This window comes from Streptomyces sp. NPDC056161, assembly GCF_042268025.1.
Taxonomy (GTDB): Bacteria; Actinomycetota; Actinomycetes; order Streptomycetales; family Streptomycetaceae; genus Streptomyces.
This window is the reverse complement of sequence record NZ_JBHJUV010000001.1, coordinates 285536-473382: the sequence shown is the minus strand read 5'-3', so window position 1 is coordinate 473382 and position 187847 is coordinate 285536. Positions and strand designations below refer to the sequence as shown.

Genomic DNA, 187847 nt, shown 5'->3' with positions numbered 1-187847 from the left:
GGCGGGGATGGAGCGCCGATACGCCAAGGACCTGCCGTGCCGCGTCCCCGGAGTGAGACGGCTCCGCCCGCCGAAGCCGGTGTCGGCGCTTCGGCGGGCGGAGTGTGCGGTGCGTCAGGCCATGCGCCACTTCTGGTTCGAGGTACCGGCGCAGTTCCACAGTTGCAGCACGGTACCGGCGGCGGTGTTCTTGTCCTTGGCGTCCACGCACAGGTCAGGGGCGACGTCGACGAGGTCGTAGGACTTCTTCAGGGTGAACCCCTGGTGCGCGGCGCGCGACGACGAGCAGGTCGCGAGCCGCACCAGCGCGCCGTTGCCCGGGTCGGAGACGTCCAGGCACATCGTGCCGCCGAAGTTGCGGGCGGTTCCGTCGGACGGGAACGTCCAGCCCTGCGACGGGTCACCGCTGTTGCAGTCGGCGAGTACCAACTGGGTGCCGGCCGCCCGCGAACCGCCCTGGGTGGCCAGGCAGCGGTCGGCGGCGAAGTTCAGGACGAGTCCGCCGGTGAAACTGACGGACGTGCCCGTCGTCTTCGGCGGTTGTGCGGCCGAGTGCTGGGTTCCGCCGCCCGTCGTGCCGTTGCCGGTGCTCGTTCCCGGCACGGTGGCCTTGCCGTCGGCGCCGGTCTTCCCCGACTCGGACTGCGGTGGCGGCGCGGACTGTCCGGGCAGTCCCGAGCGGACGTCCTGCGCGGACGATCCGCCCTTCTTCCCCGGGGAGTCGGGCTTGGCCGCGTCGGACGGCCGGTGCGAGGCGGGCCCGGAGGCCGGGGACGAGCCGTGCGCCGACGGGCTGGACGCCGGGTCGGTGCTGCGGACCGTGGCCGCGGCCTGCGCGGTGTCGTCGCCGCCGAGCTGTGAGACGCCCGCTGCCACACCGACGCCCACGACCGCGAGGCCGGTCACGCCGGCCACCGCGATCGCCACCCGGCGGCCGGGCTTGAGCAGACGGAGACCGGAGAAGTAGTGGTGGCGGGAGAAGTCGGCCGCGAAGGACTTGCCGCCCTGCGCGGAGGGTTCGGCGGAGAGCCGGACCGCCGGTGTCTCGTCGTCGGCCCGGATCCCACCGGCCGAGGGCAGTGGCTCCTCATCGGGCTGGGGCGACGGCGGCCGCGTGGGCTCGGGGCCGCCGTGGGAGGAGGGTGTCGTCATGTATAAGTCACTCCGGTTGCCTGGAGTCGTGGGTGGACAGGGACAGGGCCTGCGTGTCAGGGCCATTCAGGAAGGTCCTGCGGGCGCAGAGTGATCAGGTCCGTCTCGTCGGGAGCCGTCATCTCCGCCACCCGGTACGCCTGGCGTTCGGTCATGGCCTGGAAGGTCTGGCGGGCGGTACGGCCGTTGCCGAACCGCTCGCCGCGGGGTGTCGCCTCGAAGTACGCGGTGAGCGCCTCGCGGGCGGAGTCCGTCAGCCGGTACTGGTGGCGTTCGGCGTGGTGCTCGACGATGTTCACCAGTTCCGGGGTGGCGTAGTCCTCGAACAGCAGGGTGCGGCTGAAACGGGAGGCCAGGCCGGGGTTGGAGTCGATGAAGTGCTCCATCTCGTCGGGGTAGCCGGCCACGATCACCACCACCGAGTCACGGTGGTCCTCCATCAGCTTCACCAGGGTGGCGATGGCCTCGTGGCCGAAGTCGTTGGATCCGGCGGCCGGGGTCAGCGAGTACGCCTCGTCGATGAACAGCACACCGCCCATCGCCTCCTCGAAGACCCGCTGGGTCTTCGGCCCGGTGTGTCCGACGTACTCGCCGACCAGCGAGGACCGGTCCGCCTCGACGAGGTGTCCGCGGTTGAGCAGTCCGACCGCGGCGAGGATACGGCCGTAGAGCCGGGCCACGGTCGTCTTGCCGGTGCCGGGGTTGCCCGCGAAGACCAGGTGTCGGCTGAGCGGGGGCGCGACCAGGCCCGCCTCCTCACGGCGCCGGACCATCTGCATGAGCTTCACCAGCGACGAGACGTCGTGCTTGACCCGCTCCAGGCCGACGAGCAGGCCCAGTTCCGCGAGCAGGTCATCCAGGCTCTCCTCGGGCACCTCCGCCTCGCCGCCGCCGTCACCGGACACGGCGTCGCCGCCCGACGCGGTGGCTTTAGTGCCCCGCGGCGTCGCCACCGCGGTCTTCGCGGTGGCCGGGAGGGCGGGTCGGGCGGTGGCTGTGCCCGGGGCCGGCCACACCGCGTCCTTGACGTCACGTGAGGCGCAGCCCGCCACCTCGGGCCGGGCGCCCTCGTCCACGCTGAGGTCCTCGCCGGTGTCGGTCACCAGCAGGTTGCGCAGCACCGGCCGGGCCTCGCCGCCGACGTGGACGGCCGGATACCCGGTGGCCGACAGGACGCAGTCCTCGTAGCTGCCCTTGCCGCCCTCGTCGACGAACAGGCCGTTCTTCCCGGTGTCGGTCACGGTGGTGCGCACCACCGTGGGAGCGCCGTCACGGGCCACCACCAGCCCGGAACCCGCGGTGCCGGACACCGCGCAGTAGCGCAGCACGGGCGTCGCCTTCTCGGCGACGACGACACCGGCCGTGCCGGCGCCGCTGACCCGGCAGCCGGTGAACTCCGCGGCGGTGTCCGGGCCGCAGGTGATGCCGGCGCGCTCGACGTCGACGATCCGGGTGTCCTGGACCTTGACCTCGCCCAGCGAATGGGCGGTGACGCCGTTGCGGCTGTGCCGTACGGTCATGCCGTCGACCGTGGCCGCCGCGTACCCGTCCAGGTGCAGGCCCGACAGTCCGCAGCCGGTCAGCCGGCAGTCCTCCAGCGTCAGCCGACCGCGCTCGGCGACCCCGATGCCGTGCTCCGGGGTGTCCTCCACCCGCAGGGCGGTGAGTTCGGCCTTCGCCTCACCGGCGACGTGGACGGCGCTGTAGGCCGATTCCCGTACGGTGCCGCCGGTGACGCGGATCTCGGCGTGCTCGCCGACCAGGATGCCGTTGCCCTCCGCGCCGCGCACCGTGGTGTCGGCGACGACCGCTCTGGCGGAGCCGCGCACCAGCACGCCGGAGGCGCGCGGGTCGTTGATCCGGCAGTCGACCAGTTCCAGCCGGGCGCTGCCGTCGGCGGAGACGCCGGCCGCGCCGCTGTCCCGCACGGAGCACATCGTCACCAGGACGTCCCCGGTGCCCGCGGCGAGGATTCCGGCCGCTCCGGCTCCGGTCACCTCGCCACCGGTGATGCGCACCCCGCCGGTGTCGTCGTCCTCCGCGCGCGGGGCGGAGCCCAGCACCCGTACGGCCTCGGCGGCGGCGTCCTTGAGCCGGCACTCGTCCAGCGTCACCGCCGCCTGTTCCTCGACGAGCAGCCCGTTGCGCCCCGGGCCGTCGACGGCGCAGCGCCGGACCACCGCCGTGGCCCCGCCGCGGACCCGGATGCCGGAGCCGCTGACGGAACGCACCGTCGAGTCCGTGAGGTGTGCGGTCGCGGCACCGGACACGACGACACCGGTGCCCGCCACGTCCGTGACGAGGGAGTCGGTCAGCCACACCGTGCCGGAGGTGTCGGCGTGCACCCCGGCCAGCGCCGCTCCCCGGACCACGCTGCGGGTGACCCGCAGCGAGGCCGCTCGCACCGCCTCCACCCGGCCGCCCGCGATGTCGCACTCCTGGAGTTCGGTGGTGCCGGCGGTCACCAGCAGCAGCGGCCGGGACGGGTCCGTGCCCAGCACGGTGACACCGTTCAGCGTCGCGGAGGCGGACAGTTCCAGCGCGGGCACGCCCGAGGTGACCGGCGTCAGCCGTACGGTGCCTGGTCCCTCCTCGGCGACGAGCGTCACCGTGCGGTCGATCAGCAGGCGTTCGGGATAGTCGCCGGCGGTGATCCGGATCTCGTCGTGGTTGTCCGCCGCCCGCACCGCGTCGGCGATGGTGCGGAACGCGCCGCGGCGCGCGTTCGGCCGTACGTGATGGATGGCGGGACTCACCTGTCGCTTCCCTCCGTGGGTGTGCGGTGTGCGCCGGGCTCGACGAACCCGGGGTTGGTCAGGTACCGGCCGACCGGACGGCCCCCTTCCAGACGCTGCGCGCCCCGGATGTACCGGCTGTCCACCCCGCCGGGGTAGAGCACCTCCGCCCGCTCGGGGTGCGGGCCGGCCAGGTCGAGTGTCGCGTCGGCGTCGACGCCGCCGGGCGCGGCGATGTCGTACCGCCAGCCGTACCGGCCCAGCAGTTCGTCGGTCGCGGACGTGTTGGCCGCGGCCTGCTCGCGCAGCCAGCCGATCTTCCGGGTGGCGGTGACCCAGGCGCTGTCGGGGACGTCCCGCCCGCTCACATGTGTCGCCACGTGGACCAGCGCGTCGCCCGCGGGCCGCAGCCCGTCCGCGAACACGGCGGCGGGGCGGTCCGCTCCCGCCGGGCCGAAGACGTACAGGTCCTCGCCGTCGTCGCCGCGCCAGTGCAGTCCGCCGCTCCAGGGCGCGGCCCGGAGCGCGTCCTCGATGTGCTCCCCTGCCGCGACGGCGATGCGCGGCGCCGGCGCGGCGCCGGGTGCCGGGGACGACGACGGCAGGGTCAGCGGTGTGACCGTCACGGGCGCGGTCTCACCGGGCAGATACCAGTGCCAGGCGCCCAGACCGCCGTCCGTGGCGGGTGGCACGAAGGAGCCCCGGAGGCCGAGCGCGCCGTTCTCGATGGCGTACGCGGAGGTGTGCGGGGTGTCCCCGTTGTGGCCCCACATCGTCCACCGCGGGGTGCGGGCGAGCGGCTCGGGGTGTTGTTGCCTGACGGTCTCGAACGCCTCGTTCGGGTTCGGGTGTGCCGGTCCGGACGGCGACGCGGACACCTCGGTGACGCCGGGGGTCGACGCCCCGGACGGCTCGGGTGTCGTCACCGACACGGTTCCCTCCTCGGCGGTGGCATGTGTTTCGGTCGCGACCCTACCTTGCGCAGGTGTCGCTTGCGTGGGTGAGGTGTGTGTTGCGACCGCTTCGACCGGTTCCGGTTCCCTGGTGTGCGCTGTCAGAAGTGTGTCATCCCGGCCGGGCCTCGTGGGAGACGGGGCTGTCCGGGAGCCCGGGGCGGGCACTGGGTCCGGTGCCGGGTTGCGTATCGGGTCGGGTATCGGGTCGGGTACGGCGGCAGGTGTCTGCCGGACCGAGGGGGACTTGAAAGTGTTCCCGTGCGGGGAGGTGTTCCCGCGTACGGACGTCTCCACGTGGTCGGACGCGTCGCTGTGCACAGGCGTCCCCACGTGCGCGGAGGTGTCCCCTCGTACGGAGGCGTCTCCATGTACGGGGGTGTCCCCATGTACGGAGGTGTCCCCGCGCACAGGCGTCCCCACGTGCTCGGCGGTGTTCCCACGTACGGAGGTTTCTCCGTGCGCGGTGTCCGTCGGGTGGCCGGTGCCCAGGGTGCGGGGCTTGTACTGGGGAGCCCCCGGCCGGGTGAAGACATGGCCCCGCTCGACCACGACACGGTCGGTGATCTCCGCGGAGGGCACCGAGAAGCCGGCCAGGACGACGCCCGAGACCTCGGTGTCCGTGCCGCCGCGGTGGAACGTGAACGTGAACCTGACATGGCCGTCGTAGTGTTCGAGCGGGGTGGGGATCTTGGCGTTGCTGAAGGTACGGCCGCCGGTGACCTGGTCGCTGCGGGTTCGGCGGCGGAAGCCGCCGCCGAACGTGAACGCCGCCCCCAGCTTGTTCTCCAGCGCGCTGGTGACCGCGCCGAGCTGGCCCAGCAGGAAGAATTGCCGCGAGTGCAGCCCCCGTCGGGTGAACAGGCGGTACTTCTCGCCGGCCAGCGCCACTTCGGCCCTGGGCTCGGGGCGCACGTGCGTCAGGCCAACGATCTCCGCCCTGGCCGACACCCACGCCTCGCTGCCGTTCACCCGGAACGACTCGCCCTTCAGCTCGCCGCCGCGAGTCAGCCTGGGCAGCTCGGCCATCAGGCGGTCCTTGGTGAACTCGCCCATGACCAGTTCACTCCGCGGCGTTCCGGCTCGGGTGGCGTCCCGCCAGGCGCCGCCGAACGCCTTGCCGCCCTCGCTGTCGAGCAGGCCGCGCAGCGACTGGACGTCAGGCAGGTCACGGACGAGCTGGCCGCCCGACATGCCGTCGGCCAGCAGCGACTCCGGCGGCTTGGGCTGCTCGGTCTTCGGGGGCTCCTGGCCCGAGCGCTTCGGCGGCCGGGGCCGTCCGGCACCCGGCTCCGGGGCCGCGAAGCGCGCCAGATCGGGGCCCGGGACCTGGACGGCGTCGGCGCTCGGGATGACGGCCTGGAAGCCGATCTCGGCCACGCCTACCCTGCGCGTCCGCACGCCGAAGGTCCTCCTGGTCATCGGGGCGAAGCCGAGCGCCCCTCGGCCGGTCCGCCTGGCGTCGAGCGCCTTCTGGATACGGGCGCCCTGCTCCGTGAGCGCCGCGTCGAACTCGGCCTTCGCCGCGTCGAAATCGAGCCGCAGGGGATCGTCCGCGCTCTGGGGACGGCCCGCCGGGTCGCCCGCGCGGACCTCGTCGCCCACGCCGCCGCCCGACACATCCCGCGGCGGACCGTCGGTACCCAGCAGGCCCCGCGACGGACCGTCGGTGCCGGGCAGGCCCCGCGACGGACCATCGGTGCCGGGCAGGCCCCGCGACGGACCATCGGTACCCGGCAGGCCCCGCGACGGACCGTCGGTGCCGGACGTCCCGTGCGCGTCGCCCGGCCGGCCGGTCCCCCGGGCGTCGAGCTGCTGCCGGAGGTCGGCGACCTTGTCGCGCAACACGTCGAAATCGGCCTGCGCCTCGATGGCCTCCTTCGACACGTGGGTGTCGACCCCGCGCCCGAAGGGCCGCCAGCGGTCGCGGAACTCGAAGTGCAGCCGGGCCACGCCGTCGAAGACGCTGCCGGGGACCTTGGTCTTGGTACCGGCCGCGGAGCGGACACCGGAGGAGGAGTCCGCGAGGCGCTCGGTCTGGGTGGTGTGGGCCAGGGTGCCGCCGCCGAAGACCTCGGCCGGCGAGGCGCCGACCGGGTCGGTGGTGCCGACGACGGTCACGTTGGTGCCGTCGGAGGTGATCTGCGGCCCGCCGGGGCCGGCCTCCGTACGTCCCCCGCCCACGCTGTCGAGGGTGGCCGAATTGAACTCGGTCGCCTTGGTGTTGGCGGTGTGGGTCATCTCCTTCACGCTCGCGCTGATGACCAGTTCACGGCCGTTCACGCGGACCACCCAGGGCTGACCGGACATCATCGACTTCAGCCGGCGCTGGAACTCGGACGCGGGCAGGCGCTCGGCGAGCTTCGCCCGTGCCACCCGCCAGTCGGCGCCGGAGCCGAACACCTTCGGTCCGTGCGCGTCCAGCTGGCGCAGTACGTCCTCCACCAGGTTGGCGGGAGCGCCACCGGCGGTGTCCGCGCCGGGTGCCCGGTCCACGCGCACCGGGCGGGTGTCGAGCACGACGTCCTCGGCACCCAGGCGCAGCGACTCGGCGATGCGGTCGGGAACCCGGTAGTACTGGTCGGGCCGGTGGGCCGCGCCGGTCGCGGGGTCGGCGGGCAGGTCACGGACCGGGAAGGCGAACTGTCCGTCGTTGGTGACGGTGAACGTCCGCTCGCCGCCACGGCCGGGCAGCGCGTGGGAGACCTTGACCTGGACGGTGTAGGTGACTCGGCCCTTGAACAGGGCGGCCGGTTCCACGGTCTTGTTCTTGGCGACGGCCCCGCCCCGGACGTCGACGCCGTGGCCGCCGACGGACTCCTTGTGGTGCACGTGGCCGAGGGTGAACGAGACGTGCGGCGTCTTGAACCCGGCCCGCTCCCACAGGGTGCGCCGTACGTGGGTGTCCTTCTGGACGGCGGCGGCGGTGGCGGACTCGGTGCCCAGCTCGAACTCGAAGTCGTCCTCGACCCGTAGGTACTCGGTCATCCTGGCGTCGGCCGCGGTGATGTGGATGTCCGCGGTCACCGGGCCGGCGCGGAAGGTACTGCCCCAGGTGTCGCCGCCGGTGAGTCCGGCGGTCCTGGGTTGCAGGGCGATCGAGTCGAAGAACTGGCCCATCTCGGCCTCGACCTGGTCCCAGCGTTCCCCGAACGTGCCGGAGAGTTGCTGTTTCAGCTCCTTGACCACGCCGTCACCCGGTAGGTCGACCACGATGTCGCCGTTGCCGATCCGTCCGGATTCGGTCACGCGTAGCGGGGGCCGGACGGTGAGGCCGGGCCGAGCGGCGTTCGTGGCGGGCGCAGGCACGGCCGGCGTGGTCGTGGCGTCGGCCGTCGCGGCGTGGACCGCCGGACCGCCGCCGGTGCCGGTGCCGTGCGGGGCGCCCACGGCGGGGGCCGGACGGTGGAAGACCTGCGGGCCCGCCTTCGTGACCTCGTACCGCTCGGTCCGGTCCTTGGGGATCGCGACGACGAAGCGGACCTCGGTGCTGCCGCCGCGCGCCGCCGTCTCCCCGACGCGTCCGACGTGGGCGTCGACGCCGACCGTGGCGATGTACACCGCCATCGGCTCGGGGTACTTGGCGCCGGCCACACTGCTGTGGCCGGCGGACACCCCGCTGCCGGTGCGGTACCGGTGCGCGACACCGCCGCCGGGCGCGTGCACGGCGAGGGTGAAGTCGCCGGCGAGTTCAGGCTGTACGCCGCCCTGTGCCAACTGACCGTGGGTCACGGTCGATCCCAGCCGGCCGCCCAGTTCGTCGGCGACGTCGCTGAGCAGGTTGATCTCGGCGGCGTCCAGGGTCCGTACGAACTCCAGTGACTCCAGGCGCCCGTTCAGGGTGAACTGGGCGTTGGAGCGCAGCGGCACGGGCAGCGGGGTGCTGCGGGCGGTGCTGCCACGGGTGATCTGGGGCAGCGTGGCCGCGAGTTGCTCGCGGGTGGTCATGTCGTGCGCGGCCGGACGTATGCCGGGCCAGTCGGGGCCGAAGCTGTCGCGGCCGATGCCGTCGACGAGATCGCCGAGCCGGGGCAGTGGGGGTGCGCCGACGGCGCGTTCCTCGCCTGCGAGGACGTCGATGACGACCGTGTGGGACGGCAGTCCGTCGTCCCAGACCGCGGCCGAGGGCTGCCAGGCGTGGTCGCCCTCGTGCAGGTAGGGGGCCTCGGTCCGGCGCGGCCCCGGGGGCCGGGTGGCGGCGGAGAAGGCAGCGGGTTCGGGGACCGGACGGGCGTCCGCCGCGTCCACCAGGGCCTGGAAGCCGATCTGGGCCCGTCCGCCGCGCACCGGGCGGACCGGCCCGCCGGCCGTGTCCGGCGCGGCCCCGTGCGGGGCCGGGGTCGCCGGCTCCGCGGCGCCGAGGGGATCGGCGCGGTGGACGAAGGAGAGCGTGGCGACGCCGTCGAAGACGGCGCCGGGGACCTTCATCTTGACCGCAGTACCGGTACGGACCGACTCCTGGCCGATCACGGCGCCTTCGCGGTCGAACTCGGCGTGGCCGACGCCGGTGACGGTGGTCGGTCCGGCGTGCAGGTCGGCGCTCTGCACGTTCATCGTCGCCCGGACGCCGTGCTCGGAGCCCTTCGTACGAGTGTGGACGCGGGTGACGTCCGAGCCGGTGTTGAACTCGGTCCTGTCGGTGTTGCGCAGGTGCTTCATCGCCGAGACCTCCGCGGTGACCAGCAGGCTTCCCGTGTCCGGGCCCAGGTCGATCTCCAGCGCCTCGCCCGCCGTCAGGCCCTTGAGCCGGTACTGAAGGGAGTCCAGGGAGCCGAGGCGGTCGAGGACCAGTTCGCGGACCCCGGGCCAGCCGTCGCCGAAGGCCCGCCTGCCGTAGGACTCCAGGGAATGGGGGTCGTCGAGGCTGCCGAGCAGGGCCTTGTGCAGGGTGCCGGAGACCCGTTCGCCGTCGGCGTCCACGAGGAACAGGTCGCGGACGGTGTCCATGCCGCCCAGCGCGAGGGTCTGCTCGATGCGGGCCGGCGGCAGGTAGTGCCGCATCTCGGCCGGCGGGCGGACGTCGGCCTCGGCGGTGGCCACGGGCACCTTCGTCGACACCTCGACCCGGCCGGCGCGTCCGCCGTCGCCGGTGCCCAGGGGCAGGTGCTTGCCGAAGGTGGTGGTGACGGCGGAGAAGTCGAACTCGAATCGGACCTCGACGTCGAGTTTCAGCGCCGCCTCGGGGGTTTTGGCGCGGTTGAACAGCCGGCCGCTGGAGACCGTGCGGTGCGATGCGGAGCGGGACCAGTTCGAGGACAGGTGTCCCGTCAGGTCGGTGTGTGCGGCGGCCTTGCCCTTCACCAGCACGCCGGTGGTGACGGCGGAACGTGTCTCGCGCTGGAAGCCGTCGCGTACCAGGGACTCGCTGCCGTCCTCGAACTCAAGGCTCTTGAAGGCACCGTCGGTCTCCGCCTTCGTCACCTCGGCCCGGACCGTGACGTCACCGCTGAAGCCGGCCACGTCCATGGTGAGGGTGCGGGACTCACCGCGGGTCAGGGCCGACAGCGACGGCCAGACCTCCCTGCCGAGCTGCGTCCGCAGGTCGGTACGGAGCGTGTCGCGCTGGGCCGGGGTGAGGATGTCGTCGAAGTACGCGACGAGGTCCCGTGTGACGGTGCCGACGGCCTCCTCGGACGGCAGGACGCGGTCGGCTCCGCCGATCTGTCCGCCGGACGTCATCCGGACGGGAGCCGACGGCGACGACTCGGCGGCCGGTCGCGGCGCGGGAGGGGTGCCCGGTGTCCTCCCTCCGGTCCCGGACGGCAGTGGGCTCGCGGCCGGGAACGGGTCCGGGGCGTCGAGCACCTGCCGGACGGCGTCGGGTACCTGCCGGACGGCGTCGCCCACGGCCCCGGGAGCGCTCGTGGTCTCCGGGGCGGGGACGTGCTGCCGGGGCACGTCGTCCGATGTGTGAGAGGTCGGGGACGTGTCGAGGCTCCGCGGGAGGCCGGTCTCGCCGGGGACATCCCGCTGCGGCCCGGACGACTCCGGCGACACCGTGTGGTCCGCCATGGGTACGTCCGGACGTCCGGGGGACGGGACGTGGTGGCCGGTTCCCGGTGTCTCGACGGAGTGAGGTGCGGTGAGGTAGTCCACGACCCTGTCGACGTCGCTCCGCGCGAAGCCCTTGACGTGTTTGTCCTCGACGGGCTTCAGATTCCTGACATAGGGCCGGTCACCGCCACCGGGCACCCAGTTCGGGTGCTCGAACCTGTCGGTGAGGTTTTTGAGTTCCGCTTTGACGTCGTCGGGGAACTGCCCCTTGTACAGCGCTTTGTACTTTGCTTCCGTCAGGGTGCGTACGGCCTTGTCCGCGAGGACGATCTGACCGGAACGGGTGGGCGGGTGATCGATGACGATGCGCTCGTAGCCGGGAGCGAGCCCGTGGTCGGCGGTCCGGCCGGTCCCGTCCACGGCGTGCCACTTGGCCATGCGGGCGCCACCGTTGCTGCCTGCTTCCTCCAGGTAGCGAACCTGGTGACCGGAGAGAGCCAGCGCTTCGAGATTGCCGCTGCGGAAACCGAGATGCCTGAGATGACCGTCGCTCGCCCGGTTCAGGTACTCGAACAGCCGCATCTGGCCGATACGGGTGTTGCCGCCCCACGTGTCGAGTCCCTTGGGCTGCTTCCAGAACGCGGTGAGGTCGTGCACCTCAAGGCCGGAGTCCCGGAACTGCTGCGCCATGGCGGGGAACTTGCTCGGACGGCCGGAGTGGGCGGAGGCGTCTCCGGCGAGGAGGACGAGGGGGCCCCGCGGACGGTCCGTGGTGCGGTGGTGCAGGCTGTCCAGGATCTGCGTCATGCCGGTGTGGCTGGTGTCGTGCTCGATGTGGATCTCCCCGCGCTTGCCGCTGAACCGGGTCCACAGGACGACGACGTCGCGTCCGGCCGCGTCGGGCACGCCCCGGTCGGTCAGCCAGGAGCCGACCGCTTGCTGCACCTCAGGCGTGAAATGACCGTCGTCCAGTTTCCACGCCGTGCGCAGGGTCTCGCGCAGTTCGGGACTGAAGCGCTTTCCGACCAGCGTCGTCGCCGCACCCACCGGAAGGATCAGATGGTCGTCGAAGTCCTTCCGCCGAGGCATCTTGCCCGCATCGACCGTCGGCAGCACATCGGCATTGATCTCGTGCCACTGCTCCATCTTCAGATCCTTGGTCTGCTGCCCTTCCCCCAGTTCCTTGACCAGAACACGGCTCGGATCGATGCCACTGGCCAGATAGAAGTCGTGGATGTCCGTGCTGCGGTCCCGGAAGTCCTTGGCGTCGCGTATCAGCAGCAGGCGGAGCTCGGGGTCGGCGTGCAGGGCCGCGGCGACGCCGAACTGGTCGCCGGTGGCGTACCCGTTCTGGACCAGCACCGTCCGCAGCCGCGGGTCGACGGACTTCGCGTGCTGTGCCGCCTTCGCCGCCTTGTCCTCCTGCGTCCCCTGCGTCCCCTGCGCCTCCTTGACCTTGGGGGCCTTGCCCTTCGGCGCCTTGCCAGGCGCCGGCCTGCCGCTGTCGCTCTCCTCGGGACGGCCGGTGTGCGCGGACGGCTGCGGGTGCGGCGCCCCCGTGTCGCGGGCCACGGGCGAGTCGGTGTGGGCCGATGCGGACGCGGCGTCGTGGGCGCTCGCCGACTGCGCCGGTGCGGGCAGTTCCGGCCGTGCTCCGTGCGGCAGGAGGACCTGGCTGCCGTGCTCGGTCAGCAGCAGTCCGCCGTTCACCCTCTTGACCAGGCCCTTCCCCTCCAGGGCCTTGGAGTGTTTGTCGAAGGCCCTCTTGGTGAGGCCGAAGGTCCTCCCCGACTCGGTCGGTGTGCTGAGATCGCCGTGCTCGACCAGGCCCCGGGCCACCGGCACCATCTCCTGCGCGGCCTTGTCCCCGAAGATCGGGGAGAGCGCAGTGTGCACACGTGTGCCCTCGGCCTCGAACAGCGCGGATACGGAGCTCTCGGCGGCGGACGTCGTGGACCCGGACGCCTTGGGTACGGCGGCCTCGGGGACCGGAGCCTTGGCGCCGGGGCCCTTGCCGGCGGGGCCCTTGGGCGTGGAGCCCTTGGGAACGGAGCCGCTCTGCCAGTTCGTCAGCTTCGCATCGATCTGATCGAAGAGTTCCTGCCTCTTCCGGAGCAGTTCGACGGCCAGGTCATGGCGCTCACCCGTGGAACCTTCTTGGAACTTCTTCGTCAGATCGATCGACTGCTGAGCGTATGCCTTCGCGTCCTTCAGGTGGTCCTTGCCCTTGCCGACGTGGCCGGTCGCCTTGCTGTTGTCGGCCTGGCGCAGCGCGTCCGACGCCATGTCGTGCTGCTTGCCGGCGGCGCGGGCGACAGGGTCGATGGTGCCGTCGGCGAAGTAGCGCCCGTCACCGTGTTCGTTGACGACGTGCAAGGGCCGCGGCATCCCCTGGTGGACCACGGCGTTCATCGGGGTGATGGGCAGCCCGGAGCCGAACTTGGCCTCGGGTCGGAAGAGTTGGGAGACGACCTTGCCCAGTCCGTCCACGTCGAGCCCGAGGACGTGGGCCGGGAAGGCGCCGCCGATGCTGTCCACCTCACGGATGACCGACAGGGCGAGGGCCTCCACCACGTGCTCCCCGTGGAACACCTCCTGCTCGAAGGTGACCGTGCGGGTGATGCCGTTGTTCTGCGGATAGGTCTGGGTCCACTGGGCCCGCTTGCCGATGTCGGTGAAGCCCTCGTCGTACTGTGCGGTCCGGAAGACCTTCGTACCGTCTCCCAGTTCCGGCATCGTCTTCTTGTCCAGCGACAGTTCCTGCATCGTCTTGCGGTCCAGCGGATGCAGTTGGTCGTGCAGCGACACCCAGCCGCCCTGGTCCTTGAGCACCTCGGCGTCGAAGACGACGGTGGTCGGTCCGTACCGGCTGTCCATGGCTCCGTCTGAGACCTCCATGCGGAAGAAGACGAAGTCGTCGTTGCCCAGATTGCTCGTGTTGTTGGCCGAGCTCTTGCCGGAGGCCAGGTGCTTCACGTTCCGACGGGCCAGGTCGCCCTGGGACGACATCACACCGCTGTTCGCGATGGCGTGGTAGGCCGGTGTGGCATGTTTGATGCGGTACGGAAGGTCCAGCAGCCTTTGTTTCAGGGCGAGGAGGGCCTGCTGTTGCGCGGGCGGCTTTCCTGCGATGAGACGGTCGATCTCCTGGCGCAGATTCCTGATGTTCTCCTTCGAGAGGTTCTCGACGAACTTCTCCTTCTCCATGCTCTCCTGGCGCAGGTGCTCCAGCTCGGTCCGGGAGAGATCGTGTGCGGGCGTCTTCGGCTTGGACGTCAGCGTCTCGATGTCGCCGAGGACCGTCTGCCACCGGCCCTCGGTGCCGGGGAGCACCGCCTGCCACTGCGTTCCCGTCGGGACGTCGGCGTACGCCTTGCCCGTGCGGAACTCACGGAGCCACCGCGGGGCACCGCTCCGCAGGCCCTTGGCCGCCCGGTAGGTGCTGAAGTCCTTCTCCAGCCGTACCGCGTCGTCCGGTCCGGCCTTCCGGATGGCGTCCTCCGCCAGCTCGACGAGGTGGCCGGCCGCCAGGACCAGAGGTCCGTGCGCGTTGCGCAGGGCGTAGCCGCCCCCCAGCCGCGAGGCATCCGTGATGAACCCGCCGAGCACCCCGTCCAGCATGCTGACGGACGAGCGCAACCGGTCCACATGGCTCTGGACCTCTGCGGATGTCAGCCCGCCGGAGTCCGTCGCCCTGCCCTTGCCCTCCCCCGTCACGGTGCTCTCGGGCGCCAGGATCTTTTCCAGCTCCGCGGCCTGGACACGTATCTGATCGACCTGCTGCTGGACGTCCTGGCCGCGCCAGATGACCTGATCCGGGCGGGGATTGGGGCCACCGAGCCCGTCACGGGCCCTGATGTCGAGTTCGCGGGCGTGCTGCTGGAGGCGAACGGCGTGATCGAGGTCGGCTGCGGCGGCGAACGTGTCGACGAGACGGCTCAGCTCCTGCTGGGAGTGCGTACCGGCAGACACCAGATCGCTCACCGCGCTGTCCAGCGCGTGCCAGGCGGTCGCCGTCTTGGCGGTTGCCGTGTCGAACTCGGCCCCCTTCACCGCCAGCTTGCCCTCGGCCGCGGTCAGGTTCTTCTCCTCCGACTTGACAGCGGTGGCCGCGCTGTCAAGCCGCCGCTGCCCCGCCTTGTCCAGCTCAGACAGGCTTGCGTACTTGGCCTGTTCCGCGGCCAGCTTCTCCTTGGCGGCCTGGACCTTGGCCTTCACGTTGTCGCGTGCGGCGGTGGCATCGTCCAGACGCACCTTCGCCGAGGGCACCTGGCCCGCCTTCTTGGTGTGCTCGGACAGCAGCTCGTCCAGATGGTGCGGCTCGCCCGCGCCGTGCGGGGACGCCTGATGCGCACCGGCAACCGCTCGCGGACGCTCCTTCAGGCTCTGCGTGTAAAGGGCCGACAGGTCCCGGTCCAGACGGTTAGGATCAAGACCGAGCCTCGCCAGATCCCGCTTCGCCGAGTGAAGGTCGGCCTCCGCAGTGGACAGGTCCTGCCGGAGCTTCAGCTCATGTGCGCTCGGTCCGCTCGACCCGCCGACGTGCGGTCGCTCGCCTCCCCGTTGCTCCTGAAGCCGGCCGATGTCGTTGCGCGCCTGTGTGAGTTTGCCCCACGCCTCCACACGAGCGTCGTACAACGGATGCCGCGAACCGCCGAACAGATCGTCGATCCGCTTCGCATCCGCATCCTGAAGACGCTGAATCTCACCCGGCGTCAGCCGTCCGGAATCCCCCACGCCGTGGTCGGACGTACTGCCGTCGGCATGGGCACCCGAGGACGAGCCGGAGCCCGGGGCCGGCCCGTCCGGCGCGGACGTCTCCGCTCTCGACCCCTTCGCGCCGACAGCCTTGGCGTCTCCCGCAACCTTTACGTCATCGTCCTTGACGTCAACCGTCTTCGCGTCAGCGGTCTTGACGTCAGCGCCCTTGACGTCAACCGTCTTCGCATCAGCGGTCTTGATGGCGTCGCTCTTGATGGCGGCACCCTTGGCGTTCCCGCCCTTCGGTTTGCCGCCCTTGGCCGGCTGCCCCTCCTTGGACCCCGTTGCCTCCCCCTTCACGGACCCGTCGCCGTGGAGCCTCCTGACCTCCGTCTCCCAGTTCTGCTCCAGGTGTGTGACCTCCTTGAGGAAGTCCTCCCGCTTCTTCAGGAGACCGTCGACCAGTTGCTGGCGGGCCGGGGGGCTCCCGGCCTTCCACTCCTTCGTCAGGTCGATGGACCTCTGCACGGAGACCTTCGCGTCCTTGAGGTTCTGTGCGACGTTCTTGGTGCTGTTCTCCTGCACACCGTGCTCGGCCGACCGGAACGCGTCGTCTCCCGCATCGAAGTGCTTGCCGGCCCACCGCCCGATCGGGTCCATCGTCCCGTCGGGGAAGTACCGGCCGTCACCATCAGGATCATGAACATGCAATGGCTGCGGACCGACGCCCAGAACCTTCGTCTCACCCGCCGAAAGCTCATCCAATGCCCTCGGCATGATCGGCAGGCCGGAGCCGAACTTCGCCTCCGGACGGAACAGCTTCGACACCAGACGGCCGAGATCATCAGCCGACATCTTCAGCACGAGATCCGCGTACTCGGAACCCATGTGAATCACCTCGCGCACCACCGACAGCGCGAGAGCATCGGTCACATCACCACCATGGAACACCTCCTCCTCGAAGGTGACCGTCCGGGTGAAATCAGGCTCGGCACTGTGCGGATACGTGTAAGTCCACTGTGCGTGCTTGCCGATGCCGGTAAAGCCCTCGTCGTACTGCGCGGTGCGGAAGACCTTCGTCGTCGGTTCGCCCCCGGGCGCCGACTCTCCCTTCACCTCAAGCTTCTGCATCGCGGGACGGTCCAACGGATGCAACTGGTCGTGCAGGGAGACCCAGCCCCCGTGCTCCTTCAGCACGTTCGCATCGAACACCAGCGTGGTCGAACCATAGCGGGTGACCATCTTCTCGTCGCCAACATCCATGCGGAAGAAAACGAAATCGTCATTGCCCAGGCTCGACGTGTTCTTCACCGAACTCTTCCCGGACGCCAGGAACTTGACATCCCGCCGTGCCAGATCTCCCTGGGAGGACATCAGCCCGCTGTTGGCTATCGCATGGTACGCAGACGTCGCATGCTTGATCCGGTACGGAAGACCCTGTAGGTCCGTCAACAGCCTACGGAAATCCTGCTCCCGGCCAGGATATTTCTTCAGCAGGTCCTCGAAATCGGACTTCAGCCTCTCCAGATTCTTCTGTGACAGATCACGAACAAAGTTGTTCTGCTGCTCGGGCGTCAGCTTGCTCAGATCACCGAAATGCGCCAAGTCCGTCCTTTTACCCGGCAGTACGGCCTTCCACTGGGTTCCCGTCGGAACCTCGCCATACGCCTTGTCCGAACGGAACTTCCGCACCACCTGGGCCAGCTCATGGAAGTCGGCAACGGCCTTCTTCGTGCTGAAGACATCCTTGACACGCACCACCTCACCCGGCGACGCGTCCTTGACCGCATGATTCACCCGCTGCGCGAGCTTGCCCGCGGTGAAGGACAACGGGCCGTGCTCCGCACGCAGCGCGTAAGCGCCACCCACCTCGGCCGCGTCCTTGAGGAACCCCTTCTCCAGCATCGACCCGAGATGCTCCGCCGACTCGCCCAGGGCCGTTGCGGAACTCTTGAGTTCCTGGGTCACCTTCACATCGACCGAAGTCGTGCGGCCCGACTTCGTCACGGGACCGACAAGCAGCTCCTCCAGCTTCGCGGACTGCGCCAGGACCTGCTCCGCCTGCTGTCGCACATCCTTGCCGGACAGCGACATCTGATCCCAACGGACCGGACGACCGGAATCCAGTGCCTCCTTCATCGCGAGGTGCAGATCGCCCGCATGCGCCCGCAGTTTTTCCGCGACATCCAGGTGCCCGGACGCAGCGAACTTCTCCACATACCGATGCACGTCCCGCTGCGCAAGATCACGAGTGGCCACGTGGAGATCCACACCGGCAGCAAGATCGTCATTGGCCTTCTTCAGGGCATCCCGGACCGTCTGCAAGCCGGACTCCTCCCTGATCTTGTCCGCCAGGGCCTTTTCCTCGGCTTCTTTTGCCTTGGTGTAGTCCTTCTCCGCTTTCGCGATCGCACCCTTGTTGGTGCCCTGCTCCAACTGGGCGAGCTTTTCCCTCAGCGGTCGGAGTTTGGCGGCCTTCGCCTCGTACGACTTCCCGGCCAGGGCAGCCTTCGACTCGGCGCTCGGCACGGCCTTCTCGGCGGTCTGAAGCTGCGCCATCAAGTCGTCGAGCCTCGCCGGCCCTCCCGCGGGATTCGTCACCGGCCGCTGCACACCGGCCCCGTCCAGACGCGGATGCTCCTTCAGGCTCTGGGCGTGCAGATCCCAGAGCCGCCGGTCCAGGTCCGTGGCGTCGACGCCCAGCTCGTCGAGTTGGTGTGCCAACTCGTCGAGGTTGTTCTTCGCCGCGGACAGGTCCTGCTCCAGCTTCAGCTCATGCGCGCTCGGCCCACTCGATCCCCCGGCGTGCGGCTGATCGTCCCGCACCTGCCCTTCCAGCCGGCCCAGGTCATAACGCGCCTGCGTGAACTTCCGCCACACCTCCCGGCGATCACCGGTCAGCGGATCTTGTGAGCCGCCGAACAGCACGTCGATGCGTTCTCCGTCCAGCTTCCAGAACCGTTCGATCTCGCCCGGCGAGAACGGCAGGGACCTGCCCACCGCTGCGGGAACGCCGGTGGTGCCGGTCTTCGTACCGACCGCCGTACCCTCGGCGGGGAGTCCGTGCCCGGCCAGGGCCTCGGAACGCGTGACACGCACCGGCCCCGCGTCGCCGCCCGCCTGCCCTGCCGACGCGGCCCCGTGTTCGGCGGCAGCGCCGGACACACGACTCGGTCGCGGTCCGGGGATGCCCAGGGCGTCGAGGTGTCCCTCGATGGTCTCGGCGTCCATGCCGAGCCGGGACAGCTTGCCCTCGGCGATGTCCAGGGCGACCTCTGCCTGCTGTACGTCGAGTTTGGCGGCGGCCTGGTCGACGTTCTCGGAGGGCCGGCCGAGCTTCCCGCCCGTGAGGTCGAGTTCACGCCTGGCGCCGGCGAGCTTGGCGCTCGCCGCCTCGAACTCGTCCCAGGCGGCCAGTCGCTCCTTGCCGGTCTTGCCGGTGGCACCGCCGGTGACCGCCTCGAACCTGCTCAGCGGCCCAGGCTTGCCACCTGCGGTCGGACGCGGTCTCGGGGCCGGGGTGGGATTCGGGCGCAGGGCGACGTGCTCACCGACCAGCACCGCGCCCGAGCCGTCGTCCAGCGAGCGTCCGACGCCGGCCAGGTGTGCGTCGGGGCCGGTCCTGACGTGGGTCGTGGCGGCCGCGCCGGCGGTGTCGCCGGTGCCTTCCCGTTCGCCGAGCAGATCGAGGTTCTCGCGGGCCGACACCCCGAGGTGGTCGCCCTGCGCGGTGACCGAGGGAGACTCGGGTTCTTCGGCCAGCCGCTCCGGGGAGTTCAGGCTCCTGGTGCCGCCGGAGAGGTCGTCGAGGTCGTGTGCGGCCTTCCTGACGCCGCCGCCGACGGACTGTCCGGTCGTGCTGCCGGTCTTGACCCCGCCGGTGGCCGCGGCGCCCGCCGAGCCGGTCTTGACGTCGGCGGTGACCGCGGACGTACCCACGGAACCCGCCTTCATGTCGCCGGTGACCGAGGACGTGCCGACGGAACCCGCCTTCACCTCAGTGGTGACCGAAGACATGCCGACGGAACCGGTCTTGATCTCGACGGCGGGCGACGAGACCGCCGCGCCCGCCTTGGCCTCGACGGTGACCGGAGCCGTACCGGTCGCACCCGCCTTGGCGTCGACCGCCGCACCGGCATTGACATCGACCGCCGTCGCCTTGATGTCCGTCGCCGGGGCATGGGCGCCAAGGGTGCCGGCCTTGATGTCCGCGGTCGCGGACGTCGTGCCCACCGACCCCGCCTTGACGTCGGCCGTCACCGGGGTCGAGGCGGCCGAACCCGTCTTGACGTCCGTCGTGACGTGGCCGGCCGTGGCCGCGGGAGGCGGCGTCTGGAGGCCGTGGGCGGTCCCGTGGGCCGCCACGAGGTCGGCCGTGCCCAGGGCCTGGTGCACCTCGGGGGCGACGACGATCTGCTTGCCCTCGCCGTTGGTGAGGCCCGAGCCGCGGTAGTCCACGTGCAGCGTGGTCGGCATGCCGTTCTGGGCGCCGACCTGCATGCTGATGCCGTCGTGTGTCATCCGGATGCCGGAGATGTCACCGTCCACGATGCTGCGCAGCTCGGGGATGCCCAGCTCGTGGAAGTCCTCGACGTGGCCGGTGGCGACCCGCACCGAGGACATGGCGTCGCTGAGCGATGCCGACAGGCCGGAGGCGGAGGGCGTCAGGTCGCCCCGCAGGGCGTGCAGGCCGCTGGAGCCGAGGTCCGAGAAGCCGTGCCCGGCGGCGAGGTTCGTCCCGCCCAGGTGGGTGGGCAGCGGCTCCAGCAGTCCGGCGGCGGTGCGCTGGAATCCGGTGGCGTGGTCGAAGGCGGCCAGGTGGTCGACGGCGTCCAGACCTCCGGCGTTCGCCATCACGTTGCCGACGGAGTCGAGATGAGTGCCCCCGTTCAGCGAGTGCAGGGACGTCAGGCTGGTGTTCATGCCGCCGATGTCGGTCCCGAGGTTGATGCCGTGCAGGCCGCCCAGTCGGGAGTCGATCCCGGTGTTGAGGCCGCGGAGACCACCGGGGTCGAAGCCCTGCAAGGCACCGTGGCCGAGGCCGTTGAAGGAGGCACCGGTCGGTAGCCCGGTGAGGCCGCCGTGTCCGCCGGTCAACGCGCCGACGTGCAGGGCGCCGCCGAGGGCCGACTGCGGCAGGTGGGCGGTCGGGGTCAGCAGACGGGTGCCGAAGCCCATCTTGAAGGCGCCCCTGAAGCCGGCGCCGAGTTCGAAGAAGTCCACCGGCAGCACGGCGCCGAGCAGGAAGCGTCCGCCGAAGCTGACGGGATAGACGGCCACCTTGCCGATCGTGGTGCTGATGCCGGCGGTGGCGACCTGGAAGTCGGTACGGAAGGTGTTGGCGAGCAGCTTCAGGCCGGCGGCGGTGATCTTGACGCCCTTCATGGCCAGGTCGGCCATTCCGCTCAGTCCGCGCAGGACGAGACCGGGCAGCGCCGTCACCCCGTTGTAGATGTTCTTGATGGTGATGCCGCTGGTGAGGAGGTGGCCCAGGGTGCCGCCCAGCTTGGTCACACCTGCGGAGAGCGACTTGGGCAGGTTCTTCAGCGCGTTGAACACGCCCTTGGCCAGCGCGCCGACGTTGATGCCCTTGGTGGAGGGGAAGAGGATGCCGACGAAGGCGAGCACCACGTCCAGGATGCTCGCCTTGCCCTCGGCGAACTCGACGAGTGTGCCGATGAAGACGACCATGCCGAGGCCGAAGGCGAGCAGGCCGATCCAGCCGCCGAAGATCGCGCCCACGATGGCCAGGATGATCTCCAGGATGCCTATGGCCTGGAGGAACAGCTGCCAGCCACTGAGCGGCTGGCGGATCAGGTGCTCGGCTTCCGTGAGCCTGTGCTGGTAGGTCCTGACGGCGTCGTTGTAGTCGCCCTGGGCGGCGTGTGCCTGGTCCTTGAGGCCGGCCAGCTGCGGATCTTCCTTCGACAGTCCCTGAGCGGCGTTCAGCGCCTGCTCGGTCCTCGCCTGGGCGTCCTCGACCGCGGTCCGGTAGGCCGAGGTCGCGTCCGCCGCGAGGCCGAAGGACTGGCCGATGGCGTCGATGAACTGCTTGAGGTGTCCGTCGATCTTCTCGCGCAGCGCCTCCGCGGCCTTGCCGACGAAACCGTTGCCCGATCCCGTCTTGTCGAGGATGCGGTTCAGACCGCTGGTGACCTCGTTGCCCAGCGCCTCGGTGTCGTGCAGAGCCGACTGGAAGCTCGCCAGGACGGTCGGATCGCCAGGTGTGGGGTCGCCGTGCATCCCCAGCGCACTCCAGTCCTCCGGCCGTGGCATGCGCACTCTCCGTACACTCGAACCGCCCCATGGCGCAGGGTGCGCGGGGGTGGTTGGTTCACACGTATCACTCCATCGTAGTGTGGGTACCGCCGTGCCCTCGCAGAGGGCGGGACACATATGCCGCCAACGCACGTGTCAATGGGCGGCCGGGTGTCGGTCAGGTGACCGGAGGGAGAGGACATGCCGGACTTCGACGTAGCGATCGACTACGAGTTGCTGAGGGTGCTGGCCGCCGACACGGAGAAACTCAAGGACCAGCTCGCGGACTCGCGGCTGATGGGCCATGAATCCTTCTACAGCCGGGCCGAACTCGGCGGGGCGTTCGGCGCCGCGAACCACTTCCTCTTCCAGTGGCTGGGCCCCTGGGAGAATGCCAGGAAGCTGCTGGAGAGCCTGAGCGGCACCTACAAGGGTGCGTCCCAGAAGTGGTTCGAGCTGGACGCGAGCTTCGCCACCCAGGCGAACATCCAGGCCGCGGCCTGGTATCACAGCGCGTGGGACATGAAGAAGAAGGCATACGACAGCTGGAAGTGGATGACGGAGCAGGAAATCCTCGTCCACGCCTGGGACGAGAACGGCAACCCGTACCTGAAGAAGCAGAAGCTGGCCGACCCCAATGACCCGAACGCCCCGAAACCTCCGGGTCTCGAACCCGGCGGCTACGAGTACCTCCACGACGGTGACGGCACGAACAAGGTCCACAACTCGACCCAGACGACCTTCGACTCCCACGGCAATCTGAAGTCGACCGACACCACCATCGACGACATGGGCGGTGGCCTCTCGTACCACGAGCACACCGACCACTGGGACGAGAACAACTACACGACGACGGTCACCCACACCGACGGGTCGAAGACGGTCATCGAGGTGCACGGCGACAAGGACGGCAACGGCAGCAAGATCGTGACCAACACCGACAAGGACGGCAAGACCGTCGACACGTCGAGCTACACCGGTTCCGGCCTCAAGTCCGACGACCCGCAGTGGACGAACAACGACCCGGAGGCCACCGACACCGACGGTGACGGCAAGGACGACAAGAACGACCCCGGAGGTTCCCAGCACTCGAACACCTCCGTCGGCAGCACCGTCTGACACACCCCCAGCACACTCACCCGACACCCCCAGACACCCCCGGCCGCCCTGGTCGGCGACACGGACCGAGGAACCCTCATGCCCAGCAACAACGTGCAGCTCCAGTACGGCCAGATCGAATCCGTCTCCACCCGGCTGCAACACGCGGTGACGACCATCAACCCGCAGCTGATGGACCTGAAGTCGTCGGTCGACACCCTCCTCACCGACGGTCTGTGGTTGCAGCAGACCAGCCCGGCCATGCAGCACGCCTACGAGCAGTTCACCGGCCAGCTGACCCAGATCGTCGCCAAGATCGAGGACTTCGCCAAGCAGTTCAAGGCGATCAAGACCCAGATCGACGACATGGACAACACGATGGCCGCGCAGATCAGGGGCGACGGCAAGTAGCACCGGCTCGCCCGCCGGGGCACACGGAAGACACACAGAAGGCACGCAGAAGGGGCGCCGCTCGACGCGGCGCCCCTTTCCCGTCCCGCCTTCCCGTCCCGCGTTCCCGTCCTGCCCTGAGTTCCCGTCCTGTCCTGCGTTCCCGCCGCGCCTCAGCGCGCGTCGCCGGCCTCGGTCTCCGGCACCAGGACGGTCATCAGGGCCCCCGCGTCGTCGACGGTGAGGGCCCGGCCCGGAACCCGGTTCGCCCGGATCAGGTTGTGCGGCAGCCGCACACCGAGCACGTCGCCCTCACCGATGGTCTGCGGCGACAGCAGCAGCCCCTTGCGCGAGCGCCGCACCTGGCCGATCCAGGTGCTGAGCGGCGACACCAGCGCCTCGGCGGGACCGGCGACGGCCAGGCCGAGGGACCGGTCGCGGCCGGAGGAGGCGATGTCCCGCAGCATGCCGTCCACCGGTGACATGGACAGCAGGTCGGCGTCGTCCACCATGACGACAGCGACGCCGCCGACCCTCTCCAGTGCCGCCCGCAGGTCCTGCTCGCTCGGGGTGGGCGAGGGCAGCACGACCGCCTTGCGGTGGCCTTCCAGGCCGCGCAGCGGCGACTCACGGGGGGTGAGGGCCACCACGCCGGTCCCGGAGCGCACCAGGGACGCCGCCAGGGAGAGCAACGCGGTGCTGCGGCCGGACCCGGGCGGCCCGACGATCGTGTACGTCGAGGCGACACCGGCGAAGTCCACCCACACGGGAGCCACGTCGTCGCCGCCGAGTCCCAGCATCGCGGTCAGCGGGCCGCGCGGCGTCGTGCCGACACGCTCGTACGCCTCCTTGAAGCTGATCGTCATCGGCAGTGTCTCGACGCGGAAGGGCCGCGCCGAGGCGGGCACGCCCAGGTCCCGGGCGGCGGCCTCCTTGCCGATCCGCTGGAGCGCCTCGGCCTGTTCGGGACCGCCGAGACCGCCCGGCAGCACGGCGATCTGCAACTCGCTGCCGGTGTCGGTGCGGAAGCCGCGCCCGGCCGGGATCACGGAGGGGATCTGCTCGCGCGGGATGCCGCTCATGGTGTAGTCGCTGACGTCGTTCATCCGCAGCAGCAGCTTGTTGTCGTTCAGCGCGGCGATCCGTCCGGCCATCAGGGCCCGTTCGGAGGTGGCTACGACGTGCACGCCGACCGCCGCGCCCTCCCGCAGCAGCATCGCGACCTGGCTGACCATGCGGCCTTCCTCGATCTCGCCGACCAGCGCGCTCAGCGTGTCCCAGCCGTCGATGAACAGCACGAGGTGGGCCGGGCGCCGGTTCGGGGGCAGCGCCGCGCGCAGCTCGGTGATGTTGCCGGCCGAGTGTGCGGTCATCAGCTCCTGACGGCGTACGAGTTCGGCGGTGAGCCGGTTGAGGAGCCGGCCCATGCGTTCCAGGTCGGCCCGCGGCACCACGGCGCCGGTGTGCGGCAGCGCGGAGAGCGCCGCCAGCGCGCCGCCGCCCGCGTCGATCGCGTAGTAGTGCAGGTCCGCGCAGGAGTTGGCGCGGGCGAGCGCGCTGGCCATGGTGCGCAGCGTCTGCGACCGGCCCGAGCGCGGCATGCCCAGGACGAACAGGTGCGGGAAGGTGTTCAGGTCGAGGAACACCGGCGGCTGCGCCTGGTGCCGCGGCAGGTCCTCGCGTGCCCAGGCGGCCGGGACGAGCCGTCCGTCACCGCTGGGGGCCGCCGGTTCCGGCAGGTCGGACAGGGTGAGGCTGTCGGTCAGCGGCGGCAGCCAGGGGCTGGGCTGCGGCTGGTGGCCGGACGCCCGCGCCGCCTCCAGGAGCGCGTCGACGAGCGCCATCAGGTCGGTCGGCCCCTCTTCGTCCTTGAGGAAGGCGAACTCGTCCTCGGCCTCCTCGGGTGCCTGCACATGGCGGCCGAGGCCCTGCCAGGACAGCGGGGTCATCCACAGTCCCGTGTCCTCGTCGGAGAGTTCCGAGAGTCCGGAGAGTCCGGAGAGTCCGGAGAGTCCGGAGAGTTCCGAGAGTCCGGAGAGTCCGGAGGGTTCGGGCCGCGGTCCGGTCCGCTCGGCCGGCTCCCGACCGGATCCGTCCGCCGGGCCGGCGGTGGGCGCGGTCCCGCTCTGCGGGCGCGGGGCGCCCACGTAGGCGGTCTGGAAACTCATCGCCGAGCGGTGCCCGAGCCGCACGAGGGCCCGCCCCGGGGTGGCCGCGGAGATGCTCGCCGCGTCCGGTACGTCCAGCACGTCGGTGCTCTCGTTGGCGTCGGTGACGCGCAACGAGATCCGCAGGTTGGTGTTGGCCCGGATGTCGCTGGTGACCACGCCTGCGGGCCGCTGGGTGGCCAGCACCATGTGCAGCCCGAGGGAGCGACCGCGCTGGGCGATGCCGACCAGGCCGGGGATGAAGTCGGGGATCTCCCGGGCGAGGGTGGCGAACTCGTCGATGACCAGCAGCAGGCGGGGCATCGGCGGCAGGCTCGGGTCGCGACGGCGCAGTGCCCGGTACTCGGGGTGGTCCTTCGCGCCCGCCGTGGCGAGCATGTGCTCGCGGCGGATCAGTTCGGCGGTCAGCGAGGCCAGCGCGCGCTGGACGAGGTGGCTGTCGAGGTCGGTGACCATGCCCAGGGTGTGCGGCAGCCGCACGCAGTCCTTGAAGGCGCTGCCGCCCTTGTAGTCGACGAGCACGAAGGTCAGTTCGTCGGGGCGGTTGACCGCGGCGAGCGAGGCGACGAAGGTCTGCAGCAGTTCGGACTTGCCGGAGCCGGTGGTGCCCGCGATCAGCGCGTGCGGGCCGTCCTTGACCAGGTCGAAGGCGACCGGACGGTCGAAGCCCTGGCCGACCAGCGCGGAGGTGGAGGCCGGACGGCGGTGCCAGCGCCGGACCACCTCTTCGGCGGTCGGGGGCTCCAGGTTCAGGAGGTCCAGCAGCGAGACGTTGTCGGGCAGTCCGCCGCCGGTGTCCGGGGTGACGTCGTGCACCGGGGCGATGCCGCGGGCCAGGCGTTCGGCCCACTCGGAGGTGACGTAGTCCGGGCGGATGCCGGTGATGTCGGGCAGCCCGGTGCGGCGCAGCGTCAGGGTGTCCTTGGCGATGGACACGACCGCGCTGGCCTCTTCGGGCAGCATCCGCTCCTCGCGGTCCAGGCACAGCAGGTGGATGCCGCGCGTCGGACCCTCCTTGAGGACCTGGACCATGCCGGGGACGTCGCGCAGTTCGCGCGCTCCGTCCAGGACGACCAGGACGTCGGGCTCGCTGAGCAGCGCGCCGCGCAGCGTGGCCTGCTGGGCCTGGTTGCGGTGGCGGATGACGTTGATCAGTTCGGTGACCCGGTTGGCGACGGTCTCGGGGTCGTTGCCGAGCAGGATGACGGGTGCGTTGTCCTGGGAGGCGGACAGCCCGGACCGGGCGTGCGGCAGCCAGCGGGCCCATTCCCACGCGTCGGCGGTCTGGGTGTCGGTGAGCACACAGATCTTCAGATCGCGCGGGCTGTGCAGCACGGCGGCCTGGGCCACCGCCCAGCGGGCGAGCGCGCGGGCGGGTTCCTCGGGGCCGGCGACGCCGACGACCCGGCTGCCGGCGAGGTCCACGCCGATGGGCATGTCGGGGATCTGCCAGCAGACGTTGCGGTGGTTGTCCTCGCGGGCGCCGTCGTCGATCTGGAGCAGCGACTGCTGCTGGGTGGTGCCGATGCGCAGGACGAGGTTGTCGGGGTCGGACGGGCGGCGTTCCCACAGCCGGGCGCCGGGGCCGACGGCCATCAGTCCGACGACCGCCGGGTCCGGGGCGGAGGCGATCCGCACGCGCCGCTCGTGGTCGACCTTGGCCCGGACGTCCGTCTCCAGGGAGGCGCGGCGCAGCCGGTAGTTGGCGACGCCCTCCAGGTACTCCTTGCGGCCGCCGCGCCGTCCGCTGATCCAGTTGCCGATGCCCAGGACCGGGCTGAGCACCATGAACGCCATGTAGAGGAAGGAATGGAAGATCCAGACCATGGCCACGCCCATGAACATCGGCGCGATGATCACCAGGAAGGGGAGGGGCCGGCGTTTGGGGGGTCCGGGCGGGCCGGGCAGCCGGAAGGTCTCCGGCTGGAGCGGGGGCAGCAGCCGGGGCGGCCGGTTGAAGTCCAGGCCGGCCGTCGGCGACGCGACCACCGCGGCGTCGGCCGGGGTGGGCCGGGCCGCGCGCAACAGGTGCTCGCCGACGACGAGTTCACCGTCGAGTTCCCAGGGCGTCCAGCCGCGGGGAAGGTCGTCGGGCTCCTGGTCCTCGGGGTTCGGGTCGGGCTCCGGCGGCAGGGCCGCCACGTCGGCGCGCGGGCGGGGCGGCGGCGCCTCGGGGAGGGAGAGCCGGACCTGTCCGTCGCCGTCGGGCAGCACGGTGAGCACCGTGCCGTCCGCGCGTACGGTCAGGCGCAGTCCCTCCGCGGGGACGCCCTTGCCCGCCAGCCGTACGGAGCTGCCCGCCCGGGGTCCGATCAAGTGGGTGCCGATGCCGAGGTGATGGACCTGGCCGGCCGCCGGGCCGCCGATCACCTGGATCTCGACCACGGGGGCTGAGCCGGGTGCCCGGGGCGTGGGCATCTCGTCACGGGCGGGGCCGTAGACCGATGCGCTGCCGGTCACGGGCCGGCCGAGGCCCAGGGTGCTGCCGTCCCGGATGCCGGAGGAGGCCAGGACGGTGTCGGGGTCGAGCAGCCGGTCGCCCAGGTAGAGCGGGACGTCCTCGGTCCCGTGGGCAACGTCCGCCTCCTCGGGGGCGGTCCCCCGGTGCGCGGCGAGCAGGTGCGGGGCCAGTCGGCGTACGGAGGTCGCGGCGGCGGCGTTGACGAGTACGTCGCGCTGCTCCCGCCGCTCTGCGTCGACGGTGGTGACGAGGAGCTTCACGACTCGTTCCGCCTTTCGGCTCGGGGGATGTCGAAGGATTCGGCGTCAGGGGTGCCGGCGGCCGGGACGCCGGTGGTCTCCGGTTCGGCGAACAGGTCACGGACGGCCGGAGCCAAGGGTTCCGGGGCGGGTACGGGCGGCGCGTCGGCCGGGAGGGAGGGGTGCGGGGCCGCCGTACCGGCCCGGTCGGTACGGCGGGCGCCGGGCACCGCGGTTCCGGCCTGCGGGGTGGGCCGGGCCGCGGGTGCGGGGACGGTGGGCACGGCGGTCAGGGAGGGGCGGGGCGCGGGTACGGCGGGCCGCGGCCCGGGGTGGCGCGGGTCCGGTCCGGCGGGCGGCCACGGCCCTGTCGGTCCGCCCGCCGGTCCGCCCGCGGGTACGGCCGCGGGTACGGCCGTCGGCTGTCCGCCGCGCCGCTTGCGCGCGCCGCTCCTGCGCGCGCCGCTCCTGCGCGCGGCGCGGGCCACGGCGGGGCCGAGCGGACCGGCGTCGGTCTCGATGCCCAGGCCGGGTGTCTCGGTCCGGCCGCGCGAGTCGACCCGGATCTCCCACCGGTGGGCGGACATCGGGCCGACGACGACGGCGCACAGCAGTCCGGCGCCCGCCAACTCGGACAGCCGCGCCGCCTGCTCGTCGTCCGGGGCCGCGCACACCACGACCACCGGCCGGGTCCGCCCGGGTTCCGGCACGGCCAGCGAGTCCAGCAGCGAGTCCAGGTCGGGGCCGTCGAACCCCGGCTGCACACCACGGGTGACCAACACCTGCGCCGACCCGCCGGGCAGGTCGAGATAGGCCGCCACCGCCTGCACGAACGCGCGGACGGCCCGGTGCTCGCCGTAGGTGCTCAGGATGCGGGACCCGCGCAGCAGGTCGAGGAGGACCACGCCGTCGGCGCTCAGACCGAGCGGCACCAGCACCCTGGGCACGGCGGGCGGTCGTGCCGTCCCGTCCGCGTCGGACGCGGCTGCCTGCCGGGGCGCGAGGTTCGCCGCGTCGACGGCGGAGGCGTACCAGACCAGCGGGTCGCCGTCGGTCCGCCACGGCTGTGGTGGCGGCGGCACGTCCCGGCCCGCGACGCGTACGGCGACCTCGCCGGCGTTGCGCCGGGTGGCGGGCCGGACCGTGACCGCGAAGCCGAATGCCTCGGCGGCGGTGGGACGCACGGCGCCGTCGACGCCGTCGAGCGCGTGGTGGGCGACGGCTCCGGTGCCCTGGGCGGCCAGCAGGCGGGTCAGCCGCCGTATGGCCGCGCGGAAGCGCAGGAACTCCCGCACCGGTTCGGAGAAGGCCCTGCGGGTGAGGCGCACCTGGCGGCGCAGCCGGCGCCAGGTGCGCCGCCAGCCTCCCTGTCTGCGCGCGAGTCGGCGCAGCAACAGCCATACCAGGAGCAGGAGTTCGGCCAGCGCCAGGATCAGTACGCTCGTGCCCGAGTTCCAGGACAGGGCGATCGTACGGTCGGCCTGCGCCACCGGTATCCAGCCTGCCACCGGGCCCACCTGATGGATGTGCACGAGAACCCCTCGCTCTGTCGCCTACCGGAGAACGACCGGGTCTCGCCACGACCGACGTCTCACAGGCCGTCGAGGACATGGTGAACGCGGTACGACACATGTGCCGGGGGGTGTCCACCGGCCACGTGGCCGTCCCGGCCGCACAGGTGTGACAGCGGTCGTCTCGGCGCCGCTGTCACAGCCGAGTGTAAACAGAAACGTGTCCCTCTGGCGCACCGGCCCGGCGCCCGCAGCACCATCGTGACACGTCCTTGCCCACACGGATATGTGTGAGTACGGGACAACTGTGGACACCTGTTTCGCCGGCCGGCCGCGTGAGCGGTGCCCGCCACGGCGGTCACTCCGCCAGCGCGGCGGCGTCCCCCATCACGATCACCGGGTGCAGCGTGGGGTCGAGCGTGCGCAGCAGTTCCTTCATGTGTGACTTCGCGAGGCTCACACAGGCGTGCGTGGGGCCGCCGTGGTCGACGTGCAGCCAGATGCCCCCGCCCTTGTCCGCACCCTGCGGGCGGCCCCAGTCGAGCGGGGAGGTGCCCTTGACGTGGTTGTAGTCGATGGCGATGACGTAGTCGAACGACCCGGCGAGGGATTCGCCGTCGAAGCCGGTCCCGCTGACGGAGAATCCGCCGGACCGGTCGTACGGGAGCTTGGCGCCGGGGTCCGCCAGCAGGCCCCCTGCGTCGCTGAGGGTGAACACGCCGATGGGCGAGCGGAGATCGCCGAGGCGGTGGTCGGCCGTCCAGCCCTTGAGGGCGTTGTGCGCGGGCCAGGTCGCGCCGCCCTGCCAGCCGGAGGCGGTCCGCCGGTAGAGCACCACGTGGGCGCGGGAGGAGTTCCGGCCCGCGCCGGTGACCAGGACGACCTGCCGGGCGTCCGCGGGTATCCGGGCCGCCGTCCGGCGGCCGAGACCGGGCAGGTGCGCGGGATCGCCGTGGAGCGGGCCGGCGTCCGGGGCGGCCTGGGGGGCGCCCGGCGCGGACGGCCGTGCGGACGTCCGTTCGGACGGCTGGGCACGGGGCGTGTCCTCCGGCGTCCAGGCGGCCCGGACGGCCGGCCGGGCACCGGCGGATTCGGCACCGGTCCCGCCGACCACTCCGCAGCCGCAGACGGAGGCCGCGGTGAGCAGCGCGACGGCGGTGAACGACAGTCGCGAGCCCGAGCCAGCGAACGGCAGCCGCGAGCCCGAGCCGGTGAGCGGTGCGAGCAGCCGGTCGGCGGTGGAGGGCGCGCGGTGCCGGCCGCTGTGCGCGCGTATGTCGGATGAAGCCATGTCTGAGACGCCCCCCACTTCGTGGCCATGGTCCGCTGTGCCGTGGCAAGCCGCGCAGGTGCGCTCCGACGGCAGCACACTCCGCCGGCCCACGGGTGACGTGTCGTCAGCTGGAGACACCCGGCGGCTCCCTCCCCCGCCGGGCCGCCCGGCCGAGGACCGCCCTACATATTCGTTGAGGATACAATCAGTTCGGTTCCGGTGGTACGCCGGTGTGATCCCGGCACATCGGCCGACGCGGTGTAGTCCCCGGTCAGCACGGGGATTGCTGCGCGAACTCCTGCTGTGCGCAGGTGCGTTCACCGCGCCGCCGAGGTACCTGTCCGCCCCTCGCCCGCTCGGATCGCCGCGACGCGGCGGGCCCTGGGTGGTCTCCGTCACACGTATGCCGCTCGGGGCAGCCTGGGACGGCGGCGGACGGTAAGGCGCGGTCGGGACAAGGACGCGCGCCGACCGCCGACCGGGTCAGGGTCGCAGCGACCGCAGGGTCATGTCCCCGTACCTGCGCCACAGCGCCGGGTCGCGCTCGGCGAGCGCGAGCAGTTGCAGGGTCATGCCGCACAGCACCACGCGCAGATCGAGCAGCGTCACGTCGGCGCGGACCAGGCCGGCGGCCTTGGCTTCCGTCATCAGGCCCACCAGCCGGTCCAGGAGCGGGCCGGTGTGCGCCGAACGTCCCTCGGCGAGCACTTCCGACAGCAGCCGGTCCCCGGCGAGGGTCTCGAACAGCAGGCGCACGTACGCCTCGAACGCCCGCGCCGGATCGGCCTCGGCCAGCGCCGGCTCCGTCACCCGGTCCAGCTCGGCGAGGCGATGCCGGACGACCGCGTCCACCAGGTCTTCCTTGGCGGGGTAGCTGCGATAGACGGTCGCCTTCCCCACCTCGGCCCGCTCGGCGACCTGCGGCACGGTGCCCTGGAGGCCGAACTCGTCGAAGATCTCCAGTGCCGCCGCGAAGATGCGCTCGTGGTTGCGCCGGGCGTCGGCCCGCTTCAGGGGCGTGTCCTGCCCGGTCGGCCGCGGGTTGGTCTGCACGGGAGTCATCCGTCCATTGTGCCCGCCCGGCCGTCCCGCGGTCACGGGCCCACAGCGTCGCCCGCGAAGGCCGGAAGGCACCGTCACCGGACCGCACCCGCACTGCCCGATTAACCGAACCCTCGGGTCCGGTTATAGTGGAACCGCCAAACGGACCCAAGGGTCCGGATAAACTTCGTTTCCCGCACGGACCCACGTCCTGGAGACCGCCATGAACAGTTGGACCGGCACCGAACGTGCCGACCTCGCCGACCCGATCCGCCCCCTCGTCGAGGCCGTCCGCGCCATCGCCCCCGTCCTGCGCCGAGAGGCCGACGAGGCGGAGCGCGACAGCCGGCTCACCCCCGAGGCGACCCGGGCCCTGCGGGAGGCCGGCCTCTTCCGGCTCGGCGTACCCGAGCGGTGGGGTGGCCACGAGGTCTCCCCCGCCGCCAGCCTGCACGTCACCTCCGAGGTGGCACTCGCCTGCCCGTCCAGCGGCTGGGTCGTGATGGTCTCGTACGTCGCACAACAGATCGCCGCCACCTTCGGTGAGCAGGCCCGGCAGGACCTGTGGGGCGACGGCGCGGACGTGCCCATGTGCGGGGTGTTCGGCAGCGTGGGTGTCGGTGCCGTCCCGGTGGAGGGCGGGCTGCTCGTCTCCGGTTCGTGGTCGTGGGCGTCCGGCTGCCACCAGGCCGAATGGGCGCTGCTCGGTGTTCCGTTGGCCGGATCCGAGGGCGCGGAGGCGGAGCGCGGGCTCGCCCTCGTACCCAGGAGCGCCCTCACCGTCGAGCGCACCTGGGACATGGCGGGCATGCGCGGCACCGGCAGCGACACGCTCGTGGCTGAAGACGTGTTCGTCCCGTTCCACCGGCTCAGGCGCTTCGCCGACGTGGTGCAGGGCAACGGGCTGCCGCCGGAACCGCTTTACCGGATCGCGCCGGGATCGATGACGCTGACCTGTATGGGGCCCCTGCTCGGCATCGCGCGCGAGGTCTTCCGGCTGACCCTGGAAGCCGTCGACGGCGGCAAGCCGATGGCGATGTCCCTGCACGCCCGGCTCGCCGACTCCCCCAGCGTGCAGGCAGCGCTGGCCGACGCGGCCACGCTGATCGACTCCGCCCACCTCCACCTCGCGCGCTCCGCCGAGTTCATCGGCGCGGCGGCGGCCACGGGCGCCACTCCCACCCTGATCGAACGCGCACGGGTGCGCATGGACATGGGGCACGCCTCCGAATGCCTGCGCGCGGCGGTGCAGTCGCTGCTCACGGTGAGCGGGGCGGGCAGCTTCTCCAGTGCGAAGGCCGTCCAGCGGTACTGGCGTGATCTGGAGACCGGTTGCCGGCACCCGACGCTCAACCCCGGTCTCGCCCGCGAGATGTACGGACGGGCCCTGGTCGGCGACCAGCGCCCGGTCAGCCCGATGGTCTGACGTGGCCGAACGAGAACAAAGGCCCGAACGAGAGCAAGGGCCGGGACGAGAACAAAGGCCCGGACGAGAACGAGGGCCGGGACGAAAACAAAGGCCCGGACGAGAACGAGGGGCCGGGACGAGAACGAGGGGCCGGACGAGAAGGAGGAGGGAAGCCATGACCCGACCCAGCGCCCCGGCGGTCGCCGACGGCTCCGCGCGCGAGGCGCGCGAGGCGCGCGAGGCGCGCGAGGCGCGCGAGGCGCTCGGCCATTTCGCGTCGGGCGTCACCGTCGTCACGGCCGCCGGCCCCGCCGGGCCGCTCGGCCTGACCTGCCAGTCCTTCGTCTCCCTGTCCCTCGATCCGCTGCTCGTCTCCTTCGCCCCGGCCAGGTCGTCACGGACCTGGCCGCTCATCCGGGAGGCCGGCGTCTTCGGCATCAGCGTCCTGGCGCAGGACCAGGCCGACGTCAGCGCGGCGTTCGCCCGGTCGGGCACCGACAAGTTCCGAGGAGTGGGGTGGTCGCCCGGTCCCGGCGGGGCACCGCTGCTGGACGGCGCCTGCGCCTGGGTCTCCTGCGCACTGTGGCAGGAGTACGACGGCGGCGACCACCACCTGGTCCTCGGCCGGGTCACCGCGCTCAGGGCGGACCCGGCGCGGCAGCCGCTGGTCTTCCACCGGGGCCGTTACCGGGCGTTGGCACCGGACGCGGACCCGGACGCGGCCGGAGGGACGGCGTCGGGGGCGGCGCCCTTCGCTCGGGTCCGGTGGCACCAGGTCCGGTAGGTGGTACCAGATCCGGTAGGTGGTACCGGGTCCCGGACGGGGGCGGGCCGCGGTCCGCCCCGGTCAGTACGAAGGCGGGCCGCGGTCCGTCCCAGTAGTCGTCCGGCGGGCCGAAAATCGCAGGCCGTGCCGCAGGCAGTGTTGCGGGCCGTGTTGCGGGCCCGCGGCGGCTCCCGGGAGGCACGACCGGTTGGATACACGCGGCTGGATGACACACGTTTTCAGCCACCGTGCGGCGGGACAAGTACCCTGGGGGCGTGACAGTCGAGCGGAGCCACGACGCGGAGGCGTGCAAGCAGGTCGACTCCGGTATCGCACGAGTCTTCCAACTGCTCGGGAAGCGCTGGACCGGCCCGATCGTGGCCGTCCTCACCGACGGTCCCGCGTACTTCACCGATCTGCGCCGGGCGATCCCCGGGCTCAGCGAGCGGATGCTCTCCGACCGGCTCACCGAACTCGGCTCCGCCGGGCTGGTCCTGCGCGAAGTGGACGAGGGACCGCCGCTGCGGGTCTCGTACCGGCTGACGGAGGCGGGCGGGGCACTGGAACCGGCCCTCGACGAACTGGCCGCGTGGGCCAAGCTCCATCTGCCGCCGGACCGACGGCCGGACGAGAGCTGACCGGCCCGACGCCACGCCCCGCCACCGGGCAACCGCCGCCCGCCCGGTGGCGGTTGCCCGCCCCGCCCTGAGCCAAGGCGGGTACCGCCAGGTCAGGCGTGCACTCCGCCGTCGCCGGCCGGCACCGGTACCGGCACCGGCACCACGGAGCCCGGTCGACCGGCAGCACACGTGTGGGAGTACGTCACCAGGTGCCCGCCGTCGGACACCCGCGGGACGCCCCGCCGGACCCGGCGGCCACCGAACCCGGCGCGACCCCCTGGGGGACGGACACACACACTCCGCCGGGCCGACCGGCAGCCCGAGCTGAACACCTGGGGTCATACCTGGTCCCGCGAGGTGTGAAGAGAGGCGCCTGAAGGCGTCCGCCGCACCGGGCCCGCCGCTCAGCGGCGCGTGGGGTGCCCCGCCCACACCACGGGGGTCCGCTCCGCCCACGGGGCGGCCCGTTCGAGTTGGCCGGCGAGGCGGAAGAGGCGGTCTTCGAGTCCGTAACCGGCGGCGAACTGCATCCCGATCGGGAGGCCCGTGCCGGTGTCGGCCGTCACGGGCACGGACATGGCGGGCGTGCCCGCCACGTTGAACACGGTGGTGAACGGCGAGCGGTCGAGGACGCGGTCGATCCAGCCGAGGCCGTCGAGCGCCGCGGCGCCCTCGGCATAGGTGCCCAAGGGCACCGCAAGCTCCGGCAGGGTCGGGGTGAGCAGCAGGTCGTGGGCGTCGAAGTACCGGGCCAGGCTTCGGGCCACCCGGTTGCGGATGCCGAGCGCGTCAACGAACTGGGCGCCGCTGACCCGCTGCCCGTAGCGGTAGCCGGCGAGGGTCACCGGTTCGAGGGTCGAGGAGTCGACGGGACGGCCGGAGGCGGCGGCCAGCCCGTCCACCGAGGCCGTGAGGTTCGCCGTCCACAGACGGGCGTTGGCCAGGACGAACTCCTCCCAGTCGGCGCCGAGGCCGACCTCTGCCTCCGTCACCCGGTGGCCGAGGGATTCGAGCAGGGCCACGGTGCGGGAGAGGGCGTCGGCGACGGCCGGCGTGGTGCGGCGTCCGCCCCACGCCTGGGTGAGGACACCGATCCGCAGCGGGCCCGGGTCGCGGGTGACGTCCTGCGCGTACGGCCCCGACGGCCGCTCGGCGAAGTAGGGGTCGCCCGGTTCCGGGCCGCTGATCAGGTCGAGCAGGGCCGCGCTGTCGCGTACGGTGCGGCTGACACTGCCCTGCACGGCCAGGCCGTTGAAGACCTCGTCGGCGCCCGGCCCCATGGAGACCCGGCCGCGGGTGGGCTTCAGGCCGAAGAGGCCGTTGCAGGCGGCGGGGATGCGGAGCGAGCCGGCGGCGTCGGTGGCGTGCGCGATCGGGACCACCCCGGCGGCGACCGCCGCGCCCGCGCCGCCGCTGGATCCGCCCGCGCTCCGGCGCGGGTCCCACGGGTTGCGGGTCGCGCCGTAGAGCACCCCTTCGGTCGTGGTGCCGTAGGCCAACTCCGGTGTCGCGGTGCGCCCGAACGTCACGAGGCCGGCCTGCCGGAAGCGCCGCATCAGGGCGGAATCGGCGTCGGCGACGAAGCCGGCCGCGAGACGGCTGCCCAGCTCGGTACGCCTCCCGGCCATCGTGACGCCGATGTCCTTGATCAGGAAGGGGACCCCGGCCAGCGGTGTGCTGCCGGGGGTGGGCGCGTCGTCGGTCGGCCAGGTCTCCACGACCGCGTTGATCCGCGGATCGACCGCCTGCGCGGCCTCGCGTGCGGCTGCTTCCAGTTCGGCGGGGGCCACCTCGCCCTTCGCCACCAGCTCCGCGAGCCCGACCGCGTCGAAACCCGCGTACTCCGCAACTCTCACTGTCACTCCCAGGGGACTGGACGATACTGCTGAGTACCTGACGATACCCAACGGTATCGAATGGAACGGACTGGTACCGTAGCCGAGGGCGAGTGCCCGCAACGGACCGGACGTCGCACAGGAGTCGGAGCAGGCATGGCATCGACCGCCGGAAGGCCGAGCAGGGTGGCCAAACTGCCGCCCCGTGAGCGCATCCTCGACGCGGCGGAAGAACTCTTCCAGCGCGAGGGGATCCGGCGGGTGGGCGTACAGGCCATCGCCGATCGGGCCGGGACCACCAAAATGGCGATCTACCGGCACTTCGAGACCAAGGACGCGCTGGTCGCGGAGTGGCTGCGGATCGTCGCCGCCGAGTACCAGGCGGCCTTCGACCGGGTCGAGGCCGAACACCCCGGCCGGCCCAGGGAGCAGATCCTGGGCCTGGCGCGGTTCATCGCCGAGGGGCTGCCGGCGATCTCGCACCGCGGCTGCCCGTTCATCAACTCCCTCGCCGAACTGCCCGACCGCTCCCATCCCGCACGGCAGGTGATCGAGGCGCACAAGGCCCGGCAGACCCGCAGGCTGGTCGCCATGTGCGCCGAGGCCGGGCTGCCCGACCCAGAACAGGTCACCGCCGAGATCACCTTCGTACTCGAAGGCGCGCAGGTCAGCACGCAGAACGGAAGCATCGACCGGGCCGGCGACCGGCTGCTGCGCATCGTCGAGGGGATCGTCGACCGGCACCGCTCTCCCCTCGGCGCGTCCCGGGCGCCCACCGGCTGACCGCCCCGGCCCGCAGACGGCATGGTCACCCGCGCCCCCTCCGTGGGAGCGGACGACGACGACCGGTGTCGGCCGGGCCTGACCGCCGCGCCGACCGCCGCTGTGAACCTTCGGCGCGACTTGCCCCGTTGTTCCGGGTGGGAGGGGCTGCTGCCGGGACCGGCCCGCCGGCCCTTCGCCGACGCCCGCCGGAAGCCGCCTCCCCCTGCGAAGAAGGCGTGGCTGCGCGCCCGCCGGCTGGCGATGTCGGCCGGTGACGGACAAGCTGCATGTGAACTGCCTGGTTCCGCGGACACCTGTCCGCTGGGATGGGGACCAGGCAAGAGCGCGCTCCCCGGTATCCGGTGGGACCGTTCGATGTCCCGGAACGGGGGTCACCCATGAACGCTCGGCGCGAGGTCTTCTCCCCCGCGGCCGAAGAGCAGGACCGTCGCACGCCGTCGCCCGTCCCCTCCTTCCCCCGGCGGCCGTCGACCGCCCCCGGGCTCGTCGGACGCGATCACGAGCTGCGCGAACTTCAGGGGTTCCTGCGTACGGCCGTGACGCACGGAGGGGCCTGTGTCATCCGCGGCGACGCGGGTTCGGGGAAGTCGGAACTGCTGGAGACGGCCGTCGGCCTGGCGACCGCCGCCGGTCTGCACGTGCTGCGCTGCACCGGCGTCCGGGGCGGCAACCCGCCGGAGTACTCCGGCCTGCTCCAGATCGTCTGGCCGGTCCTGAAGGGGCTGCGCTCGTCACCGGAGGCCCGGCAGTGCCAGCTCCTGGAGAGGCTGCTGGTCGACGTCGTTCCCGCGCACACTGACCGGGGCCGGCTGTCCTTCGCCGTGCTCGGCGCCCTGGAATCGGCCGGCGCCCGGCAGCCCCTGCTGATCGCCGTCGACGACTGGGACGCGCTGGACGAGCCCAGCAGGGAGGTGCTCTCCTTCGTCGCGCGGCGCCCCGGAGGCCGTGCCCCGGCCCTCCTGGTGACCTCGCGCCCGCACCGTACGCACCTGGCGCCCCTGGCCGGGCTCACGGAATGGGACCTCGCCCCGCTGACCCCCGCCCAGTCCGCCGCCCTGCTGGCGGCGAAACGGCCGGACCACGACCCGCAGGGCGCGCACGAACTGCTGGTGACCGCGGCGGGCAACCCGCTCGCGCTGCTCGAACTGCCCGTGCGGACCGAGGACCCGGTGCCCTACGCGCCCGCCTCGTCCGACCGGCTGGCCGCCGCGCTGGCACCCGGTGTCGCGCAGCTCCCCCCGGCCACGCGTGACCTGCTGCTGGTGGCGGCGCTCCACCCGGCGGGCGACCTGCCCCTGCTGCTGTCGGCCGCGTCCAGGATCACCGGCGCCGCGGCGGGCTTCGCGGTGGTGGAGGCGGCGGAGCGCGACGGTCTCGTGACGTTCGACGGCACGTGGCTGCGTTTCAGCCACCCCGCCACGGCGGGAGCCGTGGTCCACGGCCTCGCCCCGCGCCACCTCCGCGCCGCACACGCGGCCCTGGCGGCGGTACTGGAGCAGGACCCGGTGCAGAAGCTGTGGCACCTCTCGCAGGCCGCGGAGGAGGCCGACCCGGAACTCGCCGGCCGGCTCGAAGCCGTGCACCGCCATGCCCTGCACCGGAGCGAACCGGTCATGGGTGTACGTCTGCTGCGCCGCGCGGCCGACCTGCACCGCGCGCCCGAGGACCGGGGCCGCTGCGCGCTGCTGGCCGCCCAGCTCGCCCACGACCTCGGCTGGGAGGGATTGGCACGGACGACGGCCCAGTACGCGCTGCGCCATCCGCTGGGCCCGCTGGGCACGCTCTGTGCCGAGGCCCTGACCCGCCTGGGCGACGCAAACCGGGATGATGAGGACGGGGACGGCGTAAACCGGGACGACGAGGACCCGCGGCGGCCACCCGCGGACCCCGCCGCCTGGCCCGTGCCGGTCGGTGCCGACGAGCAGACGAACGCGCTGGAACTGGCCCAGCTGACGGCACCCGAGGTCGCGGGCGACGAAGCACGCGCGGACGCCCTGCTGGTCTTTCTCGACGGACTGCCGGAGCACGCCGACGACCCGCGGCTGCTGCACACCATGGCGGCGGTGGGCCCGGTCCGCCGGGCCGCGGCCGTCATCGCGCGGCTGTCCGCCCTCCCCCGGCTCGCGCACATGTCACAACGGGACGTCGAGCACCTCGCCGAGGCCGCCCTGCTGGCCGGGGACCCGCTGCGGGCGCTGGACCTGTACCGGCGGACGGAGCACCGCTACCGCTTCCGTGAGCTGACGGACCAACTGCCCCGGGTCGTGCTCCGGCAGGGCATGGCACACCTGATCACGGGCGACTGGGCCCAGGCCGAACTGTCCTTCCGGCGCTGCGGTGAGCTGGCCGAGGAGAACTTCCGCGGTCACCACGCGAGCGCCGCGCGACTCCTCGGGGACGTCGTAGGGGGTCTGCGGACCGGTACGGTGCCCGCGGTCGCCGCCCGGGATCTGACGGCCGCCCGGCGCTCGGTGCGCTCGATCGACGAGATCGTCGCGGTCGGCACCGCGTGGGCCCAGGTGGAGAGCGGCGACTTCGCCGCCGGTTTCGCGGCGCTCTCCTCCCTCCTCGCCGATCCGGGCCGCTGCGCCGCGGCCCGGTACGCCCTGGTCCCCTTCGCGGAGGCCGCCGACGCCGTCAACGCGGCCGAGGAGGCGCGGGCGACGCTGGCCGGCCTCGAACGCGAGCTGGGCGCGGAGCACACGCCGCTCGTCTCGGTCGGGCTCACGGTGGCCCGAGCCGTCCTCGCGGACGACGCGGGCGCGGAGTGCCGGTACGCCCGTGCCTTCGCCCTGGACCTGTCGCACCGGCCCTTCCTGGAGGCGTCCCTGCGGCTGGCCCACGGACGGCTGCTGCGGCGCCGGCACGAGTTCACCGACTCCCGGGTCACCCTGCGCCAGGCCGCGGCCATCTTCACCACGATGGGCGCCGAGGCACGTGTCGCACGGATCACCGCGGAGCTGCGGGCCTCCGGCGAGCGGGCCGAGCAGACCGCGCCGGGCGCATCCCCCTCCGCCCGGCCCGAGGACCTGCTCAGCCCGCAGGAGCTGCGGATCGCCCAACTGGCCGGCCGGGGACTCTCGAACCGGCAGATCGGCGCGGAACTCAACCTGTCGCCCCGGACCATCGGCTCCTACCTCTACCGCATCTTCCCCCTGCTGGGCGTGACGGCACGGGTGCAGCTGGCCGAGGCGCTGAGGGATGTTCCTGGCACCTGACGTGTGACGCGTGGCGTGTGCTGCGTGGCGTGTGCTTGCGTGGCGCATCGCGTGCGTGGCGTATCGCGTGCGTGGTGTGTGCTGCGTGACGCATGGCACCTGACGTGTGGCACCTGACGTGTGGCACAGGGAAGGTGTGCCGCGGGCACGGAGAGATCGTCGATGACGACCGCGATGGTCAGCTCGGTGACGTGTCCTGCTCGTCCCGGGCCGCGCAGACGCCGTTCTCCCAGGCCCAGGCGGCGATCTCCACCCGGTTGCGGGCCGCGAGCTTGCGCTGCACGCTGCCCAGGTGCGTCTTGACGGTGGACAGGCTGACGTGGAGCAAGGACGTCAGTTCCTCATTGGTGTGACCGCGGGCCACGAGCCGTACCACGTCCAACTCACGTGCCGTCAGCGGAAGTCGGCGCACCGTCGCACGGCTGCTCGGCCGCCCGCCCCGGCCGGGCGCGCGGACCCGCGCCCCCGCCGCGCCGGGCGCCCCCGCCGCGCCGGGCGCCGCCGGCGACCCGGCATCCGCCGCCGCGTCCGCCATGTGCCGCAGCAGCCGGACCGTGACCGACGGCGAGATGAGGGCGTTGTCGGCGGCCACGGCCCGGACCGCCTCGACGAGCAGCGCGGGGGAACCGTCCTTGAGCAGGAAGCCGCAGGCCCCGTTGCGCAGCGCCCGGTACACGTACTCGTCCAGGTCGAAGGTGGTGGCGATGAGCACCCGCAGCGGATCGTCCGCCTCCGGCCCGGCGAGCAGCCGGGTCGCCTCCAGGCCGTCGAGGCCCGGCATCCTGATGTCGAGCAGGCACACGTCGGGGCGCAGGCGCCGGGCCTCCCGGACCGCGGTGGTCCCGTCGGCCACCGAGGCGACGATCTCCATGTCGGGCTGCGAGCCGAGAATCATTCCGTAGGCCGAGCGGATCATCTGCTGGTCGTCGGCGATGAGGATGCTGATCGTCATGCGTCCAGGGTGGCAGTCGCGGACTCGTCCGTGTGGGCGGGGAGCGGGCCGGGCAACGGGATGCGGGCCTCGACGGTCCACCCGACACCCGGTCGCGCCTGCGCGGTGACGGTCCCGCCGACCATGGCGGCGCGTTCGGACAGTCCGACCAGGCCGTAACCGGAGCGCGCCGCACGCGGCCGGCGGGCCGGACCGTCGCTCCCGGTCGTGGAGCGGGCGGCGGGTCCGGCGGCATCCGGTCCGTCGTCGGTCACCGACACCCGTACGACCGGGTGGGCGGTGTCGCCGTCCACCCGCACGTCGACGGTGACCGCCTTCGCACGGCCCGCGTGCTTGCGGACGTTCGTCAGCGACTCGCGTACGACGTGGTGCACGGTGGTGGCGATGCCGGGCGGCAGGCCGCCGGCGGCGAGGCGCGGATCGAGGGTGAGCGTGGTGGCCGGACCCGCCGCCGCGAACCGTGCCGTCAGGGCGCGCAGGTCCCCGAGGTCGCCGCCCGGTCCCGCCGTGGACGCCGTCCCGTCCGGACTGCGCAGGACCGCCACCATGCCCCGCATCGACTGCATGGCCTGCGAGCCGGCCTCCTCGATGGCCGCGAGCATGCCGTCCAGTTCCTCGGGGCCCGGTGGGCGGCCGGCCGCCGTCGCGAAGCGCACGGCTTTGGTCTGGGCGATGATCGCCGTCACGTGGTGGCCGACGAAATCGTGCAACTCCCGTGCGTAGTCGAGGCGTTGCGCCTGGAGTCCGGCCTCGTGCTGCTGGGCCCGGTACCGGTCGAGCAGCCGCAGGTACAGGCCCAGCACCGCGGCCAGGGTGGCGGCGAACCAGAGGGCCGGGACCACCAGCGACCCCGTCGGACCGTACTCGGCCGACGGCAGTCGCAGGACCATCACCGTCAGGGCGACCAGCGCTCCCCCGGCCAGGGCCGCGGCCCGCAACGGCGGACGCAGCCGCACGGTACGGACGACGACCAGCAGGAGAGCGCCCGACTCGACCGTGCCGAAGGTCACCTCGGGCCGGGCGGCCACCCGGCTGTTCACCAGGGTCACCAGGCAGGACGCGCAGATCCCCGCGGCGGCCACCGTCCCGAAGCGGTCCCGGCGCACGGCGACGGCCGCCAGGACGAGACCGCCGGACAGCGTCCAGGCCGCGGCCAGCGGTACGGAACCGGTGTCCGCGCCCTCGGTCGCCACCGCGGCCAACAGCAGCACCGCCACGCACACCGCCGCGATCCGCCGCGTGCCGCCCGCCGGGACGTCGAAGAACTGGCTCATGACGATGCAGGTTACGGAGGTTCCGCCGTCCTCCGCCTCGGCCGTTCGGCCGAGGCGGAGCGGTCACCGGTGACGGCATTCGGTCGTCCGGCTGATCCGCCGCGGTCCGGGCTCGGCCCAGGATCGGGGCGTCCGTCGTCCGCACGGCGTCGTCCCCCGGCGCCCGCAGAGCTGGAAGGCCCCATGCTCCGTACCGTCGTCCGTTCCCTCCACCGCGACCGGCACCGTTTCGTGCTGCCCGCGCTGGCCGTGCTGATCGGGGTCGCCTGTGTCAGCGGCTCCCTGCTGTACACCCAGGCCCAGTCCCGGGCCGCCGCGCTCCTCCAGCGGGCCTCCCGCCCGGACGTCTCGGTGGAGGTACGCCCGGTGGACCCGGGCGGCCCCGGGCCCGGCGAAGCGGCAGCCGCGCCGGACGAGGCGCTGCGGAGGCGGCTCTCCGCACTGCCCGGGGTGGCCGCCGCGCGGGGCACCTCGCAGGGCACCGCCTTCCTCGTGGGACGCGACGGCACCTTGGTGGGGCCGGCGTCCGCCGCGGCGGGCGTGGACTTCGTACCGGACCGGCGCGGAGCCGATCCCCGCTACCCCCTGACGAGCGGTCACGGCCCGCACGGCCCCGCGGAGGTGGCCGTCGACGAGTCGTCCGCCCGGCGCGGCGGGTACCGCGCCGGTGACCGGGTGCGGATCGTCGTCGCCGGCGAGGTCCGCTCGGCCCGGCTGACCGGTGTCTTCACCGTGCACGACCCGCGGGTCGCGGCCGGCGGCACGCTCGTCGCCTTCGACCGGCCCACCGCGCTGGACCTCTTCGCGCCGGCGCCGGGCCAGTACCGGTCGGTGACCCTCACCGCCGACACCGGCACCTCCCCCGCGGCGCTCGCCGAGCGGGTCGCGCGGGTCCTGCCGCACGGTCTGGAGGCGGTCACCCGGGCCCAGTTGGACGCGGAGGCCGCGGCGGCGCCCGACCGCAAGAAGCTCGGCACGCTCCTGCTGCTCTTCGCGGGCATCGCCCTGTTCGTCTCCGCGTTCCTGGTGGGCAACACCTTCACCATGCTGAGCGCCGTACGCGCCCGCGAGCACGCGCTGCTGCGCGTGGTGGGGGCGAGCCGTGGCCGGGTGCTGCGGACGGTGCTCGGCGAGGCGGTCCTCCTGGGCGCCTTGGCGGCCACCGCCGGTTACGCGGTCGGCGTGGGCGTGGCCGCCGTGCTGACCCGGCTGTTCGCACCGTCCGCCGGTGCCGCGGTCCCGGCGGCACCGGACGTGTTCTCCCCCCTGCCGATACTGACGGCCCTCGGCGTCGGCGTGGGCCTGGCCGCCGCCGCCGCATACGTCCCGGCCCTGCGGGCCTCCGCCGTCGCCCCGATCGCGGCGCTGCGCACCGATCCCCCCGCCGCGGCCGTGAAGTCGACGCGCCGCGACCTGGCCGGGCTCGGCGCCACCGGCGCGGGCGCGCTGCTGCTCGCCGCCGGAGGTGATCTCGCGGTCCTGGCCCTCGCCCTGCCGGTGCTCCTGGCCGGGCTGATCCTGCTCACCCCGCGGATCGCGCAGATCCTCGGCGGCGCGCTGCGGGGCCCGCTGCGGCGCCTGGCGGGGGTGCGCGGAACGCTGGCGCTGGCCAACGTGTGCCGCAATCCGCGGCGTACCGCCGCGACCGCCGGGGCGCTCACGGTGTGCGCGGCGCTCGTCAGCGCGGTCGCCGTGGCACTGTCCTCGCTGGGCGCCACGGCGGGACGGGACGCCGAGGCGGCCATGCCGACGGACCTCAGGATCACCGCGGTCGACTTCGCGGAGATCGGCGCGGACACGGCCGCGAAGGTGGCGCGGCTGCCGCACGTGGCCGCGGTCAGCTCGGTGCGCGAGGCCGGGTTCCGCCTCCCCGGCGATTCCGCGCTGTGGACCGCGGTCGTCGACCCCGACGCGGTGGGCAAGGGGCGTCTCGCCGACCTGACCGTGCACGCCGGCAGCCTGGACGACCTGTCCCGGGGCATCGCGGTCACCCGGGACCTGGCCGCGGAACACGGCTGGCGGCTGGGCGACCTGGTCACCGGCGAGGAACTGACCGACGAGGGAGAGCCGGACGGCCGGAAGCTGCGCCGCAAGGTCGTCGCGATCTACGACGGTCCCGAAGTCCTCGGGCCCGCCCTGCTCCCGGAGGACGCCGTGACCGGAGCCGGTCCGGCGGGCGGCGGTCAGGTGACCTCGGTACTGGTGCGCTCCGCACCGGGACACACGCCGGACCTGAAGCAGGAGATCCGCCGGACGCTGCACAATCCGGTGCTGCTGGTGCAGGACCGGGCGGACGCGGGTCGCGACGCGTCCGCGCAGTACGGCCCGCTGCTGTCCGTCCTGTACGCGATGCTCAGCGTCACGGCCGTGATCGCGGCCCTGGGCGTGGCGAACACCATGGGCATGGCGGTGTTCGAGCGGGCGCGCGAGATCGGTCTGCTGCGCGCGGTCGGTCTCGACCGCGCGGGCGTGCGCTCCCTGCTGCGGCTGGAGCCGGTGGTGGTGGCGTCGCTGGGTTCCGGGCTGGGCATCCTGGCGGGCGGTGCGGCGGGGGCGGCGGCGGTGGCCGGCCAAGGGGGCGCGGTGATCTCCGTGCCGTGGGCGTCTCTGCTGGCGGTCTTCGCCGGGGCGGGAGCCGTCGGTGTGCTCGCGGCGCTCGGCCCGGGTGTACGGGCGGCGGCGGTCCCGGTGCCGCAGGCGGTCGGCGGCGAGGTGGGGTGAGGACCGCTCACCGTCCGCGCCCTCGCCGTCGTCCGTCACCGCCCGAACCCGCCGCACGCCGAACGTACCCGCCCGCAATCGCCGCCGCCGCACGTACCCGCCCGCGACCGCCACCCGCCGCACGTACCCGCCCGCGACCGCCACCCGCCGCACGTACCCGCCCGCGACCGCCACCGCCGCAGGTACCCGTCCGCGAACGTCCGCACCCGTAGCGACGACCGCTCGCCGCGCGGACGTCGGTCGTCCGCGCCCGTAGCAACGACCGCTCGCCGCGCGGACGTCGGTCGTCCGCGCCCGTAGCAACGACCGCTCGCCGCGCGGACGTCGGTCGGCGGGCCGGCTCAACCGGCGGCCGGATGCGTCTCGGGACGGGGCAGCGGCGGAGCCGCCGCCTTGGAGCGCATCTCCGCGGCGCGTGCGATGCGGAGGGCGCTGAAGAGTTCGGCGGCCCGGGTCCAGCTCGCCCTGGCCTGCTCGGTGTCGCCGCGCTCCAGGTGCGCGGCGGCGAGGTAGTCCAGCGCCTCCGCCTGGCTGTACGGGTCGTCGACCGCCTCGAAGATCCGCAACGCCCGGCGGTGGCCGGCGAACGCGGCGTCGAGATCGCCCAGGCGCTGCTGGGCGTAGCCCTCGTCACACCTTCAGTGTCTCGGCCAGTTGGGTACGTGAGGTGACGCCCAGCTTCGGGAAGATCTGGTACAGGTGCGAGGCCACGGTACGGGGGGACAGGCGGAGTTGTTCCCCGATGGCCCGGTTGGACAGACCGCGGGCGGCGAGGCGGGCGATGGTGAGTTGCTGCGGCGACAGCACGCGGGAGACCTCGTCGCCGGTGGGTTCGGATTCCGCTTCCGCCCCGCCGGTCGCCCTCAGTTCCAGGGCCGCCAGATCGGCGCGGGTACGGGCACCGAGTGTCCGGAAGACGTTCTCGGCCGTGGCGAGCGGCCCCCGCGACTCGACGACGCGGCGCCCGCGCCTGAGCCACGCGCCATAGCCGAACTGGGTCATGCCGTACAGCAGGGGCCATTCCTCGGCCGCGTCGCCGAGCGCCTCGCGGTAGCGGGCCTCCGCTTCCTCGTCCGGGGCGAGGGCCGCCTCGGCATAGGTCAGGACCCGTGCGAGCAGCGGCCCCCGCCCGGTCCTGGTCAGGCTCTCGACCTGGGCGACGACGGACCTGGCGTCGGCGAGCCGCCCCGCGGGCCGCGCCGCCTCCACCAGGAAGGCGAGTCCCCACAACTGCTCGAAGGAGTACGGCGTCGTCAGCTCGGTGAACATGGAACGCAGGTGGGCGTAGCCCTCGGCGTACCGTCCGGTGCCGGACGCCGTCAGCGCGCGGGTGAGTGCGGCCAGGCGCAGCTGTTTGCCGTGACCGAGGTGCAGGGACGCCTCCTCGACCTCCGCGGCGCACTCCAGCGCCTTGTCGTGCCGGCCCATCAGTGCCTCGATGACGCCCTGGGCTCCGGTCGCCCTCGCCGCCCACCGCGTCTGTCCGGTCCGCGCTGCGACCGTCCGGGCCTCCTCGGTCATCGCCTCCGTGCGCTGCCACCGGGTGGCCAGCCAGACCTCCACCAGGGCCCGCGCGACGAGGATCTGCGGCAGTCGCAGGTGCCGGCCGGCGGCACGGACGTCCGCCTCCGCCTCCTTCAGCAGCAGCGCCGCCCGGCGGAGGTCGCCCGTGAGGTGTGCCGTCTGGCCGAGCAGGAACCGGTCGGCCGGTCCCGGGGCGGGGTGCGGGGGGACCCGGCTCACCGACAGCGGATCGACCAACGCCATGAGGGCGAGATCTCGTGCGTTCCACGGGCGCGGGCGCAGGTCCTCGACCGCCTCTACGACCGTGTGCCGTTCGGCGGGCCCGGCCTGTTGCCACCAGCACCTGCCCGCCGCGGCGTGCAGCAGTTTCTGCGCCAGGTCGGGATGCGAGGCGGCGACGGCGCGCGCCGCGGAGCAGAGTTCGGGTATCCGGTCCCGGCCGACGGAGGAGGTGCTCGGCATCAGATCGTGCAGCCACAGTTGCACGGCACGACCGTATTCCCCGAGCCCCGGGACGTCGATCCCCCGGGCGTACCGGCGGGCCTGCTCCTCCAGACCGTGGTACGCCGCCAGTTCGGCGGCGCGCTGCAACCGGCGCGCGGCCCGCTGCGTATCCGCCGAGAGCCGGGCCGCGCACTCCAGCGCGGCCAGGAAGGTGAGCACCGCCGTGCCCTGGCAGGCCCCGTCCGCCAGGGCGTCCAGGCGGCCGGCGAGTTCTTCCTCCGCGCCGGCCGTGCACTGGGCCGTGTGCCAGGCCGCGTGGAGCGCGCTCGTGACGCTCCGCCCGAGCGCCGCGTGGGCGGTCATCCGGCGCGCCGCGGACTCCAGGTGGAGGACGGCGACCCGCAGCAGCGGCTGGGTGAAGCGCAGGCGGTCGCCGTGCTCGGTGACCAGCCCGCGCCGCACGGCCTCGGCCAGGCCGCTCCGGGCCGCGGCGGCGCCGTCCAGCAGTCGGGTGCCGGCGCCGAGCACGTCCTGGGTCAGCGGCGACATGCTCAGGGCCGCGACGAGCAGCACGTCACGGGCCGGTGCCGACATCGCGGCGAGGTCGTCCGCGTACGCCTCGGCCAGGCGCGGCGTGGCCGGCAGCATGCCGAGGCCCGCCGCGTCCATGAGACCGGTGCCGTCGAGCGACAGTTCGGTGAGCGCGAGCGGGTTTCCCGCGGCCACGGCGAGGACGAGTTCCTGTTCGGCGTACGAGGTGACCCGCCCGGACCGTTCGACGAGTTCGCGGGCCTGTTCAGGCGAGAGCGGCCCCAGTGTGACGGTGAGCGCGTCCGGTGCGAGCGGGGCGGCGGGTTGCGTCCGCTGCGCGACGATCATCCCCATCTGTGTCCCGCCGCAGCGCCGGGCCATCTCGACCACGGTGTCCCGGCTCGCGGCATCGAGCCGGTCGAGGTCGTCCACGCGGACGAGGACCGGCCCCGGTGCCGTCGCCAGCAGGCGCAGCGCGGCCTCCGCCAGTCGGTGGGGCGCGGGGCCGGCGGCGCCGCCGAACGCCTCCTCCAGCACCGAGCGGTCCTGGTCCGGCAGGTCGGTGAGCCGGTCCAGAAGGGGATGGAGGAGGCCGTGCAGCGCGGCGTGCCGCAGTCCGCGTTCGGCCGGGGCCCAGGCGGTCGACAGTACGGGCACTCCCCGCCGCTCCGCCTCCGTCCCGGCGAACCGCAGGAGGGCCGTCTTCCCCGTGCCGGCGTGTCCGCTCAGGTGGAGCACCCGGCCGCCGGCGGGCAGCGCCGCCAGCAACGCGGCCACCAGTTCCTGTGCGGACCCGCGGCCGACCAGGGACCTGTCGCCCGACCACATGTGTGTGCTCACCTCGTGCTCTTCCCTGGCCGTCCTCGGACCGGCAGCGGGTGTGTCACCACCTGACGAGGTGGACACGCGAAGACCCGATCCGGGCGGCACGGAGGGTTGCCCCGGGACTGACGTGTCCGTCCCGCGCGCCGTCGTACGACAGCGATGCGCTCCGTCCTGAGATATGGCTGCGATTTTAACATCCGGCCGCCCATCGGCGGGCGTGACGAGGGGCCCGGTACCCGCACCGCGGCGGGTGCGGCAGGCCACGGTGTTCTTCGCCGCCGGGACGCTCCGAGGTGCGTCCGCGTCCTGGTGTGACCTCAGCCGCGAGGGCGGTCCGCGGTGGGAGTGTGTCCCGGGTCGGCTCCGGCGTAGAGGTCGCGGATGCTGACGTCGGCCCCCTGTTCCAGACGGCGGAAGACCCAGTCGATGGGGTGGCACTCCCGGGTGTCGGGCAGTTCCACGACGAGCGGGACGGTGTGTTCGCCGTCGGGCGCCCGGCGCCAGGCTCCGCCCGCGTGCCGGGTCAGTATCTCGCCGACGTAGCAGCCGAAGCCGACGAGGGAGTCGGCCATTTCCTGCCCCGTGGCGCCGTCGGTCCGGAAGCCGTCGACGATGTCCTCCACCAGACCGATGCTGTCGGGGCTGTAGTCCAGCCGGGCGTAACTGATGTCGGCTGCGGCCTCGACGATGGCAGCCGCACGGCGAGGCGCGCTGTCAGGCTCCAGGGGGTAGTTCAGATGCAGCTGCATGTTCGTCCTCGGACCGTTGCCGTCAGTGTCTTCGAGGCTAGCCGGAGAACATCCGTGTGAACATGTCCTTTTGGTCTCGGCGGCTTGCCCGAACAGACACCGTGTGCGGCCAGGTCTCTACGTATTCCGGGCGTGGTCCGGGGCGTGGTCCGGGGCGTGGTCCGGGGCGTGGTCCGGGCCGGCCCGGCCGGCTCCGGCGCCGCGCGAGTTCCCCGCCCGCTCGACACATGTGTCGCCTTTCCGTGACGGGTGGCGTCGGCCGATGTGCCCGAGGCGAGACACACACCTGAAACCGGACCCGAAGGTCCGGTACTATCGCGCTACCGGACCTTGGAGTCCGGTACTTCTGCGCCCCCTCCCCCGCACCGAAGGGACACCCCACGATGAATCACGCGCGTATCAGCGAAGCCCTCCGGGCCCTGGTCTTCGAACCGGACCCCGACGTGCCGCTGCACGAGGTCCTGGACCGCTACTACGCCCCGGACTACACCCACCGCAGCGACGGCAGGACGATGGAACGCGCCGAGTTCACACAGCTGGTCGCGCGCATCAGGACCCAGGTCACGGCGGGCACGGTGACCGTGCTCGACGAACTGCGCGACGGCTCCGCCTACGCCGAGCGCCACGTCTTCCGGATCACCCTGCGGGACGGCTCGGCCCAGCACCGGGAGATCGCCGTCTTCGGCACCCTCGCCGAGGACGGCCGCTTCCGCCACCTGAGCGAGACCGGCTTCGACACCGCCCCCGACGAGACCCGCTGATCCCCCGACGATCGGAGTACGACATGCCCCGTCTGACCGACCCGGACACCGCCTCGTTCCCGGCGGAGGTCCGCGAACTCCTCGACTCCCTGCCGCCCGACCCGATGGTCAGGATGATGTCCCACTCGGCGGGCACCGTGCGGCCGTTCGTCGGCTTCGCCAGAACGCTGTTCACCTCGCTGGAACTGGCGGACCGCGCACGCGAACTGGTGATCCTCGCCGTGGCCCGGTACACCGACAGCACCTTCGTCGAGGCCCAGCACACCCCCATGGCAGAGGCCGCCGGGGTCGACGAGCGGACCCGGCGGCTCATCCGCGACGGACAGCTCGACAGCCCCGACCTCTCGCCCGCCGACCGCGCCCTGCTCCGGTTCACGGCCGAGGTGGTCCAGTGGCCCCGCGTCCACGACGAGGTGTTCGAGCGGGCCCGCACGTTCCTCACCGACCGCGAGCTGGTCGAGGTGCTTCAGGTGATCGGCTACTACTGGTCGTTCGGCCGGATCTCCACGGTGCTGGACGTCGAGGTGACCAAGGTCTACGGCGACGAGCAGGTGCTGAACGCTCCGGACGGCAGCGCCTCCCACTGAACTCCGGTCCGAGCCGGCCCAAGCGGTCGGCTCGGCTCGGACCGGTGCGTCGTGAAGCGTGAAGCGTGAAGCGTCGGGCGTGGGGCGTGGGGCGTGGGGCGTGGGGCTACGGGATGGTGACGACCACCCGGCAGCCGCGGAAACCGGACCCGGCCTCGGTGCCGCTCTGCCGCAGGCCGTCCAGCCGGCGGAACACGTCGGCGAAGACCGGTCCGTGGTGGACACGCTCCCGCTCGGAGCATGCCCGCCACGGACCGGGGATCCGGCTACTCGCCGGTGCGGCCGGTTCGCAGCGGGACCTCCTTGATGAACAGGGTCACGAGGAAGGCCACGAAGGCGACCGGGGCGACGTACAAGAAAATGTCGCCGATCCCGTGCCCGTAGGCGCTCTCCAGCCAGACGCGGACCGGACCGGGCAGCAGACGCAGATCGGGCAGGTCACCGGCGCCCTGGGCACTCGCCGCCGTCGCCCGGTCCGGCGGTGCGAGCCGCCCGATCGTCTCCCGCGCGTAGTGGCTGATCCGGGCCGACATGACGGAGCCGAGCACCGAGACGCCCACCGCGCCGCCGAGCGACCGGAAGAAGGTCACCACGGAGGACGCGGCGCCCAGGTCGGTCGGGGCGACCTGGTTCTGCGTGCAGAGCACGAGGTTCTGCAACGTCATGCCGACGCCGAGGCCCATCAGCGCCATGCAGAGCGCGATCTGCCAGTACGGGGTGTCGTGGCGGAGCATGCCCAGCAGGCCGACGCCCGCCGTCAGCAGCGCACCACCCGCCAGCAGCCACCCCTTCCACCTGCCGGTCCTCGTGATGACCTGGCCGGAGACCGTCGACGAGATGAACAGCCCGCCGATGAACGGGAAGGTCATGACACCCGATCGCGTCGGGGAGTCGCCGCGCGCCAGCTGGAAGTACTGGCTGAAGAAGACGGTGCCCGCGAACAGCGCGACACCGACGAACAGCGAGGCGATCGACGCGAGGAGAATGGTGCGGTTGTGGAACAGGCGCAGCGGAATGATCGGCTCGCGGGCCTTGGTCTCGACGAACAGGAAGACCAGCGCCAGCACGATCGCGCCGCCGACCATCGTGTACGTCTGCCAGGACAGCCACGCGTACTTGTCGTCGGCGAAGGTGACCCAGACCAGCAGCAGGCAGACGGACGCGGTGACGAAGAAGGCACCGGCCCAGTCGACCTTGGCCTCCCGCCTGAGGACCGGCAGGTTCAGCGTCTTCTGTAGCACGACCAGCGCGATCAGGGCGAAGGGCACGCCGATGAAGAGACACCAGCGCCAGCCGAGCCAGCTGGTGTCGGTGATGACGCCGCCGAGCAGTGGACCGCCGACGGTGGCGACGGCGAAGGTGGCGCCCAGGTAACCGGAGTAACGGCCCCGCTCCCGCGGGGAGATCATCGCCGCCAGGACGATCTGGGACAGCGCGGACAGGCCGCCACCGCCGAGGCCCTGGATGACCCGGGCGCCGATCAGCGTGGCCGGGTTCTGTGCCAGACCGGCCGCCACGGAGCCGAGGACGTAGATGATCAGGCTCGTCTGGACCAGCGTCTTCTTGCTGAACAGGTCGGCGAGTTTGCCCCACAGGGGAGTCGACGCCGTCACCGCCAGCAGGGCGGCGGTCACGACCCAGGTGTAGGCGCTCTGGCCGCCGCCGAGGTCGCTGATGATCTCGGGCAGGGCGTTGGTGACGACGGTCGAGGACAGGATCGCGGCGAACAGGCCGAGCAGCAGCCCGGACAGCGCCTCCATGATCTGCCGGTGCGTCATGTTCGCGGCGGAGGAGTCCCCTTCGTGCTCCTCGTGCGCCCGCACACCGCCTGGTGTGGTCGTAGCCATGGGCTTCCTTCGCTTGGTTCGCTCAAGTGGTGATCGCGGACGGGCGGGTGGTCCGGCCGTCCGCGGAGGGTGCGGCGGACGGGGCCGGCTCGCTCCAGGAGTCGTCGAAACTCGCCCGGAGCCGGTGCATGAGCCGCGCCAGCTCGCCGACCTCGTCGTCGGTCCAGTCGCTCAGCCGGCGGGCGAGCAGTCGAGCGGTCCGTCCGTGCAGCTCGCCGAGCCGGTACCGGCCCTCGGGCGTCAGACGCAGGATGCGCGACCGCCCGTCCGCCGGGTCGGGAAAACGGTCGATCAGGCCCTGTCCGACGAGCTGCCCGACTTGCCGGCTGGCGACCGACATGTCCACCGCGAGCAGGTCCGCCAGCTCGCCGATGCGCAGGTCGCCGCAGCGGCTGAGCAGCGCCAGCACGGCGACGGAGCCGTTGGAGCAGCCGTCCGGCAGGATGCGGCCCAGCTCCCGCCGCACCGCGCCGAAGGCGCTGAACTGGCGGATCAACTCCTCGTATCGCGCCGTATCGGCCATGTCCGCCTCCAATGTCATTGCTTCAAGCAACCATTCATGTGAGTGCCGCAGGCAAGCTGTCCGGTGCCTGAGGACGTATTCTCACCAAGACACCTATCTCCTCGGGAGACATGTGCCAGAAAACACATACCGGCGCACATGTGACGTGGTCGAACGACGCCGGACATCGGGACCGCCCTTCGTCGGTCGTGGCCGCGTCCGACGGGCCGGACACGAGCGGTGCGGATGGCGCGGGCGCCGGGGGCTCTCTGCGGACCGGGCCCTGACCAGTGTCAACGGGCCTGCCGCCGCGCACATCCGTCGAATGACTGCGTCGCGCGGTCCCGACACCACCGGTCACTGCGTCGGACTACTGTCCTGTCCCGTCCGGCGTCCCGCCTGCCGTACCAGCCCGCCCCTGCCGTAACACATGTGTCCATTACGCGGCCCCCGCGCCGGGCCCATCAAACACATCCCCGAGATCTCGTGCCCTGGCCACCGCTTAGACTGGTGAACACATGTCTCTTCCAGATACCTCCCCGCGCCCCGATCGGAGGCCGTCGATGACGCAGAGCGCACCTCGCGCGATGCGGTGCGACGCGCAATTGAACCGCACCCGCATCATCGAGTTCGCGCGCGAGACCTTCGCGGCGACGCCCGGCGCGACGCTGAAGGCGATCGCCCGGGGCGCCGGAGTCGGCCAGGGGACGATGTACCGCCACTTCCCCACCTCCGACCATCTGCTGCTGGCCGTCTACTGGGCCGAGATCGACGAACTGGTCGACGCGGCCCCGCGTCTACTGGAGCGGCACGAGCCCGTCCTGGCGCTGCGGCTGTGGCTCCAGCGGCTGGCCGGCTACGGCGGTCTCGGCACGGCGGTGTCCCGGGCCATGGCGGCAGCCACCCGCGCGGACCCGGACGGACCCGCCTACCAGCAGATCAGTGCCGTGCTCGACGAGTTGCTCACCGCGTGCAGAAGGGCGCACCGGCTGCGGGACGGGGTCACCGCGCACGAGGTCCTGCTCCTCATGTCGTACGTCTGGGCCGCCGAGGGCGGGGCCGACCGGCCGGGAGGGCCCGGTGCCGGCCTCCTGGACGTCGTGATGGACGGTCTGTGCGGCCGGACCAGCCACTGACAACCTGCCGGTTCACCACCGTTGCTTCCCGTCTGACGACCCGCCGGATCGCCATCGGGGCTTCCCGTCCGACGGCCCGCCCGATCGCCACCGGGGCTTCCCGTCCGACGGCACGGCGGGTCGTCCATCGCGTCACGGGGCGACAGCCACTGCCACCGTGCTAGCCCGCGCTGCGCGGCGGCAGCCACCGTGTGATCCGGTCGAACAGGTCCGTCAGCGGCTCGCCGACCTCCCGGCCGAACTCGGTCAGCCCGTAGGTGACCTGAGGAGGCGTCGTCGGCTCGACCTCCCGCCAGACCAGGCCGTCCTGGACCAGCGCGCGCAGGGTCTGGGCGAGCATCTTCTCGCTGATGCCCTGGATGCTCTCGCGCAGCTCATAGAACCGGAGGTCGTTGCTCCGCAAGGAGATCAGTACCCAGATGCCCCACCTGCTGGTCACGTGGTCGACCACATCGCGTGCGGGGCAGTCAGTGTGAAACACGTCATACCGCTCCGCCGTCCCGGCCTGTCTGCGCTGCACGCCTCCCACCATGCCATGAGCTTACCTCAAGGTATGTCCTTACCAAGAGTTAGCCCCTTCTCCTAGCGTGACGGCCACAGAGAACGTCCGACAAGGAGCTGATCATGATCACGGTGACCGGGGCTACCGGGAACATCGGCCGACCGTTGACGCAGGCGCTGGCCGAGGCGGGCCGGCAGGTGACGGCGGTGTCACGGCACACGGCGGCGGTGCCGAACGGCGTCCGCCACGTGGTGGCCGACCTGTCCGAGCCGGACAGCCTCAAGCCCGCGCTGGCCGGGGCGAAGGCGTTGTTCCTGCTGCTCTCCGGCGACTTGCACGCCACCGGAGCCAGCCCCGCCGACATCATCGCCGAGGCTGCGGGCAGCGGCGTCCGCCGGGTCGTCCTGCTCTCCACACTGGGCGTGGTGACCAGGCCCTTCGGCCCGACGCGGGTCGCGATGCGCGCGCTGGAGGACACGTTGCGGGAGTCCGGCCTGGAGTGGGCCATCCTGCGGCCGGGCGGCTTCGCCTCCAACGCCCTGTGGTGGGCCGAGTCCGTCCGCACCCACCAGGTCGTCGCCGCGCCCTTCGGTGACGTCGGGGTGCCGATCATCGACCCGGCGGACATCGCCGCGGTCGCGGCGGCCTGCCTGCTGGAGGACCGGCACACCAGCGGCGTGTACGAGCTGACCGGCCCGGAGGTGATCACTCCGCGTCAGCAGGCGCAGGCCATCGCCGCCGCGCTGGGCTCGCCGGTGAGGTTCCACGAACTCACCCGCGACGAGGCCAAGGCCGCCATGACCCGGAGCATGCCGGCGGAACTCGCCGACGACACCCTGGACATCCTCAGCTCCCCGACCCCGGCCGAGCAGCGCGTCAGCCCGGACGTCCAGCAGGTCCTCGGCCGCGCCCCGCGCCCCTTCGCCGACTGGGCCGCCCGCAACGTCGCCGCGTTCCGCTGAAGTACCCATGTCCGATGCGGACATGACGCGATGATGCTCGTGACGGGTCGGCGAACCGCTCGGTAGGCCGGTGTGGAACGGCGGCCTACCGAGCGGATTCGGGCGAGTGCGCAGGTCAGGAGTTCTCAGCGCCCGCGCCTGGCGGAAGGGCCGGGTTGGGGAGGCGATCCGACCCCTCCTCCCCGACCTCGCCCGTGCTGTGGTCCGGCCGCGGATCCCTGAACGTACGTGGCGTCCCGGCCCGGGACGCCACTCGGGCTGTACGCGGCGATGGCCGAGGCGATCCGCTGCTGTGATGCGGCAGGCGACAGAGATCCGGGCGGTGACTGAATCTGAAAGTTGTTGGCGAGAGTAGCGGTGAACGCCTCCCGACTCAGCGTGAGGCCGTGCTGCCGACCTTGCTCGCGACTGTTGCTGTCACCGTGGTCGGTCGTGCGGGTGATGAAGTGCGTCAACTCGGCGATACCGTCCATGGCCAGCATGCGAGCGGCAGCCTGGTTCAGCGTGATGGGCGGTATGGGTGCCGGGCGCTCTGGGAGCGGTTCAAGATGGTGCTGTGCCTCCGCACGGAGGTCCCGCCCGTCGGCCACGGCCTCAACGACGGCAAAGCCCTCCTGGATGTTGTCGATCCCGTAGGTTTCCGGGGACGTGACGGTCGGGTTCAGGGGCCAGGTGGGTGTCCACATGCGCCGACTCCGGGCGGTTCGGTGGCCCGATGATTACCATTCCGTGCTCCCCCGGGACGTTCGCCATCGTCACGTGGGTGCCCGGCATGGTCCTCATCGCCTCCGTGAAGGCATAGGCGCTGTGCTCGTTGCAGGTGCCGGTCCCGAAGTGAGCGCCGATGACGGCGGATTGGGCGGCCTCCATCTCCTCCGACTCGACGGGCAGCATATAACTGTCGTCCGTTACGTAATCCGCGTAAAGGTCGTAACTCTGGCCACCGCTCCTGGCGTAGTCGACGATCTGGTTGCTTCTGTAGGGGATCGCATCAACGGTACTGCGGGAATCTGCTCACCGTATTCCCGGCGTGCCTGGTGCAGCTCGTCCTGCTGCCTGGGGATCGACTCGAAACGAGCGAGGTGATCGCGCAGGCCGCTGGCGGCAGCCGGGGCGTCCGGGCGTCCGGTGCTCTCCGCGTACGCAATGACTCCCGAGAGCGTTGAGACCACCGCTGCACGGTCCTGCTGCTCGTATGCACGCAGCTGCTTGAATCTCTCGTTGCCCGCCGGGTCCCGTTCGGTCCACCCGATCCCCCTGCCCCGGTATTCGTTCAATTCGACAAGTCTGCCGGCGGCGTCGGTGAAAGAGGCGATCTGGGATTCGTCGTAGCCGAGGTTCCGTTGCTGTTGCGCGACATAGTCGCGAGTAGCCGGAAGTGTGTCACGGTCAGCGTCCAGACGTCTTTGCATGACGTCCATCTCTTCCGGAGTCCTCACGGTCGCTTCCTCTCGTATCGGCTTGCGCACAGACACTACGGGTTGAGGCTTCCTGCGGTTCACCGCTGCGGCGGGCCTCCCGCCCCGGTCCGGTCCCGGAGCAGGAGGCCCGCCGGCTGCCGGGTCAGCGGAGCTTGCGGAACGTCGTCCGGAGGTCCGAGGTGAACGCCTCGGGGTTCTCGTAGTGGACGAAGTGGCCGCCCTTCATATGGGCGTTGACGTTGACCACGTTGAAGGAACCGCGCGTGGGGCCGTTCTCGAAGTGGGCGATGCGGTCTTCGACGGTGGTGACGCCGGGCGGGTAGGCGTCGCCGAGCAGGAAGGTGAAGCCGGCCGGGGGCTCGACGACGGGCTGGCGGTCGTGCGAGGGCACCCACGGGTAGCGCGCGGCGTTGCGATACATGCGGATGGACGAGCCGATGGACTGGGTCACCCAGAAGGTGGTGGCCTGGGTGAGGATGAAGTCACGGGGGAAGTTCGCGTCGAAGTCGCCCCGCTTGTCGCTCCACTTCTTCCACCGCTGCAACAGCCAGGCGAGCATGCCGACGGGCGAGTCGTTCAGACCGTGGCTGAGGGTGGACGCGTCCAGCATGTGGACGGCGACGTGTGAGGCGTACGTCCTGACGAAATTCGCCAGGCCCGCCCGCAGCTCCGGCGAGGCGTCCTCGGGAATCCGGGCCCCGTCGGTCAGATCCCAGAACCGCTCGTTGGCGAACTGGCCCGGGGGCAAGTCGTGACCGTAGTGCAGACCGATGATGCTGTCGCCGTACTTGTGGCCGAGCGCGCTGGTGACGAGCGCGCCGTAGTCGGAGCCCGCCACCGCGTACTTCTCATGCCCCAGGACCTCGGTCATGAGGCTGTGCATGATGTCGGCGATCTTCCAGTAGTTCAGGTCGCCCCTGCCGACGGGGGTCGACCAGGCGAAGCCGGGCAGGTCCGGGATGATGACGTCGAACGAGTCGGCCGGGTCGCCACCGTGGGCGGCGGGGTCGGTCAGCGGGCCGATGAGCGAGTAGCTGAACTCGCCCGGCCACGGCCAGCCGGGGAGGACGATGAGCGGGATCGGGTTCGGGCCCGCGCCGCGCTCGTGGACGAAGTGCACGGGAGCGCCGTCGATCTCGACCTTGTACTGGTCGAAGGAGTTGAGCCGCTGCTCCTGCGCACGCCAGTCGAAGCCGTCCGCCCAGTACTCCACGAGCGGCTTGAGGTAGGCGGTGCTGATCCCGTAGTACTCCTCCTCGTTGTCCAGGTCGTCGAAGAAACGGGTCCGCTTCAGGCGGTCCTTGAGATCGTCCAGGACGTCCTGGGACACATTGATCTTGTACGGTTCCAGCGCGCTGGTCTTGCTGTCGTCGCTCACGGCGAGGCTGCTTTCGGGTAGGGGTGCGATGAGGGCTGAGAGAGGAACTGCCGCCCCGGGCAGGTGTCATCGCCTGCCGGACTGCTGGACCTGCCAGATTTGCCGGACTGCCAGATTTGCCAGGCTGCCGGGCTGCCGGGCTGCCGAAGGCGGGACGCGGCGTGGCGTGGCGTGGCCACGGCCGGCGTCGTCGGTCGAGGCGTCAGGCGAAGTGTCGGGCGAGGCGTCGAGCGAGGCATGGGGCGGGTCGCGGACGCATGGCCGCAGACGGCGACCGGTCAGTCGGTGAAGTCCAGGCGGAGCCGGGTCTGCTTGAGTTCGGCGATGTACCAGGAACCATCGGTCTTGACGAAACGTGCGTGGTAGTGGCCGAAGCCGTGCATGCCCCGGAAGTGAATGGACTCGGAGAGTTCGGCGTCCGCGGGCCGGGTGACGATGTCCTCCATCGCCCATACGCCGTGGGCGGTGGTCGCCGAGTCGACGTCGATCTCGTCGGAGAACAGGTGGTGGACCAGGGTGACACCGGGGCCGCCGCCGGCGCCGACCGTGGCGGCGATCTTTTCCCGGCCCGCCATCCGGAGCCACACCGAACCGTCGGGCTTGTGCGGCGTGAAGGTGCCGTCGGGTGTGAACAGGTCCGCCAGGTCCTGCCAGCGTTGGTGATCCGCGTAGCGGACATAGCGCGCCATCAGGCGGCGGAGATCCTCGGTGGTGCTCAGGCGCTCAGTGGTATCCATCATCAATCGTCCGTCGTCCTTGCTCCAGTGAGGCAGACGGTCGCCCCGCCGATCGGGCGGTCCAGCCGGATTCCTGACGCGGCCGGACCGTCCCGGGGCGGACATGTGACCGGGAGTCGACACGTATCCCGGTGTCGACATGTGTCCCGGTGGCGGGCCGTCGGTCGGCCCGCTCGGCGATGAGAGATCACCGGAAAACCCGAGGTTCCCGAGGTACCCGAGGTACCCGAGGACTTGGAAAGCCCAAGGACCCGGGGAACCGAGATCCCGGAGAACTCCCATCTGGACCGTCTGGTCCATTCATTATGGAGTCCGATCGAATGGACCCGCAAGTCCAGAAGGAGTGAGGCCGATCATACTTCGGACCGTGCGGTCCAGTCACCGTCACTGAAGGACGAGCCGAGGGCCGGCGCGGGTCGGCCGCCGCACGCCCCTCCGCTGCCGCTATCGCTATCGCTATCGCTGCCACTACCGCTACCGCTATCGCCCTCAGACCTACAGCCCCAGGTCAAGGGCGAGGCACGAGTAGTAGTTCCAGGCGCCTTCGGGGTTGTAGGAAGCCTTCGTTCCACCAGTCGGCTCGGCCTCCACTTCCTGGACCATCTCCTCGAAGCGGATGCGCTCGGGGAGCTTGCCGTACCGCGCGTGGCGTACCGCCGCGGCGGCGGCGTCCGTCGTCAGTGCCTCGTTCATGGCAGGTCTCCACTTCATCGGTGGGTGCTTCACGTCCTGTTCGTCACCCTGACGACAGTCAGCTTGCCCTCACCTGCGTAACCTGTCAAGACGGTAACGCGAAGGGATCGGCGCATGGGATCGACCTCGGACTGGCCCGCGCCCTGAACACATATGGGATGGGGCGCGACCCGAATACGCCAGAAACCCGGCACAGGCTTGGCTTGACGGTTTCCGCCTGGAGCAGGCCAGTCGCGCCGGTCACAGGCATCTGCCGTCGCTCAGTTTCCGCGACCGTAGACAAGGGTCACGATCGCCATCTGACATGACCCGCCTGATTCCTTCCAACTTGACGCATGCCCATATCGGAATACGATGGCCTCATGGCACGAGCAGCGACGACGTCGGACGTCTTCAACGCGATCGCCGAGCCGCAGCGCCGGGAGATCCTGGTACTGCTGCGGGCGGGTGAGCGGTCGGTGACCGATTTGGCCCAGGAGTTGGGGATGACCCAGCCGGGGGCGTCCAAACACCTGCGGGTGCTCCGGGAGGTCGGGCTGGTGCGCGACCGCAAGGCAGGCAAGCAGCGCCTGTACGCCCTCGACGCCGGCGGGTTGCGGCCCGTCCACCAGTGGACCGGCGGTTTCGAGCAGTTCTGGAACGAGAGCTTCGACCGACTGGACGCCTACGTGCAGGACCTGAAGCAGACAAGGAAAGCGGAGTAGCTGATGAGCACGACAGAACAAGGAACGCCGGAGCAGTCGGCGACAGCCGACCGCGAGATCGTCATCTCCCGGATCATCGACGCCCCACGGGAGCTGGTGTTCGAGGCGTTCACCGACGTCCGGCACCTGTCGCGATGGTGGGGACCGGAAGGGTTCACCACCACCACGCGGGCGTTCGAGTTCCGCGTCGGTGGGGAGTGGGACTTCGTGATGCACGGACCGGACGGGACGGACTACCAGGAATGGATCACCTGGACCGAGCTCACCCCGCCGGAGCGGATCGAGTTGCTCCACGGTGAGTCCCACGGCGACCCGAACGCCTTCGAGTCGGTCCTGACGTTCGAGCCCGACGGCACGGCGACCCGGATCGAGATGCGCACGCTGTTCCCCACCAAGGAGCTGCGCGACGAGGCCGTCGAGAAGTACCACGCGATCGAGGGCGGCCGGCAGACCCTGGGCAACCTTGCCGCATACGTCACCGAGATCTTTCGGAAGGGAGCGGAGCGCTGATGGCCGGGAAGGTGTTCTTCAGCGTGTCGATGTCGTTGGACGGGTTCATCGCGCCCGAGTCCTCCGAGGACTTGATGGGGCAGCAGTGGATGGAACTGCAACAGTGGATCTTCCCGCTGCGGTTCTTCCGGGAGAACCTGAAGCTCGGCGAGGGCGGCGAGGAAGGGCGCGACAACGACATCGCGCGGGAGACGTTCGAGCGCACCGGCGCGAGCGTGATGGGTAAGCGCATGTTCGACGCCGGCGAGAAGATGTGGCCGAAGGAGGCGCCGTTCCACACGCCGGTGTTCGTCGTGACGCACGAGAAGCGTGACCCCTGGGAGCGGCCCGGCGGGACCACCTTCCACTTCGTCAACGACGGCATCGAGGCCGCGCTCGACCAGGCCCGCGAGGCCGCCGGCGACCGCGACGTCCGCATCGCGGGCGGCGGCGCGACCATCCTGGAGTACGTGAACGCGGGCCTGGTCGACGAGTTCTCGATCGCGCTGGCACCCGTGCTGTTCGGCTCCGGAATCCGCCTGTTCGAGGGCGTGGACGCGGGCCGCGTGGCCCTGGAGCCGGTCCGCGCGGAGCCCTCCCCAAGGGTGACGCACCTGACCTACACCGTCCGGGAGCGGTAACCGTCCCGGACTCAGCGCTCTCCCGCCGAGGTCAGTTGCCCGCGGACGGCCCGGCCCGCCCTGGCGGCGGCGACGGATGGCCATATGTGCTCGTCCATGGGGGCGGGGAGCCGGCCAGGTACGCCCTCGCGGAGCCAGGGGCCCACCTGGTACTCGGAGCCCGGCGGGAGGACCGGCTGAACGCAGTGGTGGATCGCATCACAGCGCGGGGCGGCTCGGCCGTCGGGCTCGTCGCCGATGTCACGCGCCGCGAAGACCTGAAGCGCCTGACCGACGCGGCACTCGACCGCTTCGGCCGGCTCGACGTCCTGGTCCCCAACGCCGGCACGATGGCGGTCTCGCCGTTCGACGAACTGCGCCAGGACGACTGGGACGCCATGGTCGCCACCCACATCACGGGCCTGTTGAACGGCATCGGGGCCGCGCTGCCCATCTTCCGGCAGCAGCGCTCCGGGCAGTCCGTCAACGTCGCCTCCACCGCGGCCTATGTCGTGAAGTCCCCCCAGGTCGTCTACGCGGCCACCAGGACGGCGGTGAAGGTGCTGACCGAAGGGCTGCGACAGGAGTCCGGCACCGACTTCCTCCGCGCCGCCGAGCTGGATCCAGCCGAGCGGGTCGCACGCAAGATCATGACCAGTGACGGTCTCCCTCTCCTGGAACGGATCGCAGCTGCCCTGATCCTTCTCTGCGCCCAGCTCGCCCGTCGACTCGTCCGGCTCGCCGTCCACATCGAGACTGCCCGCTGAGCGGTCGGAGAGGGTCCGCGTGCGGCTACGGCACCGAGAGATCGATCCCGACACCGCAACACAGAGGGCTACCTGAGCCAGCCCTGACAGATCCGGTCTCTGCTCCACCCCCTGATCCGGTCTCTGCTCCACCCCCTGATCCGGCCTCTGTTCCGCCCTCTGCACCAAACCCGGGTCGCCCCCGGCACCGACCCGACCCGCGCGCCGAAACCGACGTCGCTCCGGCCCGTCTCGCCGCCCGGAAGGGGTACGGAAGCGGTCCGCGCCACCGGATCCGTCGGCACACGTGTCCCCAGTCGAATCGCGCACGGATCCAGGCAACCCAACGGGCACGCCGCCCTGTTGACCTGTCGGGACACCTCGTCCCCCGCCCCGCACCGGGGCAGTGACAGGAAGGTTTCCATGAGAGGACTCAGAACGGCGGCGCTGCTGCTGGGAGTCGGCACGCTGGCGGGGCTGGTCGTCGTGCCCGCCGACGCGTCACCCCCGAAGCCCGTCGCCGGACACTCGGGCGGGACGGCCGCCGGGCCCGTCGAAACGGTCACCCTGATCACCGGTGACACCGTCCGCTACCGGCGCGCGGGCGACACCGTACGGGTGATCGCCGGCACACCGGCCGCGCGGCGGCCCGAGACGGCCTTCGTCCAGTTCACCGAGCACGGCCACGCGTACGTCGTACCGAGCGACGCCTGGGACGCGCTAACCGGCGGACAGGTCGACAAGGCGCTGTTCGACATCACCGGACTCGCGGCGCAGAAGCTCGACGACCGGCACACCGACCGCATCGGAGTGATCGTCACCGGCACGCCGGGCACCGCCCCGAAGACGGCGACGCCGGCCACCGCCTCGGTCACCAGGACCCTGCCCCGGCTGGGCGTCCGGGCGCTGTCCACCGCGAAGTCCGACGCCACCTCCCTGTGGGCGGCCCTGACCGGCGAGGCGGGCGGCCCGGCGGGCGCGCGCCGGGCCGCCCCCGCCCGCGGCACGAAGATCTGGCTGGACGGCGTCGTGCACGCGACGCTGGACGTGAGCGTGCCGCTGGTCGGCGCCCCCACCGCCTGGGAACGCGGCTGCACCGGCGACGGGGTGAAGGTCGCGGTGCTCGACACGGGCATCGCCTCCGGCCACCCCGACCTGGCCGGGAAGATCGACGCCGCGAAGAACTTCACCGGCACGGACGACGCCGAGGACCACGCCGGGCACGGGACGCACGTGGCGTCCACCATCACCGGCAGCGGCGCGGCGTCGGACGGCCGCTACCGGGGCGTGGCGCCCGGCGTCCGGTTGCTGAACGGCAAGGTCCTGGACGACTCCGGCAGGGGCAGCGACTCCTCGATCCTCGCCGGCATGGAGTGGGCCGTCCAGCAGGGCGCCAAAGTGATCAACATGAGCCTGGGCGGCAACGACCCGAGCGACGGCACGGACCTGATGTCCACCGAGGTCAACGAACTGTCCGCCGCGTCGGGCGCCTTGTTCGTGGTGGCCGCGGGCAACTCCGGGCGGCCCGAGACGGTGACCTCCCCGGGCGCGGCGGACGCCGCGCTGACCGTGGCGAGCACCACCAAGCAGGACACCCTCAGCTCGTTCTCCAGCCGTGGCCCCCGGGCCGGCGACTTCGGCCTGAAGCCGGAGATCTCCGCGCCCGGGGAGAACATCACGGCCGCCCGCGCCCCCGGTGCGTTCCCCGACCGGCCGGGCGGCGCCGACTACGTGACGCTGTCCGGTACGTCGATGGCCACCCCGCACGTCGCGGGTGCCGCCGCCCTGCTCGCGGGTGCGCACCCCGACTGGACGGGGCAGCAGGTCAAGGCCGCGCTGACGGGTTCGGCGAGCGTGCTGGACGGCGTCGACGTGTTCGGCAACGGCGCGGGCCGTCTCGACGTGGCCCGTGCCACCGGCCAGTCCGTGCGCACGGTCACCCCGTCCCTGGGACTGGGCCGTATCCCGTGGCCCCACGACCCGGCGAAGCCCACCACCGCGCAGGTCGACTACGCCAACGACGGCGACAGTCCGGTCACCCTCGACCTGAGCCTGTCCGTCACCGACGAGGGCGGGGCGCCCGTGCCGGCCGGCCTGTTCTCGGCCGAGCCGTCCGTCACCGTCCCGGCACACGGCACCGCGAGCGCCACCGTGCGGGTCGCGGCCGGTGCCGAATCCGTCGGCTCCTACGAGGGCCGGCTGACGGCCACCGCCGGGGACACCCGCCTGGTGACCCCGGTCAGCGCACGGGTACTGGAGCAGGTCCGCACCGTCACGGTGCGGATGCTCGGCCGGTCCGGGCAGCCGCTGTCCGGCGGTGACGCACCGGTCCTGCTGCAGAGCGAGACCACCGGTGCCGTCCACTTCCCCGTGGGCACGTCGGCCACCGTCCAGGTGGAGGTGCCCGACGGCACGTACCGCGTCCTGGGCATGGGGCTCTCGCCCTCGTCGTACGACTGGTCGGCGACCTATGTCGCGCGGGCCGGACTGCGCGTCGACGGGGACCGCACGATCACCTTGGACACCCGTGCGGCCAAGCCCGTCACGGTCGATCTCGACGACCCGGCGGCCCGGCCCGACATGTACACCGCGTACACCACGCTCCAGTCGGACGTCGGCGGGCCGGACGACACGTCCAGGGCCCTCGTGGCCGGCAACTTCGAGGAACAGTACGTGCTGTCCACGGAGGCCGTCCCGGGGGTGACCCTCTCCTACGGCGCCACCTGGGCTCCGCCGCAGAACCGGGTGGTCTCGGTCGGCGACGACCCCTTCGAGGCCACGTTCGTGGACGACCCCCAGGCCGAGGGCTATGCGGGCGACGTCACCGCGGAGGTGGCGGACATCGGGGAGGAGACGGATCCGGACCGGGTCGGCGATGTCGCCGGCAGGATCGTCCTCATCGCGCCGGACGACGTGTCCGATCCGGCGGAGCCACCGACGCAGGAGCAGTTCACCGCCCTGCTGACCGCCCTCAAGGCCAAGGGCGCCCGGCTGGTGCTCAGTTACGACTACCTCGCCGACACCAGCACCCTGCCGGTGCTGAACCTGTTCGCGCCCAAGGACATCCAGCGCCTGCGCGACCGGCTGACGGCCGGCCAGACCCAGGTGCACGTGGTCGGCCGGCCGGCCAGTCCGACGATGTACGCCCTGTTCGGCGCGGTGGGCTCCAAGCTGCCCGACGGGCAGTCCTGGCACTTCGCCAGGGCCGCGCTCGCCCGCCTGGACGCCACCTACCGCACCCCGGCCGGCGACGGCCGACGTGCCCTCAGCCAGGTGCTCACCTTCTCGGACCCGCTGACCGGCGCGTCCGGCGGGATCGAGCCGCGGGTCCTGCTCCCGCAGACCCGCGTGGAGTACTTCTCGCCGGAGGTGTCCTGGAGCCCGCAGTTGCTCGAAGGGCTGAATCCCGACTGGCGGTATCTGACGACCGAGTCGACGGCACCGGTCACGTACCGCGCCGGGCGCCGTACGGCCGGCGTGTGGGGGGCGGCGCCCTTCGGGCCCCGGCTGTCGCGGGCGGTACCGGACGGCGCGGGGGGCGAACCGCTGCCCGCCGCCTACCGGGACGGGGACCGGCTGGTCACCGACTTCCCGGTGTTCAGCAGCGCCGACCCGGGCCGGGTGATGTCGCCCGGCACCGACTTCGACAGCGGGGAGGTCCTGGAGCGCGGTACGACCGGGCTGTTCCGCGGTGCGACGGAGGTGGCCGCGAACGACACGCCGGGCGTGGCCGACTTCGCGCTGCCCGCGGCGACGGACACCTACCGGCTGGTCGTCACCGGCACGCGGCCGGCCGCGCTCTCCACGGAGGTGCGCTCGGAGTGGACCTTCACCACCGGCCACACCGCGGACGGCACGCCGGCCCCGCTGGATCTGCTGGACCTCGGGTTCGCGCTGCCGCTCGACGGGCACAACGCGGCGGTCGCCGGTACGAAGGTCACCGGCACCGTGACGGTGCGGCACCAGCCGGGCACAACGGGAACCTCGCCGGTCCGCGCGGTCGGCGTCGACGTGTCCTACGACGACGGCAGGAGCTGGCGTCCCGCCGCCGTCCAGGCGGCCGGGGACGGCAGTTGGTCGCTGGTGATCCCCGCGGGCGGCCGGGCGGGCGACCGGGCCACCCTCCGGGCGAGCGCCGTCGACGGGGCCGGCAACCAGGTACGGATGACCCTCACCCGGGCGTACGGCCTGCGCTGAACAGGCGACGTGTGTCCGGCACCGGCCACACCGGGACCGGACATACACCGGGGCCGGATGACATACCGGGAGCGGATGACACACCGAGGCCGGACACACGTCCGCGTCCGGTCACCGGCCACCGGCCACCGGTCCCCTGCCCGGCGGGTGTCGTGGATAACACGTGTGAGGCGCGGCTCCTGGTCACCCGCCCCCGGACCGGCCCCACTTGGCCCGCGCCGGCCGCGCGCCGACCGCGCGGCGGGTGCCGTGCCGGGTGCCCCGCGTGTGCATAAGTCTTGACACGGCGGCCCCTCTCGCCACAGCCTATGGCAACGTTGTCAAAGCCGCCTGGACGGCACGGTCGCACCCGAACCGGTCGTCCCGTCGGCATGGTCTCCTTGATTGGACGTTTTGCTCATGGACGAGCAGCAGAGTCCGTCGCGCCGTCCCTCCCGGCGTGCCGTCGTCACCACCGGCACGACCCTGCTGGCGGGCTTCGGACTGGGTGTGGTGTTCCCGGCCGCGGAGGCCGCCGCCGCGACCCCGCAGCCCGGAACCCCGGCACCCACACCGGGTGAGATCGCCGCCTTCCGCCCCGTGGAGGTCTCCTCGCAGGCGTACGCGCCGGCCGCGGCCGAGTTCGCGGTGGACGGGGTCCCGGCGCAGGGGGTCCGCGGCACCGGCTGGCGGGCCGGGGACGGCGACCCGCAGTGGATATCGGTCGACCTCCAGTCGGACTGCCGGGTCAGCCGGGTCCGGCTGACGTTCGAGGCGGACGCGAGCGACCCGGTGTTCACGCCCCCGACGACCGGCAACCCGGCGCAGGGCACCACGGGCAAGGAGATCCTGTCGAGCTACGCGCGGGAGTTCGTCGTCGAGACGTCCCGGGACCGGAAGTCCTGGACGAGTGTGTACCGCACCACCGCCGGTACCGGCGGCGTCGTCGACATCCCGCTGGCCCGCCCGGTGACCGCCCGCTGGGTGCGGATGACGGCCCGCAAGCGCTCCAGCGCCAACCCGCTGGGCCTCAACGGCTTCGAGGTGTACGGCACGGTGGCCGGACACCGGCCGGACGCCACCGGCTGGACGGACTGGGGCACCCGGCACACCACTCCCCCGAAGCTGGCCGTCGCCGCCGACGGCACGGTACCGCTGGAGTCCGGCTGGGCGCTGACCATGGACGACTGGACCGACGCCACCGGCGGCGACCTGTCGAAGGCGGGCGTGGACACCAGCCGGTGGCTGCCCGCGACGGTCCCCGGCACCGTCCTCGGTTCGCTCGTCGACCAGGGCAAGCTGCCCGACCCGGTCGCGGGCCTGAACAACCTGCACGTCCCCGAGGCGCTGTCCCGCCACTCCTGGTGGTACCGGCGGGACTTCGAGCTGCCGCGCGGCCTGCGCACCGGCGCCGGCCGGCATGTGTGGCTGGAGTTCGACGGGGTCAACCACCGGGCCGAGATCTGGCTCGACGGCCACGACGTGGGCAGCGTGACCTTCCCGTTCGCCCGCTTCGCCCACGACGTCACCGAGCACCTGGCCGGTGCGTCCACGAACCGGCACGCCCTGGCCGTGCGGATCACGCCGATGCCGGTGCCCGGCAGCCCCGGCGACAAGGGTCCGGCGGGCGAGGCGTGGGTGGACGCGGGCGCCGATCAGATGAACCGCAACTCGCCCACGTATCTCGCCTCCTCGGGCTGGGACTGGATGCCGGCGGTCCGCGACCGCGGCGCGGGCATCTGGAACCATGTGCGGCTGCGGTCCACCGGGCACGTCGTGATCGGCGACGCGCGGGTGGACACCGTGCTGCCGGGACTCCCCGACCTGTCGGTCGCCGAGCTGACGGTGACCGTCCCGGTCCGCAACGCCGACTCCGCCGACCACCGGACCGTCGTCTCCGCGTCGTTCGGCGACGTACGGGTCTCCCGGGCCGTCACCGTCCCCGCGGGTGAGACCGTCGAGGTGGTCTTCACCCCCGACGCCTACGGCGCGCTGCGCGTGCGCGACCCCGAGCTGTGGTGGCCCAACGGCCTGGGCGACGCCCGCCTGCACGAGCTGACCCTGGTCGCCGAGGCCGACGGCGCTCAGAGCGACCGGCGCACCACCCGCTTCGGCATCCGGCAGTTCGGCTACGAGTACGACATCCCGCTGCCCTTCACAGCCTCGGCCGACGCCTACACCCAGTCCGTGGACGTGGGCGCGCAACGGGCCCGTCACGTCCGGGTGAGATGCCTGACCAGGGCGACCGGCTGGGGCAGTTCGCTGTGGACGCTGTCGGTCCTCGACAGCGCGCGGCCGGGCACCGACCTCGCCCTGCACGCGGCGGCCGAGGCGTCCAGCGCGGACGAGGACGACCACGGCGCGGGCAACGTCACCGACGGCGACCCGGCCACCCGCTGGTCCTCGGCCTTCGAGGACGACCAGTGGCTCCGGGTGGACCTCGGCTCCGAGCAGTCCTTCGACCGCGTCGACCTGGTGTGGGAGCAGGCGTACGCGCGGACCTTCGTGGTGCAGGTGTCCTCGGACGGTTCCACGTGGACGGACGTGAAGTCCGTGGACAACTCCGCGGTGCCGCTGCCCTTCAACAGCGGTGACGCGAGCCTGCGGGTGTCGGACTTCGACGCCGTGACCGCCCGCTTCGTACGGATCGAGTGCGGGGTGCGCAACACCAGTTGGGGCAACTCGCTGTGGTCCCTCGCCGTCATCGACAGCGCCGAGGCAGGCACCGACCTCGCCCTGCACCGGGCGGCCACCGCCTCCAGCGAGGCGGACGGCCACCTGGCGGCGCACGCCACCGACGGCGACCCCGGCACCCGCTGGTCCTCCGCCTACGAGGACCACCAGTGGCTCCAGGTCGACCTCGGCGCCGCACGGCGGTTCGACCGGGTGGCCGTCCTGTGGGAGCAGGCGTACCCGAAGACGTACACCGTCCGGGTCTCCGCCGACGGCGACACCTGGACCGACGTGACGACCGTGTCCAACACACCCGACCCGCTCAAGATCAGTGTCAACGGTGTCCGGGTGCTGGTGCGCGGCGGCAACTGGGGCTGGGACGAACTGCTGCGCCGGATGCCCGCCGAGCGGATGGACACGGCGGTGCGCATGCACCGCGACATGAACTTCACGATGATCCGCAACTGGGTGGGCAGCTGCGACCGCGAGGAGTTCTTCGCGGCCTGCGACCGCTACGGCATCCTGGTGTGGAACGACTTCCCCAACGCCTGGGGCATGGACGTGCCGGACCACGACGCGTACAACGCCATCGCCCGGGACACCGTGCTGCGCTACCGCATCCATCCCTCGGTGGCGGTGTGGTGCGGCGCCAACGAGGGCAACCCGCCCGCGGCGATCGACCAGGGCATGCGGGAGGCCGTGCAGCGGCAGGCGCCCGGCGTCCTCTACCAGAGCAACTCCGCGGGCGGCATCGCCACCGGTGGCGGGCCCTACGGCTGGGTGGAACCGGAGCGGTACTTCGACCCGGCGACCTACGGCAGCAAGGACTTCGGCTTCCACACCGAGATCGGCATGCCGGTCGTCTCCACCGCGGAGAGCGTCCGCGGCATGACGGGTGACGAGCCGGAGTGGCCGATCCGCGGGGCCTGGTACTACCACGACTGGAGCGAGCACGGGAACCAGGCACCGCAGAACTACAAGGCGGCGATCGAGACCCGCCTCGGCGCCGCCCAGGACCTCGACGACTTCGCGCGGAAGGCGCAGTTCGTCAACTACGAGAACGCCCGTGCCATGTTCGAGGCGTGGAACGCCCACCTGTGGGACGACGCCAGCGGCCTCATGCTGTGGATGTCCCACCCCGCCTGGCACAGCACGGTGTGGCAGACCTACGACTACGACTTCGACGTCAACGGCATGTACTACGGGGCGCGCTCCGGCTGCGAACCCCTGCACGTCCAGGCCGACCCGGTGAACTGGCAGGTCATCGCGGTCAATCACACGCGTACGGAGTTGACGGGCGCGCTGGTCACCGCCGAGGTGTACGACCTCTCGGGCCGCCCGGCGGCGCCGTCGAGGAGCGCCCGGGTGGACGTCAGGTCCGCGGCCACCGCGGCGGCGTTCACCGCGGCGTTCACCGACGACCTCCCCGACCTTCACCTGCTGCGGCTGACGCTGCGGGACGGCCGGGGCGGGCTGCTGTCCCGCAACACCTACTGGCGCCACCGCACGCCGGAGGCGATGCGGGCGCTCGGTACCGCCGGGCGGGCCGCGCTGTCGGTGTCCGCCGGCCGTGTCACCCGCACGGACGACGGCCGGCAGCTGACCGCGACCGTCCGCAACCGCGGGTCCGTGGTCGCCGCCATGGTGCGTCTCTCGCTGCTGGACGAGCACGGCGGTGACCGGGTCCTGCCGACGTTGTACGAGGACAACTACCTGTGGCTGCTGCCCGGCGAGAGCCGCACGGTCACCGTGTCCTGGCCGGACCGTGCCCTGCCCTCGGGGCGGCCCCTCCTGCGGGCGGAGGGGTACAACACGCAGGCGGTCACGGCGCGGGCCTGAGCCGTGCGGGCCTGAGCCGTGCGGGCCGCGTACCGGACCGGTCGCCTCGGGACAGGGGTGAACCCGGCCGGTACGCGGCCCGTTGTGCGAGTGACCGTGTGAGTGACAGCACCCCTGGGGCGGCCCGCCGTCGCTCCGGGTGCCGTCATCCGGACGGTGCCCGGAAGCGGCCGTGCGCCCGCCGGAGCCGCAGGTCACCGTCAGGGCCGTGCCGGCGCGGCCCACGCCCCCTACCGCCCCCCGCACACATACCTGGCAGGCTTGTGCCGCGCCGCGCCGTGCCGCCGGCCGGGCAGCCGGGCAGCGACGCGGGCCTGCCTGAGTTCGCGCCGCGTACGCCGAGTTGTTCGGCGGGTCCGGGCTGGCGGACACCGATCGCGTGCCGGTCTGAGCACCGCGCGCACCGGCGCGAGGGTACCTGACGGCCCGGACGGGAGCACGCCGGATGGCGTCCCCGGCCGGGCCTTCTGTCTGCTCACACACATGTGCCACGCCCCCTGTCGCTAACCAGCTTGACAGGTGATGACACGTGTGACCATACTCATCACCAATCAAACCGGTGACGGCAGATGCGGGCACCGGGCACCCAGCACCACGAGGAGACAACAGCCATGGCAGTCAGCTACACCGGTGTCGTCACGGTGACCGGCGAAGGACGCAACGGAGGCCGCGTCGAGTCCGGCGACGGGCAACTGCGGACCACGCTCGCCATTCCCAAGGAGTTCGGCGGCGCGGGCGGCGCCACCAACCCGGAGCAACTCTTCGCCGCCGGCTGGGGCGCCTGCTTCCTCGGCGCCGTCCGCCGCGCCGCCGCCCAGCGCAGGATCACCCTCAAGAGCACCGCCGTCACGGTCGAAGCGACCCTCACCCACGGCGACGACGGCGAGTTCGGCCTCAGCGCCGTCCTCAACCTCGAACTCGGTGGCGTCGACCAGCCCACCGCCGCCGCACTCGGCCACGCCGCCCACCAGCTCTGCCCCTACTCCAAGGCCACCCGCGGCAACATCCCCGTCACCATCAACGCCACCGCCGTCGCCGCCTGATCCCTGTCCCCCGGCTCACGCCCCGGCCACCGAGCGCCGCTGAGGAGGCTCCCGGGGCGCGGGCGCACGGCCGGGGGACGCGGCATCCCCCAACCGGAGTATTACGGCGTAATAGCCTCGCCGCCCGGAACCCCCGCGGAGACCGGAGCGGCCGCGCGCGACGAGCGGCATATATTGAGGGGCCAGTCGTCGCACGAAGAGGAAAGCATGCGCCCGCTCCCCGGTGGCCAGCGAAGACCGTACCGAGCCGGCCGACGCGCCGAGACGGCGGCGGAGACCAGGGCGGCGATCCTCGACGCCGCCCTGCGGCTGTTCGTGGAACACGGCTACGGGAAGGTCACCATCGGTGACATCGCGCAGGAGTCCGGGGTGGCCGTGCCCACGGTGTACGCGAGCACCGGCGGCAAGTCGACGATCCTGACGACCCTCATCGAGCGGGGCGTCGACGACCCGGTCGTCGAACGCACCCTCGCGGCGCTGCGCGCGACCACGGATCCCCGAGAGGCGATCAGCACCGTGGCACACGGGGTGCGGCTCGACAACGAGAAGCACCTCGACATCGCCCTGGTGATCATCACGGCCGCCGAGGTGGACCGGGCGGCGGCGGAGACCCTCGCCCACATCGTCCGGGCCTACCGGCAGTCGCTCGGGGTCCTCGCCGAGCGGCTGGCGGAACTGGGGGCGTTGCGGCCGGACGTGGATCTCCCGCGCGCGACCGACATGCTCTGGTTCCTCCTCGGTTTCAGCTCCTGGCGGCTGTTCGTGGCGGAGCGCGGCTGGTCCTGGGACGACGCCGAGACCTGGCTGACGGAACAGGTGTCGGCGGCCCTGCTCGCCACACCCGCGACCTGACATCCCGCCGGCCGGGCCCCCACCGACGGGCCCCGCCGACCGGCCCCCCACTGACGGGCCCCCACTGACGGGCCCCCGCTGACCGCACCCCGCGAGCTGACACCTGCTGACCGGCATCCACGAACCGACACCCGCTGCCTGACACCCGCTCACCGGCATCCACGAACCAACCCCATTGCCCGACACCCACTGCCGGGCCCCCGCTGACCGGCACCCGTGAACTGACCCTTGTCCGGAACCTGTTGTCCACCATGGCGGCTCCTCGTGGCCGGTGGCCGTTGTGCGTCATGGCGCACCCCCGCCATCCCCGCATGTCACCGCGGTGGCCGGAACAGGGCACACAATGCTCGGCAAACCTGTGACCCAGCTGTTGACGGAGGTTTGCCTTGTCGCGTCCGCCATTTCGCAGACGTGTGCTGTCGGTCGTGTGCGTCACTGTCGCCCTGGCCGCCGTGTCACCCGCCCCGGCCGCCACGGCCTCGTCCCCACCCGACCCCACGGTCGCCTCGGCCACCGTCCCGCCGACCGCCGCTCCGGCCCCTACCGTCACCTTGGTGACCGGGGACAAGGTCGTCACCACCCGGGGCGCGGACGGCACACCGGGACGACTCGTCCAGGGGCCGGACGGCCGGTACACCGGCTTTGAGACACACCGGTCCGGCAAGGACACCTATGTCTACCCGGACAGTGCCCTGCCGTATGTGGCGGCCGGACTCCTGGACCGCGAACTCTTCAACGTCACCCGGCTGCTGGCGGACGGTTACGACGACGAGCACACCGACCGGCTGCCACTGATCGTCACCTACACCGACGCGGCGGCCCGGGGCCGGAGCCTGCCCGTGCCCCGGGGAGCGCGCAAGGTGCGGGCGCTGGACAGCATCCAGGGTGCCGCGCTGGGCGCGGACCGCTCGGACGCGTTCTGGACGTCGATCACGGCGACCTCCGGCGGTGCCGACAGTGCCGGCACCGCAGGCCGGTCGGCCGGTGAACGGCCCCGCCTCACCGGCGGCATGGCCAAGGTCTGGCTGGACGGCAAGGTGCAGGCGGACCTCGCCGAGAGCACCGCGCAGATCGGCGCACCGCGGGTGTGGGCGTCGGGGAACACCGGCGAGGGCGTGGACGTCGCGGTCCTCGACACCGGTGTGGACGCGGACCACCCCGACCTCGCCGGACGTATCGCCACGGTCGAGGACTTCGTCCCCGGCGAGTCGGCCGTGGACGGCAACGGCCACGGCACCCACGTGGCCTCCACCATCGCCGGCACCGGTGCCGCCTCCGACGGCAAGGAGAAGGGGGTCGCCCCGGGAGCCCGCCTGCACATCGGCAAGGTGCTCTCCGACGACGGCGGCGGCCAGGACTCCTGGATCCTCGCCGGCATGGAGTGGGCGGCCCGCGACCAGCACGCGAAGATCATCAGCATGAGCCTGGGCGGCCAACCCACGGACGGGACCGACCCGTTGAGCACCGCGGTGAACAACCTCAGCGAGGAGACCGGTGCGCTGTTCACCATCGCCGCCGGCAACGCGGGTCCCGACGCCTACTCGGTGGGCGCGCCGGGCGTGGCGGACGAGGCGCTGACCGTCGGCGCCGTGGACGGATCCGACGCCCTCGCCGACTTCTCCAGCCGTGGTCCCCGGGCCGGTGACGGCGCCGTCAAGCCCGACCTCACCGCGCCGGGCGTGGACATCCTGGCGGCCCGTTCGCACTACGCCAAGGGCTCGGGCGCGTACCAGACGCTGAGCGGCACCTCGATGGCCACCCCGCACGTCGCGGGCGCCGCCGCACTGCTGGCCGCCGCGCACCCCGGCTGGACGGCAAGGCAGTTGAAGAACGCCTTGGTCAGCACGGCCAAGGAGACCTCGGGTCGCAGCCCGTTCGAGGGCGGCACGGGGCGGGTCGACAGCGCCACGACGACGGCCGCCACGGTGTTCGCCACCGGCAGCGCGGACTTCGGCTACCACAGCTGGCCGACACCACCCGGTGCGACCGCCGACCGCGAGGTGGCCTACACCAACGACGGCGACGCCCCGGTGACCCTGGACCTCCGGGTCGGTGCCGCGAACGCGACGGACGGCGCCTTCACCGTGTCGGCCCCGCGGCTGACCGTGCCCGCGCACGGCACCGCAGCGGTCACCGTGCGCGCCCACTACGACGAACTGCCCATGGATCCCATGGTGGGCGGCTTCCTGACGGCGACCGACCCGTCCGGCTCGGTCCACACCCGCACCTCCCTGAGCGTCGGCAAGCAGGGCGAGCGGCACCGGCTGACGCTGACGGCGAAGGACCGCGGCGGGCGGCCGATCGGTGGCACCGTCATCCTGACCGGCCGGAAGATGTGGCTGCCCGTGCTGGTCGACGACTCCGGCACCATCGATCTGCGGCTGCCGCCGGGGTCGTACACCGCCTGGCTCGACACGCCCCTCGAAGGTGCCCACGGTCCGCACTCCGTCGGTCGGGGGCTGCTGGCGGTCACCGACATCGACCTGAGCCAGGACCGTACGGCCGTCCTCGACGGGACCAAGGCCCGGCAGGTCGAGGCGGTCACTCCCCGGCCGAGCACACCCGACAGCTTCCGCTTCGACGCCTACCGCGGCTTCGCCGAGGACGACTGGTCCTCGTCCTCCCGCTGGTCGGACCCGGACGACGACAGCCTCTGGGCAGTGCCCACCGGACCGAAGGTCGCCGAGGGCGAGTTCGTGCTCGGCACCCGCTGGCGGCTTGCGCAGCCCGCCCTGACGGTGACCGCCGGCGACCGCCCCTATGACGACCTCCGTGCGCACCGGGGCGCACAGCCGCTGCCGGCCGGACGGCACCGCCTCGACGCGGTGTTCGCCGGAGACGGTACGACCGCCGCGTACGCCTCGCTCGACGTCCGGGGCAAGGCGGCCCTGGTCCGCCGCACCGATGCCGTGCCCGTCGAGGAGCAGGCCGCCGCGGCGCACGCCGCGGGCGCCCGCCTGCTGCTGGTGGTGCACGACGGCGACGGCCGCCTACAGCCCTGGAACGACTCCCCCTGGGCGCCCGCCGACCCCGCACCGCTGCCCGTCGCCACCCTGACCCGGGACGAGGGCGAACAGCTGATCGCGCGGACCGGCCACGAGCGCGTCCGGCTCGACGTCACCTCCCACCCGACGACCGAGTACGTGTACGACCTGACGCACGACTACCGGGGCGCCGTTCCCGCGGACCTCACCCACCGGGCCGAGCAGCGGGACCTGGCTCGCGTCGACGTCTCCTTCCGCAACTTCCGATCGGGCCGGGCGCTGGAGTCCCGCGACGACGTCACCACGTTCGGCGGCAGCGCCCTGAACCCGTCCGACGCCCCCGCCCAGGGCACCCGCACGGACTGGGTGACGGCGGGCGAACCATGGTCGGACCACGCCCTGATCTCCAACGAGCAGCAGCAGTACGCGCCGGAGGAGACCTACCGCGCGGGGACCGTCCACGGCGTCCAGTGGTTCGGGCCCGTCCAGCGGCCCCGCCTCCTCGACGGTGACGCGCCGGTCCGCCAGGACGACACGCTGTACGTCTCCGTGCCCGGCTGGGGTGACTCCGGCACCGCCCACCTCGGCGGCACCTACGGCAACTTCGGCGCCGACAACGTCGTCGGGCTGTACCAGGGCGACAAGCTCCTGGCGCGGACCAGCCGCTACCAGCTCAGCATGACGGTCAAGGCGCTGGACCCGGCGCCGCTCCCCTACCGTCTGGTGTCGGACAACGCCCGCGACGCCTGGCCCGGCCCCTACTCCACGCGCACGCACACCGCCTGGGGCTTCAGCTCCCGGGCGGGCGTGGCGGGCGCCCAGGTCCAACTGCCGCTGATCCAGCTCGACTACGGCATCGGCATCGGCACCGACGCCGCGGGCCGGGCCCCGCGGCACACCGGCTTGACCGTCACCGCCTCCCACCTCTCCCGGTCCGCGGACGCCGCGGCCATCGGAGAGGTCGGCCTGGAGGTGTCGTACGACGACGGAGCCACCTGGCACCGGGCGGCCCTCCAGCACCGGGGCACCGGCTGGCACACCCGGCTGGACGCCCCGCGCGACGCCCGGTACGTCACCCTGCGCACCACCGCCCGCGACGCGCGCGGCAACACCGTGGAGCAGAGCATCACCCGGGCCTTCGGCCTGAAGTAGCACACCGGTGTCGGTGTGAACCTGGGCGGCGGTCCGTACCGTTCACCCGGTAAAGGGGGGTCTCGGCCTTGCACGTGTGCATCGCCGGGACCCCTGCCGCGTTCGTGGCGTCAACCACATGTGCGGCCCGGACATATCTGTCGACACCCGCACACATACAATCAACTGCTACATACACGGATTCCGTCGGCACACCATCGGCGGACCATACGTGTCACATATACCTCATATGCACCTGTCCATACCATCCGTACTGTACGACGAGGAAGAAACATGCGACTGGGTCTGGCACTTCCCACTTTCGGCCCCGATGCTCACGCGGACGGCGTCATCAGGGTCAGCCGCACCGCGGAGCACCTGGGATACGACTCCCTGTGGACGGGTGACCGGGTTCTCGCGCCCCGCTCGCCCAGCGCGCCCTATCCGAGCCGGGACGGGGTGATGCCACGGATCTACGAGAACCACATGGACCCGCTGACCAGCCTGGCCTTCGCCGCCGCCCACACCAGCCGGGTCCGGCTGGGCACCAGCACGCTGAACGGCCTGTGGCAGCCGCCGCTGATGCTCGCCCGGTCGCTGACCACCCTCGACGTCCTCAGCCGCGGACGGCTGGACATCGGCTTCGGTCTCGGCTGGATGCCCGACGAGTACTCCGCGGTGGGTGTGCCCTGGGAGGGCCGGGGTGCACGGCTCGACGAGACGCTGGACATCCTGGAGACGTACTGGGCGACGGACGAGTTCGCGCACCGGGGCGCGTTGTTCACCGTTCCGCGGACCGTGGTCGGGCTGAAACCCGAGCAGCGACCCGGGCCCCCCGTCCTGCTGGCCGCGTTCACCCCCGCCGGGCTGCGCCGGGTCGCCCGGCGGGCCACCGGCTGGCTGCCCACGGCCATGCCGCTGCACCGGCTCATGGGCATGTGGAAGACGGTCCTGGAGGAGGCCGAGGAGTCCGGCCGGAACCCCGCTGAGCTGCACATGGCGCTGCGGGTGAACCCGGTGCTGACGGACGTGGAGGCCGAGCCGGAGCAGGTGCCCCGGTCGGGCACGCTCGACCAGTACATCGACTACGCGCGGGCCGCCGCCGAGTCGGGCGTGCACGAACTCTTCATCGACCTCGGGCAGTCACCCGCGACCTTCGACGAACGCATCGAGATGGCAGGCCGCTTCGTCGAGGGCGTACGGGCGGGTTGAGGCCCGGAACGCGGACCGGGGCGGACCATCAGCTCTCGGCGGCCAGGGGCACCCCGAGCAACTCCTCCAGCTCGGCGATCGTCCGCCGCGGATCCGTCGCGTGCACGGTGGCGAACCCCAGTTCCGCGGCGGGCGCGAGGTACTGCTCGGTGTCGTCGACGAACACACACTGGTCCGCGGTCAGTTCGAGCGACTTGAGCACCAGCCGGAAGATCTCCGGTTCCGGTTTGCGCAGGCCGTGGTCCTCCGATATCACCACGGCGTCGTAGTCCAGGTCGTATCCGGCGTAGAGGTTCCACGGTCGGGTTCCGACCGAGTTGGAGAGGATCCCGACCCGCACTCCGGCCCGGCGCGCGGCGGCGGCCGCGGCGATGAGCGAGACCTCCGGGCGCAGATCGGCGAAGATGCGGCCCATCAGGTTGTCCGGCGCGATGCCGAGCCGTTCGGCGGCGGCGGTGTTCCACTGGGTCTGGGTGAGGGTGCCCCGCTCCAGTTCCTCGGTCCGCCGGACCATCTCCGGGTCCAGGTACAGGGCGTTGAGCAAGGTGCCCTCGGGCAGCCCCGCACGTTTCTCGAAGGCGAGCGCGGCGGGGAACAGGGGTGTGGTGAGCACACCGCCGAAATCGAGGACGAGGCCCTTGTGGTAGGTCATGGGCTGACTCTAGAGGGACGTTTCCGGGTGGGGTGTTCCGGGCTCGGCCGCACACCCACGGGTCGGGCGCTCCCGCCCGGCAGGTGGCGGCGGGGTGGTACCGGTGGCAGAGCGAGTGCGGTGGGCTCATCCCCGGTAGGTCTCCAGCAGCCGCAGCCACACCTCGCTGATGGTGGGGAACGGCGGGACGGCGTGCCAGAGCCGGTCGAGGGTGGCCTCGGTGGTGATGGCGACGGTCGCCGAGTGCAGGAGTTCGGCGACACCGGGTCCGGCGAAGGTGGCGCCGACCACGCATCGCCGGTCGGGGTCGATGAGGACGCGGGCCGTGCCGCGGTAGCCGGGGTCGTACTGGACCGCACCGGCCACCTGGCCGATCTCGTAGTCGACGACGTCGACGCGGCGGCCGGTCCGCGCGGCCTCGGCGGTGGTCAGGCCGACCGCGGCGATCTCGGGGTCGGTGAAGACGACCTGCGGGACGGCCGCGGTGTCGGCGGTACTGGTGTGCGCGCTCCAGCGCCGGGTGTCGAGGGGGGTGCCGTGCGCGCGGGCGGCGATGACGGCGCCCGCGATGCGGGCCTGGTACTTGCCCTGGTGGGTGAAGAGTGCGCGGTTGTTCACGTCGCCGACCGCGTAGAGCCAGTCGCCCGGTACGGCGGTGACGGTCAGGGTGTCGTCCGCGGTGAGCCAGTCGCCGGGTGTGAGGCCGACGGTCTCCAGGCCGATGTCGTCGGTGCGCGGGGCGCGGCCGGTCGCGTAGAGCAGGGCGTCGGCCGTGGACCGGGAGCCGTCGGACAGGGTGACGTCGATGGCGCCGTCCGGTCCGCCGCGCCGCAGCGCGGCGCAGACGGTGGTGTCGAAGCGCAGGTCGACACCGGCCGCACGCAGCCGTTCGGCGACCAGTTCACCCGCGAAGGGTTCCATGCGGGGCAGCAGTGCGCCGCCGCGGACGACGAGGGTGACCCGGCTCCCCAGGGCCTGCCAGGCGGTGGCCATCTCGGTGCCGACCACGCCCGCGCCCACGATGACGAGCCGGCCGGGCGGCTCCTTCGCGCTGGTGGCCTCCCGGCTGGTCCAGGGGCGCAGGCCGGTGAGTCCGGGCAGGTCCGGCAGTGCCGCGCGGCTGCCGGTGCACACGGCCACGGCCTGCCGGGCCTGGAGCAGGACGGTGTCGCCGCCGGGTGTGCGCACGGCGACCCGGCGCGGTCCGGCCAGTCGGCCGTGTCCGCGCAGCAGGTCGATGCCGGCCGACTTGAGCCACTGCACCTGGCCCTCGTCGTCCCAGTCCGCCGACATCCGGTCGCGGTGCGCCAGCACGGCCGCGGTGTCCAGCGGGCCGGCCACCGCCGGGTTCAGGCCGGGGACCCGGCTCGCTTCGGCGCGCAGCAGCGCGGGACGCAGCAGCGCCTTGCTGGGCTCGCAGGCCCAGTACGAGCATTCGCCGCCGACGAGTTCGCTCTCCACGATGACGGTGCTCAGGCCCGCGGCGACGGCACGGTCGGCGACGTTCTCACCGACCGGTCCCGCGCCGATCACGACGACGTCGTAGGTACGGCTGTCTTCGGTCGTCACGGTTTCTCCAGGGGGGTGAGACGAGGGATGTGGGTGAGACGAGATGTGGGTGAGACGAGTGATGTGAGTGGAACAGTGATGTGAGTGGAACAGTGATGTGGGTGAGATGAATGATGTGGGTGAGATGCGGGTGAATCGGGGCGCGGGTGGGGAAAGGGATGGGGATGCGGTTCAGCGTTCGGCCGGCCGGCCGGAGGCTCGGGAGCGAGGGACGCCGGGGCGGCCGCTGTGACGGCCGGCCGCCCCCCGGTGTCCGCGCGGGCTCCGTCAGCGGCCGGGCAGTCGCTCGGTGATCTCCTGTAGGAACCACTCGTTGCCGTCCGGGTCGGCGAACGAGGCGAAGGAGCCGTAGCTGGCGCGTTCCGGCTGGGGCCCGGGGACCCGGTATGCCTGTCCGGCGTGGTGGAAGGCGCCGGTGGCGTCGTGGAACGGACCGCTGACGTCGACGCCGCGGCCGGTGAGTTCCGCGTGCGCCTGCTCGATGTCGGACACGATCAGGTGCAGTCCCTGGACCGAACCCGCCGGGGCCGTCGTCAGGCCCTCGCCGAAGATGACCGAGCACGGCGAGCCGGGCGGGGTCACCTGCACGATCCGGTAACCGTCGTCGATCGGGAAGTCCGCGTCGAGGCGGAAGCCGAGCTTGTCGACGTAGAAGTCCTTGGCCTTGTCGATGTCGGAGACGGGGATGACGACGACTTCGAGTTTGAGTTCCATGGCGGTGTGCTTGCTTTCCGGGGCTCGTGGGTGGCTGGGTTCGGGGCTCGTCACCGGGTGGCGCGCGCGGCTTCCTCGATGACGTGGGTGACGACGCCGGGCCGGGAGACGGCGACGGAGTGGGAGGCGGCGACCTCGGTGGTGTGGGCGTGGGCCCGCTGGGCCATGAAGCGCTGCGCGGCCGCCGGGATGTTCAGGTCCTTGGTGGTGACGATGTCCCAGCTGGGGATCGTCTTCCAGGCGGCGACAGTCGCCTGCTCCGCCAGCGCGGCCTGGGCGATGGGCCGCTGGGTGGCGGCGGCGAGGGCGGCCTCGCCGCGGGGGACGTCCGCGGCGAACTGGTGGCGGAACTTGTCCTGCTGGATGTAGAGGTCGGTGCCCTTGGTGCCGTCGGGGTTGGTCACCTGGACCGGGTCGAGGGCGTCGGGGAGCGTGGAGCCCGGGTACTTGTTGGTCAGCTCCAGCGCGGACTCACCGGGCGCGGGCAGGAACGCCGCCACATAGACGAGGCCCTTGACCTCCGGGTCGTTCGCGGCGGCCTCACTGATCACGGAGCCGCCGTAGGAGTGTCCGACGAGGATCTTGGGGCCCTTGACGTGGTCGAGGACGCTGCGCAGGGCGGTGGCGTCGGTGTGCGGGCCGCGCAGCGGGTTCGCGGCGGCGACGACGGGATAACCGTCGGCTCGCAGGCGGGCGATCACACCGTTCCAGCTGGAGGCGTCCGCGAACGCGCCGTGCTCCAGCACGATGGTGGGCTTCGGCCGGGACGGGCCGGCCTGCTGGTCGGCATCGGCGTTCGCGGTGCCGACCAGGGTGAAGGACCCGATCGCGACGCCGGCCACGACGGCCGCCCCGGCACCGGTGAGTATCCGCCGCTTGCCTGCGCGCTTGATGTTGAACACGAGAAACCCTCTCCAGAAGTACAGCGAAACGATGTGGACCGGCTGTCGCCGAGGCCGCGCTGGGCACGCGGGACACCTGCGGCAAGAAGGGCCGTAACCCCTTTGCTTGGTTATTAATCTGTCAGACGTCGAATCACCAGTCAAGACGGTGACGCGATCGACGACGATTCTCCCTGGTGGGGTCCGTCAGGGGCCCGCTCACGGGGACCGCTATGGCGTCACTCTCGCCCGCACCTTCGCCACACCGCATCAGTCACATGACGGTCAGCCGGGACATCCCGGACCCGGCCGCGGCACACACACGTGTAAGCCATTCGACGCATCCACACTCCCCCCCAGACACACACGTGCCGAGACGCGGACGGCAACCAATTCGTTACCGGAGTCGTCGATCTCCCGCGCCACGGGATACGTCCCTTAAGTGGGGGCCGCAACTGCGCCCGTCCGCCCGATGGTTGGCCGCATCGCCGGCAACCGGGCGACGCGCGGTGCCGAGGCCCGTCCCCCACCGGGTTCCGGACACCGGATACCGTGCCGGGCCGGCAACCGTGCCGGCCCGCGCCCCGGCTCCCTCCGGACAACCCCGACCTCGAAAGGAACCACTTTGACAAGACGCCTTCCCACCTCCGGCGCGACCCGCGCTCTGGCGGTGGGTGCCGCCCTGATCAGCGGTGTCGCCACCCTGGCCACGGCCCACCCGGCGCTGGCGAGCACGACCGCACATCACTCGCACCACGCGGACTACGTCGCGCTCGGCGACTCCTACGCCTCCGCGCCCCTCGTCCCCGACCAGGTGGACGCCAACTGCCTGCGCTCCAGCCACAACTACCCGTCGCTGGTGGCCCGGTCGTCGGGGGCGACGCTGACGGACGTCACCTGCTCGGGGGCGACCACCGCGGAGATGACCGCCGCCCAGGGCACGGCACCGGCCCAGTTCGACGCGCTCGACCGGCACACCGACCTGGTCACCGTCACCATCGGCGGCAACGACATCGGCTTCAGCACCGTGCTCGGCACCTGCGCGAAGCTGTCGGCCACCGACCCGGCCGGCGCACCCTGCCGGGACCACCTCACGGGTGCGGGCACCGACCAGGTGACGGCGTCGATCGCCGCCACCGCGCCGAAGGTCGCGAAGGTGCTCCGCGGCATCCACCAGCGCGCTCCGTACGCCAAGGTCGTCGTGGTCGGCTACCCGGACCTGTTCCCCGAGGACGGCGTCGGCTGCACCAGCGCCTCGGTGCCGCTGGCCGCGGGCGACTTCTCCTACCTTCGGGACAAGGAGAAGGAGCTGAACGGGATGCTCGCACGGCAGGCGCGGCTCGGCCGGGCGCAGTTCGTGAACACCTACGACCCGACGATCGGGCACGACATCTGCCGGCCCGTCGGCGAGCGGTGGATCGAGACCTTCGCCCCGCAGACCCCGGCGGCGCCGCTGCACCCCAACGCCGACGGCGAAAGCGCGATGGCGACGGCCGTCGAGCGGACACTGGCACGCCACCGCTGACGCGCCACCGCTGACGCGAACGACAGTGACACGTACGGCAGTCACGCCACACGGAGTGACGCATTCGGAGTCGCACGTACGGAGTTACACGTACGGAGTTACACGTACGGAGTCGCACGTAGGGAGTCACGCATTCGGCGTGAGACGCACGACATGACACGTACGACGTGACACATACGACATGACACGTACGACATGAGATGCACGACATGAGATGCACGACGTGACACGCACGACGGTGACGTCCCGCGGGGGCTGATCCGACGGCGGGGCCCGGCCGGAGATGATCCGGCCGGGCTTTCCCATCGGGGCGCCGACCGGGACCGACAGGTGGTTCAGGCCGCGACGTCTTCGCGCACCGGGTCGGGGCGCGGGGTGTGGTACAGGGACACCCGGTCGATCCGGCCGCCGTCCAGCGTCATGATCCAGGCGACGCCGGGCGGGCAGTGGTCCGGCTGGTCCGGCGGGTTGATGAGGTCCATCTCCCAGACGATCAGCGACCGTCCGGCGACCACGTGCGCGGGACGCTGGCGGACCCCGGCGGACAGGTCGAGGTCCATGCCCGCGAGGAGCAGCCCGGTTCCGCCGAGCCGCTGCCGGCCGCTCAGCAGGGACAGGTCGGGCGAGTAGCGGTCCGCGACCACCTTGCCGAACTCGCCGCGCTCCGCCGCGGCCAGGGTCTCGCGCGCCTCCAGCCAACTGGCGGCGGTCCGCCGCCGCGTGTCCTCGTGTCCCCCGGCCGCGGTGGTCTCCAGGCTCCGGACCAGCGCCGTCCGCGCCTGGCTGAGCCGACTGCGGACCGTACCGACCGGGACGGCGCACGCCTGGGCGATCTGCTGGTAGGAGCTGACGCCCGTGGTGAAGTAGCGGAGTACGACGGGCAGCCGCAGCGCCGGGGACAGTTCCTCGACGGCCGTCCAGATCCAGTCCCGCAGGGCGTGCCGGTCCAGCACCTGCTCGGGCGTGGTCAGCAGCGGCGGCAGGGGCACCTCCTCCACCGGCTCGGTCCGCCGTGCGCTGCGCAACACCTTCCGGCACCGGTTGCGCACCACCATCCGCAGCCACGGTCCCACGGCGGCCGGGTCGCGGACCTCGCCCACGCCCCGCAGCGCCGCCAGCGCGGCGTCCTGCATCACGTCGTCCACATCGGGGCCCGGTCCCAACAGGCTCAGCGCGACCGCTCGCATGCCGGGGCGGTGGCGCTCCAGCAGCAGTCCCAGCGCGCCCACGTCGCCGTTCTGTGCCGCCAGTGTCAGCGCCGCGTCCTCTGCGCGTCCGGCGTCCATCGCCACCGTGCTCATGCCCTGCCCTTTCTCCGCCCGTTCCCTCCCGCGCCCGCTCACCCGGAAGGCGGTACAGCAGTACAGCCATACAGCAGTACAGCCATACATACGTATCAGGAAGCGATGTCGTCCTGTCCTCGCCCCGGCGCGTCAGCCGACACCGCCGGGGCCCGTCGCCCGGCCTCGTGACGGGACCGGGCGTGCCGGTCTCAGTTGTCACTCTGGAGGATCGACAGCACCCGGAGTGCTTCGAGGTAGATCCACACCAGGGTGGTGGTGAGACCGAAGGCCGCGAGCCAGGACTCCTGGCGCGGGGCGCCGTAGGCGATGCCGTCCTCCACCTGCTTGAAGTCCAGGGCCAGGAAGGCCGCGCCGAGCACGATGCCGATGATACCGAACAGCACGCCGGTGGCCCCGCTGTCGAAGCCCAGGCCGTGGCCGGCGCCGAAGGCGGAGAAGATCAGGTCGACCACCATGAGCAGCAGGAAGCCGGTCGCCGCGGCCAGCACGAATCCGTAGAACCGGCGGGTCACACGTATCCAGCGCCGCTTGTAGGCGACGAGCACACCCGCGGAGACGGCCATGGTGCCCAGGACCGCCTGGACGACGACACCCGGAGCGATCCAGGTCGAGGTGGCGCTGGAGACGACTCCGAGGAAGACACCCTCGAAGGCCGCGTATCCGAGGATCAGCGCCGGGGAGGGGCGGCGCTTGAACGCCTGGATCATGGAGAGGACGAAGGCGACCAGGGCGGCGACGACGCCGATGCCGTAGGACCGGCCGATCCCGGTGCTGTCCACGGGCAGCAGGACCCAGGACAGGACGGCGGTGAGTACGACCGTGCCGAGCGTGGCGCCGGTTCGGACCACGACGTCGTCGATGGTCATCGGGGCGCGGTCGGCCCGGGTGTCCTTGACGAGGTACGCGTTCGCCGACTGGGCGTAGGGGTTGGCCGGAGCCGGTTCGGACAGGTCCGGGCCGGTGGCGAGGCCCGCGCCCACCGGCTGGAGTCGCCGGTCGGCGGGACGGGGCGAGCCGTCGTCGCGGTTGAAGCCCAGCCGGGAGAAGACCGGATTGCTGCTGCGCATGGCGTTCCGTCCGGGGCCGTGGTTCTTCGCGGCCCGCGTCATATGTCGTGTGGGTGCGCGGACGGTGTGGCCACCGGTTCGGCACCACCCCGTTCGCGTAACCACTTTGACAGGTGACGAGATGCGTCCGCAAGGCATGTCACCTGTTTGACTGGTAACGAATTGGCGGCAACGGCCGTACGGCCGACCGGCCGGTCAGGGAGCCGGGTCCGGCCCCGCCGGCGCGTCGGCTACGAACGGTCCCCGTGGATGCCGTGTCCGGCGAGCCAGGCGAGGACGTGGTCGGCCACCGCACGCCAGCCCTTGTCGATGGTCAGCGAGTGCGCCCGGTCGGGGAACTGCTTCAGGTCGCTCGGGGCCGTCGAGTCGCCGTACAGCTTGTACACGGCACGTGTGACGTCGTCGGGCACCATGCGGTCCTCCTGTCCGGAGACGAGCAGCAGCGGACCGCGTTCGGCGTTGCCCGTGTCCACGACCCGCCGCGGGTGCGGCACCCCGTCCACCTCCCCCAGGTCGGACAACAGCCGCCGCGACGAGGGAATGACGTAGTGCCTGAACAGCTCGGTCGACTCCTCCTCGGGCACGGCGTTGGCGAAGGTGTCGTGGAACTGTTCGGCACTCAGCATCACCGGGCCCGCCTCGCCCGCCTCTCCCGCTTCGCCCGCTCGGTTGCCGGACGCAGGAGAGCCGGAGGCGGAGGAGTCGTACGCAGGAGAGCCGGAGCCGGAGGAGTCGTACGCAGGGGAACCCGGCACAGGGGAACCGGCCGCAGGGGAACCAGGGGCGGAGGAGCGCCCGCGCCGCTCGGTGGACGCCGTCGTCAGCGGGGCGCCGACCAGGGTGCCCGCGATCGGCGCGGGGGCGATGGCGACGGCGGCCCGGCCCAGCCCGGCACCGAGGAGGTGCTGCGCGACGAGCCCACCGACCGAGTGCCCGATGATCACGGGCGGGGTGGCGCAGGAGCGGACGATCCGCGCGTAGTGGTCCGTGAGGGCGTCGAGCCCGAGAGGCCGGAGCGTCTCGGGCAGCCGGCGTGCTTCGCCGACGGTGGCGGGCTCGCCCGGCCAGCCCGGCGCGATGACGTCGAAACCGTGGCTGGTGAACCGGTCCGCCCACGACTGCCAGGACAGTGCGTGCAGCCAGGGCCCGTGGATGAGGATGACGGGAGTTCGGGTCACGGCACGGTCCCTCCGTGGGGGTAGTTGGCCACCGGGTACGAGAGTGGGGGTGATGGATCAAGAATCGTTCACCCGCACGTCCGCGCGGAACAGTCGAATGACTTAATGTCACAGGCCCCGGCCGTGCGGCCGACCCGGGCCCGCCGTCCCAGGTGGCCCGGATCCGCCATCCCGGGAGGCCCGGATGCGCCCCGTGGGACCGTCACACCGAGCGGGGCTCGCGGCGCCGGTGGACCTGCCTCGGCCGTCCCGGACCGGGCCGGGCGCGTATGACCGTCAACTGACTGATGTGCGGGCGCGAGGTGTGGTCGAGAGTGAGGGCATCGGCAGAACTCCGTACTGCGGAAGCGGCCCGGTCGGCCCGGTCGGCCCGGCAGTGAGGACGGAGCCACATCCACCACACCGTCACCTCCTTGACTGGTGACGAGCGGACATGTCAGAGTCGTCACGGACGCCGGCCGTGACGACGACCCAGGCACATGTCCCGTCCGAACCCCTGCGCCGCGCAGGGGAACACACCGGAGACGCACGGAAGGTTTCACATGATCAACAGGCGTACCTTCAACAAGGCGATGGGCCTGGGCACGGGAGCGGCCGCTGTCTCACTGGCCGGCCTACAGGGCGTGTCGAACGCCTCCACCACCACGCCGAACCACTCCGGCAAGGTTCCCGTCGTACCGTCCGTCGCCCCGGGCACGCACACCTCCTTCCCCGCGCTGAAGCAGGTCAAGGCCGGTCTGCTGAACGTCGGCTACGCCGAACTGGGCCCCGCCCACGGCCCCGCGGTCATCTGCCTGCACGGCTGGCCCTACGACATCCACAGCTACGTCGACGTCGCTCCCCTGCTGGCGGACCAGGGCTACCGCGTGATCGTCCCCTACCTCCGCGGGCACGGCACGACGCGCTTCCTGTCCTCCCGTACGTTCCGCAACGCCCAGCAGTCGGTGGTCGCCCTGGACATCATCGCGCTGATGGACGCCCTCAAGATCGAGAAGGCCGTGATCGCCGGCTTCGACTGGGGGTCCCGGACCGGCGACATCCTCGCGGCCCTGTGGCCCGAGCGGGTCAGGGCCCTGGTCTCGGTGAGCGGCTACCTCATCACCAACCGCAAGACCCAGCTGGAACCGATCGCGCCGGTCGCCGAGCACACCTGGTGGTACCAGTACTACTTCGCCACCGAGCGCGGCAAGAAGGCCATGGAGAACCCGGACCTCCGCCATGACCTGACCAAGCTCGTGTGGCAGCTCGTCTCCCCCACCTGGCACTTCGACGACGCCACCTTCGAGCGCACCGAGGCCGCCTTCGAGAACCCCGACTACGCCGCGATCGTCATCCACAACTACCGCTGGCGGCTGGACCTGGCCGAGGGCGAACGGCGCTACGACCGTTACGAGGACAAGCTGGCCCTGGGACCGTCGATCGCGGTGCCCACCATCACCATCGACCCCGAGTTCGATCCGTTCACGGCGCCCGGCAACGGTTCCTCGTACCGCGGCAAGTTCACCGGGAAGTACGAGCACCGTACGGTGGCCGTCGGGCACAACCTGCCCCAGGAGGCGCCGACGGCGTTCGCCCAGGCCGTCGTCGACGTGGACCACTTCTGACGGAGCCGGGGGCCGGCCACTCACGGCCGACCCCCGCCCGCTCTGCCCCACCCCACGTCGCACCGCGTCGCGCTGCACCCCACGCATCGCGCCGCACCCCACCGCATCGCATACCACCGCATCGCATACCACCGCACCGCGCCGCATCGCGCCGTATCGCATCGCCTCGTGTCCGCGGCAGCAGAAACCGCTCACAGAAAGCCCGCCGTCATGACCGAAGTCCTGTGGAACCACCTGACCGCCGCCGAGTTGCGCGCTCTCGCCGACGAGGACGCGGTGGTGCTGCTGCCCGTGGGCGCCACCGAGCAGCACGGCCCGCATCTGCCCACCGGTGTCGACGACTTCCTCGCCGCCGAGGTCTGCCGCCGGGCGGCGCTGCTCGCCGCATCGCACACCCCCGTGGTGGTCACCCCCTCCGTGTGGTCCGGCCTGTCCGAACACCACATGGCCTTCGGCGGCACCTTCACCCTCTCGTTGGCCACGCTGCACGCGCTGCTGCGGGACATCTGCCGCTCCGTCTGGCGTGCCGGGTTCACCCGCATCCTCATCGTCAACGGACACGGCGGGAACATGACCGCGCTGCACGCCCTCACCACCGAACTGACCGCCGAACTGCCGGCGCGGATCGCCTTCACCAACTACTTCACCGTGGCGAGGGACGTGGTCCGCGACTCCCTGGAAGTGCAGGACGGCCTGATGCACGCATGCGAGGGTGAGACGTCCATGATGCTGGCCGCCCGGCCGGAGCTGGTACGCACCGAGCACCTCGCCGAAGCCCACGGTCCCGACATCGCCCTGCCCGCCGAGTCGACCGCGCCGGTGTACCTGGCCGTGCCGTTCGAACGCATCACGGTCTCCGGAGTGGCGGGCCACGCCGACGCGGCGACCGCTGCGAAGGGGGAGAAGATGCTCTCCGGCCTCGCGAAGGCGCTGGCCGACGCCATCGCCCGGGACCCGTGGCAGTCCTGATCCGCTCCGGCGGCGGTGCGCGGTGCGCGCTGCGACATCAGGCACCCCGGCGCACTCCCCCGTACTCAACACCCTCGTCACGTTTTGCCGCGCTTTGCTGGACCGGTGAGTCCAAACGAGTGCGATGATGGGAGCATGAACAAAGGGATGACAGCGAAGGGCAGGGCGACACGGCAGCGCATCATCGTCGCCGCGGCGCTTCTGACCAGGGAGAAGGGCGCCGCCGAGACCACGCTCGACGACGTGCGGGCAGCCACGGCGACCAGCAAGAGCCAGTTGTTCCACTACTTCCCCGAGGGCAGGTCGGACATCCTCGCGGCCGTGGCCGAGTACGAGGCCGGGCAGGTGCTGGAGGCACAGCAGCCGTTCCTCAGCGACCTTTCGACGTGGGAGTCCTGGCAGGGGTGGCAGCAGGCGGTGCTCGACCACTACACGGAGCTGGGACAGAAGTGCCCCCTCGGCAGCCTCACCGCCGAACTGGGCAAGTCGTCCCCCCAGGCCCGCGCGATCGTCTCCACCCTCTACGACGAGTGGGAGGCGGCCCTGGTGCGCGGAGTGGAAGCGCTGACGTCCGACGGGGAGGCGGCGGCACGGCACCGCGCGCGGAGCATCCTGGCGGCGGTCCAGGGCGGCGTCGTGATGCTCCAGGCGACCGGGCGCACGGACTACCTGGAAGCCGCGGTGACCACGGCGACCAGCCCGCTTCAGCTCACCGGCGCGGGTGCCGCGTAGCCACCCACCAAGAATGGACTTGACAGTCCTTTTTTGACGAGCCAGGATTGGACCATGTCATCCAATCTTGGCTCGACGCGTGCCACCCCGCGCGAGCACGTGCACACGAGCCAGGTCGGAGTGGCCGCGTACTCACCGGGCTCCCGCTCGCGGTGCGGCTGTGACACCCGTGCCGGACCGGGCCGGCGACCAGGTCGGCCGGCGCCGGCGTCCTCGTCGCGGTCCTCGCCCGCGCCCCCTCGGAAGTGCGCCGGCCGACCGGAACTGGAACAGGAGCAGAACCCGCGGGACGAGCCCGCCGCCGCGGACCAGGACACCCACCCGGTTCGCCGCTCCGGTCCCCCGTCCCCGAACGGCGCACGGACCCCGGCGCCCCCGCACACGTATCCGCTGTCCGTCACATGACCACGACACCTGTCGCAAGGCCGACGGCGAGTGGCGTGTCCCCGACCGCGAACTCACCCGGCTGGGGGCCCGATCTCGTCCCTGCCCGGCCGCGCACACTCCCGCGCCGTCCGCCCCTGCCCAGGCCACACCGCGCTCCAGCCTCCCATCCGTCCATCCGTCCATCCGTCCATCCATCCGTCCTTCCACCACACGCACCACTCGCGCCTCCCCACCCGAGAAAGACTCCCGTGATGTCCGCCAAGCCCTTCCCCCTGACCCCCACCCCCCTCCATGTCCCCGATGACGTGCTGGTCGACCTCAAGGAGCGCCTGCGGCGCACCCGTTACGCCGTCGATGCGGGCAACCGGGACTGGTACTACGGTGTGGACGGCGAGTACCTGAAGGAACTGATCGACTACTGGATCGACGTGTACGACTGGCGCGCGGCGGAAGCCGGGCTCAACCGGTACGAGCAGTACCGGGTCGAGGTCGACGGCGTACCGATCCACTTCATGCGCAGGGCCGGTGTCGGCCCCGACCCGAAGCCGATGCTCGTCTCCGGCGGCTGGCCCTGGACCGTCGCGATGGCCACCAAGATCATCGACAAGCTCGCCGATCCGGGTGCCCACGGCGGGGACCCGGCCGAGGCGTTCGACGTGATCGTGCCCTCGCTGCCCGGCTTCGGCTGGTCCACGCCGCTGCCCGACGACCCGGACATGAACTTCTGGAAGATCGCCGACCTGTTCCACAAGCTGATGACCGAGGTGCTCGGTCACGAGAAGTACGCCGCCACCGGCTCCGACATGGGTTCCCTGGTCACCGCCCAACTCGGCCACAAGTACCACGACTCGCTGTACGCCATCCACCTCGGCTCACCGATCCCGCTGAACATGTTCAACGGTGACCGTGCCTGGGACCTCACCGGCGGCAGAACGATCCCCGAGGGCACACCCGACGACATCCGCACCGGGATCCTCTCCTTCCAGAAGCGCTTCGTCGCCCATGTCGCCGTGCACGTCCTCGACTCCAGCACCCTCGGCCACGCGCTCAGCGACTCCCCGGCCGGCCTGCTGGCCTGGATCCTCGAACGGTGGACCAACTGGAGCGACAACGACGGCGACGTCGAGAACGTCTTCAGCAAGGACGATCTCCTCACCAACGCGATGATCTACTGGGTCACCAACTCGATCGGTACCTCGATGCGGTTGTACGCCAACGCCAACCGCCACCCCTGGACCCCGTCCCACGACCTCACCCCGCCGGTCCAGGCACCCACCGGCATCACCCTGGTCGGCTACGAGAACCCGCCCGGCGTGACCACCGAGAACCGGGTCCAGGACTTCCTGGACAGCCCCCGGGCCCCCTGGTTCAACCATGTCAACGTCACCGCACACCCGCGCGGCGGGCACTTCGTGTACTGGGAGGTGCCCGACGCCTGGGTCGACGACGTGCGCCGCACCTTCCGCGGCCGGACCGGCTGAGGGCCCGCCCCGGCTTCGACGCCGCACCTCAGCAGTCCGCGACCCCTCGGCGGAACGGTCGGCACCGCCCCTCCGCCCGCACAGCCCTCTCCGAGTACGCCCGCACACTCCTGTGACGCCACGGCCCCGCCGCTCCGCCGCGTCCCCGCGGGCCCCGTTCGGGGCCGCCGGGACGGCCGCGTGACGGATACTTCCTCCCGCTCCCCCGGCCCGTCCGGGCACCCGGCCGTACGGATCCGGCAGCAGGACAGGGACCGAAGGGACCACAGGGACCGAAGGGACCACAGGGACCCGATCCCGGAACAACGGCCGCCTGCTCGGGCAGGGGGGCCGGACGGCGCTGTCCGGCTGACGGACGTACGGCGCTGGGGGCGCAAGGTCACCCCGGGCCTCCGCCGTCGCACCCGCCCGGGGAGGCGCTGCGCGGCGTCAGAGGCCGATGCCGCGTCCTCGTACCAGGGGCAGGAAGACCTCGTCCACGATCTCCGTCAGTACCTCCTCGGGGACCTCGGGCAGACCTCGCAGGGCGTACTCGCCGCGCAACAACATCATCGGAACCGACGCCACGCGCGGATGCAGTGCGGAGGCCGCGGCTTCGCCCCGGGCCACGGCCCGCTCCAGGAGGGTCAGCCACGCCGCGTCCGTGCGGCTTCCCCCGGCCTGTTCCCGGAGCAGCGTGAGCAGGTCGGGGTCGTCGGCCGCCGCGGCGAGCAGGTCGCGCAGCACGGCCCCCTGCGGTGACGACCACGTGGTGTTCGCGGCGCGCAGCAGCGCCAGCGCGTCGCCGCGCAGCGTCCCGGTGTCCGGGACCTGCAACTCGGCGTCGGCCAGGCAGCGGTAGGCCGCGACGCCGAGCGCCGCGCGGGTCGGCCAGCGCCGGTAGATCGCGTTCTTGTTGGTACCCGCGCGCTGGGCGACCCGGTCCATCGTCATGCCCGCGTAGCCGACGCTCCGCAGTTCCTCGGCCGCAGCCTCCAGGATCGCGTCCTCCAACGCCGCCCCTCGGCGCCGGGTCGCGGTGCCGCGCTGCTGGTCAGCCGTCATCGTGGAGCTTCCTTCCCAACATAAGGTACTCTCCGTACCCTAAATGCGGTCGCAGATCGACAGGATCGGAGCAGCGATGCGCGCCTTCGGCATCAATTACGACACCGGTTTCGCCTCCGGCGGGACCACGACCCACGAACCGTTCCTCCCCCACATTGTCCAGCGCGAGATGCGGGTGATCCGCGAGGACCTGCACTGCGACGCGGTCCGCCTCACCGGCGGCCACGCCGACCGCCTGGAGACCGCCGCCCGTGCCGCCGCCGACGAGGGACTGGAGATCTGGTACTCGCCGTTCACCAACGGCCTGACCCAGGACGAACTGCTGTCGTTCCTAGCCGACGCCGCCGAACGCGCCGAGCGCCTGCGCCGCGACGGCGCGCGCGTCGTCTTCCTCACCGGTTCCGAGATCAGCCTGTTCACCGACGGTTTCCTGCCCGGCGACACCTTGCGGGAGCGGTCGGCGAACCTGGCCGACCCGGCCGCGTTCCGCGCCCTGCTTCCCCGACTGCACACCGCGCTCAACGCGTTCCTCGCCCGAGCCCTCACCGAGGTCCGCGCCCGTTTCGGCGGCCCGATCGGCTACGCGTCCGTCGCCTTCGAGGGGGTGGACTGGACGCCGTTCGACATAGCCGCCACCGACGCCGGCTACCGCGACGCGACCACCGCCGACACGTTCACCGACGCCCTGCGCGCGCAGGTGGCGGGGGGCAAGCCGCTCGGCGTCACCGAATTCGGCTGCGGCACCTTCCGCGGCGCCTTCGACCTGGGTGGCCGTGGGGACTCGATCGTCGAATGGGGCGAGAACGCGCGGCCGGTGCGGATGGCCGCCGGGACGGTGCGCGACGAGCGGGAACAGGCTTCCTACGTCCGGGAGATGCTCGACCTCTACGACACGGCCGGAGTCGACGCCGCGTTCGTCTACACCTTCGCCCGCCGGGACCTGGCGACCGCGGCACTCGACGACCCGGAACGCGACTTCGACGCGGCCAGCTTCGGCGTGGTCAGGATCCTGCCTCCGGGCGCCGCCGACGGACCGTATGCGGAACTGGGGTGGGAGCCCAAGGCCGCCTTCCACGTCCTGGCCGACTTCGGCCGGGCCCGGAGGGAGAAGGCCGCCGAGGAAACGGCCGAGGTGTGAGATGCCGCGGTGCCGCCCCTTCTCCCGGACCGGATGACCGGCCTGAGCCGGATGACCGGCCCGAGCCGGATGATCGGCCTGAGCCGGATGATCGGTCGGCCACTCAGGCCGCGTCGTCGCAGGCCCCGTCGTCGCAGGTCGCGGCGTCGCAGGCCGTGGCAGCGGACGGGTCCCGCCAGGTCGCCGGGTCGCCAGGTCGTTCGGGCGGCGGCGGATTACGGCGGAAGCCAAGGGGCCGCGGGGCTGACATGAATCCGCTCCGGCCCGCGGCCTTGCGGGCGGGGCGGCGGGCCGGAGCGTGCTGTGCGGATGTGCGGCTCACGCCTCCTCGTTCACCCAGCTCATCAGCTTGCGCAGGTCACTTCCCGTGACCGCGAGCAGGCTCTCGGCGTCCTGCTTCTTGTACGCGTCGTACTTCTTCAGACCACCGTGGTACTCGTCCATCCAGTTCTTCGCGAACGAGCCGTCCTGGATCTCCGCGAGGATCTGCTTCATCTCCGCGCGCGTGGCGTCCGTGACGATCCGCGGACCGGTCACGTAGTCCCCCCACTCCGCCGTCTCCGAGATCGACCAGCGCATCTTCTCCAGACCGCCCTCGTACATGAGGTCCACGATCAGCTTCAGTTCGTGCAGGCATTCGAAGTAGGCGATCTCCGGCTGGTAACCCGCCTCCGTCAGCGTCTCGAAGCCCGCCTTCACCAGCGCCGCCGTACCACCGGCCAGCACCGCCTGCTCACCGAACAGATCGGTCTCCGTCTCCTCCGTGAACGTCGTCCGGATCACACCCGCCCGCGTACCCCCGATGCCCTTCGCGTACGAGAGCGCGAGGTCGAGTCCGCTGCCCGTCGCGTCCTGTTCCACCGCCACCAGACACGGAACACCGCGGCCCTCCTCGTACTGACGGCGCACCAGGTGACCCGGGCCCTTCGGCGCGACCATGCACACGTCCACACCGGCGGGCGGCTGGACGAAACCGAATCGGATGTTGAAGCCGTGGCCGAAGAACAACGCGTCACCGTCCTTCAGATACGGCGCGATGGACTCCTCGTACACCTGACCCTGAACGGGGTCCGGCACCAGGATCATGATCACGTCCGCCTCGGCGGCGGCCTCGGCGACGGTCACCACGCGCAGGCCCTGCTCCTCGGCCTTCGCCCTGGACCTGGAGCCCTCGTGCAGGCCGACCCGGACGTCGACACCCGAGTCGCGCAGCGACAGGGCGTGCGCGTGGCCCTGGCTGCCGTAGCCGATGACCGCGACCTTGCGGCCCTGGATGACGGACAGGTCGGCGTCGGCGTCATAGAACAGCGTGGGCATGGTTGTCTTCCTCTTCAGATCGTGCGGTGGTGGGATGTGCCCCGGGCGGCAGCCAGGTGTCTCCGGCGCGCGGTGGGGTGAGTTTCGGCGGCCCGGGATCCAGGTCGCGGTTCGACCGTGCCAGGGTCCTTCGGACGAGGCGTCCGGTTCCGAGACATGTGTGTGTGCGGAACCCGTCGCAAGAACCGTACTGCATCGTCAGGGCCCGCCGTCCGGCCCACCGGTGGCCGAAGCAAACCTCTCCCGCAGCGGCGGCGGCCACGGCGAGTTGGCGGCGTCGACCCGTCCACCGCCGTCCCGCCGCGCGCCGTGACGGCCCTCACATGAACTTCGTACCGCTCCCCGACGTGAACAGAGTGAGCACATGCGAACAGGTGTCGGTCGGTGACGTCCGTACCCACCTCCCCCACCGCACGGACCCGCACCCCGCGGGGAGAATCCCACCGCCAGCCCTCCGCCCGGCCGGCGTCGGCCTGCCGGCCGGCCGTCGTGCCACGTGGCGGGGACAGTTCAGAAAAGCTGATACACCATGAACGACGGCCGGACCGTCTGGCTTCCTTACCGCCCGGAGCGCATCGCCGGCCTCCCGGACGGGCTCGTCCACCGCTACTGGGACGGCTCGGACACGCTGCCCAGCGATCCCGCCGACGTGGGTTTCCTGGTGGGGCTCCCGGCTCCCGGCTCCCGGCGCGGAGCGACCGTTGGCCCGCGTGCTGCCCCTCACCCGGAATCTCGACGTACTCCAACTGCTCAGTTCGGGACACGAGCACATCCTGCCGCTGGTCGACCGCATGCCGCCCGGCCTGCGGGTGTCCACGGGGCGGGGGGTGCACGGCGGAGCCACCGCGGAGTTGGCGGTCACCCTGCTGCTCGCGCTGTCCCGCGGCATCGACGGCTTCGTACGCCGGCAGCCCGAGGGTGTCTGGGCACCTGACGTCCGGCACACGTTGCTCGGCAAGCGCGTCCTGGTCGTCGGCTACGGCGCCGTCGGCAGGGCCGTCGCCGACCGGCTCCGCACGTTCGGCTGTCAGCTCGTGCCCGTCGCCCGGACCGCGCGCTCCGCCGCCGGGCGGCAGGTGCACTCGGCGGACGATCTGCCCGCGCTGCTGCCGACGGCGGACGCGGTGGTCCTCTGCACGCCGCTGACCGACAGGACGCACCGCATGCTGGGCCCCGCCGAGCTGGCTCTGCTGCCGGACGGCGCGATCCTGGTGAACGTCGGCCGGGGCGAACTCGTGGACACCGAGGCGCTGACCCGCGAGGTGCGCAGTGGCCGGCTGCGGGCCGGTCTCGACGTCACGGACCCGGAACCCCTGCCGTCCGGCCATCCGCTGTGGCGGCTGCCCGGTGCGCTGATCACTCCGCATGTGGCGGCGTTCACCGACGCGTTCGCCCCGATGACCGAGGAGTTCCTCGTCCGGCAGTTGCACCGCTACGCCCGGGGCGAGGCGGTGGAGAACGTCGTGCTCACGGTGCGCGGACAGCAGCGTGGGCGGGGCGCCGGCGACGGGCATACGACGCACGACAAGGAACACGAGGGCCATGACAGAGCCGCGTAGGCGGACGACGACACTCACCCGCCAGGACCGTCCGCGTCCGGCACCCGGGCCCGGCACCGACCCGGGCCGGGTGTTCGAGGCGTACGAGCGTGCCGGTCACGCCGATCCCGGCGAGGCGTGGGCCGCGTTCACGGCCGCCTGGAACTGGGCCTCCCCGCTACCCCACGCCGTGCCACGGCACGGTCCCGGCGGCCCTCCGGTCGCCCGGCCGGTCCCCGGCGGGTACGCGCTCTTCGGACGGTGGCGCCTGCCTGCTGACACCGCGACCGGGCCGTGGCTGGCGCTGCCGCTCGCCGCTCCACGGGAGACGGCCCGCGAGGCCCGCGAGGCCCGCGAGGATGCGACCGAGAGCCGTCCGGACCGACCCGACGTCTTCGTGGTCGCGTCGAGGGTGCTGCCCCGGCAGACCGCCGGTGGCCTGCGCGCCGTCCGTTCCACGGCCGGTCCGGACACCGAGTTCCGGCTCGACGGCGTCCACGTACCGGCCGGTTTCACCACCCACTCCTCCGGCACGGCGCTGCCGGCGCGGGACGACGGGTTCCTGTGGACCGCGGTCACGGGCATGGCGCTGGGCGCCGCGAGCCGGCTGACGGACGAGCTGGCTGTGCTGGGTCCGAGCCCGGTGGCCGGGCCCGCCGTCTCCCCCGCCGCCGCTGCCGCCGAGTTGTCGGGACTGCTGAGCGGGGAGCGGCTGGGGTTCACGGCGGAGCTGTACAACCGCCCCGGGCTGGGGCAGCTCATCTCGCTCGCGGCCCGCGAGCCCCTGGCGGACCGGGTCAGGCGTGCGGCCCGCCTGGTGCACCACGTGGTGACGGCGAGCTACGAGAGGGCGATCCCCTTTCCCTCGGACGGCGGGCACAATCCGCTGGCCTCCCTCGTCACGGACAGCGCCGCGATCCTCCACCACCTGCGGTTCACGGTGGATGTCCGGCCGACGGAGGACATCGGCTCCCGTACCGGGAGGTGACGCGTGCCGGTCTCCAGCCGGCGTCCGATCGGTCTCCGATCGGTCTGCGGCTGATCAGACCTTCGCGGTGTGCTGGCGTGCCCGGTAGGCGGCGGCCTTGACCCGGTTGCCGCAGGTCCGCATGGCGCACCACTCCCGCCGGTGGCCGCGCGAGCGATCCAGGTAGACCTGGGTGCACTCGGGGCGGGCGCACTCGCGCAGCAGCGCTTCCTCGTCACCGCCGAGAATCTCGACCGCCTCCCGGGCGAGGGCCGCGAGCCCCTGCGAGACCGAGCCGGTACGGGTCAGCCCGTCGGGGCCGAGTCGCAGCGTCACGGGCAGGCCCGACGCCTGAAGGTTCAGCTCGGCGACCGCCTCGGCGGGCAGCGGTCGGCCGTCCAGCCGGGCCGCGACCAGGGAGTAGATCGACTCGCGCAGCTCCACGGCGATGGCGAGGTCGGCCTCGTCTGCGCCGGGAGCCAGATCGAGCATCCCGGCTTCCACGAACCAGTCGTCGAGCAGTTCGGGGGAGGCGAGCTTCTCCAGCGGCGCGGCGTTGCGCCGCGCTCGCAGGGTGCCGACGAAATCGAGAGGGAGTGTCCCACAGGGAAATGCATGATTCACGTAACCATACTGACCAGTGACCCGCGAAGATGCAATATCCCGGGCCCGATCCACGGCCAGCAAATCACCCGATTGACAGGTTACAGCGAGGCATGCCAAAGTCGTCACCAGTCAAACCGGTTACTCCGGTGGTCGACCGCGACCGCGGTCACGACCACTCCTGATATGAGGGGGCTCTCCCATGGCAGTCGTCCGTTTCCACCTTGTCTCTTCCCTCCGTCCCGAGCAGGCCCTCGCCGTGCTGACCGACTTCGGTCCCGGCCGCGCCGAGAGCTGGCCCAGCATCGACGCCGACCACTTCACCGTCCATGAGCTGGGCGAGAACTGGGCCGAAGTGACCGAAGGGACCAGCGCCGCGTGGGAGCGGGCGCGCTACCAGTGGGACGCCGCCAAGGTGACCGTCACCACCCTCGACTCGAAACTGTTCGGGGCGGGCGGCGGCTGGACCTTCCAGCTGACGCCCGAGGGCGAGGGCACGCGCGTCGACGTGGAACTCACCCGTGAGCCCGGCACGTTCAAGGGGAAGGTACTGGCCTCCCTGCTCCCCCTCTTCGCCCCGGCGTCCCTGCGCAAGTCCTTCGCCGGCCCGCTGAAAGCCGCCGCGTGACCGGTGGCCACGCGACCGGTGGCCATGCGACGAGTCCCCATGTGACCAGTCGCCACGTGACCGGCCCCCATGTGACCAGTCCCAATCTGACCAGCCGACATGCGACCGATCCGCATCCGACCGATCCGCATGCGACCAGTCCTCACGTAGCCAGTCCTCACGTAGCCAGTCCTCATGTAGCCGGTCCTCATGTAGCCGGTCCTCATGTAGCCGGTCCTCATGTAGCCGGTCCTCATGTGACCGGTCGACATGAGGCCGGCCGGTCCCCATGTGCGGGTCGCCGCGTGACCGGCCGCGGCGGCCCGGCGCCCGGGGTCACTTCCCGGCCGGTGGCCCGAAGGTCCTGGTCAGAATGTCCCTGACGGTGGTGGCCGTCCGCTTCGTGGGTTGTTTCAGGCACGCCATGACGCGTACGTCGTGGACCCGCCCCCGGGGGTCGGGACGAGCACGTACCCAGCCGGAGATCTCCTGGTCCGCTCCCAGCGCCGCACAGCCCGCGGCCGGGCTGTGCGCGGCGCCCACCCGGAGCGGAGCCTCGGGGGCCGTCCGCCGGGCCGCCCCGGCACCGTAGCGGAACGCCATGAGCACCCCTCCGGTCTCCAGCGTCCGCAGCGGCCTGCACTGCGTCAGCAGGTCGTCCTGGGCCGTGACGCACTGCGCGGGGCCGGGCCCAGGCAGGACCTGGGTGGCGGCGAAGCCCACGGACGTGCCGTGGGCGTCCGTCGCCGACAGCGTGCGCCAGCCGTCGGGCAGGGCGATCCTGAGCGGCCGGGAGCGGTCCATGAGCGTCTCGACGGGCGACGGAGACGCCGCGGGCACCGTGTGGGTCCAGTCGGTCCCCGAGGACACCGGCCCGCCGGTCCGAACGGTGAATGCCAGGGCGGCGACGGCCAGCGCCGCCAGCTCGCCCGCCGCCATGATCCTGCGCCGTCTGCGCAGCCGTACCCGCCACCGCACCCGGACCATGCGGTCGGCCGGGGCGGGAAGCCGTGGCACTCCCTCGTCCAAGAGCAGACGCAACCCCGCTTCCGTGCCGTCCCACCGCCCTCCAGCCGTGTCAGGCATGTGTCTCGCTCCCTTCCATCAATCCGGGTACGGCCGCCAACCACAGCCGTAACGTGTTCAGTGCCCTGGCGGCCTGGCTCTTGACGGTCCCCGGCCGGCAACCCAGCACCTGAGCGGTCTCCTCCACGCTCAGCCCCTCGAAGTACCGCAGCACCACGACGGCCCGCTGCCGCGGCGGCAGCCGCCTGACCACCAGCGACAGCGAGTGCTCCAGGTCGACCGAGGCGAACGGGTCCCCGGGGGCCCTCTCGTCGGGCACCTCGCCGTGCGGTATCTCGCCCCGCCAGCGCCGCTGCCACCACGACGCATATGTGTTGACCAGCGCCTTGCGGATATACGCCTCGGGGTTCTCCTCCGACAGCCCGCGCCACTTCGGCCACACCCTGGCCAGCACGGTCTGCAGCAGGTCCTCCGCGAGATGCGCGTCCCCCGTCAGCATCCAGGCGACCCGGAGCAGCCTTGCCCCGCGCGCCGCCACGAACTCCTCGAAGTCCGGGCCCGCGTCCCGCGCCGTCGCCATCATGCTCCTAGTCGGTGGCCGTCCGTTCAGGGGACAACCGGTCGTGTCCCCGGCCGGGTTGCACGCAGTGACATGAATCACGCGTTTGCGGGTGTGCGGCCAGTCAGGTGTGTCGACCGCTCGCCGGAGAGCGGTCGACACACCTGTCCCGCGGCACCTCCGATCGACAGGGTGAATCGCACTACGGAGCACCGCGGTCGGCCTCGCTGTCCGGGCCCCGGGGCCCCGCCGGAGCGTCCGGCGCGCGGGGGAAGGTCACGTTCCGGGGAATAGATCCGGATTCCCGGTCCCTTCGGTCCCTTCGATCCCTGTCGCGGGCCGACCGGCCCGGCACTCCAGCGCGGCCGTCGCCAGACGCAGGGCGGCGTGCAGCTCCCGCACCTCGGCCACGGTGGGCCGCACCGTGTCGGACCAGTCGCCGCCCAGCCCCGGCCACACCGCGAGCAGAACGGGGCCGGCGGCGAGCCCGAGCCGGGCCGTGACCTCCACCAGCCCCTCGCGGGCGCCGATCCACGACAGGGCGATCTCGCCGGGCGGTATGCGCGCGGGCGCGGTCACCGGCAGCCACACGACCTGGAGCCTGCCTCCGGGAACGCGGTCCGCCGAGGTCACCAGCGCTCCCCTGACGTCGCCGGGCATGGGTGACCTGGTCAGTGTCCGCAGGTCGACCGGGCTGCCGTAGGGGTCACGGCCCCGGACCAGGGTCAGGGCGGGCCGGCCGGCCCGGTCACCCGTGGACGGGTGTCGCGGAACACCGGTCGGAGTCACCCGAGGGCCGCGCGACCGCCCCGGCCACCTGCCGAACGTCGTCATGGGATCACCTTCGTGTGATGGGGCACGACGGGGACCGGCGGCGTACGGCCTGACACGCACTCCGCCGCCGGGGCCCGCCCCGCACATCGGTCAGCTGACGGCGGCCCGTTCGGGCGCCGGTGCTCAGTCGTCGGACAACGGTGCTCAGTCGTCGGGCGCCGGTGCTCAGTCGTCGGACGACGGTTCGCGGCCGTCCAGGACTTCGGTGAGGAAGGCGTCCCAGTCAAGGGCGTCCGTCTCCGCCTCGACCGCCACGAGCCCGTACGTGGCGTCGAGCCACTCCTCCAGGGCCGGGGCGGGCAGCTCGAAGACGGCACTCACGCCCTTCGACTCCAGCAGCAGCCAGACCGCCCTCCCCTCGTCGCACGGAGCGGGCCACATCTGCACATCGCCTTCGCCGCTCTCCTCCACCAGCCCGTGGTGCAGCAGCTCACGGCTGATGCGCCAGGTCACGCTCGACCCGTGCCAGGGGGTGAAGGTGACGGACACGATCATGGGAGTGGCCGGATCGAACCGGAAATCCGCCCGAGCGGGCTGCCGCGGGACACCGTCCAGCACCCGGTGGATGGCCAAAGAGAGCGCGGGCAGCTCCTCGTGCGCCGTCTGGCATATCCGAAGGCCGGACTGTTCGCCGTTCATGACGGGGATTCCCTTCCGTGGTGCGGGGCCGTTGCGCTGACTCTGCTCCACGACGGCGCGCCCCGGCATCAGTCACCTGACGGTGCGCGTGAAGATGCAGCCGTCACCGAGCGTGCCGGGAGGGACCGACGCCCGGCGCTCACACACCGCGTCACCGCGGCGCGAGCCCGCGAGCCCGCGAGCCCGCGGTCACCCGTACGTCATTCGACTGCCCTGTGTCCGGTGCCCGGCCACCGACCCACCGGCCACCGACCACCGGCCGCTGTCCGGCGCCCCCGCGCCGCGCCCGGGGAGGGGGTCACCCGCTGTGGGAGGCCAACGCGGCGTCGATCAGCCGGAGCGTGTTCCGGTATTGGGTTCGCTCGGCGAGTCGGCGCAGTTCGTCCACGGCGGTCCGGTCGCCGAGACGCGCGAGGGCGTTCACGGCGGCGTTGGCCACCTTGGCGTTGCGTGGTCCGTGGCCGGGCACCACGTCCAGACAGGTGTCGACGAGCGAGCCCAGGGCGAGCACCGTGTCCTCGTCGGGCGGCAGGAAGGAGAGCAACCAGATCAGCCCGCGCAGGGCGTTGGCGTTGAAAGGGTCGAACTGTTCGTTGACCGCCACCCACACGTCGGTCGCCTTTTCGACGAGCGGACGGCTTCGGCCCCGACCGGCCGGCGACAGCCAGGACAGAACGCGTTCCCGGACGGCGGCCTCGCCGACACCGGTGATCAGTTCACAGCCCGTCCGCCGCCACTTCGCCGTCGGCTTCGCGGCTCGCGCGGTCGCCGCATGGGACAGGAGTGCGTACCAGGCCGGACCGGACACGAGGACGTCGGCCAGCGCGGCGTCGGCCCACTGCTCCCCCGCGTTGAGCACGGGATCCGTCAATCGGGCGGCCAGCGCGGCCCATCCGGGATCCCCGATCAGCTGGGCGGTACGGCGCACCGTGGCGATGACCGCCGGGGACAGCGTCCGGCCGGCGGCGAGCTCGCAGCGGGCCAGGTGGAGCAGGGCAGGGTGCTGGACGCACCAGCGGTCCTCCATCATGGCGACGGCCTCGATGCGCTCGGCCACCATGGTGTCGGCGGACAGGCCCTCGCCGAGGACGACGCCGAGGTGGAGCAGCCCTAGCTGGAGCGCCGAACCGACGGGTACCTTCTCGTACACGGCTGGGATCGTCGCCAGTAGACGGGCACGCACCTCGGCCGGCTGCCGCCCGAGGTACTGCACCATCTCGCCCCACACCATGAGGAGATCACCGGAGCTGGCGCGGAACGCGTCCACCGCCACGTGGAGCACGGTTTCCGGCACGTCGCTCCACAGGGCGGCGTCGGTTCTTTCCCGGTAACTCAGCCCGGCCATCGTCGTCGTTCCTTGTCCTCTGCGCCTCTGAGTCTTCTGGGTTTTTCTGCGGCTGCGGTGCCTTCTACGTCTTCTGCCGCCCTCGACGCCGAGGCATCCGACACCACGGAGGGCCCTCGCAGGCATGGTTTCCGGCACCTGTTCGCCAGGGGGGCTCGGCACCACGGTTGCCGAGCCCCCCGTTCCGCTCGCTCGCCCCCACAGTCGAGCGAGCGGGGCCGAATCGGGCGGGCTTCCCTTCGGGGGGTGACGAAAAGCCCGCCCGTCCCGCGGCCTCACGGAGGGGCGGGAGTCACACACTTGATACACGCGATCGACGGACGGCGGGTTCACGGAAGATCACATGTTTCTTCACCGGTCTTCCTTTGAATCCGGGTCGGCAGTGTGCCGATCGACGACGCCGCCGGTGAGCCGCCCGGCCCGCTGTCAGCAGAAGTACGCGCTGCCCGGCCCGAAACCCGACATCGCCGCCTCGGCCGTCCAGGCCCACACCTGCGTGGCATCGGGCCACCCACCGCAGTCCGTCGTACCACCGCTTCCGGACGGCACCGGGCCGGAGCGGGCGGCACCGTGACGAGAGGCCAACGCAGCCGACCGGGCGGCGGACGCGGTGGTGCGATCCACGGTGCGCTGATCCACGGCGAGGTGTTTCGGGAGGAGGTGTTTCGGAAGGAGGTGTTTCGTGGTGATGCTCTTCACGGTGGTGTGCGTCGTGGAGGCCATGTCCCTGCCCGTCTGTCCGGCCGGCCACGCCTGCGTGGGCGGGACCGGTGCTGCCGTGGTCGTAAGGAGCGGGTCCCGTGCTGGGGGAAGAAGCACGGGACCCGCGATCGTGGATCGGAGGTGTCCCACCGACCGGTCGTCCGACCGAAGACACACACTCCTTACGTCACCTGATGAGGTGGTGATGAAATCATGACATCGCATTTCGTCACCTGTCAACAGGGTTACTCGATGGAGATTGCCTCTGCCGCCACAGCTTCACCGCCCACCCGCCGGGTGAGGGGCTGCGCCCCCTGCGCGACCCGGCGACCTTCAACACCCTCATTCAGGCGTCGCAGGCGTCGTTCGTTATAGTGAACGCATAGTTCAATCTTCTTTCACAGTGAGGGTGTCATGCAGGTTCCCGCCTACTACGCAGATACGTACGAGGCACAGGCCCGCACCCAGGTGGCCGCCGTAGGCAAACGCGACGGCACACCGTGGGTGGCGGTCGAGCACTGTCTGTTTCATCCGCAGGGCGGGGGTCAGCCCGCCGACCGCGGGTGGGTGGACGGCCACGAGATCACTCCCGTACGCGACCACGACTCCGGGCTGGTCGTGGCCGTGGCCTGCGGCGACGACGCGCTGCCGGAATTCTCGGTCGGACAGCCGGTCGAGGTCCGCATCGACCTGCCGCTGCGCACCACGCATGCCGCACTGCACACGGCCGGCCACCTGATCGAGGCGGCCGGACGGGCCCAGGGCTGGGTCCTCGCCGCGAACAACCACTTCCCAGGCCAGGCCCGGATCGAGTTCACCGCGCCGCAGCCCGACGCCCGCCTGGACACCCCGGAGGGCCGAGAGGAGGGCACCGAGGCACTCCGTGTCGCGGTTGCCAAGGCCATCGCGCAGGATGGGCCGGTGACCTGGGAGAACGATGCCGAGGGGCGACGCATCGTGCACCTGGCCCAGTTGCACTCGGCGCCGTGCGGGGGGACCCACGTGCGCAGTCTCGGCGACCTCGCCGACGTCGTGCTGGCGACGCTGAAGGTCAAGAAGGGCCGGATCCGCGTCTCCTACAGTGCCGTCCACCGGGAGAGGTCATGACGCCGCCGGGGGAGCGCCGGCCCGCCAGCGGCACCGCGATCGCGGTCGGAGCCCAGATCCGCCGGCGCCGGGAGCAGCGCGGCATGAGCAGTGCCGAGCTGGCCCGCCGGGCGGGCCTGAGCAAGGCGACCCTCTCGCAGTTGGAGGCCGGGCGGGGCAACCCGACCATCGAAACCCTCGACGCGCTCGCCATCGCCCTGCGCATCCCGCTGACCGACCTGCTCGCCCGGGACATCGACCCGGGACCGGTGTTCGTGCCCGGCACCGACCTGGCCGACGGAGAAGTGGGACGCGAACTGCTGCGCCGCATCAGCAGCGGCAACAGCCTGGAGATCTGGCGGCTGCGCATGCCCCCAGGAACACATCTGGACGGCGTGCCGCACGCCACCGGCACCATCGAGCACCTGCTCGTCTCCTCTGGCCACCTCACCGCCGGGCCCGCCGACGCCCCCACCGACCTGCACCCCGGCGACCTGCTCGCCTTCGCCGGAGACGCCCCGCACATCTACCGCACCGGCCCCGAGGCGGCCGACGTCACCGTCGTCATCGCCTCCCCCATCATCAGCTGAAAGACACCCCTGAACATCGGTACCGCCGTCCCCGCCGCGCCCGATACCCGGCGGATGTTCACCCTTGACAACGCCGTCGGCTCCTCGGCCGAGATCGTCCGGGCCGTCACCGCCGCGGCCGTCGGCCAGGACCTGCCCTACGGCGCCGACCGCCATGCGGACTGGGGCGGGCGGGTTGCGCTCCACCGATCGCCTGGGCCGCCCAATAGCCCCGGCGGAAGGAAGCCAGGTCGGAACCGTGCGCCGGGCCATGACGGACGTCGCGTCAACCGGTCACAGACCGGCGATGTCCCCGGCACTCTTGAGCACGGAGTCGAGCCCGTCCACCACGGCGTTCTGCCGCTTCGCGCGCGCCGCCCGGTCCGCCGGCACCAGCCGTGCGGCGGCCTGCACGGCGTAGACGTCCGGGTCGCCGAAGGCAGTCCGCGGGTGCTCTCCCGTAACCGCGCAGTGCCCCGTGACATCCTTGACCGCCTGGAGCACGACCGCCCGGTCCACGCCCGGCTGCATGGCCAGCCGTACCTGGAAACGCGCCATCCACTTTTCGCGGTCCTTCTCCGTCGGCGCGTCCGTCTTCTGGTCCTTCTTCGCCACGTGCTCTCCCGGGTGATCGGCGTTCGTCCGTCACGGAGTTGGACGCCGTGGCGACGAAGTAGGTTGCAGAGGCTGGAATCACCTCTCGCAGGCGGAACCGTGGTGTCGGTGGCGAGAGGTCCTGCCGGGTGCCCATCCCGTCGTGGTCGCCCGCGAGTACGACGCGCAACTGCTCGACGCCGACGACATGTTCGGCGAACTCGCCGCGACAACCGGGCCGGAGTACTGGGCAGCGGACGGCGCACACCCGACGCCGGCCGGTCCCGCCGCACTCGCGGCGGCCCCTCGGCCGCGGCCCCGCCGTCCCCGGCGCGTGGATACCCTGCCGGGGAGAAGCAGTGCTGAACTACCGGCATTGGACCCGGTATTGCCCGAAACAGGAGGTAAGGGCGAGCGGTTCCACAGCCCGCTCGCCGCAGCCACACCCGACGCTGTGTACAGTCTCGGACTGTCCACGCCATGCGGACGGGGAGGTCCTGCGAAGTGCTGGAAGCTGTGGGAGTCTCACAGGAACAGGCAGCCGTCTATCACATGCTCGTGACGGCGGGCGGCGCCACCGCCGAGGACGTCGCCCTGCGTACCGGCATGGACGTCCTGGACGGCACCGGTGTGCTCGAAACCCTGGTGCGCCAGGGGCTGGCCAGTCACACGGACGGCACCCCCAGGGTCTTCCGGGCCGTGCCCCCGGATGTGGCCCTCCTCCCCCGTATCAAGAACAGCGCCCAGGCGCTGGACGCCGCCCGAGCGGAGGCGGACCGTCTGCTTGAGGCGCACCGCGAAACCATGCGCCGCCACGACGCTGGGCAGTTGTTCGAGGTCATCACGGGCGCCGAGGCCCTGCGCCAACGCCTGAAGCGGATCCAGGCGACTGCTCGCGAGGAGATGCTCTGGTTCTGCAAGGCGCAGTACGTGGCGATGCCTTCGGGCAGCAACACCGACGAGTTCGAGGCACTGGCCCGCGGTGTGCGCTACCGCGTGCTGTACGAGAAGGCGTTCTTCGACGACGAAGGGACCGTTGACAACGTTGTTGCGGGTGTACGTGCCGGGGAGAACGCCCGTGCTGTTCCCGAACTCCCGCTCCGCCTCGCGATAGCCGACCGATCGGTCGCCATCTTCCCCCTGGTTCCGGGCGGACCCAACGGCAGCCCCGAGCAGCCGACCACCGCCCTGGTCCGGGACGGCAACCTGCTGAGCGCCCTGAGTGCGCTGTTCGAGAGTTACTGGGAGAACGCGGTCCCCCTCAGTGTCTCGGACGTGGACGGCCTGACCAGGCACGACGCCGCGACCCACCCGTCGCTCTCGCCGGCCGACAGCAGGCTCCTCTCGTTGCTCATCGCGGGAGTTCCCGACAAGGCGATCGCCTCACAGATGGGCCTCAGCCGTAGAACGGTCCAACGGCGCGTGCAGAGCCTGATGGAACAGGCCGGAGCCGGCTCCCGAGTTCAGCTTGCCTGGCAGGCGGCCAGGCGCGGCTGGCTGTGAACCGAACCACCCCTGACCGGCCCGTCGTTACGGCAGCGGGAAGCCCAACTGCTCAGCGGTAGCCGCCAGTCCGGCGGGGCCCCATCGCTCCTTCACTTCCTCGATGGTGGACAGGGAACGCAGTTCGGCACGGTCGACGTAGAGCGTCCCGTCGAGGTGGTCGCTCTCGTGCTGCACGATCCGTGCACCGAGCCCGGCGTATTCCTCCACCAGGAGCTTGCCCCGCTCGTCCTCCCGACGCAGCTCTATACGGTCCGGGCGAGCGACCACCGCTTGCCAGCCCGGCACGCTCAGGCACCCCTCGAAGCTCGCCGCCCGCTGCCGACCGGCAGCGCGGTACGAGGGATTGATCAGCACGGTGAAGGGCACCGGTTGCTGTCCGCGCTCGATCAACCAGGCGGACAACCGCTCGGGGGTGGCAAGGACCGCGAGGCGCAAGGGAATGCCGACCTGGGGCGCGGCGAGTCCGACCGCCGAGGGGGTGTCCTCCATCGTCGTGCGCATACGGACGATCAGGCGTTGCAGGGTGTCGTCGTCGAGCTGTCCCTCGTAGGGCTCGGTCTTCTGCCGGAGCACGGGATCACCGGCGTTGACGATACTCAAGGCGCCCTTCGCGTCGAGGAGTTGGGCCACCTTTTCAGAGAGCTCGGTGCGTTCCATGCCCGGCCTTTCAGGATCTGCCATGCGTTCCGTGTGCGCCGCTGTTCACTCAGGCGGACTCAGTGCCTGGAGAATTCACAGCCGTCGCTGACAAGTGAGAATGAAGAGAGGTCGACGGTGTAGCGACCGCTGCAACAGGCATACGGCCGACTGACTCACGTTCGACTATGGGAAGAGTACCTGTGCCCCTCGGAGTTGGGTGTCCTGTCCACACGTATGCATACGTCTTCTGATCGCTCGGCCACAGTGGCGCGCCGAGGGGGCGGAAATGATGTGTGCGTGGATGCTGACGATCAGCGCGGTGGAGGCTCCCTGAGCAATGCACGGCTGACCTCCGAAGCACAGCAAGGACAGACCATACGAACCGTCATGAAGACGTGCGCCTCCTACCATCCTGGGTCAGCAAATCGACGCTGTCGGCGCTCAAGACGTCATCACAGCGACCGACAGAACGAGAACGCACTCCGACCGGAACGAACACACTTCTGAGAGAATCGTTCTGAGCGAAGAATCGAACTGTTCGATCTGAGTGTGCTTACGTACCTAGAAGTCCGATTGTGCGCAATATCTCCGCCCCTTGACCACGGCGACCACAGCACCCTCGCGACGGCGGCCGACGACGAGCCGCAGCAGCACGTGGACAAAGACCACCCCTCGGCGAATCTCTCCTACTCCCCCACCCCTATTACGCCGTAATAGTGAACGGCGCAGGCCGACCAAGCAGCAACCCCTGTGGTCACCACGGGACTTGACCGTGGACACCACAGGGGTTGCTGCTCGCCCGTACGCCCGTGGGTTCAGGGCTGACGGGCGCAGGCACGGCCTACGACCCAGCGCGCTCCTGGCGGTGCTTGTTGAGAATCTCCAGCATCCGGTCGAACTCGACGTCGGTCATCTTGTGAATGAGGTGCATCGCGATGAAGGCGCCGTCCTCGTAGGGAAGCCGTCGACTGGGCGACACGTTCGCATCGGCCAACTCAGGTTCCGGGACGGACACACCGCTGTCGGACCGGGGCACCGGAACGGTCTCGGTCGGCTCCCCATTCCCCTTCCGGCCGACAGAGCCCGCCGGTTGGGGGTCTTCGGCCTTCACCACGGGAGCGGGAGGCGAAGGATCCGGAGGTGAGGAAGCGGGAGTAACTACGGGAGCGGGAGGAACTACGGGAGCCGGAGTGGGCTGGCTTTCCGGCTCATCCGTACGAGCGGAGGGAACGCTCGCCGGTACCTCCGGGGCCTCCGGTACCTCGGGCACCACGGGCTGCGCGGTCTCTTCCGGCCGTTCGGCGGGTTCCGGCTGCATCGCCGTTCGCGTCTCGGTGGTGGGTTCCGGCTCCTCCACTGCCACCGGAACGGGCACGGGCACGGGAGCCGGGGCGGCAGCTGCCTGCTTCTCCGCATCCTTACGGGCGCGCTCTGCCTTGAGCTGCTCAAGCGCCGCTTCCTGCTGGCCCTGTGGCTCTTTGGCCACAGCCCGCAGAAACTCAACGGGCTCCTCGCCGACGACCGCCTGGAGTTCCGGCGTCAGGTTCAACAAGGCCAGGCGTTGTGACACCCATCCTTGTGACTTCCTCAGCCGCTTGGCGAGCTTGACCTGCGAGCCGTGGATGGCGAGCAACCGCTGCAAGGCACGCGCTTCATCCAACGGATCCAGGTCGTTGCGGTGGATGTTGGCGACGAGCGCGGATTCGAGGATGGCGTGGCCGTCGCTGCCCTGGTCGTCATCGACCATGACGCTGAGATGCGTGAGACCGGCTTCTCTGGCCGCAGCCAGACGACTGCTGCCGTCGACGACGACGTGGGTCGTATTGGGCTCCAGGTCCCCTTCCCTCTCGGGATTGGCCTTGATGTAGGCATCACGGTTCATGACGGTGATGGCCTGCTTCTGACCGTGTTCCTGGAGGCTGCCCGCCAGTTCACTGAGGTCACCCAGCGCCCTGCGGGGATTGTCAGGATTGGGGCTGATGCGCGAGACAGGGAGTCGACCCGGAGGGGCGACTCCGTCCGTGGGTACGCCCGTTGCGGCGCCGATGGCCGCGCGTCGGGCACTGACAGGCCGGGCGCTGCCTCCGAAGCGCCCGGCTCCAAGCTGATCGGCCTTGCTCACGAGATCTCCCGGGCCAGCGCGCGCATGCCGACAGCCTGCTGCGAGGCGGGAGCGTAACTCAGCAGGGGCTGCTTCATCCGCACAGCTTCTTTCTGTTCCTTCAGGTCGCTGATGAGCCCGACCACGCGCGGATCCTTTATGTCGATCCATCCTTGCAAGGAGGACGTGGCGATGTAGCCGCGCCGGCCGTCGTAAAGGTTGACGACGATGCCCAGATAGCCGACATCGAGGCCGAGGTCATTGCGCAGGTCTTCGATCTGGTTGGTCAGCAGGTCGTAGGCATCCGCCGAACTGTCCTCGGCCTGGACGACGATGAGCGCTCCGGACTGGCCGGGCTGCTCGCCCTCGCGTCGGCGACCGTAGTACGCGGCGGCGTCCATGCTGAGTCCGAGGCTGGGGGGACAGTCGACCAGGATGACGTCGTACTCACCTTCCAGCGGCAGCAGTGCCCGCTCCAGAGCGGCCTCACGAGCGCGCACGGCGGAGAGCCGTACGTCGAGGAGAAAGGCGTCATGGCAGGCGGGCAGCAGGTGCAGTCGTCCGCCGAAGTGGTCGTCGTCGATGGAGACGATCAGGTCCCTGAGGTCTCCCCTGGGATCACCCGCCATGTGGTTGGTGAGGCTGTCCCCTTCCATGGGCAGGGGTGCGGCGCCCAGTTGGTTGGTGAGGTGGCATTGCGGGTCGAAGTCGACGAGCAGGACACGCAAGCCGAGCCCCGGAAGCTTTTCGACGCCGAGGGGATCGTTGTCGGATCCTGCTGCGCCGTCTTCGGTCTCGCCCGCACGGAGAGCGGTGGCCAGGGCCTTGGCCACCCGCACGGGATACAGCTGGTTGGGGTCCTCCGACAGCGCCTCCCCCATGCCCGCCGTGATGGCGGTCTTGCCGACGCCGCCCTTCTGGTTGCACACGACGATCCGCCGGGTGACGGCGGGCCGCTCCACGTCCGGTGCCGGATTGGTGTCCAACCAGAGCTGAACCGACTGTGCCAGCCCTTGGATGAGGGAGACCTTGCGGTCCTCCGCGATGCTTCGGAACTCCTCCCACTGTCCCGGAGGAAGGAACGTGGAGAAGGACTCGGCTCCGGCCGTGTCGACCGTGGCAATGCCTGAGGCGAGACCACACCACAGGGAGATCCCCTGCTCCACCGCGGTCTGGATCTCGATGCCGAGTTGAGCGGATCTGATCTTGAGGTTCTGCCGGAGCCATCCCGGCAGTTTGGAGACGACCTTTGCCCGGTCGTTCGAGGTGGCTGGCATACTCATGGCGCTACCTTACTAACGTCCTAGATCATCTGCCGCACCGACACGTTAGTTAGTACGACTTGGTGATGCGTCAGCGCCCTCAGCCCTATTACGGCGTAATAGAGACCCCAGGTTCACAGCTCGGTCTCCCCCGCGGCCCAGCGCGAGCACGCAGCTGACCGCCTGACTATCTCACGCGAAGGTCGCCGGACGACGCTTGGCAGACCGCGGGTCGGTGCATCGAGACCCTCGACCTATTACGCCGTAATAGGTCACGTCCCTGGATGGGGCTACCGCATCGTGCTCCAAGCTCGCAGAGGCCGGGCAACGCCGATGCGCAAAGGCTGCCGCCAGCTGTGAAACGTGGCTCGGGTCGCCTGCCACGAGGGTCGAGCCACTCCGCCTCTCTCCCTCCCTCATTACCTTGATGATCAGCCCCGCAATGGGGTGCCTGGCCTCTGGGACGGCCTGACTGTTCCCCCCTGTAGTCCGCATGATCTGGAGGGTGGTGTCACCACTCCCGGAGGCACTGGTAGACCGCTGATTAGGGGTATGACCACCGACTCCTTCGGGAGGTTGGGAGGCTCTTCGTAATGTGGATGCCGGCAGCTGGTGCCGCAGGTAGGGCCGGGGACGTACGACCGGAGAGTGCACGTGATCGACACCAGTGGCATCGGCGTCTTCCTCGGCTTGGACGTCGGCAAGGGCGAACACCACGCCACCGCGCTGACCCCGGCCGGGAAGAAGGCCCTCGACAAGCGGCTGCCCAACAGCGAACCCAAGCTCCGTGAGGTGTTCGCCAAGCTGATCGCGAAGCACGGCACCGTGCTCGTCGTGGTCGACCAACCCACCTCGATCGGCGCCCTGCCTCTGGCCGTGGCCCGTGACGCGGGCTGCAAAGTCGCCTATCTGCCCGGCCTGACGATGCGGCGGATCGCCGATCTCTATCCCGGCGAGTTCAAGACTGATGCGAGGGACACGTTCATCATCGCGGACGCGGCCCGGGCCATGCCGCACACCCTTCGCGCCATCGAACTCGAAGGCGAGACCGTCGCCGAACTGGAGATGATCGTTGGCTTCGACGACGACCTCGCAGGTGAGGCCACCCGGGTCGCGAACCGGCTCCGCGGGCTGCTGACCCAGATCCACCCGCACCTGGAACGAGTTGTGGGCCCGCGCATCCAGCACCCGGCCGTCCTGATGCTGCTGGAACGATTCGGATCCCCGGCCCAAATCCGCAAGGCCGGACGCCGACGGCTGATTACCCTCATACGTCCGAAGAACCCGCGGATGGCCGAGCGCCTGGTCGAGGACATCTTCACCGCTCTGGACGAGCAGACCGTGGTCGTTCCCGGCACCGACGCGGCCGCGCTCATCGTGCCCAGCCTCGCCACTTCCCTCAGCGCCGTCCTCGACCAGTGCAAAATCCTGGCCGCCCGAATCGAGGAGCTGCTGGAGGCCCACCTTCTTTCCAACGTCCTGACGTCCATGCCCGGGATCGGCGTCAGGACCGGAGCCAGGATCCTCATCGACGTCGGCGACGGCAGCAGTTTCCCGAGCGCCACTCACCTTGCCTCATACGCCGGCCTCGCCCCGGCCACCCGCAGCTCGGGCTCCTCGATCCGCGGAGAACAACCCTCCCGTCGCGGGAACAAGCGGCTCAAGAGAGCGTTTTTCCTCTCCGCTTTCGCAGCCCTGACCGATCCCGCCTCCCGGGCCTACTACGACAAGAAGATCAAGCAGGGCAAGCATCACACCCAAGCCCTTCTCTGCCTCGCCAGACGTCGAGCCGACGTGCTCTTCGCAATGCTCCGCGACGGCACCTTCTACGAGTCCCAACCCGCAGGCACCGGGTGAAGGTTCAGGCCGGTCGGTCAATCCTCCGGCCGGAGTCTCTGACGAGCAGCCTCAAGCCGCCGGTCATAGTCGGGTGCGAACAGCTCAGGAAGCGCCTTGTCCAGTGTTCCGGCGATCCGATGGATCGGCACCCAGACCGCAGGATCGTCGACAACCCGACTCAGGTCCGTCATCTGGAGCTTCTCCAGCCAGTCCGACAGCACCAGTGCCTCGTCACTCGTGAGCTTGATCGTGACTTGGCTATCACCCATGCACACCCCTCCGGCTCGGCTCGCACCCGCGACCACACGAACCTACTGGCCTCCTGGCCTCAGAGCTTGACCAAACACATAGGGGCACCCCCCGCCGTTTTCTATTACGGCGTAATAGGTCGGCGCACGAAGACGGGACAGTGCGGCCTGTCCGGCGCCTCGCCCGGTACCCCGCTCCCTCGCCCTGCCCCCAGGCTCCTACTCCCTCCTACATGGTCGTTGGCGGAAACAACCCGCTGTCTGCCTTGGCTCCGTTCACGAACTCCGTGGCGGCAGCCAGGGCCAGCCGAGCCTCGCCGGTAAGCGCTGGGTTCCTCGCCGTCTGTCTTGCAAGCTTGCTGAAGGCACGCACTGTTGCCTCCACATAGCGATGAAGGCTGACCATCTGCAACGGAGTCTGACAATGGGGGAGCACGGCTTCAATCTCCTCAAGCCAGTAGTCCGCGTCGTCGTCCGGTTGCAGATCGTCGCGCTGGTCCATGAGGGCAACGGCAATGGGGACCAATAGCTCATGCCGCTTCAGCGCCGCTTCCTGGTTCCTGCGTTCTGCGGCTTGCTCCAGAAACAGTCGGCGCTCTGCTTGCAACACCGCCTCGGGTGTCCGGCGGACGGGACGGGCTTGGGGGGTCTCATCGGTGAGGTCGATGGCTTTCAAGCGCTTCGCCTTGTTGTAGGCCGCGTTGGGGGCTGCGACGGCCAGTGCGGGAGCCAGCTGCGCCCACTGGACTCCGGCCTCCCGTGCATCGCTCACCGCACGGGCCTGATGGGCGTCGGCCTGCTCGCGCAGGTACTCCCACAGCTGTACTCGCTTCAGAGCCGCATCACCTTGGGCCTGGAGAGAAAGCCTGCGTAGGGCGTGCGCGTACTTCTCGGCGTACAGCAGCGCACCGAACAGTTCGTCGTCGGCCGGCATGCGTTCCACGTCTGGATCCTCGGCATCTTCGTGCATCTGACGGAGTTCTCCGACGACAGCCCTCGCATCGAGTGTGCCAATGCGCAGGGGGGTCTTGACCAGCGGTTTCGTCGGTCGGTTCGTCACTCGCGCGCGCTTCGCCATGCTCAGATTGTGCCCCCTTGGAGAGCGGTTCACATTCTGTGAATCGGCCTCATCGGGACGGGGCAGATCACTGAACACCTAGGCAGTACGGAGAAAAGCCGCTGGTCACGGGGGAGTTGCGGGAAAGCCCAGGGGAGGGCGGAGGATCAGACGGACGGTGCGTCGAGTGCACCGGCAACGCCCTCGCCTGGGTGCGGAACGACCCTCGACCTATTACGCCGTAATAGCTGCGGAGGTCCAAGAACAACTTTCTCACCCCTGTGCTCTCTCACTGCCCGGCCGCTGCCTCCAGGCGCTCGGAGTAGTCCACCGCAACGATTCCATTGCACGAAACGCCTGCGCCAGGACACCTCCGGGTCGCCTCCTGGATACCGGGCGAAGACGGCGTACTCCCAGTGGTTGGAGCGAGACCAGTGCTCACTGGACGCCGGTCTGTGGGGGCGAAGCACAACAGGTTCCACACAGGGAACTCCCCCCATACCCGCCACGCTAGGGCGAACAGGAGGCAGAGCCCATCAGGAGCTACATAGCCCCGGGGAAAGCCACCGGCGATCCGGCTCCAGGCCGGCCCTTACGAGGGAAGCAGGGTGCTCACTGTCACCGCACCTATTACGCCGTAATAGCTGAGCGGTCCGTTGTGCCAGCCGCGGTTACCCGGCTCGGGCCCCCAACGGTTCCTCCTGATCGATATCCGGCTCGGTGTCCGCAGTCCTCGTCCCTCGACGCCACCGCGGTCTCTACTGCGATGCATGAGGGCCCAGCCAGCTCTTAAGGCTTGTCCTGCGGACGGCGCTGAGGATGAGCAATTGTCAGATCTCGTGGATCGATGGTTCTCGGCGCCGTGTGGCGCGGAGGCATTCAGCGGTGAGTGACCCGGGCGGCTGCGAGAGGACGCCATGACAGGCCGAGGTCGCGGTAGAGGCGAACGGCGGCGGTGTTCCAGTTGTCGACCATCAGTGCGGCCACGCCATGGTCGCGGACAAGGCTGTCCAGGACGAGGCTGCACACGGCCGTGCCCATGCCGCGCCCACGCGCTTGTTCGGCGGTAGCGACACCGGCAAGGAATCCGACACTCGGCGCGCTCCAGGCGTCGGCGGCACATGCCCGCAGCGTTCCGGATTCATCGCGGGCGCCAGCCCAACGACACACGCCCGGCTGATCGGGTCGGGCGTAGGAATTCGGGAACGCCTCGTCCAGCAGCCTGGTGATGTCGGAACGATCCGATGCGGTGAGCCACGCGGCCCCTTCGTAGCGGCTTGTGAGAGCTTCTGTCTGCATCCATCCGAAAGCGTCGGCAATCTCCAGTTCCGGAACGCAGGGCACGAGGCCGCGGATGAGGTCCTCGTCGCCGATGGGTCGGAAGGTAGGGCCGACGTGCGGCAGAACCGCGCGGATCAAGTCTGCAACGTCGTCGGCAAGGCCGGTGACGGCAAGCCGGTCGCGGCGGGACAGCGCTGGCGCCGCCACTGCTATGGCCTCACCGAGGGAAAAGGCCCGAGTGCCGTGCGATAGATCGCCCGCGACCCACAGCAGCAGCGCATCACCGCTCCCTGCGCTGCGGACGTCATGGATGGAATGCAGCTCACGCAGATCGGCCATGGGCGCAGGGTAATCGGCGCAAGGGTCAGGCTGCTCTCGTCTCCTCGCGTTCGACGAGCTGGCTGCGAGGGCCATCAAGAAGCTCACCGATGACCAGGACCAACTTGCGCGCGAGCCGCGTGGTCGGTGGCCACCTAGGCGTAGTCGGTGTGGCCCGACTCGTCGGTCGCTCAGGCGAAAAGGCCGGCCTGCGGCGTACGCGACCAGCGGCTCGGACTTCCAGCACTGCCCATCGGGACGCTCGCGAACCAGGGCGTCGCCGAAGTCGCGAATCGACCGCCAGGGCACGGAGGCACCTCTCGCAGCCCAGTGTGACGTCGCACCCGTCCCCGCCTCCAGCGGTAGAGGAAACCGCCACCGTCTCTGACGAGGTGGGGACCGCGGAGCGGACTCAGCCCTCTACCGGATCGCTTTCGGAGGACTGGAGCATCCCTGCTTTCAGGACAGCTACCCGCTCACACGCACTGACCTATTACGGCGTAATAGGTCGGCCAGGCGTTGGAACTCCACGACCACGGCTGGGGGAGGGGAGTGGTGACGCACTCGCTGCCCCAGCAAGGGACCGAGGATTAGGGCCTGTCCGGCGGATCATGCCAGGCGGCCCGCTGGTGCTGAATCGCTGTAGCGACCCGCCGGACAAGGAGGTGGGTGGAGCAGGTTGGGCCCGTCGACAAATGGCTCGACATCGGTCGCGGTGATCGGGGACGCTTCGCGCGATGACCAGAATTGATGACACGCCGCCCGGGTGGGACGAGCGCACCCAGCTCACCACGTTCCTCGACTACGCACGTGACACCGCCCGCGCCAAGTGCGCCGGCGTCACCGCGGAGAACGCACGCAAGGCGCTTCTGCCGGGCTCACCGCTGATGACTATGAACGGAGTGATCAACCACCTCCGCTGGGTCGAGTACTACTGGTTCCAAGTGGTTTTCCTCGGCGAGGAAGACCGGGGCCCCTGGACCGAGGAGGACCCCGACCGAGAGATGCGTATCGCCGTCGACTTCCCGCTCACGCAGTTGCTCGACGAATACACCGAACAGAGCGCCCGCTACCGCGAACTGGTCGCCGGTAACGCCCTGGACAAGCAGGCTCAGCGATCCGTCCGCAACGGCCTCCACGTCGACCTGCGCTGGATCCTCCTCCACCTCATCGAGGAGACGGCCCGCCACAACGGCCACCTGGACATCATGCGCGAGATGCTCGACGGCACGACCGGCAACTAGATCCGGCGGAGATCATGGACGGAGCCAGAGTCGGATCGAGGCGACGGTGACGGTGCCGTGAAAGACGTGGCCGCGGTTGTCGTACCTGGTGGCCACAGCCCAGGAGTTCTTCAACGCGCTGATCGTCCGGTCGACTTCGTTCCTTCGCTTGTAGACGTCTTGTCGGAGCCGACAGGTAGGCCGCCCTTGCTGCCGCGGGCTTTGGCGGTTGGCCCGCTGGTTCTCCGGTCCGGGGATGGTGTGCTTGATCTGGCGTCGGCGCAGGTACGGCATCCACCCTGACCGGCGAGGTGGATCTTGCGGGTCAGGCAGCCCCGGGAGTGTCCGAGTCCCCCGTCGGGGCGGTGCTGCCGGGGCGCGCGCCTTTTCCCGGCACTCGTGGCGGTTTTCCTACGAGCTCCGGCGGCGGGCTGATGGGCCCGGCTCCCGGGCACTCAACACAGTCCCTCGCTCTGAACACGAGGGCAGGGACTGAAAAAGTTCAGACGGCGGGACCGGCTACGGGGGAGGGACTGAGGGACCGAGACAGTCTCCTCCGCCGCGGTAGTGGTGTGCCCAGACCGGGAAGAGACCCAGGGACCAAACGACGGGGACTGAAGGGTCTGTGAGAACTTCGGTCCCTGGCCTTCAGTCCCTGACGTTTTCGCAGGTCAAAGGCGTTCTGCCAGCCCAACGAGGGACTGGAGGGACTGAAAACCGCAATTATGACGTAGACATGGATTATGTGTGTTCATATGCACGCGCGCATACAACACATATCTAGTACAGCTCATAATGGGCGAGTTGAGTCCCTACAGTCCCTTCTCGGCTATGGAAAACCGCCTGACCTGCGGGAATGTCCAGTGACCGAAGAGGGACTCCAGCTCTCTCCAGGCCCTGCCGTTTGGTCCCTGGGGCACTTCGGTCTCTTTCCGGCTGTGAAGACCGGCGTCTCCGGCCTTGCCCGCTTCCGAGTCTTGAGTCCCTTCAGCCCCTAGGGTGTGAGTACGCCCCAGGTACCGCAGGTCCCCAGGGACCAAAGGGACCGAGGGAACTGATAGAAACAGCACTCGGTCCAGTTGCCGCATCTTCAGGGACAATGGGTCCTACACTCTTTCGGGAACTAGAGTCCCTTCGGTCCCTGACTGCTCGCCGCCAGCCAGGCGTCCGTGCAGGGAACCAGCAATGAGAAGTGACGAGGACGATCCCGTGCCGCGCGAAGGTGACAACCGCGAGAGTGCTGCCCGAGTCGAGCTCGCACCACCCCACGCGATCGCCCGGTGGTGCGCGGCCCAGGGCTGGCCGGTGCACCCGCTGGCTCCAGGACGCAAGACCCCCGCCGGGAACTGCCCCCGTTGCAGGACCGAGCGGCACGAACCCACCAAGTGCCCCTGCCTCCCCGCAGGACTGCCCTGTCACGGCTTCCACGCGGCAACCACCGACCCGGAGTTGATCGACCGCTGGTGGGACGTCAGCCCCTCGTCAGGAGTCGGTGTGGCGTGTGGCCCCGCCGGACTTGTCGTCATCGACATCGATGCGCACGCGGCCCCGGCGGCTGACCGGTCCCGGCTGCTGCCCGGCATCCCGATCCCGGAGCAGGTGAGCCTGGACGGACTGGCCTCGGGTTTCGACACGTTGGCGTTGCTGGCGGCGTACCGCCGCGCGCCGGATCCCGCGCAGGACACCGCAACACTTCGGGTGCGGACCCCGTCGGGCGGCCTGCACGTCTGGTACAGCAATCCCGATCCCGCGCCCCGCTTCCGGTGCTCGACCGGATCGGGACGCAACGCGGCCCTTGCCTGGCAGGTCGATGTGCGTGCCGACGGCGGTTACATCGTCGCGCCCGGTACGCGAACCCCGAAGGGGGTCTACCGGGCTGAAGGAGCCGCCCGCAGACCCGCTGTGCTGCCGGACTGGCTTCGAGGCGAACTCGTGCGCACGGGACACGTCATCGAGCCCAGGAAGGCCCTCCCGGCCGCCGGAGGACCGGGCGGCGTCCCGGCCCGCTCCGGCGGCCGGAAGAAGGTCGGTACGGCCCACCAGATAGTCGACCCGCTGATCGTGCAAGTGGCCGGATGTGCCGCGGCACCGGAAGGGACCGGTTTCACGGAGAAGCTCAACCGGGCCGCGTACACGGCCGGCGGTCTTGTCGGGGCCGGACACCTCGACCACACGGCCATCCGTGACCGGTTGGTCCGTGTCGCCTGCCACGCCCGTCCATGGCAGCGGACCAGAAATGAAATGATCGTCGATGATGCGCTTGCCGCGGGGGCCGCTCGCCCTCTCCACCTTAAAGGAACTCCATGAGCAGCAGCGCCGAAGGCTCTCAGCGTTTCGACCCGCAGGCTGTGGCTCAGCAGATGCTCGATCTCCAGCTGGCGGAGGAGGCCGCGCTGACGCGTCTGCCTGCTCAGACGATCTCCGACCCGCTCCCGGAGTTCCCCGCGGCGGCCCCCCGACCGGTCGGGGGTGGACTGCCGCCGCTGCCTCCGTCGTTGTCGGACCGGGGCAACGCGAGGCTGTTCGCCCAGCTCCACCGCGACCAGTTCCGCCATGTCGAGGGACTGGGCTGGTTCGCGTGGGACGGCCACCGCTGGAAGCGCAGCGGGGGAGAGAAGGCAGCTCTCTGGGCCGCGGGGGAGATGGCCGAGGAGATGCCTGAGAGCGATCCACGCGGAGTGTTCAGCGACCGTGAGATCAGCCAGCACAAGCGGCGCACGCTGTCCACGACCGGGATGAAAGCGCTCCTGACCCAGGCGAAGGCGTCACCTGATCTGTCGGTGGACCCCGACAGCCTTGACGGGGATCCGTACGCCCTGTGCACCCCCGCGGGGGTGGTCGATCTGCACACCGGGAGTCTGCGCAAGGCCGATCCCACGCGCGATTTCCATTCCCGAGCCACCAGCGTCGCTCCCGAGGGCATGGAGACCCCACGCTGGCACCGCTTCCTCGCCGACACCTTCGGGGACGACGACGAGGGTCAGGAGATGATCGACTTCCTGCACCTGTTGCTCGGGTACTCCATCACCGGTGACGTCGGCGCCCAGGTGCTGCCGTTTCTCCACGGTGAGGGAAAGAACGGCAAGTCAGTGCTGCTCGACATCATGATCCAGATCCTGGGCGACTACGCGGACGCCGCTCCGCCGGGCTTCCTGATGGACCGGGGTGCCTTCTCGGAGCACTCCACGGAACTGACGGAACTGCACGGACGCCGCCTGGTGGTGTGCAGCGAGCTGAAGCCGAACGACAAGTTCGACGAGGCCCGGGTCCGGCTGCTGACCGGCGGTGACAAGATCAAGGCCAGGCGGATGAGGCAGGACTACTTCTCGTTCACCCCCACCCACCACCTGTGGTTGCTCGGCAACCACCGTCCCGAGGTCTCCACGGGCGGCTTCGCGTTCTGGCGTCGTATCCGGCTGCTGCCCTTCACCCGGACGGTGCCGGCGGCCCGCAGGATCGACAACCTCGCCTTCGAACTCGTCCGGGACGAGGGCCCGGGAATCCTGCGGTGGCTGATCGAGGGAGCACAGCGCTATCTGGCCACCAGGGACCCGCTGGAGGGCCCCGACCGGGTCCGCATGGCCACGACGGCCTACGCCACCACGGAGGACCACATCGGGCGGTTCCTGGCCGAATGCTGTACGCGGGACGGCGACACCGGCCGGGACCTGCGGGTGGAACAGGGTCTGCTGTACACGGAGTACAGCTCGTGGTGCAACGCGGGTGAAGGGATCAGGCCCGCGACGCCGCGGGCCTTCGCCAACCGGGTCCGCCAGGAGGTCGGAGTGGCCTCGCCCGCCGACATGATCAAGTCAAACGGCCGGAAGTACTACCCCGGCATCGCCCTGCTGGAGCACTCATGACGGCTGTCGTGAATGAGCCGTCGAGAGCACGCGACCTACACGCTTGTCGTCGCGCGCTCTACCATGGATGCCAGGCCCCAGATACGGCCACCACAGGGCTGTACACGGGTCGGAGCGATACGGACACAGGCCCGGCCACGTCTCCCTGGCCGGGGAGCACGCCGACGAAGGAGGGGCTGCGGCCATGAGCTCGCTGTTGACCGAGAGCGACCTCATTCACGAGGAAGAGGTCGTGTGGCTGGAGAACCCCGAGGGGCTGGACTACGTCCGTCAGGCCCTGGACAAGACCCGGCGGCGCAACACCAAGCCGCCGTACGCCCGGGACGGGCGCATGGTGGGGTACGCGCTCCTGGACGACGCCGCCAACCCTGACCCGGACAGCGGCCTGTACAAGCGGCGGGTCTTCTTCCTGCTGCCCCACGACCGGGACAGCCTGCCCGACGGCCTGTACCGCGAGGGGGCCCCCGGTGAGGCGGTCGACCCGCGCACCATCGCCCCGAAGAAGCCCGGAGCCAAGACTCCGAGATCGCAGAGCGGCTCCGTGGCCATAGCGACGTCCGCGCCGTGACGGCAGGCACGGCGGGGGAGTGCGGGACGGCCCGGCCGGCCTGACTCCCGGGGGACCCCGTCCGTGCCGTGCAGAAGCTCTCACAGCGGACGCGCAGGACGGGCCCGGTCACTTTGGCCACAGGCCCCGTTCATCGCCGGTGCGGGGCTGTGACGGCCTACGAGGGCGTCGGGGCCGCCCGCTGTCAGCGTGGGCAGGACGGGCAAGGGCCGCACCTCGTAAGATGCGGCCCTTGCGCGGACCGGCTCGCCGTGTCGGCCGTACGCGCACCGACCGGCCACCGCCGAGGGGGAGTTACCTGGCGTCGCGTTCCGAGCCGCTGGGCCGCAGCACGAAGTCGCGCACCACGTCGGTGAATTGCTCCGGTTCTTCGATGTGACCCATGTGGCCGCTGTTCTCCAGGACGACCAACTGGGAACCGGGAATGAGTTCGTGGAGTTCCTGGGACCAGCGCGGTCCGCAGATCACGTCGTGTCGGCCCACGATCACCAGGGTCGGTACCTCCAGTCCCTTGAGCGCGGCGCGGTCGTCGACGAGATCGGGCGACAACTCCTCGTCCAGACCGGAGATGTAGGTGGCCCGGACCGCGTCCCGGACCGGGGCGAACCGGGCCTCGTTGCCCCAGTAGTCCGCGAAGTACGACGGCAGCACACCGCGGGCGACGGCCACGGTCGAGTCGTCGTCGTGCATGCCGGACATCGCGCCGAACGCGGCGAGCACACGGGCGAGTTGAGGATGCCCGGCGTGCTTCGCCGCGAACTCCCGCACCCTGCGGGCGGCTTCCTCACCGTGTTCGGGACCGGTGACCGGCGCCCCCTCGTACAGGATGACGCCCGCCAGCCGCTCCGAGCGGTGCAGGGCGTGGTAGGCCGCGACGAACGCGCCGTGGGAGTGGCCCAGCAGGTGCACCTCGGGCACCCCGAGCCGGTTGATCAACACCTCCAGGAAGCGGCTGTAGCGGTCCCGGGTGTAGCCGTGCGGGTGGGTGGGCAGCCGACTGGAGTCGCCGGTGCCGATGGGCTCCACGTAGACCATGGTCAGGTGCGGTTCCAGGAGCGGCATGCGCATGTAGTCCCAGAAGATGCCGGGTCCGCCGGAGTGGACCACACAGACCGGACCACTGCCGTGCACGTGGTAGCGCTGGGTGATGCCTCCGATCTCGAAGGAGTGGGTGCCGGGGGAGAGCGGGCCGTCCTCGGCCTGTGTGGCGGCAGCGGGGTTCGTACGGGGGCTCATGGCGATCTCCGAGTGGTCGAGAGTGTCACTGACACCGACACGGACCAGGGAGAGCACCGAAGTTCGGTCCATCGGGAGTGATTCAGGTCACATCGCGGTGGTCCCCGGGGTGAGCTGCGGGGATCAGGCTCCTCTCCGGCGCTGCCGAACAGTTTCACCGTGGCCTTGAGCCCGCTCGCGCGGATCGCCTGGGCGGCGGTGATGGCGGCGGCCGTGCCGCCCGCGCCCAGCGCGTTGCGGGCGTCGCCGTGCCCGGCACCGTAAGCGGGGCCGTAGACGTCGTAGTTGTAGACCAGCGGGTCGTGGACGGTGGCGCCCTTCTTCTGGGAGGGACCCGGCAGAGCGTCGTACCCGGCGTCGAAGCCGATGACGGGGGCCTCGGTGCCGTAGGTGGCGACGAAGGCGGTCGGGAAGCCCGCGGCGCCCCACTTCACAGGGGCGGGTGAGGCGGACCGCCGCACCGATCCGCGGTACGCCGGGCCGTGGCCGGGCAGTACGACGAGGACGGGCCAAAACCACATGTGTGCTGTGCACCTGGCGCGGTGCACAGCACACATGATCACTCACCGGCCGGTTGCCGACCGCTGGACATCGCGGGCGTCACGCCTCCTCGGGCGCCTCCAGGCTGGCCGGCGTGGCGCCGGGCGGGCCGAGGATGATGTCCCCGAACTCCTCGGTGACCGCCTGGAACAGCCCCATGTCCCACTCGGTGTCGGCCGTGGCCAGGTGTGCGGGCGTGCCGGTGCGGCGGATCAGCTCGGCGAACCGGGCGGGGGAGGTGATGGCCAGGGTGCGGGCACCGTCCGCGCCGGCCTTGATCGTGTGCGGGGTGTTCATCGGCACCCGGTAGAAGTCACCCGAGCGCAGGGTGTAGGTGTCGGGACCGGCCCACACCGTCAAGGTGCCCTCGACCACCCAGATGCGCTCCTCGTAACCGGTGTGCAGATGCAGGGGTGTGCCCGCGTGGGCAGGAAGTGTGACGTCGGAGATGTCGTGGCGGCCGTCCGTCTCCTCCGCGGATGTGAGGATGGAGAGGCGGAGGTGCTGGCCCAGAACGAATTGGCGGTCCTGGGGGACAGGCGGCGGTGAAGGGAAGTTGCTCATGGCGTGTGGCTCCTGGCTCACATGGACACCGAGATCCGGTGCATGGATGGCGTGCAAACAGGAATGTGTGAGGACACCGAGTGGGTCTTCATTCGATAGAGGGAGTCTATACACAAGAGTGAGGTAGGTGTGAGGAGGAAGCAGTGACGACACCTGCCCGGCACTGGCTCACACCCTCGCACACCTACCCGACGATTCACGGCTGTCCAGCGGGCTCGACACCCGATGTGTGATCATCGCGGCTGCCACACGTATGTTCCTGCCACTGGCATGCGCGAACGTCGGCACGGCCGGGTGGCGCGTGGGACGGGGGCGGCGGAGCCGACGGCGCTGCGGTAGTTGAGCGCTCCGACGATGACGACGGGTTCCTGGGTGGCCGGACCGATGTCGACGACGATGTTGTCGTCGTCCAATTCCGCGCGCCGGAAGGTGGCATCGACGAGGAAGGCCGCCCTGTGCAGACGCCGTGCGTCGCGTGCACCCTGGATAGGCCGTCACGACCCTGACGCCGGTCGGGTATCGGGCGGTTGCTTCCGAATGGCGCGTGTCTGCGGGGCGGCGCGGATCTGCATGGGTAATCGAGCCGGGGAAGTCTTTGGGTAGCATCCGGCCATGACTCAAAAGATTGTGACCGTTTACTACGACGACCTCACCGGTACGGAATCGGACGAGATCGGCACGCACAGGTTCTCTCTGAACGGCGTGGACTACGAAATCGACCTGACCCCGGAAAACTATGACAAATTGGACGCGGCGCTTCGGCCGTTCATCGAGAGCGGCCGGAAGTTGGGCCGGGTGAAGGGCGCGGGGCGGGTGCGCAAGGCCGCGGCGGAGGGTCCCAGCGCGGAAGAGGTTCGCGGGTGGGCCCGGGAGAACGGTTATGAGGTGAACGACCGCGGTCGCGTCCCCAAGGAAGTCCGCGACGCGTTCGACGCCTCCCACTGACCCACGAGGGATGGCCCCGGCATCTTGCCGGGGACTGTCTCGTCCGCCGAAGCACCGGCGGACTTTGACCAGTCGGTCCAGGTTTTGCCGGCCGCAGCCCGAAGTGCGGTGGAGCAGAGCCGTAAAGGGCATGGAAAGGGCGATGGTGTGGTCACCTTCGCCCTTCGATTTACGCGGGACTACTTTTTTGGGCGGCGCCTTCTCGGCTCGCGCGGTTGACCGGTTCGGTCCGCAGCCTGCGGCGGCGGGTGTGGTGCGCGAGCGGGGGCCGACAGGCGGTGTGGAGCCGGGTGCGCATGGTGTCGGGCTCGACCCGCTCCACCTGGACTACGACGCCCGCGACGGCCTTCCAGCCCATCGCGTCGCTCTCTCCGCGTCGGCTGGCTGTATCGCTTTCTTCATAACCTTCGGGCCATTCCTTGTCGCTCATGATCGCCCCCTGCTGAGCCTCACAGGCGAGCCATCCTCGGCCTGCGCGTCCGGGTGCCTTCGCCCGTCGGACGGACGACCCACGAACCGCCTCCGTGACGGTGCGCCGCGTTGACATCAAGAGGTCGTATGAACTCTGCGCGGCGCCGTCTCGTTTGAGTGGTTGTAGCGGGAACCCGGCGGCACGCACTCGCCGCCGACCGGGGCTGGAAGGAGCTTCGTATTCGCGGACGAGACCGTGTCCCCGTCGGCCAGGTCGGAGTGGTCCCCGGGATCACCGATCCGCCGCCCCGTCCCGCCGTGGTCGGGGCGTTTTCACCGGCAAGGGAGGCAACCATGGACGCGCAGCACGGCAGTCGTCTGCAACAGGCTCTGGCGGCGTTCGTCAGGAAGCACGAGGCCCTGCTCAAGGCCGAGTTGAAGCTGACGGAACTGTCGGTGACGGCCCAGTCCAGGGACGGTGCCGTGGAGGCCACCGTGGGCGTCGACGGGGAGACGTCCGGCGTACGGTTTCCGAACAACAGGTTCCAGGGCATGAGCGGTCAGGCGCTGGCCGACAGCGTCATGGAGGCTCTGACGACGGCGCGGGCCGAGGTCTCCGCCCGGCGCGCGGGCATCGCGGAAGCCAGTGGCCTGCACCTGACCGGCGGGCCCGCCCACGCCCTCGGCCCGGACCGGCGCGGTCTGGCCGTGCGGACCGAGCCGGGTACGCCCCAGGACACGCTGCGGCCACCGCGGCGCCGGGCCAGGGGCGTCGGCTGCTGAGACGCGGGGTCCGCCGGCCGGCCGACAGAAGTGACGTGCGACTCCTCCACGGACGGAAGTGACGGTTCCAGCCGTCGTACAGGGGCGGGCGCTGTGCGGACTGTGGTCTGACACCTGAACATACCTGTCCGTGGGTGAACGACACTGCCGGTCGTTGTGCCCGGGGCTGCCGCGACGGCACGGCGGCGGCACGAATTCGACAGTCTTCTGGCACTCACACCCGCCTAGGGTGCGGATCACGGGGGCTGCATCCGGCCACCGTTCGCCGTATGCCCCAGAACCAAGACGCAGAGGATCATGTTTACGCCCTCCATGGCTGCAAGCCGGTCAGACGCCCTCGGTGCGATCATGGACGAGCACCGGGACGGACTCGTGTCCTACGCCGAGCGCATGCTCGGTGACCACGGGCTGGCCGAGGACATCGTCCAGGAGACCGCCATCCGGGCCTGGCGGAACATCGACCGCCTCGCCGGCATGGAGGGCTCGGTACGCGGCTGGCTGTTCACGGTGACCCGGCACCTGGTCGTCGACTGGGTACGCAGGCCCCACACCCGCAAGGAGGTGGTGGGAGCCTCGTACGAGGATCCCTGGTCCCCCGCGAGCGGCCTCGACATGGTGCACGACTCCCTGGTGACCAGGCCCTTGTTGCGCCTGCTGTCGCCGGAGCACCGCGCGGTCCTGATCCACATCTATCTGTGCGACCGCACGATTCAGGAGACCGCCGGCATCCTCGGCGTGCCGGCCGGAACGGTCAAGTCCCGTCAGCACTACGCGCTGCGCAAACTGCGTGCCGCGGCCACCTTCGAACCGGTGTGAGCCCGGCCGTCACGGCATCCCGGACTCCAGGCACATCTCCAGCGCGGCGGTGAGCTGCCGCCGGAAGGTGTCCACCCGGGGGTAGTGGCTCAGGTCCTGGATCAGGGCCGGCAGGACGTACTGCTCGGTGACGATCCACTGCGCCGCGTCCGTCCGCTCCTTGAACTGCTGCGGACGCACACCCGACCGGGGGGCCGGCAGGGCCACCCCGGCGTCGTGCGGAGCGATCAGGGTGGTCGCGGCGTCGGCGGTGTGCAGGTAGTGCTCGAACATCCGGGCCCGCGCCTCGGCGAGCGTGTCCGGCCCGTCCTCGGTACGGCTGAGTTCGGCCGCGTAGGTACGCAGCAGACTGTGGCAGGCGTACCGGCCGGGCGTCTGCTCGACGACCATGTGGCGGTCGACGAGTTCGGCCATGTGCGCACGTGTCGTCCACGGGTCGGTACCCAGCAGACTGGTCGCGGCCGGGAGCGCGATGTCGGGGGAGGGGTGCAGGCTCAGCAGCCGGAACAGGGCCGCGGCACCGTCGCTCAGCGTCTCGTAGGAGCGCGAGAAGACACTGCGGACGTCCGTACGGGCGTCGTCGTGGCTGGAGAAGGTGATGAGGCTGTCCCGGTTGTCCCGGAGGTCCCCGGCCAGCGAACTGAGCGGGAAGTTCGGCTGCATGAGGGCCCGCGCGCCGAGGACGGCCAGGGCCAGCGGCAGGCCACCGCACAGGTCGACGATCTCCTGCGCCGTCGCGAGCGCGCCTCGGACCCGGTCCGCGCCCAGTCGGCCCTCCAGGAGTTCCAGGCCCTCGTGCCGGGTCATGGGGGCCAGCGGGACGAGGCGGGCGTTGTCGGTGACGGCCAGGCCCGCCAGCCGCCGCCGGCTGGTGACGATCGTCAGACAGCCCGGGGTACGGGGCAGCAGCGGACGTACCTGTTCGCAGTCACGGGCGTCGTCCAGGACGATCAGCAGCCGGCGTCCGGCCAGCGCGCTGCGGTAGACCGAGCAGAGCGCCGCATTCCCGTGTGCCGGGTCCGGTCTCGCACCGAGTGTGCCCAGGATCTCCGCCATCGCCGGGACGGGGTCGAGGGGTGGTTGCGAGGCGTGGTGTCCGCGCAGGTCGATGTGGATCTGCCCGTCGGGGAACCGGTCGGCGACCAGGTGGGCCCAGTGCAGCGCCAACGTGGTCTTGCCGACACCCGCCATGCCGCAGATGGCCACGGTCGTCGCCGGGGGGTGGCTCTCGCCCTCCAGGGGCAGCGACTCCAGGCACTGGCTGAGTGCCTTCTGCCGTCCCGCGAACGGCAGGTAGGCCGCAGGGAGTTGCGTGGGTCTCGATAGCGGCGCGGCCTGCGGCAGCGGCTTGGTCTCCTCCCGCGACACCCTGCGCGCCAGCAGGTGCTGCTGGGCGGAACGCAGACCGGGACCGGGCTCGACACCGAGTTCTTCGGCCAGGGTGCGCCGGATGTTCTCGAACTGGCGTAGTGCTTCGGCCCGCCGGCCGGTGGCGGCGAGGGCCGCGATGATCCGGGAGTGGATGGCCTCGTCGAAGGGGTGTGAGTCGACCGCGCGACGCAGCGCCGCGAGGATCTCCTCCGTGAGGGCGGGTGCGTCCGTCAGAACCACGTCGGCGGCCTCCTTCACCGTCGCGACGTATTCGTGTCCCACGGACGTGAACAGAGGGTGCCGCGCCACATAGGTGCCGGCGGCGACGGTCGGGCCGCGCCACAGGTCCAGAGCCCCGATGAAGTCCTGTGCGCCCTTCTTGGGGTCGCCCGCCTTGACCGCGAGCTGCGCCTGTGCGCGAAGGTCCCGGAAGCGGAGCAGGTCGGACGTGGCCGAGTCCACGCGGAGGCGGTACCCGTCCGCGGCCCGCACGAGGTGTTCGGCCTTGGTCCGGTTGCGCAGTTCGGGCTCCAGCGTTCTGCGCAGGGCGCCGATGTGGCGGTGTACGACGTTGACGGCGCTGGGGGGCGGGTCCTCGTCCCACAGGATGTCCACGGCCTCGCTGAGCGTGAGCGGTCCCGGCGCCCGGAGCAGCAGGAGCGCGAGCAGGGCCCGTCTCTTCGGCGGCCCCATGTCCAGCTCTGTGTCGCCGCGCCGGACACACACGGTACCGAGGACCGAGTAGCGCACTCTTGCATCCATCCCGCGGCTGACCTCGCTGTTCCTTCCGTATCACGCCGTCTTGAGCGCCGGATCTTAGTAACCTGCTTAACTGGTTACGTCACCGTCTCATCCGTGAGCGCCGGGTGTCAAGCGGACACATGCCGTCCGGTGGCCACTTGCCTCCCTCTGGATGAACCGGTGGCACACAAGAGTTGGTTCGAAGGAACCACGTATCCGTTCTCCGCCGTGGGATGTTTGCGCGGGTTGATCACGGATCCTCCTGTCGGTCGCGGTCGCGGTCGCGGTCGCAGTCGTGGTCGGACAGGGAGGGGCGGTGAGCGACGGAGACGCGCGCACCTGGCCTACGGGGCGGCGCGCCGCGGGCGCACACGCCCGCCGGAAGTACCGGGCGGCTTCCGTACGGTGCGGCCGTCAGGTGAACCTTTTCGCCGCCGCCGTCCGTGCAACAGATGGAGGAGTCGGCGCCGGGTGGCGTCCGTCCGGCGGGACAGCGTTGAGGAGATCGGCGATTGAAGATCGGCGTGGGGCAGCCCCACCGGATTCGCCCTGTCCGGCGCGCCGTCATCCCCGAGTGGGCCAGGCGCTCCCAGGAGGCGGGCTTCAGCTCGCTCGGCTCACTCGGACCTGGCTCCTACCCGGCCGTCATGGACACGGTCGCGTCGGTACCCGCGGCGGGCGCCATGAGTGAGAGGGGTCCGATGAGCACCCTGCTGCTCGGGCCCGTCCGGCCGCCGATCCCGCCGGCGAAGGAGGCGGTCGGCTTTGACGCGGTGTCCGGCGGCCGTCGCACGCTGCGGCTTGGGCTGGGCGGACGGCGGGACGATTTCGTGGGGGACGGCCACGGGTCGCGCGGGGCCGGCAAGCGGCTCGACCGGGACATCGGGACCTACCGCAGCAACGTGTGGCGCGGCCACATACCCCCTGGTCGTGTGATACCCCCCGGTTGTGACAACCCGGTCGTGCCCTGGGGGAGCCGTGCGGTGCCGCTGCTGTTCGGCGGCATGGCACAGGCGTCGTCCGACCAACGCGGTACGGCGAGTACGGCGGTCATGAACGGAGGCGGTACGGCGGTCATGGGTGGGGGTGGTCCGGCGGAGATGAGCGGAAGCGGTACGGCGGCCGTGAACAGTGGCCGCTCCGGGACACATGAGCCGTGGGGGCCGCTCCGCCCGCCTGCCGCGCACGCGTGTTCGCACACCGGACGGCGAGCGGCCGAAAGCCGGACGACCGGCACCGGCAGTGCCCCGCCGAGCCGCGGTACGGCGGGGCATGTCGTGCGTGCCACCTGGGGCCGCACGGCGAACCGGACCGCGGGCGGCGCGTATCAGTCCTCGTCGTCCGCCAGGTCGTCCGCGGTGACACCTGCCGCGGACTCGGCGAGGGTGTACATCACCGACCGCTGCTGCTTGTGGCGTCGGATCCGCCCCTTCGCGACGAGCGACTCAAGGGTGTTCCGCACGACCTGCGGGGTGGGCGACCTGTCCGGGTGCTTCTGCATGAGTTCGTCCCGCAGCTCCTTGGCCAGGCGCGGCTCGTCGTAGGCAGCGAGCAGGTCCGCCAGGAGATCCCCGAGCAGGGGCTGCCGCGACTTCCCCTTCGCGGCAGCCTTCGTCGTCGAGGTGCTGGTGCGTTTGCCCGCGGACGACGCCGGGCGGCGCGATGGTGTGTCGGCGGCGGACTCCTGCTTGGCCTTCGGGTGGGACTTCGCCCGTGTGATGACGGGCTCGTCCTGCGCCTGCTCGGGCAGCGGGGACAGTTCCTCGGAACCCTCGTACCGCTCAGCGAGTACCAGGATGTCGACCAGGAGTGCTTCCTCCTGCTCCAACATCTTGATCTTCTCCGCCAGCTCTCGCTGTCGGCGACGGTTCTCCTCCAGATCCGACGCGGCCTGTGCTACGTACCGCGATCGGAGCGTGGCGGCTGAATGGCTGGTCACAACCGTTCACTCCCTAGTAATGGTTGACGCTGCGCATGGTACCTATGCCGCAGCGCCGGTGCAGAGGAGCGCTGACGACGTGAAAGGGCTCCCCGAGGCCGTGTTGCTGGCGGCGGCGGTCGCCGGTGCGTCGGGTCTCGGCACAAATATGCCCTTGAAGTGTGCAACTGAACCGCTCATTGCGGCCGATCCCGGGGATGCGTACCAGATGTCCAGCGGCATATGTGATGAAGAAGACATGATGGTAGGGATATGTTCCATGCCGACATCTCACATGTGCCCTGCGGTCACCTGGACGTGCCGCCGACCGGCACCGCGGGCCGCGCGGCGACGTCGATGTGCGGACGGGGGATTCTCCGGCCGCGGCCGGAGCGGTCCGCCCGCGGCGTCCGCGTCCGCCGACCCGCACCCGTACCCGGAGCGCGCGCCCGCACCCTTCTTCTGACTGGCGGTAGCCGGGGGTCGGGCGGCGCTCCGTCCGGCACGGAGCGGCGGGAGATGTGCGAGGGCGAGGCCAGGCTGCGGGTGAGCCCGATGTCTCCGTGGCCGGATCCGGTGGGTAACCGGTGGGGGAGCGGTCACGAAGATGTCTCAGGGTGCACACGTGTGAGTAAAGAGAGCCCGTGGTGGTGGGTATAACGTGAGTGACGTTCACCTCTTACCGCACGGTAGGTCGCTGGTCCGTGCTCTGCCCGTGGCGGCTTCGGATCGGCATCGTCCCTGCTCAGAGTGGATTTACTGGCGGTGCTCCGGTTGTTCACATGTCGAGCTGCACTGACAGGTCACATGTGTGTCACAGCTGCGGAAGTATCTGATACGTGCACTGCATAGAGTGTGCGTGCAGAGACTGCATCCGGTCTGTGTGACAGAGAAACAGGATGGCTCAGAGTATGGCTACGCTCCCCACGGCCACCACCCGGTCGGATCTGCTGGGCACGATCATGAGAGAACACTGGGACCAGCTCGTCTCGTATGCCGAGAGGATGCTGGGCGACCACGGAATCGCGGAGGACATCGTCCAGGAGACGATCATTCGGGCCTGGCGGAACATCGACCGCCTGCACGGGATGGAGGGCTCGGTCCGGGGCTGGCTCCTCACCGTGACTCGGCATCTTGTCATCGACTGGGTGCGCAAGCCCTACGCGCGCAGGGAGGTGGCCGGAGCCGCGTACACCGATCCGCAGTCGCGGACCGACGCCTTCGAGTCGGTGCACAGCGCCATGGTGGCCAGGCCCCTGCTCGGCCGGCTGTCCCCGGAGCACCGCGCGGTCCTGATCCACATCTACCTGTGCGACCGTACGGTCCAGGAGACCGCAGGAATACTCGGCGTGCCTCCGGGCACGGTCAAGTCCCGGCAGCACTACGCGCTGCGCAAACTGCACACCGTGCTCAGCTCCGAGGCCGCCTGAGCGGGCCTTGTGGTGCTCCGCCGGGTGCACGGCGGGCTCCGCCAGGTGTACGGGGGAGGACCCGTGTGCGTCGGTCTGTGCTTGACGGTCCGTGTGTGACGACCTGTGTGCGCCGGTCCGTGCGTGACGGTCCGTGCGTGACGACCCGTGCGTGACGACCCGTGTGCGGCGGCACGGAGGAGAGCGGCGGGTCAGCGGCCCGCCAGGACGGGCGCGTTCTTCCTCCGGGCGCGGTAGGTGGCGGCCTTGACCTTGTTCCCGCAGGATTCCATGCCGCACCACTGCCGCCGTGCGCCCCGGGAACGGTCGACGTAGACGCGGGTGCACTCGGGGTTGCCGCACTCCTTGAGCAGGTGTGCCTCCGGTCCGCCGAGCAGTTCGACGGCGTGCCGGGCCACGGTGGCCAGGGCCTGTTCGGGCGTCGCCGCCGTCCGCCGCCGCGGCGGGCTGAATTGCGGTGCCGCGGAGGGCCTGCGCGCCGCGGCGTTCACCTCGGCGAGCGCGTTCTCGTCGTACCGCTCGCCGAGCCGACGGGCCGCCACCAGTGCGTAGACGGCCTCCCGGACGGCCTTCGCCCGCTGGAGGTCGGCTTCCCCGGCCGGGGTGACCGAGTCGACGAGTCCGGACTCCCGGTACCAGGCGGCGAGCCGGTCCGGTGTTGTGAGCATTTCAAGTCGAGACGATCGTCTGGCGCGCAGCGTCGCCGCGAAGTCGAGCGCGGGGTCGCCGCACACGAATACATGGTCAGGTTTCATGTAACCATTTTGACGGGTGACAGTCAGGCATGCAAGACCCGTAACCTGTTAGAGGGGTTGGCATGTTGACGGCAGTCCTGTGACATGTCACGCTCGTAACCCGTTAAGGCAGTGACTCGGTGGGGGTCGTGATCGCAGTCGTGGCCGTCGGCGCGCGCCGGCACGCCTTCGACCGCGATTCCCGCGCGCAGTGAAGCCCGTCGCCCGGTATGTCGAAGGTATGTCGAAGGAGCAGCGAACATGGCAGCACAGCCGAGACGGCGCGCCGAGGGCGCACCCGTGGGGCGGCGCGCCCTGCTGGGTGTGCTCGGCGCCGGGGCCGCGGGACTCGCCGCCGCGCCGTACCTGCAGAGCGGGTGGGAGAGGTTCCTCGCCGCGGCCTCCCAGGTCGACTCGACCGGGCTGACCGGCCTGCTGCCCAACCCGGGTGGCTTCCGGTACTACAGCGTCGTCGGTTCGGTGCCGCACAAGGACGAGACGAACTACCGGTTGACGATCGGCGGCCTGGTCGACCGGCCGAAGACCTATTCACTCGGCGAACTGCGTGCGCTTCCGCAGACACGGGTCGTCCACGACGTCCTGTGCACCGACGGATGGCGCGTGGACGACACCCCCTTCACCGGCGTGAAACTGGCCGATCTCCTCGATGCCGCCGGAGTGCGGTCACGGGGCACGGCAGTCCGGTTCACCTGCTTCGACGGCGCCTACACCGAAAGCCTCACCCTGGAGCAGGCCCGCCGCTCCGACGTCCTGGTGGCGCTGAACATGCAGGACAAGCCGATCACGCACGAGCACGGCGGTCCGGTCCGCCTGTACGTGGCGCCCATGTACTTCTACAAGTCGGCCAAGTGGCTGTCCGGCATCGAGGTCACCGACAAGGTGGTCCCCGGCTTCTGGGAGGAGCGAGGTTATGCGGTCGACGGCTGGCTCGACGACGCCGACCGGCACGACGCCGCCGCCTGAGGTCTCCGGCCGGGTCCGCCGGTTCAGCACCGCCGAACGCCTGGTCCACCGGGCCACCGGCTGCCTGATGCTGCTGTGCCTGGTCACCGCGGCCTGTCTGTATCTGGGCCCGGTCGCCCAGCTCGTCGGCCGGCGGCACCTGATGGTCACCGTCCACGAGTGGTCGGGCATCCTGCTGCCCGTGCCCTTCCTGCTGGGGCTGATGTCCGCGGAGTTCCGCGCGGACCTGCGCAGGCTGAACCGCTTCGCGGTGTACGACCGGCAGTGGCTGCGGGCCGTCCGCAGGCGTCTGACCTCGCCGCAGGCGCGCCCGGCCGGCAAGTTCAACGCGGGACAGAAGCTCTACGCGGGCTGGATCGCCGGCGCCGTGCTGATGATGATGTTCACCGGCCTGCTCATGTGGTTCATGGGTCTGCTGCCCTTCATCTCCCGCACCAGCGCGATCTTCGTCCATGACTGTCTCGCCTGGGCGATGACCGCCGTCCTGCTCGGGCATCTGCGCAAGGCGTACGCGGACCCGGAGGCGAGGCTCGGCATGCGGACCGGATACGTCAGCCGGTCCTGGGCGGAGCTGCACCATTCCCGATGGCTTCGCGAGGACCGTCTCGGTAGGGTGGCGGAGAAACCAGTTGATAAGTGACATATCTCTCAGGCGCGGTCTCATCGTGACGCCGGAGACCGTCCGTGACCCGCCGCCTCGGACCGGGGGGCGACCCGCCGCCGCGGACCGGGGGCGGCCCGCCGCTACGGAGCGGACCCGCCGCTACGGAGCGGGAGGCGACCCGCTGCCGCAGGCCGCTGCGACCCGCCGCCGGACCTGCTCGGCCGGGCCGCGTCAGACCCGGCCGACAAGGCGGGACACGCCCGTGCCGCACTCTCCCGTTCGGGGCGCACCGGGCACACATGGCAATGAGGACAGGAAACCAAATCTGTGGGTGACACTCGACCACACGCAGGAGACAAGCACGACGACGAATCCGTATCGGCCCTCGGCGAGGACCTGGCAGCCGCACTGCACTGTGCCGTCCACGAGGCGGTCCACCGCCTCGGTGCCGTCGCCGCGGCCGTGTATCTGCTGACCGCCGACGGCAGCGAGCTGCGGCCGGCCGTGATCGGCGGCAGCCCGCCCGCCGTGCTGACCCTGCCCGGTCGGATGGCCCTGGACACCCTGTACGCCTCCGCTCACGCGCTGGTCACCCGCGAGCCCGCGTTCCTGGCCGACCCGGACCCGCAGCGGGAACCGGAGCCCGGCACCGTGGCCTACCCGTACACCGTCGCCGCGGTTCCCCTCATGCAGGGCGAGGACCGCTTCGGTTCCCTGACGGTGCTGCGCACCGCGGACAGCGGCGGGTACAGCGACCTGGACCGTCGGCGACTGCGCCGGATCGGCGACCGGCACGCCGCCGCCCTGGCCGGCCTCCTGGACCAGGGCGCCGTGCTGACACCCGGGAACCTCCCGCTGCTGGTTCCGGTGTTCGGCACTCGGGCGCCCTCGCCGTCGCCCGGCATACCCGAGATCACCTGGGGAGTGCCGGGCGTCGCCGGGTCCGCCGGGATGAGCCTGATGTATCCCCTGCACCGGCTGGCCGCCATGCTGAACCGGGCGACGACCATGGAGCACATCACCGCGGCGGCGGAGTTCTGTCTCAGGGCGCCCTTCCGCGCCCAGGCGATGGCCCTGGCGTCCGCGGCCGACGGCCGCCTGTGGGTGGTGGGACACAGCGGCCGGTCGTCGCGTCTCGTCCGCGAGGTGCACGGCACACCCTCGCACGCCCGTACACCCGCGGCTCGGGCCGCGCAGAGCCGGGCCGGGCGGGCCCTGTTCTTCCCCGCGCCGCCGGACGGCGAGTCGGGTCCGGGTCCGGGCCAGGGTTCGGGTACGGGTACGGGTACGGGCATGGCGACGGACCGGGGACGCGCCGCGGTGGCGCCGGACGGCGAGTCGGGTCCGGGCCCAGGTACGGGTACGGGCACGGCGAAGGACCGAGAACGCGCCGCCGTGGCGCTGGACAGTGAGTCCGGCGTGGCCGGGGACCGGGGACACGCCCTCGCCTGCCTCCCGCTCATCGGCAGCAGGCACGTCGTCGATCTGCCGATCGCCAGGGACGACCACACCGTCGGGGTCTGCTGTCTGACCTTCGGCGGACCGCGGAGCTTCGCGCCCGAGGAGATGGCCGTGCTGAGCATGATGGCCGGGCTGCTCGGTTCGGCGGTCGAGCGGGTCGTGCTGGGTGCCCGGTGCAAGGCATTCGCCGAGAACGTCCAGGCGCGGCTGCTGCCCTCCGCGCTCACCGAGGTGCCCCGGCTCAGCACCGCGGCCCGGTACCAGCCGGCCACGGTCTGCGGGGAGACGGGCGGCGACTGGTACGACGTGATCCGGATGCCGGACGACCGCGTCGCGCTGGTCATCGGCGACGTCGAGGGGCACACGATCGAGAGCGCCGCCGTCATGGGTCAGCTGCGCAGCGCCGTGGCCGCCTACGCCGCCGAGGGCCATGGGCCGGCGGCCCTGCTGCAACGGACCGGCGCCCTGCTGGCGCGGCTCGGCACCGACCTCCTCGCCACCTGCTGTGTGGTGGCCCTGGACACCGACGACGGAACGGCCGAGGTGGCGCTGGCGGGGCACCCGACGCCGCTTCTCAGGCTGCCCGACGGCACCGTGCGTCCACTGCGGGCACCCGCGAACGTCCCGCTCGGGCTGACCGACGGCACGCCTTACCACGCCTGGAAGCACACCCTGCCGACCGGCGCGTTGCTCATGCTCTACTCGGACGGGCTGCTCGATCCCGTCGATCCCGGCGGGACGGGTGCCTCCGAACTGCTGGCGACCATCGGCAGGGAAGCGGGCGACAACCTCGAAGACCTGGCCGATCGCCTGTTGCAGGGCATGACCGGCTCGTGCGGGCGGCGCGACGACATGGCGCTGCTCCTGGCCCGCTACGAAGGAGCGGACGACACGGCGACGCCTCGGACCGGGCGGCTGCACATCCACCGGCGTGACCTGCGCGCGGTCGCACAGGCCCGTGGTTTCGTGCACGAGCGCCTGCGTGACTGGGGACTGGCGGACCTGTCGGACGATCTCCAGCTCCTGACGTCGGAGGTCGTGACCAACGCCCTGGTCCACGCGGGCAGCGACGTCGACATCCGCATCAGGTTCCTCGGGAACCGCGTCCGGCTTGAGGTGCGGGACGAGGACACCGACCCGCCCGTGCCCGCCCTGTACTCCCTGTCGGAGGAGGGGAGCAGCCGGGCCGAGCACGGGCGCGGCCTCTTCCTAGTCGACGCGCTGGCCCGCGCGTGGAACACCTCACCGAACGGCCGGGGCAAGACCGTCTGGCTCGAAGTGGACGTTCGGGAGGCGGCGGACCGTCGAATGACCTAAGGGGTCTGACCTGTATGTGTCTGCCGGACGGGTGGACACGTGTGTCTTCAGAACGGCGCGCACATCGGTGGCCAGCCGTTTCTTTCCGCGGCCGGTCTCTGTCCTGGCGGTGCCGTTCCGGTACGCGGGCGATTCGGTACGGCGCTGCCGCGGTGACCGTCAACTGACTGATGTGCCGGGGAGAGACCCGGGCCAGAGTGGGTGACGTCGACCTCGGTGGAGTTCTGGCCGCCCGCGCCCTGCTTCCCTTGTCACCCCCGTAACCTGCTTGACCGGTTACACATGTTCGTGTCATTCTCTTCCCGATACCTGGGCCGGAGACACGCGAAAGACATGTGTCACCGTCCCAGGCAGACACCTACTTCTGGATAGGAAAGTCATGAGACGACTTCTGACCGTCCTCGCGGCCGGTGTGCCGCTGGCCGGGGCGGTGTTCCTGCCGACCGCCTCGGCGGACACCGGGAGCTCCGCCTCCGCCCCGCGTACCTGCTCGTCCATCGGCGTGAAGGCACCGGCCGGCACCGAGGTGGAGAACGTGACCTCGGTCAGCCGCCCGGCCGGCACGGTGGACGTGCCCGCCATCCCGCCGCTGGACGCCGCGCAGGTGCCCGACGTACCCGCCTACTGCGACGTGACCGTCACGCTGACCCATCCGGGCCAGGGCGACCACGCCAAGGTGAAGGTCTGGCTGCCGCAGAACGACTGGAACGGCCGCCTGCAGACGGTCGGCGGCAGCGCCTACGCCGCCGGCGACTACGGATCGGGCCTCGCCGCCGCGGTCAAGAACGGCTACGCCGCCGCGACCACCGACGCCGGCGTCGGGACCTACCTGGACACCAGCTGGGGGCTGAACAGCAAGGGCCAGGTCGACACGGCGCTCCTGGAGAACTTCGCCTCCCGGTCCGAGCACGAGACGGCGGTGGTCGCCAAGGAGGTCATCGACGGCTTCTACGGCCGGGCCGCCTCCTACTCGTACTTCAACGGCTGCTCGACCGGCGGCCGTCAGGGCTACATGGAGGCCCAGCGCCACCCCGACGACTACGACGGCATCCTCGCCAACGCGCCCGCCATCAACTGGGACGAGTTCGAGGTCGCCACCCTGTGGCCGCAGGTGGTGATGAACGAGTCGAAGACCTACCCGACCGACTGCGAGTTCAACGCGTTCAACGCCGCCGCGGTCAAGGCCTGCGACCCGCTCGACGGCGTCAAGGACGGCCTGGTCGAGGACCCGAACCGGTGTGACTTCGACCCGCGCAAGCTGATCGGCACCACGCTGGAGTGCAACGGCAAGCAGGTGACCATCACGGCGGCCGACGCGGCCGTGGTCCGCAAGATCTGGGACGGCCCGCGCACCGCGTCGGGCAGCAAGCTGTGGTCCGGCGTGCCGATCGGGGCCTCGCTCGGCTTCCCGAACCTGGCGGGCACCCTGCCCGGCACCGACGGCAACCTCAAGGGCGCGCCGTTCCCCGTCCCCGCCTCCTGGGTGGCGACCTGGCTGAAGAAGCAGCCGTCATTCGACGTCTCGACCATCACCTACAGCCAGTTCACCCAGCTGTTCAAGCAGTCCCAGGCCGAGTACGACAAGGTCATCGGCTCCGACGACCCGGATCTGTCGGCCTTCCGCAGGTCCGGCGGCAAGCTGCTCACCTGGCACGGCCAGGAGGACCAGCTCATCCCCACCCAGGGCACGGTGCAGTACCGCAAGCAGGTCGAGCGGAAGATGGGCGGCGCACAGCGCGTCGACGACTTCTACCGCCTCTTCCTCGCCCCGGGCACGGCCCACTGCGGCCTCACCGGCCAGACCGACGACCTCGGCGCCCTGCGGACCTGGGTCGAGCACGGCAAGGCCCCGAAGACGCTGACCGCCACGCTGACGAACTCCGCCGGCCGACAGGTCACCCGTGACCTGTGCGCCTACCCGATGGTGTCCCGCTACAAGGGCCACGGTGACCCGGCCGCCGCCGACAGCTTCCGCTGCGTCCGAGACACCCGGCACTGATCCTCCCCACGACGCACGTCACCCCAGAAAGGCCCCACCACCATGAGCACCAACACCGCGACACCCGGAGCGCCCACGGCGGCCGGTGAGCGCTCCTCCCTGCTGAGGCTCTACCTGTCCCGAGGCATCCTGGCCGTCGCGTGGGCCGCCGTCTTCGCCGGAGCCCACGAGAGCGTGGACGCCCTGGCGATCACCCTGCTGGTCGTCTACCCGCTGATCGACGCGGTCTCCTCGTTCATCGACCGCCGTGCCCTGCCGGCGGGGTCGGAGCGTCAGGTGACGACGTTCAACGGGGTGCTCAGCACCCTCGCCGCCCTCGCCGTCGGCATCGCGGGGGCCGGGGGAGTGGCGCCGGTGCTCCATGTGTTCGGCGCCTGGGCGATCCTCTCCGGAGCGGCCCAGGTGGTGGTGGGGCTGCGGCGGCGCGGCCCGGAGCTGGGCAAGCAGTGGCCGATGCTGATCGCGGGCGGCCTGTCCTTCCTCGTCGGCATCACCTACAACATCCAGGCCGCGGGCGACGATCCGTCGCTGGACGTGCTGGCCGTCTACGCCACGGGCGGCGGCGTGTTCTTCATCGCCCAGGCCGTGCTGCTGGGCTGGAAGGCCCGCCAGCTGCGGACCCGGACCGCCTGAGCCCCACGTCGCGTCTCCCGGTCCGCACCCGCACGGGTGCGGACCGGGCCCTTCCGTGCCACCCGCCCGATTCACCCGCCCGATTCACCCGGAAGGGGTGGCGCCCCCGACCGGGACCGCCACCCCTTCGGTGTCCTCCACGCTCGTCACCGGCTCACCGGCTCACCGGCTCACCGGCTCACCGGCTCACCGGCTCACCGGCTCACCGGCTCACCGGGTGTGCGGCCGACCCCGCGCCCGCGCCGGAGCGCGCTCAGCCGATGCGGTAGCGCACCGGCAGCGACACCGCTCCCCGCATGATCCCGGACGGGATCCACCGGAGGGAGTCCACCGGAACGGCCAACTCCAGCTCGGTCACCCGGGCCAGCAGGGTGCGCAACGCGATGGTCGCCTCCAGCCGGGCCAGCGGGGCACCGAGGCAGTAGTGGACGCCGTGGCCGAAGGCCAGATGGCGGGCGTGCGGACGGGCGACGTCGAGCACAGCGGGATCCTGCCCGGCGGCCTGCTGGGCGTCGTGCCCGGCCGAGCCGAGCGCCACCGCGACGATGCCGCCCCGGGGGATCCGCACCCCGCCCAACTCGATGTCCTCGGACGCGAAGCGGTTCGTGGACCGCTCGACCGAGGTGTCGAACCGCAGGAACTCCTCCACCGCCCCGGGCATCAGCTCGGGACTGTCCCGCAGCAGCCGCAACTGGTCGGGGCGGCGCAGCAGTGCGAGGGTCGCATTGCCCAGCAGATTGACGGTGGTCTCATGGCCCGCGACCGTCAACATCAGGGCCGTACCGACCAGTTCCTCCTCCGACAGCCGACCGTCGTCCTCGTCCCGGACGGCCACCAGCGCGGACAGCAGATCGTCCGCGGGGGCGTGCCGTTTGTCCGCGATGAGGCCGCGCAGCAGGCCGTGCAGACCGGCAAGCGCCGGGCGGTGTTCCGGCGAGGCGACCTGAAGGGCGTGGCTCGACCAGCGCCGGAAGTCCTCCCGGTGCTCCACCGGGATGCCGAGCAGCTCGGCGATGACGGCCACTGGCAACGGCGCGTTGAACGACTCCACGAGATCGATCTCACCGGCGAGTGGCATGGCGTCAATGAGGTCGTCCGCGATCTGCTGGATGCGCGGGGCCAGTTCGGCCGTGCGCCGCGGTGTCATGGCCCCCGCGGCCAGCCGGCGCAGCCGGGTGTGCTCCGGCGGATCGGCCTCCAGCATCTGCGCGCCGAGTCCCACCCCGGGCTGATGCAGTACGTATCCCGCGGCGGCCAGGGCGTCGGCGGCCGGCCGGTCGTCCTTCAGCAGCGCCGGGTGGGTCAGCGCCTCCCGGGCCAGATCGTGCCCGACGACCACCCAGCCCTTCAGACCCAGGTGGAACTCGGCCGGGTGGATGGGACCGAGCGCCCGCAGCCTGGCGTACTGCGCGGGGGCGTCCGCCTTGAACGCGGGGTTCAGGACCACCCTCCCGTTCCGGTGGGGGCACTGGTCTTCCTGCGGGTTCATACGGTTCTCCCCGGTCTGCGGGCCCAGGTTCCCGGGCGGGTCGGTACGGTGGGCTGCGCGCCCCGGTAGGGCGTTGCGCACCTGGTGGCCGGCTTCGGGAGCCGGTACGAAGCGGTCGCCCCCGCAGGCAAGCGTGCGAGGACGACCACTTCTGCCCCGCCGCCCGTGACCAGCCAATCACCATCTTGGCGGCGGGGGGTCTCCATCTGGGACAACGAACAAGCACTCGGCCGGGGTTCACGGCCCCCGCGCAGAGCCCGGCCGGGCGCGTCCGGGTCCGCTGCCCGCAGTCCCGGCCGTGGCCTCCTGACGGCCCCGGGGGCTCAGGTGAGGGCGGCGACCAGCAGGGCGAAGGCGGCGATGATGACGGCGACGCGGACGTAGTGGAAGCGGTCCCAGCGGTTCATCTGCTGCTTCCAGTCGGCGGGCAGGTTCTCGGTGGTCCACGTCTTGCCCCGGTTGTTGATCGGGACGAGCAGCACGATCGACATGATCACGCTGAGGATCAGCAGCGCGGCGGCGGTGACGACGAGGCCGGTGTCGTGGTGGTGCCGTCCGGCGATGGCCCAGACCGCGACGAGGACGAGCGAGGCGATGTACCAGAACGGCATCACGGCGCCGAGCAGCCGGGCCCCGTGGGTGCGGCCGTGCAGGCCGTTGTCGCCGGGGAGGCGGTCGAGGATCGGGTTGACGAAGAAGGCGACGGAGAACTCCACCCCCACCATCACGCCGACGACCACGGTGGTGACGACCTCGATTGCGTTGAGCATGATGACCCCTCCAGGGATCTAGCGCCGCTAGGTGATGAGGCAAAGCTAGTTCTACTGCCGCTCGAATGTCTAGCGGTGCTAGGATCGACGCATGTCGGTACAGGAACGCAAGGAGCGCGAACGCGCGGACCGCGAACGCCTCATCTTGGCGACGGCCCGCGAACTCGCCGAGCGGCAGGGCTGGGACGCGGTCACCACCCGTCGGCTCGCCGAGCGCATCGAATACAGCCAGCCCGTCCTCTACAGCCACTTCCGCGGCAAGCGCGAGATCATCGGCGCTGTCGCCCTCGAAGGCGCCGCCGAGATGGCCGCGGCGCTGCGGGCCGCGGCCTCCGCCGCGGACGGCCCGCGCGCCCGGGTCACCGCCCTCGCCCGCGCCTACCTCGACTTCGCCGCACGCAACCCGGCGGTCTACGACGCCATGTTCCAGCTCGACGGCGGCCTTGCGTTCGCGGACGAGGACACCCCGCAACCCCTGAAGGACGCCTTCGCCGCCCTGCTGGAGAGCCTCGGAGAGGTCGCAGGCGACGGCGTCCACCCGGCACTGTTCACCGAGGTGTTCTGGGCGGCCCTGCACGGGCTGGCGACCCTGACCCGGGCCGGACGGCTGCCCCCGGAGGACACCGAGCGGAGGACGGAGCTGCTGGTGGACCGCCTCGCCAAGCACTGACGCACCGTCCCGGCGGACACACCGTCAGGGTCCTCGGACCCCGCTCCCTGCACGCGGCATCGCCTTCGGTCACTCGCGCCCGCGCGGCGCAGCGCAGATCGCCCGCCCCCGTCCCCCGGCGAGGCACCCGCCCCGGAAACCGCGGGTGCTCATTGATCACGACCTCATACGCGTCCTAGAGTCATGACCACACATATTTTTCTATCGCGAGATACATGTTCAAGGGGTGCTCATGCCAAATGTGTCCGGACCCGCGGGCGCGTCCCCGGATCACGCCGTGCCCCTGCCCGGCCTGGGCGAAGACCCCGTCGCCGTGCTGGAAGCCGCGGTGTGGGCCATGGCCGCGGTGGTGAGCACCCAGCGGCAGGCGCTCACGGAACCCCTCGAAGACGTCCTCGCCGCCGATCCGCAGCGTGCCGCGGTCCTGGCGAGCGTCGGTCTGCTGAGCAGGACCGGCGACGGATTCGACGTGCACCCCACGCTGCGACCCGCGGACGGTGCCGACGCGCGCAGCGCGGTGGAGGCCAAACTCAGCTCGCTGCGCCAGGCGGTCGCCGCCGCGGCCGCCCCACCGGCCGGTGCGCCGCAGGGCGGCTGGGCGGCACAGACCGACGAGGTGCTGCTCGGCCAGGGCCGGGCGTCGGCCGGGACCGGTCGCGCGCTGGCCGGGAAGGTCGTGCCGCAGCTCGCCGGCGCCGCGGACCTGCTGGCCGCCGAGGGGAGCCGCGTCCTCGACGTGGGCACCGGTGTGGGGCTGCTCGCCCAGGCCCTGGCCGAGTCCCTCCCGCACGCCCGGGTGACGGGCATCGACGTAATGGAGCGGGCGCTGCGCCTGGCCCGGCAGGAACTGGCCGGGGCGGACCCGGCGGTGGCCGCCCGGGTGTCCTTCCGCCGGCAGGACGCGGCTGACGTGCTGGAACGCGACGCCTACGCGCTCGTCTGGCTGCCGGCCCCCTTCCTGTCCGAGGGGGCGTTGCGGTCCGCCCTGCCCCGCCTCGCGTCGGCCCTGGTGCCGGGCGGCTGGCTCGTGGTGGGCACCAACCCGGCCGCCGGTGACGCGCTGCGCCGGTCGGTGGGCCAGTGGCTCGCGGTGCGCAACGGCGGCAACTCCTACGACACGGCACGGATGACCGAGGTCCTGGAGTCACTCGGCCTGCGGGAGTCACGGACCTTTCCCACGGTGCCGGGCGGCCCTGTCCTCGTGGCGGCCCGGCGCGCCACGGGCTGAACCCGGCCCCGGGGCATCGGTGCGGATGCTTGCCGACTACCGCCACATCACGCGGGAAACGACACAAGAGCGCCCGAACCGGACTCCTGTAGCAGCAACCTCCCGAGCGTCGTCACGCCCAGGCGACCGTGGAGATCGAGGGACCGGAGAAACTGGCCCGCATGGCGGAGGAGTTCTCCCAGTCGCTCTCCGCCCGCGTCGCCACGATCGACTCGTACACCCTCGGAGAGGGCGCCACCCTTCCCGCCTCCGATTAGGGCTCCGCACGCATCCGGCGATTCCTGAACCATGCGGCGTCGAAGCGCACCCAGTTCGTCACATACGCGCGGAAGACCATCGACATATGAAGCGGACGCGGACCCGGCCCTGGACATCACGCCTGGCGCGACGCGTCGGCGACGGCGTCGGCAGGTGCGCATGCTGATCGGCGCTCCGCCCGGCCCCTGACGGCCGGCCCGGGGCCGGAGCCGGAGCCGGAGCCGGTGTAGGTCGGCTGTCGGCGGTGGACGGCGCGCTGTCGGTGGTCTGTCGACGGCTGCCGGAATCCTGGCAACGGTCGGCAACGGTCGGCATCGGTCGGCGCTGGTCGGCAACGGTCCGCAACGGCGCCGCCGGCCACGTCAGCACACCGTGCCGACTCACTGGGACGGCGCTCCCGATGTGCTCGGCCGGGGGCCCGCCCAGCGGTCCGCGATCAGGAAGGAAGCACCATGACCACTCCGGTCACGATCATCGGCGCAGGACTCGGCGGGCTCACCCTGGCCCGCGTTCTGCACGTCCACGGCATCCCGGTCACGGTCTACGAAGGGGAGCCCTCCCCGTCGGCCCGTGCGCAGGGCGGGATGCTCGACATACACGACTACAACGGGCAGCCCGCCCTTGAGGCGGCCGGCCTGATGGACGAGTTCCATGCCCTCGTCCTGGCGGGCCGCCAGGCGATGCGGGTTCTCGACCGGGACGGGAACGTCCTGCTCGACACACCCGACGACGGCACGGGCACACGCCCCGAGGTGCAGCGCGGCGAGTTGCGGCGGATCCTGCTCGAATCGCTCCCGGCGGGCACCGTCCGGTGGGGGCAGAAGGCCAACGGTGTCCGGGCGCTCGGCGACGGGCGCCACGAGGTGTCCTTCGCCGACGGCAGCACCGTCACCACGACCCTGCTGGTCGGCGCGGACGGCGCCTGGTCACGGGTCCGCCCGCTGCTCTCCACCGCCACCCCCCGGTACACCGGCATGTCCTTCGTCGAGACCTATCTGTTCGAGGGCGAGACCCGGCACCCTGCCGCCGCGAAGGCGGTCGGCGGCGGATCGATGCTCGCGCTCGCACCCGGGAAGGGGATCCAGGCCCACCACGAGAGCGGCGGCACGTTGCACACCTACGTGGCGCTGTCCAAGCCGCGGGACTGGTTCGCCGCCGTCGACTTCACCGACGCCGCGGCGGCCACCGCCCGGATCGCGCGCGAATTCGACGGCTGGGCACCGGAACTCACCGCGCTGATCACCGACAGCGACACCGTGCCGGTGCTGCGTCCGCTCTACACCCTGCCCGTCGGGCACCGGTGGGACCGGGTGCCGGGGGTGACCCTGGTCGGCGACGCCGCGCACCTCGCGGCCCCGAACGGCGAAGGCGCCAACCTGGCCATGCTCGACGGCGCCGAACTCGGCGAGGCCCTCGCCGCACCCCCCGACGACACCGAGACCGCACTCGCCCAATACGAGCGGGCCATGTTCCCCCGCAGCGCCGAAGCCGCCACGGACGGCGACGGGTTGTACGAGTTCATGTTCGGGGACGCCGCACCCCACAGCCTGATCGACATGTTCACCGGATCCGAAGGGCCCCGTTGAGCACGCCGAGCGAAGCCCGCTGCGGTTCGGCAGCGCTCTGAGGGGGAGCGAGGAACTGCGCGACCGGCTACGACCCCGCCTCGGGGCATTCGCCGCCGTCGGGGCGGTCTTGGGTCGGCATCGGGTCGGCATCGGGGCGTACTCGCGCGCTGTCCGGCCCGCGCGGGTTCGGCCGGGGAGTTCGACAGCCCGCGCCCGGACGACACGCAGAGGTCCCACGCCTCCCGGACGTGTGGAGGTCTCACGCCTCCCGGTCGACGGGCGTCTTGCCCAACGCGTCGCGCAGCGCCGCGCGAGAGGTGATGCCCAGTTTGGGGAACACCCGGTACAGATGGGAACTGACCGTGCGCGGGGACAGGTGCATCCGCTCGCCGATCTCCTTGTTGGTCAGGCCACCTGCGGCGAGATCGGCGATCCGGTGTTCCTGCCAGGTCAGCGAGGCCAGGTGGGCGGAGGAGGCGGGGGCGGACATTCCGGAGGCCCGCAGCTCGGCACGGGCCCGCCGGCCCCAGGCCGCGGCGCCGAGCCGTTCGAAGGACTCGGCCGCGCGGGTCAGCATGGGCCGGGCGGCCTTGGGGCCCTGCGAGTGCCGGATCCGGATGCCGTGGGCGAGCCGGATCCGGGCCAGTTCGAACGGGAACTCGGCCTCGGCCGAGAGGGCTTCGACCCGCTCGTACATCTCGGCGGCCTCCTTCTCCTCCTCGGCCGTCATCGCCAGTGCCCCATAGGTGATCAGGGCCAGCCGGGGCGAGATGTCGGGCAGTCCCGCTTCCCGCGCGGCCACCGCGTGCCGGCGGGCCTGTTCCGCGCGGCCCGTGTGCACCGCCGCCTCGACGAGGTCGAGCAGGGTACGCGGGGCCTGGTGGGCGCAGGGCTCGAACGAGCCGGGGGGCGTGATGCCGATGGCGTACAGGTACGCGGTTTCGTAGTCGCCCTCGCTCAGCGCCGCGATCGTACCGACCGCGTCGGCGATCTGGGTGAGGAAGCCGACGCCGCGGGGGCGTGCCCAGGCGTCGACGACGGCCTGCAACTCGCGCGCGCGGTCGATCTCGCCCCGCATGGCGGCGAGGAGGGCCAGATAGGCACGGCTGTGGTGGGCGAAGAGGGCGTGCTGGCGGGTCGTCGCCAGTTCCAGGCCGCGTCGGCCCGTGCGTTCGGCCTCGTCCCACTCACCGACGGTCATCTGATCGAGCATGATCAGGTGCAGCATGGTCATGCCGCTCGACGTCGCCCCGGTCTCGACCTCACGGTCCACGGTGCGCTGGAGGTAGGGACGGTACAGGTTCAACACATCGACGTGGTACGCCGCGACACCCAGGCGCGTGACCTCCCACGGTTCGAGGTTCGGGAGGCCCGCCAGGGCACGCTCGACCCGCTCGCGCAGGCCGGCGCCGTGCCGTACCACGTCGCTCCACGCGTCGCGGTAGACCAGCGATCTCGGCGGAACCAGCTCGCCCAGCGAGCCGAGGAGTTCGCGGGTCTCCTGCCAGGACGCCGGATCGCTCGCGTACTGGCAGATGGCGAGCAGCAGGTTCACCAGGCGGGTCAGCACCTCGTCCGGCCCGTCGACCCCGTTCTCCCGCATGGTCTCGATCGCCGCCACGACCTGGCGGCGCGAGGACCGTACGTCGCCGTCCTGGTACAGCGCCAGATAGGAAGCCGTCACCGTCGAGGAAGGAGATTCGTTTCTGCCGGGTACGACGTCGGAGTGGACCAACCGCTGGGCCTGCTCAAGGAGAGCGGCGTGCCCGGCGATGAAGGCCGCGTCACCCAGGCGCCGCGACCGGTCCTCGCGGTTCTCGCTCAGCTCCGCGGCGCGGGTCAGCCAGGCCATGGCCGCCAGTGCGCCACCGCGCCGGGTCGCGGAGCCGGCCGCCGCCTCCAGCTTGGCCGCGACCCGCTCGTCGGGGTCCACCGTCGAGGCCGCCAGGTGGGTGGCATGCCGCTCGATGTCGTCCTGGTGCACCCGGGCGAGCGCCGCGTGTGCCGCGCGCCGCTCGTTGGGGGTCGCCAACTGGACGACGGTCGACCGCACCAGGGGGTGGCGGAAGACGAAGTCGCCGCTGAGCGGGTCGATGTCCAGGAGGCCGCGGAAGGCCGCCTCGTCGGCGTCCATCATGCGGTACCGGGTGCCGCCGCCGATCCGGCCGGTTCCCTTTCCCGCCTCGACACCGTCCAGGGCGCCGCGCAGCAGTTCCGCGCGCACGGTGGCGCTCAGGTCCTTGATACGTGTTCCGAAGACGTGCTGGAGCCGACGGGGCAGCGGGACACCCCGGTACTCGGACGACTCCTCGGTGCCGCGTCCGGTCCGGCCCGCGCTCAGGAAGGGCGGCAGCTCCAGCAGGGCCAGCGGGTTGCCCTGGGCCTCGTCCAGGACGACCCGGCGGAGCTGCGGCTCCAGCCCGGGGTGGTGCGTGTCCAGCAGCTTCTCCGCGTCCGGTTCGGACAGCGGCGGCACGTGCAGTTCCGGCAGGGCGGCCGTGTCGAACCGGGACGGGATGTCGGAGCGCAGTCCGATGACGAGCTTCACCGAGCTGCCGGCGAGCCGGCGTCCCGCGAATCCGCACACCTCTGCGCTGGAGGTGTCGAGCCACTGGCCGTCGTCGACCACCAGCAGGAGAGGTTTCTGCGAGGCCGCGAGGGACAGCAGGTCGAGGACCGCGATGGCGAGGGTCATCACCGACGGAGGTCTGTCCTCACTCCGTCGGAAGACGACGTCGAACGTCGTGCGGGTCGCGTCGTCCAGCCGGTCGATGTGGGAGAGCAGCGGATAAAGGAACTGGTGCAGACCGGCGAACGGCAGATCCGACTCCGCTTCGACCCCGGCGGCCCGGATCACCCGGTGGTCCTCCCGCGCCGCGAGCTGGGCGACGTGATCGAGCAGGGCGGTCTTGCCCACACCCGTCTCGCCCCGCAGGGTCAGGGCCTGTCCTCCGGAGTTGCTGACGAACGCGGACAGTGTTTCCCGCTCACTCTCACGGCCGATCATCGCTCCGCCGAGTGACTCCACGGTCCCGCTCCCTTCACGCCGGACCACCTCGGTCCGATCACACCCGCACCCGCACCCGTGCCTGCCGTCGGTGCGCATGCACACAACGTGCCCTGTCTCCCCGCGCCGCCCCGAGGCGGATCAGGGTCCTGTTTCCGAAGGATATGCGTACGACGAGAATCCGCCCGGCCGTCGTCCGACGCGGCTGACCGCGCACGCATGCGGATCGTGACCACGTCATCACACGTCTGGAATCGCGCAGGGCGGAAGGGGCTGGTCGGTGCCTGCCCCTGAACAGCGTAGTCGCTGCTCATCGACTTCCTCCCGCTCCACCCGGACCACCGCCAAGCAGCGTAGACGCCCGACATGGCTCACGTCATCCGGAAAGTCGAAGGATTCGCATACGGGACGGATTTCACAGTATCGGAATGACGGGTTTCAGCAGGTATGAACGACTCCCTCCGGCAATGGGCACATGTGAGGAAGACACCCGAGACACCTTTCGGCTCCGCACCGCCGTGCATTCCGTTGCTCCGCCTGGCAGGCACCGGGCGCTCGGCTACGCGCCACGGCCGTTCCGGGCTCGGCGCGTGGCACCGTGAACCTCAGGGCGTACTACATACGTGTCACCATCGGTCGGATTCCGTCGCCCGTATCTGCTCTGCTCTGCTCTGCTCTGCGCTGTGCGACGCCGGAATGTTCAGGTGCGGAGCGCTCAGCGCGCCGCGAGTGAGGTTGCGAGATCGAGATGAGTGCACAACTTTCGAGTCACGCCGGGACGAGCCTTCAGCCGGAGGAAACAGCGGCTCTGCGTGCGGCCGTGAACGGGCCGGTGCTGACGCCGGAGTCCGATGGATACGACGTGGAGTGTGCCACGTACAACCTGAACACCGGCTTCCGGCCGGCGGTGGTGGTCGGTGCGGCCGACGACAGCGATGTGCGCGCGGCGGTCCGGTTCGCCGACCGGCACGGCCTGCCGATCGCCGTGAAGGCCACCGCCCACCAGGTCGTCGCTCCGGCCCACGACGGGATGCTGATCACCACGGAACGGATGAAGGGCGTCCACGTCGACGCTGAGGCCCAAACGGTCCGGGTGGAGGCGGGAGTGCGCTGGCGCGAGGTGCTGCCCCGCACGGCCGAGTACGGTCTGGCGGCGATCGTCGGGTCCGCACCGGACGTCGGCGTGGTCGGTTACACGCTCGGCGGCGGGCAGAGTCCGCTGCTGGGCCGGACGCTGGGCTACGCGGCCGACCACGTGCGCCGCCTGAACGTGGTGACCGCGGACGGCCGACTGCGTCACGTCACCCCGGACAGCGAACCGGACCTGTACTGGGCGCTGCTGGGAGGCAAGGGCAACTTCGGTGTCGTCACCGAGATCGAGTTCGACGTGTTCCCCGTGACGCGGTTCTACGGCGGCGCCGTCTACTTCCCGGGTGAGCACCTGGCCGAGGTGCTCGGCGCGTGGTCCAGTTGGCTGCCGACCGTGGGCGAGGAGATGACCTCCTCCATCGGCATCCAGCGGCTGCCGGACCTGCCCGCGCTGCCGGTGCCGTTGCGCGGTGCGTTCGTGGTGCACCTGCGGATCGGCTACCTGGGCTCGGCCGCCGAGGGCGAGAAGCTGATCGCCCCGCTGCGCGCGGCCGCGCCGGTCCTGCTCGACCTGGTGGCGGAGAAGCCCTTCACCTCCATCGGCGAGATCCACCTGGACCCGGTCGACCCGATGCCGTACTTCGACCGTAGTGTGTGCCTCGCGGAGTTCACCGAGAAGACCGCGCAGACACTGGTGGAGCTGACGGGACCGGAGTCGCGTTCCGTGCTCGCGAACGTGGAGATCCGGGCGCTGGGCGGTGCGTTCGACCGCGAGCCCGCCGCCGCCAACTCGATACCGACCCGAGGAGTGCCGTTCGTCGTGTTCGGGTTCGCGGTGGGCGGCCCCCACCAGGCGGAGGCGCTGCGCGGGGAACTGGCCGAGGTGGTGGACGGGCTGGCGCCCTGGGCCGTGGAGCGGAACATGGTGAACTTCCTGTCGCCGGACGAGGCGACCGACACCGAGGGCGTGCGGGCCGTCTACGGACCGGAGCGGTACGCCAGGCTCGCCCAGGTGAAGAAGGACTACGACCCGGCCAACCTCTTCCGCTTCAACCACAACATCGCGCCCGCCTGACCGGTCCGCGTGCGCTGCGCACGCACACCGGGCCTCGGACCGGCACGGGGGAGCCGGCGTCCACGCCGCCGGCGGCGGCCCGGGGCACGGCGCTCCGAGTCGGAACGGACCGGGAAACGGACCGCGAAACGAATCGCTAAACGGACCGGGAGCAGCTTTGGCTTCCGGTTCGCCGACCCCCGCCGATCCCCGGGCGATCCCCGAGCGGGCCCCTGCGATCCCTGTGCGATCTCCGTGCGGGCCCCATGCGATCCCGTGCGGGCCGCGGGGTCCGGTCCGCGCACCTCACGTACGCCGGTCACGTGGGCGGGGGCACCGGGCTTTGGCCCGGTGCCGTCACGACGAAGAGGCCCTGCTGCGGACCTGCGCCCGAGAGGGGCGAGCACGAGGACCGCCACACCACTGTGCGGCATCGCCGTCGATATACGTGCTCGGCCCACTCACCGCCGTTGCCGGCGTCGCCCACCGACGACGTCCGGCCGCGTCACCTCAGCACGCCCCCGCCCGGTGAGGGAGACACCGCTCGGTCGTCGAGCGGGCCACCTCACGCGGACACGGTCCTGCGCGGACCAGGGTCCTACTCGGCCCCGCCGGACGGCTGCTCGTCCGTGGCCGGTGCGGCCGTACGCCCGGCCGGTTCGGCGGCGGTGTAGTAGACGGAGCTGCCCTGCTTGGTGCGCTGAGCCGCGTTCTTGGCGACGAGCCCTTCGAGGGTGGTGCGCACGACGGTGGGCTTGACGCCGCGCTCCGGGTGCGCCGTGGCGAGCGCGGAGGTGACCTCGGCCGCGGAACGCGGTTCGCTCTGCGCGGTGAGATGACGGCGGACCAACTCCACCAGCGTGGGCTGGGACGCCTTCGCGGACGCGGCCTTGACCGCCGTCTTCTTCGCCGGAGTCTCGGCGGCCTTCTTGGCGGGAGTCTCAGCGGTCTTCTTCGCCGGAGTCTCCGCCGTCTTCTTGGCCGGGGTTTCCGCGGCCTTCTTCGCGGGAGTCTCGGCGGCCTTCTTCACGGAGGTCTCGGCGGTCTTCTTCGCCGGCGTCTCCGCCGCCTTCTTGCGGCCCCCGGTGCCCTCGGACTTCTTCCCCCGCGTCGACTTGCCCGCGGTGACAGGCGCACCGGAGGGCTTCTTGCGGGGAGCCGGCACAGCGGCACTGTCCGGGGTGACCTCGGGCTTGGCCGCGGGCTTGGTTTCGGGCTCGGCCTCAGACTGCACCGGCGCGGGTGAAGCGCCCAACACCTCCTGCACATTGACCAGCACGGAGTGGTCGCGCCGCAGGGCTTCCAACTGCTCCTGCAACGCGGTGATCTCCGCGCTGATGCGGTCCTGTTCCTTGGTGTTGTGTTCGAGGTCGCTGCTCACCTGGGCGGCGTACTGCGACGTCAGACCGGTGCCGGCCGTCGTGCTCTCCGACATGGGGTTACCTTTCTTCCGTTTCAGGACTGGGCGTCCAGCCCTTGTGGCGCAGGCATGGAAAACAGCCAAGCGCATGTGTCTCCGGGCCGGCATCCGAGTGGCCATGGAAGTACCCGAAGCGGACAGCCCGACGTAGAGATAGTACGGATGTGGGAAGCCCGTTGTTCCACCCGAGTCATGTCTTTCTCCACGCCAGGGGTCCTTGAGCATGACTCAGGTCGCACATCAGCGCAAGATTGGGAACGTGGAATCGATTTCGGCATGGTGTCCATGTGCGGCGAGCCACGTGCCGTGGAAACGGATCAGGCTGTGGTGTGGCTAGGCCGCCGGCCGGGTGGCCGCAACCCACCGCCGTACGCTCGCGATCAGCGAACGGCTGGCCGAGAACGCGGCGTCGAGGCCCTGCTCGGAGCCGACCCCGGCCCGCTGGTGGAGGACGACGCCCAGCACGAGCCGGTCGTGTCCGGTGCGGTCCGGCGCGGTGGCCGCCCACATCAGATTGCCGCCCGCCGGGGTGCTGGATCCGGTCTTGACCCCGATCACACCGTCCTCGCCGAGCAGGGTGTTGGTGGTGTGGAGGGTGCCGGGCACACCGGGTACGGTGGCCTGCCGCTCGGCGACGACGGACCGGAACGCCGCGTCACGCATGACCTGCCGGGCCAGCTTCAACTGGTCCTCCGAAGTACTGACGGTCGTGGGGGCGATACCGCTGGGGTCGGTGTACGTGGTGTGTGTCATGCCCAGGTCGCGGGCGGCGCGGTTCATCTTCCGTACGAACGACTCCTCCGAACCGGCGTCCCAACGGGCCAGCATCCGGGCGATGTTGCCCCCGGAGGGAATCAGCATCAATTCCAGTACCTGACGCTCGGTCAGCCGTCGCCCCGCCACGACCGGCACCGTCGACTCCGCACCCAGGCTGGACTCCTGGGCGGCCTGTGCGTCGACGGTGATGCCGGCTCCGCTCCCGCCCTCCGGTATCGGGTGGTCGCGCAGGATCACGTACGCCGTCATCACCTTGGTCACGCTGGCGACCGGCACCGGCTCCTGCGCGCCGTGGGAGCCGAGGTCACCGCGGTCGCCCAGACCCTCGACGAAGACGGCCGCCTGACCCCGCTCCGGCCAGGCCGGTGACCCGGCGGTGGCCGGGCCCGCGGAGTGGCCGCCGCCCGCCTCCGTGGTGGCCAGCACCACCAGGGTGGCCAGCGCGGCGGCGCCCGCGGCGCCCGCGGTGGTCAGGCGCGAGCGTGGCAGCCGCCACAGCCGGGACGCACGGAACGGGGGACCGGACGGCGACGCCTGGTCCGGACGCGGATCGGGCTCGCCAGGGCCGGTGACCGGGCACATGGGAACGCACCTCCTGAAGGTACGTGCGTGACCTTCACGCACCCGGGCCACCTTGCGCGGCCGGGATGTCCGGGAGGCCGTGGCCGGATCTCCCGTACCGCTCGGCCGTGTATCCGCCGTGTATCGACGGCCGGACGGCGGATGGCGGACGGCGGATGGCGGAGGCCGGATGGCGGAGAGCGGAGAGCGGAGAGCGGAGAGCGGAGGGCGAGGGCGGACGGTGGACGGTGGACGGCGGGGAATGCTCAGGAGGCGGCGGGCAGCCGCAGCACGGCGATCGCCCCGCCGTCGGGCGCGTTGGCGAAGTCCAGCCGGGCGCCGATGACCCGGGCCTGGCCCCGTGCGATGGTCAGGCCCAGGCCGTGTCCCCGGCCGCGTTCGGCTGCCCCGGTGCGAAAGCGCTGCGGACCGTGGGCCAGCAGGTCTGCGGGGAAACCGGGACCGTGGTCGCGTACGGTCACCGTCGTGCCCGCCACCTCCACCTCGACGGGTGTACGGCCGTGCCGGTGGGCGTTGGCGACCAGGTTGGCGACGATCCGGTCCAGGCGGCGCGGATCGGTCTCGACCCGCGGCTCCCCGTGTGCGGTGAACCGTGCCTCAAGGCCGGTGCGGGCCAGCGAGTCCCGGACCACCGCGGCCAGCGGCACCGGGCGCGGATCGGCGGTCTCGGCACCCGCGTCGAGCCGGGCGATCTCCAGCAGTTCCTCGACCAGGTTCCGCAGCACCGCCACCCGGTCCCGGACCAGATCCGTCGCCTCGCCCGCGGGCAGCAGCCCGCTCGCGGTGACCAGCCCCATCAGCGGGGTGCGCAGCTCATGGGCGACATCGGCGGTGAACCGCTGCTCGGCCCGCAGCCGTTCGTGCAGGCTGTCCGCCATGGAGTCCACGGTGGCCGCGATGGCGCTGACCTCGTCTCCCGCGCCCCCGGCCGCGGTCCGCGCGGCGAGGTCCCCGGCGGAGATCCGGCGCGCGGTCCGCGCCACCCGCCGCAGCCTGCGGTTGGGCAACTCGGCGGCGAGGGCGGACAAGGGCACGACGACGGCCAGCACAGCCAGCGAGTACTTCCACATGTGCCGGTCCAGCGCCCGCCGGGTGAGCAGATCGGCGGTCATGTCCACACTCACCGCGAACGGCTTGCCCCGGTAGGTCTGCGCCGCCCACATGCTGGGGTGCACGGGGTCACCGTCGTACCAGGTGGCCGACCCGCCGGTCGAGTCCGGCCGGTCCCGGAGCCGGTGCCGCAGTTCGTCCGGTATCGCGGCCGGATCCGACACGTCGCCGGGTGACATCGTCCCGTCCCGCCCGTACCGCTCCACGGAGTGGGACAGGGCGGTCAGGGCCTTCGCCGCGCCGTCGTTCATGGCGCGGTCCAGGGTGCTGCGATGGACCAGCAGACCGACGGTGAGCGCCACGGCGCCCGAGGCCGCGGCCACCAGCAGGGCGATCTTCCAGCGCAGCGAACGCCAGTTGAGCAGGGCACGGACGGCGGGCAGCGCACGGGCGATGCGGAACGCACGGGCGGCGGCCAGCGCACGAGTGACAGCCAGCGCACGAGTGACAGCCAGTGCGCGAGTGACGGCCGACGCACGAGTGACGGCCGACGCACGAGTGACGGCCGTCGTACGAGTGGTGTGCGGTGTGCGGCGGGTGGTGGGCGGCGTGGGGGTGGTGGGCACGTCAGAGCCGCCGCAGCTTGTAGCCGAAGCCGCGGACCGTTTCGATCCGGTCGGCACCGATCTTCTTCCGCAGCCGCTGCACACACAGGTCGACCACCCGGGTGTCACCGTCCCAGCCGTAGTCCCATACGGTGCGCAGCAGCGTCTGCCGGTCGAGGACGACGCCCGGGTTCGCGGCGAATTCCAGCAGCAGCCGCAGTTCGGTGGGGGCCAGCGCGACCGGTTCGCCGCCCCGGAACACCTCAAGCCCGGCGGTGTCGACGGCCAGATCGCCGAAGACCAGCCGGGTGGTGCCGCGGGAGCCCGGGGCCGCCGGGGCGCCGGCCCCGTTGAAGGTGGCGCGGCGCAGCAGCGAGCGGATCCTGGCCACGAGCACGGCGGTGTCCACCGGCTTGACCACATAGTCGTCGGCACCGGCCTCCAGGCCCGAGACGACGTCCAGCGCGTCGCCGCGCGCGGACATCATGAGGACGGGGACCGTGCTGGTCTCGCGGATACGCCGGCACAGTCCGATGCCGTCCAGGCCGGGCAGCATCACGTCCAGCAGCAGTACGTCGTGCCCGCCTTCGCGGAACCGTTCAAGACCGGTCAGTCCGTCGCCCGCCGAGGCCACCCGGTAGCCGTAGCGTTCCAGTGCGAGCGTGACGGATCTGCGGATCACCTCGTCGTCCTCGACGAGCAGGATCGCGGCCGAGGCCGGGAGGTTCTCCGGTGCCGGTGCGGCGGACATGTCTTCCCCTCCGGGAAACGAGTGCGGGGGGACCATCATGCCGTCCCCGGCCGCGCAGTACGGCGGCTGGTACCGCGCGCGGTCAGGACACGGCGCCGCCGTCCGGCGGCGCAGAAGCGTTGCCGTACGGCGGCGCGTACCGCGAGCCGTCACGGCACGGCGTCGGCATCCTTGGCAGGAAGCGTCGGCTGCGCGGACACCGGAGGCTGGTCCGGCCAGGCGAACGCGTAGCGCGGGTCGTTCCCGCGGCTCAGCCGGACGAAGCGCAGGAGTTCACGGACGATACCCGCGTTGCCCATCGCCCAGCCGGTGCGCGGTTCGAGGTCGCTCGGGGTGGCCCGGTGCTCGACGTTGGACCAGCGGGCGCCGTCGGTGTCGCGGATCGCGCGGGCGGTGAGGTCGGCGACGAGGACGCGGGCGAAGTCGTGCGGGTCCCGCTGTTCGGACATCCGGTCGCAGGCCAGCGCGAGGACGCCCGCGGTGCCGCAGCAGCGACCGTTGTTGTCCCAGAAACCGGGGCGCAGCCGCTCGGGCAGGCCGGAGTGGGTGACCGTGTGCCAGCAGCGGTCGGCGAGGGCGGCCCAGGCCGGATCGGCCGTGAGGTCCCGCAGCAGCCGGAAGACCTGGGCGTCGCCGGCCGGGCCGTGGCACCAGCCGTAGCTGACGGGCTCGATGACATCGGGGCGGAACTGCGGCGTGGAGTGCCGCACCAGGAAGCCCCGCGGCCCCGCTTCGTCGCGCGCCACGATGTCCGCGGCACCGGCCAGCGCCAGTTCGAGCAGGTCCGCACGGCCGGTGGCGTGGCCGACCCGGGCGAGCGCCAGGACGATGCCGAGCGTGCCGTGCGAGATGTGGTGCAGCCGGGAGTCGACGCCCGTGCGGTGCGCCCAGTGGACGCCCGCCGGAGTCTGCTCCGCCGTCCGCAGATACGGCTCCATGGCGAGGACGGCCAGTTCGGCGTCCCCGGCCACCAGCGCGCCGAGACCGATGCCCGCGTTGCCGCCCATGAGTTCGAACAGGTCGCCCCAGCGGGTCCCGTCGAAGCGTGACCGCACGTGTGTCAGCGCGCGGTCCGCGGCGGCGTCGGCGGCCGGATCGCCGAGCGTGTCGTGAACGGCCCGCAGGACGAGGGCCGCTCCGGTGCGGCCGAAGTACAGGGAGTCGTGGTCGAAGCCGTCGACGGCGGCAGCGAGGCTGCGTGCCGCGCGCAGTGCCGTATCGGCATAGGCATCGTCACCGAAGTGCCGCCACGCCTCCAGGAGTACGGGGAGGATCCCGGCCGTACCGCTGTAGAGCGACGGGTCGAGGGTGTCGTCCGAGGGCCTGGCCGTCCAGGCGAGGCCCCCGCCGGTGGTGTCCCGCGCCGCCGCGGTCAGCCAGCGCAGCCCGTCCACCGCAAGCCCCTCGACCTCGTCGACCGCCACGACCGTGGTTTCCGTTGCCGTCATGGGCCCACTCTCGCATGATCTTCCGGACCCGCCCAGAGCGCGTCGGATGGCCCGCGCGGTCCGACGGAGCGCACGCGGCGGCCGGCCGACCGGCCCGGATGACCGCAGGCGTCGACTTCTCCCGTTGAGCAGACGAACCCCTCGTGGGGGTGAAGCATCCTGAGAAGGTGTGCGAGGCAGTGCGCACACCGGCAAGTGTGTGGGTGCCTCGCCCAGCACATGTATCAGCAGGACGTTCCGCAGCCCTGCCGCTGCTTCCGGCGCCGGACGTCCGTCGATCGACTGTCGGTCGCTCCCGTGTCATTTCCGCGTCGTGCCTGGTGGTGGCCGCAGTTGTCTGACACTCGCACGCATACGTCACGCTGCCGGCCCACGGCTCGGGGTGACGCCGAGTCACCGGATCGGTATCGACTGACCTGGTCCGGTCCAGGGCCGATGTGCTCGACAGGTATGTGCGTCGCCCGCTGCGAACGCCGCCCAGTGAGGAACACCGCGATGACCGCACCAAGTGCCCTGCCGACCATGCGAGAGGCGACGTACGACACGGGCCGACAGAAGATCTTCGCCGCCGAGGCGGGGGACGGCCCGGCGGTGCTGTTGCTGCACGGCGGCGGGCCGGGCACCGACGGTGTCTCCAGCTACGTACGCAACATCGCGGCGTCCTGCGCACCCTCGGGAAGACGGACCTCACCCGTGATCAGCGCCTCGCCCGCCTGGCCGTGCCCACGCTGGTCGTCTGGGGCACGGCGGACAAGGTGAACCGGCCCGTCGGCGGCCGTATGCTCGCCGACCGGATGCCCTCCTGCGACCTGTATCTGCTCGCCAGGACCGGACACTGGGCCCAGTACGAACGTGCCGAACTGTTCAACCGGGTGTGCGCCGGCTTCCTGGCCGGGCGGCGCTGAACCGGCGGCCGGAGACCGGAACCGCCCTGCCCGGTTCGTCGCGCCCACCGGACTGCCTTGCCACCGGCGGCAGGCCGAACCAGTGCTACCGGACGACTGCAAGTGGAGTTGCTACCGGACAGCCGCTTGACGGCTTACGGGTCCGGCTCAACGAGCCGGGTCGAGCAACAGCTTGCCTGAGGTACGCCGCGATTCGATGTCGGTGTGGGCCTGCCCGGCCGCGCACAGCGGATAGCGTTCGGTGATGTCGATCCGCAGTCCGCCTTCGCGGATCTTCTGGAACAGGTCCCCGGTGTGCTTCAGCAGCAGTTCCCGACTGTGAACGTGGTCCGCGTACACCGCGTAGGTGACCTTGATGCTCCTCGGCAGGTCGAACATCCGCACCGTGGGGATGTCACCGATCAGGGGGCCGTAGTAGACCAGGGTGCCCACCCGTCCCAGCGTCTCGATCGACGGCCAGAACGTGCTGGCACCCCCGCCGTCGTAGACCGCCTGCACCCCTTCGCCGCCGGTCAGGTCCTTGACCCGGTCCACGAAGTCACCGCCGGAGGAGAGGAGCACCTCGTCCGCGCCCGCCGCCTTCGCCATCGGGACCTTCTCCGCACGGGACACCAGGCCGATCACCCGCGCGCCGCGCAGCTTCAGCAACTGGGTGACCGTACGCCCCACACCGCCGGCGGCGGAGTGCACGAGCGCGGTCTGGCCCTCGGTCAGCGGTGCCGACTCGGTGACGAAGTGGTGCGCGGTCAGTCCCTGCATCATCGTCGCGGCGGCGACATCGCTCGGGATGTCGTCCGGCACCGGGACCACCTGGTCGGCGGGGACCGCGATCCTCTCGGCATAGCTGCCGTAGACCGAGACCCATGCCACCCGGTCACCGACGGCGAAGCCGCTGACTCCCTCGCCGAACGCGGTGACCCGGCCGGCACCCTCGACCCCGGGGACGAACGGGACACCGTGGGGCAGCCCGAATCCGACCCGGGAGCCGGTGTCCATGAAGTTGATGCCGGCGAATTCGATGTCGACCAGCAGCTCTCCCGGTCCGGGCTCGGGGTCGGGCCATTCCTTCACCCGCAGGACTTCCGGGCCGCCCAGTTCTTCCACCACCACAGCGCGCATGGCGCACACCTCTTCCTGTCGATACGTCGGCCCCGTGACCGATGGTCGATGCGGAGGGGAGCCTCTTCTCCCGGGGAATTTCTTTGCATCTGTGACGGCGAACGTGAACACGGGAACCCATCGGCGCCGGTGAGTCGCTGCGTCACGACGGCGATCGTAGGACGCAATTTCTGGACCGGCAAGTCCAGGAATCGCGGCGGACCTGACCGGGAGATCAAAAATGGTCCGGGCAACCAACGGTAGATACGTGTGGACCGGGTTCCCCACCGGTCTGGGTACGCTAAACGCATGGCACTGACGGCGAAGGGCCGCGCCACCCGACAGCGCATCATCGAGGGGGCGTCGGCACACCTGAGAAGCGACGAACCGGGGACCGTGACGCTGGACGACATCAGGGAGGTCACAGGCACCAGCAAGGGGCAGTTGTTCCACTACTTCCCCGGGGGCAAGGAGGAACTCCTGCTCGCCGTCGCCCGCTTCGAGGCCGACCGGGTCATCTCCGACCAGCAGCCGCACCTCGACGCGCTCACCTCCTGGTCGGCCTGGGCGCGCTGGCGGGACGCGGTGGTCGCGCGCTACCGGGCACAGGGCGCGCGCTGCCCGCTCGCGACCCTGATGGACCAGGTCGGCAGCACCCCGGGCGCGGCGGAGGTGGCCGAGTCACTGCTCGCCCGCTGGCAGCGGCTCATCCGCCAGGGCATCACCACGATGCAGGCCGGCGACCTCATCGACCCCGCGATCGACGCCGACCGGGCCGCCGCCGCGTTCGTCGGCGGAATCCAGGGCGGTGTCCAGATGCTCCGGTCGACCGGCAGCACCACCCATCTCGAAGCGGTCCTCGACATCCTGATCGACTACCTCAAGGCCCAGCACTCCGCCGGCCGTTGACACCACCCGACCTCGACAACCGGGCAGACGCCCGACGGTCCACGGTGGTCGGGCGGACGCCCGACGGCCTACGGCGATGGGAAGGCGCCTGACGATCTACGGTGGTCGGGCGGACGCCCGACGGCCTACGGCGATGGGGAAGCTGCCCGACGATCCACGGTGATCGGGAGACGCCGCGGCGACCTGTGGCGATCGAGTGCGTGTCGCAACGGTCTACGGTGATCCGCCCCGACCCGCCCCGACCCGCCCCGACCTGCTCTGATCTGCCTCGACCCGCCTTGTTCGGCTGCGGACTGCTGCGCTCTGCTTGAGTCTGCCGCCACCCGCTTCGATGAAGCCGACCGGCGGCGGCCGTACACGTCCGGCACGGGAGCATGTGTCCCCTCAGTCGGACGCCGCCGGTCGTGCGGCCACCACCGACGACTTGTCCACCACCGATGACTTGTCCACCACCGACGACTTGTCCACCGTGGATGGCGCAGGCGCCATGGTCGGCCGGCCCAGCCATCACGGTTGGATCGGCCGACCATGGTCGGCCCAGCCGCCACGTACGGGTCGCCCGCCATGGGTGGCTCGGCCGCCATGGATGGCTCACTGGCCGCCTGGGGTCAACGGCTCAGCAGCCGGCAGAGCCAGCGGAAGCGGGCCCGCCGGGCGTCTCTGGAGACGCCGGCGTGCGGGGCCATCTGGTCGAAGCCGTGGAATCCACCTGCCCAGACGTGCAGTTCGGCGTCGCCGCCCGCCTGCCAGATGCGCGTCGCGTACTGGATGCCTTCGTCGCGGTAGGTCTCCGCGGCACCGACGTCGAGATAGGCGGGCGGCAACCCGGACAGGTCCGTCGCGCGGGCGGCGGCACCGTAGCAGGAGACCTCCGAGCCGCCCCGGTCCCCGCCGAGGTGGGCCGTCCAACCCAGCTCATTGGCATGGCGATCCCACACCCCCAGGCCGGTCATCTGTATCGCGGAGGGGGTGTCGTTGTGGTCGTCGAGCATCGGGCACATCATCAGCTGGCCGAGGATGCCGGGACCCTGCCGGTCGCGGGCCATGAGGGCCAGGGCCGCAGTGAGGCCCCCGCCGGCGCTGCCACCTGCGATGATGATCCGCTGTGGGTCCGCGCCGAGACTCGTGGCGTGCTGCGCGACCCACCTGAGCCCGGCATGGCAGTCCTCGATCGCCGCGGGGTACGGGTGTTCAGGAGCCAGCCGGTAACCGACGGACACGATGACCATTTCGAGGGGTTCGGCCCACTCCTGGAGGATCGCCTGCACACCGGTGCGGTGTGTTCCGCTGATCATGCCTCCACCGTGCATGTGGTAGAGGACGGGGGCCTGTTGATGCAGACCCGCGGGGCGTGCGACGAGCAGGGGGACGTCCGGTGCCCCGTCCGGTCCGGGCACCAGGAGTTCCCGGACCTCGAACCTGCCCCGGTCGCGCAGCTCGTCGAGCGACGGGTCCGCCGCCGCGACGTGTGCACGCCACTGGGGAATGTCGTCGTTCGACAGCGGTACGTTCTCCAGCGCCGGACCCAGCTTCTCCAGCGCGTCGGCGAGTTCCGGTTCGAAGGGCACGGGCGGGGCCGTGCGCTGTGTCTGGCTTTCAGTGGTGTTCATGGGTCTCTCGTCCTTTCAGAAGTGTGGGAAACATGAGGCCGTCGCCTCGCCGTGTCGTCCCCGGTCCGTGAACCGAACCGGTCCGGACGACCGTCGGACGGCCGGGGCCTGCGGCCTGACGGCCGGGGCCTGTGGCTGGACGGCCAGGGCCTGCGGCCGGACGGCCAGGGCCTGCGGCCGGACGGCCAGGACCTGCGTCAGGTGTGTCACCTGTGGCTCTCCGCCCTCCGACCGCACTCGGGCGCAGCCGGGCGGGACTCTTGCCGGTCGGGTGGTAGGACGCGTAGCAGCCGGTGCTCTGCGGAAGCTGCCGGCCGCTGGTCGACGTCGGAATCACCGGACGCCGTGGAGGCGACGTAGCGGGCGTGCAGTTGGCCGCAGGCGGCATCGATGGAGGAGCCGAACTGACGTCGTCTGGTGGCGTGCACACCGAGTGCGCGCAGACCGCCGACGAAGCGATTGACCTGCGGCGACGACGGGGCATGGAAGGCGGGGTCCGCGCCCACCGCCTGGTTGTAGCGAATCACGCTCACGTGGAACAGCTCCGGTCTTGAGCGCGCGCCCACGATCCTGGCGAGACGGTGCATATGGTCCTGGGTGTCGTTGACGCCGGCGATGAGCAGATAGGCGAGATAGATCTTGCGGCGGGCGACAGCCGCGTGCTCGTCCAGAATGGTCAGGCTGTCGCCCAGGGGAAAACGCCTTTCCAACGGGATCAGCCGGGCCCGCTCCTCACTGAACGGTGAGTGCACGGACAAGGTGATCGTGACCTGGGGGTGCTCCTTGGTGAGCGTCTGGAGATTCGGGGCGAAACCCACCGTGGACACGGTGATCCGGCGCGGTGAAATATCACCGAAACCGCTGTCCGACAGCAGGGTGAGCGCATCGAACACGTGCGGATTGGCCAGTGCCTCGCCCATGCCCATGAACGCCACACTGTCCGGCAGGCCCTCGCCCTGTTGGCGCCAGCGCGGGTGCATGACCTGGGCGTAGATCTCATCGGCCGTCAGATTCCGGGCGAGGCCGGTGGCACCGGTCGCGCAGAAGGTGCACCCCAATCCGCACCCGGCCTGGGAGGAAACGCAGATCGAGGACCAGCCGGCCCGGTAGCGGGAGAGAACGGTTTCGAATCGTGTTCCTGGATCCGACTCGAAGATGACCTTCTCCACTTGTTCAGCGGATCGGCAGGAGACCGGAACGATGGGCAGCAGCCGCGGCCCGAACCGTTCGGTGAGGCTGCGCCGCAGGTCAGCGGGTAGTTCGTGGATGGACTCGAAGGTGTCGGGCTCGCCGCGGCGCATGGCGGTGACGACTTGGCTGTAGCGGAATCGCGGCGCGCCCATGGATTCCAGATGGTCCCGGATCGATGCCAGCCGAGTGCCCGGCGGGGGGTTGGCGAGCGGGACGTCGGACCGGCGTGCGCGAACGCGCGAACTATTGGCGTGATGCTGGTGCGTCATGACTTTGATACGTGCCATCTTGAGAAGGGATCGTTCGGGTGCCCAGGTGGGTGTGACATCGCGCCACACCTGCCGCGGTGCGGAGGCGATCCGGGAATTACCGTCGCTGTCCGCATCTCGCGGTGCCGAAACCGTCAGGATCCGCCGCACACCAAGGAGCCCCCAGCCGAAGCGTTCCGAGCCGATACGTCCAAGGACGCAGTGCTCTCAGGAGAACGCCGAAAGGGGAAGGGGATGGAGAGGGGAATGCGGGGAATGACGGCCGAAGAGAACGCCACGTTGCCACGCAACTCCGACTAGTGCGTGGAACTGGGATGCCGCGTCATCAGGTGCGCAGGCGGTGGCGTGATGAATGCCTGGCGCGGCTACAGTCTGTCGACCTCGATAAGCATGGCGGTCACCTTAGCACACCGAAAACATACGTCCAGTGAATAGGGGAGCGATGTGTGTGCCGGGACGTGCGGGCCGCTCGTAGTGCCGTTCAGGCCCAGCCGGACGGCACTACGACGCGACACCACGGAAGGCTGGTGCCCGACCGCGGTTCGACAGTTCGACGCCGAGCTTGTCGAGTTGACCGCGCAGGTCGTCCCGTACCGCGGGAGGCGGGCAGGGCATCAGCGACCTGGGGGCCTGTGACGGCGAGGTCCGACAGGTGCCGTCAGCGAGACGACATCAGTTGTACACGAGCAGGTAGTCACACGTGCTCGTGCCGTCGTGGAGCGAGGTATCACTGTTGAGAACGTAGAACGCCTGGGCGAATCCGCTGGTGGTCATCTTCGGGACCACGATCAGTGTCTGGTTCGCCATGGCCAGCCCGTTCGGCGCCACCACGTTCCGGTACAGCAGCGTGAAGAGATTCTGCGTGAGGTTCGGCAACCGGAGAATGCGGTACGTGCGGTCCCCCGTACCCGGAGGACCCGAGACGGGTGCCTGGTTGCCCGGGGCAGCCCATTGCGCGGGTTGGGTGGCCATGCGGCCCATGGATTCGAGTTCTTGCAGCCGCCGCTGCGTACTCGCCCGGATGCCGGCCATGTGAATGTGCAACTGGTTGAATCGCCGGGCACCCTGTGAGTTGATCCCCAACCCGATATTGGGGTACTGCACGGGAACGCTTCCGCCGTTCCTCGCGTTCTGCCACGCGTCGTTCCAGTAGTTCGCCGCCGCGGGGTCCTCAAGAAACGGGCATTCGATACCCGTGATCCGGCAGCTGGGGAGCAGCAGATAGTTGTGCTGGTTCTCGGGCTTGCCGTGCAGCACGACGTAGTTCGGGGTTGCCCGCAGGCAGTCGGGCTTGGGCTGCGGCGGGGGCGGGACCGTCCCGTTCGTGCAGTACTGGACGTCGTTCCAGAGTGGGTCGTGGTCGGTGGGCCTGCCGCAGAGCGACTGCATCTGCGCAGGTGGGCACGGGCTCGCGCCTCCCCCGGGCGGAGGTGTCGGACACGAACCGTACGCGGGCTCGCCGGGTACCGGGTCCGTTGCCGCGGTCGCGCCTGCGGCCGCTCCCGCGACGGTCAAGAGCGTGGCGGCGCCCATGGCGCCGGAGAACGCGACGAATGTCCGCCGAGGCATCGCAGTCGACTTCTCGTGGTCGTGCATGCGTGATCTCCGATGGTGATGACCGCTGCCCGGTTTTACTGGCCATGAGCAAGAAAAGGCGGCCGGCCTCATCCAGATCAGCCGCTGATGCCTTCACAGGGTAAGCAGCGGCGAGCGGATTTTCCGTCAGCTGAACGGGTGAGCGTCATCTGTTCCGCCCTGAAGCTCGACCCACGGAGCGTGGCGGTGCCCCGGACGGCCCCTCACACTGCGAGCCGCACCGCGACCAGCCGCGCCGTCGATTCCCGCACGCATCGCTAGGCCGGCGCGCCGGCCGAGGTGTGGGCCCCGTCCTGGACGACCGCGTCGCCCCGGGCCCGGCCGTCCACCGGGGGCGACGACCGCACGGTGCCCACAACCGCCGTGACTTTGCCGCTGTTTCAGGGCCCCCCACCTGCGCATTGATCAAGCTTTACGTCTAGGCGGTCTTGAGCTTTGCACTGTGACTTCATATCTTTCCGGGCAACGGTCGACGGCGCCAGAAAGGTTCCACGCCCATGGAGGCATGCGCGATCCGGGTGCAGGGGCTGCGGAAGTCCTTCGGCGAGACGACCGCGGTGGCCGGGGTCGACCTGGAGATCCGGGACGGGGAGTTCTTCTCGATGCTCGGCCCGTCCGGCTCGGGCAAGACGACGGTGCTGCGGCTCGTCGCCGGCTTCGAGACCCCCACCGGAGGCCGGATCGAACTCGCCGGTCAGGACGTCACCGACCGCGCCCCCTTCGAGCGGGACGTGCACACCGTCTTCCAGGACTACGCCCTCTTCCCGCACATGACGGTCGAACAGAACGTCGCCTACTCCCTCAAGGTACGCAAGGTGCCCAAGGCGGAGCGCCTGGACCGGGCCCGCCAGGCACTGGCCGACGTACGCCTCGGCGGGTTCGGCACGCGGCGTCCGGCCCAGCTCTCCGGGGGCCAGCGCCAGCGCGTCGCACTCGCCCGCGCCCTCGTCGGCCGGCCCCGCGTGCTGCTGCTCGACGAGCCCCTGGGCGCGCTCGATCTCAAGCTGCGCGAGCAGATGCAGGTCGAACTCAAGGCACTCCAGCGGGAGGTCGGCATCACCTTCGTCTTCGTCACCCACGACCAGCAGGAGGCCCTGGCGATCAGTGACCGCATCGCCGTCTTCCAGCAGGGCCGCGTCGAACAGGTCGGCACCCCTGCCGAGATCTACGAACGCCCCGCGACCCCGTTCGTCGCTTCCTTCGTCGGCACCTCCAACCTGCTGGCCGGCGAGGCCGCCGAGCGTGTCCTCGGCACGCCCGGCACCTACAGCGTCCGCCCCGAGAAGATCCGTGTGCTGAAGGAGTCGGCCGGCCCCGGCGATCCCGGGCACGCCACCGCCACCGGCACGGTCGCCGAGGTCGTCTACCTGGGCGACACCACCCGCTTCCTGGTCGACCTCGACGCCGGCGGCCGCCTCACCGTGCTCCAGCAGAACCTGGAGAACACCGCCGAGGACGTCGCCGCCTACCGCGGGATCCGGGTCCGGCTCCAGTGGCACCATCGCCACACGGTCCAGGTCCCGTCCCCCCACTGAACCCGCCCCATGTAGGGAGAACCGCGTGCGCCCCATCCGAACCCTTCAGACGGCGGCCGTCGCCGCGCTGCTCCTGGCCGCCACCGCCACCGCCTGCGGCTCCTCCGGCTCGGGCGGCGGATCAGCGGTCGGCGGCCTCAACCCGCCCGATCTGAAGGCCCCGACGAAACTGGGCGCGACCGAGGGCAGCGTCAACCTGATCGCCTGGGCCGGCTATGTGGAGGACGGCTCCAACGACCCGAAGGCCGACTGGGTCAGTGACTTCGAGAAAAGCACCGGCTGTCAGGTCCACTCCAAGGTGGCGGCCAGCTCCGACGAGATGGTCAAGTTGATGAAGACGGGGGAGTACGACGCGGTCTCGGCCTCGGGCGACGCGTCCCTGCGGCTGATCGCCTCCGGTGCCGCGGCCCCCGTCAACACCGCCCTCGTCCCGAACTACAAGGACGTCTTCGCCGACCTGAAGATGCAGCCCTGGAACTCCGTGGACGGCAAGGCGTACGGCATCCCGCACGGCCGGGGCGCCAACCTCCTGATGTACAACACGCGGCAGGTCACCCCCGCCCCGACGTCCTGGGCCGCCGTCTTCGACGACGCCGCCGCCCACCGGGGCCACGTCACCGCGTACGACTCGCCGATCTACCTCGCCGACGCCGCCCTCTACCTCAAGGCCAGCAAGCCCGGACTGGGCATCAAGGACCCCTACGCGCTGGACCAGAAACAGTTCGACGCCGCCGTCGCGCTGCTGAAGAAGCAGAACGCGGACATCGGCGAGTACTGGAGCGACTACCTCAAGGAGGTCTCCGCCTTCAAGAGCGGCGACTCCGTCATCGGCACCACCTGGCAGGTCATCGCCAACCTCGCGGCCGACGAGGGCGCCGACGTCAAGGCCCTCGTCCCGAAGGAGGGCTCGACCGGCTGGTCGGACACCTGGATGGTCTCCGCGCAGGCCGCACACCCCAACTGCGCCTACAAGTGGCTCGACTGGATCATCTCGCCGAAGGTCAACGCCCAGGTCGCCGAGTACTTCGGTGAGGCCCCCGCGAACGCCAGGGCCTGCGAGGAGACCACCGACAAGAACTTCTGCACGACCTACCATGCCGCAGACAGCGCCTACTGGAAGCGGATCGCCTTCTGGAACACGCCGATCGAGCAGTGCCTGGACGGCCGCACCGACGTCAAGTGCGTGCCGTACGCCAAGTGGGTCCAGGCCTGGACCGAGATCAAGGGCTGACCATGACCGTCGTCGCGCCGACCGCCGGGCGGAACACCGCCCGGCGGCTCGCCGGAGCGCTGCACCGCCGCCCCCGGCTCCGTCTCGCCCTGCTGCTCACCGCCCCGCTGCTGTGGCTGGGCGTGCTCTACCTCGGCTCGCTGGCCGTGCTGTTCGTCTCCGCGTTCTGGACGACCGACTCCTTCACGTCCGAGGTGGTGAAGGTGTGGTCCACCGACACCTTCCGCGCACTGCTGACGACACCCGTGTATCGGCAGGTCGTCCTGCGCAGCGTCGCGGTGGCCCTCGCCGTCACCGTCCTGTGCGCCGTGCTCGCCTTCCCGATGGCCTGCTACACCGCCCGCGTCGCCCGCCCGCGCCTGCGCCCACTGCTCGTCGTCGCCATCCTCACCCCGCTGTGGGCGAGTTACCTGGTCAAGGTGTACGCCTGGCGGCTGATCCTGTCCCAGGGCGGGCTCGCCGACTGGGTGCTGGCGCCGTTCGGGCTCTCCGGACCCGGTTTCGGGCTCCCCGCCACCGTGCTGACCCTGACGTACCTCTGGCTGCCGTACATGATCCTGCCGATCCACACGGCTCTGACCCAGTTGCCGGACAGCCTGCTCGACGCCTCCGCCGACCTGGGGGCACGGCCCGGCCGCACCTTCCGCTCCGTGGTGCTGCCGACGGTGCTGCCGTCGGTCGCCGCCGGATCGGTGTTCACCTTCTCGCTCAGCCTCGGCGACTACATCACCGTGCAGATAGTCGGCGGCAAGACCCAGCTCATCGGCAACCTCGTCTACTCGAACATCGAACTGAACCTGCCCATGGCCGCCGCGCTCGCCACCGTCCCGGTCGTCGTCATCGTGCTGTACCTGCTGGCCGTGCGCCGCACCGGTGCGCTGAGCAGCCTGTAGAGGAGCCCGCCGTTGCAACTCTCCCGTACCGCGCGGATCGTGCTGCGCGTCACCGCCGGGATCGGCTTCGCCGTCGTCTACGTGCCGCTGCTGCTGGTCCTCGTCAACTCGCTGAACCCGGACCGCAGCGCGAGCTGGCCGCCCCCCGGACTCACCGGGCACTGGTGGTCGGTCGCCTGGGACAACACGGGTGCCCGCGACGCGCTGTGGACGTCCGTCCGGGCCGGCCTCGGCGCCACCGCCCTGGCGCTGGTGCTGGGCACGCTGATCGCCTTCGCGGTCGTCCGGTACCGGTTCTTCGGGCGGCACGCCGTCTCCTTCGTCGTCGTCCTGCCGATCGCACTGCCCGGCATCGTCACCGGAATCGCGCTCAACTCCGCCTTCGGTACGGTCCTCGAACCGCTCGGCGTGGGGCTCGGGCTGTTCACCGTGGTCGTCGGGCACGCCACCTTCTGCATCGTGATCGTTTTCAACAACGTCGTCGCCCGGCTGCGCCGCACCTCCGCCGGGTACGAGGAGGCGGCGATGGACCTGGGCGCGCACACCTTCCGGGCCTTCGTGGACATCACCTTCCCGCTGGTGCGCTCGGCGCTCCTCGCGGGCGGACTGCTCGCGTTCGCGCTGTCCTTCGACGAGATCGTGGTGACCACCTTCACGGCCGGCCCCGGCATCCAGACCCTGCCCGTCTGGATCTTCGAGAACATGACCCGGCCGCAGCAGGCCCCGGTGGTGAACGTGGTGGCCGCGGTGCTCGTCCTGCTCTCCGTGATCCCCATCTACCTCGCCCAGCGCCTGTCGTCGGACACCGCGGCCGCCGCGGGGAGGGCGGGCGCACGATCGGCCGGTGCATGAACGTTCGCCGTGAGGCGTGCGGCCGGCCGTGCCTGCCTCGGCACTCGCGGTCGGCGACGCCCGCGGTCAGTCGGTCAGGGGCCGCCACCGGTCTTTCCAGGCCGGGTCGATGCCGCTGAGCCACACCAGCCTCCCACCGACCAGACCGGGCTTGTCCCGGGTGGCCAGGGCGGGCGCTTCGAGCATGTCGGCGGCTTCCTCCAAGTAGGTGACCAGGGTGTCGAGTTCGTCGCCGGGGCCTTCGTGGTAGCGGGACCAGCGCCCCAGGTAGCCGGTAGCGGCGTCCAGGTACAGGCCCGAGGTGCGGTCAGCCGGGCCCAGGGCGAGAACCGGGATCCAGGTCGGCTGCCACACCGTGATCCGTTCGTCCTCGGGGCGGTCGGTGTTGCGGGCGTCCTCGTGGGCCTGGAGGTCACTGTTCAACCGGTGGACGGCGGCCACCGCGTCCAGGGTCAGCAGGGCCTTGTTGCCCGGAAGGAATCCCTGGCCGTCGACCCCGTCGTCACCCGCCGTCAGCATCCACAGGACGTGCAGCTCGACAGGTATCCGGATGCCGAGGTCGCCCTCCAGTGCGGCGATGGCGGCGGGACCGACACCGGGGCGGAGCGCCGCGTACGAGTCGGGGGCGTTGTGCCGGAGCCAGCCGGTGATGCGACGCCAGGCATCGGCGACCTGCCGTACGGTGACCGCGGCGACGACAGGGTCGGCGGGCCGCGCCTGCTCCCGGTCCTGCTCCCGGTCCTGCTCCTGCTCCTGCTCCGGCCCATGGTCCTGGGCGTCCGTGGCGGGCTCGGCGGGCTCGGCGGGCTCGGCGGTGCGGGCCGGGCGCACGTACCGGATCTCGACCCGGTCGGACTCGCGGACATAGCCGATGAACAGGGCGGGACAGTCCTCGAACAGGTCGCCGTCGACCGTCACGGTGTAGACACCGGGCAGCTCCGAGGGCACGCCCAGGTCCGGGTCATCGGCCAGCTGACCGGCCACCACCTTCAGAGCGTAGGGAACACCGGTCCCCAACTGCGGGGCGGTGTCACGCACATGCTGAGAGACGTCGACGTCCACGGCCTGGTGCTCCTTGCGGGTCGAACGGAGGGCGATGTGCTGCACACAGTAGGACGACCGCGCCCGTCGCCGGACGGGTGGGCGGACAAGGGTCGTCTGCACGACCGCCTGCGCTGAGAACGGCCCGACCCCTCCGCCCAGCGCGCGGCCCGTACCACGCCGCCCGGGGCGGGCCGCGCGGGTGCGCACCGGAGCGGGCCGCACGGGTCGGGCCACCCGCACATCCGGAAGACGATCACGGCCATACTGGCAGGGCAGGAGTCCGGCAGTGCGGCGGGCATTCCGGCCGCGGCGCGGGAAGAGGATCGAGGAGGCAGGTCTTGCCACAGCACCGTCACGTCCGGCTGGGCGGCATCGACATGCACATCGCGGAGCAGGGCGAAGGGCCGCTCGTCCTGCTGCTGCACGGTTTTCCTGAATCGTGGTACTCCTGGCGGCACCAGATCGACGCCCTCGCCGCCGCCGGCCACCACGTGGTCGCACCGGACCAGCGCGGCTACGGAACCACCGACCGTCCCGACGGCGTCGACCAGTACTCGATCTTCCACTTGGTCGGCGATGTCGTCGCGCTCATCCGTGAACTCGGCGAGGAACAGGCCGTCGTCGTCGGGCACGACTGGGGCGCCGTCGTCGCGTGGCACACGGCGCTGCTGCGCCCCGAGATCGTGCGCGGGGTGGTCGGCATCAGCGTGCCGCCGCAGCCGCGCGGACCGCTGCCGCCGCTGACCGTCACCAAGCAGCGTTTCGGCGAGGGTTTCTACCAGAACTACTTCCAGGAGCCGGGAGTCGCGGAGGCCGGCCTGGGCGCGGACATCAGGGCCACCCTGCGGCTGGCCTACAGCGCCGTGCGCAATCCCGAGCCGACGGAAGGGTTCCTCGGCATGTTCGCCGAACCCGAGACGCTGCCGGCCTGGCTCACCGAGGAGGACCTGGCGGTCTTCGTCGAGCAGTTCACCGCGAGCGGCTTCACCGGCGGCCTGAACTGGTACCGCAACCTCGACCGCGACTGGGAGCTGACCGCCCCCTGGCAGGACGCCCCGATCACCCCGCCGTCGCTGTACATCAGTGGTGAGAAGGACGTCGTGCGCACCTTCTACGCGATGGACGACGCCGCGCGGGCGATCGTGCCGAACCTGCGGGGGATCGTCGACGTGCCTCAGTGCGGCCACTGGACCCAGCAGGAGCGACCCGAGGCGGTCACGGACGCACTGCTGGAGTTCTTGCGCGGCCTGTGAAATCCCGCCGGAGCGAAGGGAGTTGGCCCCGGGTGGCCGGGTGGCCGGGTGGCCGGGTGGCCGGGTGGCTGGGCGGCCGGGTGGCCGAAGGGGCGATGACGACACCGGTGGGCACGGTGTACGGCTTTGCCTGGGCGCCGCGCGCGTGATCGCCGAGCAGGGCGCCCCGGGCACGGGCAGGTCGGCGGTACGCGTGGCATGCCCGCGGGGTCCCTCCCACGCAGACCGGCGGGGCCGTACTACGGCATGCACGGCCCTTCCAGCCGTAGACCGGCCGACCACCTGCATACGTGTTTCCGCGGCCTCAGGTGTGTCAGGACGCTCCGACTCCGTGCAGCAGGGTGTCCACGACGACGTCGGCGGCCTGCCCGGGGCTCAGCTCCGGCAACTGCCGGGACACCAGGTGCACCAGCTGGGGCAGGAGCGCGCCCACCCATCCCTCCGGGAGCCCGGGGCGCAGTAGTCCCTCGTCGGTGGCGCGGCGCAGGAAGTCGTCGACCTCCCGGACGGACGTGTCGCGGCGTCGGCGGACGGTGTCGTCGGTGAGCATGCGGGTGAGGTCGACCGGCCAGGTGCGGTTGACGGTGATGATGTTCTCGACGTAGCGGTGCAGGGCGACGGCGACGGGTGCCTCGCGCAGCCGGGCGTCCTCGATGGCCTGTTCGATGGCTGTGAGCCGGGCTTCGTGGACGGCGGCGAGGAGGTCCTCGCGGGAGGCGAAGCGCCGGTAGACGGTGCGCCGGTCGACGCCCGCCTCGGCGGCGATGCTCGCGATGCTCGCGCCGGGATCGGCGGCGAGCATACGTGCACCGGTGGTCATGACGGCTTGCAGATTGCGTGCTGCGTCGGCTCTCACCCTGGAAGGGTAACTCAGATGATGAGGATCAGAGCATTACAGCAACCCTTATGTGTAGCTAACAAGCGCAAGTGCTACATTGATGTGGCGCCTGGATGGCGCGTTCGAGCTGACTGAAACGAAAGCACCGGAAGAGAGAAAGCACGTGATCACCTACGACCGGCTTTTCATCGGAGGTTCCTGGGTCGAGCCGAGCAACCCGGAGCTGCTCGACATCGCCTCGCCGCACGACCGGTCGGTGGTCGGTGCCGCCGCACAGGCGCAGCCGGCGGACATCGACCGCGCGGTGGCGGCGGCGCGGGCGTCGTTCGACGCCGGTGTCTGGCGCGACACACCGCCGGCCGAACGGATCGCGGTCCTGCGCCGGTTCAACACGCTGCGCGAGGAGAACGCGGAGCAGATCGCGCACCTGATCTCGCTGGAGAACGGTTCGGCGGGGTGGTTCACGCGTGCCGGACAGCCCGGCCTGACCCGCCAGGCGAACGCCTATCTGAAGGCGGCGGAGGAGTTCGGCTGGGAGGAGACGCTGGTGCCCTCCGACCCGGCGTCCCCGGTACGCAGCGTGGTGCGCCGTGAGGCGGTCGGCGTCGTGGCCGCGGTGATCCCGTGGAACTCGCCGTTCTCCTCGGCCACCTCGAAGATCATCCCTGCCCTGCTGGCGGGCAACTCCGTGGTCCTCAAGGTGTCCCCGGAGAACTCGCTGAGCATGGGCTTCCTGGCCGAGCTGGTGGAGCGGGCGGGCCTGCCCGAAGGCGTGATCAGCGTGCTGCCCGCCGACCGGGAGACCAGCGAGTACCTGGTCTCGCACAAGGACGTCGACAAGATCGCCTTCACCGGCTCGACGCGCGCCGGCCGCCGCATCGCCGCCATCGCGGGCGAGCAGCTCAAGCGGGTCAGCCTGGAACTGGGCGGCAAGTCCGCCGCCGTCATCCTGCCGGACGCCGACATCGACAAGGCCGTCGCGGGGGTGAGGTTCGGCTCACTGCTCAACAACGGCGAGTCGTGCATCGCGCAGACCCGCATCCTGGCCCCGCGTGAGCGGTACGAGGAGGTCGTGACCGCGCTGACGGAACTGGTGGAGTCGTTGAAGGTGGGCGACCCGGGCGACCCCGACACCTTCATCGGCCCGATGATCCGCCCCGACCAGCAGGAACGCGTACGCAACTACATCCAGCTCGGCATCGACGAGGGCGCCCGCCTGGTCACCGGCGGCCCGCAGATCCCCGCGGGCCTGGAACAGGGCAACTACGTCACACCCACCGTCTTCGCCGACGTCGACAACTCCATGCGTATCGCCCAGGAGGAGATCTTCGGCCCGGTCCTGGTCGTCATCGCCTACGACGGGGAGGACGACGCCGTCCGCATCGCCAACGACTCCGAGTACGGTCTCTCCGGTGGCGTCTGGTCCGCCGACGAGGAGCACGCGCTGGCCGTCGCCCGCCGCATCCGCACCGGCACCCTCACGGTCAACGGCGCCTCCGTCGCCTTCGACGGCCCCTTCGGCGGCTTCAAGGCCAGCGGTATCGGCCGGGAGTACGGCGTGGTCGGCCTCGGTACCTACACCGAGTACAAGACCATCACCGTCTGACCCGGCTCCCTTGGGCCGGCCCCCGGCCCCGTCCCCCGACCCGGCCGCCTCCGTCGCCGGCAGGGCGACGGCGACGGGGGCGCCGGTCGCGGGCGACGCCGGAGCGGTGTCCGTCAGAAGACCGCCAGCGGATTGACCGGGACGCCGGTCAGGCCGTGGATGCGCGGCGGTGCCACCGTGAGCAGGAAGGCGTAGCGGTTCGACTCCGCGCAGACAGCGGCCAGTTCCGTCAGCTCCGCGACATCGATCAGGGGCATGCCCAGCAGCGGCAGAGCGACACGGTGCAGCGGTCCGGGAACGGCGGGATCCAGCGGCGGGTGGGCGTCGCCGAGGTCGCCTGCGTACAAGGACACGCCGCGCCGGTGCATCCAGCGCACCGCGTCCAGGCTGATGCCCGGCATCGGCCTGGCGGGGTCGATGGCGTAGACCCACCCGCAGCGCACCACCAAGGCGTCCCCGGACTCCAGCCGTACGCCCTGGCGGGCCTCGGCCGCTTCGAAGTCCGCCGAGGTGATCGGGTGCCCCATGGGCAGCGGACCGTCGAAGGCCAGGTCGAGCAGGACACCCCGGGTGGCGATCCCGGCGGCGAACGCCGCCGTGGAACCGTGCAGCACGCCGGCCGGTGTCACGCTCTCCGCGAGGGGACGCCCCGGGTAGACCTGGCCGTCCACGATCTGGTGCGCCAGGGCGTCCAAGTGGGTCGAGCGCACATGGTGGTTGGCGACCAGCATCATGTCCGCTGTCGCGGGTGCGCCCCCGGTGTACTGCATCAACTGCTGGACCGGCGAGACGTCGCGGGTGGTGGGCGCGAAGGGCCCGCTGACGAGCGGTGCCGGCTGGATCGGCTGGGCCAGCGAGACCGCTCGCCCGGTACGGGCCTCCGCGGCGCCCCTGGCTCGGGCCTCCTCGGTGATCAGGTTGAGCGTGCCCAGCTCGTCGTCCGCACCCCATCGGCCCCAATTGCTGGGGAATTCTGGCTCGTTGGCCGGTCCGGTGACGTCGTTGTGCGGTTCCGTACTCATGGCGGTGAACCTACCCGAGCCGCCCCCGGCCCCCGCACCACCCGCACCACCGGGCCCGGGGCCGGGCGCCCTTCCCGTGGGTGTGCCGCGGCCCCGTCGCCCATCGCCGCCGCGGGCGGACGCCGGACACTGCCCCGCGACAGTCCCGGTCACCGACTGCCCGGGGCGGTCCGAAGCCGGCGTCAGTCCACGGACGCTTCGACGATCGAGAAGACGGTCGAGGTGGGCACCACGCCGTCGAAGGCGAACCCGGCCCGTTCCAGCAGCGTGCGGAACTCCGGCTCGGTCCGCTCCCGGCCCGGCAGCATGCCGAGCATCGTCAGGTCCACCATCTTCATCATGTGGGGCGTGTCGCCCGGCGGGATCACGCCCTCCAGCACCAGCAGGCGGGCGCCCGGGTTCGCGGCCTTCCGGATCGACTCCAGGATGCGTACGGCGGAGTCGTCGTCCCAGTCGTGCAGGACGAAGCTGAGCACGTAGACGTCGGCCGTCGGCACCGACTCGAAGAAGTCACCCGCCGTGAACGTGATCCGGTCGTCCAGGCCCCGTTCCGCGAGGTGTGCGGTGGCCGCCGGCTCGACCGGCGCAAGATCAAGGATGACGCCCGTACGCTCCGGCCGCTCCGCGATCAGTTGCACCAGCACCGAACCGTCGGCGCCGCCGATGTCCGCCACGACCCGGCCGGGCGGGAGGTCGTACCCGTCGAACACGCCCTCCCGCAGAGCACCGGTCACGTTCGCCATGGCGCGGGTCATGAGCGCCGACCGCTCCTGGTCCTCGGACAGCCACTCGAAGAACGGCTTGCCGAAGTACTGCGTCGCCCCCGGCACGCCGGACCTGACCGTCTCCAGCAGACCGCCGAACGGGCCGTAGTGCGTCTCCATCCACAGCTCGGCCGCGCCCGCCAGCGATGCCGGGTGGTCGCGGGACAGCAGCGCGCCCAGCGGCGTGGTGGCCACCAGATCACCCTCGCTGCGGAACACGCCGACCATGGTCAGCGTGCTGATCAGCCGACCGAGCGGGTCCGCCGACACACCGCTGTACTCCGCGAGGTCGGCGACGGTGCGGGGGCCGTCGTCCAGCAGGGTGCAGACATCCAGCTTCGCGACGACGTACAGCGCCTGCGAGACCTGGAAGCCTCCGAGCAACTGCGTCATCACGACGCCGGGCGGTGGGGTGGGTGCGGACATGCGCGGTCGGTCCTTCCGGGGAGAACGGTTACGCGTCCACCCTCGCAGCGGCCGGTTCCCGTACCGTTCACGTCCGATAGACGGCCAGTTCCCCGCTGATCGCCGCCGCCCTCGGGTCGTCGGTCTCCGCCGCCACCGCGAGCGCCCGCCGATAGGCGGCGTCGGCCAGGTCGTGCCGCCCCGCGTCGCGGTGCACGTCGCCCAGTGCGCGCAGCGCGACCACGGCGTGGGCGTGGGCGCCGAGCCGGAGGTAGCTGTCCGCCGAGCGGGTGAAGCTCCGCTCCGCCGCCTCGTGATCGCCGAGCCCGGCCTGCGCGCTGCCGAGCGTGTGCAAGGCGTCGGCCAGCGAGTACGGCCCGAGCTGGTCGCCGAGCGCGAGCGCCGCCTCGGCGTGTTCGAGCGCGGGGCCGAAACGGCCGAGCCGGACCTGGGACCAGCTCACCGCGTTGAGCGCCCAGGCCCGGTGCCTCGCCTCGGAGGCGAGTGGATACATGTCCAACAGGTCCTGCGCCAGCCTGAGTTGGGTCTCGTGCTCGACGGCGCGGTCCAGAACCCAGATCTCGAAGCGGTACGTCTCGGCCAGGAACTCCTTCGCCCCCGCCGCCTCGAACGCCCCGGCCGCCTGCCGTAGCCGCTCACGGGCGGTGGAGTACCGGCCCATGTTCGACTCCACGAGCGCCAGCCCCCGCAGGGAGTGCGCCTCGGCGAGCCCGTCCCCCAGGCGCCGCGCCGCCGCCAACCCGAGTTGCTGGGACGTCTGGAGGTGATGCCAGAGGCCGTGCCGGCTGAAGAAGTCGCGCAGCGCCCAGGCCAGCCGCCACGAGTGTTCGTCGAACCCGTCGCGGTGGGCGAGGTCGTGCGCGGCCAGCAGCGTCGGGTGCTCGTCGACGAACCACAAGGCGGCGTTCGGCGAGGGTGCCGAGACCACCACGCCCGGCAGCGCCGGCGGGAGCGCGATCCTCGGCCGGGCCGTGAAGACGGTCGCCATCGCCTGCTCCGCGGTGTGCAGGTGGTGGTCGAGCAGCCGGTGCACAGCCTTCCGGCGCTCCTGGTCGCCGGACCACGGCAGCTCGGAGGCGAATGCGCGGACCAGGTCGTGCGCGGCGAACCGGCCCGGTCGGTGCTCGACCAGCAGCGCCGCCTCGACCAGCGCGCGCAGCAGCGCTCGGGTCTGCGGCTCGGGCAGTGCCAGCATGCTCGCCGTCGCCGCGACGGTCACGTCCGGGCCGGGGTGCGCGCCGAGGACACGCAGCGCGTCCGCGGCCGCCGGTTCGAGCGCGCGGTACGACCAGGAAAGAACCGCGCGCACATCATCGGCACCGCCGAAGGCGTCCAGCGTGCCGTGCGCGTCGTGCAGTTCGGCGGCGATCGCGGACAGCGGCAGGTGCTCCTGTGCCACGGCCCGTGCGGCGACCACGGCCAGCGCCAGCGGCAGGCCACCGGTACCGGCGACGATCTCGCGGGCGGCGACCGGCTCGGCGCGCGCGCGGTCCGTACCGACCCGCGCCGCGAGCAGCGTCAGCGCCTCCTCGTCCTCCGGCGGTCGCAGCGCCAGCAGTCGGGCGCCGACGCGGGTGAGCAGCGTCGGGAGGGTCCCCCGGCTGGTGATGACGACCAGGCCGGGCCCGGCGCCGGGGAGCAGATCGCGCACCTGGTCGGCCCCGGCGGCGTTGTCCAGCAGGATCAGCAGCCTCCGCCCGGTGGTCAGCGTGCGGAACAGCCCGGCGCGGACCGCGGGATCGTCGGGCACGTCGGGGGGCGCGACCCCGAGTGCCTGGAGGAACCGGTCGAGGATCTCCCCGGGCGGCGTCGGTTCCCGTCCTGGGCCGAATCCGTGCAGGTCCGCGTAGAGGTGGCCGTCGGCGAACCGCTCGGCGATCCGGTGCGCACCGTGCAGCGCGAGCGTGGTCTTGCCGACCCCGGCCATCCCGGAGATCACCACGACGCCGCCGTCCGGCAGAGCCTCCATCCGCTCCAGTTCCTTCGCCCGACCGACGAACGCCGCGCTCGGGGCGGGAAGGTGCGCCGGTACGGAGGGGACGATGGGGGCGGGCGGCTGTGCCGGTACGGAGGGGGCGGCCGGGCCGGGCAGCAGCGTCTCGTCGGCGCGCAGGATCCGGCCGTACAACTCCTGCAACCGGGGATCCGGGTCCACCCCCAGGTCGTCGCGGAGCAGCTTCCGGCACTCCTGATAGGAGGCGATCGCGTCTGCCTGGCGGCCACACCGGTACAGCGCCGTCATCAGCAGCAGCCGCAGGTGCTCGTCCAGCGGATGGGCGTCCGCCAGCGACCGCAGTTCCGGCAGGATCCGCTGCTCGCGGCCCAGTTCGAGGTCGATCTCCAGCCGGCTGCGCAGCGCCGTCAGGTGCTGTCCGTCGAGCACCGGCCGGTGCCGGTCCGCGCCGGGGCCGGTCACGCCGGTCAGCGCGGGCCCACGCCACAGCGCCAGCGCCTCGCGCAGCCGGCCCCCGGCGGTGTCGAGGTCACCGGCGGCGCGCGCCCGGTCCGCCGCGTGGACGGCGAGGGAGAAGTCGTCCGCGTCGAGCATCCCGGGGGCGAGCGTGAGCGCGTAACCCCGCCGGGACGATGCGATGGCCGGCTCGCCGCCGAGCAGGCGGCGCAGATGGTGCACGTACTTGCGGATGACCGCGACGGCGCTGGCCGGTGCCTCCCCGTCCCAGATGTCGGCGGCCAGCGTGGTCGCCGACAGGGGTACGCCGCGGGCCAGCACCAGCGCGGCGAACAGGGCACGCTGCTGTGGTGGTCCGAGCGGCACCTCGGCCCCGTCACGCCGTACGGCGAACGGCCCGAGCACCTCCACCCGGATCATCCGGCACCTCCCTCGGCCCGCGGCATGCGCACATTCTCGTCCACCGCCGGATGATCCATGTGCGCGGGCAACGCGCGGCCCCGCTCCGACTCGACGGCGTTGGTCATAGGGTCTGTTGCGAGAGTGGATCAAGGCATTCGGGTGTGTATCGAAAGTCCTGCCCGGCACGCCCGCTGCCGCGTCGGGCTGTTCGAGTACGCCCAGTACGAGGGCGGCCCTCCGCCGTGCGACGTAGGTCCGCCGCCGGATGTGGCAGGGCGCCGCGCGCCATAACCTCCCCGCATGACGGCAGTTGACTCTCAGCCCAGCGGTCCCCGTGGCGCGGAGCAGCGCAAGCGTGAGGCGCTTGAACGGCTCGCGCGGGACAACGACGTATGGGTCGCCACGGCCGACGCCACCGGCGAGCCGTGCCTCGTTCCGCTGGCCTTCTGGTGGGACGGCGAGGCGGTGTGGCTGTCCACCCGCGACACCAACCCGACCGGGCGCAACCTGTGCTCCTCGGGCCGGGTCCGGCTCAGCTTCGGCCATACCCGGGACGTGGTCCTGATCCACGGCACCACGCGCATGCTGACCCGCGAGGAGCTTCCGGCCGAGGTCGGCGACGCCTTCGCCGCCAAGGACGGCTGGGACCCTCGCGAGGACCACCCCTCGTACGTGTTCTTCCAGGTCACCCCGCACGTGCTGCAAGCGTGGGGAACCGTTTCCGAGATGGCCGGACGGACCCTGATGCGCGACGGGAAGTGGCTGGTCTAGACGACCGCCATCAGCGGCATGCGGACCGCCGGGGGCAGCGGTGGGATGACCGGCTCGGCCCGCATGCCCTGGATCAGCAGCGCGGCGAAGCGGCGCGAGGCGGCCACCGCGGTGGCGGGGGAGGCGGTCCGGATGCCCCCGTTCGCCATGAACACCATGACCAGGTCGTCCAGGACGAACTCCGGGCGCAGCTTGCCCGTCGCCTTGGCCCGGCGGGCGAGTTCGGCGACCTTGCCCAGCGTCTGTTCCCGGGCCGCGGCGAAGTCGATCGCGCGGGGGAAGGCCGAGAGGAACGCCGCGGTGAAGCCCCGGTCCCGCGCGTGCATCTCACACACCCTCTCGATCACCCGGCAGAAGCCGTGCCAAGGGTCCGGATCGGCCAGCCCCTCGTCGACGAGGGCGGCGCAGACCGCCATCTGTTCGGAGAACACCTCGGTGACCAGCGCCGCCTTGGTGGGGAAGTGCCGGTAGAGGGTTGCGGGGCCGACCTCGGCACGCCGCGCGACCTCGCGCATCGCCACGTCCAACCCCTGCTCGGCGAAGATCGCGCGGGCGACACCGAGGATGCGCTCGCGGTTGTCCCGGGCGTCGGAACGCAGGGAGTGCGGCTCATGGTTCGTCACCGTTCTCACTGTAGCCAAACGGACGGGGTGTTCCGATGGCGTCCGATGCCATACAGGTACTCGGGGTCCGGTGCCGTATGGGTACGCGGCGTCCGGTGCCGTGTGGGCACTTGGCGTCCGGCGCCGGTGGTCGCTGTGGTCGTGCTCCGGGTCGGCACCGGCGGGTGGCGGCCTCGTCCCGCGGTCGCCCGCGGGACCGGTTCCCGGTTCAGGGCGTCACGATGCCGTGCAGGAGCAGGTCGATGAGACGGGAGGCCAGCTCACGCTGTTCCTCGCTGGCGGCCATGAGGCTGATCCCGCCGAGGCCCATCAGCACGTCCTGGGCATCGACCCCTGAGCGCGCAACGGACTGGTCCGCCAGAGCCGTGAGCAGATGGGTGATGGCGTCGGCGAGCAGCGCCCGGGTGTGCAGTCTCTCGCTGTCGTCGGTCAGCACCACGGCCAGCGCGTCGGCCATGCCCTGCTTGGCGGCCATGAAGTCGATGAACTGCTCCATCCAGGTCCGCAGCGCGTCCACCGGCGGCAACGTCGTCGTGAGGTGCGGTGCCACCTCGCACAGACGCTGCACTTCCTGCCGGTAGACCGCCTCGATCAGCAGTTCTTTGGACGGGAACCGGCGGTAGAGCGTGCCGACGCCGACGCCGGCCACGCGGGCGATGTCCTTGACCGAGGCACCCGCCCCCTCGCGGGCGAAGGCGGCCGCCGCCGCCTCCAGCAGTCGGTCCTCGTTGCGTTGCGCGTCGGCGCGCAGCGGCCTGCGGTGCCGCGCTGCGCCCCCCTCGTGGCCGGTCACCCGTACTCCCTTTCCCTCCGCACTTGCAAGCGGAACCGGTTCCGCTTACTGTCGAACCGGAACCAGTTCCGGATAGCAGCGTACGGCGGGCCCGTGCCCGCGTGCCACGGGCCACGCGGCGCACCGCCCCGATTCCGCCGCGCCCCGATTCCACCGCCTTCATGTCCACCACTTCCACCGCCCGCACGGAGAACCACATGGCTGACGACCTCATCACGACCCCCTTCGGTGCGCGGACGACCGCCGTCGAGGTGCTGGCCGGCATCGACCTCAGCGGCAGCCGTGCCGTCGTCACCGGGGGAGCGTCCGGCATCGGACGCGAAACCGCGCGTGTCCTGGCCACCGCCGGCGCCGAAGTCGTCATCGGCGTCCGCGACCTGGCCGTAGGCGCGCGGGCCGCCGAGGAGATCGCCCCGGCGGGCGGTCCGGGATCGGTGCGCGCCGCGCTGCTCGACCTCGCCGACCGGACCTCGGTAAGCGCCTTCGTGGCGGCATGGCGGGGGCCGCTGCACATCCTGGTCCTCAACGCCGGCGTGATGGCCTCGCCACTGGAGCGGACGGAGGAGGGCTGGGAGATGCAGTTCGCCACCAACCACCTCGGCCACTTCGCCCTCGCCACCGGCCTGCACGGCGCCCTGGCGGCGGCCCACGGCGCGCGCGTGGTCGCCGTCAGCTCGGTCGGCCACGTCAACGGCGACGTGTTCTTCGACGACATCAACTTCGAACAGCGTCCCTACGATCCATGGGCGGCCTACAGCCAGTCCAAGACCGCCAACGTCCTGTTCGCCGTCGAGGCCGCCCGTCGTTGGGCGCCCGACCTGATCGCCGTCAACGCGCTCAACCCCGGCCGGATCACCAGCACCCGCCTCGGCCGCCACATCGCGGACATCTCCGACAGCCCGGCCTCCTTCGACCCCACCAGCACCGACGTGTCCTGGAAGAACATCGAGCAGGGCGCCGCGACCTCGGTCCTGCTCGCCGCCTCCCCGCTGGTGGAGGGCGTGACCGGACGGTACTTCGAGGACTGCGACGAGGCCGGCCCGCACCGGCCCGGTGTGCGCCGGGGAGTGGCCGCCCACGCCGTGGACCCGCACAACGCGGGCCGCCTGTGGCAGATCTCCCTCGACCTGCTCGCCGGCGCCGCGGGCTCCGCGGCCGACGAAGCGGCGGCTGTCGAGCTTTGACCGGGCGGCGCCGGGGCCGCCCGTCCATGAGATGCCCGGCGTGGCAACGAGGTGAGAGTCCGCCCCCGCCCAGGTGGCGCAGGAGCCACTCACCCGCCGTACCGCCGCCCACCCGCCGTACCGCCCTACCGCCGGACGGCCTGCTCAGGATTCTGGACGAGACGGATGCCAACGAGGCACTGACCACCGGCCCGTCGATCACCCGGGTCCGGTGTGGAGGCGCGGCCCGGTGATCGACAGGGTGCCGCCGAACTGGGCGAGAGGGGACACGGCCGCGTCGGTGAAGGTGATCGTGCGGGTGGCGGCGGCCTGGTGCGCCAGCCAGGTGGGTACGGCGTCGGGGGTGATGGCGACGGTGCGGTCCGCGGGGAGCGGGGCGCCGCCGAGGGCCGTGACCCTGCCGGACAGCTTGCGGACGTAGAGGGTCACCACGCCGTCGTTGCCGGGGCCCGTGAGCGTGGACGTGGTTCCGGGTCCCGCCGACAGCCGCAGCGCCGTGCGTCCGCCGTCCGTGGCCAGATCGAGGGCGGCGGCGTCCACCGAGCGCGCGGTGAACTTCAGTACCCGGACGGACCCGGCTGTGGTGCGCACGGTGACCACGCCGTGGAAGTGGAGCGAGCGGAGGACGAGCCGGTCGGCGCGCAGGACCCACGAGGTGTTCGCGGGGCGGGCGGGCAGCCGGTCGAGGGGCGCGGGGGAGGGCGTCGCCGAGGGCTCGGTGGTGGCCGGCCGGGTGTTCGCGGAGGTGTGTGCGGAGGTGTGCGCAGTGGGTGCGGACGGCCGGCCGGGGCCGGGGAGGAGCGGCGAGGCAGGGTCCGGGACGGTGCTCGTGGCGGACGGTGTGGCGTCCGGCTCCGGTGGTGCGGTGGGAATGGGGCGCGGGAGGAGGCTCGGCAGCGTCATGGGTCTGTCGGTGTCGCCACGGGGGGAGAAGGGGTCGGCCGGTCCGGGGGTGGGGAAGTGCAGGGCCAGGGGTACGACGGCCACGGCGAGCGCGCACGCGAGGGGCCGGGGCCGGGGCGAGCCTGTGGACCGCGTGCTGTGGTGGTCAGTCGCCACGTCGGGAATCTCCCGTGGGAACGGCCTTGGAGGCGCGGTTGGTCGTTGCTGTCGTTGCTGTCGTTGCTGTCGTAGGTGTCGTAGGTGTCGTAGGTGTCGTAGGTGTCGTAGGTGTCGTGGGTGTCGTGGGTCCGGTGGGGTCGGGCGGGATCCAGGAGCAGGCGAGGGAGCCGCCGAGCAGGCCGAAGGCCAGCCCGAGGAAGAGGCCACCGAAGTTCGCGACGGGAAAGGAGACGAGGGTGAGCAGGAGGGTGGCGATCCCGGCGAACACGCGCAGGTGCCGGCGGTACCAGAGGGTGAGGCCCTGGGTGATGAGCAGCATCCCGATGATCAGGGATCCGGCTCCGGAGGTGGTCGACAGGGCCAGCGGGATCCCGGCCAGGTCGAGGTGCGCGTAGGGCCAGTACAGGATGGGCAGCCCCGCCAGCAAGGTGAAGAGACCGGCCCAGAAGGGACGTTCACCGCGCCAGGTTCTGAACCTGTACCGGGCGTGTGCCGCTGTGCCGTGCGGTCGGGGGTGCCTGCGGAAGTAGCTGGTGATCACGTGTCGTCCTGATCAGCGGTGCGGTCTGCGCCGGGGGCCGTGCACGGCGGGTGCGGGAGTCCGGTCGGGGCGTTCGGCGGACGGGGGTCAGAAACATGCGTGGTCGCCCTGCGTGATCTCCACACGCAGGCCGGGAACGTTGAACGTGCCGGCGGAGACCGCGACGGCGGTCACCCGTACGTCGGTCAGGGAGACGGAATCGGCCTGCTGCCCGAAGCCGCTGGGGTCGAAGAAGCGCGAGTCGCGGTCGCCCGGGTCGATCGGCCCCTTGGTGATCTCTCCCTGTGCGATGCCGATGTCGACGCCCTTGAAGTTCGCCTGCCCGGCTGCCTCGAAGGTCGCGTCGAGGAACATGTTCGACGCTTCGGCCGGACGGTCGTTGCCGCCGGTGACCTTCAGTGTGTGCGAGCCCAGGCCCGGGATGTCGATCGGTACGGATTCGCACAGCCCGCCGATGGTGGCGTGCCGGGCTCCGGTGACCAGGACCGGCACCTTCTCGCCCTTCTTGGCCACGTCCACCATGCCGTAGATGCTCAATCCGCGGGCGGTCAGTGTGTCCGCGGTGACCTGGAACCTCTGGCCGGAGATGAGGAAGGAGGCGGCGAGCACGCCCTGGGCCATGGCGATGCCGAGGGTGGCGCAGACCGCGACGGCGGGCACGAGGATGGTCGCGAAGCGCCGCCAACGGGTTCTGCCGACGTGGTGCGGCATCCCGTCTCCTTCGTTGGAAATGAGCCCGTCCGGATCCCCTGTGAGAGGGACATGTTTCTGTTGTCCGGTACGGATCCTAGGCTTCCGTGTGGGTCAACCGGCTGCATGTCAGGACCGCCGTGCGGGTGATGCAACTTCTACTGGGCCTTTCGGGGGACAGCCGGTGCCGGGCCGTTCGAGTGGTGCGAGGCCGGGTGTCGGTCAGGGCGGCGGGGCGGGCGGTTCGTGACGGTTGTCCGCGCCCGCCGTCGTCGTACCCGCCCGGTCGGCGATCCAGGCCCGCGCGTCCTCCAACGCCCGGTCCAGGGGGTCGAACACGGCGCCCTCGGCGGGGACGACTCCGCCCGGACTCAGGTCCCCGTCGATGCCGGTCATCCGCAGCACGCGGCCGAGGCCGGGTGTGACGCCCGCGAGGATCAGCCGTCCGCCAAGGAAGCGGGCCTGGCGGGCCGCTTGCGCGCAGTACAGCAGCAGGGAGAGGACCGCGCCGAGCACGATGGCCTGCTGGAGGGGGAGTTGCGTGGTGGCCAGGAAGGTCAGCACCATCGCCGCGCAGGACAGCGCCGGGGTGCGCAGCACCAGCAGGATGTCGTGCCGCTTGCCCCGGATCAGCTCGCCGCCCACCAGCAGGATCAACCCGGCGGCGAAGCAGTCGTCGCACCGGCGCCCGGCCCGGCGGCCCGTCGGTCCGGGCGCCGGGTGGCCGGCGCCCCGCCGAGCAGTCGGCTCACGGGGTGACGATGGCGAAGTCCGGGTCCGCGGTGCCGAGGTGACCGAGGAGTTCGGTGAGTCTGCCGGGGTCACCGGAGATCTTGACGGTGTCCCGGCCCGCCAGGTCGGCCGGGCCGACCGTGCCGAGCAGGACGGCCCGCAGGTCGCTCTCGGCGAGGGTGACCT

At 71.2% G+C, this 187847-nt stretch carries 138 protein-coding genes and 2 pseudogenes (1 of these 140 cut by a window edge); 65 read left to right on the top strand and 75 right to left on the bottom strand.

What is annotated here, in order from left to right; genetic code table 11:
• Positions 1-114: 114 nt before the first annotated feature.
• The 3 genes from ACFC09_RS01985 to ACFC09_RS01975 are packed head-to-tail and all read right to left on the bottom strand — an operon-like array spanning position 115 to position 21811.
• The gene (locus ACFC09_RS01985; RefSeq protein WP_376522798.1) at positions 115-1152 is read right to left on the bottom strand and encodes a ricin-type beta-trefoil lectin domain protein; all 1038 of its coding nucleotides are present in this window, start codon (positions 1150-1152) and stop codon (positions 115-117) included.
• Between the two features lie 56 nt (positions 1153-1208).
• The gene (locus tag ACFC09_RS01980) at positions 1209-3908 is read right to left on the bottom strand and encodes a right-handed parallel beta-helix repeat-containing protein (protein ID WP_376522795.1); all 2700 of its coding nucleotides are present in this window, start codon (positions 3906-3908) and stop codon (positions 1209-1211) included.
• Complete coding sequence (locus ACFC09_RS01975) at positions 3905-21811, bottom strand: hypothetical protein (RefSeq protein ID WP_376522792.1); 17907 nt, start codon at positions 21809-21811, stop codon at positions 3905-3907. The genes ACFC09_RS01980 and ACFC09_RS01975 overlap by 4 nt, the downstream gene beginning before the upstream one ends.
• Positions 21812-21994: 183 nt before the next feature.
• Between ACFC09_RS01975 and ACFC09_RS01970 the strand changes: the two genes are divergently transcribed.
• Together ACFC09_RS01970 and ACFC09_RS01965 are read left to right on the top strand one after the other, a co-directional pair.
• Positions 21995-22912 carry a hypothetical protein gene (locus ACFC09_RS01970; RefSeq protein ID WP_376522789.1) on the top strand — a complete coding sequence of 306 codons (918 nt, stop codon included), beginning with the start codon at positions 21995-21997 and terminating at the stop codon, positions 22910-22912.
• A 78-nt stretch (positions 22913-22990) separates the two neighbouring features.
• Positions 22991-23302 carry a WXG100 family type VII secretion target gene (locus tag ACFC09_RS01965; protein ID WP_376522786.1) on the top strand — a complete coding sequence of 104 codons (312 nt, stop codon included), beginning with the start codon at positions 22991-22993 and terminating at the stop codon, positions 23300-23302.
• Between the two features lie 152 nt (positions 23303-23454).
• Here the strand turns inward: ACFC09_RS01965 and ACFC09_RS01960 are convergent, their stop codons facing one another.
• From ACFC09_RS01960 to ACFC09_RS01945, 4 genes are all read right to left on the bottom strand, one after another.
• A complete protein-coding gene (locus ACFC09_RS01960; RefSeq protein ID WP_376522785.1) occupies positions 23455-28170 on the bottom strand; it encodes an FtsK/SpoIIIE domain-containing protein in 4716 nt (1571 codons plus the stop codon).
• Entirely contained in the window at positions 28167-29657 is a 1491-nt protein-coding gene (locus tag ACFC09_RS01955; RefSeq protein ID WP_376522783.1) for a hypothetical protein, read from the bottom strand. The genes ACFC09_RS01960 and ACFC09_RS01955 overlap by 4 nt, the downstream gene beginning before the upstream one ends.
• A gap of 361 nt (positions 29658-30018) precedes the next feature.
• On the bottom strand, positions 30019-30951 hold the full coding sequence (locus ACFC09_RS01950; protein WP_376522780.1) for a hypothetical protein: 933 nt from the start codon (positions 30949-30951) through the stop codon (positions 30019-30021).
• Positions 30952-31416: 465 nt separating this feature from the next.
• Positions 31417-31995: a TetR/AcrR family transcriptional regulator gene (locus tag ACFC09_RS01945; protein ID WP_376522778.1), complete on the bottom strand. Its 579-nt coding sequence runs from the start codon at positions 31993-31995 to the stop codon at positions 31417-31419.
• A 202-nt stretch (positions 31996-32197) separates the two neighbouring features.
• Between ACFC09_RS01945 and ACFC09_RS01940 the strand changes: the two genes are divergently transcribed.
• The 3 genes from ACFC09_RS01940 to ACFC09_RS01930 all read left to right on the top strand — a co-directional run bounded on the left by ACFC09_RS01940 (position 32198) and on the right by ACFC09_RS01930 (position 34786).
• Positions 32198-33400: an acyl-CoA dehydrogenase family protein gene (locus ACFC09_RS01940; RefSeq protein WP_376522776.1), complete on the top strand. Its 1203-nt coding sequence runs from the start codon at positions 32198-32200 to the stop codon at positions 33398-33400.
• Positions 33401-33557: 157 nt separating this feature from the next.
• A complete protein-coding gene (locus tag ACFC09_RS01935) occupies positions 33558-34166 on the top strand; it encodes a flavin reductase family protein (protein ID WP_376522774.1) in 609 nt (202 codons plus the stop codon).
• A gap of 257 nt (positions 34167-34423) precedes the next feature.
• A complete protein-coding gene (locus ACFC09_RS01930) occupies positions 34424-34786 on the top strand; it encodes a winged helix-turn-helix transcriptional regulator (protein WP_376522771.1) in 363 nt (120 codons plus the stop codon).
• Between the two features lie 386 nt (positions 34787-35172).
• Here ACFC09_RS01930 and ACFC09_RS01925 read toward each other — a convergent pair whose 3' ends face one another.
• The gene (locus ACFC09_RS01925; RefSeq protein ID WP_376522769.1) at positions 35173-36624 is read right to left on the bottom strand and encodes an amidase; all 1452 of its coding nucleotides are present in this window, start codon (positions 36622-36624) and stop codon (positions 35173-35175) included.
• A gap of 135 nt (positions 36625-36759) precedes the next feature.
• On the opposite strand from ACFC09_RS01925, the gene ACFC09_RS01920 reads away from it, so the two are divergent.
• Entirely contained in the window at positions 36760-37386 is a 627-nt protein-coding gene (locus tag ACFC09_RS01920) for a TetR/AcrR family transcriptional regulator (protein WP_376522768.1), read from the top strand.
• Between the two features lie 380 nt (positions 37387-37766).
• Positions 37767-40607: an AAA family ATPase gene (locus ACFC09_RS01915; RefSeq protein ID WP_376522766.1), complete on the top strand. Its 2841-nt coding sequence runs from the start codon at positions 37767-37769 to the stop codon at positions 40605-40607.
• Between the two features lie 178 nt (positions 40608-40785).
• Here ACFC09_RS01915 and ACFC09_RS01910 read toward each other — a convergent pair whose 3' ends face one another.
• Both ACFC09_RS01910 and ACFC09_RS01905 read right to left on the bottom strand, forming a co-directional pair.
• On the bottom strand, positions 40786-41559 hold the full coding sequence (locus ACFC09_RS01910) for a response regulator (protein ID WP_376522764.1): 774 nt from the start codon (positions 41557-41559) through the stop codon (positions 40786-40788).
• Positions 41556-42833, bottom strand: a complete 1278-nt coding sequence (locus tag ACFC09_RS01905) for a sensor histidine kinase (protein ID WP_376522762.1) — start codon at positions 42831-42833, stop codon at positions 41556-41558. Before ACFC09_RS01905 ends, ACFC09_RS01910 begins: the two co-directional genes overlap by 4 nt.
• A 183-nt stretch (positions 42834-43016) precedes the next feature.
• Here ACFC09_RS01905 and ACFC09_RS01900 point away from each other — a divergent pair, with 183 nt between their 5' ends.
• The gene (locus ACFC09_RS01900) at positions 43017-45554 is read left to right on the top strand and encodes an FtsX-like permease family protein (RefSeq protein WP_376522759.1); all 2538 of its coding nucleotides are present in this window, start codon (positions 43017-43019) and stop codon (positions 45552-45554) included.
• 341 nt (positions 45555-45895) lie between these two features.
• Here the strand turns inward: ACFC09_RS01900 and ACFC09_RS01895 are convergent, their stop codons facing one another.
• The 3 genes from ACFC09_RS01895 to ACFC09_RS01885 form a co-directional block, all read right to left on the bottom strand.
• Entirely contained in the window at positions 45896-46162 is a 267-nt protein-coding gene (locus tag ACFC09_RS01895; RefSeq protein ID WP_376522834.1) for a hypothetical protein, read from the bottom strand.
• Between the two features lie 22 nt (positions 46163-46184).
• Positions 46185-48893, bottom strand: coding sequence for an AAA family ATPase (locus ACFC09_RS01890; RefSeq protein WP_376522757.1), 2709 nt, complete (start codon positions 48891-48893; stop codon positions 46185-46187).
• A gap of 302 nt (positions 48894-49195) precedes the next feature.
• Entirely contained in the window at positions 49196-49627 is a 432-nt protein-coding gene (locus ACFC09_RS01885) for a DUF3806 domain-containing protein (protein ID WP_376522754.1), read from the bottom strand.
• A 383-nt stretch (positions 49628-50010) separates the two neighbouring features.
• Between ACFC09_RS01885 and ACFC09_RS01880 the strand changes: the two genes are divergently transcribed.
• Positions 50011-50388 carry a nuclear transport factor 2 family protein gene (locus tag ACFC09_RS01880; protein ID WP_376522753.1) on the top strand — a complete coding sequence of 126 codons (378 nt, stop codon included), beginning with the start codon at positions 50011-50013 and terminating at the stop codon, positions 50386-50388.
• 23 nt (positions 50389-50411) lie between these two features.
• Positions 50412-50975 carry a carboxymuconolactone decarboxylase family protein gene (locus ACFC09_RS01875; protein WP_376522752.1) on the top strand — a complete coding sequence of 188 codons (564 nt, stop codon included), beginning with the start codon at positions 50412-50414 and terminating at the stop codon, positions 50973-50975.
• Between the two features lie 266 nt (positions 50976-51241).
• Here the strand turns inward: ACFC09_RS01875 and ACFC09_RS01870 are convergent, their stop codons facing one another.
• Together ACFC09_RS01870 and ACFC09_RS01865 are read right to left on the bottom strand one after the other, a co-directional pair.
• A complete protein-coding gene (locus tag ACFC09_RS01870) occupies positions 51242-52822 on the bottom strand; it encodes an MDR family MFS transporter (RefSeq protein WP_376522751.1) in 1581 nt (526 codons plus the stop codon).
• A gap of 22 nt (positions 52823-52844) precedes the next feature.
• The gene (locus tag ACFC09_RS01865) at positions 52845-53345 is read right to left on the bottom strand and encodes a MarR family winged helix-turn-helix transcriptional regulator (protein ID WP_376522750.1); all 501 of its coding nucleotides are present in this window, start codon (positions 53343-53345) and stop codon (positions 52845-52847) included.
• A gap of 542 nt (positions 53346-53887) precedes the next feature.
• Between ACFC09_RS01865 and ACFC09_RS01860 the strand changes: the two genes are divergently transcribed.
• A complete protein-coding gene (locus tag ACFC09_RS01860) occupies positions 53888-54460 on the top strand; it encodes a TetR/AcrR family transcriptional regulator (RefSeq protein WP_376522748.1) in 573 nt (190 codons plus the stop codon).
• Between the two features lie 160 nt (positions 54461-54620).
• Here the strand turns inward: ACFC09_RS01860 and ACFC09_RS01855 are convergent, their stop codons facing one another.
• A complete protein-coding gene (locus ACFC09_RS01855; protein WP_376522746.1) occupies positions 54621-54992 on the bottom strand; it encodes a winged helix-turn-helix transcriptional regulator in 372 nt (123 codons plus the stop codon).
• A 92-nt stretch (positions 54993-55084) separates the two neighbouring features.
• Between ACFC09_RS01855 and ACFC09_RS01850 the strand changes: the two genes are divergently transcribed.
• Positions 55085-55924 (top strand): SDR family oxidoreductase, encoded by an 840-nt coding sequence (locus ACFC09_RS01850; protein WP_376522744.1) that lies wholly within the window; start codon positions 55085-55087, stop codon positions 55922-55924.
• Between the two features lie 908 nt (positions 55925-56832).
• Here the strand turns inward: ACFC09_RS01850 and ACFC09_RS01845 are convergent.
• The 4 genes from ACFC09_RS01845 to ACFC09_RS01830 form a co-directional block, all read right to left on the bottom strand.
• On the bottom strand, positions 56833-57345 hold the full coding sequence (locus ACFC09_RS01845; RefSeq protein WP_376522742.1) for a hypothetical protein: 513 nt from the start codon (positions 57343-57345) through the stop codon (positions 56833-56835).
• 142 nt (positions 57346-57487) lie between these two features.
• Entirely contained in the window at positions 57488-58723 is a 1236-nt protein-coding gene (locus ACFC09_RS01840) for an epoxide hydrolase family protein (RefSeq protein ID WP_376522739.1), read from the bottom strand.
• Between the two features lie 278 nt (positions 58724-59001).
• A complete protein-coding gene (locus tag ACFC09_RS01835) occupies positions 59002-59463 on the bottom strand; it encodes a nuclear transport factor 2 family protein (RefSeq protein ID WP_376522736.1) in 462 nt (153 codons plus the stop codon).
• A gap of 492 nt (positions 59464-59955) precedes the next feature.
• Complete coding sequence (locus ACFC09_RS01830) at positions 59956-60153, bottom strand: hypothetical protein (protein WP_376522733.1); 198 nt, start codon at positions 60151-60153, stop codon at positions 59956-59958.
• Between the two features lie 362 nt (positions 60154-60515).
• Between ACFC09_RS01830 and ACFC09_RS01825 the strand changes: the two genes are divergently transcribed.
• The 10 genes from ACFC09_RS01825 to ACFC09_RS01780 all read left to right on the top strand — a co-directional run bounded on the left by ACFC09_RS01825 (position 60516) and on the right by ACFC09_RS01780 (position 78622).
• Positions 60516-60857: an ArsR/SmtB family transcription factor gene (locus tag ACFC09_RS01825; protein WP_376522731.1), complete on the top strand. Its 342-nt coding sequence runs from the start codon at positions 60516-60518 to the stop codon at positions 60855-60857.
• Between the two features lie 3 nt (positions 60858-60860).
• Positions 60861-61367 (top strand): SRPBCC family protein, encoded by a 507-nt coding sequence (locus ACFC09_RS01820; RefSeq protein ID WP_376522728.1) that lies wholly within the window; start codon positions 60861-60863, stop codon positions 61365-61367.
• Positions 61367-61987, top strand: a complete 621-nt coding sequence (locus tag ACFC09_RS01815; RefSeq protein WP_376522726.1) for a dihydrofolate reductase family protein — start codon at positions 61367-61369, stop codon at positions 61985-61987. The genes ACFC09_RS01820 and ACFC09_RS01815 overlap by 1 nt, the downstream gene beginning before the upstream one ends.
• A gap of 86 nt (positions 61988-62073) precedes the next feature.
• Positions 62074-62733 (top strand): SDR family oxidoreductase, encoded by a 660-nt coding sequence (locus ACFC09_RS01810; RefSeq protein WP_376522725.1) that lies wholly within the window; start codon positions 62074-62076, stop codon positions 62731-62733.
• Between the two features lie 402 nt (positions 62734-63135).
• Positions 63136-66909, top strand: coding sequence for a S8 family serine peptidase (locus ACFC09_RS01805; RefSeq protein ID WP_376522723.1), 3774 nt, complete (start codon positions 63136-63138; stop codon positions 66907-66909).
• Between the two features lie 399 nt (positions 66910-67308).
• Positions 67309-71400, top strand: coding sequence for a discoidin domain-containing protein (locus tag ACFC09_RS01800; RefSeq protein WP_376522721.1), 4092 nt, complete (start codon positions 67309-67311; stop codon positions 71398-71400).
• 611 nt (positions 71401-72011) lie between these two features.
• Entirely contained in the window at positions 72012-72443 is a 432-nt protein-coding gene (locus ACFC09_RS01795) for an Ohr family peroxiredoxin (protein ID WP_376522719.1), read from the top strand.
• 207 nt (positions 72444-72650) lie between these two features.
• Positions 72651-73295, top strand: a complete 645-nt coding sequence (locus tag ACFC09_RS01790; protein ID WP_376522718.1) for a TetR/AcrR family transcriptional regulator — start codon at positions 72651-72653, stop codon at positions 73293-73295.
• Positions 73296-73720: 425 nt separating this feature from the next.
• The gene (locus ACFC09_RS01785) at positions 73721-77431 is read left to right on the top strand and encodes a S8 family serine peptidase (RefSeq protein ID WP_376522716.1); all 3711 of its coding nucleotides are present in this window, start codon (positions 73721-73723) and stop codon (positions 77429-77431) included.
• A 273-nt stretch (positions 77432-77704) separates the two neighbouring features.
• Positions 77705-78622: a TIGR03619 family F420-dependent LLM class oxidoreductase gene (locus ACFC09_RS01780; RefSeq protein WP_376522714.1), complete on the top strand. Its 918-nt coding sequence runs from the start codon at positions 77705-77707 to the stop codon at positions 78620-78622.
• Positions 78623-78650: 28 nt separating this feature from the next.
• Here ACFC09_RS01780 and ACFC09_RS01775 read toward each other — a convergent pair whose 3' ends face one another.
• From ACFC09_RS01775 to ACFC09_RS01760, 4 genes are all read right to left on the bottom strand, one after another.
• A complete protein-coding gene (locus tag ACFC09_RS01775) occupies positions 78651-79274 on the bottom strand; it encodes an HAD-IA family hydrolase (protein ID WP_376522712.1) in 624 nt (207 codons plus the stop codon).
• Positions 79275-79400: 126 nt separating this feature from the next.
• Positions 79401-80843: a dihydrolipoyl dehydrogenase family protein gene (locus ACFC09_RS01770; protein WP_376522710.1), complete on the bottom strand. Its 1443-nt coding sequence runs from the start codon at positions 80841-80843 to the stop codon at positions 79401-79403.
• A 267-nt stretch (positions 80844-81110) separates the two neighbouring features.
• Complete coding sequence (locus ACFC09_RS01765; RefSeq protein ID WP_376522708.1) at positions 81111-81557, bottom strand: VOC family protein; 447 nt, start codon at positions 81555-81557, stop codon at positions 81111-81113.
• 50 nt (positions 81558-81607) lie between these two features.
• Positions 81608-82450, bottom strand: a complete 843-nt coding sequence (locus tag ACFC09_RS01760) for an alpha/beta fold hydrolase (RefSeq protein WP_376522833.1) — start codon at positions 82448-82450, stop codon at positions 81608-81610.
• Between the two features lie 613 nt (positions 82451-83063).
• On the opposite strand from ACFC09_RS01760, the gene ACFC09_RS01755 reads away from it, so the two are divergent.
• Positions 83064-83963, top strand: a complete 900-nt coding sequence (locus ACFC09_RS01755; RefSeq protein ID WP_376522706.1) for an SGNH/GDSL hydrolase family protein — start codon at positions 83064-83066, stop codon at positions 83961-83963.
• A gap of 335 nt (positions 83964-84298) precedes the next feature.
• Here ACFC09_RS01755 and ACFC09_RS01750 read toward each other — a convergent pair whose 3' ends face one another.
• The 3 genes from ACFC09_RS01750 to ACFC09_RS01740 form a co-directional block, all read right to left on the bottom strand.
• On the bottom strand, positions 84299-85264 hold the full coding sequence (locus tag ACFC09_RS01750) for an RNA polymerase sigma factor (RefSeq protein ID WP_376522704.1): 966 nt from the start codon (positions 85262-85264) through the stop codon (positions 84299-84301).
• 191 nt (positions 85265-85455) lie between these two features.
• A complete protein-coding gene (locus tag ACFC09_RS01745; protein WP_376522702.1) occupies positions 85456-86334 on the bottom strand; it encodes a Bax inhibitor-1/YccA family protein in 879 nt (292 codons plus the stop codon).
• A gap of 230 nt (positions 86335-86564) precedes the next feature.
• A complete protein-coding gene (locus ACFC09_RS01740) occupies positions 86565-87512 on the bottom strand; it encodes an alpha/beta fold hydrolase (RefSeq protein ID WP_376522700.1) in 948 nt (315 codons plus the stop codon).
• A 542-nt stretch (positions 87513-88054) separates the two neighbouring features.
• Here ACFC09_RS01740 and ACFC09_RS01735 point away from each other — a divergent pair.
• The 4 genes from ACFC09_RS01735 (at position 88055) to ACFC09_RS01720 (ending at position 92685) form a co-directional block, all read left to right on the top strand.
• Positions 88055-89116, top strand: coding sequence for an alpha/beta fold hydrolase (locus ACFC09_RS01735; RefSeq protein ID WP_376522698.1), 1062 nt, complete (start codon positions 88055-88057; stop codon positions 89114-89116).
• Positions 89117-89326: 210 nt separating this feature from the next.
• Positions 89327-90085 carry a creatininase family protein gene (locus tag ACFC09_RS01730; protein WP_376522695.1) on the top strand — a complete coding sequence of 253 codons (759 nt, stop codon included), beginning with the start codon at positions 89327-89329 and terminating at the stop codon, positions 90083-90085.
• Between the two features lie 135 nt (positions 90086-90220).
• Positions 90221-90817, top strand: coding sequence for a TetR/AcrR family transcriptional regulator (locus tag ACFC09_RS01725; RefSeq protein ID WP_376522693.1), 597 nt, complete (start codon positions 90221-90223; stop codon positions 90815-90817).
• Between the two features lie 635 nt (positions 90818-91452).
• Positions 91453-92685 carry an epoxide hydrolase family protein gene (locus tag ACFC09_RS01720; RefSeq protein ID WP_376522691.1) on the top strand — a complete coding sequence of 411 codons (1233 nt, stop codon included), beginning with the start codon at positions 91453-91455 and terminating at the stop codon, positions 92683-92685.
• A 429-nt stretch (positions 92686-93114) separates the two neighbouring features.
• Here the strand turns inward: ACFC09_RS01720 and ACFC09_RS01715 are convergent, their stop codons facing one another.
• The gene (locus ACFC09_RS01715; protein ID WP_376522689.1) at positions 93115-93729 is read right to left on the bottom strand and encodes a TetR/AcrR family transcriptional regulator; all 615 of its coding nucleotides are present in this window, start codon (positions 93727-93729) and stop codon (positions 93115-93117) included.
• 76 nt (positions 93730-93805) lie between these two features.
• Between ACFC09_RS01715 and ACFC09_RS01710 the strand changes: the two genes are divergently transcribed.
• The gene (locus ACFC09_RS01710) at positions 93806-94867 is read left to right on the top strand and encodes a hypothetical protein (RefSeq protein ID WP_376522830.1); all 1062 of its coding nucleotides are present in this window, start codon (positions 93806-93808) and stop codon (positions 94865-94867) included.
• Between the two features lie 318 nt (positions 94868-95185).
• On the opposite strand, the gene ilvC is transcribed toward ACFC09_RS01710, so the two are convergent.
• The gene (ilvC, locus tag ACFC09_RS01705) at positions 95186-96184 is read right to left on the bottom strand and encodes a ketol-acid reductoisomerase (RefSeq protein ID WP_376522687.1); all 999 of its coding nucleotides are present in this window, start codon (positions 96182-96184) and stop codon (positions 95186-95188) included.
• 710 nt (positions 96185-96894) lie between these two features.
• On the opposite strand from ilvC, the gene ACFC09_RS01700 reads away from it, so the two are divergent.
• Together ACFC09_RS01700 and ACFC09_RS01695 are read left to right on the top strand one after the other, a co-directional pair.
• The gene (locus tag ACFC09_RS01700; protein ID WP_376522685.1) at positions 96895-97743 is read left to right on the top strand and encodes an NAD(P)-dependent oxidoreductase; all 849 of its coding nucleotides are present in this window, start codon (positions 96895-96897) and stop codon (positions 97741-97743) included.
• Positions 97727-98710, top strand: a complete 984-nt coding sequence (locus tag ACFC09_RS01695; RefSeq protein ID WP_376522683.1) for a hypothetical protein — start codon at positions 97727-97729, stop codon at positions 98708-98710. The genes ACFC09_RS01700 and ACFC09_RS01695 overlap by 17 nt, the downstream gene beginning before the upstream one ends.
• 54 nt (positions 98711-98764) lie before the next feature.
• Here the strand turns inward: ACFC09_RS01695 and ACFC09_RS01690 are convergent, their stop codons facing one another.
• The gene (locus ACFC09_RS01690; RefSeq protein ID WP_376522681.1) at positions 98765-99313 is read right to left on the bottom strand and encodes a CGNR zinc finger domain-containing protein; all 549 of its coding nucleotides are present in this window, start codon (positions 99311-99313) and stop codon (positions 98765-98767) included.
• Positions 99314-99494: 181 nt separating this feature from the next.
• Between ACFC09_RS01690 and ACFC09_RS01685 the strand changes: the two genes are divergently transcribed.
• Positions 99495-99920: a hypothetical protein gene (locus tag ACFC09_RS01685; RefSeq protein WP_376522679.1), complete on the top strand. Its 426-nt coding sequence runs from the start codon at positions 99495-99497 to the stop codon at positions 99918-99920.
• 315 nt (positions 99921-100235) lie between these two features.
• Here ACFC09_RS01685 and ACFC09_RS01680 read toward each other — a convergent pair whose 3' ends face one another.
• The 5 genes from ACFC09_RS01680 to ACFC09_RS01660 form a co-directional block, all read right to left on the bottom strand.
• Positions 100236-100985, bottom strand: coding sequence for a hypothetical protein (locus tag ACFC09_RS01680; RefSeq protein WP_376522678.1), 750 nt, complete (start codon positions 100983-100985; stop codon positions 100236-100238).
• Entirely contained in the window at positions 100978-101508 is a 531-nt protein-coding gene (locus ACFC09_RS01675; RefSeq protein ID WP_376522676.1) for a SigE family RNA polymerase sigma factor, read from the bottom strand. Before ACFC09_RS01675 ends, ACFC09_RS01680 begins: the two co-directional genes overlap by 8 nt.
• A 252-nt stretch (positions 101509-101760) precedes the next feature.
• Positions 101761-102318, bottom strand: coding sequence for a hypothetical protein (locus tag ACFC09_RS01670; RefSeq protein WP_376522674.1), 558 nt, complete (start codon positions 102316-102318; stop codon positions 101761-101763).
• A 165-nt stretch (positions 102319-102483) separates the two neighbouring features.
• Positions 102484-102957: an SsgA family sporulation/cell division regulator gene (locus ACFC09_RS01665; protein WP_376522672.1), complete on the bottom strand. Its 474-nt coding sequence runs from the start codon at positions 102955-102957 to the stop codon at positions 102484-102486.
• 298 nt (positions 102958-103255) lie between these two features.
• The gene (locus ACFC09_RS01660) at positions 103256-104302 is read right to left on the bottom strand and encodes a hypothetical protein (protein ID WP_376522670.1); all 1047 of its coding nucleotides are present in this window, start codon (positions 104300-104302) and stop codon (positions 103256-103258) included.
• A 406-nt stretch (positions 104303-104708) separates the two neighbouring features.
• On the opposite strand from ACFC09_RS01660, the gene ACFC09_RS01655 reads away from it, so the two are divergent.
• From ACFC09_RS01655 to ACFC09_RS01645, 3 genes are all read left to right on the top strand, one after another.
• Positions 104709-104876 carry a hypothetical protein gene (locus tag ACFC09_RS01655; protein ID WP_376522668.1) on the top strand — a complete coding sequence of 56 codons (168 nt, stop codon included), beginning with the start codon at positions 104709-104711 and terminating at the stop codon, positions 104874-104876.
• 542 nt (positions 104877-105418) lie between these two features.
• Positions 105419-106111, top strand: a complete 693-nt coding sequence (locus tag ACFC09_RS01650) for a metal-dependent hydrolase (protein ID WP_376522666.1) — start codon at positions 105419-105421, stop codon at positions 106109-106111.
• Positions 106108-106680, top strand: coding sequence for a helix-turn-helix domain-containing protein (locus tag ACFC09_RS01645; protein ID WP_376522664.1), 573 nt, complete (start codon positions 106108-106110; stop codon positions 106678-106680). The genes ACFC09_RS01650 and ACFC09_RS01645 overlap by 4 nt, the downstream gene beginning before the upstream one ends.
• A 273-nt stretch (positions 106681-106953) precedes the next feature.
• Here ACFC09_RS01645 and ACFC09_RS01640 read toward each other — a convergent pair whose 3' ends face one another.
• Positions 106954-107274, bottom strand: a complete 321-nt coding sequence (locus ACFC09_RS01640; RefSeq protein ID WP_376522662.1) for a hypothetical protein — start codon at positions 107272-107274, stop codon at positions 106954-106956.
• A gap of 459 nt (positions 107275-107733) precedes the next feature.
• Between ACFC09_RS01640 and ACFC09_RS01635 the strand changes: the two genes are divergently transcribed.
• Positions 107734-108756 carry a helix-turn-helix domain-containing protein gene (locus tag ACFC09_RS01635; RefSeq protein ID WP_376522660.1) on the top strand — a complete coding sequence of 341 codons (1023 nt, stop codon included), beginning with the start codon at positions 107734-107736 and terminating at the stop codon, positions 108754-108756.
• Between the two features lie 27 nt (positions 108757-108783).
• Here the strand turns inward: ACFC09_RS01635 and ACFC09_RS01630 are convergent, their stop codons facing one another.
• The 3 genes from ACFC09_RS01630 to ACFC09_RS01620 all read right to left on the bottom strand — a co-directional run bounded on the left by ACFC09_RS01630 (position 108784) and on the right by ACFC09_RS01620 (position 112782).
• On the bottom strand, positions 108784-109416 hold the full coding sequence (locus ACFC09_RS01630) for a peptide deformylase (RefSeq protein WP_376522659.1): 633 nt from the start codon (positions 109414-109416) through the stop codon (positions 108784-108786).
• 823 nt (positions 109417-110239) lie between these two features.
• The gene (locus tag ACFC09_RS01625) at positions 110240-111520 is read right to left on the bottom strand and encodes a ParB/RepB/Spo0J family partition protein (protein WP_376522657.1); all 1281 of its coding nucleotides are present in this window, start codon (positions 111518-111520) and stop codon (positions 110240-110242) included.
• Positions 111517-112782, bottom strand: a complete 1266-nt coding sequence (locus tag ACFC09_RS01620; RefSeq protein WP_376522655.1) for a ParA family protein — start codon at positions 112780-112782, stop codon at positions 111517-111519. The genes ACFC09_RS01625 and ACFC09_RS01620 overlap by 4 nt, the downstream gene beginning before the upstream one ends.
• 633 nt (positions 112783-113415) lie before the next feature.
• On the opposite strand from ACFC09_RS01620, the gene ACFC09_RS01615 reads away from it, so the two are divergent.
• Positions 113416-114618: an IS110 family transposase gene (locus ACFC09_RS01615; protein ID WP_376522653.1), complete on the top strand. Its 1203-nt coding sequence runs from the start codon at positions 113416-113418 to the stop codon at positions 114616-114618.
• Positions 114619-114635: 17 nt separating this feature from the next.
• Here the strand turns inward: ACFC09_RS01615 and ACFC09_RS01610 are convergent, their stop codons facing one another.
• The 3 genes from ACFC09_RS01610 to ACFC09_RS01600 form a co-directional block, all read right to left on the bottom strand.
• Entirely contained in the window at positions 114636-114869 is a 234-nt protein-coding gene (locus ACFC09_RS01610; RefSeq protein ID WP_376522651.1) for a hypothetical protein, read from the bottom strand.
• 208 nt (positions 114870-115077) lie between these two features.
• Positions 115078-115926: a hypothetical protein gene (locus ACFC09_RS01605; protein WP_376522650.1), complete on the bottom strand. Its 849-nt coding sequence runs from the start codon at positions 115924-115926 to the stop codon at positions 115078-115080.
• 858 nt (positions 115927-116784) lie between these two features.
• Positions 116785-117525: a GNAT family N-acetyltransferase gene (locus ACFC09_RS01600; RefSeq protein ID WP_376522648.1), complete on the bottom strand. Its 741-nt coding sequence runs from the start codon at positions 117523-117525 to the stop codon at positions 116785-116787.
• Positions 117526-118241: 716 nt separating this feature from the next.
• On the opposite strand from ACFC09_RS01600, the gene ACFC09_RS01595 reads away from it, so the two are divergent.
• Positions 118242-118748 (top strand): DinB family protein, encoded by a 507-nt coding sequence (locus ACFC09_RS01595; protein WP_376522646.1) that lies wholly within the window; start codon positions 118242-118244, stop codon positions 118746-118748.
• Positions 118749-118760: 12 nt separating this feature from the next.
• Here the strand turns inward: ACFC09_RS01595 and ACFC09_RS01590 are convergent.
• Positions 118761-119170 (bottom strand): annotated as a pseudogene (locus ACFC09_RS01590) (IS5/IS1182 family transposase); the annotation flags it as partial.
• An 829-nt stretch (positions 119171-119999) separates the two neighbouring features.
• Here ACFC09_RS01590 and ACFC09_RS01585 point away from each other — a divergent pair.
• From ACFC09_RS01585 to ACFC09_RS01575, 3 genes are all read left to right on the top strand, one after another.
• Positions 120000-121034 carry a bifunctional DNA primase/polymerase gene (locus ACFC09_RS01585; protein ID WP_376522829.1) on the top strand — a complete coding sequence of 345 codons (1035 nt, stop codon included), beginning with the start codon at positions 120000-120002 and terminating at the stop codon, positions 121032-121034.
• Complete coding sequence (locus tag ACFC09_RS01580; protein WP_376522644.1) at positions 121031-122590, top strand: phage/plasmid primase, P4 family; 1560 nt, start codon at positions 121031-121033, stop codon at positions 122588-122590. The genes ACFC09_RS01585 and ACFC09_RS01580 overlap by 4 nt, the downstream gene beginning before the upstream one ends.
• Before the next feature lie 184 nt (positions 122591-122774).
• Positions 122775-123158 carry a DUF6009 family protein gene (locus tag ACFC09_RS01575; RefSeq protein WP_376522642.1) on the top strand — a complete coding sequence of 128 codons (384 nt, stop codon included), beginning with the start codon at positions 122775-122777 and terminating at the stop codon, positions 123156-123158.
• 294 nt (positions 123159-123452) lie between these two features.
• Here the strand turns inward: ACFC09_RS01575 and ACFC09_RS01570 are convergent, their stop codons facing one another.
• The 4 genes and pseudogenes from ACFC09_RS01570 to ACFC09_RS01555 form a co-directional block, all read right to left on the bottom strand.
• On the bottom strand, positions 123453-124394 hold the full coding sequence (locus ACFC09_RS01570; RefSeq protein WP_376522640.1) for an alpha/beta fold hydrolase: 942 nt from the start codon (positions 124392-124394) through the stop codon (positions 123453-123455).
• Complete coding sequence (locus ACFC09_RS01565; RefSeq protein ID WP_376522638.1) at positions 124391-124915, bottom strand: hypothetical protein; 525 nt, start codon at positions 124913-124915, stop codon at positions 124391-124393. Before ACFC09_RS01565 ends, ACFC09_RS01570 begins: the two co-directional genes overlap by 4 nt.
• Before the next feature lie 79 nt (positions 124916-124994).
• Entirely contained in the window at positions 124995-125498 is a 504-nt protein-coding gene (locus tag ACFC09_RS01560) for a cupin domain-containing protein (RefSeq protein WP_376522637.1), read from the bottom strand.
• A gap of 329 nt (positions 125499-125827) precedes the next feature.
• Positions 125828-125968 (bottom strand): annotated as a pseudogene (locus ACFC09_RS01555) (6-carboxytetrahydropterin synthase); the annotation flags it as partial.
• A gap of 142 nt (positions 125969-126110) precedes the next feature.
• On the opposite strand from ACFC09_RS01555, the gene ACFC09_RS01550 reads away from it, so the two are divergent.
• Positions 126111-126443 carry an Lsr2 family protein gene (locus ACFC09_RS01550; RefSeq protein WP_376522635.1) on the top strand — a complete coding sequence of 111 codons (333 nt, stop codon included), beginning with the start codon at positions 126111-126113 and terminating at the stop codon, positions 126441-126443.
• Between the two features lie 169 nt (positions 126444-126612).
• On the opposite strand, the gene ACFC09_RS01545 is transcribed toward ACFC09_RS01550, so the two are convergent.
• The gene (locus ACFC09_RS01545; RefSeq protein WP_376522633.1) at positions 126613-126873 is read right to left on the bottom strand and encodes a hypothetical protein; all 261 of its coding nucleotides are present in this window, start codon (positions 126871-126873) and stop codon (positions 126613-126615) included.
• Between the two features lie 335 nt (positions 126874-127208).
• On the opposite strand from ACFC09_RS01545, the gene ACFC09_RS01540 reads away from it, so the two are divergent.
• Together ACFC09_RS01540 and ACFC09_RS01535 are read left to right on the top strand one after the other, a co-directional pair.
• Positions 127209-127637: a YbaB/EbfC family nucleoid-associated protein gene (locus ACFC09_RS01540; RefSeq protein ID WP_376522631.1), complete on the top strand. Its 429-nt coding sequence runs from the start codon at positions 127209-127211 to the stop codon at positions 127635-127637.
• A 312-nt stretch (positions 127638-127949) separates the two neighbouring features.
• Positions 127950-128453 (top strand): sigma-70 family RNA polymerase sigma factor, encoded by a 504-nt coding sequence (locus ACFC09_RS01535; RefSeq protein WP_376522629.1) that lies wholly within the window; start codon positions 127950-127952, stop codon positions 128451-128453.
• 9 nt (positions 128454-128462) lie between these two features.
• Here the strand turns inward: ACFC09_RS01535 and ACFC09_RS01530 are convergent, their stop codons facing one another.
• Positions 128463-130586, bottom strand: coding sequence for a BTAD domain-containing putative transcriptional regulator (locus ACFC09_RS01530; protein ID WP_376522627.1), 2124 nt, complete (start codon positions 130584-130586; stop codon positions 128463-128465).
• A gap of 1306 nt (positions 130587-131892) precedes the next feature.
• Complete coding sequence (locus tag ACFC09_RS01525) at positions 131893-132504, bottom strand: hypothetical protein (protein ID WP_376522626.1); 612 nt, start codon at positions 132502-132504, stop codon at positions 131893-131895.
• A gap of 890 nt (positions 132505-133394) precedes the next feature.
• Here ACFC09_RS01525 and ACFC09_RS01520 point away from each other — a divergent pair.
• A complete protein-coding gene (locus ACFC09_RS01520; RefSeq protein WP_376522624.1) occupies positions 133395-133913 on the top strand; it encodes a sigma-70 family RNA polymerase sigma factor in 519 nt (172 codons plus the stop codon).
• Between the two features lie 191 nt (positions 133914-134104).
• On the opposite strand, the gene ACFC09_RS01515 is transcribed toward ACFC09_RS01520, so the two are convergent.
• Positions 134105-134668, bottom strand: a complete 564-nt coding sequence (locus ACFC09_RS01515; RefSeq protein ID WP_376522623.1) for a CGNR zinc finger domain-containing protein — start codon at positions 134666-134668, stop codon at positions 134105-134107.
• A 240-nt stretch (positions 134669-134908) separates the two neighbouring features.
• On the opposite strand from ACFC09_RS01515, the gene ACFC09_RS01510 reads away from it, so the two are divergent.
• From ACFC09_RS01510 to ACFC09_RS01490, 5 genes are all read left to right on the top strand, one after another.
• Entirely contained in the window at positions 134909-135631 is a 723-nt protein-coding gene (locus ACFC09_RS01510) for a molybdopterin-dependent oxidoreductase (protein WP_376522621.1), read from the top strand.
• Positions 135579-136271 (top strand): cytochrome b/b6 domain-containing protein, encoded by a 693-nt coding sequence (locus tag ACFC09_RS01505; protein ID WP_376522619.1) that lies wholly within the window; start codon positions 135579-135581, stop codon positions 136269-136271. Before ACFC09_RS01510 ends, ACFC09_RS01505 begins: the two co-directional genes overlap by 53 nt.
• Before the next feature lie 291 nt (positions 136272-136562).
• Positions 136563-139013 carry a SpoIIE family protein phosphatase gene (locus ACFC09_RS01500; protein WP_376522617.1) on the top strand — a complete coding sequence of 817 codons (2451 nt, stop codon included), beginning with the start codon at positions 136563-136565 and terminating at the stop codon, positions 139011-139013.
• A gap of 379 nt (positions 139014-139392) precedes the next feature.
• The gene (locus ACFC09_RS01495; RefSeq protein ID WP_376522615.1) at positions 139393-141012 is read left to right on the top strand and encodes a DUF6351 family protein; all 1620 of its coding nucleotides are present in this window, start codon (positions 139393-139395) and stop codon (positions 141010-141012) included.
• A gap of 42 nt (positions 141013-141054) precedes the next feature.
• A complete protein-coding gene (locus ACFC09_RS01490; protein WP_376522613.1) occupies positions 141055-141645 on the top strand; it encodes a DUF308 domain-containing protein in 591 nt (196 codons plus the stop codon).
• A gap of 253 nt (positions 141646-141898) precedes the next feature.
• On the opposite strand, the gene ACFC09_RS01485 is transcribed toward ACFC09_RS01490, so the two are convergent.
• Together ACFC09_RS01485 and ACFC09_RS01480 are read right to left on the bottom strand one after the other, a co-directional pair.
• Positions 141899-143134, bottom strand: a complete 1236-nt coding sequence (locus ACFC09_RS01485) for a cytochrome P450 (RefSeq protein WP_376522611.1) — start codon at positions 143132-143134, stop codon at positions 141899-141901.
• A gap of 323 nt (positions 143135-143457) precedes the next feature.
• The gene (locus ACFC09_RS01480) at positions 143458-143904 is read right to left on the bottom strand and encodes an anthrone oxygenase family protein (protein ID WP_376522610.1); all 447 of its coding nucleotides are present in this window, start codon (positions 143902-143904) and stop codon (positions 143458-143460) included.
• Between the two features lie 91 nt (positions 143905-143995).
• Between ACFC09_RS01480 and ACFC09_RS01475 the strand changes: the two genes are divergently transcribed.
• The 4 genes from ACFC09_RS01475 to ACFC09_RS01460 all read left to right on the top strand — a co-directional run bounded on the left by ACFC09_RS01475 (position 143996) and on the right by ACFC09_RS01460 (position 147646).
• Complete coding sequence (locus ACFC09_RS01475; protein ID WP_376522609.1) at positions 143996-144574, top strand: TetR/AcrR family transcriptional regulator; 579 nt, start codon at positions 143996-143998, stop codon at positions 144572-144574.
• Between the two features lie 232 nt (positions 144575-144806).
• A complete protein-coding gene (locus tag ACFC09_RS01470) occupies positions 144807-145802 on the top strand; it encodes a class I SAM-dependent methyltransferase (RefSeq protein WP_376522607.1) in 996 nt (331 codons plus the stop codon).
• A 128-nt stretch (positions 145803-145930) separates the two neighbouring features.
• Positions 145931-146059: a hypothetical protein gene (locus tag ACFC09_RS01465; protein ID WP_376522605.1), complete on the top strand. Its 129-nt coding sequence runs from the start codon at positions 145931-145933 to the stop codon at positions 146057-146059.
• 453 nt (positions 146060-146512) lie between these two features.
• Positions 146513-147646 carry an FAD-dependent oxidoreductase gene (locus ACFC09_RS01460; protein WP_376522603.1) on the top strand — a complete coding sequence of 378 codons (1134 nt, stop codon included), beginning with the start codon at positions 146513-146515 and terminating at the stop codon, positions 147644-147646.
• A 241-nt stretch (positions 147647-147887) separates the two neighbouring features.
• Here the strand turns inward: ACFC09_RS01460 and ACFC09_RS01455 are convergent, their stop codons facing one another.
• Complete coding sequence (locus ACFC09_RS01455; RefSeq protein WP_376522826.1) at positions 147888-150635, bottom strand: AAA family ATPase; 2748 nt, start codon at positions 150633-150635, stop codon at positions 147888-147890.
• Between the two features lie 862 nt (positions 150636-151497).
• Here ACFC09_RS01455 and ACFC09_RS01450 point away from each other — a divergent pair.
• On the top strand, positions 151498-152799 hold the full coding sequence (locus ACFC09_RS01450) for an FAD-binding protein (protein ID WP_376522601.1): 1302 nt from the start codon (positions 151498-151500) through the stop codon (positions 152797-152799).
• Between the two features lie 577 nt (positions 152800-153376).
• Here the strand turns inward: ACFC09_RS01450 and ACFC09_RS01445 are convergent.
• From ACFC09_RS01445 to ACFC09_RS01425, 5 genes are all read right to left on the bottom strand, one after another.
• Positions 153377-154213 carry a hypothetical protein gene (locus ACFC09_RS01445; RefSeq protein ID WP_376522600.1) on the bottom strand — a complete coding sequence of 279 codons (837 nt, stop codon included), beginning with the start codon at positions 154211-154213 and terminating at the stop codon, positions 153377-153379.
• A 318-nt stretch (positions 154214-154531) separates the two neighbouring features.
• On the bottom strand, positions 154532-155557 hold the full coding sequence (locus tag ACFC09_RS01440) for a D-alanyl-D-alanine carboxypeptidase family protein (RefSeq protein ID WP_376522598.1): 1026 nt from the start codon (positions 155555-155557) through the stop codon (positions 154532-154534).
• Between the two features lie 245 nt (positions 155558-155802).
• On the bottom strand, positions 155803-157050 hold the full coding sequence (locus ACFC09_RS01435) for an ATP-binding protein (RefSeq protein WP_376522824.1): 1248 nt from the start codon (positions 157048-157050) through the stop codon (positions 155803-155805).
• A 184-nt stretch (positions 157051-157234) separates the two neighbouring features.
• Complete coding sequence (cseB, locus tag ACFC09_RS01430; protein ID WP_376522596.1) at positions 157235-157963, bottom strand: two-component system response regulator CseB; 729 nt, start codon at positions 157961-157963, stop codon at positions 157235-157237.
• A 149-nt stretch (positions 157964-158112) separates the two neighbouring features.
• Positions 158113-159411, bottom strand: coding sequence for a lanthionine synthetase LanC family protein (locus tag ACFC09_RS01425; protein ID WP_376522594.1), 1299 nt, complete (start codon positions 159409-159411; stop codon positions 158113-158115).
• A gap of 495 nt (positions 159412-159906) precedes the next feature.
• On the opposite strand from ACFC09_RS01425, the gene ACFC09_RS01420 reads away from it, so the two are divergent.
• Together ACFC09_RS01420 and ACFC09_RS01415 are read left to right on the top strand one after the other, a co-directional pair.
• A complete protein-coding gene (locus tag ACFC09_RS01420; RefSeq protein WP_376522592.1) occupies positions 159907-160170 on the top strand; it encodes a hypothetical protein in 264 nt (87 codons plus the stop codon).
• Positions 160167-160316, top strand: coding sequence for an alpha/beta fold hydrolase (locus tag ACFC09_RS01415; protein ID WP_376522590.1), 150 nt, complete (start codon positions 160167-160169; stop codon positions 160314-160316). The genes ACFC09_RS01420 and ACFC09_RS01415 overlap by 4 nt, the downstream gene beginning before the upstream one ends.
• Before the next feature lie 147 nt (positions 160317-160463).
• Here the strand turns inward: ACFC09_RS01415 and ACFC09_RS01410 are convergent, their stop codons facing one another.
• Positions 160464-161435 carry a quinone oxidoreductase gene (locus ACFC09_RS01410; protein WP_376522589.1) on the bottom strand — a complete coding sequence of 324 codons (972 nt, stop codon included), beginning with the start codon at positions 161433-161435 and terminating at the stop codon, positions 160464-160466.
• Positions 161436-161723: 288 nt separating this feature from the next.
• Here ACFC09_RS01410 and ACFC09_RS01405 point away from each other — a divergent pair, with 288 nt between their 5' ends.
• Positions 161724-162323 (top strand): TetR/AcrR family transcriptional regulator, encoded by a 600-nt coding sequence (locus ACFC09_RS01405; RefSeq protein ID WP_376522587.1) that lies wholly within the window; start codon positions 161724-161726, stop codon positions 162321-162323.
• 608 nt (positions 162324-162931) lie between these two features.
• On the opposite strand, the gene ACFC09_RS01400 is transcribed toward ACFC09_RS01405, so the two are convergent.
• The 3 genes from ACFC09_RS01400 to ACFC09_RS01390 all read right to left on the bottom strand — a co-directional run bounded on the left by ACFC09_RS01400 (position 162932) and on the right by ACFC09_RS01390 (position 166782).
• Positions 162932-163933, bottom strand: a complete 1002-nt coding sequence (locus tag ACFC09_RS01400) for an alpha/beta hydrolase (RefSeq protein WP_376522585.1) — start codon at positions 163931-163933, stop codon at positions 162932-162934.
• 206 nt (positions 163934-164139) lie between these two features.
• Positions 164140-165543 (bottom strand): radical SAM protein, encoded by a 1404-nt coding sequence (locus ACFC09_RS01395; RefSeq protein ID WP_376522583.1) that lies wholly within the window; start codon positions 165541-165543, stop codon positions 164140-164142.
• A 522-nt stretch (positions 165544-166065) separates the two neighbouring features.
• A complete protein-coding gene (locus tag ACFC09_RS01390) occupies positions 166066-166782 on the bottom strand; it encodes a CDP-diacylglycerol diphosphatase (RefSeq protein ID WP_376522581.1) in 717 nt (238 codons plus the stop codon).
• Between the two features lie 704 nt (positions 166783-167486).
• Here ACFC09_RS01390 and ACFC09_RS01385 point away from each other — a divergent pair.
• Genes ACFC09_RS01385 through ACFC09_RS01370 form a run of 4 tightly spaced genes read left to right on the top strand, consistent with a single transcriptional unit; the run spans position 167487 to position 171500 of the window.
• Positions 167487-168524 carry an ABC transporter ATP-binding protein gene (locus ACFC09_RS01385; RefSeq protein WP_376522579.1) on the top strand — a complete coding sequence of 346 codons (1038 nt, stop codon included), beginning with the start codon at positions 167487-167489 and terminating at the stop codon, positions 168522-168524.
• Positions 168525-168549: 25 nt separating this feature from the next.
• Positions 168550-169755, top strand: coding sequence for an ABC transporter substrate-binding protein (locus ACFC09_RS01380; protein ID WP_376522577.1), 1206 nt, complete (start codon positions 168550-168552; stop codon positions 169753-169755).
• Between the two features lie 2 nt (positions 169756-169757).
• Positions 169758-170648, top strand: coding sequence for an ABC transporter permease (locus ACFC09_RS01375; RefSeq protein WP_376522576.1), 891 nt, complete (start codon positions 169758-169760; stop codon positions 170646-170648).
• Between the two features lie 12 nt (positions 170649-170660).
• Entirely contained in the window at positions 170661-171500 is an 840-nt protein-coding gene (locus ACFC09_RS01370) for an ABC transporter permease (RefSeq protein ID WP_376522575.1), read from the top strand.
• A 66-nt stretch (positions 171501-171566) separates the two neighbouring features.
• Here ACFC09_RS01370 and ACFC09_RS01365 read toward each other — a convergent pair whose 3' ends face one another.
• Complete coding sequence (locus ACFC09_RS01365) at positions 171567-172562, bottom strand: hypothetical protein (RefSeq protein WP_376522573.1); 996 nt, start codon at positions 172560-172562, stop codon at positions 171567-171569.
• 320 nt (positions 172563-172882) lie between these two features.
• Here ACFC09_RS01365 and ACFC09_RS01360 point away from each other — a divergent pair, with 320 nt between their 5' ends.
• Entirely contained in the window at positions 172883-173797 is a 915-nt protein-coding gene (locus tag ACFC09_RS01360; RefSeq protein ID WP_376522571.1) for an alpha/beta fold hydrolase, read from the top strand.
• Between the two features lie 313 nt (positions 173798-174110).
• Here the strand turns inward: ACFC09_RS01360 and ACFC09_RS01355 are convergent, their stop codons facing one another.
• Positions 174111-174599, bottom strand: a complete 489-nt coding sequence (locus ACFC09_RS01355) for a TetR/AcrR family transcriptional regulator (protein WP_376522822.1) — start codon at positions 174597-174599, stop codon at positions 174111-174113.
• Between the two features lie 199 nt (positions 174600-174798).
• On the opposite strand from ACFC09_RS01355, the gene ACFC09_RS01350 reads away from it, so the two are divergent.
• On the top strand, positions 174799-176241 hold the full coding sequence (locus tag ACFC09_RS01350) for an aldehyde dehydrogenase (RefSeq protein ID WP_376522570.1): 1443 nt from the start codon (positions 174799-174801) through the stop codon (positions 176239-176241).
• Positions 176242-176354: 113 nt separating this feature from the next.
• On the opposite strand, the gene ACFC09_RS01345 is transcribed toward ACFC09_RS01350, so the two are convergent.
• From ACFC09_RS01345 to ACFC09_RS01335, 3 genes are all read right to left on the bottom strand, one after another.
• Positions 176355-177263, bottom strand: coding sequence for a cyclase family protein (locus ACFC09_RS01345; protein ID WP_376522568.1), 909 nt, complete (start codon positions 177261-177263; stop codon positions 176355-176357).
• Positions 177264-177445: 182 nt separating this feature from the next.
• Positions 177446-178453, bottom strand: coding sequence for a methyltransferase (locus ACFC09_RS01340; protein ID WP_376522566.1), 1008 nt, complete (start codon positions 178451-178453; stop codon positions 177446-177448).
• Between the two features lie 67 nt (positions 178454-178520).
• Entirely contained in the window at positions 178521-181283 is a 2763-nt protein-coding gene (locus ACFC09_RS01335) for a BTAD domain-containing putative transcriptional regulator (RefSeq protein ID WP_376522565.1), read from the bottom strand.
• Between the two features lie 282 nt (positions 181284-181565).
• On the opposite strand from ACFC09_RS01335, the gene ACFC09_RS01330 reads away from it, so the two are divergent.
• Positions 181566-182036, top strand: a complete 471-nt coding sequence (locus ACFC09_RS01330; RefSeq protein WP_376522563.1) for a pyridoxamine 5'-phosphate oxidase family protein — start codon at positions 181566-181568, stop codon at positions 182034-182036.
• Here ACFC09_RS01330 and ACFC09_RS01325 read toward each other — a convergent pair.
• Together ACFC09_RS01325 and ACFC09_RS01320 are read right to left on the bottom strand one after the other, a co-directional pair.
• Positions 182033-182659 (bottom strand): TetR/AcrR family transcriptional regulator, encoded by a 627-nt coding sequence (locus ACFC09_RS01325; protein ID WP_376522561.1) that lies wholly within the window; start codon positions 182657-182659, stop codon positions 182033-182035. The two genes, ACFC09_RS01330 and ACFC09_RS01325, sit on opposite strands and share 4 nt — an antisense overlap.
• A 208-nt stretch (positions 182660-182867) precedes the next feature.
• The gene (locus ACFC09_RS01320; protein ID WP_376522559.1) at positions 182868-183452 is read right to left on the bottom strand and encodes a TetR/AcrR family transcriptional regulator; all 585 of its coding nucleotides are present in this window, start codon (positions 183450-183452) and stop codon (positions 182868-182870) included.
• A gap of 197 nt (positions 183453-183649) precedes the next feature.
• Here ACFC09_RS01320 and ACFC09_RS01315 point away from each other — a divergent pair, with 197 nt between their 5' ends.
• Complete coding sequence (locus ACFC09_RS01315) at positions 183650-184636, top strand: SDR family NAD(P)-dependent oxidoreductase (protein WP_376522557.1); 987 nt, start codon at positions 183650-183652, stop codon at positions 184634-184636.
• A 198-nt stretch (positions 184637-184834) separates the two neighbouring features.
• Here the strand turns inward: ACFC09_RS01315 and ACFC09_RS01310 are convergent, their stop codons facing one another.
• The 5 genes from ACFC09_RS01310 to ACFC09_RS01290 all read right to left on the bottom strand — a co-directional run.
• Positions 184835-185695, bottom strand: a complete 861-nt coding sequence (locus ACFC09_RS01310; RefSeq protein ID WP_376522555.1) for a hypothetical protein — start codon at positions 185693-185695, stop codon at positions 184835-184837.
• Positions 185685-186239, bottom strand: a complete 555-nt coding sequence (locus ACFC09_RS01305) for a DUF6114 domain-containing protein (protein WP_376522553.1) — start codon at positions 186237-186239, stop codon at positions 185685-185687. Before ACFC09_RS01305 ends, ACFC09_RS01310 begins: the two co-directional genes overlap by 11 nt.
• Positions 186240-186326: 87 nt before the next feature.
• Positions 186327-186950 carry a DUF6230 family protein gene (locus ACFC09_RS01300; protein WP_376522552.1) on the bottom strand — a complete coding sequence of 208 codons (624 nt, stop codon included), beginning with the start codon at positions 186948-186950 and terminating at the stop codon, positions 186327-186329.
• Positions 186951-187151: 201 nt separating this feature from the next.
• A complete protein-coding gene (locus ACFC09_RS01295) occupies positions 187152-187586 on the bottom strand; it encodes a hypothetical protein (RefSeq protein WP_376522550.1) in 435 nt (144 codons plus the stop codon).
• 91 nt (positions 187587-187677) lie between these two features.
• Positions 187678-187847, bottom strand: the end of a protein-coding gene (locus ACFC09_RS01290; protein WP_376522548.1) for an alkyl/aryl-sulfatase. The gene runs 1732 nt beyond the window's last position; the window shows 170 of its 1902 coding nt (coding positions 1733-1902); its start codon lies off the right edge, out of view; its stop codon occupies positions 187678-187680.

Excerpts from the sequence above, each read along its gene's own strand:
- ACFC09_RS01820 (WP_376522728.1), top strand. The coding sequence starts at position 60,861 with ATGAGCACGACAGAACAAGGAACGCCGGAGCAGTCGGCGACAGCCGAC.
- ACFC09_RS01650 (WP_376522666.1), top strand. The coding sequence starts at position 105,419 with ATGCAGGTTCCCGCCTACTACGCAGATACGTACGAGGCACAGGCCCGC.
- ACFC09_RS01475 (WP_376522609.1), top strand. The coding sequence starts at position 143,996 with ATGTCGGTACAGGAACGCAAGGAGCGCGAACGCGCGGACCGCGAACGC.
- ACFC09_RS01835 (WP_376522736.1), bottom strand. The coding sequence starts at position 59,463 with ATGATGGATACCACTGAGCGCCTGAGCACCACCGAGGATCTCCGCCGC.
- ACFC09_RS01675 (WP_376522676.1), bottom strand. The coding sequence starts at position 101,508 with ATGATGGCGACGGCGCGGGACGCGGGCCCGGACTTCGAGGAGTTCGTG.
- ACFC09_RS01565 (WP_376522638.1), bottom strand. The coding sequence starts at position 124,915 with ATGTGGTTTTGGCCCGTCCTCGTCGTACTGCCCGGCCACGGCCCGGCG.
- ACFC09_RS01735 (WP_376522698.1), top strand. The coding sequence starts at position 88,055 with ATGATCAACAGGCGTACCTTCAACAAGGCGATGGGCCTGGGCACGGGA.
- ACFC09_RS01300 (WP_376522552.1), bottom strand. The coding sequence starts at position 186,950 with ATGCCGCACCACGTCGGCAGAACCCGTTGGCGGCGCTTCGCGACCATC.
- cseB (WP_376522596.1), bottom strand. The coding sequence starts at position 157,963 with ATGTCCGCCGCACCGGCACCGGAGAACCTCCCGGCCTCGGCCGCGATC.
- ACFC09_RS01535 (WP_376522629.1), top strand. The coding sequence starts at position 127,950 with ATGGCTGCAAGCCGGTCAGACGCCCTCGGTGCGATCATGGACGAGCAC.
- ACFC09_RS01595 (WP_376522646.1), top strand. The coding sequence starts at position 118,242 with ATGACCAGAATTGATGACACGCCGCCCGGGTGGGACGAGCGCACCCAG.
- ACFC09_RS01610 (WP_376522651.1), bottom strand. The coding sequence starts at position 114,869 with ATGGGTGATAGCCAAGTCACGATCAAGCTCACGAGTGACGAGGCACTG.
- ACFC09_RS01915 (WP_376522766.1), top strand. The coding sequence starts at position 37,767 with ATGAACGCTCGGCGCGAGGTCTTCTCCCCCGCGGCCGAAGAGCAGGAC.
- ACFC09_RS01970 (WP_376522789.1), top strand. The coding sequence starts at position 21,995 with ATGCCGGACTTCGACGTAGCGATCGACTACGAGTTGCTGAGGGTGCTG.
- ACFC09_RS01560 (WP_376522637.1), bottom strand. The coding sequence starts at position 125,498 with ATGAGCAACTTCCCTTCACCGCCGCCTGTCCCCCAGGACCGCCAATTC.
- ACFC09_RS01540 (WP_376522631.1), top strand. The coding sequence starts at position 127,209 with ATGGACGCGCAGCACGGCAGTCGTCTGCAACAGGCTCTGGCGGCGTTC.
- ACFC09_RS01940 (WP_376522776.1), top strand. The coding sequence starts at position 32,198 with ATGAACAGTTGGACCGGCACCGAACGTGCCGACCTCGCCGACCCGATC.
- ACFC09_RS01445 (WP_376522600.1), bottom strand. The coding sequence starts at position 154,213 with ATGTCGGAGAGCACGACGGCCGGCACCGGTCTGACGTCGCAGTACGCC.
- ACFC09_RS01775 (WP_376522712.1), bottom strand. The coding sequence starts at position 79,274 with ATGACCTACCACAAGGGCCTCGTCCTCGATTTCGGCGGTGTGCTCACC.
- ACFC09_RS01455 (WP_376522826.1), bottom strand. The coding sequence starts at position 150,635 with ATGATCGGCCGTGAGAGTGAGCGGGAAACACTGTCCGCGTTCGTCAGC.
- ACFC09_RS01800 (WP_376522721.1), top strand. The coding sequence starts at position 67,309 with ATGGACGAGCAGCAGAGTCCGTCGCGCCGTCCCTCCCGGCGTGCCGTC.
- ACFC09_RS01710 (WP_376522830.1), top strand. The coding sequence starts at position 93,806 with ATGCGCGCCTTCGGCATCAATTACGACACCGGTTTCGCCTCCGGCGGG.
- ACFC09_RS01335 (WP_376522565.1), bottom strand. The coding sequence starts at position 181,283 with ATGATCCGGGTGGAGGTGCTCGGGCCGTTCGCCGTACGGCGTGACGGG.
- ACFC09_RS01870 (WP_376522751.1), bottom strand. The coding sequence starts at position 52,822 with ATGGCTACGACCACACCAGGCGGTGTGCGGGCGCACGAGGAGCACGAA.
- ACFC09_RS01855 (WP_376522746.1), bottom strand. The coding sequence starts at position 54,992 with ATGGTGGGAGGCGTGCAGCGCAGACAGGCCGGGACGGCGGAGCGGTAT.
- ACFC09_RS01505 (WP_376522619.1), top strand. The coding sequence starts at position 135,579 with ATGCGGTCGACGGCTGGCTCGACGACGCCGACCGGCACGACGCCGCCG.
- ACFC09_RS01680 (WP_376522678.1), bottom strand. The coding sequence starts at position 100,985 with ATGCCTGACACGGCTGGAGGGCGGTGGGACGGCACGGAAGCGGGGTTG.
- ACFC09_RS01745 (WP_376522702.1), bottom strand. The coding sequence starts at position 86,334 with ATGCGCAGCAGCAATCCGGTCTTCTCCCGGCTGGGCTTCAACCGCGAC.
- ACFC09_RS01330 (WP_376522563.1), top strand. The coding sequence starts at position 181,566 with ATGACGGCAGTTGACTCTCAGCCCAGCGGTCCCCGTGGCGCGGAGCAG.
- ACFC09_RS01490 (WP_376522613.1), top strand. The coding sequence starts at position 141,055 with ATGAGCACCAACACCGCGACACCCGGAGCGCCCACGGCGGCCGGTGAG.
- ACFC09_RS01880 (WP_376522753.1), top strand. The coding sequence starts at position 50,011 with ATGAATCACGCGCGTATCAGCGAAGCCCTCCGGGCCCTGGTCTTCGAA.
- ACFC09_RS01830 (WP_376522733.1), bottom strand. The coding sequence starts at position 60,153 with ATGAACGAGGCACTGACGACGGACGCCGCCGCCGCGGCGGTACGCCAC.
- ACFC09_RS01905 (WP_376522762.1), bottom strand. The coding sequence starts at position 42,833 with ATGAGCCAGTTCTTCGACGTCCCGGCGGGCGGCACGCGGCGGATCGCG.
- ACFC09_RS01975 (WP_376522792.1), bottom strand. The coding sequence starts at position 21,811 with ATGCCACGGCCGGAGGACTGGAGTGCGCTGGGGATGCACGGCGACCCC.
- ACFC09_RS01815 (WP_376522726.1), top strand. The coding sequence starts at position 61,367 with ATGGCCGGGAAGGTGTTCTTCAGCGTGTCGATGTCGTTGGACGGGTTC.
- ACFC09_RS01695 (WP_376522683.1), top strand. The coding sequence starts at position 97,727 with ATGACAGAGCCGCGTAGGCGGACGACGACACTCACCCGCCAGGACCGT.
- ACFC09_RS01945 (WP_376522778.1), bottom strand. The coding sequence starts at position 31,995 with ATGACTCCCGTGCAGACCAACCCGCGGCCGACCGGGCAGGACACGCCC.
- ACFC09_RS01375 (WP_376522576.1), top strand. The coding sequence starts at position 169,758 with ATGACCGTCGTCGCGCCGACCGCCGGGCGGAACACCGCCCGGCGGCTC.
- ACFC09_RS01780 (WP_376522714.1), top strand. The coding sequence starts at position 77,705 with ATGCGACTGGGTCTGGCACTTCCCACTTTCGGCCCCGATGCTCACGCG.
- ACFC09_RS01575 (WP_376522642.1), top strand. The coding sequence starts at position 122,775 with ATGAGCTCGCTGTTGACCGAGAGCGACCTCATTCACGAGGAAGAGGTC.
- ACFC09_RS01420 (WP_376522592.1), top strand. The coding sequence starts at position 159,907 with ATGACCGCACCAAGTGCCCTGCCGACCATGCGAGAGGCGACGTACGAC.
- ACFC09_RS01520 (WP_376522624.1), top strand. The coding sequence starts at position 133,395 with ATGGCTACGCTCCCCACGGCCACCACCCGGTCGGATCTGCTGGGCACG.
- ACFC09_RS01460 (WP_376522603.1), top strand. The coding sequence starts at position 146,513 with ATGACCACTCCGGTCACGATCATCGGCGCAGGACTCGGCGGGCTCACC.
- ilvC (WP_376522687.1), bottom strand. The coding sequence starts at position 96,184 with ATGCCCACGCTGTTCTATGACGCCGACGCCGACCTGTCCGTCATCCAG.
- ACFC09_RS01510 (WP_376522621.1), top strand. The coding sequence starts at position 134,909 with ATGGCAGCACAGCCGAGACGGCGCGCCGAGGGCGCACCCGTGGGGCGG.
- ACFC09_RS01805 (WP_376522723.1), top strand. The coding sequence starts at position 63,136 with ATGAGAGGACTCAGAACGGCGGCGCTGCTGCTGGGAGTCGGCACGCTG.
- ACFC09_RS01875 (WP_376522752.1), top strand. The coding sequence starts at position 50,412 with ATGCCCCGTCTGACCGACCCGGACACCGCCTCGTTCCCGGCGGAGGTC.
- ACFC09_RS01825 (WP_376522731.1), top strand. The coding sequence starts at position 60,516 with ATGGCACGAGCAGCGACGACGTCGGACGTCTTCAACGCGATCGCCGAG.
- ACFC09_RS01385 (WP_376522579.1), top strand. The coding sequence starts at position 167,487 with ATGGAGGCATGCGCGATCCGGGTGCAGGGGCTGCGGAAGTCCTTCGGC.
- ACFC09_RS01885 (WP_376522754.1), bottom strand. The coding sequence starts at position 49,627 with ATGCAGCTGCATCTGAACTACCCCCTGGAGCCTGACAGCGCGCCTCGC.
- ACFC09_RS01715 (WP_376522689.1), bottom strand. The coding sequence starts at position 93,729 with ATGACGGCTGACCAGCAGCGCGGCACCGCGACCCGGCGCCGAGGGGCG.
- ACFC09_RS01920 (WP_376522768.1), top strand. The coding sequence starts at position 36,760 with ATGGCATCGACCGCCGGAAGGCCGAGCAGGGTGGCCAAACTGCCGCCC.
- ACFC09_RS01900 (WP_376522759.1), top strand. The coding sequence starts at position 43,017 with ATGCTCCGTACCGTCGTCCGTTCCCTCCACCGCGACCGGCACCGTTTC.
- ACFC09_RS01440 (WP_376522598.1), bottom strand. The coding sequence starts at position 155,557 with ATGTGCCCGGTCACCGGCCCTGGCGAGCCCGATCCGCGTCCGGACCAG.
- ACFC09_RS01315 (WP_376522557.1), top strand. The coding sequence starts at position 183,650 with ATGGCTGACGACCTCATCACGACCCCCTTCGGTGCGCGGACGACCGCC.
- ACFC09_RS01965 (WP_376522786.1), top strand. The coding sequence starts at position 22,991 with ATGCCCAGCAACAACGTGCAGCTCCAGTACGGCCAGATCGAATCCGTC.
- ACFC09_RS01985 (WP_376522798.1), bottom strand. The coding sequence starts at position 1,152 with ATGACGACACCCTCCTCCCACGGCGGCCCCGAGCCCACGCGGCCGCCG.
- ACFC09_RS01630 (WP_376522659.1), bottom strand. The coding sequence starts at position 109,416 with ATGGAACGCACCGAGCTCTCTGAAAAGGTGGCCCAACTCCTCGACGCG.
- ACFC09_RS01645 (WP_376522664.1), top strand. The coding sequence starts at position 106,108 with ATGACGCCGCCGGGGGAGCGCCGGCCCGCCAGCGGCACCGCGATCGCG.
- ACFC09_RS01405 (WP_376522587.1), top strand. The coding sequence starts at position 161,724 with ATGGCACTGACGGCGAAGGGCCGCGCCACCCGACAGCGCATCATCGAG.
- ACFC09_RS01485 (WP_376522611.1), bottom strand. The coding sequence starts at position 143,134 with ATGAACCCGCAGGAAGACCAGTGCCCCCACCGGAACGGGAGGGTGGTC.
- ACFC09_RS01530 (WP_376522627.1), bottom strand. The coding sequence starts at position 130,586 with ATGGATGCAAGAGTGCGCTACTCGGTCCTCGGTACCGTGTGTGTCCGG.
- ACFC09_RS01865 (WP_376522750.1), bottom strand. The coding sequence starts at position 53,345 with ATGGCCGATACGGCGCGATACGAGGAGTTGATCCGCCAGTTCAGCGCC.
- ACFC09_RS01670 (WP_376522674.1), bottom strand. The coding sequence starts at position 102,318 with ATGACGACGTTCGGCAGGTGGCCGGGGCGGTCGCGCGGCCCTCGGGTG.
- ACFC09_RS01345 (WP_376522568.1), bottom strand. The coding sequence starts at position 177,263 with ATGAGTACGGAACCGCACAACGACGTCACCGGACCGGCCAACGAGCCA.
- ACFC09_RS01665 (WP_376522672.1), bottom strand. The coding sequence starts at position 102,957 with ATGAACGGCGAACAGTCCGGCCTTCGGATATGCCAGACGGCGCACGAG.
- ACFC09_RS01580 (WP_376522644.1), top strand. The coding sequence starts at position 121,031 with ATGAGCAGCAGCGCCGAAGGCTCTCAGCGTTTCGACCCGCAGGCTGTG.
- ACFC09_RS01935 (WP_376522774.1), top strand. The coding sequence starts at position 33,558 with ATGACCCGACCCAGCGCCCCGGCGGTCGCCGACGGCTCCGCGCGCGAG.
- ACFC09_RS01850 (WP_376522744.1), top strand. The coding sequence starts at position 55,085 with ATGATCACGGTGACCGGGGCTACCGGGAACATCGGCCGACCGTTGACG.
- ACFC09_RS01730 (WP_376522695.1), top strand. The coding sequence starts at position 89,327 with ATGACCGAAGTCCTGTGGAACCACCTGACCGCCGCCGAGTTGCGCGCT.
- ACFC09_RS01910 (WP_376522764.1), bottom strand. The coding sequence starts at position 41,559 with ATGACGATCAGCATCCTCATCGCCGACGACCAGCAGATGATCCGCTCG.
- ACFC09_RS01605 (WP_376522650.1), bottom strand. The coding sequence starts at position 115,926 with ATGGCGAAGCGCGCGCGAGTGACGAACCGACCGACGAAACCGCTGGTC.
- ACFC09_RS01685 (WP_376522679.1), top strand. The coding sequence starts at position 99,495 with ATGGCAGTCGTCCGTTTCCACCTTGTCTCTTCCCTCCGTCCCGAGCAG.
- ACFC09_RS01620 (WP_376522655.1), bottom strand. The coding sequence starts at position 112,782 with ATGAGTATGCCAGCCACCTCGAACGACCGGGCAAAGGTCGTCTCCAAA.
- ACFC09_RS01635 (WP_376522660.1), top strand. The coding sequence starts at position 107,734 with ATGCGGACGGGGAGGTCCTGCGAAGTGCTGGAAGCTGTGGGAGTCTCA.
- ACFC09_RS01660 (WP_376522670.1), bottom strand. The coding sequence starts at position 104,302 with ATGGCCGGGCTGAGTTACCGGGAAAGAACCGACGCCGCCCTGTGGAGC.
- ACFC09_RS01550 (WP_376522635.1), top strand. The coding sequence starts at position 126,111 with ATGACTCAAAAGATTGTGACCGTTTACTACGACGACCTCACCGGTACG.
- ACFC09_RS01795 (WP_376522719.1), top strand. The coding sequence starts at position 72,012 with ATGGCAGTCAGCTACACCGGTGTCGTCACGGTGACCGGCGAAGGACGC.
- ACFC09_RS01390 (WP_376522581.1), bottom strand. The coding sequence starts at position 166,782 with ATGCAGTCGCTCTGCGGCAGGCCCACCGACCACGACCCACTCTGGAAC.
- ACFC09_RS01480 (WP_376522610.1), bottom strand. The coding sequence starts at position 143,904 with ATGCTCAACGCAATCGAGGTCGTCACCACCGTGGTCGTCGGCGTGATG.
- ACFC09_RS01790 (WP_376522718.1), top strand. The coding sequence starts at position 72,651 with ATGCGCCCGCTCCCCGGTGGCCAGCGAAGACCGTACCGAGCCGGCCGA.
- ACFC09_RS01950 (WP_376522780.1), bottom strand. The coding sequence starts at position 30,951 with ATGGCTTCATCCGACATACGCGCGCACAGCGGCCGGCACCGCGCGCCC.
- ACFC09_RS01410 (WP_376522589.1), bottom strand. The coding sequence starts at position 161,435 with ATGCGCGCTGTGGTGGTGGAAGAACTGGGCGGCCCGGAAGTCCTGCGG.
- ACFC09_RS01860 (WP_376522748.1), top strand. The coding sequence starts at position 53,888 with ATGACGCAGAGCGCACCTCGCGCGATGCGGTGCGACGCGCAATTGAAC.
- ACFC09_RS01545 (WP_376522633.1), bottom strand. The coding sequence starts at position 126,873 with ATGAGCGACAAGGAATGGCCCGAAGGTTATGAAGAAAGCGATACAGCC.
- ACFC09_RS01470 (WP_376522607.1), top strand. The coding sequence starts at position 144,807 with ATGCCAAATGTGTCCGGACCCGCGGGCGCGTCCCCGGATCACGCCGTG.
- ACFC09_RS01340 (WP_376522566.1), bottom strand. The coding sequence starts at position 178,453 with ATGTCCGCACCCACCCCACCGCCCGGCGTCGTGATGACGCAGTTGCTC.
- ACFC09_RS01600 (WP_376522648.1), bottom strand. The coding sequence starts at position 117,525 with ATGGCCGATCTGCGTGAGCTGCATTCCATCCATGACGTCCGCAGCGCA.
- ACFC09_RS01355 (WP_376522822.1), bottom strand. The coding sequence starts at position 174,599 with ATGCTCGCCGCCGATCCCGGCGCGAGCATCGCGAGCATCGCCGCCGAG.
- ACFC09_RS01845 (WP_376522742.1), bottom strand. The coding sequence starts at position 57,345 with ATGGACGTCATGCAAAGACGTCTGGACGCTGACCGTGACACACTTCCG.
- ACFC09_RS01495 (WP_376522615.1), top strand. The coding sequence starts at position 139,393 with ATGAGACGACTTCTGACCGTCCTCGCGGCCGGTGTGCCGCTGGCCGGG.
- ACFC09_RS01425 (WP_376522594.1), bottom strand. The coding sequence starts at position 159,411 with ATGACGGCAACGGAAACCACGGTCGTGGCGGTCGACGAGGTCGAGGGG.
- ACFC09_RS01400 (WP_376522585.1), bottom strand. The coding sequence starts at position 163,933 with ATGAACACCACTGAAAGCCAGACACAGCGCACGGCCCCGCCCGTGCCC.
- ACFC09_RS01725 (WP_376522693.1), top strand. The coding sequence starts at position 90,221 with ATGAACAAAGGGATGACAGCGAAGGGCAGGGCGACACGGCAGCGCATC.
- ACFC09_RS01750 (WP_376522704.1), bottom strand. The coding sequence starts at position 85,264 with ATGAGCACGGTGGCGATGGACGCCGGACGCGCAGAGGACGCGGCGCTG.
- ACFC09_RS01515 (WP_376522623.1), bottom strand. The coding sequence starts at position 134,668 with ATGAAACCTGACCATGTATTCGTGTGCGGCGACCCCGCGCTCGACTTC.
- ACFC09_RS01570 (WP_376522640.1), bottom strand. The coding sequence starts at position 124,394 with ATGAGCCCCCGTACGAACCCCGCTGCCGCCACACAGGCCGAGGACGGC.
- ACFC09_RS01765 (WP_376522708.1), bottom strand. The coding sequence starts at position 81,557 with ATGGAACTCAAACTCGAAGTCGTCGTCATCCCCGTCTCCGACATCGAC.